General features: G+C 40.4%; 184 protein-coding genes and 2 pseudogenes. 84 read left to right on the top strand and 102 right to left on the bottom strand.

Annotation, left to right across the window (positions count from 1 at the left end; genetic code table 11):
• Window positions 1-578: 578 nt before the first annotated feature.
• Both L1266_RS09860 and L1266_RS09855 read left to right on the top strand, forming a co-directional pair.
• Complete coding sequence (locus L1266_RS09860; RefSeq protein ID WP_235377446.1) at window positions 579-878, top strand: helix-turn-helix transcriptional regulator; 300 nt, start codon at window positions 579-581, stop codon at window positions 876-878.
• A complete protein-coding gene (locus L1266_RS09855) occupies window positions 868-2,079 on the top strand; it encodes a type II toxin-antitoxin system HipA family toxin (protein ID WP_138600156.1) in 1,212 nt (403 codons plus the stop codon). Before L1266_RS09860 ends, L1266_RS09855 begins: the two co-directional genes overlap by 11 nt.
• 177 nt (window positions 2,080-2,256) lie before the next feature.
• Here the strand turns inward: L1266_RS09855 and L1266_RS09850 are convergent, their stop codons facing one another.
• The 4 genes from L1266_RS09850 to L1266_RS09835 form a co-directional block, all read right to left on the bottom strand.
• Window positions 2,257-2,964 carry a nuclear transport factor 2 family protein gene (locus L1266_RS09850; RefSeq protein ID WP_054553404.1) on the bottom strand — a complete coding sequence of 236 codons (708 nt, stop codon included), beginning with the start codon at window positions 2,962-2,964 and terminating at the stop codon, window positions 2,257-2,259.
• Between the two features lie 71 nt (window positions 2,965-3,035).
• Window positions 3,036-3,776: a ferredoxin--NADP reductase gene (locus L1266_RS09845; RefSeq protein ID WP_235377444.1), complete on the bottom strand. Its 741-nt coding sequence runs from the start codon at window positions 3,774-3,776 to the stop codon at window positions 3,036-3,038.
• Window positions 3,777-3,965: 189 nt separating this feature from the next.
• Window positions 3,966-4,667: a purine-nucleoside phosphorylase gene (gene deoD, locus L1266_RS09840; protein WP_036972525.1), complete on the bottom strand. Its 702-nt coding sequence runs from the start codon at window positions 4,665-4,667 to the stop codon at window positions 3,966-3,968.
• A complete protein-coding gene (locus L1266_RS09835) occupies window positions 4,667-5,896 on the bottom strand; it encodes a phosphopentomutase (protein WP_138618996.1) in 1,230 nt (409 codons plus the stop codon). The genes deoD and L1266_RS09835 overlap by 1 nt, the downstream gene beginning before the upstream one ends.
• Window positions 5,897-6,087: 191 nt before the next feature.
• On the opposite strand from L1266_RS09835, the gene udk reads away from it, so the two are divergent.
• The 3 genes from udk (at window position 6,088) to L1266_RS09820 (ending at window position 8,845) form a co-directional block, all read left to right on the top strand.
• A complete protein-coding gene (gene udk / locus L1266_RS09830; protein WP_054553619.1) occupies window positions 6,088-6,717 on the top strand; it encodes a uridine kinase in 630 nt (209 codons plus the stop codon).
• A gap of 18 nt (window positions 6,718-6,735) precedes the next feature.
• Entirely contained in the window at window positions 6,736-7,959 is a 1,224-nt protein-coding gene (locus tag L1266_RS09825; protein ID WP_054553401.1) for a NupC/NupG family nucleoside CNT transporter, read from the top strand.
• Window positions 7,960-8,116: 157 nt separating this feature from the next.
• Window positions 8,117-8,845, top strand: coding sequence for a substrate-binding periplasmic protein (locus L1266_RS09820; RefSeq protein ID WP_082389269.1), 729 nt, complete (start codon window positions 8,117-8,119; stop codon window positions 8,843-8,845).
• 120 nt (window positions 8,846-8,965) lie between these two features.
• On the opposite strand, the gene L1266_RS09815 is transcribed toward L1266_RS09820, so the two are convergent.
• From L1266_RS09815 to L1266_RS09795, 5 genes are all read right to left on the bottom strand, one after another.
• Window positions 8,966-9,673 (bottom strand): substrate-binding periplasmic protein, encoded by a 708-nt coding sequence (locus L1266_RS09815; RefSeq protein WP_235377443.1) that lies wholly within the window; start codon window positions 9,671-9,673, stop codon window positions 8,966-8,968.
• A 168-nt stretch (window positions 9,674-9,841) separates the two neighbouring features.
• A complete protein-coding gene (locus L1266_RS09810; RefSeq protein ID WP_054553399.1) occupies window positions 9,842-10,051 on the bottom strand; it encodes a cold-shock protein in 210 nt (69 codons plus the stop codon).
• A 264-nt stretch (window positions 10,052-10,315) separates the two neighbouring features.
• Complete coding sequence (locus tag L1266_RS09805; protein ID WP_235377442.1) at window positions 10,316-12,475, bottom strand: S46 family peptidase; 2,160 nt, start codon at window positions 12,473-12,475, stop codon at window positions 10,316-10,318.
• 145 nt (window positions 12,476-12,620) lie between these two features.
• Window positions 12,621-13,505 (bottom strand): GTP cyclohydrolase FolE2, encoded by an 885-nt coding sequence (gene folE2, locus L1266_RS09800; RefSeq protein ID WP_235377441.1) that lies wholly within the window; start codon window positions 13,503-13,505, stop codon window positions 12,621-12,623.
• A gap of 11 nt (window positions 13,506-13,516) precedes the next feature.
• On the bottom strand, window positions 13,517-14,848 hold the full coding sequence (locus L1266_RS09795; protein ID WP_235377440.1) for a dihydroorotase: 1,332 nt from the start codon (window positions 14,846-14,848) through the stop codon (window positions 13,517-13,519).
• A 431-nt stretch (window positions 14,849-15,279) separates the two neighbouring features.
• Here L1266_RS09795 and L1266_RS09790 point away from each other — a divergent pair, with 431 nt between their 5' ends.
• Entirely contained in the window at window positions 15,280-17,445 is a 2,166-nt protein-coding gene (locus L1266_RS09790) for a M3 family metallopeptidase (RefSeq protein ID WP_235377439.1), read from the top strand.
• A gap of 338 nt (window positions 17,446-17,783) precedes the next feature.
• On the opposite strand, the gene L1266_RS09785 is transcribed toward L1266_RS09790, so the two are convergent.
• Window positions 17,784-21,788, bottom strand: coding sequence for a rhombosortase-dependent M36 family metallopeptidase (locus L1266_RS09785; RefSeq protein WP_235377438.1), 4,005 nt, complete (start codon window positions 21,786-21,788; stop codon window positions 17,784-17,786).
• Between the two features lie 127 nt (window positions 21,789-21,915).
• On the opposite strand from L1266_RS09785, the gene L1266_RS09780 reads away from it, so the two are divergent.
• Window positions 21,916-22,410: a hypothetical protein gene (locus tag L1266_RS09780; RefSeq protein ID WP_235377437.1), complete on the top strand. Its 495-nt coding sequence runs from the start codon at window positions 21,916-21,918 to the stop codon at window positions 22,408-22,410.
• Window positions 22,411-22,666: 256 nt separating this feature from the next.
• On the opposite strand, the gene L1266_RS09775 is transcribed toward L1266_RS09780, so the two are convergent.
• Together L1266_RS09775 and L1266_RS09770 are read right to left on the bottom strand one after the other, a co-directional pair.
• Entirely contained in the window at window positions 22,667-23,368 is a 702-nt protein-coding gene (locus L1266_RS09775) for a M15 family metallopeptidase (protein WP_138600131.1), read from the bottom strand.
• A gap of 52 nt (window positions 23,369-23,420) precedes the next feature.
• Entirely contained in the window at window positions 23,421-25,046 is a 1,626-nt protein-coding gene (locus tag L1266_RS09770; protein WP_235373207.1) for a sensor domain-containing diguanylate cyclase, read from the bottom strand.
• Between the two features lie 195 nt (window positions 25,047-25,241).
• Between L1266_RS09770 and L1266_RS09765 the strand changes: the two genes are divergently transcribed.
• On the top strand, window positions 25,242-26,429 hold the full coding sequence (locus L1266_RS09765; protein WP_235377436.1) for an acyltransferase family protein: 1,188 nt from the start codon (window positions 25,242-25,244) through the stop codon (window positions 26,427-26,429).
• A 50-nt stretch (window positions 26,430-26,479) separates the two neighbouring features.
• Here L1266_RS09765 and L1266_RS09760 read toward each other — a convergent pair whose 3' ends face one another.
• On the bottom strand, window positions 26,480-29,353 hold the full coding sequence (locus L1266_RS09760; RefSeq protein ID WP_235377435.1) for an FAD-binding and (Fe-S)-binding domain-containing protein: 2,874 nt from the start codon (window positions 29,351-29,353) through the stop codon (window positions 26,480-26,482).
• A 350-nt stretch (window positions 29,354-29,703) separates the two neighbouring features.
• Here L1266_RS09760 and L1266_RS09755 point away from each other — a divergent pair, with 350 nt between their 5' ends.
• From L1266_RS09755 to L1266_RS09735, 5 genes are read left to right on the top strand one after another with little or no spacing between them, the layout of a single operon-like run.
• The gene (locus tag L1266_RS09755) at window positions 29,704-31,512 is read left to right on the top strand and encodes a glycoside hydrolase family 3 protein (protein ID WP_235377434.1); all 1,809 of its coding nucleotides are present in this window, start codon (window positions 29,704-29,706) and stop codon (window positions 31,510-31,512) included.
• 46 nt (window positions 31,513-31,558) lie between these two features.
• Complete coding sequence (locus L1266_RS09750; protein WP_199528848.1) at window positions 31,559-32,356, top strand: putative hydro-lyase; 798 nt, start codon at window positions 31,559-31,561, stop codon at window positions 32,354-32,356.
• A gap of 6 nt (window positions 32,357-32,362) precedes the next feature.
• Window positions 32,363-33,094, top strand: a complete 732-nt coding sequence (locus L1266_RS09745; RefSeq protein WP_138619034.1) for a 5-oxoprolinase subunit PxpA — start codon at window positions 32,363-32,365, stop codon at window positions 33,092-33,094.
• On the top strand, window positions 33,079-33,942 hold the full coding sequence (locus L1266_RS09740) for a glutamate cyclase domain-containing protein (RefSeq protein WP_166338235.1): 864 nt from the start codon (window positions 33,079-33,081) through the stop codon (window positions 33,940-33,942). The genes L1266_RS09745 and L1266_RS09740 overlap by 16 nt, the downstream gene beginning before the upstream one ends.
• Window positions 33,943-33,944: 2 nt before the next feature.
• Window positions 33,945-34,802, top strand: coding sequence for an aminotransferase class IV (locus tag L1266_RS09735; protein ID WP_235377433.1), 858 nt, complete (start codon window positions 33,945-33,947; stop codon window positions 34,800-34,802).
• 49 nt (window positions 34,803-34,851) lie between these two features.
• On the opposite strand, the gene L1266_RS09730 is transcribed toward L1266_RS09735, so the two are convergent.
• The 3 genes from L1266_RS09730 to L1266_RS09720 form a co-directional block, all read right to left on the bottom strand.
• Complete coding sequence (locus L1266_RS09730) at window positions 34,852-35,832, bottom strand: WD40 repeat domain-containing protein (RefSeq protein ID WP_235377432.1); 981 nt, start codon at window positions 35,830-35,832, stop codon at window positions 34,852-34,854.
• Between the two features lie 197 nt (window positions 35,833-36,029).
• The gene (locus tag L1266_RS09725) at window positions 36,030-36,290 is read right to left on the bottom strand and encodes a hypothetical protein (protein WP_235377431.1); all 261 of its coding nucleotides are present in this window, start codon (window positions 36,288-36,290) and stop codon (window positions 36,030-36,032) included.
• Window positions 36,291-36,827: 537 nt separating this feature from the next.
• A complete protein-coding gene (locus L1266_RS09720) occupies window positions 36,828-37,205 on the bottom strand; it encodes a VOC family protein (protein ID WP_054553384.1) in 378 nt (125 codons plus the stop codon).
• Between the two features lie 162 nt (window positions 37,206-37,367).
• Here L1266_RS09720 and L1266_RS09715 point away from each other — a divergent pair, with 162 nt between their 5' ends.
• A complete protein-coding gene (locus tag L1266_RS09715; RefSeq protein ID WP_235377430.1) occupies window positions 37,368-39,389 on the top strand; it encodes a S9 family peptidase in 2,022 nt (673 codons plus the stop codon).
• A 791-nt stretch (window positions 39,390-40,180) separates the two neighbouring features.
• Here L1266_RS09715 and L1266_RS09710 read toward each other — a convergent pair.
• Entirely contained in the window at window positions 40,181-41,782 is a 1,602-nt protein-coding gene (locus L1266_RS09710; protein ID WP_054563156.1) for an isocitrate lyase, read from the bottom strand.
• A 230-nt stretch (window positions 41,783-42,012) separates the two neighbouring features.
• Between L1266_RS09710 and L1266_RS09705 the strand changes: the two genes are divergently transcribed.
• Window positions 42,013-44,187: a malate synthase G gene (locus L1266_RS09705; RefSeq protein WP_222938003.1), complete on the top strand. Its 2,175-nt coding sequence runs from the start codon at window positions 42,013-42,015 to the stop codon at window positions 44,185-44,187.
• A 369-nt stretch (window positions 44,188-44,556) separates the two neighbouring features.
• On the opposite strand, the gene L1266_RS09700 is transcribed toward L1266_RS09705, so the two are convergent.
• The 4 genes from L1266_RS09700 to L1266_RS09685 all read right to left on the bottom strand — a co-directional run bounded on the left by L1266_RS09700 (window position 44,557) and on the right by L1266_RS09685 (window position 49,098).
• A complete protein-coding gene (locus tag L1266_RS09700) occupies window positions 44,557-45,282 on the bottom strand; it encodes a YebC/PmpR family DNA-binding transcriptional regulator (protein ID WP_054553380.1) in 726 nt (241 codons plus the stop codon).
• A gap of 132 nt (window positions 45,283-45,414) precedes the next feature.
• Window positions 45,415-46,032, bottom strand: coding sequence for an HAD family hydrolase (locus L1266_RS09695; RefSeq protein WP_054553379.1), 618 nt, complete (start codon window positions 46,030-46,032; stop codon window positions 45,415-45,417).
• 124 nt (window positions 46,033-46,156) lie between these two features.
• Window positions 46,157-46,660 carry a DUF6702 family protein gene (locus tag L1266_RS09690; protein ID WP_054553378.1) on the bottom strand — a complete coding sequence of 168 codons (504 nt, stop codon included), beginning with the start codon at window positions 46,658-46,660 and terminating at the stop codon, window positions 46,157-46,159.
• Window positions 46,660-49,098 (bottom strand): M1 family metallopeptidase, encoded by a 2,439-nt coding sequence (locus tag L1266_RS09685; protein WP_054553377.1) that lies wholly within the window; start codon window positions 49,096-49,098, stop codon window positions 46,660-46,662. The genes L1266_RS09690 and L1266_RS09685 overlap by 1 nt, the downstream gene beginning before the upstream one ends.
• A gap of 267 nt (window positions 49,099-49,365) precedes the next feature.
• Here L1266_RS09685 and L1266_RS09680 point away from each other — a divergent pair, with 267 nt between their 5' ends.
• The 6 genes from L1266_RS09680 to L1266_RS09655 all read left to right on the top strand — a co-directional run bounded on the left by L1266_RS09680 (window position 49,366) and on the right by L1266_RS09655 (window position 57,291).
• Entirely contained in the window at window positions 49,366-49,599 is a 234-nt protein-coding gene (locus tag L1266_RS09680; RefSeq protein WP_054553376.1) for a hypothetical protein, read from the top strand.
• Between the two features lie 138 nt (window positions 49,600-49,737).
• Window positions 49,738-49,974, top strand: a complete 237-nt coding sequence (locus tag L1266_RS09675) for a hypothetical protein (RefSeq protein ID WP_054553375.1) — start codon at window positions 49,738-49,740, stop codon at window positions 49,972-49,974.
• A 69-nt stretch (window positions 49,975-50,043) separates the two neighbouring features.
• Window positions 50,044-51,276 (top strand): exonuclease SbcCD subunit D C-terminal domain-containing protein, encoded by a 1,233-nt coding sequence (locus L1266_RS09670; RefSeq protein WP_235377429.1) that lies wholly within the window; start codon window positions 50,044-50,046, stop codon window positions 51,274-51,276.
• Window positions 51,273-54,926: an SbcC/MukB-like Walker B domain-containing protein gene (locus tag L1266_RS09665; RefSeq protein WP_235377428.1), complete on the top strand. Its 3,654-nt coding sequence runs from the start codon at window positions 51,273-51,275 to the stop codon at window positions 54,924-54,926. The genes L1266_RS09670 and L1266_RS09665 overlap by 4 nt, the downstream gene beginning before the upstream one ends.
• A gap of 9 nt (window positions 54,927-54,935) precedes the next feature.
• Window positions 54,936-55,598 carry a class I SAM-dependent methyltransferase gene (locus L1266_RS09660; protein WP_138617169.1) on the top strand — a complete coding sequence of 221 codons (663 nt, stop codon included), beginning with the start codon at window positions 54,936-54,938 and terminating at the stop codon, window positions 55,596-55,598.
• A 649-nt stretch (window positions 55,599-56,247) separates the two neighbouring features.
• Window positions 56,248-57,291 (top strand): IS110 family transposase, encoded by a 1,044-nt coding sequence (locus L1266_RS09655; RefSeq protein WP_235377427.1) that lies wholly within the window; start codon window positions 56,248-56,250, stop codon window positions 57,289-57,291.
• 480 nt (window positions 57,292-57,771) lie between these two features.
• On the opposite strand, the gene L1266_RS09650 is transcribed toward L1266_RS09655, so the two are convergent.
• The 9 genes from L1266_RS09650 to L1266_RS09610 all read right to left on the bottom strand — a co-directional run bounded on the left by L1266_RS09650 (window position 57,772) and on the right by L1266_RS09610 (window position 64,649).
• Window positions 57,772-58,113 carry a hypothetical protein gene (locus L1266_RS09650; RefSeq protein ID WP_235377426.1) on the bottom strand — a complete coding sequence of 114 codons (342 nt, stop codon included), beginning with the start codon at window positions 58,111-58,113 and terminating at the stop codon, window positions 57,772-57,774.
• Window positions 58,114-58,766: 653 nt separating this feature from the next.
• Window positions 58,767-59,138, bottom strand: a complete 372-nt coding sequence (locus L1266_RS09645; RefSeq protein WP_235377425.1) for a hypothetical protein — start codon at window positions 59,136-59,138, stop codon at window positions 58,767-58,769.
• A 125-nt stretch (window positions 59,139-59,263) separates the two neighbouring features.
• Window positions 59,264-59,659: a hypothetical protein gene (locus L1266_RS09640; RefSeq protein ID WP_235377424.1), complete on the bottom strand. Its 396-nt coding sequence runs from the start codon at window positions 59,657-59,659 to the stop codon at window positions 59,264-59,266.
• Between the two features lie 156 nt (window positions 59,660-59,815).
• A complete protein-coding gene (locus tag L1266_RS09635; protein WP_235377423.1) occupies window positions 59,816-60,148 on the bottom strand; it encodes a hypothetical protein in 333 nt (110 codons plus the stop codon).
• Between the two features lie 104 nt (window positions 60,149-60,252).
• Window positions 60,253-60,543, bottom strand: a complete 291-nt coding sequence (locus tag L1266_RS09630; RefSeq protein ID WP_166338207.1) for a hypothetical protein — start codon at window positions 60,541-60,543, stop codon at window positions 60,253-60,255.
• A gap of 345 nt (window positions 60,544-60,888) precedes the next feature.
• Window positions 60,889-62,586, bottom strand: a complete 1,698-nt coding sequence (ggt, locus tag L1266_RS09625; RefSeq protein WP_235377422.1) for a gamma-glutamyltransferase — start codon at window positions 62,584-62,586, stop codon at window positions 60,889-60,891.
• A gap of 142 nt (window positions 62,587-62,728) precedes the next feature.
• A complete protein-coding gene (locus L1266_RS09620) occupies window positions 62,729-63,541 on the bottom strand; it encodes a substrate-binding periplasmic protein (protein WP_138599748.1) in 813 nt (270 codons plus the stop codon).
• Window positions 63,542-63,660: 119 nt separating this feature from the next.
• Window positions 63,661-64,203, bottom strand: a complete 543-nt coding sequence (locus L1266_RS09615) for a DUF6942 family protein (protein WP_138599749.1) — start codon at window positions 64,201-64,203, stop codon at window positions 63,661-63,663.
• A complete protein-coding gene (locus L1266_RS09610; protein ID WP_138599750.1) occupies window positions 64,200-64,649 on the bottom strand; it encodes a YaiI/YqxD family protein in 450 nt (149 codons plus the stop codon). The genes L1266_RS09615 and L1266_RS09610 overlap by 4 nt, the downstream gene beginning before the upstream one ends.
• Before the next feature lie 104 nt (window positions 64,650-64,753).
• On the opposite strand from L1266_RS09610, the gene L1266_RS09605 reads away from it, so the two are divergent.
• Window positions 64,754-65,287, top strand: coding sequence for a lipocalin family protein (locus L1266_RS09605; RefSeq protein WP_054553367.1), 534 nt, complete (start codon window positions 64,754-64,756; stop codon window positions 65,285-65,287).
• A 212-nt stretch (window positions 65,288-65,499) separates the two neighbouring features.
• On the opposite strand, the gene L1266_RS09600 is transcribed toward L1266_RS09605, so the two are convergent.
• Genes L1266_RS09600 through L1266_RS09590 form a run of 3 tightly spaced genes read right to left on the bottom strand, consistent with a single transcriptional unit; the run spans window position 65,500 to window position 67,774 of the window.
• Window positions 65,500-65,835, bottom strand: coding sequence for a DUF3325 domain-containing protein (locus tag L1266_RS09600; RefSeq protein ID WP_054553366.1), 336 nt, complete (start codon window positions 65,833-65,835; stop codon window positions 65,500-65,502).
• Window positions 65,832-67,433, bottom strand: a complete 1,602-nt coding sequence (locus tag L1266_RS09595; protein ID WP_054553365.1) for a PepSY-associated TM helix domain-containing protein — start codon at window positions 67,431-67,433, stop codon at window positions 65,832-65,834. The genes L1266_RS09600 and L1266_RS09595 overlap by 4 nt, the downstream gene beginning before the upstream one ends.
• Window positions 67,430-67,774 (bottom strand): hypothetical protein, encoded by a 345-nt coding sequence (locus tag L1266_RS09590; protein WP_206004023.1) that lies wholly within the window; start codon window positions 67,772-67,774, stop codon window positions 67,430-67,432. Before L1266_RS09590 ends, L1266_RS09595 begins: the two co-directional genes overlap by 4 nt.
• 200 nt (window positions 67,775-67,974) lie before the next feature.
• On the opposite strand from L1266_RS09590, the gene L1266_RS09585 reads away from it, so the two are divergent.
• From L1266_RS09585 to L1266_RS09570, 4 genes are read left to right on the top strand one after another with little or no spacing between them, the layout of a single operon-like run.
• Window positions 67,975-68,667, top strand: a complete 693-nt coding sequence (locus tag L1266_RS09585) for an aspartate/glutamate racemase family protein (protein ID WP_235377421.1) — start codon at window positions 67,975-67,977, stop codon at window positions 68,665-68,667.
• Window positions 68,668-68,676: 9 nt separating this feature from the next.
• Window positions 68,677-69,039: a VOC family protein gene (locus L1266_RS09580; protein WP_138617186.1), complete on the top strand. Its 363-nt coding sequence runs from the start codon at window positions 68,677-68,679 to the stop codon at window positions 69,037-69,039.
• 19 nt (window positions 69,040-69,058) lie between these two features.
• Window positions 69,059-69,640, top strand: coding sequence for a uracil-DNA glycosylase family protein (locus tag L1266_RS09575; protein WP_235377420.1), 582 nt, complete (start codon window positions 69,059-69,061; stop codon window positions 69,638-69,640).
• Between the two features lie 3 nt (window positions 69,641-69,643).
• The gene (locus L1266_RS09570) at window positions 69,644-70,378 is read left to right on the top strand and encodes a phytanoyl-CoA dioxygenase family protein (RefSeq protein ID WP_235377419.1); all 735 of its coding nucleotides are present in this window, start codon (window positions 69,644-69,646) and stop codon (window positions 70,376-70,378) included.
• A gap of 45 nt (window positions 70,379-70,423) precedes the next feature.
• On the opposite strand, the gene L1266_RS09565 is transcribed toward L1266_RS09570, so the two are convergent.
• On the bottom strand, window positions 70,424-70,981 hold the full coding sequence (locus L1266_RS09565; protein WP_235377418.1) for a short-chain dehydrogenase: 558 nt from the start codon (window positions 70,979-70,981) through the stop codon (window positions 70,424-70,426).
• Between the two features lie 112 nt (window positions 70,982-71,093).
• On the opposite strand from L1266_RS09565, the gene arfB reads away from it, so the two are divergent.
• Both arfB and L1266_RS09555 read left to right on the top strand, forming a co-directional pair.
• Complete coding sequence (arfB, locus tag L1266_RS09560; RefSeq protein WP_138617194.1) at window positions 71,094-71,507, top strand: alternative ribosome rescue aminoacyl-tRNA hydrolase ArfB; 414 nt, start codon at window positions 71,094-71,096, stop codon at window positions 71,505-71,507.
• Between the two features lie 135 nt (window positions 71,508-71,642).
• On the top strand, window positions 71,643-71,963 hold the full coding sequence (locus L1266_RS09555; protein WP_138617196.1) for a hypothetical protein: 321 nt from the start codon (window positions 71,643-71,645) through the stop codon (window positions 71,961-71,963).
• A 16-nt stretch (window positions 71,964-71,979) separates the two neighbouring features.
• Here L1266_RS09555 and L1266_RS09550 read toward each other — a convergent pair whose 3' ends face one another.
• The 6 genes from L1266_RS09550 to L1266_RS09525 all read right to left on the bottom strand — a co-directional run bounded on the left by L1266_RS09550 (window position 71,980) and on the right by L1266_RS09525 (window position 76,680).
• On the bottom strand, window positions 71,980-73,014 hold the full coding sequence (locus tag L1266_RS09550) for a DUF2955 domain-containing protein (protein WP_235377417.1): 1,035 nt from the start codon (window positions 73,012-73,014) through the stop codon (window positions 71,980-71,982).
• Window positions 73,015-73,027: 13 nt separating this feature from the next.
• Entirely contained in the window at window positions 73,028-74,089 is a 1,062-nt protein-coding gene (locus tag L1266_RS09545) for an HlyD family secretion protein (RefSeq protein WP_235377416.1), read from the bottom strand.
• Between the two features lie 4 nt (window positions 74,090-74,093).
• Window positions 74,094-74,570, bottom strand: a complete 477-nt coding sequence (locus L1266_RS09540; RefSeq protein ID WP_054553355.1) for a MarR family winged helix-turn-helix transcriptional regulator — start codon at window positions 74,568-74,570, stop codon at window positions 74,094-74,096.
• Window positions 74,571-74,705: 135 nt separating this feature from the next.
• Window positions 74,706-75,182 (bottom strand): TlpA disulfide reductase family protein, encoded by a 477-nt coding sequence (locus tag L1266_RS09535; RefSeq protein WP_082389267.1) that lies wholly within the window; start codon window positions 75,180-75,182, stop codon window positions 74,706-74,708.
• Window positions 75,179-76,069, bottom strand: coding sequence for a spermidine synthase (locus tag L1266_RS09530; RefSeq protein WP_235377415.1), 891 nt, complete (start codon window positions 76,067-76,069; stop codon window positions 75,179-75,181). The genes L1266_RS09535 and L1266_RS09530 overlap by 4 nt, the downstream gene beginning before the upstream one ends.
• The gene (locus L1266_RS09525; protein ID WP_054553353.1) at window positions 76,054-76,680 is read right to left on the bottom strand and encodes a fused MFS/spermidine synthase; all 627 of its coding nucleotides are present in this window, start codon (window positions 76,678-76,680) and stop codon (window positions 76,054-76,056) included. The genes L1266_RS09530 and L1266_RS09525 overlap by 16 nt, the downstream gene beginning before the upstream one ends.
• Window positions 76,681-76,871: 191 nt before the next feature.
• Between L1266_RS09525 and L1266_RS09520 the strand changes: the two genes are divergently transcribed.
• Window positions 76,872-77,330: a GyrI-like domain-containing protein gene (locus tag L1266_RS09520; RefSeq protein ID WP_138599761.1), complete on the top strand. Its 459-nt coding sequence runs from the start codon at window positions 76,872-76,874 to the stop codon at window positions 77,328-77,330.
• A 70-nt stretch (window positions 77,331-77,400) separates the two neighbouring features.
• Here the strand turns inward: L1266_RS09520 and L1266_RS09515 are convergent.
• A pseudogene (locus L1266_RS09515) lies at window positions 77,401-78,063 on the bottom strand (FMN-dependent NADH-azoreductase).
• 120 nt (window positions 78,064-78,183) lie between these two features.
• Between L1266_RS09515 and L1266_RS09510 the strand changes: the two are divergent.
• On the top strand, window positions 78,184-79,032 hold the full coding sequence (locus L1266_RS09510) for a LysR family transcriptional regulator (protein WP_235377414.1): 849 nt from the start codon (window positions 78,184-78,186) through the stop codon (window positions 79,030-79,032).
• Between the two features lie 115 nt (window positions 79,033-79,147).
• Here L1266_RS09510 and L1266_RS09505 read toward each other — a convergent pair whose 3' ends face one another.
• The 5 genes from L1266_RS09505 to L1266_RS09485 form a co-directional block, all read right to left on the bottom strand.
• Complete coding sequence (locus L1266_RS09505) at window positions 79,148-80,029, bottom strand: alpha/beta hydrolase (RefSeq protein ID WP_235377413.1); 882 nt, start codon at window positions 80,027-80,029, stop codon at window positions 79,148-79,150.
• A gap of 286 nt (window positions 80,030-80,315) precedes the next feature.
• Window positions 80,316-82,646 (bottom strand): S9 family peptidase, encoded by a 2,331-nt coding sequence (locus L1266_RS09500; RefSeq protein WP_235377412.1) that lies wholly within the window; start codon window positions 82,644-82,646, stop codon window positions 80,316-80,318.
• A gap of 94 nt (window positions 82,647-82,740) precedes the next feature.
• Window positions 82,741-83,541 (bottom strand): DODA-type extradiol aromatic ring-opening family dioxygenase, encoded by an 801-nt coding sequence (locus L1266_RS09495; protein WP_187489704.1) that lies wholly within the window; start codon window positions 83,539-83,541, stop codon window positions 82,741-82,743.
• A 112-nt stretch (window positions 83,542-83,653) separates the two neighbouring features.
• The gene (gene tmpT, locus L1266_RS09490) at window positions 83,654-84,286 is read right to left on the bottom strand and encodes a thiopurine S-methyltransferase (RefSeq protein ID WP_235377411.1); all 633 of its coding nucleotides are present in this window, start codon (window positions 84,284-84,286) and stop codon (window positions 83,654-83,656) included.
• 9 nt (window positions 84,287-84,295) lie between these two features.
• Window positions 84,296-84,784, bottom strand: coding sequence for a DUF2938 domain-containing protein (locus L1266_RS09485; protein ID WP_235377410.1), 489 nt, complete (start codon window positions 84,782-84,784; stop codon window positions 84,296-84,298).
• Between the two features lie 100 nt (window positions 84,785-84,884).
• On the opposite strand from L1266_RS09485, the gene L1266_RS09480 reads away from it, so the two are divergent.
• The gene (locus L1266_RS09480) at window positions 84,885-85,766 is read left to right on the top strand and encodes a LysR family transcriptional regulator (protein ID WP_235377409.1); all 882 of its coding nucleotides are present in this window, start codon (window positions 84,885-84,887) and stop codon (window positions 85,764-85,766) included.
• Here the strand turns inward: L1266_RS09480 and L1266_RS09475 are convergent.
• Window positions 85,761-86,336: a DJ-1/PfpI family protein gene (locus L1266_RS09475; protein ID WP_166338180.1), complete on the bottom strand. Its 576-nt coding sequence runs from the start codon at window positions 86,334-86,336 to the stop codon at window positions 85,761-85,763. The genes L1266_RS09480 and L1266_RS09475 overlap by 6 nt on opposite strands.
• Window positions 86,337-86,462: 126 nt before the next feature.
• Here L1266_RS09475 and L1266_RS09470 point away from each other — a divergent pair, with 126 nt between their 5' ends.
• Window positions 86,463-87,167, top strand: coding sequence for a hypothetical protein (locus L1266_RS09470; RefSeq protein ID WP_166338178.1), 705 nt, complete (start codon window positions 86,463-86,465; stop codon window positions 87,165-87,167).
• 29 nt (window positions 87,168-87,196) lie between these two features.
• Here L1266_RS09470 and L1266_RS09465 read toward each other — a convergent pair whose 3' ends face one another.
• The 5 genes from L1266_RS09465 to L1266_RS09445 all read right to left on the bottom strand — a co-directional run bounded on the left by L1266_RS09465 (window position 87,197) and on the right by L1266_RS09445 (window position 95,646).
• Window positions 87,197-88,174: a hypothetical protein gene (locus tag L1266_RS09465; RefSeq protein WP_235377408.1), complete on the bottom strand. Its 978-nt coding sequence runs from the start codon at window positions 88,172-88,174 to the stop codon at window positions 87,197-87,199.
• Between the two features lies 1 nt (window position 88,175).
• A complete protein-coding gene (gene rmuC, locus L1266_RS09460; RefSeq protein WP_166341024.1) occupies window positions 88,176-89,642 on the bottom strand; it encodes a DNA recombination protein RmuC in 1,467 nt (488 codons plus the stop codon).
• A 229-nt stretch (window positions 89,643-89,871) separates the two neighbouring features.
• Window positions 89,872-93,015, bottom strand: a complete 3,144-nt coding sequence (locus L1266_RS09455; RefSeq protein ID WP_235377407.1) for a DEAD/DEAH box helicase — start codon at window positions 93,013-93,015, stop codon at window positions 89,872-89,874.
• A gap of 415 nt (window positions 93,016-93,430) precedes the next feature.
• Window positions 93,431-94,393, bottom strand: coding sequence for a transcriptional regulator (locus L1266_RS09450; protein ID WP_138617231.1), 963 nt, complete (start codon window positions 94,391-94,393; stop codon window positions 93,431-93,433).
• Window positions 94,394-94,407: 14 nt separating this feature from the next.
• Window positions 94,408-95,646, bottom strand: a complete 1,239-nt coding sequence (locus L1266_RS09445) for an AAA family ATPase (protein WP_199528876.1) — start codon at window positions 95,644-95,646, stop codon at window positions 94,408-94,410.
• Between the two features lie 769 nt (window positions 95,647-96,415).
• Between L1266_RS09445 and L1266_RS09440 the strand changes: the two genes are divergently transcribed.
• A complete protein-coding gene (locus L1266_RS09440; RefSeq protein ID WP_054553336.1) occupies window positions 96,416-97,630 on the top strand; it encodes a hypothetical protein in 1,215 nt (404 codons plus the stop codon).
• A 59-nt stretch (window positions 97,631-97,689) separates the two neighbouring features.
• Here L1266_RS09440 and L1266_RS09435 read toward each other — a convergent pair whose 3' ends face one another.
• Window positions 97,690-98,565: a DNA replication terminus site-binding protein gene (locus L1266_RS09435; protein ID WP_054553335.1), complete on the bottom strand. Its 876-nt coding sequence runs from the start codon at window positions 98,563-98,565 to the stop codon at window positions 97,690-97,692.
• Window positions 98,566-99,000: 435 nt separating this feature from the next.
• On the opposite strand from L1266_RS09435, the gene L1266_RS09430 reads away from it, so the two are divergent.
• Window positions 99,001-100,350 carry a class II 3-deoxy-7-phosphoheptulonate synthase gene (locus L1266_RS09430; protein WP_054563102.1) on the top strand — a complete coding sequence of 450 codons (1,350 nt, stop codon included), beginning with the start codon at window positions 99,001-99,003 and terminating at the stop codon, window positions 100,348-100,350.
• Between the two features lie 65 nt (window positions 100,351-100,415).
• Here the strand turns inward: L1266_RS09430 and ppsR are convergent, their stop codons facing one another.
• Window positions 100,416-101,225 carry a posphoenolpyruvate synthetase regulatory kinase/phosphorylase PpsR gene (gene ppsR, locus L1266_RS09425; RefSeq protein ID WP_235377406.1) on the bottom strand — a complete coding sequence of 270 codons (810 nt, stop codon included), beginning with the start codon at window positions 101,223-101,225 and terminating at the stop codon, window positions 100,416-100,418.
• A gap of 152 nt (window positions 101,226-101,377) precedes the next feature.
• Between ppsR and ppsA the strand changes: the two genes are divergently transcribed.
• Window positions 101,378-103,753, top strand: coding sequence for a phosphoenolpyruvate synthase (ppsA, locus tag L1266_RS09420; RefSeq protein WP_235377405.1), 2,376 nt, complete (start codon window positions 101,378-101,380; stop codon window positions 103,751-103,753).
• A gap of 94 nt (window positions 103,754-103,847) precedes the next feature.
• Here the strand turns inward: ppsA and L1266_RS09415 are convergent, their stop codons facing one another.
• Window positions 103,848-104,057, bottom strand: a complete 210-nt coding sequence (locus tag L1266_RS09415) for a PGPGW domain-containing protein (RefSeq protein WP_054553331.1) — start codon at window positions 104,055-104,057, stop codon at window positions 103,848-103,850.
• 147 nt (window positions 104,058-104,204) lie between these two features.
• Here L1266_RS09415 and ydiJ point away from each other — a divergent pair, with 147 nt between their 5' ends.
• Window positions 104,205-107,249, top strand: coding sequence for a D-2-hydroxyglutarate dehydrogenase YdiJ (ydiJ, locus tag L1266_RS09410; protein ID WP_235377404.1), 3,045 nt, complete (start codon window positions 104,205-104,207; stop codon window positions 107,247-107,249).
• 36 nt (window positions 107,250-107,285) lie between these two features.
• Here the strand turns inward: ydiJ and L1266_RS09405 are convergent, their stop codons facing one another.
• Complete coding sequence (locus L1266_RS09405; protein ID WP_235377403.1) at window positions 107,286-108,473, bottom strand: cation:proton antiporter; 1,188 nt, start codon at window positions 108,471-108,473, stop codon at window positions 107,286-107,288.
• On the bottom strand, window positions 108,473-109,684 hold the full coding sequence (locus L1266_RS09400) for a tyrosine-type recombinase/integrase (RefSeq protein WP_194441132.1): 1,212 nt from the start codon (window positions 109,682-109,684) through the stop codon (window positions 108,473-108,475). Before L1266_RS09400 ends, L1266_RS09405 begins: the two co-directional genes overlap by 1 nt.
• Window positions 109,685-109,818: 134 nt before the next feature.
• Here L1266_RS09400 and L1266_RS09395 point away from each other — a divergent pair, with 134 nt between their 5' ends.
• Window positions 109,819-110,382, top strand: coding sequence for a YSC84-related protein (locus tag L1266_RS09395; protein ID WP_235377402.1), 564 nt, complete (start codon window positions 109,819-109,821; stop codon window positions 110,380-110,382).
• 102 nt (window positions 110,383-110,484) lie between these two features.
• On the opposite strand, the gene L1266_RS09390 is transcribed toward L1266_RS09395, so the two are convergent.
• Window positions 110,485-110,823, bottom strand: a complete 339-nt coding sequence (locus L1266_RS09390) for a DUF3693 domain-containing protein (protein WP_054554905.1) — start codon at window positions 110,821-110,823, stop codon at window positions 110,485-110,487.
• 131 nt (window positions 110,824-110,954) lie between these two features.
• Between L1266_RS09390 and L1266_RS09385 the strand changes: the two genes are divergently transcribed.
• The 8 genes from L1266_RS09385 (at window position 110,955) to L1266_RS09350 (ending at window position 117,905) form a co-directional block, all read left to right on the top strand.
• On the top strand, window positions 110,955-111,143 hold the full coding sequence (locus tag L1266_RS09385) for a hypothetical protein (RefSeq protein WP_235377401.1): 189 nt from the start codon (window positions 110,955-110,957) through the stop codon (window positions 111,141-111,143).
• A 3-nt stretch (window positions 111,144-111,146) separates the two neighbouring features.
• Window positions 111,147-113,138: a replication endonuclease gene (locus tag L1266_RS09380; RefSeq protein ID WP_235377400.1), complete on the top strand. Its 1,992-nt coding sequence runs from the start codon at window positions 111,147-111,149 to the stop codon at window positions 113,136-113,138.
• Between the two features lie 43 nt (window positions 113,139-113,181).
• Complete coding sequence (locus L1266_RS09375; protein WP_217876712.1) at window positions 113,182-113,499, top strand: hypothetical protein; 318 nt, start codon at window positions 113,182-113,184, stop codon at window positions 113,497-113,499.
• A 269-nt stretch (window positions 113,500-113,768) separates the two neighbouring features.
• Window positions 113,769-114,005 (top strand): hypothetical protein, encoded by a 237-nt coding sequence (locus L1266_RS09370; protein ID WP_235377399.1) that lies wholly within the window; start codon window positions 113,769-113,771, stop codon window positions 114,003-114,005.
• Window positions 114,006-114,064: 59 nt separating this feature from the next.
• Window positions 114,065-115,579 (top strand): hypothetical protein, encoded by a 1,515-nt coding sequence (locus L1266_RS09365; protein ID WP_235377398.1) that lies wholly within the window; start codon window positions 114,065-114,067, stop codon window positions 115,577-115,579.
• A gap of 9 nt (window positions 115,580-115,588) precedes the next feature.
• The gene (locus L1266_RS09360; protein ID WP_235377397.1) at window positions 115,589-115,939 is read left to right on the top strand and encodes a hypothetical protein; all 351 of its coding nucleotides are present in this window, start codon (window positions 115,589-115,591) and stop codon (window positions 115,937-115,939) included.
• Between the two features lies 1 nt (window position 115,940).
• On the top strand, window positions 115,941-117,152 hold the full coding sequence (locus L1266_RS09355) for a zonular occludens toxin domain-containing protein (RefSeq protein ID WP_235377396.1): 1,212 nt from the start codon (window positions 115,941-115,943) through the stop codon (window positions 117,150-117,152).
• A 342-nt stretch (window positions 117,153-117,494) separates the two neighbouring features.
• Window positions 117,495-117,905 carry a hypothetical protein gene (locus tag L1266_RS09350; RefSeq protein WP_235377395.1) on the top strand — a complete coding sequence of 137 codons (411 nt, stop codon included), beginning with the start codon at window positions 117,495-117,497 and terminating at the stop codon, window positions 117,903-117,905.
• A 41-nt stretch (window positions 117,906-117,946) separates the two neighbouring features.
• Here L1266_RS09350 and L1266_RS09345 read toward each other — a convergent pair whose 3' ends face one another.
• Window positions 117,947-118,822 (bottom strand): P63C domain-containing protein, encoded by an 876-nt coding sequence (locus tag L1266_RS09345; protein WP_235377394.1) that lies wholly within the window; start codon window positions 118,820-118,822, stop codon window positions 117,947-117,949.
• Window positions 118,823-119,073: 251 nt separating this feature from the next.
• On the opposite strand from L1266_RS09345, the gene L1266_RS09340 reads away from it, so the two are divergent.
• The 3 genes from L1266_RS09340 (at window position 119,074) to L1266_RS22375 (ending at window position 122,209) form a co-directional block, all read left to right on the top strand.
• On the top strand, window positions 119,074-119,499 hold the full coding sequence (locus L1266_RS09340; protein WP_235377393.1) for a hypothetical protein: 426 nt from the start codon (window positions 119,074-119,076) through the stop codon (window positions 119,497-119,499).
• Between the two features lie 618 nt (window positions 119,500-120,117).
• A complete protein-coding gene (locus L1266_RS22380) occupies window positions 120,118-120,426 on the top strand; it encodes a hypothetical protein (protein ID WP_328260090.1) in 309 nt (102 codons plus the stop codon).
• A gap of 223 nt (window positions 120,427-120,649) precedes the next feature.
• Complete coding sequence (locus L1266_RS22375) at window positions 120,650-122,209, top strand: methyl-accepting chemotaxis protein (protein ID WP_235377392.1); 1,560 nt, start codon at window positions 120,650-120,652, stop codon at window positions 122,207-122,209.
• A gap of 17 nt (window positions 122,210-122,226) precedes the next feature.
• Here the strand turns inward: L1266_RS22375 and L1266_RS09325 are convergent, their stop codons facing one another.
• From L1266_RS09325 to L1266_RS09305, 5 genes are all read right to left on the bottom strand, one after another.
• The gene (locus tag L1266_RS09325) at window positions 122,227-123,276 is read right to left on the bottom strand and encodes a patatin-like phospholipase family protein (RefSeq protein WP_235377391.1); all 1,050 of its coding nucleotides are present in this window, start codon (window positions 123,274-123,276) and stop codon (window positions 122,227-122,229) included.
• A gap of 27 nt (window positions 123,277-123,303) precedes the next feature.
• Complete coding sequence (locus L1266_RS09320; protein ID WP_235374258.1) at window positions 123,304-124,713, bottom strand: alanine/glycine:cation symporter family protein; 1,410 nt, start codon at window positions 124,711-124,713, stop codon at window positions 123,304-123,306.
• Window positions 124,714-124,833: 120 nt separating this feature from the next.
• On the bottom strand, window positions 124,834-125,790 hold the full coding sequence (locus L1266_RS09315) for a patatin-like phospholipase family protein (RefSeq protein ID WP_054552223.1): 957 nt from the start codon (window positions 125,788-125,790) through the stop codon (window positions 124,834-124,836).
• A 174-nt stretch (window positions 125,791-125,964) separates the two neighbouring features.
• The gene (locus tag L1266_RS09310; RefSeq protein WP_138599782.1) at window positions 125,965-126,960 is read right to left on the bottom strand and encodes an LLM class flavin-dependent oxidoreductase; all 996 of its coding nucleotides are present in this window, start codon (window positions 126,958-126,960) and stop codon (window positions 125,965-125,967) included.
• A 67-nt stretch (window positions 126,961-127,027) separates the two neighbouring features.
• Entirely contained in the window at window positions 127,028-127,786 is a 759-nt protein-coding gene (locus L1266_RS09305) for a siderophore-interacting protein (RefSeq protein ID WP_235377390.1), read from the bottom strand.
• 111 nt (window positions 127,787-127,897) lie between these two features.
• Between L1266_RS09305 and L1266_RS09300 the strand changes: the two genes are divergently transcribed.
• The 3 genes from L1266_RS09300 to L1266_RS09290 all read left to right on the top strand — a co-directional run bounded on the left by L1266_RS09300 (window position 127,898) and on the right by L1266_RS09290 (window position 130,053).
• Window positions 127,898-128,332: a MarR family winged helix-turn-helix transcriptional regulator gene (locus L1266_RS09300; RefSeq protein WP_054552220.1), complete on the top strand. Its 435-nt coding sequence runs from the start codon at window positions 127,898-127,900 to the stop codon at window positions 128,330-128,332.
• A 63-nt stretch (window positions 128,333-128,395) separates the two neighbouring features.
• Entirely contained in the window at window positions 128,396-128,809 is a 414-nt protein-coding gene (locus L1266_RS09295; protein ID WP_054552219.1) for a LexA family protein, read from the top strand.
• Window positions 128,797-130,053 carry a Y-family DNA polymerase gene (locus L1266_RS09290; protein WP_235374257.1) on the top strand — a complete coding sequence of 419 codons (1,257 nt, stop codon included), beginning with the start codon at window positions 128,797-128,799 and terminating at the stop codon, window positions 130,051-130,053. The genes L1266_RS09295 and L1266_RS09290 overlap by 13 nt, the downstream gene beginning before the upstream one ends.
• On the opposite strand, the gene L1266_RS09285 is transcribed toward L1266_RS09290, so the two are convergent.
• The 3 genes from L1266_RS09285 to ybaK all read right to left on the bottom strand — a co-directional run bounded on the left by L1266_RS09285 (window position 130,050) and on the right by ybaK (window position 132,978).
• Window positions 130,050-131,870 (bottom strand): Lnb N-terminal periplasmic domain-containing protein, encoded by a 1,821-nt coding sequence (locus L1266_RS09285; protein ID WP_235377389.1) that lies wholly within the window; start codon window positions 131,868-131,870, stop codon window positions 130,050-130,052. The two genes, L1266_RS09290 and L1266_RS09285, sit on opposite strands and share 4 nt — an antisense overlap.
• 45 nt (window positions 131,871-131,915) lie before the next feature.
• Window positions 131,916-132,398, bottom strand: coding sequence for a DUF3015 domain-containing protein (locus tag L1266_RS09280; protein WP_054552216.1), 483 nt, complete (start codon window positions 132,396-132,398; stop codon window positions 131,916-131,918).
• Window positions 132,399-132,516: 118 nt separating this feature from the next.
• A complete protein-coding gene (gene ybaK, locus L1266_RS09275) occupies window positions 132,517-132,978 on the bottom strand; it encodes a Cys-tRNA(Pro) deacylase (protein WP_235377388.1) in 462 nt (153 codons plus the stop codon).
• 458 nt (window positions 132,979-133,436) lie between these two features.
• Between ybaK and L1266_RS09270 the strand changes: the two genes are divergently transcribed.
• Both L1266_RS09270 and L1266_RS09265 read left to right on the top strand, forming a co-directional pair.
• The gene (locus L1266_RS09270; protein ID WP_199529827.1) at window positions 133,437-133,781 is read left to right on the top strand and encodes a DUF3302 domain-containing protein; all 345 of its coding nucleotides are present in this window, start codon (window positions 133,437-133,439) and stop codon (window positions 133,779-133,781) included.
• 3 nt (window positions 133,782-133,784) lie between these two features.
• The gene (locus L1266_RS09265; protein WP_235377387.1) at window positions 133,785-134,915 is read left to right on the top strand and encodes an HlyD family secretion protein; all 1,131 of its coding nucleotides are present in this window, start codon (window positions 133,785-133,787) and stop codon (window positions 134,913-134,915) included.
• A 62-nt stretch (window positions 134,916-134,977) separates the two neighbouring features.
• On the opposite strand, the gene dnaJ is transcribed toward L1266_RS09265, so the two are convergent.
• Window positions 134,978-136,117 carry a molecular chaperone DnaJ gene (dnaJ, locus tag L1266_RS09260; protein ID WP_138599789.1) on the bottom strand — a complete coding sequence of 380 codons (1,140 nt, stop codon included), beginning with the start codon at window positions 136,115-136,117 and terminating at the stop codon, window positions 134,978-134,980.
• A gap of 183 nt (window positions 136,118-136,300) precedes the next feature.
• Window positions 136,301-138,223 carry a molecular chaperone DnaK gene (dnaK, locus tag L1266_RS09255; protein ID WP_138599790.1) on the bottom strand — a complete coding sequence of 641 codons (1,923 nt, stop codon included), beginning with the start codon at window positions 138,221-138,223 and terminating at the stop codon, window positions 136,301-136,303.
• Between the two features lie 239 nt (window positions 138,224-138,462).
• On the opposite strand from dnaK, the gene L1266_RS09250 reads away from it, so the two are divergent.
• Window positions 138,463-139,263: a thioesterase family protein gene (locus L1266_RS09250; protein ID WP_199529829.1), complete on the top strand. Its 801-nt coding sequence runs from the start codon at window positions 138,463-138,465 to the stop codon at window positions 139,261-139,263.
• Here L1266_RS09250 and L1266_RS09245 read toward each other — a convergent pair.
• Window positions 139,252-140,028 (bottom strand): substrate-binding periplasmic protein, encoded by a 777-nt coding sequence (locus L1266_RS09245; protein WP_235373655.1) that lies wholly within the window; start codon window positions 140,026-140,028, stop codon window positions 139,252-139,254. The genes L1266_RS09250 and L1266_RS09245 overlap by 12 nt on opposite strands.
• A gap of 140 nt (window positions 140,029-140,168) precedes the next feature.
• On the opposite strand from L1266_RS09245, the gene L1266_RS09240 reads away from it, so the two are divergent.
• The 3 genes from L1266_RS09240 to L1266_RS09230 are packed head-to-tail and all read left to right on the top strand — an operon-like array spanning window position 140,169 to window position 143,670.
• Window positions 140,169-141,407: a PqiA/YebS family transporter subunit gene (locus L1266_RS09240; RefSeq protein ID WP_138617278.1), complete on the top strand. Its 1,239-nt coding sequence runs from the start codon at window positions 140,169-140,171 to the stop codon at window positions 141,405-141,407.
• Window positions 141,404-143,059 carry an intermembrane transport protein PqiB gene (gene pqiB, locus L1266_RS09235; RefSeq protein WP_054552207.1) on the top strand — a complete coding sequence of 552 codons (1,656 nt, stop codon included), beginning with the start codon at window positions 141,404-141,406 and terminating at the stop codon, window positions 143,057-143,059. The genes L1266_RS09240 and pqiB overlap by 4 nt, the downstream gene beginning before the upstream one ends.
• On the top strand, window positions 143,059-143,670 hold the full coding sequence (locus L1266_RS09230; protein ID WP_235377386.1) for a PqiC family protein: 612 nt from the start codon (window positions 143,059-143,061) through the stop codon (window positions 143,668-143,670). Before pqiB ends, L1266_RS09230 begins: the two co-directional genes overlap by 1 nt.
• Here L1266_RS09230 and L1266_RS09225 read toward each other — a convergent pair.
• Window positions 143,653-144,144 (bottom strand): GNAT family N-acetyltransferase, encoded by a 492-nt coding sequence (locus tag L1266_RS09225; protein WP_235377385.1) that lies wholly within the window; start codon window positions 144,142-144,144, stop codon window positions 143,653-143,655. The two genes, L1266_RS09230 and L1266_RS09225, sit on opposite strands and share 18 nt — an antisense overlap.
• Window positions 144,145-144,147: 3 nt before the next feature.
• The gene (locus L1266_RS09220) at window positions 144,148-144,552 is read right to left on the bottom strand and encodes an NUDIX hydrolase (protein ID WP_235377384.1); all 405 of its coding nucleotides are present in this window, start codon (window positions 144,550-144,552) and stop codon (window positions 144,148-144,150) included.
• Between the two features lie 285 nt (window positions 144,553-144,837).
• On the opposite strand from L1266_RS09220, the gene L1266_RS09215 reads away from it, so the two are divergent.
• Window positions 144,838-146,220, top strand: a complete 1,383-nt coding sequence (locus L1266_RS09215; RefSeq protein ID WP_235377383.1) for a Na+/H+ antiporter NhaC family protein — start codon at window positions 144,838-144,840, stop codon at window positions 146,218-146,220.
• A gap of 49 nt (window positions 146,221-146,269) precedes the next feature.
• On the opposite strand, the gene L1266_RS09210 is transcribed toward L1266_RS09215, so the two are convergent.
• Window positions 146,270-149,155, bottom strand: a complete 2,886-nt coding sequence (locus L1266_RS09210; protein WP_235377382.1) for an insulinase family protein — start codon at window positions 149,153-149,155, stop codon at window positions 146,270-146,272.
• Between the two features lie 166 nt (window positions 149,156-149,321).
• Between L1266_RS09210 and L1266_RS09205 the strand changes: the two genes are divergently transcribed.
• Entirely contained in the window at window positions 149,322-149,735 is a 414-nt protein-coding gene (locus tag L1266_RS09205) for an MAPEG family protein (RefSeq protein WP_235377381.1), read from the top strand.
• A gap of 61 nt (window positions 149,736-149,796) precedes the next feature.
• Here L1266_RS09205 and L1266_RS09200 read toward each other — a convergent pair whose 3' ends face one another.
• Complete coding sequence (locus tag L1266_RS09200) at window positions 149,797-150,474, bottom strand: peptidylprolyl isomerase (protein WP_366035299.1); 678 nt, start codon at window positions 150,472-150,474, stop codon at window positions 149,797-149,799.
• Between L1266_RS09200 and L1266_RS22490 the strand changes: the two genes are divergently transcribed.
• The 3 genes from L1266_RS22490 to ushA all read left to right on the top strand — a co-directional run bounded on the left by L1266_RS22490 (window position 150,443) and on the right by ushA (window position 152,668).
• Entirely contained in the window at window positions 150,443-150,550 is a 108-nt protein-coding gene (locus L1266_RS22490; RefSeq protein ID WP_365995968.1) for an AgrD family cyclic lactone autoinducer peptide, read from the top strand. The genes L1266_RS09200 and L1266_RS22490 overlap by 32 nt on opposite strands.
• Before the next feature lie 231 nt (window positions 150,551-150,781).
• On the top strand, window positions 150,782-150,979 hold the full coding sequence (locus L1266_RS09195) for a hypothetical protein (protein WP_054552199.1): 198 nt from the start codon (window positions 150,782-150,784) through the stop codon (window positions 150,977-150,979).
• A 75-nt stretch (window positions 150,980-151,054) separates the two neighbouring features.
• On the top strand, window positions 151,055-152,668 hold the full coding sequence (ushA, locus tag L1266_RS09190) for a bifunctional UDP-sugar hydrolase/5'-nucleotidase UshA (protein ID WP_054552198.1): 1,614 nt from the start codon (window positions 151,055-151,057) through the stop codon (window positions 152,666-152,668).
• A 69-nt stretch (window positions 152,669-152,737) separates the two neighbouring features.
• Here the strand turns inward: ushA and L1266_RS09185 are convergent, their stop codons facing one another.
• Both L1266_RS09185 and L1266_RS09180 read right to left on the bottom strand, forming a co-directional pair.
• A complete protein-coding gene (locus L1266_RS09185) occupies window positions 152,738-153,685 on the bottom strand; it encodes a hypothetical protein (RefSeq protein ID WP_235377380.1) in 948 nt (315 codons plus the stop codon).
• A complete protein-coding gene (locus tag L1266_RS09180; RefSeq protein ID WP_235377379.1) occupies window positions 153,672-154,574 on the bottom strand; it encodes a hypothetical protein in 903 nt (300 codons plus the stop codon). Before L1266_RS09180 ends, L1266_RS09185 begins: the two co-directional genes overlap by 14 nt.
• A 218-nt stretch (window positions 154,575-154,792) precedes the next feature.
• Here L1266_RS09180 and L1266_RS09175 point away from each other — a divergent pair, with 218 nt between their 5' ends.
• The 3 genes from L1266_RS09175 to L1266_RS09165 all read left to right on the top strand — a co-directional run bounded on the left by L1266_RS09175 (window position 154,793) and on the right by L1266_RS09165 (window position 162,114).
• Window positions 154,793-155,656, top strand: coding sequence for a S1/P1 nuclease (locus tag L1266_RS09175; RefSeq protein WP_442960599.1), 864 nt, complete (start codon window positions 154,793-154,795; stop codon window positions 155,654-155,656).
• A gap of 32 nt (window positions 155,657-155,688) precedes the next feature.
• Window positions 155,689-158,895: a TonB-dependent receptor gene (locus L1266_RS09170; protein WP_235377378.1), complete on the top strand. Its 3,207-nt coding sequence runs from the start codon at window positions 155,689-155,691 to the stop codon at window positions 158,893-158,895.
• A 129-nt stretch (window positions 158,896-159,024) separates the two neighbouring features.
• Window positions 159,025-162,114: a TonB-dependent receptor gene (locus L1266_RS09165; protein ID WP_235377377.1), complete on the top strand. Its 3,090-nt coding sequence runs from the start codon at window positions 159,025-159,027 to the stop codon at window positions 162,112-162,114.
• Between the two features lie 50 nt (window positions 162,115-162,164).
• Here L1266_RS09165 and L1266_RS09160 read toward each other — a convergent pair whose 3' ends face one another.
• From L1266_RS09160 to L1266_RS09140, 5 genes are all read right to left on the bottom strand, one after another.
• Window positions 162,165-163,175: an ABC transporter ATP-binding protein gene (locus L1266_RS09160; protein WP_235377376.1), complete on the bottom strand. Its 1,011-nt coding sequence runs from the start codon at window positions 163,173-163,175 to the stop codon at window positions 162,165-162,167.
• Between the two features lie 11 nt (window positions 163,176-163,186).
• Window positions 163,187-164,686, bottom strand: a complete 1,500-nt coding sequence (locus tag L1266_RS09155) for an ABC transporter permease (protein WP_235377375.1) — start codon at window positions 164,684-164,686, stop codon at window positions 163,187-163,189.
• Entirely contained in the window at window positions 164,686-165,726 is a 1,041-nt protein-coding gene (locus tag L1266_RS09150; RefSeq protein ID WP_235377374.1) for an extracellular solute-binding protein, read from the bottom strand. The genes L1266_RS09155 and L1266_RS09150 overlap by 1 nt, the downstream gene beginning before the upstream one ends.
• Window positions 165,726-166,538 (bottom strand): hypothetical protein, encoded by an 813-nt coding sequence (locus L1266_RS09145; protein ID WP_235377373.1) that lies wholly within the window; start codon window positions 166,536-166,538, stop codon window positions 165,726-165,728. Before L1266_RS09145 ends, L1266_RS09150 begins: the two co-directional genes overlap by 1 nt.
• 95 nt (window positions 166,539-166,633) lie before the next feature.
• Window positions 166,634-167,089 carry a MarR family winged helix-turn-helix transcriptional regulator gene (locus L1266_RS09140; protein WP_235377372.1) on the bottom strand — a complete coding sequence of 152 codons (456 nt, stop codon included), beginning with the start codon at window positions 167,087-167,089 and terminating at the stop codon, window positions 166,634-166,636.
• 103 nt (window positions 167,090-167,192) lie between these two features.
• Here L1266_RS09140 and hmgA point away from each other — a divergent pair, with 103 nt between their 5' ends.
• On the top strand, window positions 167,193-168,497 hold the full coding sequence (gene hmgA / locus L1266_RS09135; protein ID WP_235377371.1) for a homogentisate 1,2-dioxygenase: 1,305 nt from the start codon (window positions 167,193-167,195) through the stop codon (window positions 168,495-168,497).
• Window positions 168,497-169,126 carry a maleylacetoacetate isomerase gene (maiA, locus tag L1266_RS09130; protein ID WP_063530108.1) on the top strand — a complete coding sequence of 210 codons (630 nt, stop codon included), beginning with the start codon at window positions 168,497-168,499 and terminating at the stop codon, window positions 169,124-169,126. The genes hmgA and maiA overlap by 1 nt, the downstream gene beginning before the upstream one ends.
• A 53-nt stretch (window positions 169,127-169,179) precedes the next feature.
• Here the strand turns inward: maiA and L1266_RS09125 are convergent, their stop codons facing one another.
• Window positions 169,180-169,410, bottom strand: a complete 231-nt coding sequence (locus tag L1266_RS09125) for a TIGR02647 family protein (protein WP_054552187.1) — start codon at window positions 169,408-169,410, stop codon at window positions 169,180-169,182.
• A gap of 77 nt (window positions 169,411-169,487) precedes the next feature.
• Between L1266_RS09125 and L1266_RS09120 the strand changes: the two genes are divergently transcribed.
• Together L1266_RS09120 and L1266_RS09115 are read left to right on the top strand one after the other, a co-directional pair.
• Window positions 169,488-169,787 (top strand): DUF1496 domain-containing protein, encoded by a 300-nt coding sequence (locus tag L1266_RS09120; RefSeq protein ID WP_054552186.1) that lies wholly within the window; start codon window positions 169,488-169,490, stop codon window positions 169,785-169,787.
• Between the two features lie 56 nt (window positions 169,788-169,843).
• Window positions 169,844-170,110: a VF530 family DNA-binding protein gene (locus tag L1266_RS09115; RefSeq protein WP_054552185.1), complete on the top strand. Its 267-nt coding sequence runs from the start codon at window positions 169,844-169,846 to the stop codon at window positions 170,108-170,110.
• A gap of 4 nt (window positions 170,111-170,114) precedes the next feature.
• Here L1266_RS09115 and L1266_RS09110 read toward each other — a convergent pair whose 3' ends face one another.
• Window positions 170,115-171,737, bottom strand: coding sequence for a diacylglycerol kinase family protein (locus L1266_RS09110; RefSeq protein ID WP_235377370.1), 1,623 nt, complete (start codon window positions 171,735-171,737; stop codon window positions 170,115-170,117).
• Window positions 171,738-172,072: 335 nt separating this feature from the next.
• On the opposite strand from L1266_RS09110, the gene L1266_RS09105 reads away from it, so the two are divergent.
• From L1266_RS09105 to L1266_RS09080, 6 genes are all read left to right on the top strand, one after another.
• Window positions 172,073-172,603 carry a sigma-70 family RNA polymerase sigma factor gene (locus L1266_RS09105; protein ID WP_138599809.1) on the top strand — a complete coding sequence of 177 codons (531 nt, stop codon included), beginning with the start codon at window positions 172,073-172,075 and terminating at the stop codon, window positions 172,601-172,603.
• Window positions 172,600-173,289, top strand: coding sequence for an anti-sigma factor (locus tag L1266_RS09100; RefSeq protein WP_054552182.1), 690 nt, complete (start codon window positions 172,600-172,602; stop codon window positions 173,287-173,289). Before L1266_RS09105 ends, L1266_RS09100 begins: the two co-directional genes overlap by 4 nt.
• A gap of 122 nt (window positions 173,290-173,411) precedes the next feature.
• The gene (locus L1266_RS09095; protein ID WP_235377369.1) at window positions 173,412-175,004 is read left to right on the top strand and encodes a DUF4331 domain-containing protein; all 1,593 of its coding nucleotides are present in this window, start codon (window positions 173,412-173,414) and stop codon (window positions 175,002-175,004) included.
• A 14-nt stretch (window positions 175,005-175,018) separates the two neighbouring features.
• Window positions 175,019-175,531 carry an Ig-like domain-containing protein gene (locus L1266_RS09090; RefSeq protein ID WP_138617319.1) on the top strand — a complete coding sequence of 171 codons (513 nt, stop codon included), beginning with the start codon at window positions 175,019-175,021 and terminating at the stop codon, window positions 175,529-175,531.
• 39 nt (window positions 175,532-175,570) lie between these two features.
• Window positions 175,571-176,563, top strand: coding sequence for a tetratricopeptide repeat protein (locus tag L1266_RS09085; protein ID WP_235377368.1), 993 nt, complete (start codon window positions 175,571-175,573; stop codon window positions 176,561-176,563).
• Window positions 176,564-176,572: 9 nt separating this feature from the next.
• Window positions 176,573-177,082, top strand: a complete 510-nt coding sequence (locus L1266_RS09080; RefSeq protein WP_054552178.1) for a hypothetical protein — start codon at window positions 176,573-176,575, stop codon at window positions 177,080-177,082.
• A gap of 126 nt (window positions 177,083-177,208) precedes the next feature.
• On the opposite strand, the gene L1266_RS09075 is transcribed toward L1266_RS09080, so the two are convergent.
• The 7 genes from L1266_RS09075 to L1266_RS09045 form a co-directional block, all read right to left on the bottom strand.
• Entirely contained in the window at window positions 177,209-177,826 is a 618-nt protein-coding gene (locus L1266_RS09075) for a TetR/AcrR family transcriptional regulator (protein ID WP_235377367.1), read from the bottom strand.
• Between the two features lie 128 nt (window positions 177,827-177,954).
• Entirely contained in the window at window positions 177,955-179,358 is a 1,404-nt protein-coding gene (locus L1266_RS09070; protein WP_235377366.1) for an efflux transporter outer membrane subunit, read from the bottom strand.
• Window positions 179,358-182,489, bottom strand: coding sequence for an efflux RND transporter permease subunit (locus L1266_RS09065; RefSeq protein ID WP_138599814.1), 3,132 nt, complete (start codon window positions 182,487-182,489; stop codon window positions 179,358-179,360). The genes L1266_RS09070 and L1266_RS09065 overlap by 1 nt, the downstream gene beginning before the upstream one ends.
• 12 nt (window positions 182,490-182,501) lie before the next feature.
• Window positions 182,502-183,665 carry an efflux RND transporter periplasmic adaptor subunit gene (locus L1266_RS09060; protein ID WP_235377365.1) on the bottom strand — a complete coding sequence of 388 codons (1,164 nt, stop codon included), beginning with the start codon at window positions 183,663-183,665 and terminating at the stop codon, window positions 182,502-182,504.
• Between the two features lie 213 nt (window positions 183,666-183,878).
• Window positions 183,879-184,967, bottom strand: coding sequence for a 6-phosphofructokinase (locus L1266_RS09055; protein ID WP_235377364.1), 1,089 nt, complete (start codon window positions 184,965-184,967; stop codon window positions 183,879-183,881).
• A 71-nt stretch (window positions 184,968-185,038) separates the two neighbouring features.
• Window positions 185,039-185,452, bottom strand: a complete 414-nt coding sequence (locus L1266_RS09050; protein ID WP_235377363.1) for a hypothetical protein — start codon at window positions 185,450-185,452, stop codon at window positions 185,039-185,041.
• A gap of 87 nt (window positions 185,453-185,539) precedes the next feature.
• Window positions 185,540-187,234, bottom strand: coding sequence for a cyanophycinase (locus tag L1266_RS09045; protein ID WP_235377362.1), 1,695 nt, complete (start codon window positions 187,232-187,234; stop codon window positions 185,540-185,542).
• 342 nt (window positions 187,235-187,576) lie between these two features.
• Between L1266_RS09045 and L1266_RS09040 the strand changes: the two genes are divergently transcribed.
• The 3 genes from L1266_RS09040 to iadA all read left to right on the top strand — a co-directional run bounded on the left by L1266_RS09040 (window position 187,577) and on the right by iadA (window position 193,234).
• Complete coding sequence (locus L1266_RS09040) at window positions 187,577-190,504, top strand: TonB-dependent receptor domain-containing protein (protein WP_235377361.1); 2,928 nt, start codon at window positions 187,577-187,579, stop codon at window positions 190,502-190,504.
• Window positions 190,505-190,646: 142 nt separating this feature from the next.
• A complete protein-coding gene (yfcC, locus tag L1266_RS09035; RefSeq protein ID WP_235377360.1) occupies window positions 190,647-192,056 on the top strand; it encodes a putative basic amino acid antiporter YfcC in 1,410 nt (469 codons plus the stop codon).
• 11 nt (window positions 192,057-192,067) lie between these two features.
• Entirely contained in the window at window positions 192,068-193,234 is a 1,167-nt protein-coding gene (gene iadA / locus L1266_RS09030; protein WP_235377359.1) for a beta-aspartyl-peptidase, read from the top strand.
• A gap of 15 nt (window positions 193,235-193,249) precedes the next feature.
• Here the strand turns inward: iadA and L1266_RS09025 are convergent, their stop codons facing one another.
• From L1266_RS09025 to L1266_RS09010, 4 genes are all read right to left on the bottom strand, one after another.
• On the bottom strand, window positions 193,250-194,536 hold the full coding sequence (locus tag L1266_RS09025) for a hemolysin family protein (protein WP_054552168.1): 1,287 nt from the start codon (window positions 194,534-194,536) through the stop codon (window positions 193,250-193,252).
• A 138-nt stretch (window positions 194,537-194,674) separates the two neighbouring features.
• A complete protein-coding gene (locus tag L1266_RS09020) occupies window positions 194,675-195,367 on the bottom strand; it encodes a substrate-binding periplasmic protein (RefSeq protein WP_138617338.1) in 693 nt (230 codons plus the stop codon).
• Between the two features lie 125 nt (window positions 195,368-195,492).
• Window positions 195,493-196,602, bottom strand: a complete 1,110-nt coding sequence (locus L1266_RS09015; protein ID WP_235377358.1) for an arginase family protein — start codon at window positions 196,600-196,602, stop codon at window positions 195,493-195,495.
• Between the two features lie 289 nt (window positions 196,603-196,891).
• Window positions 196,892-197,671, bottom strand: a complete 780-nt coding sequence (locus tag L1266_RS09010; RefSeq protein WP_054552165.1) for a DUF2189 domain-containing protein — start codon at window positions 197,669-197,671, stop codon at window positions 196,892-196,894.
• A gap of 145 nt (window positions 197,672-197,816) precedes the next feature.
• On the opposite strand from L1266_RS09010, the gene udp reads away from it, so the two are divergent.
• Window positions 197,817-198,572, top strand: coding sequence for a uridine phosphorylase (gene udp / locus L1266_RS09005; protein ID WP_054552164.1), 756 nt, complete (start codon window positions 197,817-197,819; stop codon window positions 198,570-198,572).
• Here udp and cdd read toward each other — a convergent pair.
• On the bottom strand, window positions 198,569-199,501 hold the full coding sequence (gene cdd / locus L1266_RS09000; protein ID WP_235377357.1) for a cytidine deaminase: 933 nt from the start codon (window positions 199,499-199,501) through the stop codon (window positions 198,569-198,571). The genes udp and cdd overlap by 4 nt on opposite strands.
• A 165-nt stretch (window positions 199,502-199,666) precedes the next feature.
• Window positions 199,667-200,035 carry a hypothetical protein gene (locus tag L1266_RS08995; RefSeq protein ID WP_054552162.1) on the bottom strand — a complete coding sequence of 123 codons (369 nt, stop codon included), beginning with the start codon at window positions 200,033-200,035 and terminating at the stop codon, window positions 199,667-199,669.
• A 343-nt stretch (window positions 200,036-200,378) separates the two neighbouring features.
• Between L1266_RS08995 and L1266_RS08990 the strand changes: the two genes are divergently transcribed.
• Complete coding sequence (locus tag L1266_RS08990) at window positions 200,379-202,409, top strand: ATP-binding protein (protein WP_235377356.1); 2,031 nt, start codon at window positions 200,379-200,381, stop codon at window positions 202,407-202,409.
• Here the strand turns inward: L1266_RS08990 and ppc are convergent.
• A complete protein-coding gene (gene ppc, locus L1266_RS08985; protein ID WP_235377355.1) occupies window positions 202,406-205,051 on the bottom strand; it encodes a phosphoenolpyruvate carboxylase in 2,646 nt (881 codons plus the stop codon). The genes L1266_RS08990 and ppc overlap by 4 nt on opposite strands.
• Before the next feature lie 424 nt (window positions 205,052-205,475).
• On the opposite strand from ppc, the gene L1266_RS08980 reads away from it, so the two are divergent.
• Both L1266_RS08980 and L1266_RS08975 read left to right on the top strand, forming a co-directional pair.
• The gene (locus L1266_RS08980) at window positions 205,476-206,222 is read left to right on the top strand and encodes an SDR family NAD(P)-dependent oxidoreductase (protein ID WP_054552159.1); all 747 of its coding nucleotides are present in this window, start codon (window positions 205,476-205,478) and stop codon (window positions 206,220-206,222) included.
• A 10-nt stretch (window positions 206,223-206,232) separates the two neighbouring features.
• Window positions 206,233-206,841: a flavin reductase family protein gene (locus L1266_RS08975; RefSeq protein ID WP_235377354.1), complete on the top strand. Its 609-nt coding sequence runs from the start codon at window positions 206,233-206,235 to the stop codon at window positions 206,839-206,841.
• Between the two features lie 15 nt (window positions 206,842-206,856).
• Here the strand turns inward: L1266_RS08975 and L1266_RS08970 are convergent, their stop codons facing one another.
• Window positions 206,857-207,936, bottom strand: a complete 1,080-nt coding sequence (locus L1266_RS08970) for a M24 family metallopeptidase (protein WP_235377353.1) — start codon at window positions 207,934-207,936, stop codon at window positions 206,857-206,859.
• Window positions 207,937-208,065: 129 nt separating this feature from the next.
• On the opposite strand from L1266_RS08970, the gene L1266_RS08965 reads away from it, so the two are divergent.
• Together L1266_RS08965 and L1266_RS08960 are read left to right on the top strand one after the other, a co-directional pair.
• A complete protein-coding gene (locus tag L1266_RS08965) occupies window positions 208,066-209,286 on the top strand; it encodes a M24 family metallopeptidase (RefSeq protein WP_235377352.1) in 1,221 nt (406 codons plus the stop codon).
• 152 nt (window positions 209,287-209,438) lie between these two features.
• Entirely contained in the window at window positions 209,439-210,845 is a 1,407-nt protein-coding gene (locus tag L1266_RS08960) for a YfcC family protein (RefSeq protein ID WP_054552155.1), read from the top strand.
• 224 nt (window positions 210,846-211,069) lie between these two features.
• Here the strand turns inward: L1266_RS08960 and L1266_RS08955 are convergent, their stop codons facing one another.
• From L1266_RS08955 to L1266_RS22370, 4 genes and pseudogenes are all read right to left on the bottom strand, one after another.
• A complete protein-coding gene (locus L1266_RS08955; protein ID WP_054552154.1) occupies window positions 211,070-211,399 on the bottom strand; it encodes a HigA family addiction module antitoxin in 330 nt (109 codons plus the stop codon).
• A 10-nt stretch (window positions 211,400-211,409) separates the two neighbouring features.
• Complete coding sequence (locus L1266_RS22265) at window positions 211,410-211,490, bottom strand: type II toxin-antitoxin system RelE/ParE family toxin (protein ID WP_268795032.1); 81 nt, start codon at window positions 211,488-211,490, stop codon at window positions 211,410-211,412.
• Between the two features lie 20 nt (window positions 211,491-211,510).
• On the bottom strand, window positions 211,511-211,630 hold the full coding sequence (locus tag L1266_RS22260) for a type II toxin-antitoxin system RelE/ParE family toxin (protein WP_268795031.1): 120 nt from the start codon (window positions 211,628-211,630) through the stop codon (window positions 211,511-211,513).
• A gap of 386 nt (window positions 211,631-212,016) precedes the next feature.
• Window positions 212,017-212,659, bottom strand: a pseudogene (locus tag L1266_RS22370) (tyrosine-type recombinase/integrase).
• Between the last annotated feature and the right edge of the window lie 352 nt (window positions 212,660-213,011).

The raw sequence follows: 213,011 nt of genomic DNA, 5'->3' as shown, positions 1-213,011 counted from the left end.
GGGAATGGAGCCGGAATAAAGAAAGAACAAGTATAAACTGGATGTTTAATGTTGAATTAGCTCGTGAAAAACTTCAGAGGGCTTATGGTGCCCTCAACTAGTCAGAACTTGTGTGATGAAGTACTAGGCTCTAGGCGCTAGGACGCGATGTGAAATCGCTGGCTTTTAGCCGTTAGAGGTCAGATATTAGATATCAGCCGAAATGTGGGATTATTAAGGTCGATTGTTCTTCTCAGCATTCGACCTATTCACTTTCCAGGTAGGTTGGGTCGAGCGGAGCGACACCCAACATATAGAGACGATCTGACACGCGAAACAAGTTTCACGCCTACATGTAGCCGCGGGTTTATCCCGCGTCATAGGCGAGTTCTGGGTTCTAGGTCCTAGGCGCCAGGACGCGATGTAAAATCGCCGCTACCTCGTACCTCGAAACTCGCTAACTTTACTCTTTCCCCTTGAAACTCGCTAACTTTACTCTCGCTAACTTGAACCCACTAACTTAATCCCCCTCTATTGCAAAAAAACCAAATACCGCTAAACTAATCATTAAGTATCTAATGATTAAAAAAGTAATCAATATGCGTTCTAAACAGGCTGTAAAAATGGCACAAAAGCTGGGAGATTTGATTCGCCAGCACCGAACTCTTCATTATACGCAAAGTACATTTGCGAAAATGATTGGGGTATCACGTTCGACAGTACAAAAGTTAGAGCAAGGTGATGTTGTGAAAAGTGACATTCTTTTTGAAGCGCTGGTTGTACTTAACTTACAGGGATCGCTTCTCGATGAAATAAATGAATTAGCGGCCGACGTAGGTGGATACAATGCTCGCCAACGCAAACGAAATTCACCACAGGAAATCAATGATGACTTCTGAGTGCTATGTTTTTATAGATGGTTTAGAAGAAAAACCCGTTATCTGTGGTTACTTTAAATTAGATAATCAATCAGGTCGCGGTGAGTTCAACTATGGTAAGAGCTATTTAGCCCGAAGCGATGCCTTTGCTCTAGATCCAATACATCTGCCATTAAAATCGGGGATTTTCAGTTACAGCGCAAACAGAGGTGTATTTGGCGTATTGAGTGATGCAGGAGCTGACTCGTGGGGGCGCAAGTTAATTCTTTCGCTTCATACTACAAAACCCAAAAACGAGTTAGAATTTTTATTAGCCGGGTCTGGGTATGGCGTAGGAGCCCTTGTTTTTAGTCTCTCGCGAAGTGCCTCAAAGCATAAAACTAACAAAAACACCTTGTCTGATTTAGCCTTGCTAGACCAAGCTAAAGATGACTTGCTGGCAAATAAAACAATTTCTGATGAAGCTAAGAAAGCATTTGAATTTGGCCAAAGCATGGGGGGAGCTAGACCAAAAACTTCTATACAAATTGACAACAAACTCTACTTAGCAAAATTCAATCGCCAAGATGATTTATTCAATCTAGTCAGAGCTGAACATGCTGCAATGAAAATGGCGGAACAGCTTGGTATTCGAACGGCTCCTACCTTTATTCATAAAACACATACCGGTGATGTGCTACTTGTTGAGCGGTTTGATGTTAGTAATGGGTTACCAACACACCACTTTTTAAGTGCGAATAGCTTACTTCAAAAACCCAAAGTTGCTATGAGTGATCTTTCAAGTGACTACTCATATGGTCAATTAGCTGAATTTATAAGGCATCAAACAATGCAAAATGCAGGTGATGCTGAAGAGTTGTTTAAGCGAATGGTGTTCAATGCGTATATTGGTAATACAGATGATCACACTCGCAATCATGCATTCCTATATTCATTTTCACAAAAAAATTGGCGATTAAGTCCAGCCTATGACATCACTCCAATAAACAACTCAAAACAACATGGTCTTGGCTTTGGTGATGATGGCCGTTATGCAAGTAAAAGCAATTTTTTATCTCAGGCTAAGCGATTTGGGTTAGCAAATTCAGCAGCAAAAAACATCATTAAAGAGATTGAAGAATATTGCAAAGATTGGCCGACTCACTTTAAACATTTTGCAGACGTTAGTGATGAAGATATCACCCGTTTAAACGGTGTAATTCCTGAAATTAATGAAGATTAATAGCGCGAAACAAGTTTCACGCCTACATGTAGCAGCAGGTTTATCCCGCGTCATAGGCGCTGGGATTTAGGTTCTAGGACGCGATGTAAAATCGCTGCTACCTCATATCTCGAAACTCGCTAGCTTGAACCCACTAACTTTCACCCATAAAAAAAGAGCAGCTGGGCTGCTCTTTTTCTAGCGGAAGAATAACACTTTGGTTATTTTACCATTTTCTATTTTATAACTAGTGACAAATTCAGCTCGCTTATCAACCACCTTAGGGTCTTGTGAACAAGTCTCTGATAGCTCATGGTCAATCACAATATTTCCATGCACAATTCGTTTAATTGGAGACGATTTTATACATTTAAGCTTTTTAAACATGATGCCATAACGAGCTATAAGCTTTTCTTTCCCTGTGAACATTAACTCATTTGGGAATGTGTAAAACTCGACGTTTTCATCATACATTTTAATAAATGCATCAATATTACGAGCATTATATGCTGCTATTAATTGCTCAATTACAGCGATTGATTCTCGTGACTGACGCGCTTTTTCTTGTTGCTTGGCTGTTAGCGCCTCTTTTGCTTGCTTTACAGCCTTTTCAGCCTCATCAACTGCTTGCTGCTTTTCTTCAACTGTTTTTGGTTGCTCGGCAGGTGTAGGCGTTTGAGTACCGAGTACTTTACTATCATCAACTTCTGCGACCTCTTTCTTAGATTCAGAAATTACTTTTTGCTCTGTTACTGGCTTTTCTTCAATAAACTCTAAACTAGGTACGTCTTTCTTTTCGGCTTTTTGTTCATGGCTAGTTTGAGGCTCGGCTTGTTCAGTGGTTTCTTCACTAGCAAATGACTGCCAAGAGAATAATAAACTAATTGCCAAAAATAACGGTTTCATACTTTTCCTAAATACATCATGCCTGATTTAAGGCGTTAAGGTAGCAAATTCTCACAGTTTGGCATAGTTTTTTACCAATATTGCTCAACGGTGATCTGCCCAGGCTCACGACGTCTGTTGCGGCTAAAACCAAGCTCTAACAAAATGGCCGTGGTATCTTTTACCATTTCTGGATTACCGCAAATCATGAACTGTGTCGAGTCAGGTTTAACAGGAAGCTCTACTACATCAAATAAGCGACGGTCTTTTATTACGTCAGTGATCCGGCCATTAAAACCGATTGTGGCTGACTCTCTGCTGACTACAGGTGAGTAGTAAAGATTTGGGTACTGCTGCTGTAGTGCTTTAATGCGCGCTTGATAACTTAAGTCCTCATTAAAACGAACTCCATGCACTAAGTGAACATGCTCAAACTTTTGCCACACTTCGCCCTGCTCTAATATTGATATAAAAGGCCCAAGCGCAGTACCTGTACTCAGCATATAAAGCTGCTCACTGCTTGGCACTTCATCAAGGGTAAAAAAGCCTGTCGCGCGGCGCTCTATAGTCACTGAGTCACCCGGCTTTAATTGCGCAAGTTGTTGAGAAAGTTGACCGTCTTTAACATTAATCAGATAAAATTCGAGGTCGGGATTATTCGGCGCATTAACATAAGAATATGCACGTGCAACCCGTTTATCACCCACTTGCATAGTAAGCTTTGTAAACTGCCCTGCTACAAATGGTTCAACATCGGCATTAACAATTAAGCTAAATAGTGAGTCGGTCCACCATTTAACATCTTTAACTTTAGCTTCAACCCAATTAGACATACACATCCTTAATTGTTGTTCCTCTACTAAAAGTGGCAACAATTGCTTGAATTTTCAAGTTTTAAGGGGCGGTTGCGAGCATAAATACATAGTCATAAAAAAAGCCGCATAAATGCGGCTTTGAGGTTAGTCTCACTTCACTTTGGGCGTGTTTCCAAATTTCAGTGAATACGTTACCAAGGAACTTATTTAAATTGATTCTAAAGCAATTTTAACCATTTCGTTAAAGGTGCTTTGACGCTCTTCACTTGGTGTTGCTTCACCAGTGATTACGTGGTCACTTACAGTAAATAGTGCCATCGCTTTTGCGCCGTATTCAGCAGCTACGCCGTACATGCCAGCTGTTTCCATATCAACAGCAAGTACGCCTAGCTTGTCTAACTCTTGATAGAATGTGTTATCTGCTTGGTAGAATGTATCTGTTGTAAATACATTACCTACTTTAGCTTCAATGCCTAATTCTTTTGCTGCGTTTACGCCGTTGAGTAATAAACCAAAATCAGCAATTGCGGCAAAATCGTAACCACGTACACGTGCACGGTTTACGTTTGAATCTGTGCTTGCACCTTGTGCAAAGATAACGTCACGGATTTTGATATCGCTACCAATACCACCACAGGTACCAATACGAATTAGATTTTTAACGCCGTAACTAACGATCAATTCACGGGCATAAATTGACATTGATGGAATACCCATCCCAGAACCCATAATACTCACTGGCTTACCTTTGTAGGTACCGGTAAAACCATACATATTACGAACGCCTGTTACTTGTTTTGCGTCATCTAAAAAGTTTTCAGCAATGTATTGAGCGCGAAGCGGATCACCCGGCATTAATACCGTTTCTGCAAATTCGCCTACATTGGCGCTGATATGAGGAGTACTCATTATTGGTTTCCTTTTTTGTTCGCTAATAGCTTGTCGTTAAAGCTATCACCGTATTCAAGTGCAGGAAGATTAAACCACTGGGCAAGGGTTTGACCTATGTCTGCAAAACTAGCTCGTTCTCCAAGCGGGGTGTTTGTCATTCCCGGTTGGTATGCAAGTACTGGCACGTATTCACGTGTATGGTCAGTGCCTGCTGCTGTTGGATCACATCCGTGATCGGCCGTGATAATTAACACATCATCACTATTTAGCTGATTTAAAATGGTCGGTAGGTAATCATCAAACTCTTTTAATGCTTTAGCATAGCCAACTGCATTACGGCGATGACCGTACTTTTCATCAAAATCAACTAAGTTTGTAAAAATCAAACTATGGTCAGGTGCGCTTGCGATTACTTCTGAGGTTTTCTCAAGCAAGTTCATTAACCCTGGCGCTTTGTGTTTTTGGGTGATGCCTTGGTGCGCATAGATATCGGCAATTTTACCAATACTGATCACTTCACCGCCGTCTTGCGATAATTTATCAAGCAAGGTTGGCGACGGAGGTAACACCGAATAGTCACGACGATTGCCTGTACGGGCAAAATCGTCACGGCTCGAACCCAAAAATGGCCGCGCAATCACTCTTCCTATGTTCATTTCATCAAGCAGCGCCCGTGCGATTTCGCAAACCTGATAAAGTTTCTCCAGTCCAAATGATTCTTCGTGCGCGGCTATTTGAAACACGCTATCAACTGAGGTGTAGCAAATCGGCATACCGGTTTGCATATGCTCTTCACCTAGCTTTTCTAAAATGGTCGTTCCTGAGGCATAACAGTTACCTAAAATGCCAGGAATCTCTGCGCGAGCAATTAGCTCATCAACAAATTCTTGTGGAAAACACGGCTGTGTGTTTGGGAAATAACCCCAATCAAATAACACAGGTACACCGGCCATTTCCCAGTGTCCTGAAGGCGTGTCTTTACCACTTGATAACTCTTTAGCGTAACCCCATGCGCCAATAGGTGCTTGGCGGTCACTGACTAAACAAGGTTCTTTACCTGCGGCTTCGCATGCATCAGCTAAACCTAAACGGGTAAGATTAGGAAGCGATAAGTGCTCACCAGTTTCTTCTGCATAGGCTTTAAGTAAATGAGCGAAGGTATTTGCACCTACGTCACCAAACTTTTCTGCGTCAGGTGCTGCGCCAATTCCTAGGCTATCTGCCATTAAGATGAGTGCTCTTGCCATGGGTACCTCGTTATCAATATGTGAATACTTTATATGCTCTTTGAATTTTTGGTACAGGACATAAGTCCTGTTTCATAAAACGGAAACATTATAAATTTGCATCTCTAAGCGAAGCAAAAGAGATTAATCGTGTCTTTTTTGCTATTGTGATCTACCTAACAATGTTTCCTTCTGTGTGGGCGAGAACTTTAGTGACACGAACAATTATAGCTATTGCTGGCGCATCTGCGTCGGGCAAGTCTCTTTTTAGCAAGACAATTTATAACGAATTAGTCAATGAGCTTGAACCGGGCGCGATCGCAGTGATCGAAGAAGATGCTTATTACAAAGACCAGTCGCATTTGCCGTTTGACCATCGAACGCAAACCAATTACGACCACCCTGATGCTTTCGAGCATGAGCTTTTGCATGAGCACTTACTTCAATTGCGCGCTGGAAAATCAGTAGACGTACCAACTTATGACTATGCAATGCATACCCGAAGCGATGAAACGCGTCGAGTGGCACCTGCAAAAGTACTTATCGTTGAAGGTATTTTGCTACTGAGTGATCCGGCACTTCGAAAAGAATTTGATATTAAGGTGTTTATTGATACACCGTTAGATATCTGCCTTATGCGCCGTATGCAACGAGATATGGAGCAGCGTGGCAGAACATTACAGTCCGTTGTTGATCAATATCAAGCGACAGTGCGACCTATGTTTTATCAGTTTATTGAGCCATCTAAGCACAAAGCTGATCTCGTAGTCACACGCGGCGGTATGAATCGCGTTGCCATTGATATAATTAAAAGTAAAATAAAATATTTACTGCAACAATAACAACGGGAAACAGTCAGTATGACAACATTTATGAGCTTAGTAGGCATTGTTGTGCTACTAGGCATTGCTTTTGCGGCTTCAACAAACCGTAAAGCAATTAATTTAAGAACTGTAGGCATCGCCTTTTTACTTCAAGTGTTAATTGGTGGCTTTGTCTTGTTCTTCGAAGTGGGCAAAAACGTACTGGCAAGTATGTCACGAGGAGTCTCATCAGTTATTGGTTATGCCAATGACGGGATTAGCTTCTTATTTGGCTCACTGGCATCGCAAGATACCTTAGGGTTTATTTTTGCGATACAAGTATTGCCCGTTATCGTGTTCTTCTCAGCACTTGTTGCTGTGTTGTATCACATCGGGGTGATGGATTGGATAATCAAGATTCTAGGCGGTGGCTTACAAAAGCTATTGAAAACCTCGCGCCCTGAATCGCTTTCTGCAACCGCCAATATTTTCGTTGGTCAAACAGAAGCACCATTGATTGTTAAGCCATTTATCGCCAGCATGACTAAGTCAGAGCTATTTGCGGTAATGGTAGGTGGCCTTGCTACCGTAGCAGGTTCTGTTATGGCAGGTTACGTAACAATTGGTGTAGAGCTTAAATACTTAATTGCAGCCAGCTTTATGGCGGCACCAGGTGGTTTCTTAATGGCAAAAATGATTGTGCCAGAGACCGAAACACCAAAAGAAGATTTAGCTGATTTAGACGTACAAGAAGAAAAACCGGTAAACGTAATTGATGCTGCCGCATCAGGTGCCGCAAACGGTATGCAACTAGCACTGAACGTAGGTGCGATGTTACTGGCTTTCGTAGCACTTATTGCACTTCTAAATGGGTTATTAGGCGGTATTGGTGGTTGGTTTGATCATCCAACATTAACGCTACAAGAAATTTTAGGTTACGTATTCGCTCCGGTTGCATGGTTATTAGGTGTACCTTGGGACGAAGCAGTAATCGCAGGCAGTTTTATAGGTCAGAAGGTTGTAGTTAACGAATTTGTTGCTTACCTCGACTTTATTAATTATCGCGATACGTTAAGTGCGCACACACAAGCGATTGTCACATTCGCGTTATGTGGGTTTGCTAACTTATCATCGATAGCAATTTTACTAGGTGGATTAGGCGGTATGGCGCCTAGTCGGCGAAAGGATATCGCACGCTTAGGGCTCAGAGCAGTGTTAGCAGGATCTATGGCTAACCTCATGAGTGCAGCAATTGCAGGTTTTTTCCTCTCGCTAGCTTAGAAACTTAATGAGATGAGCCGTAGTTGCAAAACAATAGGATAGGACTTTAAGGGGTTAAAGGTCTATCTGACTTGAACGATACTTCACCAAGGGCCGCAAGGCCCTTTTATCGTTTTATGTGCTAAGATTTATTTACTAAATCCTTTTAAGTGCATAAATGAACTATTTTAGAATTTATATACTAACCTTTTTCTTAAGTTGGCCAGCCCTTTGCAAGCCGACCCTAACCGTTGTTACCGAACTATCACCGCCCAATCAAACCTTGATCAATAACCAAGTTGCCGGTAAAAGCACTGAATTAGTAAGAGCTATTTTTGCCAAAGCAAACTTAAATGCCAATATAGAGCTCTACCCTTGGGCCCGTGCTTATAATATGGCACTAAAAAAGCCGAATACTTTCATTTACAGCATGGCTAAAACTCCAGAGCGTGAACATCATTTCTATTGGATTGGTGAAGTAGCCACCTATGAAATGGGCTTTGTGAAATTAAGCGAACGCCGCGATATAAACATCACCTCCAATGAGCAAGCCAAACAATACAAGATAGCAGTTCAGCGTCATGACTTAGCAGCACAACGCTTAACTGAGCGCGGTTACACTGTTGTGTATACTTCAGACATCAATAAGTCATATCAGTTGTTGATGTCGGGGAAGGTTGATTTAATCATTGACGATAAAAACTATATCGCCGCGATGGCTAATGAATTAGGCCTTGATGAATCGCGCTTACACTTTGCCTTTGCAATTGATTTTTTAGCGATGAAAGGGTTCCTGGCTGCAAACAAAAATACTAACCCACACCATATCAATGCATTAAAAAATGCGTTTGCTGAGATTCAGGCATCAACGCTATATAGTCAGGTCATGCGAACAAATAGGCCTTAAGTAAGAGCAAAAAAATTCGTTATTTGCTACTCTTAACAACCCCCAGTGCCTTTTAAACAACACCATGATAGTAGTACTCAGCTACCGATAGCTTAAACAGCTAACGATGACTAATAAGAATTATTTTGAATTGGTATTACTATATTGCTCAATAAAAAAGTCTAACTTACCCTGAGCGATTAGCTTTTCGTAACTTGATTGCAAACGTTCAACTACATCGATGGGTATGTTTTTATTTAATGCTAAGTAATTCCCTAATGTATCGTTAAGAGGAAGCTCAACTAGCTTAACGACTTCTCGCCCAGGGTGCCCGTATTGAGTTAGCTGATAATCAAATGATAGATCTGAACCAATAATTAGCTCGATTTTATTTTTGAAAAATAAATTAAGACACTCATAACTATGACTCACTTTCAGCAAATTTTTACCATCACTAAAACCAATTGTTTCTACAAATTGCTCATAGATACTATTACGCACAACACATAGGCTATGTTCTTTTACCTGGGGTAGATCAAGTGGATTAATACGCTCATTTGATTTTAATCTATAAAAGAAATTTCGCGATGAGGCCAACGGCCCTACCCAGTTAAACAGCTTTTCTCTTTGCGTAATTCGGGCTGTAGAGACTAACCCTGACAAGGGCTGTTGTTGCGCCAAGTGGAATGCTCTTGACCAAGGTAAGAGCTCAAAATTGCACTTAATTTTGGCATCGATGCACATGGCCTTAACAAACTTTAAGTTAATACCCTCTAAATGCCCTTTATTTGAGAAGTTATATGGCGGGAAATGCTCGGTGTAAATGGTGACACTTTCTTTTGCAAGCACTACAGGTGCAAAGCTTAGGCACGCTAACAACAAAAATTTTAAAATAATTAATACACTCTAATGACACAGCTGCATTAAATATAGAAATATTAACTAGCCCAGTCAATTTTTAGACATAAAAAAAGCAAGCCGTAGCTTGCTTCTTCTCTATTTTACTTTTCAGTAAAATTATAGCGGCTTGATGTTGTCCGCTTGAGGGCCTTTTTGACCTTGCGATAGAGTGAACTCTACACGTTGGCCTTCAGCTAAAGTTTTGAAACCTTCAGATTGGATAGCGCTGAAGTGAGCGAAAACGTCTGGACCATTTTCTTGCTCGATGAAACCAAAACCTTTAGATTCGTTAAACCACTTAACTGTACCTGATACGATGTTAGACATAGTATTATTCCTGATATAAAAAATTAAATATTGCCCGTAGTGGGCGGGTGTAGCAAAAAATCAGATGGAACTTAAAAACTTCAGGACGGTACTACAAGTATTACTTATACAACAACGAAATAAAGATTTAATTACACGCTTTTTAGCTACCGCTCACTATATAGAGTTACCAGAATAAGTCAAATACTATATCTTAATGTTAAAAACAAAAATGCCAGTCTGTGTGACTGGCATTTTAATACTAAAATTAACGTTAAACTCAGGTTAATTAACGATAGTCATCTCTTTAAGTAAATTTTGAGCATTATCAACTTTATCCATTACCCACAACATGTATCGTGAATCAACGTGAATTGAGCGATTTAAGTTCTCATCGTAATCCCAATCACCAATAATGCTTTCGTAAACACCATCAAATAATAAACCAACGAGCTCAGCATTACCGTTTAACGTTGGAGAGCCTGAGTTACCACCTGTAGTATCGACGTTCGATAAAAAGTTAACCGGAACAGTATTCATACCGCCGGTGTAATCACCATAAAGCTTTTGCTTAATTAACTCGTTTTGTTTCTCTGGTGAGTTGAATGGTTCAACGCCGGTGTTTTTAGCAAGTAGTCCTTCTAAAGATGTAAAGGGGGTTGCCACTAAGCCATCTTGCGGTGAATAGCCGCCTACCGTACCGTAAGTTACACGTAAGGTGCTATTAGCATCAGCATAAACTGGCTTATTAAGTGCCTTGTTATAAGCGATGATTGCTTCCATTAATGCAGGGCGAGCAGCTTGCTGTTTACCAGCCAGTTCTTTTTTCGCATCTTCAATATCTTTTGTGACCGCAAAGATTGCATGCGCATACTGAATAAATGGATCGCTACTTTGTTTTAACTGAGCAAGGTCAAGATCTGCCATCCATAAACGTTTGCTTTCATCTGCAAGAACCGATTTAGCATACATATCATCAAGCAAGGCTTTCTGCTTTTGTTTATCAAAACCGTTAGTTAGACCAAGAGCTTTATCAACCTCTGCAACTCGTTCGTCTTTAGGTAATGCAGCATATTGCTCAATAAAGTACAGTAAAATAGCTTTATCAACGGCTTCATCATAACGACGGCTCATGCTTTTTAAACGAGACTCGATACGTGGCATATCACGCTCTTGATAACCGCTTTCACGCTCAGCATCTGGCTTTTGTTTTTCGTAAGCTAAACGGTATAAACGTCGAGCAGTTGAGATCATTTGTGAGCGGTGTACGTAACCTAACATACGGTCACGCTGGTTATGCTCTTGCGACTGTGCAACTAGCGCAGATAAATCAGCAAGTACCTGTCCGTATTTAGCTTTGCGCTTACTATCTTCATTGATCCACGCGGTGAGATCTTTTTCGAATTGTTGCTTACGGCTATACATTGACCCTTTGTTAAAGCTCTCAATCATTGAACCGTAGTTTTTAATGTAGTTGTTATAACCCGCAATCGTGCTTTCGTAAGCGATACGTGCCTCTGAACCCTCTGGTGCATTTTCTTCGATTAACGAGACATATTTCGAATTATACTTACGCGCTAATGGGTAGGCCGTGTTAAACACATAGTCAACTTCAGGCGAAATACGGTAACGGTTTGTGCTGCCTGGGTAACCGGTCACCATCACAAAATCGCCTTCTTGAACGCCTTTAGCGCTTACTTTTAAAAACGCATCACTTTGGTACGGCACGTTGTCTTCTGAATATTCAGCAGGCTTGCCATCTTTGCCAACATACGCGCGATAGAACGAGAAATCACCTGTGTGACGCGGCCACATCCAGTTGTCGATATCGCCGCCGTATTTACCGACGCCCATAGCGGGTGCATACGTTAAACGCACATCTTTGATTTCTAGCGATTTGATCAGGTAATACTCAAGACCACCGTGGAAAGTATACACATTACAGCGGTAGCTTTGGTCTTGCTCACACTCACTAACAAGTGCTTTTTCATTTGCTTGAATAGCATCAAAATGTGCTTTACCCGTTAGCTTTTCAGTACCTTGGTTTACTTTATCTGTAACGTCAGTTACTTGCTCTGTTACAAAAACACGAGAACCCGGCGCAGCAGGGACTTCTTCACCGGTAGTTTTAGCTAAAAAGCCATTTTCTAAAATATTGTTCTCGGTGGTCGAGTTATATTGAATCGAACCATAGGCACAGTGATGATTTGTGACAACTAAGCCTTTTGGTGAAACAAACGAAGCTGTACAACCACCAAGGCTAATTACCGCATTCATCGGAAACTCAGTCAGTTTTGAAATTGACTCTACATCAATGCTCAAGCCTTTCGCTTTTAACACTGATTCAAGCTCTGGTAACTGGTGAGGCTGCCACATGCCTTCGTCGGCAACAGCAACATTTGCTACAGCGAGACCCACTGCAGCAGCAATAAATTTAAAACGCATAGTCGTCCTTTATATTATTATGTTTATCATTTTTAGCGCTCGTATCATTATCATTGTGAAAATGAATAGCAATATTTTGCGACCGCTAATGTCAAAATTTGTAAACCATTTTAGGTTCATGAGCCTAATACTTAGACTCATCAGCTTAATGTTTAGATTCATGAACCACAGCATTGTGGCCATGTAAGCTTTCTTGGTGTTCGACCTTAAACTGGTAATCAGCAATACTCGGCATGGTTTCGAAACACTGTTTTAATCGCCTTGCTGCATCTTCGCAAAACAATAAGTTTTTTGCGTTAAGGGCAGCAAATGCTTGTTCATCTTCACGCTTCACGGCCGTTTGTACAGGGGTACCAATAGCTTGTTCACATACTGTGATAAAGCCGCCAATATCAGGTAGCTTCTCACTACTAAAAGTGACATCAATATAAGCATAAGAACGCTGGCTATGGGGAGTTGCAATAGAGCCTTGCTCACTTGCAAGCCAACTGAGTAAAGAGGCTTTATCTATATGCTCATCGCTAAATTGCTTATCGACCGCTTCACTCAAAAGCTGCCTCGATAATGCCGCTGAACACGGGCAGGTACTGCTGTAGGCTACATCAGCTTTTAAGTTGATAGTCATCGACTGCTTCTTAGTTATCGTTAAAACAACAGGGTAAGCATTGTATCCGGCATTGTCGCTAAGGAGTGCTGGTTTTAGCTCGGGTAAATCAAAATGCAGCACCAGTTTTGCGCCTTTACTTAAGCCTTTTTGTGATGCTAAAACGGCTTCCATAAACTCGTTAATACGCTTAGTCGATAAGCTTTGATTAGCCAATAGCTGATTAAGTAATAAATAAAGACGCGACATATGAATGCCTTTAGCATCACTATCAAGGCTAACAAAAATATCGGCTTTGGCATTCAGGTGCACATCAACATGAGGTTGTGCAAGTTTCAAAGGCAATGCTATTTTTTCCATGCCAACCCATTTTAAAGGCGACTGAAAATCTACATTAGAGTGCGAGGTAATATCGGGTAATTGCATATCAACTTCTTTTAACGATTGAATGTTAAGGCCATAGCGGCCTGCTTGTGCGGGTATACGTGCTGTCCATCAAAGACACACTCACCATTTACAAAGGTATGTGTAATTCGGTGTGAAAAAGTAGTGCCATTGAAAGGAGTCCATTGGCATAAGTAATGTGTGTTTGTGTGCTCAACGTGCTTTTCTGCGCTTGGGTCAACCAGGACTAAATCAGCAAAATAACCTTCTCTGATAAACCCTCGATCTTCGATAGCAAATCGCTTTGCCACGTTATGCGCTGTTTTTTCAACGACTTGCTCTAGGCTCAACGCACCACGTTTTACCTGCTCAAGTAACGATAGTAATGCATGCTCGACGAGCGGGAGTCCTGCTGGTGCAGCGCTGTATTGTTGCTGCTTTTCTTGCCAAGTATGAGGGGCATGATCGGTGGCAATAATATCAATGCGACCATCGCGTACTGCTGCGAGTAGCGCTTGGCGATCTTGCTCTGATTTTATGGCAGGGTTACATTTAATTTGATTGCCATAGTGTGTGTAATCATCTTGGTTAAACCACAAATGATGCACACAAGCTTCGGCGGTTATGTGTTTTTGCTCTATAGGTGCGTTACTAAATAGCTCTAGCTCTTTTGCTGTTGTAAGGTGTAAAACATGCAGCTGCGAGCCATAGCGTTTTGCCAGCGATACGGCGTACGATGATGATGCATAACACGCTAACTCATCACGAATTAACGGGTGATGTTCTATTCGTAACTCACCATAGCGTTTTTCTATTCGGCGCTGATTTTGTTGAATAACCTCCCCTTGCTCGCAATGGGTGGCAATGAGTACTGGGCTTTCCCGAAAAATGGCTTCAAGGGCATGAGGATGTTCAACTAGTAAATCGCCTGTTGATGCTCCCATAAACACTTTAACGCCGCATACATTTTTAGCATCAAGAGCTTTAATTTCATCGAGGTTGTCTGGGGTCGCGCCAAAGTAAAACGCATAATTCGCAGCGCTCGTTTGCGCTGCTATCGCGTATTTATCAGCAAGTGCTTTTGCCGTGGTAGTCGAAGGTGAGACATTAGGCATTTCCATAAAGCTTGTAATGCCACCTGCCACTGCCGCGGCAGATTCACTGGCAATCGTGCCTTTGTGGGTAAGGCCTGGCTCTCTAAAATGAACTTGATCGTCGATCATGCCTGGTAATAGCAACAGACCGCTTGCATCAATTACCTCATCATTGGCCTTGGCACTGATATCTTTGGCAATTTCAGCGATTCGATTGCCAACAATTCGTACATCGTTTAATTCGCGCTGTCCTTCATTAACAACGCTGGCATGTTTAATTATGATAGCCATATGACTCCTTGCTTATTCAGCAACATTTGCAACTTATCGTAAAAAAATGCACTCCATGGCAAGATTGATTGCAGACTAAATTGTTACAATATAACATACCACAAAGTTTTTATTTGGACACTGTTATGAGTCAAAAAGATCAATTGGGTCGAGCTATTTAAGCTGTAAAGTTATAAGTGGCTTTCCCATCTTAGAGAATTTTAACGGCTTATCGCAGCCAATAATCACCTTATCGCAACGTATGAGGTCAATTGTAATAAGACACAGTATGCTGGGCTCATTGATCACATGGTGATACCTGCCTCATATAAGTGCTTTTTTAGCATCTTTTTGTAATCCGTTTTAACCGCTATGCAAATCAAGAGCTTATAAAACGTATGTGCAAGGTTATATCGACATAATTTAATTTTAAAAATGACAAGAGAAAAACTATGAAACACCTAATCGCAACCGCGATCAGTTCTGCGCTGTTACTCACAGCCTGTTCAGAACCGCAAACAACAACATCAACGCCTAAATCAGAGCAATCAGCACCTGTTGCTGCCGAACAGCAAGCTAACCCACTGTTTGTGAAAAGCGTATTACAATACGAAACGCCTGATTTCAGTGCGATTAAAGATGAACATTTCATGCCAGCATTTAATAAAGGCATGTCTGAGCAAATGGCTGAAGTGCAAGCTATTATCAACAATCCAGCAAAGCCTGATTTTGCCAATACGATTGTTGCGCTTGAGAAAAGTGGTGAGCTATTAACACGCACACGCAGTATTTTTTATAACTTAGCGGGTACGGATTCAAACCCGGCACGTCGTGAATTACAAAAAGAGTTAGCGCCAAAACTAGCGGCTCATAGCGACAACATTTTCTTAAATAAAGCACTTTTTGAGAAAGTAGCGGCTATTCACAGCGAAGCTGACAGCCTTGCCTTAACTGCTGAAGAAAAGCGTTTATTAGACGTTTACTACAAACGTTTTGTGCGTGCTGGTGCAAAATTAAGTGCAGAGCAAAAACAACAAATTCGTGATATCAATACAAAGCACTCGAGCTTAACAACTCAGTTCTCACAAAACTTATTAGCGCTGACTAAAACAAATGTTGTTTTAGTGGATGACAAAGCAGAGCTTGAGGGCTTACCAGCAGGTCAAATTGAGCAGCTTGCCAATGCCGCTGCAGAAGCTGGCCATCCAGGCAAATACCTAATTAAGATCACAAACACCACGCGTCAGCCTATTCTGGCAACACTGAAAAACCGCGATTTACGTGAAAAAGTATGGCGTGCATCAGCTGAGCGTGCATTATCGGGCGAAAATAGTAACCGTGATATCGTGGCAGAACTTGCTCACTTACGTGCTCAAAAAGCGAAACTATTAGGTTACGACAGCTGGGCTGATTTTGGTTTAGAGTCGCAAATGGCGAAAAAACCACACGCTGTATTTGATATGTTTGCGAGCATGATCCCTGCATTAATGCAGAACGTCAACGCAGAAGCAGCTGCAATTCAAGCTAAGATTGATGAGTCAGGTGAGCAGTTCAAATTACAGCCATGGGATTGGTTATTCTACGCAGAGCAAGTGCGTAAAGATAAATATAACCTTGACGAAAATGCAGTGAAAGAATATTTCGAGTTCAACCGAGTTTTAGAAGACGGCGTATTCTTCACCATGAACCGTTTATACGGTATCACCTTTAAACCACGTAACGATATTCCGGTTTATCACCCGGATGTAAAAGCCTATGAGTTATTTGATGAAAATGGTAAAAGCTTAGCCATTTTCTTTGCTGACTACTTCGCGCGTGAAGGTAAACGTGGTGGTGCTTGGATGACTTCTTTCGTTAAACAATCAGGCCTTAAAGAACAAAAGCCAGTTGTCGTAAACGTAATGAACATTCAAAAAGGCGCGAATGGCGAACCTACGCTTATCAGTTATGATGAAGCAACAACGATCTTCCACGAGCTAGGCCATGGCTTACACGGCATGTTCTCAAACGTGAAGTATCCTACTCTATCTGGCACCTCAGTATCACGTGACTTCGTTGAATTCCCATCAACATTTGAAGAAGATTGGGCCATGTACCCTGAAGTTATCGCTAACTATGCGAAACACCATAAAACTGGCGAGCCAATTCCTGATGAGCTACTGAAAAAAGTAATTCAATCACGTAGCTTCAACCAAGGTTTTGATACCCTAGAATACGTTGCTGCTGCACTACTTGATATGGAATGGCATTCACTCTCTGCTGATGCTCCTTTACAAGACATTGAAAAGTTTGAGCAACAAGCGCTTGCAAAACATGGTGTTGATGTAGCATTTGTACCACCTCGTTATAAGTCAGCCTTCTTCTCACACTCAATGGGCGGCGGTTATTCAGCGGGTTACTATGCTTATATGTGGAGTGAAATCTTAGCAGCAGACGCCTTTGCCTTTGTTCAAGAGCAAGGCGGTCTAAAACGTGAAATCGGTGATAAATACCGTAAAGAAATTTTAGAAGTCGGTAACTCACGTGACCTAATGGAATCGTACAAAGCATTCCGCGGTCAAGAGCCAGACACGTCAGCATTATTAAAACGCCGCGGCCTAAAAGCAACGGTTCAATAGCTTACCTTAAGCTTTCAGTTGTAAGCTCTAAGCTATAAGTCAGAAATGTGGGGTTATCGAGTGTTTATAACCCCACAGCATTCAACCTGTTGACTCTCCACGTAGGTTGGGTAGAGCGCAGCGAAACCCAACATTAAGAAACTGTCAGCCTTCAGCTATCAGCGGTCAGACGCGCGAAACAAGTTTCACGCCTACGAAAAGGTGCTAGGTTCTGGGCTCTAGGACGCGATGTAAAGTCGCTGCTAACTTTCCCCTCGCTAACTTTCCCCTCGCTAACTTAAAAACAAAAAAGCCCTTACAGCGAACTGTAAGGGCTTTGTTATCACTATTTAAAAGTCTTATTTACGTTTACGGCGACGGCCGATAAGCGCTAATGGTGCAAGTAGTAGTGTTAAGAAACCAAAGCTACCGCTACTAGATTTCTTCTCTTCATTACTTTCTTCTTGTTCAGCTTCGTTAGTTACGGCAACAGTGAACTGCTCAGATACAGAGTCTGTACCATCGCTCACTGTTACTTCAAATACTAACTCGTCATCACTTGAGATAGCACCAGGCGTGAAGCCTAGAGTCGCAGTATCAGCACCTGTAAGTGTTGCAGTTGTGCCGCTTAGTTGCGTCCATGCATAGCTTAGTGTGTCATCACTGTTACGGTCTGACGCTGTTGCTGTTAATGTGCCTGAAGCTGACTCAGACACTGTCGCATCACCTGCTACCGAAAGTAATGGTAGTGCATTATCACAAGCGAATGTATCACCAGCAATCACATTTGAGAAGATTGGTGTCGTTACATTGCTAACAGTTACGTTATCAATCCACCAGCCAAAGCTACTAACGGCATTATCAGATGAAATACGGAAACGAAGCTTGGCACGGTTACCGTTTAGTTCAGTTCCGAAACGAATTGTTTCGTAGTTACCATACACATCGTTTTCATCAACATTGTTACCTGTGAAGGTATCGCGATCTTGTAGTGCTTGCGCGTCGTTTTCGATTAGAGGGCCATCGTAACCCACATCAAATGTACCGCCCATTTCAGTAACATCAACCCAGTTACCGCCGTTTACGCTGATTTCTACAACACCACCATCCCACTCGTTTTCGATTAGGTAGAAGTGCCAGAATGAAACTTCAAAGTCACCCGCAAAACCGATATCAAACTCTCTTGATTCGATTGCAACATCAGACTGGAAGTCATTGTTATTTAGGTACATGGTTTGCTCGCCAAGACCAAACCCAAAGCTATCAAAAAATGGAACATAACCACCTTTTGCCATGCTTTGCGTGCCAACGGCTAGGTCATCACCTGTCATTACGTTTTCTTTCCAGTCACGTAATGATGCACCTGCAATTTCCATATCGTCAGCAGTTTGTGAACTAACTGGTGCTTTATCTTCAAAGTCCATGTTCACAAGATAAGATACTTTATCGGTTGCTGCTTCAACAATTTCGTCATCAGCAGACAGTTCAGGGAATGACACTTCGATTTCAAGTGTATCAGCAGTGCCTGCATCATTTAGCGTAAACGTGATAGGCGCGCTTGTTTGTGAAGCATACGGGTTTGTATCGTCGAATGTAATTAAACCATCATTTTCGAACGTTACATCGTGACCGCTAACAACTGTTAACTGTGCTTGTGTACCCGTTAGTATTTCACTACCTGTGTTCATGATGCTAACCGTTAATGTGCCTGTTTCACCTTTATCTAGCACGTTATCGTTTGAACAATAACCTAATTCAGCACCGTTGTAGTTTGCATTCATTGCCACATCTTTCAATGTGAAGCTAGCAAGTTTCATTTTGTCTGATTCAACAACACCGGTTAAATCTTCGCTGAAACGCTCTGGTGCTACAGCACCTAAGCCCATACCACGCTTAGCGAATGCACCTAAGATTAGTTTGTAATCTTCTGGGTCTACTGCGTACGCTGCAGCTAAGATAGCATCACGTGCTTCTGTATATAGCGGAGCAACCGGAGTTAGCTTGTAACCAGCAACTAAGTAGTTAGCCATGCGGTTTTGCGCGTCTTCAAAGCCGTGCTCGTTGATAAGTGCTACATAGCTTTCCCAAAGCATAGTTGCCCAAATTTCACCTGCTGCGTGTGGTGAAGCAACACTTGTTGGTGCAATGCCTACATCAGCACCTTCATTTTCAGTAATGTGGCGGAAAGACAGCGGGTTTACTTCCATATTAGTTGAATATGGAACACGACGGATACCGTAGTAGAAATCTTCTACGAAAGTACCGCTACCGTAGGCTTTTTGGAACTTGTCGTTACCTGGAATGTTAATGTCATCAGCTTTAGCAATGAACATAAGTGAGTGGAAATCACCCCAACCTTCGCCCATCGCACGGCCTTGGAAGTTGATAAGACCTGATGAGTTACCCACTAAACGGTTACTGATGTAGTGACCCCATTCGTGAGCAATAATACCGTTATCTAGCGTACCGTCTTTTAACGTTGCTTTGTTGAACATGTTCACAGTAACAGTGTCGCCTGCAGCGATACCATCGTAAAGTGCGTGACCGTCAGCATAGTTCAGACCCATGTTAGGAATGATAACGGCATCATCTTCACCGCCCATCGGCGCTGGTTCATCTGTATCAGGGTTGTTGTTTACAACGATAGCACCAATTGCACCCGCTTCTTGAGCGTGTAGTACTTTTGCTGTGAAGTTACAAGAGCCACGATCAACTAGCGCAATTTTGCCAGCAAGTTCAGCTGCATTTGTTGCTGGTTGACAACCATCTGTTACGCTACCAGAATCGGCATCATCGCCATCAACTAGACGAACAACTTCGCCTGCGATATCAGCAAATTGCATTTGACCAAAGCCTGATACTTTAGAAGACTCTAGAAGACCAATTGATTCGTCAGATGTAACAACCACACCAAAATCCACACCCACTTTCGCATCTTTCGAGTTGTATAAATACATTTGCATGCGTGGGCTTGCACCGTCAGCAGGGGTTGCCATATTAGCGTTATTTAAACCGCTATTATCTTGCGCTTGCGCTTCGATAGGGTCGCCTTCTACACCACCACGGCCGTAGTTTGATACTTGCGCAACATTTGATGTTTCGTCAAAACCATGGTCATAGAAGAAATCGTGTAAGAAGTTGTTCATATAGAACAAGTTAACGATAGCTGCTTTACGGTTGTCGTAGCTGTTTGCTACTTGATCAACTTGATAAGGGTAGTCAAATGTGTAATCTGATGTGGTTTCAGCTGTGAAGTCACCTTCTGTAAAGCCTTGTGGTGCGATAACATCAGCATAAGCAAATACGTTATTACCTGATGTTGTTGTAGCATCATCAGCAAGCCATGGATCCATCGTGCTTAATTTTTTGTAGTAAGACAGGCTTACAAGTGGTGCATCTAGGATTTCAGTTTCATCAATTTGATCTGGGCCATCAGCTGGGATCACGTCACCGTGTGGACCTTCCCACGGGTAACCATCTTCGTCAGCCCATACACGGTAGTTAAAGTCTGCCGCGTGTGCTTTTAAGTCTTTCTTGAAATAAACTTTGCTGTTTTGCGCGCCAATAACGTAGCTGAAGTAATCGCTTTCCAGGCTGTTTTTATCAGCAACTTCGACTTCAACATAGTATGCAGATTGCAGCTCACCCGCTACTTCAAAGAATACTTTCTTAGCACGTGGCTGACCTAATACAACTTTGTCACCACTTTGGTTAGACACAGTATATTTAACATAGTCGCCTTGCTCAGTTGACTTAGTTAACGACACATTGATATCAGCAAGTTCTTTAATTGCACGTTTAATGCTTTGCTCAGCACTTGTGAACTCACCTAGAGGAGCAACTGAACTCGTCACTTTATTTGCGAAATACCCAGAGCCAGCAACTAAATTATGCTCTTTGTCCATAATCAGGTTATATTCACGGTTGAAAACTTCAACGCCGAGTACTTTTTGCTTGTATTTAGCTGTGATTGAGCCAAGTTTTTGCTCAGATAAATCTGTTAATACAGCACTTGAAAAACCTTTTTTCGCAGTGCTAACACCCGTTAAGGCATTTAAATAAAAATCTGCAGCATAGGCATTACGTTGCTCAGGAAGCACCATCGCCATATCAGGTTTAGCTTGACCAACTGCTTTCCATAAGAACGTAGCTTTACCTAACTGCTCATCGAAAATTGATTTGTGACCCGAAACAGTTCTTCGCTCAGCTAATGCACGTTGTTGAGATACTTGGGGGTTGAATTGCACTTGTGAGCTAACGCTTGAAGTATTATAAAAACGAGTTTGTTCGCTTGCCTGTACTTGAGATGATGCCAAAATAGCCGTTACCATAGTAGCAACTGCTGTTACTTTAAATTGTGACATTATTTACGTTCCCTATTGTTATATTTTTATTTTCGGTTAACAATTATAACCAATTCCAATGTACCTAATAGAACAATTAAAAAACAGAATTAATTGTAAAAAAAAGTAACAAAAAAACAGGTGAGGTATGAAAAAAACACCTACAATACAATTCATTATATTGACTTTAGCTCTAATGACTGGCTGTCAAAAAAATGAAATAAGCGAGCAAGATACAGTACAACAACCAACAACCAGTTCACAAAAAGAACAAACTTCAGTTAAAGATGTTAAAAAATCAGTCGAAATCAACAAGCAAAAATTTACGAACGCTTTTAGTAATAATGGCGAAAAAATTACCTTTGATGCACCTACTTTAACCAAGGGCACAGAAGTCTTTAATCACGCAATGCAAGAGCGCGGCATTGCAACGGGTGCAATTTACTTAACGCTAAAAGAAAATAGCTTACCGGTAGAGCTTAGCAGTCAATATGCGCTGAAAAAAATGACCAACAAAAGCTATCGTTACCTTGCAGAAAAAGACACTGATTTATTAAAAGTGCAAAACGCTTTTAAACAAAATGCCAATGTCGATATTGTTGAAATTAAAGTTGATTATTCACCGGTAAAAGAGGTGATGTAGGTTGGGTAGAGCGCAGCGAAACCCAACGTGAAGAAGCTGTCAGCCTGTAGCAGCGGGTTTAGCCCGCGTCATGATGCGCTAGGTTCTAGAAGGAGCTGTCAGACGCGTGAAACAAGTTTCACGCCTACATCAAACCGTAGGCGTCATGCTTGCATGGCGTGTCTAACATTCAACGCCATTTAATCAAGCTAACTCAACATTCAAAAACAACACTTTCGGCTTAAAACTTACAGCTGAAAGCTTTAAGCTGTTTTACCTACTCCACCACAAAATCAAAATAGGTTGCGGGGTATGCTTGCGGTTTGTAAGTAAAATGCCACCATTCCATTGAATAAGGCGCAAAGCCGGCCTCAGTCATCAGGCTTTTTAATTTGTATCGATTGGCTTTTTGCTCTGCACTAATGCGTGGGTCGTCGGTGTTAGAAAGAGTGTCGAACATATCAAATGGTGAGCCCATATCGAGCTCTTCGCCTTTTGCATCAACTAAGGTTAAATCAATCGTTGAACCACGGCTGTGACCCGATTTAGCAGCGATGTAATCACCAAGCAGTTTGTCTTTGCCTAAGTTTGGATAAAACTCAGCTTTAGTGCGGGTATCTTCTAAATCGTTAACCCAACGTACAAAGTGATCAACAGCGCGCTGCGGGCGATAACAATCATATATTTTCAAGCTCAGGCCTTGGGTTTGCGCTGCTACTTGCACTTTTTTAAGGGCTGTAGCAGCACTGTTGTGCAATAAACATTTTGGCGCGTTGTAACCATCAACTGGTTTGCCAACAAAGTTGTGATGGCCAAAATAACGAATATCTAACACAGCATTAGGTAGCAAAGCACCAACATCCACAAATTCGCTACGTTTATCATCGCTTGAGTCTGCATAAACATTGCCAGTTAAAATAACAGCAATACTTAACAAGGAAATGGATTTAGTTAAACGAGTCAAAAAAGTGAATGCCATTTTGGTTTTCCATAAATAACTTAATAACGTTCACTATTGCACATTAAATAACTTATTCCAAGATTGGAGACTCAGAAATAGTTGCGAAATCTTGCCCATAACTTGCATTAACTACAGAACGATTGCGGCCCGTTTTTTTAGCCTGATATAAGGCTTGGTCAGCGAGCTTAAGTACTTCATCAATGTTCAGTTGCTCAATCGGCCAACCAGATATACCAATAGATACATTAATGCAGCCAACAGGGTCAATGTAGCTTTCAGATATCCGCATCCGCAAGCGTTCTGCAAGCTGATACGCCCGTTTGACCTCAACTCTTGGCATGATCACAATAAATTCTTCTCCACCAGTACGAGCAACAACGTCGCTATCACGAGTTACATCTAACAAAATTTTAGCAAGCGACTGCAATACCACATCACCAATATCATGCCCAAATTCGTCGTTTACCCGCTTAAAGTGATCAATATCGATTGCCAAAACTGCAAACGGGCAGCGCTGTGCAATAAAATGACTTAACTGCGCATCAAAGCTTCTACGGTTGTGTAACCCTGTTAGTGAGTCTGTCTGTGCTTCTTGACGTAACAAACCAATTTTACTGTGTAATAAACCAACTCCCTTTAACATTGCTTTTCTAAGCTCATTACTTTCAAAATACCATGAACGAATTAGCATTAACTCGCGTGTTGTGGTTGGCCTATCCAACGTATTTGCGGTTTCAGCAAGTTGCCTCAATGGGCTCGCTATTTTTCTAGCTAATACCCAAATTAATATTAAAGTGATGACACCCACAGGCGCCGTTTTTATGAAGACTTGCCACATTAAATTATCAAGCGGTGCTAATGTGTCTTCAAGGGGTCGTTGTGCAATGACTCCCCAAGGAGCAACGGTTAAAGGAGCAAAGCCAGCCAACATTTCAACCCCTTTGCTATTACTTAATAGTTCAGTTCCGGCTTGCCCTTTCAAAACAGCCTTGATCACAGGGTTTTCAAAAACTTGCTCCCCTATCCTTTTTGTATCAGGGTGATAAAGCAAGCGATGATTCTCATCAACAACATATAAATATGAACCATCGCGATAATAGTGAACTTGTAAAAGCTGGTTTAGAATGCTTGTGCGCTTCAAATATAATGTACCGCCGACATAGCCAATGAATTCACCTTGCTTATCAAATAAAGGCTGAGAAATAAAAATCAGCAAATTTCCCGCCATCGAAATATACGGTTCGCTGATCATCGGGGTTCGATAAGAAAGCGCAGCTTTAGTCCCAAAACTATCAACTTTGCGATTTTTAAGTTTTAAGGATTGCGGTGATACCCCTAAGATATCGCCTTGTTTATTAACAATAATGGTCGAGTTAAAACTGTTAGTTTGTAACCTCAATCGTTCTGCTTCAGCATTTATCAACCCTTGATTATTAAAGTCATTTTCAAGAATTTTACCTACATAAGCCAGTTGCTGCTGCGCCGCCAATAAAAAATTATCGGTGGCCGATACCAGTTTAGCTGCGTAAGCTTTGTGATTTTCAAGCGTTTTATCTATTAGTTGTTGCTTTTGAACTTGATAGCTCGAGTAATAACTGTTTAGAAAGGTGATTAGCGTTGCCGAAAACGCTAATAATAAAATTAAGCGGCGCAGATTTAAACCTGCCTTAAGACCATTAAGCACTGTAATTCTCACATCAAAGCCCAATGTCCATATCGGGTACATCTAATACATTTATACTAGCAATTTATCACTACAGCCTCTATAAAACTTTCGTCATAATTTGATTTAGCTCAATGATAATGCAATAAAATCAAAATTTATATTGACAAATAAACTTGCCCAAAAGGAATAATTTATTACAATAAAGAAAAAATATAGAAATTTTTCATGTTTAAACATAACTCTGCGATCATCAATAAACTCCCTTCACATCGCCTGATGGCGTTAGATGTAATGCGCGGTTTGACTATTACCGCAATGATATTAGTGAATAACCCTGGCAGCTGGGGAGCGATGTATTGGCCTTTGAAACATGCACAGTGGCATGGTTGGACACCTACCGATTTAATTTTTCCGTTTTTTATTTTTATTGTCGGCATGTCTATCACGCTATCAGTAAATAGCTTGCGTGCTAAAGGGGTCAGTGATCAACACATACTAAAAGCAGGGGTTATTCGTACCATTAAACTCATTGCCCTCGGTTGGTTTTTAGCTTTGTTTTATTACAACTTTCGAGACCCTTCCTTTAGCTGGGGTGATGACAAGTTATTGCAGCTGCGCGTGTTAGGCGTGCTGCAACGTATCGGTTTGGTCTATTTAGTAGCTCTGTGTTGTTATCTTTATTTATCACCTAAGAAAATAGCCATAACTTGCATCACTCTTTTATTGTTTTACGGCGCTGCCATGCTTTATATCCCGTATACCTTGCCAAACGGCGAGGTAGTGAGTGGTTTATGGCTACATGGCAATAACTTAAGTGCCTTCATAGACAATACCGTACTTGGTATTCATCACCTGTATTATGCCAATGCTAAGCCACTGCCATTTGACCCTGAAGGACTGTTCTCAACACTGCCTGCCATTGCAAGTGCGCTAAGCGGCATATTGGCTGCGGTTTATTTAACTAAGCAACCCGACCTTAAAAAACAAGCCCGTACACTTATCTTACTGGGCACATTAGCCATTATTGCTGGCTATGCGATTGCACCAATAACACCTATCAATAAAGCCTTATGGACGCCGAGCTATGTGCTACTCAGCTCAGGGCTTGCAGCGATTTTCTATGCACTGTGCAGTGCTATTTTAGATATTTATAAGCTGCGTAGTTGGGGCGCTCCGTTTATTGTATTTGGTGCGAATGCGATATTATTTTTTATGTTTGCGGGCGTGTTTGCACGACTATTAATTATGATCCCGCTCGGCGATAGCAGTTTAAAAGGCAGTATTTATGGCTTAATACAATTAGTGATCAGCAATGATTACCTCGCTTCATTTAGCTTTTCACTGCTGTTTTTAATGGTGTCTTATGGTGTGATGTACGGCTGCTACCGCAAAGGCATTTTTTGGAAAGTGTAAGCTTTAAAAAATAGATGAGCCAGTCAGCAACTGGCTCATCAAATTAGCAATTAAGCCTGTTTTATTGCATGGCTTTGCTTATCGAGTAGATACAAAATTGACTGATAACTAATGCCACTGTGTTCAGTTAAACCAATTTCGCAACTACGGCTATTAGACACACCCCGACTACAGTTTTTTGGCACGTGTTGTTTAAGGGTTTTTAACGCATTGCCATTGAGTTCTGGCAAGTTAAAGCCCTTATCACCTGCAAAACCACAACACTCAATATCAGCTGGAATAATCACCTCATTACTACATGCCTTAGCAAGTGATACTAGGCTTTGCTCTTTACCTAATCGCTTAGAACTACAAGTAACATGGAGCATCACCGGCTCTTGCACGGGGGTTACCTGCAAATTAGGCAGTAAATGTTGGGCTGCAAAATCAGCACTTTCATAAATTGTGAGTGCCGTATTTTGCGCGGTATTAAGAGTAGTAAGTGCACAAGGGCTGGCATCAAAAACAATGGGATATTGGCCATTATTTGAAAGCGCCTCGAGCTCAGTAAGTAACTGCTTACTTTTATTTTTAAACTCTTCATTAAAGCCTTTACTAGCAAATGGCATACCGCAACAAAGTGAATCTACTTGTTGCGGAAGTAGCACTTCATAGCCTGCTTTGGCAGCGAGTGAATAGATAACATCTAGCAGTGGGCGCTTATCATCCGCAAACTTATCGGGGGCAAAAATCCGGCTGGCGCAGCTTGGCATATACACCAACTTTTTCGTTTGTTGGAGCTGCTTGAATTGCTTATTAATTGGTTGCTCAGCTCTTGGCCATGCCGAGTAATAAAGCGGTGTACCAAGCAACTTATTGGCAGGCTTGCTTAGGCTTCTTAGGTTACTGCTGCCGATTGCTTTTTCGAGCACCTGCATCACAGTTAAACCAAACCGTGCACCCTTAGCAACAACCGCAAAATGCTTGCTAGCAAAACGTGATAATGATCGCGCAACTTTGTTCGATGAGGCTTGCTCTGCTCTGAGCGATTTTATAAATTCGCCCGTGTTTATTCCCACCGGGCATTTAAGGCCACAAAGGCCCGTTGCCGCGCATGAATCAATACCTAAGTATTTAAAGTCGGCCTCGATAACACTGAGCTTTTGATTTAACTTCTGCTTGCTTGCTAAATCTTCGGTTGTTAGCAATTGATTGTGTAACTCGGTGCGGTGTCGCCATAAAGTAATACGCTGCCTCGGTGTTAAGCTAAGCCCTTTTGACGGGCAAACAACTTCGCAAAAACCACATTCAATACAGGTATCGATAATATCATCACTTTTTGGCATGACTTTTAAATGCTGAGTGTGGGCATTTTTGTCGTGATTAATAATAACCCCTGGGTTAAGAATATTTTGTTTATCGAATAGTGCTTTAAGCGCAACCATCACCGCGAAGCCATCGTCTCCCCATTCAGTAGCAACAAACGGTGCCATGTTACGCCCAGTGCCATGCTCAGCTTTTAATGACCCTTTTAGTTCAACCGCCACTAAGTTCGCCACATCAGCCATAAATTGCTCGTATCGGCTTACTTGTTCAGGTGTATCAAAAGCTTGGGTGAATACAAAATGCAGATTTCCGGCAAGCGCATGGCCAAAAATAATGGCTTCATCATAACCATATTTAATAAACAATTGATGCAGCGCATTCACGCCCTCAGCTAATTTATCAAGAGCAAAGGCAACATCTTCAATAATTACAGTGGTGCCAGTTTCGCGCACTGCGCCAACCGCAGGAAACGTGCCTTTACGGATATTCCAAAGTGCCGCATTACGGGCGCTGTCTGCTGAAAACTCAATCGCTGCCAGTTGACTTTGCTTAAACTCAGCAAGAAGTTGCTCGGTGACCTTTGTGAACGCATCAAGCGCCTGTGCATTTTCAGCTCTTAACTCAATTAACAGTGCTGCTGATTGTTCAGGGTAGCAGGCCACTTCTTTTGGCATTATGGCATGCTCAGACACCGACATCAGAGCACGTTTATCTAGCAGCTCAACGGCCGCAACATCAAGTTCACTCAGCCTTTGTACCAGCTCACACACCTTACTGATATCGTCAAAAATAAAGAAACCTGTGTGTTTGTACTGATGCTCAACCACGGTGTGGTAAGTGATATCGGCGATAAAAGCTAACGTACCTTCAGAGCCGATAATTAAGTGCTTAATGATTTCGATTGGATCAGAAAAATCCAGCAGCGCATTTAAACCATAACCCGTGGTATTTTTTAAACGGTATTTATGGGCGATGCGCTCACTCAAATCGGGGTTTTGCTTTACGCTCTCAACAAGGCTCATTAGCTCATCAACCCAAGGGCTATGGCTTTGCAAAAAGTCATTACAGCTTTGGCAATCAGCCGTATTAAGCACTGTGCCATCGGCAAAAATGAGGGTCATATCTTTTACTGTGTGGTAGCTGTTTTGCGCCACTCCACAACACATGCCTGATGAATTATTTGCCGCCATCCCTGCTATTTTGCAGCTATTAATTGAGGCGGGATCAGGGCCAATTTTTTTACCAAACGGAGCTAATACTTGATTTACTCGAGCACCAATGATCGCCGGTTGTAACCGTATTGCCTCGGCGTCATCAAGGATTTCAAACTTGCTCCAACTATCGCACAACAAAACCAATACCGAATCGGTAATTGCTTGCCCAGATAAACTCGTTCCGGCGGCGCGAAATGTGATGGGTACGTGTTGCTCGTTGGCAGCAATGATCACTTGTCGTGCTTGATTTTGATTGCTCACTAATACAATTAACTCAGGGATTAATCGATAAAAGCTGGCGTCTGTCCCGTACGCATAACGGCGCGAGTAATCTTCTATTAATGCAGACTCTGGTAAAAAAGGTTTAATTTGCTGTTTAAATGCGTGCAATCGAGTTAAAGCCATCTCGCCCCCAGGCTTGTCATATTTACGCTGATGATTATGGAATATATTATTACTTTAAATTGTACTAAAAAGCGACCCATTAAATTGATAAATTATCAACTCGCCACGCTTTTCATCAGTATAAAGGTTTGGTTATTTAAGCTTATTAGCCCTATTTGGTGATCTAACTTAGCTTTTTGCAGTCGGACTCAAAAACCGTTAGGGTAGCAAAATAATACTGTATTTATATTTAAAAACCCATTAACATCAAGAATAATTTATTCTAAAAACTAAATAAGCGTTTTGCTTTGGAGCTTGCTGTGTTAAATAAGTTTGCACTATCGTCACTGGTTATCGGATTAGGATGTTTCATGCCATTACAATCATCATTTGCTGAGTCTGCATTAACTTTAAAACAACAGTTAGGGCAAAAGCTCATGCTAGACCTACGTTATTACTGCGAGCAAGACCCGGGTGAGCAAAAATGCCGTACACCGGTGACAGAGCTGCCGGCTGATTTAGCAAATATCATCACTAAACATAACATTGGTGGGGTGATTTTATTTGCAGAAAATATCGATTCCGTGCCGCAAGTGATCAAACTTAATAATGACTTACAAAAAGCCGCTACTAAGTCAGAGTTAGGCTTACCGCTATTTATTTCGATAGACCAAGAAGGTGGCCGAGTAGCCCGAATTCCTCGTGATGTTGGTACGTCGTTTACCGGTAACATGTCGATTGGCGCAACCTATAAAGAACATGGTACCCACTTCGCAACTGAATCTGCACGCATAATTGCCGACGAGCTATTGGCACTGGGTGTTAATGTTAACTATGCACCCACGGTTGATGTAAACATGAACCCAGATAACCCAGTTATTAACGTGCGCTCTTACGGTGAAGATCCGCAATTGGTTGCAAAACTAGGTGGTGCCCAAGTAGCTGGGTTTGAAAACAACGGCGTTATTTCATCGTTAAAGCACTTTCCGGGGCATGGCGATACCAATGTAGATAGCCACACAGGTCTGCCAAAAGTAATGCATGATAAAGAAACCATTTGGCAGCAAGACTTACCCCCTTTTAAAGAAATTATTAAAAACCAACAACCGGGTATGATCATGACTGCACATATCCAATACCCCGCCCTCGACGACAGCACGTTTGTCAGTAAAGAAGGCAAAACCATGATCAAACCTGCAACGATGTCGCGCAAAATCATCACCGACTTATTACGTGACGAACTTGGTTATCAAGGTGTGGTGATCACAGATGCTCTTGATATGGCGGGGGTCAGCCACTTTTTTGAACCAATTGAAGCGGTCGTAAATACCTTTGCAGCGGGTGTTGATATTGCCCTGATGCCAATCGAAATCAGAAGCCCTAAAGACTTAGCTGTGCTTGAAGCCCTGATTGAGCGATTAGAACAAGAAGTACAACGCGGCACGTTAAATGCCAACGAAATGAGTGCTTCTGCTACACGCATTTTAAAACTTAAAGAAAAGTTTAAGCTCACTTCGTTGCTTGATGACAAAGCAGCCATCAAAAAAGCGCAGCTTTTACTCGGTGATCAAAGCCATAGAAAAGTAGAAGCCGAATTAGCATTAGCTGCTATCACTGAAGTGAAAAACGAGAAAAACACCTTACCGCTTAGCATTAAATCGGGCAGCAAAGTGCATATTATTATGCCAGATACCCGTAAATGCTATGCTCTGCAGCAGGCGTTAATTGACAACACCGATAAGTTAATCAGCTTTAGCTGCACAAGTTTGCAAGGTTATGAGCCGCTTGCAACATTAAAAGAAATTAACGAAGCGGATATAATCATTGCCGCCAATGCGTCACCAAAACAAAGTGCTGTTGAAGTCGGCGGGATGGATGACTTAGCTGACAACCCGGAGTTTGCAATTGCTAAAGCCGACCAATCTGCGGCATTAGAGTCATTGCTAAAACAAGCAAAATTAGCCCATAAGAAGACTATATTTGTAAGCTTACGTGCCCCTTACGATATTGCCCAATTCGGGAAATTTAGCGATGCTGTACTTGCTACTTATGCTTACAATATTGATGTAGATACTGATGAGAAAATTGCAGGGCCAGCTTTCACAGCACTGGCAAAAGTATTACTAGGAAAAGCTCCTGCAAAAGGACAGCTACCCGTTACTATTAATGATCTGAACTGAGTGTTATTGTAAAACTATCAGTTAAGCATTTGGTAAGGATCGGTATATGCAAAAAAATGCATCATTAACCACTCCCGCAGCTATACGAAAAATGGTTCGCGCAGGAGATTACAGTGGTAATACATCGGGCTTTGCACCGGGCTTTGTGCAGGCTAATTTAGTCATTTTACCCAAACAGTACGCGTTTGATTTTTTGCAGTTTAGTCAAGCAAACCCAAAATCGTGCCCAATTATTGCCTCTAGTCGCTTACCGGGCGTTGCCGATATGCCAAGTGTTGGTGAAGACATTGATATTCGTAGCGATTTACCTCGTTACCGCGTCTTCAAACATGGCCAAATGGTTGAAGAAGTAACCGATATTACCCGTCACTGGCGCGACGATTTAGTCACCTTTTTAATTGGTTGCTCGTTCTCATTTGAAGAAGCGCTGATTGCCGCAGGTCTTGAAATCAGAAACATCAGCGAGCAAAAGAATGTGCCTATGTATGTGACTAATATGGCGTGTCAGAGTGCGGGAATTTTTCACGCCAATATGGTTGTGAGTATGCGCCCGATGAAACCTGCCGATGCCATTCGCGCTATCCAAATTTGCAGCCGCTTTCCAAATGTACATGGTGCGCCAGTGCATTTTGGCGACCCTGCTGCAATTGGCATTAAAGATATTAACAAACCTGAGTTTGGCGATGCGGTGACCATTAAAGAAGGCGAAGTGCCCGTATTTTGGGCCTGTGGTGTTACTCCACAAGTCGCGATTGCCAACGCGGCTCCTGATTTTTGTATCACGCATAGTCCAGGACACATGCTGATCACTGATATTCCAAATAGTAAAATGGCAGCGTTATAAATGACGATGAAATTAAACTGCGACCTTGGTGAAAGCTATGGCATGTGGAAAATGGGCTTAGATGAGCAAGTTATGCCACATATTGATATGGCAAATATTGCTTGTGGCTTTCATGCTGGCGATGCCGATGTGATGGCAAACACCCTAGCCCTAGCCAAGCAGCACAAAGTAATGGTTGGCGCGCACCCAAGTTACCCAGATAAGCAAGGTTTTGGTCGCCGCTCAATGGTTATGAGCGAAAAAGAGCTGACCAATTGCCTGCATTATCAAATTGCTGCAATTGACGGTATGGCTGCAGTGCATGGTTTAACGCTCGAATACGTTAAGCCACATGGCGCACTGTATAACGACATGATGAGTGACGAGCAAACGCTGAATATTGTCATGCGCGCAGTGGCAAGTTATGCAAAACCATTAAAATTAATGATTTTAGCTACCAACCAAGCTGCCAAACACAAAGTACAAGCCAACGATCTGCAACTAGAACTCATTTTAGAAGCCTTTGCCGACCGTCAATACACAGACGAAGGTAAACTTGTTGCACGTTCTTTAGCGGGCAGCGTACACGACAAAGCGGCGCTAATGGCACAGGTAAAACAGTTAGTTGCACATGGCACAGTTACAACGCGAAGTGGTCAGCAGCTGGCACTTAATGCCGATAGCCTGTGTGTACATGGCGATAATGAAGCGGGTATTGCACTCATTCAAGAGATCAAAGCACTATGTCAGCAAGCCTAAGCGACGCTGCGCTCAGCCAACACATAGAAACCATGATGGTTGAACAAAACCCACGTGGTATGCAGCATTTATACGCAAAACAACTAACGGGTACGTATTTACGCGCAGCAAAATACCTTTATAAAGTACAAGGTACTGTGTTGATAGGTACGGGCTTTGCGGTCAACAATACCTTCGAGACTGATGGTCCGGTTGGTGCAATTGCACTTTACAAGGTACTCGAAAAGCTTGGTAAACAGCCTATTTTGGTTACTGGCAACCCCCTTTACAGTGCCCTGAAAAATGACTTTAACTGTTTTGAGCTACCTATAAATAGCATTGATAATGCACACACTTTTAGCATTAAAGCCCTTGCGCAGCTAAAACCTGAGTGTGTTTTATCAATAGAACGCCCGGGGCTTAACGAGCATCAGCGTTATTATAATATGCGCGGTATTGATATTTCGGAGCATTGCGGCTGCTTTGATTTTTTTGTGACAGAAGCACCTTGCCCCACCATAGCGATTGGTGATGGCGGTAACGAAATAGGCATGGGTAACCTTGCACAGCATATGCAAGCGCTAAACATCACTCCTTGTTTAACAACCTGTGATGAGCTGTTACTCGCCGATGTATCTAACTGGGCAGCATACGGACTCATTGCCTTTTTAAGTCGCTGGCATAACACTGATTTGTTGGCTGATATTGAGCCACTCAACATTTTACATTACCTAAGTGAGCGCGGTAGTGTCGATGGCGTCACCCATAAAAATGAGCTCACCGAAGACGGCCTGCATGCAATGCATGGTCAACAATTAATAACTCGGCTTCGCCAACTTGGCGGCTTTACGACAGAGAATGAGGTTTAACAATGGGCACGGTATACCTAAACGGTGAATACCTTGGCGCTGATGAAGCAAAGATTTCACCCATGGATCGCGGCTTCTTATTTGGCGATGGCATCTATGAAGTGATCCCATCATACCAAGGCAAAATGCTTGGCTTTGGCGCACATATTGAGCGTATGAATAACGGTTTAAACGAACTTGAAATTAAGCTCGATTACAGTGCCGATACGTGGCGTAAAATCTGTAATGATTTATGCGAGAAAAACCTAGGTGATAATCTAGGGATTTATTTACACGTGAGCCGTGGCGCTGATACTAAACGTGCCCACGGTTACCCAACTAATATTACCCCGACCGTATTCGCGTTTGCTTTTGAAATTCCGGCAGAGCCAAAAGGCGATATCGACAATGCAACAACTTACACCGTATCACTTGAGCAAGACCGTCGCTGGCAACGTTGCCATATTAAATCAACGGCACTGCTTGGCAACGTGATACATTACCAGCACGGTGCAGCAGCGGGCAACAAAGAAACCATTCTTTTTAACCGCTTAGAAGAAATAACCGAAGCTAGTTCAAGTAACGTGTTTATTGTTAAAGATGGTGTGATCAGTACGCCACCACTTGATAACCAAATTTTACCGGGGATCACCCGCTGGTTAATCCTCAATATTCTTCACAGTTACAGTGACTTTAACGTGCAAGAGCGCATTATTAGTAAAGACGAGTTACTTGATGCCGACGAAGTATGGATCACCAGCGCCACTAAAGAAGTTGGCCCAGTTGTAAAAGTAAATGGCAAGTTAGTTGGCGATGGTAAGCCTGGTGCAGTTTGGCAACAAGTGCAAAGCTTGTTTACCAAGCATAAGTTTGATTACTAATTTAATCGCACTCAAAAACAAACGCCTACTGCAAGTAGGCGTTTTTGTTTTAGCTTTTATTTGCTTTATAAGGCCAAGCTTGCAAGAGGCCGTCACTGGTTTCTGAATATAGTTGCTTACCATCGTAAGCCACACTCAGAACCGACGTTCGCTGGCGCTGTTGTTTAGCTTCGTATTCAGCGATTAGTTCACCATCTGCAACGCGATATAAACGCATCTTCATTTTTGGCGAGCCCGTTAATAGCCATTTATCTTGATTAATAAATTGCGATGCGGTGAATTCAATAAAGTTAGAGTATGAGGCCACTTCTGATAGTTCTTTTTTCTTGGCTAAATCAAAGAATACACGATCATCAACCGAGTCAATTGCAAAGCCCAAGCTTGCTGTTTTATTTAAAGTAACGTGATTCACTCTGGTCGCTAAACGCTCTTCAAAACGAGTGCTGCCATCGCTCGTTGACCAAAGCTTTACGTACTTGTCGCTCGAGCCGGTAAACGCCCACTGACCATCAGCCGATAACGCCACGCTATTAATATCTAAGCGATGAATATCAAAACGCTTAGTATCACCTGTGCGAGTATTTATTACCTCAGCCTTGCCGCTACGATAAGCGATAACCAACGTATCGCCTACGGCTGAAATAGCGATGTCTCTTGCGATTTCTTGCCCGGTGAGCCAAGTACCAATACTACGCCCAGTGCGAGTATCGTATAAAGTCACCGATAATCGATTTGAAATGAAAAAACGAGATTTGTTAGCGCTAAAGCCCACAAGCTCAACATGTTCAGCGCCCTGCCCTGTTATACAATCGTATAGACGCGCTTTTATCTGATTATCCCAAACGCACACCTCAGATTGGGTTGCCACTAACGCGTGACTGGCATCCTCACTAAGCGCCGTGGCATTTAGTAACTCATTGCCATGGGCAAATTCACTACTTGCAGGTGCAGTAAACACCTCACCTCCACCACAGCCCACAAGGCTCAGTGCAAATACACAAGCAAGAGGTTTAAAAAGTTTCGACGTCATGATTATTCTCAATTTTATAATTATTTTTGTATTGGCGCAGTGTAATGAAAATAAGCGGAAGTTGGTAGGGGAACTAGCTGTCAGCTTTCAGCCGTCAGCCATCAGTTTTTGTAGGCGTGAAATTTATTTCGCGCGAAGCGCTGGCAGCTGTGCGATGCAGCGGCGCGCCATGCGAGCATGGCGCTTACTCAAAACGATTATTGGTCTGTTCTGCTCACGATTTCGTAGCCTTCAGCTTCATAATAATTGATGCATTTTTGAAATTTATTTTGAAGTTTTATTTCATCAAAAAAGCCTAGTGAGTATGCATCACACTTTACTTTCATATGTTCACTGTTTTCCAAAACCGCATTTAGTTTGAGCTCAGCAAAACCAAATTTATAGGCTAATTCTGTGAACTGTGAATACAGAACCAAAAGCAGTACAGCGAGAAGGGTAAGCGTTAGTGTATTTTTCATTTTTATTTCCTTTAAAAGTGTTGGTAAAAAGTCTGGAGCAATTATCGAACCAACAATATAACCTCATATAAATCAATACAATGAAGTATTTACGCAAAAGCATAGTTGATATTTCCACCAATAAATAGTGAAAAAGACAACTATTTCCCCCAAATAAATACAACTTTGGAGTGATGAGTGTTTTTTAGGTGCGAGGGACGAGATGCGAAGTACGAGATTCGAGGTGCGAAGTACGAGATTCGAGGTGCGAGATGCGAGGTAGGAGGTGCTTTAGCGCCGAACAACAACTTCCTAATCACAGCTTAAGATTACCCTGCAATTTTCTTGTAGGCGTGAAATTTATTTCGCGCGAAGAGCCGGTAGGTATGCGATGTTACTGGCGTTCCATGTAAGCATAGCGCCAAAGTAAAGTTGAGAGTTACGCGGCATAAAGCTACCTAAGCTAGGCCCTGTTTCCTAGAGCCTAGCGCCTGTTAACTTTCAATCTGATAGCTGACGGCTGAAAGCTTACAGCTCACTTTCCCTCGCTCACTCCCCTCACCCATGCGTAAAACAAAACACATTAAGTTTGTTACCGTCTAAGTCTCTAAAGTATCCCGCATAAAAGCCGGGCATTTCACGTGGACCGGGGGCGCCTTCGTCTGTGCCACCTAGTTCTATGGCTTTTTTATAAAAGGCATCTACTTGGGCTGGGGTTTCGACTGCCAGAGCAATCATAGTGCCGTTACCTACAGTGGCTTTTTCATCGTTATAAGGTTTGGTAATAGCAAAACCGGGCTTATCTTGACCAGTGCTCCATGCGACAAAGCGGTCAGTTTCTAAAAAGCGCTCGGCGTTTAAAGTGGCGAACAATTCATCGTAATACTTTACTGCTTTAGCTAGGTTGTTAGTGCCTAACATGGTGTAACCTATCATTGTGTGCTCCTTACGTTTAAAAGTGTCTGTACTCAACATAAAAGGGAAATGACCATCTGTCTATTGATTTCTCCATTCATCGCAATGGACTATATTTCTGATGGTTGTTACTTTATAACAGGTTAACACGCCCTAATTTCTGCTCACTAACAAGGAAATAAAATGAAGTTTAAAACGTCTTTAGCACTGCTTGCAGCAGCCAGCTTTTACAGCCATGCAGGAGCTAGCAATACCTTTCAACTTGAAAATGTTTTTGATCTTGAATACGCCAACCAAATAGAAATGACAAAAAATGGCGATACAATTTACTTTGTGCGTAATCGCATGGATATCAAAAGCGACCGTAAAGTCAGTAATATTTGGTCAGTAAACCCAGATGGTAAAACCATGCTACCGCTAACATCTGGCGTGCATATGGATTACTCTCCGGTGTTGTCACCAGATGAAACTCGTTTAGCGTTTATTTCTACCCGAGATGGTAGCAGCCAAATCTATGTAAAATGGTTAAAAACCGGTAACGTAGCAAAAATTAGTAACCTAACGCAAAGCCCTGGCGGATTAACTTGGACGCCAGATGGTAAACAATTAGTGTTTAGTCAGTTTGTGCCAGCAAAATCAGCAAGCCCAGTGTCTTTACCGGGCAAGCCAGAAGGCGCTAAGTGGGCTGAGCCAGCTAAATATATTGACGATACCTATTACCGTGCCGATGGCGGTGGCTACTCTGAAAAAGGTTATCGTCACTTTTTTATCATCAGTGCAACGGGCGGCAATGCACGTCAATTGAGTTCTGGTGATTTTGATCATGGTGGTGCTATTAGCTTTAACGAACAAGGCGATGCGTTTTATTTTTCGGCTAATCGCTATGAAGACAATGAATTACACCCAACTGAATCTGAAATATATAAACTTAGCTTAGCGGATCGTTCAATTACCCAAATAACAGACCGTAAAGGCCCCGATTCACGCCCTAAAGTCTCGCCAAATGGTCGTTATCTAGCATACACAGGTTACGACGACAAAAAAACTAACTATGAAAATAACGACATTTATTTACTTGATTTAAAATCAGGTAAAACCTCGGTACTCACTGCTGATTTAGACCGTAGTGTCGAAGATATTAAATGGGATGATAGCGGCAGAGGTCTTTATTTTAGCTACGATAGTGAAGGTAAAACACACCTAGCTTATCAGCCGCGTAGTGGTAAACATAAGGTGATTACCTCACAGATTGGTAGTGTCGCCTTTGGTCGCCCATATTCAGGTGGTGACTTTGATGTGAGCGAAGATGGTGAAGTTGCATTCACACTTGCAGATACCCAGCGTCCAGCTGATGTAGCATTAATTAAGCGTGGTAAAACGGCACGTTTAACACAATTAAACGAAGATGCGCTGGGCGACAAAGAGCTAGCTAAGGTTGAAGAAATTTGGGTTAAATCAAACCACGATGGCTTGGCTATTCAAGGTTGGATTGCTTACCCGCCGGGCTTTGATAAAAACAAAAAGTATCCACTTGTTTTAGAAATCCACGGCGGTCCTGTTGCAAACTACGGCCCTCACTTTAGCCCTGAAGTTCAATTATACGCAGCCAAAGGTAATGTTGTGCTATATATGAACCCGCGCGGCAGTGACTCATACGGTAAAGAGTTTGCGCAAACAATTCATCATAACTACCCAAGTAATGACTTTGATGACTTAATGACAGGTGTTGATGCTGTCATAAATAAAGGCTTTATTGATGAGAGTAAGTTGTTTGTCACCGGCGGTTCAGGTGGCGGTGTTTTAACTGCATGGATTGTAGGTCATACAGACCGCTTTGCAGCCGCTGTTGTTGCTAAACCTGTAATCAATTGGATCAGCTTTGTACTAACTGCTGACTTCTACCCTTTCTTTGCTGACTATTGGTTCCCAGGTAAACCATGGGACAATATTGAGCATTATATGAAGCGCTCTCCAATTAGCTATGTGGGCAATGTAAAAACACCCACTATGCTGTTAACTGGTGAATCAGACTATCGCACGCCGATTTCTGAAACCGAGCAATTTTACCAAGCGTTAAAGCTACAAGGTGTTGATACAGCGATGGTGCGTATTCCTAATGCCTCACATGGTATTACCGCGCGCCCATCAAACCTGATGACCAAAGTCGCCTATATTCAATGGTGGTTTGATAAACATAGTAAGTAGTTGCGGGTTGCGAGCAATAGTTTAGGTGCGGCTTTATGCCGCGCCATATATAAACCATAACGCGGGATAAACCCGCTGCTTTTTTCTAACTTTTGAATTTCAATCTGATAGCTGACGGCTGAAAGCTGACAGCTCTCTTTTCTGTAAACCCCCTTTACAGTCAAAATATGAGTAACTCCTTACATACATTTCTCAAATATCGGACATTAATCCAAAAGCAGTTAGTAAAAAATCGGTTTATAGCCAAAATCAGTAACTTGAGTTAGTAAAAAATCGGTTTGTGCCGCTAGAAACCTAGCTTCAGTTAGTAAAATTTTGGTTTGTAAGGGTGTTGAGTTGGTAAAAAATCGGTTTATGGCTTGAGTGAGTTAATAAAAAATCGGTTTGTAAATCGCTAGATTCTACAAAACAACATTAAATTACCATTTATATGAGCCAATTTTAACCATTCTATAGGCTGTAATAAGGCAATAGGCCCTAAATTAAGGCTTATACGGCGGAGGTAGTTAAATACTGATCTAAAATTCTAACGCTGGTAAATGCGTGATCTGTATTTTTATAAAGCTAGTAAATGGCTGATCCAAGACTTGGTTAAAGAGTGATCCGAACTACGAGATACGAGGTGCGAGGTGCGAGGTTCGAGATGCGAGATACGGGTTGCGAGATGCGAGGTGAGAAATGCGAGTCTGATGGCTGACGGCTGAAAGCTGACGGCTAAAATGTGAAAAAGGGCCCGAAGGCCCCTAACAACATTATTGAATAGCTATAAAAGAAACTACATTACAACTTGGTTAGAACTGGTTCATGGTATTTGCTTCACCACCGGCTTTAAGCGCATTTTCACCAGAGAAGTACTCTTTATGAGTATCACCAATGTTAGAACCTGCTAGGTCTTGGTGTTTCACTGATGCTTGTTCACGGCGGATTTCTTGACGTTGTACGTCGCGAACATACGCCAGCATTCCTAGGTCGCCGAAATAGCCTTCTGATAGAATATCAGTGCTTAGCGCCGCTGTATGGTAAGTTGGTAGCGTGATTAGGTGGTGGAAGATACCCGCTTCACGTGCACCATCTTTTTGGAAGTTTTGCACAAGTACGTCTGCTGCCGCTGCAAGCTCTGTGTCATCCATTTCTGGCGCCATTAATGCCTTATTGTCATCGATGCTTGGGTAAGCTGATAAGTCTTTACCTTGTTCTTGCCATTCAGCATAAACTTGCTCACGGAATTTAAGTGTCCAGTTGAACGATGGTGAGTTGTTGTATACCAGCTTAGCATTGGGTACTTGCTCTTTAACGCGGTTAACAAGCTCAGCGATTTGTTTAACGTTTGGCTTTTCTGTTTCAATCCACAGTAAGTCTGCGCCTGATTGTAAGCTAGTTACACAATCAAGAACTACGCGGTCTTTCTCTGTACCTTCACGGAACTGGTATAAACCATTATCTAAACGTGTTGGTTTGCAAAGCTGACCATTCAGCTTCATTGCTGTGTCGCCTTCATTTAAGTCATCCACACTGTTTACAGGTGTTGTTTCAAGGAACGACGTGTATTGGCTAGCAAGGTCGCCAGGTGTTTTAGATACAGGCACTTTTTGAGTAAGACTTGCACCTAATGAGTCTGTGCGAGCAACAATAATACCGTTATCAATGCCAAGCTCTAAGAATGCGTAACGAACTGCGTTAATTTTTGCTAAGAAATCTTCATGCGGTACAGTTACTTTACCAGCTTGGTGACCACATTGTTTTGCGTCAGATACTTGGTTCTCGATTTGGATAGCACATGCACCCGCTTCAATCATCTTTTTAGCAAGTAGGTAAGTTGCTTCTTCGTTACCGAAACCCGCATCGATATCAGCAATAATTGGCACAACATGGCTTTCGAAGTTATCGATTTTATTTAGTACTGCTTGAACGTCACCGCCGTTTGCTTTCGCTTCGTCTAGGTCTTTGTAAAGGTGGTCAAGTTCACGTGCATCAGCTTGCTTTAAGAAAGTGTAGATTTCTTCGATTAGCGCTGGAACAGATGTTTTTTCATGCATACTTTGGTCAGGTAATGGACCAAACTCAGAGCGAAGTGCCGCTACCATCCAGCCACTTAGGTATACATAGCTGCGTTTAGTTGTTTTGTTATGACGTTTAATTGCCATCATCATTTGCTGTGCAGTAAAACCATGCCAACAACCTAATGATTGTGTGTATTGGCTGTGGTCAGCATCATAAGCTGCCATGTCTGCACGCATAATGTCTGCAGTGTATTGAGCAATGTCTAGACCCGTACGAAAACGGTTTTGTAAGCGCATACGGCTAGCGTATTCTGGGTTGATTGACTGCCACGTTTTGCCTTGTGTTTGACATAAGGTAGCTAAGTTATCGGTTTCGCGTTGATATGTTGTCATAATAAAAATCCTTCGAACGGGTTATCTATTTTTTGTTAGTGAGAGTGGCTACTTGGCGTTTGCTTCGTAGCGCTTAATTCAACATTAGGCGGATTTTTGGGATTTAGTAAATTTATAGTTGTTATTGCCACTATATTTTTAGTGAATGACAAATAACCTGCTTATTAGCCTTTTTTACGATATGGTTGAGCCATGAATGATCAATTTAAGCTCGTTTAAAGGACATTATTATGACCACTCTCTCACTTAACGGTTTAAGCGTTGCTCAACAACTTGCACAGTTTGTTGAACAGCAACTTTTACCAGGAACAGGCATTAGCACAGACACTTTTTGGCAAGGTTTTGCTGATATCGTCAACGAACTAACACCTATCAATCGTGCGCTTTTAGAAAAACGCGAACAACTACAAGCAAAGATTGATGACTACCATAAACAGCAGCCGGTATGGGATGCGGCTAACTATCAAGCATTCCTTGAAGACATAGGCTACCTCGTTCCTGAGCCAGCTAGCTTCAGCATAGAAACAGAGCAAGTAGAGCCTGAAATCGCAAGCACTGCAGGGCCGCAGCTTGTTGTGCCAGTGAGTAATGCACGCTTTGCCTTAAACGCCGCAAATGCGCGCTGGGGCTCACTGTATGATGCGCTATACGGCACAGATGTATTAAGTGAAGACGACGGCGCTGAGAAAGGCTCTACATACAACCCTGTGCGTGGCTTTAAAGTCATGGCTTATGCTCGCCAGTTTCTGGATAAAGCACTGCCTTTAGCAAACGGCTCACACATCGAAAGCACCAGCTATGCAGTGGTTAATAATGAGCTTTTAATCACATTACGTGATAGTAGTCAGGTTCGCCTAGCAAACCCTGAACAACTTATTGGTTACCAAGGTGAAGCGCAAAATCCAAGCGCTATCTTATTGAAAAATAATGGCTTACATATTGAGCTACAAATAGACCATCATCACCCAATAGGCCAAGCAGATAAAGCAGGCCTTAAAGATGTACTACTAGAAGCAGCCCTTACAACGATTATGGACTGTGAAGATTCCGTTGCTGCCGTTGATGCCGAAGACAAAGTAAACGTCTATCAAAACTGGCTTGGTTTAATGCAAGGAAACCTAGTAGAAGCATTTAACAAAGAAGGTAAAACCATTGAACGCCGTTTAGCAGAAGATCGCCAATATCAAGGTGTCAATGGCGAAACAATCACGCTAAAAGGCCGCAGCATGATGTTTGTGCGTAATGTTGGCCACTTAATGACTAATCCAGCTATCCAAGATAGTGAAGGCAATGACGTGTTTGAAGGCATTATGGATGCCATTATCACTAGCACCGCTGCACTTCATGACTTAAAAGGTACAGGTAGCCTTAAAAATTCAACGGCTAATAGTATTAATATTGTTAAGCCAAAAATGCATGGTCCAGAAGAAGTTGCCTTCACTAATACCCTGTTTACCCGCGTTGAGCAGCTGTTAGGCTTGCCTACAAACACCATTAAAATGGGTATTATGGATGAAGAGCGTCGTACTTCAGCTAACTTAAAAGCCTGTATTTTCGAAGCTAAAAAGCGTGTTGTATTCATCAATACCGGCTTCTTAGACCGCACTGGTGACGAAATTCATACTTCAATGCAAGCAGGTGTAGTACTGCCAAAAGGCGCTATTAAGCTTGAACCTTGGATCAGCGCATACGAAGATCGCAACGTAGATATTGGTCTTGCAACTGGCCTTAGTGGTAAAGCACAGATTGGTAAGGGTATGTGGCCAATGCCAGATAAAATGGCGTTAATGATGGAACAAAAAAGTGGTCACCCGAAAAGTGGTGCAAATACCGCGTGGGTGCCCTCTCCTACTGCTGCAACACTGCATGCCATGCATTATCATGATATTGATGTATTTGCCTGCCAAAAAGCACTTATGGACCGCAAAGAAGCAAGCCTTACCAGCTTACTCACTCCGCCGCTTATGAAAGATGCCAGCAGCTTAAGCAAAGAAGATATTCAAGCCGAACTTGATAACAACGCTCAGGGTATTTTAGGTTATGTTGTGCGTTGGATTGACCAAGGTATTGGTTGCTCAAAAGTACCAGACATCAACCATGTCGGTTTAATGGAAGACCGTGCCACACTGCGTATTTCAAGCCAGCACATGGCCAACTGGCTGTATCATGGCGTTTGTTCTGAAGAGCAAATTAGAAAAACCATGGCACGTATGGCGAAAGTTGTTGATGGTCAAAATGAAGGTGATCCGGCCTACAATAATATGGCTGATTCAGCCGAAACTTTAGCACAAAGTGTTGCTTATCAAGCTGCATTAGCCCTTGTATTAGAGGGAATTAAACAACCTAGTGGCTATACTGAACCATTATTGCATGCGTTCCGTATAAAGTATAAGTCGTTAAATTAGCCACTACACAACTCCCCTTCGAGTTTCATGTGTCGTTCATAGCAGCCCTAGGGCTGCTTTTTTTTGCTAATATCAACTGATACCAATCCGCAATAATACTTAATTATTTTGAGGGATTAAACCTGTCGCTACCTGCGTTAAAAATTTCTGATTTAGAACAACTAAATAACGAAACTTTTGCCTTGTTATCAACGAGGTTTTATTGCCTCAAAATAGACCACTAAATTAAGCGTATTGGTATAAACTCATAACGACAGTGAATAGCCACCATTCATGGCATAATGAAAATCTATTAAAAAAGGGGCATTTGTTACCAAATGCCCCTTTTTACGTACTAATACGTACTAATACGTACTAATTTTTTAAAAATTAGTTTTTAACAATCGCATTGTGATAAACGTTTTGCACGTCATCACAGTCATCAAGCATAGAAATAAACTTTTCAAAGTTTGCGATATCATCTGGATCAGTGATGTCAGTATGAACTTGTGGAACAAACGTGATTTCGTCTACTTCAAAGTTGATACCTTCAAATGCTTCTTCAAGAGCTGTTTTTGCTTTGTAGTACTCAGTATGTGGAGCGAATACAGATACTTTGCCGTCTTCTACTTCTACATCTGTTACGTCTACATCAGCCATCATTAGTGCTTCAAGTACAACTTCGTCGTCATCGCCTTCAAAGCCTAAAACAGCTAAGTGGTCGAACATATGCGCTACACAGCCCGGTGTACCAATTTTTGAATCTGTTTTAGTGAACGGTAAACGTACATCTTTAATAGTACGGTTAGGGTTATCAGTTAAACAGTCCACAATAACCATACAGTTACCCGGGCCATAGCCTTCGTAACGTGCTGGAGAGTAGTCTTCCCCTGCTCCACCGGCTGCTTTTTTGATTGCATTATCGATTACGTGTGCTGGAACTTGGTCTTTTTTTGCACGCTCAATAATACGTTTTAGCGCTTGGTTTACTTCTGGATCTGGTTCGCCATTTTTAGCAACAACGTAGATTTCTTTACCGTACTTAGAATTTACTTTAGTTTTTGCATTGGCTGTTTTAGCCATGGCGTTTTTGCGGACTTCAAATGCTCTGCCCATCTTATGCCTCTATGAATACATTTGATAATTGCCGATATTTTAGCAACTCATGACCGCTTGGGCTAGTACTAGGGCATTTTGAAAAATAAAAAACTAACAATAAATCTCAGGAAAAATAAAAAACAAAGCTATTTAACATAACACTTTATTTTCTTGAAAAGAGTCAACCAAAGTAGGCAATTCTGAAAAATGATGCATTACATAATCGGCCTGATTCGCATATTCAGGAATTTCATCTGGCGCGTACAAGCAAGCACGCATGTTGGCATTGTGAGCTGCTTGTATATCAAATAAATAATCGCCGACATAAAGTAACTCAGACTGATCAAGCTCCCATAATGTCGCAATCGCATTTAAAGCACTTGGATCAGGCTTAGCAGGCGCATCAGAGCGAGTCAGCACGGTTTCTATTGGTAAGGGATTATTCTTTAATTTAATGGCAGCTGCACGGTCGTAGTTGCGAGTCACAATCGCCATCGGGATGTTATTTTCTTTCAGCCTCGTAATTGCCTCAGCAACGCCTGGCAATAAATGCGCATGCTGCGCATCAATAAGTTCATGCTGATGAACAATATTCATCGCTTCTTCACGCATGTAAGGCGAAGGTAACGAAGCAATGTAAGCAAGTAAGTCATTATCAAGCGGACAGCCTACCTGTGCTTTGATCAGTGAAAAATCCAACTCCGATGAAACCAAAGTACCATCTAAGTCAAAAATTACGCCACGGATATTGTTGTCATGGATAGTCATATAAATCCCTGTATATGAGAAGTGGGAAAATGTTGATGCCCATTAATAAGATAGTTTACGAAATGGGTTTATTAAAGGATCAAAGGATTAAAAAAGTAACTTTTTTAATCCTTTAGGACTGCTATTACTCTGGATTGACCGGTTCAAATCTAGCTTCAAGCCAAGTATCATCTTGGCTAAAGGTCAGCGTTTTTACCTTACCTTTACCCTCAATATTTACCATATTCACTTGTGTTGGCCATAGGTCGCGAAGTGCTCCGTTGCTCATTCGAATACCATGAATTCCCTCAGGGATCATGACTTCTTGATAAACCCAAAAGAATTTACCATCAACTTGCGCACCCACATCTTTAAGCTCAAGCGGCTTGCCATCTAAAGTTTGTAGAGCAATATGTGACTCAACATAATCTGCAAAACGCTTCTGATCTTCTTTATTTGATAAAATATCAGCATTGCCGTCAAACAAATATTCAACGGCGTGCTCTGTATCATGTAAATAAAAACGATGCATCAGCTCAATATTGTTGGTGCGTTTGTTAAATAACACGGTAGTCACAGACGCTTTTAACTGGTGCGCCATGGTTGGCGCACTCAGTAATAAAGCAAAAATAATGGCTATAAAGCGCATTATTGTTGCTCCTGGGCATCATTTTCGTCGTCTTTTTTCAGCTCAGTTTTAATATCTTGCATGATATCGCGGCTGACTTTCGCTTTACTCTTCTCACGTTTGTACACTTCAATACGTGATGGAATAATACGACGAGGGTAGTTATTGTTTTCTACATCAACATCCGCTGTTTCCCAGCGAGGGTCCACTGTAACAGACACTAGGTTTTTACCTTTTTCTGTAACAATTAGCTTTTGTACATGCTTGTGGTTACGACGCCAGATTTCAGCCGGAATGTACTGCTCTTCTTTCGTACCATCTTCATAAGTAAGCTCTAATAAGATAGGCATGACTAAACCACCTAAGTTTGAGAACTCAAGTACGTAGTAGTTTTTATCTTCTTTGATTGCACGCTCAAACGTTTTACGCTCCCAAGGCTCTAATCCTTTAAGGAATTTGTTATACGCGTTACGCTCTTTGTTAGTTACTGTGAAACGGTCGTTTTCGTCGTAGAAGTCAGTTACATCTGGGTTTTCTTCAACCCACAGTTTTTTACCTTCTTCTTTATTACGTTTTACGAATAACGGCATTGGCTTGTCAGCTTCGATATCACGTAAACGATTAAAGTCGATATCAGGATTTTTGGTATCTAAACGAAGTTGGTAAACCTTGTCTAGCGAGATATCAACGTGATCTGTGGTGTAGAACCAACCACGCCAGAACCAATCAAGGTCAACACCTGACGCTTCTTCCATAGTGCGGAAGAAATCAGCAGGAGTAGGGCGCTTGTATTTCCAACGCTGTGCATATTCTTTGAATGCAAAGTCGAATAGCTCACGGCCAAGGATCACTTCACGTAAAATGTTAAGTGCAGCAGCAGGCTTAGTATAAGCATTAGGGCCTAAACGTAATACGCTGTCTGACTGTGTCATAACAGGCACTTGGTTTTCAGACTTCATGTACTCAACGATGTCGCGAGGCTCAACACCCCAAGGAATAGTGTGATCCCATTCGCGACCAGCAACACCATCTAAGAAGCTGTTAAGGCCTTCATCCATCCACGTCCATTGACGTTCATCAGAATTGACGATCATAGGAAAGTAAATGTGGCCAATTTCATGGATAACCACACCGATCAAGAAGCGTTTTTCTGCTTGCGAGTAGGTACGAGTTCCATCTTCTTGTAGATCTGTACGCGGGCCATTGAAGGTGATCATAGGGTATTCCATACCGCCTACAGGGCCATTTACAGATTGAGCAACTGGGTAAGGGTAGTCAAACGAGAAGCGTGAATACACTTCCATTGTATGAACTACTGACTCAGTAGAGTACTTCTTCCAAAGGTCACCACCTTCTTTAGGGTAAAAAGACATAGCCATTACTAACGGCTGATCTTTACCGCCTTGATGGTAGCCTTTTGCATCCCACATAAACTTACGTGAAGAAGCCCACGCAAAGTCACGTACATTTTCAGCTTTAAAGTGCCATGTTTTCGTTTTGTTTGTGCCTTCTTTTTCGTTTTCTAACGCTTCTTCTTCAGTCACGATGAAAACAGGGCGCTTAGCATCTTCAGCTTGTTCAAGACGCTTACGCTGTGTGCTAGTCAGAACGCTGCTTGGGTTATCAAGTTGACCCGTTGCCGATACGATATGGTCAGCAGGTACTGTAATTTCTACATCGTAATCACCAAACTCAAGTGTGAACTCACCGCTGCCTAAGAAAGCTTTGTTAGTCCACGCTTCATAATCAGTGTATGCAGCAAGACGAGGGAACCATTGCGCTAATAAGAAGATATCGTTACCATCTTCTTCAAAGTGTTCATAACCTGAACGTGCACCAACCGCGTCTTCTTCAACAATGTTAAAGGCGAAGTCCATGCTGAACTCAACGTCTTTTCCCGGTTTAAGCGGCTCGTTTAAGTCGATACGCATTAAGGTATCTACTACAGTAACTTTAAGCTCTTTTCCGTCTTCGTCTTTAACATTGGCGATTTGATAACCCAGCTCGTTGTCGGCCATAAATTGCTGACGACGTAACTGACCTAAGCTCAATTTAGTTGATTTTGGCTGAGGATCACCTTGCAATGTTTTACCATTGAAAGTAGATGTCATTTCAGCAATTGAGTCAGATTTAAAGATATTTTGGTCTAGCTGTAACCAAAGATACTTTAAGGTGTGCGGCGAGTTATTTTTGTATTCGATAGTTTGGCTTGCTGTTAAGCGACGTTTCTTTTCATCTAGCTTTACATCGATGTCGTAGTTTACTTGCTGTTGCCAATAATTTTCAGCAGGCTCACCGGCCGCACTACGGTATACGTTTGGAGTTGGAAGTGCTTCATCTAGCTGACGGAACTTGTCAACGAATGAGCCTTTAGTTTGCTCAACAGATGACGCCATAACAGCTGAAGATACTGCTAAAGGCAATACCAAAGCACTCAATTTGAGAACTGCTTTTTTCATTGTTTATCCTGTAATTAGTTTGCAACCGTAACATCGCAAACTAAAAACAAAGTTGCAACATTATCACGATAAATTGCGGTATTTTTCCGGTAGTATTCATCGGTTATTACTAATCAAGATTAATTGTTGCTTTTTTTAATTAATATCTTGTAAAGGGGGTTTACAAAAACTGATTAATTTTAATTCAGCACTAATTCATTCCAAAGCATTACAGTTAAAAAGAAGGTAATCGACTTAAATTCTAGTTAATGATGAAAGGGTGATTAGATGAAGTTTTATATTGTAAAAAAAGACTCTCGTTTAGCAGCCATTCCTGCGCAAGAATCAATCTTAAACGAGTACCAAGAACGTGGTTTTAAGTTTGTTGAGGTCATCAATGCATGTGATGAATCAGACGCCCTATCACGAACAAAACCAGAGATTAAAAGAGCTAACAAATGGCTAATTTGGTCATCTTCTTTGGTTATTTTGACCCTATCCATAATTATTTTTTGCAATTAAGTAATTTTTGTAGCATTTGCTATTGAAATTTACTGCCATTTATATTTAAAATCGCCCACTTTTTTGATTTTGGGGTCTACGCAGCATGCATTTTAATCCCCAAAATGTTTGGTAATCAGCATAGAATTCGGTGAGCGTATGGATTTCTATATCCTAAAAAAACAACAAGAACTAATTGCAATTCCAGCGGACGAACAAAATTGTAAACAGTACCTAGATTCAGGGTATTTTTATATCGACAAAGTAGCGGCATGTAATGAAACAAATGCCCTTAAGATTTTACAAGCTAAGCAAACTAAAGCGCTTAAAGTACCTATGATCATGGCATTGTTAGCTTTGCCAATGGTGGTTTTTGCTTGGTATAGCTTAAGTTAACAAACCAGGCTGGGCATCTTGGCTCAGCTTAGGTATATTGACGCTCTTAATAAATAATAAGAGCGTTTAATGAAAGTCCTTCATACATCTGATTGGCATTTAGGCCAACAATTCTACGAGCACTCCCGATTCGATGAGCATCAAGCATTTCTAGCTTGGTTAACCGATACGCTTGTGTCAGAACAGATCGACTTACTACTGGTTGCGGGTGACATTTATCATACGGCGACACCTCCTGCCAGCGCAGAAAACCAACTCTACCAATTTATTAAAATCACTAAGCAGCATTGCCCTGACTTACACATAGTGATTATTGCTGGTAACCATGATTCAGCAAATCGCATTATGGCGGCAAAACCTTTATTGGCTCAGTTTGATACCCATGTTGTTGGCCGCTTTGATAGTAATGCTCCTCATGAAGTAGTACTGCCAATCAGCACAAAAAACGGCGATGCGAATGTTGTTGCTATGCCGTTTTTACGAAGTAGTGATTTAAGCAGTTATAACCGTCAACAAGAGCAACCGTTAAGTTACAACCAAGCCGTTGCCTTTGCTTACAAAGATGCATTACAAGCGGCAAGCGAATTACCAAGCGCGCCATTAATTGCCATGGGCCACCTGCATGCAAAAGGCGGAGACATCTCATCTGATTCTGAGCGTAACTTAGTGATTGGTGGTGAAGATGCGATATCGGCAAGCATATTTACTGATCAGCCTGATTATGTTGCACTAGGGCATCTTCATAAGGCTCAAACCGTCGCGAAGAAAGAGACCATTCGCTACAGTGGCACGCCAATGCCGATGTCATTTTCTGAAAGGCGTTACCAACATCAAGTTGTGCTAGTCGAGCTTAGTGACTCCGGTACTTCTGTAAACCCCCTTTACATTCCTAGCTTTTGTAAAGTCATGTTGCTACCAGAAAAAGACTGCGTACCACTTAACGAACTCTGTGAACTTATAAAACAGCTCGATTTAACGGATGAAGATTTAGCGCCCTATCTGCGGGTTAAATTGAGTGCCCATGACACTGACACCACTTTCAGAGAGCAAATAGAACAAGCCCTTGAAGGTAAGCAGGTTAAGTTTTGTGGTATTGAAAGGGTGCGACAACAAAGCAGCCAGCAAGACGATGAACAAACCCTATTTGAAGATGTCTCGCAAATTGAAGCGCTAAATCCACATTCACTTTTAGAGCAAGCATTTGCAAACAATAAAGATATGGCAGGGCAGGCGGTGCCAAAAGAATTAGAAAGCTTACTAAGCCAAGTGATCGATGAATTGAATGCAGAGGACCTACTATGAAAATTTTAGCGATTCGTGTTCACCAACTAGCCTCTATCTTAGACGCCGAAGTCGACTTTAGCGCTTCGCCTTTAAAAGAAGCAGGGTTGTTTGCCATCACCGGTGATACCGGCGCCGGTAAAAGCACATTACTCGATGCCATTTGCTTAGCACTTTATAACAAAACAGCAAGGTTACGCGGCGATACAGGCAATAAAATTGACTTTAACGGCGACAATATCAAACTCAATGACTCGCGAAACTTATTACGCCGCGGGGCAGGGCAGGGCTATGCCGAAGTCGACTTTATTGGCCAAGATAAACAACAGTACCGAGCAAGGTTAAGCTTTAGCCGAGCGCGTAATAAAGCCGATGGCAAGTTACAACCTGCACAACATAGCCTGCACTCTTTACCTGATGAAACCCTAATCGCCGATCGAAGCGCGGCAGGTAAAGAAATCGAGCGTATTATTGGTTTGAGCTTTGAGCAATTCTCAAGAGCAGTACTTCTTGCGCAACATGAATTTGCGGCATTTTTAAAAGCAACCGGGGATGAGCGTGCGCAACTACTTGAATGCTTAACAGGCACCGATAAATTTAGCCGTATTGGTCAGCGAATTTTTGAACGCCATCGTGAGCAGCTGCAAGCATTAGAGCAGTTAAAGTTAAGTTTAAGTAACTATCAGGTTTTAAGCCCTGAACAGGTCGAAACGAAACAAGCAGAACAAAAAGCGCTTGAAGCTAAACTTGCTGAGTTGCAAAAGCAAATAAAACAATTTGAACAGTACCAAGGGTGGTACAAGCAAGCATCTCAGCAGCAACAACAGCTAAACCAGGCAGAGCAAGCAAAGCAAGAATTACAGCAACAAATGCACGCGCTTGCTGAAAAAGCCACTGAAGCGAAACAAGCCCTGCAATGCCTAGAAATAAAAGATAACCGCGAGCGCGTTACTTCGATTGCTGCTCAACATGGGCAACTTATTAAAAACCGTGAGCAGCTTTTAAATGTTGATCATAAAACACTGCTCAAAGACGCTGAGCAAACGCTTGAGAAGCAAACCGCGCAACTAAACCAAGCAAAGCAAGCACAAAAAGACGCGCAGCCTATTATTAGCCAGGCCCGAGAGTTAGATAAGCAACTTGCTGTATTAAACCAGCAAGCAGCGGCGCAAAAAGTACAAGCAGAGAAAGCTAAGCACCATCATCAAGAGCTGACTAATACACTAAACAGCCATAAAGCAGAGCAGCAAAAACAGCTCGATCAACAAGCGCAAATAAATAGCTATTTAGAAACACATGCACAATGGCAACCATTAGCAAAAGACTGGTCATTCTTTAAAAGTGAGTTAAGCCGCTTTAGCCAGCAACTGCACACAATTAGCCAATCACAGCAAAACGTAAAAGCTCTTCAACCTAAAATTGATGAGCAGCAAGCAGCTGCGCAGCAGTGTAAAACTCAATATCAAGCCCTTGAGCAAGAAATTAAGCGCCTAAATGAGCAAGATACCGCCTTTAAATCGAGTTTAAACACCCAATCAATGGCAGATATCGACGCTAGGCTTGATGCGATTAAACACCTGATTGAAAAGCGCCAAGTATGGCAAACTAATCATCAGCAGTTAAAAAATTGGCAAACCCAGCTAAACACTTTAAGCCAAACGGAGCAGCAACTACAAACAGCATTAAAAGATGCACAGCAAGGGGCAGAGCAAGCACAGCAGCAGGTTTCGTTTTGTGAGCAAAACTTACAGCAAGTGCAGTTAAGAGCCAGTGAAGGGGTTAGCCAGTTACGCGCCACTTTAAAGGCAGGGGAACCGTGTGCAGTATGTGGCTCAAAAGAGCACCCTTTTATGCATGAAGAAATGGTTAACGAGCAATTTAGTCAACTTATTAACGACTTTACCAACCAACTAACTAACGCCAAACAGCACTTAAAAGCTCAGCAAGCATTACAGCAAGCTAAAAGTAATGAGCTGGCGGCATGCAGCCAACAGATAAGCTCGTTAAGCGGGCAAATCTCGGAACTGAGCGCTCAACAACAGAACCTCAAAGAAACCATGGCGGCTAATCGTACTGAGCTAAATGATTTAACCGAAGATCAGTTAAACGAGCGTCAACAACAGCTCAGCTTGCAAAAACAGCAATACTACAAAACCCTTGAACAGCAACAACAGCTGCAAAACACGCTTGCGGCTAAGCAAGCTGAGTATAATCAGCAAGGGCAAGCGCTACATGGCAAAGAGCAGCAATTAAACGAATTACAGCAACAGCTGAATAATCAGCAAACACGTTTAAACGAGCTCAATGATGAGCATCAGCAGCTTTACACGACACTGAATCAACAGTTCGCCAGTGCACCTTGGTGGCAGGCACTCAATACACAAAGCATCTCTTTAGAGAACATTGCAGAGCACGTTGAGGCTTATCAAGCTTCGCAGCTAACAGCGGATGAACTTAAAACTAGCTTAAAAGCCATTGAGCAGCACCTTGCACATGTAACGCCGCAGCTTAACGAAGCACATACCTCCTTATCTCAGTGCAACGAGCAACTAAGCCAAACTGAAAACGAACTCACGCAGATACAATCAAAGCGCGAGGGCTTATTTAGTAACGCGGCGATATCGGTAGATGAGTTTATAGCAGAGCTTGAAAAGGCGATAGATTCAGCGCAGCAGGCACTGCAACTTGCCCAGACAAACCATAGTAATGCGGTGAAGGCGCGTGACGAACAAGCCATTCAAATCGCCAATATTGACGAGCGTGAAAAAGAGCTCACCGCAGAGCAAGCGGCGCTTAATGAGCGATTTAGCCTTTGGTTTAATGATTTTAAAGCGCAGCACCCAAGTTTGGATGAGCAAGCAGTTAGTCAGCTATTAACGATAAGTCCCGCTGAAATTAAACAAACTCTGGCAGATTACCACACCGCCGAGAGCAGCTTAAAAGACGCTGAGGCTCTTTTAAAACAGCGACAGCAGGCGCTGGCTCAGCACCAAAAAGACAAGCCAGCTCTCGGTGAAGATGAGCTGCAATTACAGCTTAATCAAGCCACAGAGCAACAAGTACAAGAAAATAACGCATTATTGCAAGTTGCGACTGAGCTTAAAACCCATCAACAAAATAGCGAAGCGCTGGCTGATAAACAAAAGCAATTGGTTGAGCAGCAAAAAAGCTATGAGCACTGGCATTTACTCAATAAGGTCTTAGGGGATGCCAGCGGCAAAACCATGCGTAATTTAGCGCAAACGCAAACCTTAAAAATACTGCTGCACTACGCGAATAGTCACTTACAGACACTAAATAAACGCTACAAATTAACAGCCATAGGGCAAACGCTCGATATCGCAATTATCGATAAAGACATGGCCGATGATCAGCGCTCTGTTAATACATTATCGGGCGGTGAGTCATTTTTGGTATCGTTAGCACTGGCGCTAGGGCTTGCCTCGTTGTCGTCGAATAAAGTGCAAATAAACTCTTTGTTTATCGATGAAGGGTTTGGTACGTTGGACAGTGAAACGTTAAGCATCGCGATGGATGCTCTTGATTCACTACAAGCACAAGGCCGCAAAGTAGGGGTTATTTCGCACGTATCAGAAATGACCGAACGCGTTGCCACGCAAGTGCATGTGGCGAAAAAACCAGGTGGTTATTCGACCATCTCAGTTATTTAAAGGATTAGCATGCCAACTTTTAACCACGAAGAAGCAAATCATTACGACGAACGCATTTTGCGCCTAGTTCCAGGTTATGAGCTATTACATCAAGCAACCGCGGCACAACTTGCAGCCACGCTGAGCGATGAAGCGTGCATTTTAGTGATTGGTGCCGGAACAGGTAAAGAAATCATTGAATTAGCGGCGCTAAAACCAAGCTGGCAATTTATTGCTCAAGACATTTCACAAGACATGCTCGATATTGCCGAGCAACAGTTTGGCCAGCATAACATTAGCGATCGCGTAACAGTACACTGCGGTGATATCAACGACATCGACACTCAATGTGACGCCGCACTGTGTTTACTGGTAATGCACTTTGTTGAAGATAACGGCGATAAAAAAGCGCTATTAAAAGCGATTCACAGCAAACTTAAAAAATCGAGCAACTTATACATTGCCGATTTAATGCGCCCAGAAACCGCTTTTGAGCGCGAATCTCAACTACAGCTGTGTACGCAGTTAGGTTTAACCGAAGTCGGCGTAGAACGCATGCGCCACAACCTAGAGCACGAGTTTTACCCATTAGACCGAATTCGTTTTTCAGAGTTAATGAATGAAACCCGCTTCAGCACCCCAAAACAGTATTTTAAAGTGCTTGGTTTTGCTGGGTATGTGGTTGGGAGTTAGCTACGTTCTAGAGCTGTCAACTCGTAGGTTGGGTAGAGCGCAGCGAAACCCAACAAGTTAGCTAGTTAAGTGAGCTGTCAGCTTTCAGCCGTCAGCTCTCAGATTGAAACCAACAAGTTAGCGAGCTACGAGGGGAAAGAGTAAAGTTACATCGCGTAGGCGTGAAATTTATTTCGCGCGATTTATGTTATTTAACTCATTTAACTTACTGATTTTAGAGCTTAATAGTTTAGCAACTAATAACGCTATAATTTGAAATGGAATGAGAAAAAAGCCGCCTACGAAGTAAGCTTGGATAAAGTGCTCGCTGAATAGTCCTGTCACGATAAAATAGCCCATGAAAACAACATTTAGGAGCAATAGCACGAGAGCTTTTGAATTGGGGAATTTGCCTTTAAACAACAAGGCCATATTTATCACAAATATCAATGGAGTCGTTAAGTAAGTCAATACAAGTATTTCAGTTCCCATTTCCTGTTACCTAGCTCCCAACTAAGAAGCAAAAAATAGCTGGCTATAATTGGCGACGAAGAGGCACAAGCCAGCGGTTTTGTGTCCTTTTTAGTTACTTGATACTTATTGAACCTTCTCCCCGAAGTTTAGCGAACAGCTAAACTTCAAGGCGACCAAACCAAAAGGAGACAGCTCAGTGAAATTTTATACTAATTATCATAAATATTATTGTGGAATTGATCTACATGCACGCATTTTATACGTTTGTATCCTTGATGATCGCGGCAGCAAAGTTGTTCACCAGAAAATAAAAGCCGATAAAACCGCATTACTTAAACTCATTTCCCCTTACCTCGAAGATATCGTTATTGGCGTTGAGTGCATGCATTGCTGGTATTGGGTCAGTGACTTATGTGCTGAACAGGGTATTGATTTTGTGCTTGTTCATGCCCTCTACATGAAAGCGATTCACGGAGGCAAAGCCAAAAACGATAAAATTGACTCATATAAAATTGCTAGCCTATTACGAGGTGGTAACTTTCCACTTGCTTACAATTACCCCGCACATATGCGTTCTACTCGTGATTTACTCCGTCGAAGAACTAAGCTCGTTCAACATGGGGCACAATTAAAAGCACATATAGTTAACACTAATAGCCAATACAACTATCCAGCACTTGAGCTACATATGAAGAACAAATGTGTTCGTCAAGAATTCCAAACGCGTTTTGAAGACCAAGCCGTTCAACGCAATATCAACTTCGACCTCGCCATTCTCGATAGTTACGCAGAAGAGCTTAAAAAGCTTGAATATTACTTAGAGGGCAAAGCAAAGCAGCATCAGCCAAATTATTATACTCAGCTTCGCACCATCCCAGGTATTGGTCTTATTTTAGCGATGACTATTTTGTATGAGATTGGAGACATTAACCGCTTTGAATCTGTACAAAAGTTCGCTTCTTACTGCCGACTCGTGAAATGTAAAGCCGAGTCCGCTGGTAAAACCTATGGTACTAGTGGTAATAAGATTGGTAATGGTCATTTAAAATGGGCCTTTAGCGAAGCCGCTGTACTCTATTTACGCGGCAATGACAAAGCTCGTCGTTACTTAAACAAACTGCAAAAGCGTATGAGCAAAGCCAAAGCGTTATCTGTCCTTGCCCACAAGCTTGGGCGTTGTGTGTATTTTATGTTGAAGAATAAGACGGTATTCGATGATGAAAGGTTTTTAAAAAGCTAAGTCGCACAATGAGGTGAGCTGCTCGCCTAACTAGATAGGCATGAACAACCACGCATTATTTGTGTTTTAGTCAGCAAAAGCTGTGTTCGCAGGTAAGTGTTGTCGATGTAATAAGCTATTTGGCCTTGATTATACACCTCATTGGTGCGCATTAATTTTGTAATGAATTAAATCGTTTGCACCTTAACTGAGCCTTTAACTAACTGGACACATGAGCCATATCCTTGAGTAGCGCCAGTTTAAGGTTAACCGATAAATGTCTAGTGGCCCTAAGCAATTGATGTACTGACTGATTTAGGCAGCGATAAGATCGCAATAAGAGACCCTCAATATGTGTTTGCCGTAAACGATTTTTAACGGCTAACAGACATACCGAAGATAAACAGATTTAAAAGATTACAAAGACAAATTAGCTGCTTAAAGCAGCTAAAAAGAATCGTTATGCTTACTTGATCCGAGAAGGTTCATATGTGTTAGGCGCTACTTTGAAAACACACCTTTTAGTAACTTACCATCAGCTAGATCTATTGTGCACGTACAGCCTGCAAAATTATTTACGACAACCTGATTACCGTTTAGATCTATACTTGTAAAGTTAACATAAGCATCTGAACTCTGAGTTGTAGGGTTTTCTGCTACCCATAAAACAGAGCCATCTAGATTTATACATTGGAAATTTCGTGCTACGGAATTTTGAGAAAACTCCATGTAGTCGAAAATAACTAAAATGCTCTGGTCTAATTCCTTGGCTTCCAAAATTGAGTATGGCAACTCAACAATGTTTCCATTTATCTCGATTCTATTTTTATTAATCTGAATCATCGAGTACGCTTATTCCCCATAACGGGCAAAGATGCTGAGCTTTAATTGCGAAGCAGCGCCGTATTTTTGTCTGAGTGGCCGAAGGTAACGAATTCATACGTTTGTTATATGGCATTTTGTAAAAGTGCTCGTTTAATTTTGGCATGTATTTCAACACCTTTTGAGCAGGTTATTGAATGGGTAGAAGCGAACTCCCTATTTACCAAGTTATAGAGGTGTTGAAACACAAGGTTAGCTAATTCGTCTTGAGTAATAATGCCTTGTTCCATGCAAATATAGCTTTCCCGGTTAACTAGAATTTCCGTTAATTTATCTACTACGTCGTTTGATTTTGGTTTTGGAACACCTAAGTCTTCCGCAATCAAATTGCAACATTCAATAAGTGCTTTTTCGGAGTAACTGATAGTGATTTCCTCATAGCAGATAAAAATTTTATAATGTATGCATCGCGCATATTTCTGGCGACGTCACGTTAATGTATTTAGTAAATCTACTATAAACAAATAACGTAATACATTGCTAACTTTACTCTAGTAATTCGCTACCAAAACTTCAAGAGGGGCCACTTTTAAGCTTGGCTAAAATACGGAGCTAAATGACTTAGCTCAGGTGTTTACATCCTTGGGAACGCAGTGAACAACAACATTTGTTTGCTATATTTCATCTTCAAAAAAAGCTAAAACAAATGGCTCAACTGTTTCATCCAGCTTGACTAATTCAGCTTTACATACATGGTTTGCGAAGCCTGATTGTGCTACACCTCCATTTAATGCCAGCTCACGTAATACTTCTTTTACCATGCGTCGTTTGGTTAGACCACGAGAAAGTACGTTTAACCTGCGACTTATTGAACTATGAATTACTGGTCGATCAAAGCGAGAGTTTTCGAACAACTCGGAGCTCAAAACAACCTGATCGATAGCCATTTTCCACTCTTCAGGAACCAAAGAAAAAATACGTTTTATATCTTTTTTATTAAGAGAGTGAAAAGGTTCAATATTTAATTTTGCAGAGATAATCTTCAAACCCTACCTCCAAGAAATATAATACCGCAAAATAGGGCGTATTAAGCTTGACTATAATTAACTATGAACGAGCGCCAACTAAGCTTAAGACGTTCATTAATTAATGCGCTTATTAGATATGCTTGCTACCCGCCAATTGCTTTACGCCCAAATGTTAAACACAATTCGGTTTCCCACATTACAGAAATTTCGACTGAGTAGTTTTCTTGCTCCATGATTTGAATCTCTCCTTCGTACAAATTATTATTTGATAGCCAGTCAATTGCCTTTTTCCAAGTGCTATTTAGAGTTAATTCTTCACGATTCTCTTCTTGAGGGAGGCATAACAGTTGAGTTCCATCACTAAGGATTTCTTCTTTACAATCTTTGTCTAAATCGTGAGAAGTATAAATTAACGTTACAGTTGGCCAGCCACTAGAGTTTTCAATAACTCGAGGAATCGAGATACGATAACTGTTTTCACTCTCTAACTTTTCAAGTTTAATTAACGAATCATATTCTTCACCTTGATTTGGTAACATACAAGCGCAAACCAATCGAGGAAGAAACAAAAATAATAAAAGACTCAAACGTTTAGCTATGCGCACCTAACCCCCTGTTAATATGCAATTTTTTGGTTATAAACTGGAGCGGAGCCAAATCAGCCAACTGAATTTTGTTCACTATGAAACAGTTCGTTATATGCTTTCACATCGGAGTGTGCCAAATACTGAGGCTGGAATAACTTCGCATTTTTGTCCGCTTCTATTAACTCTTAGTGCATCTCCACATTGAGTTTCCTTTTTTATTAACTGCGAGTTTTTATAATTTTGTGAGCCACATATCTCTTTAGCTTTCCGATGCCAATATGGAACTAATTGTTTAGAATCACTAGCCGGAGCTCTTACACTAAGACCGTAGCTTAACTTGCTATTTGCGACTTCTGTTATTCGATATTCAATATCAATTTTCGCATTGCAAACCGAGCTTACACTCAACAGCAAAAGTAAAATTGGGATACTATTCTTCATGACATAACGCCGTGTTAAATCTCACAAAATGCTTTGCTAAAATTTGCGACGAAGGAGCTCAAGCCAATCGTTTTGCGTCCGCCCTTAAGCACTTTGTTATGTTTTCAATTAAAGTTGATCGCCTTTTTTGACCACACTTTGTCAAAGTCATTTTCTGTTAAAAGCGTACAAGTACCGTAACTCCGATCATTTAAATTATCTGGTGTTATAATACCTTCGGGTAATTGACCATAAGAATCAGCTTGATGCTGCTTCGAATATTTAAGAAGCTCAGCATTTGGTTGTATCTCAATACTTTTAATAATTTCGCCCAGTTCATTAATTTGCCAATAGCAATTGATATTATCATCCAAACCAACTGAGTTGCCATTTGAAGAATACTTTACAAATTTCAATTAAACCTCGGGAAAACATAACATTTTAGTATTTATGCGACACGCATATTTCTGTCGATATCACGCTCACATATTTAATAAACTTATTTTTAACAAATAACGTAATGCATTGCTAACTATAAATTTTTTATCGGTACTAAAGATATTCAGAAAAACGGCTTAACGCTGATTTTGATCTTATTTGCAGGGTAGGTGGTTGGGAGTTAGCGAACCATGAACCATCGCGTGAAATAAATTTCACGCCTACGCGATGTGAAATCGCTACTACATCAAAGCTCGCTAACTTTACTCTTGAAACTCGCTAGCCTGTTGGGTTTCGCTCCGCTCTACCCAACCTACAATAGCCTAATACCCCGCGGCCTGACCATCTTTACGGGTTTCAGATGCGCCGTAATAAACGCCGGTTTTTGGGTCTTTCAATATTGCTTGATAACCACCGTATGGGCCAACCGCGTCTTGTAAGGTGTGGCCTTTTTTCATTAACTCACGGCGGGTTTCCATTGAAAAACCTGACTCTAAGCTAACAAAACCACCATCTTCCATAATCTCACCGGTTGGTTGCGATGAACCTGTGTGCAGAATACGCGGTGCATCACCGGCTTCTTGTAGGTTCATGCCAAAATCAATCATGTTGATAAGTATTTGAGCGTGCATTTGTGGCTGTGTGGCACCGCCCATTACGCCATAACTCATATATGGCTTGCCATCTTTGGTGACAAACGCAGGAATGATTGTATGAAATGGTCGTTTGCCTGGCTCATATTGATTCATGTGGCCTTTTTTAAGGGCAAACATTTCGCCACGGTTTTGCAATACAAAGCCTAATTTTGCAGGTGTCATACCTGAGCCCATGCCACGATAATTACTTTGAATAAGCGAAACCATGTTGCCGTCTTTGTCGGCGGTCGTCATATAAATGGTATCGCCTTCTACTGGGCCTGCGTGGTCACGTTTTGCAGCTTTGTTAGGGTCTATCAGTTTACGCCTTTCATCAGCATATTGCTGCGAAATAAGTGTTTGTACGGGAATAGTGTTAAACGCAGGATCGGCGTAGTACTTTGCACGATCTGCAAACGCGAGTTTTTTCGCTTCAACAAAGGTGTGTACGTATTCTGGGCTATCAAAACCCATTGCTTTGATATCGTAACCTTCAAGAATATTAAGAATTTGCTGTGCGGCAATACCTTGGCCATTTGGTGGTAACTCCCAAAGCGTATACCCTCTATAATCGGCTCTCACAGGCTTAACCCATTCACTATGGTGGGCAGCTAAATCTTCATACGATAAATAGCCGCCGTTTTCTTTCATGTAGCGACCTATTTCTTTAGCAATATCGCCTTTGTAAAAAGCATCGCGGCCGCCTTTGGCAATTTTACGATAGGTGTTTGCAAGGGCAGGGTTCTTAAAGATCTCTCCTTTTTCTGGCATTGCCCCATCAGGCATATATACATCTTTAAAGCCTGGGTATTTACCACGCGCAGCCACACTTTTTTGCATGTAATAGGCAATCAGTTCAGACACAGGGAAGCCATTTTCAGCGTAGTCGATAGCAGGTTGGAGTAAGGCTTTCATTGGTGTTTTGCCAAACTTTTTATGTAACTCAAACCAACCATCTACCGCACCAGGTACCGACACAGGCAATGGCCCATAAGCAGGAATGTAGTCACCTTGTGCTTTTAAAGTATCAAAAGATAAGCTTTGTGGTGAACGACCAGAGGCATTTAAACCGTAAAGTTGCTTGCTTTTGTTATCCCAAACAATGGCAAATAAATCGCCGCCAATTCCACATCCTGTTGGTTCAACTAGGCCTAGTACTGCATTTGCTGCAATAGCCGCATCAATAGCATTACCGCCGTCTTTTAAAACTTGTAAGCCTACTTGCGTAGCTAACGGCTGTGATGTTGCAACCATCCCTGATTGTGCGATGACTTCAGAACGACTAGCAAAGTTATGACCTGTGATGCGATCGTAAGCTTGAGCAGCGCCTGTTGCGCCTAAGCATACTGCTAGCACTAAACTTTTAAAGAGTGGAGTTGGTTTCATAGTTTTTTGCCCTTTTTGTTATTTTTATCACTATAAAAAGCAATTTAAGATGAGGCAATGGCTTTGCGTTCGAGCGCGAAAAATCACGATTGACTTCAAAAATAAGAAAAATAGCGGCTAACTTACCTAAAATCACTCCAACTTAGTAAATGGCAGAGCCATTTAAGCACTGCTCTGATACTTTGGATGCTTCGCCGTGAGAGTGCCTATCCTCTTCGACAAACTGATCAACAAAAGGGTCAATCAGGTTTTCTTGCTTCATGGTATCGAGGGCGTGTTGCAGCTTAGTAACTACCTCCGGCGATGTGTTTTTGTTAAGTGCTAAATAATTACCCACTAAAGCAGGGTGCTTTAACTCAAATACAGGTGTGACTTGGTCTGGGCTCATACCTACATTCATCAATTGTGTTGATAGAGTGAGAGAGGAGCCAATCAGTAAATCATGCTTGCCTTGCTTAAACATTTTAAGTTCTTCGAACTTTTTTGAGTAAGTTAAAAATTGCTGGCCTTCAGTAAGGTTAAAATCAGCAAGAACGGTTTGATATACATCACCACGAGATACGCCAATGGTGTAGTTTTGCAACGACTGTGTACTCGTTACTTTAATGTCGTTTCGATCATTTAAGCGATAGAAACATGAATGCCCAGATACCAAAGGACCAACCCAGTAAAATTGAGTTTCTCGCTTTGCGGTACGTGAAGTAGAGTAAATTCCTGCATTCGGTTGGGCGAGGGTTAGTGACATTGCGCGCTTCCAAGGCAATACACTAAACGTACAGCTCAACTTAGCTCTTTCGCACAAAGATTCCATGATTTTGGTGTTAATACCAGTGAGCTGATTGTGCTCCACAAAATTATAGGGTGGGAACACTTCAGTATATAAAGTCAATTGTTCAGCACTCGCCATAACAGAGCTAGCTGTAAACAAACTCACTATTGGTAAATGCTTAAACATCGGTTTAGCTCCATTTTTCACACTTTAACAATTCGATCAGAGTTTTCATCTAAACTCCTATTAAGCTCTACAGTATTTAAAGCTTAGTTTGCTAACTCAATAACGCAATAAACTAGAAACTAAGAAAAAATATCGGCAACAAGCTGGCTAAGTCGTGCAATTTTAATATTACTTAACTGGCGATAATCAAAATAGGGGCAAACAATCACTTTATCTGATTTACTAATAGCAAATTCATCATCAAGCCAAGTTAATTGGCAATGCAAAAGTCCGTCATTTATAAGCTGTTTAGCATGTGTTCGCCCTGCAATTATATGCAATTGCTCTGGTTTGCCTAATATCGGCGGACTAAACAGTAATGTAGTTTGGCTGTGTGCTTGCAGCAGTTGTTCATCGCGATAGCTCTGCCAATCAGATGCTCTTTTTGCAAAATCATAATATTCACTTGGTAGTGCAAACAGCACTTTGCCATACACGTTAAAAACTTTGCGCCAACCATTTCCACATGCTTGGTTTATTTCGTTTATTTGGCCGGGTTGCATTGCATGCAAATGATCAAGCTGTTGCCAAGCAGGCATCGGCGGGCGCTTTTCTATATAAACAGCGACTTTAAACGCATCATCACCAAAACCCTGCAGTGGCGCACTATTAACGACACTCATAACTGTTTAGCTAGGATTCGATCAAGATTATTTGCAAAGTTTTGGCGGTCTGCTTGGCTTAACGGCGGTGGGCCACCGGCCATTTCAACGCCACTTGAGCGCATAGTTTCCATAAAATCACGAACGTTTAAACGTGAGCGAATATTTTCGGTCGTATATAATTCACCGCGCGGATTAAGAGCTTGTGCGCCTTTTTCGATGACTTCTGCAGCCAAGGGAATATCACCGGTGATCACCAAATCATTCGGCTCAATACGTTTAACGATTTCGTTGTCGGCAATATCAAAACCCGAAGATACCTGCAAACGGCTAATAAACTTTGAGGGTGGTACTCGCATCGCATGGTTCGCCACTAATGTGGTAAAGGTCTGTGTGCGCTCTGCGGCACGAAACAATATTTCTTTAATAACGACGGGGCAGGCGTCTGCATCAACCCAAATCTTCATGCTGTTCTCAATCTTTAATTTTAGACATTAATAGTTTACCGTAATTGAACTAAATTAGTGCTATTAACGTATTAATTTGTTTAATTTTTAAAGGGAGTAAAAACGTGCAAACATCATTAAAGTTAATCGGGGTTTTATGTATCACAGTCATTTTATCTGCGTGTACAGGCGTGCCAGACAACATCAAACCCGTCGATAATTTTGAGTTAAACAGATACACAGGAACATGGTACGAAATTGCACGTTTAGATCATTCATTTGAACGCGGCCTTGAGGGCATTACCGCCGAATACTCAATTAACCCAGATGGCAGTGTGAAGGTTATCAACAAGGGTTACAGCGCCGAAGATAAAGAATGGCAGCAAGCTGAAGGTAAAGCGAAGTTTGCAGAGGAACAAAACATAGGCCACTTAGAAGTCTCATTCTTTGGACCATTTTACAGCTCTTACGTGGTGTTTGAATTAGATAAGCAAAATTATCAATACGCTTATATCACAGGTTATAACAAAGAGTATTTATGGTTTTTGTCGCGCACACCGACCGTGACAAAACAGCAAATGCAGGACTTTATAAACACTGCAAAAGAATATGGCTTTAAAACAGATGAACTTATCTATGTTGACCATAATAGCTTGTAAAGGGGCTTTACAACTGTCTTTAAACTATCACGAATGTGCAACACAACTGTAATGGATGCTAGGCAAACTTAGCGTCGTTAAATTGAAGCAACATGTGATCCCCCAATTTAATCCCCTGCTAGGGTAGGCATTGCCTACCCATTTTTTTAAACAAATTTGATCAATTAAGCATTATTGCAAATTGCTATCAGATCAGTTTTTTACTAACTAAACTACAAAATCATCACCGAAAAGCCACTCAACAGTAAAATAGACATAGTAAATACACTGACATGCTTTACCCATGAAACAGTAAAACTGTATAAAATCATGAGCATAAGCACACTTAAAGCCATATAGCCGCAAAACAGCAATGCGCCGTACCCAGCATCAGACAGCACACAAAGTACCAAACTTAGTAAAATACTGATCCAGCCACTGGCTAAAAAGCTATTTCGTTGTTTTTCGGTTAATTTCTTTTTAAATACATCACGAAAATGATTGAATTTTGCCAGCGCAAAACAATTAAACCCTAAAAAGCAGAGACTAAATTGCAGTAACTCCATCATCCTTGTTGCTCCTTTAACACCCTATTTTTACTTGGTTTTGCCTTGTTAATAACAGCTTTGTGACTAGCTATTTTTTTGCTTTGTAGTAAAAACAATACGCCAGCACAAATAAACGCACTATCAACACCGAATAAGGCCCATTGATTAGTTAGTAAATACGTGATCCAATTACCATCTGTTGTCAGTGCATTTACCACGGGCACGAGAAAGCAAGCTATTGCATTGAGCCATGCATTATAGCGCCAGTGGCGTTTTTCTATACTGCTCACAGCCGAAAGCGCCACCGCAAGCCAAGTTAAGAAAAACACGAGTATTTCTTTATCGGCACGCCCAGCTAACTCTAAAGGCAATAAACGATTAGCAATGAAGAACGCTGAAGTTGCTAGCGGCAAGCCCATTAAAGTTATTAAATTAAGACTTTCAACAAGCTTTAAACCAAAGCTTGGTTTTTGCTCTGCTTTGAGCCTCTCGCGTAAGCGTTTTGCCCACATAATGCAGCCTGTAGCGATCATGGCACAGCCAGCTACGCCACAGAAAAAATACAACCAACGCAGCAACGGCTCCGCTAAACGACCGCTATGCAATGCCGTCATTGAGTCATAAAACTGCGCCGAAGCGCTCCAATCTTCGCCAGAACTCGCTTCAAGCTCGCCCGTTACACCATTGAATAAGTAGCGTGGTCCGTTATCTACAACCTCTTTGCCGGTTGCCAAATAAACCACGATTTGTGAGGAAGCAGTATTCGCATTTCTTACAAACACGTAGCTAATATCAGCATTCGGTGACTTAGTATAAATCTGATCTAACACATCTTTGATTGCCACCATAGGGCGCTGCTCTTCACTGGGCTTTGCACGTTTATTAATAGGCAATGCCTCATCAAACATTTGCCTTAAGCCATTTTCATATACAGTCTCGGCAGGGTAGGGGAACAGCATAAAAATCAGTGTAATAATACCCGTGTAGGTGATCATGATATGAAATGGTAATGCCAGCACTGACGAAACATTATGTGCATCAAGCCAACTTCGACTACCTTTGTTTGCTCTGAAGCTAAACATATCTTTAAAAATACGTTTGTGGATCACGATGCCTGTTATAAGCGCTACCAACATAAATAATGAGGCTAAACAAACAATTATCCGTGCAGTAAATACATCTATGTAATGTAAATCAAAGTGTAAGCGATAGAAAAAGTTGCCGCCTTTTGTTTCACGAGGTTCGGGTAATTGCTCTAAGGTATTAGGATCTAGATGTGTATAGTTGAAAGGTGCTCGGCGCTGGCCTGGCTGTTTAGGCTCAGCAAACCCATAGCTTAAAACAGGGTTACGTGGCTCAGGTAAGTTTATCCGCCAAGATAATGAATTAGGTGCCTGTTGCTGTAATTGCGCAAACACATAATTAATTTGCTCGGCTTGAGACTGAACCCGTTGTGCTTGATGCTGCACATTGTGTGTTTCGGGTTTAGCCCAAATAGTGATTTCATCTTTAAAAAAGCTGATGGTGCCAGCAAAAAAGATTAAGAACAGTAACCAGCATACCAGCAAGCCAACCCAGGTATGAAGCCAAGTCATTGAGCGGAAAAAGCTCTCTTTCATAACCAATCCTTAATCAATGAAAGGGCCAGCAATTGCCCACCAGTTGTTAGTAAAATAGTGATCCAAACAGTCTTTAAAGACTTAACTGCAAACACCCAAATAAACACACAACAGTAAAAAAATACCGATAGAGTCGTGGTTAACAGCACGCTGTCGAGTTTATTAAGTGGTAATAACACAGCTAGTAATGAAATAAGCACACTGGTAAAGGCGTAACCACCAATGATGGCTGCAACGAAACGCAAAAACACAGCAACACGATAAGATAGGCTCACAGAGCGCTTTTTAGCTGTATTTTTAGGGCGATTGGTAGTCACTGCATCTAATGATTGAGAATGCATGATAATCCCTTAAAAAATAACACGAGAAGAAAACCCCGTATTATATCGCCGACAAACAGAAAAGATAGTAGTTATCATTTGCATGCACGTATTAAATAGTGAAACTGAACCAACTAAGTCGATCTGTTAGTAAAATAATGATCTGCTAGCTTTGTTCTGTGCAATATCATATGGTGTTAAGTAAATAAAAGGGAGCTGCAATGAAAACAATAGGCTTAATCGGTGGCATGAGTTGGGAGTCTACACAAAGTTACTACCAGCTTTTAAATCAAGGCATTAAAAACAAACTTGGGGGGCTGCATAGTGCCAAGATAGTACTCGTTAGCCTCGATTTTGCCGAAATAGCTATGCTTCAACAGCAACAAGATTGGCCACAGATGGCCGAGATACTCATTAAGGCCGCTAAGCAAGTTGAAGCCGCGGGCGCGGATTATTTATTAATTTGTACCAACACGATGCATAAACTAGCTGAGCAAGTACAAGCTGCGGTTGCAATTCCTTTATTACACATTGCTGATGCAGTTGGTGAAAACCTGATCCAACATAACTTTAAGAAAGTGGCTTTGTTGGGTACACAGACCACTATGGAACAAGACTTTTACAAGCAGCGTTTAGCAGATAAATTCGCCATAGACGTGTTAATCCCTGATGCACAGGGGCGTGAAACAGTGCATCGTGTGATTTATGATGAACTATGTAAAGGCGTTATCAAGGAAGAATCTAAAGCCGAGTATTTAACCATTATTGATAATCTAACTCAGCAAGGTGCTGAAGCCATTATTCTTGGTTGCACCGAAATAGCGCTGTTAGTTCAACAAGCAGATACATCGATTCCATTACTTGATAGTACAGCACTTCATTGCGCTATGGCGCTTGAGAATAGTTTAAATTAGGAGCTTACCATGTCGAACCACCATAGCCTAAATTATGTTGAATTTGCTGCTAAAGATTTAGCCGCAACAAAAGCATTTTTTCATCAGGTTTTTAAATGGCAATTTACCGACTATGGCCCTGAATACACGGCCTTTAGCGCTGAATCTGCGGGGCTTGATGGCGGGTTTTATCAAGCCCCATTAGCTAGCTTAACCAATAATGGCGGCGCGCTACTGGTGCTTTATTCAAATAATATTAAAGAGACGCAAGCGCAGGTAGAAAAACATGGTGGAACAATTATTAAACCCTTGTTTGATTTTCCTGGAGGCTGTCGGTTTCACTTCATAGAGCCAAGTGGTAACGAGTTAGCAGTTTGGTCAAAACAAGCATAGATCATATTTTTACTAACTCATGAGTACTCAATCATTATTAGAACAAGTTAGTAAATGCGTGATCTGCGAACCTCATTTACCACTCGGAGCGCGGCCCGTTATTCAGTTTAATCCACAGGCTCGTATTTTAATTGCCGGTCAAGCGCCGGGGATTAAAGTGCATGAAAGTGGCAAACCTTTTAATGATGCAAGCGGGCAAAGGCTTCGCTCTTGGCTTGGTGTTACGAGTGATGAGTTTTACGATGACCACAATTTTGCTATCTTGCCGATGGGCTTTTGTTACCCGGGCAAAGGAAAATCAGGTGATTTACCGCCAAGAAAAGAGTGCGCGATTGCATGGCGTGAAAAGCTCTTAGCGCAACTAAATAATATTGAGCTCACCATTATCTTAGGTAAATACGCGCAGGCATATCATTTACCCCACACTAAGCAGCTGCCCTTAACTGAGTTAGTAAAATCGTGGCGTGAATATTGGCCAAATTACTTGCCACTTCCTCACCCAAGCCCTCGCAATAATATCTGGCTAAAGAAAAATCCGTGGTTTGAGCAACAAGTATTGCCTGAGCTTAATAGTAAAATGCGTGCAATTTTAGCAAGGTAAAAAATGGAAAATAATTTTTTTGCTGAAAACGGCTACTACCATGTAAAGGGGCTTTACACAGAGAGTGAGCTTAGTAAAGTAAGGCCAATTATCGATAAATTTCATCAACATTGGTTGCAAGAAAACCAATCTTTTTATCAATCTAGAGGTATTAATAGCTCAGGTTTGACTGGCGCTGCATGTTTAAGTGCTGAGGAAAAGTTTACTCTTTTTAAGTTTGTCAGCGCCAACACACTATTGAAACAGGTTAAAGGTATTGTTGCTGGTCCTCAGTTTATGAATACTCAACTATTCTTTAACCCATACAATCCCAAACAAGCTAACTATTGGCATCGAGATATGCAGTATCACTTAGAGCTTGATGCGCAAAAAGTAGCTCTTAACGGCCCTGAAGTACTACATTGCCGCGTTGCTTTTGAAGATGAACCAGGAATAGAACTAATACCGGGTAGTCATAAAAACTGGGATTCAGATGAAGAGTTAACAGTTAGATTAGAACAGCAGGGCGCTCGAAATAGTGACTCACTCGTTCGTGGTAAAAGTGTGGCACTCAAAAAAGGTGACTTACTGATATTTTCGGCAAACATGATCCATCGGGGCTTGTACGGCATGAATCGTTTCGCCCTTGATATTTTATACTTTGAACGTCATCCAAGCCTTAGCGAGTTTGTACAAACTGGATTTTTACCAACTGAAGAACAAAAGCTGCATCTAAAAAACGCTGTGGTATTCGAGTAAGCATAAAAAAAGCGGCTACCTCGCCGCTTTCTTTTCGTTTTGCAGTTACTGCAACATTGCGAACAATTCTTTTAACTGCGGCATATACTGCTTAACTAAGTTAACGTTACTTTCGCTAACATCTGCTGTTGCAGTACTTGCTTTAATACCTTCTAAAGCACCAGCCATTGAGCGAGTACCCGCATCAGATGATGATGCTGTAAGGCTTTGTAAACCACTCATTGCTTGGTTTACACGCTGCTTGTTCTCTTCAGACATACCCGCTTTAAGATTTTCTAAATACGCCATTGATACTTCTGAGCCAACCGTGACTAACTGCTCTGGTGTGAAACCATATTGTTTGGTAAGGGCTGCAAACTCAGTATAAAACTCATGCTCTTTGATGTGACCTAATGCAGACATCACTGCCGAACTATCAACACCATCAGAACTACCTAGCATACCACCAAGGTTTACATTATCTAACTCAGATTGGCTTTGTGACCAATTAACAACTGCAGGTAAGGCTTTAATGTAACGCTGTAGCTGATTTTCAGAAATATCTTCTGCGAAGCTAGAAAAACTCATCGCAAGTAGACTCATAGAAATAAGTAGTGCTTTCATCGTGATCTCCTTTCTTTCAAAATGGTTAGCAACCGGCGCAAATAGTCGAGCTATTATGTTTAGCCAATTACAAATGTTACAATACCTTTTTTACCATAGCTAACTGAACCTGATGTTAATTATTTCTAATACCGTCACAATTGATGAATGGGAACTCGACTTTAGTGCGATCCGCTCGCAAGGCGCGGGCGGGCAGAATGTCAACAAAGTGGCCACAGCTATTCACCTTCGCTTTGATATTAAACGCTCAAAGTTACCTGACTTTTACAAGCAACGTTTACTTAATTTGAATGATTCTCGAATTACCAAAGAGGGCGTTATTGTTATTAAGTCGCAAAGTCATCGCACGCAAGAGATGAACAAAGAGGATGCGCTTAATCGTTTGAAAGAATTAATTCTTAATGCCACTCAAGTACAAAAGGCGCGAAGAGCGACAAAACCAAGCAAAAGCTCTCAGAGAAAACGCATGGACTCTAAAACGAAAAGAGGACAAACAAAAGTATTAAGAAAAAATGTAAAATTCTAACTTTCACATCAGAAAATCGTGTCAAAAATAAGCAGAACTGTAAAGAAGTGTAACTTGTTAACAAAGTTAATTGATGGTTAATCCTGCCGCGTCTATAATAGTCATACAATCTCACCATTAATGAAGGAGCCGCGTATGGGCCAGAAATCACGCATTGTTGCTGCAGCAATGATAACGCTGTCAGCTTTGCCTATGTCGAGTTTTGCTGTAGATTCATGGCAAGCCGGTAACGCGTATCCGCAAGGTAGTGAAACCTGTTACAACGAAATTCTTTATAAAGCCAGATGGTGGGCAACTCCAGGTGAAGAACCAGGTAGTTCACAATGGGGCGCTTGGGTTGCAGATGTCGCCTCAAAAACCTGCGTACAGAGTGTCGTAAAAAAACAAGATGATTTATTAAAGTCTTTACCGACCATTTTCGAATCAAATAACAATAAAAAAGGGAGTTCTGATTAACTCCCTTTTTTAATCTTTACGCAAACGTGTGATGCCTTGTCATTTCAAAGCGATTTAAGATGTGATGCATTATATACACCGCACACAAGCTCAATAGTATTGCCACAGATACCGACGAAAAACGATACAGCGCGCTGTAAACTAGATCTTGCCCCGGCCCTAATGACTGGCCAAACAAAATACCAAATGTGGTAATAATACCAAAACCAACACCCGGAATACCGCCACCAATTATGTGATAACGACTAAAGATAAAGGTCAAAATCCACAGAATTAACGCAGGAAATATTAAAATATCGGTATGGTTATACAAAAATAACTGTGCCACTAACGCTAAGTTACAACCAATTAAGGTGCCTATAGCACGTTGCCATGCCGCCATACCTGCCGCTTTCCAGCACAACGAAAACAATATCAGTACCGAGGCCGCTTGAGCAGAGATTGAATCTTGTAAATCAAAGACCTGAAAAACAACGAATGACAAGGTAGCTACAGTTGAGCAAAGTAATACTTCATGACGCACACTTTCTTTTGCTTTTTCTGGCATTACCCGACCTTGGCGTGGTGCTACATCAGGAAATAAACCATGCATTAGCATCGAGAACACCACTGTGACCACAACGGCAACAGCGTTACTAATGATCAACGGATAAATACTCACACCACCGCCGGTGTAGGTCGAAAAATGCAATTGAATCGACAAACTCACCACGGTTGTGGCGCCAAATAAAAAGTTAGCACCACGGCTCATTTGATAGAATAAAAAGGCAAAAGCGATAAAGCACATCATTGTCATAACAACAGGCAGGTGTGAAAACAAACCTTGTACAACCAATACGAACAGCGCACTGAACACCGCGCCTGCATAAAACTGACGAATAATATGCATGTTAAGCACAGGCACTAAACCGAGCAATAGCATAGGGTAAACAGTAAAAAAGATGCCATTAGGCCAGTTCATCAATTTTGCCAGTGTAAACCCTAGTGCTGAGCCCGTAGCAATGCGTAGCGCTTGGCGTAAGCCGTTACCATCGAGTTGCAATACTGACATAACTCACCCAGCCTTAGTAAATGAAGTGCAGAACACTAATGAAGCGAATTTGCATACTTGCAAACCAGCTACCGATGCTAGAGTCAGGCAGAAGTTGTACAGTTGCACGCGCACCACTTGGAAATTTAGCCAGCATCTGGTGCTCATCTAGTTGAATATGGATACGTTGACGCTGTGCATCTCGTACCCAACGGTTGCTGCTTTCAGTCGCACTGAGTAAACCGTTCGCGTTAAGCTGACCATCACTCACACCGGCTTCAAAACTAATAATTTTGCCTGTAAACACTTTGCCCGGTAGCGCATCAAAGCTGACTTTTGCAGTACTTCCAATTTGCACGTGAACTAACGACTTTTCACGAAAATCAGCAACCAAATCAGCCTTATTAGCAACAATCGCCATTAGCGGTTGGCCTTTATTAGCATACGTACCCGGTGTTACTTGTAAGTTTGCAGTTTTACCGTCGGTATCAGCTGTCACTGTGGTGTACGACAGGTTTAGCTTCGCTTGTTCAAGCTGGTTTTGAGCATGACGAAGCGCTAAATTGTCATCCCCAATTTTACCGCGCGCTAATTTAGCCTCGCTAAGCTGGGCTTCAATTGCAGCCACATTTGCTTTGCTTGATTGATAGTTCGCATTGATTGTTTCGTACTCTTGCTCTGAGATAGAACGCTTTTTCAATAGCGACTCACCGCGTTCAAACAGCAACGTTTGTTCATGTAGCTTAGCTTGAGCAGCCGCTAACTGTGCTTCTATTGCCTTCACACTGCTATCTAAACGTTGGTTTTGTAGTTTTGCATCATCATATGCAAGTTCAGCTTGTTGCACGGCAAGCTCAAAAGGCTCGTCGTTAATCTTAAACAAGGCTTGCTGTTTTTCGACGGCTTGATTATTGGTGACAAGTACGTCAGTCACGCGACCACTTACCTGCGGGGTCACTTGCACAACCGGATGATACACACGGGCCTGCGGTGTAACAGGCATATACAAATCGGCAATCACAAAATATAAAAATAAAACAATAAAACCCGCTAAAGAGATTTTTACGTAACGGGCAAACTTTTGATCTGGTGTCATAACGTTACTTATCTCCTGAATAATGGCGGATACACTGGCGAGCATTCTGTTCCATCTGAATTAAACCATGCGCCATGGTATCGAGTTGCTCAGTGGTTAAGTCGGCATAAAGATGCTGTTTCACATCAGCAATAATCACCTGCAATGTGTCTAACAATTGTAGACCTTGCTCAGTAAAGTACAGACGTTTACTGCGTTTATCTTCAGCGTCAGCTTTGCGAGCAATAATCTCTTGTTGCTCAAGCTGCTTAATCGTACGAGTGAGTGAAGGCATTTCAATGCCTAAGCTATTTGCTAACTCTTGTTGCGTACAACCTTGGTTTAAATGAAACAGGTGCATCATCGCGGTCCAGCGAGATTGGGTAAGACCCAAAGGCTCAACCGCCAAAGTGACAGCATCGCGACATAAACGATGCACACGGCCCATACTGCCGCATAATGTTAAATCAAGAGTTTCGTGAAAAGGGGGAGTGGAAGACATGATGCGCTCCATTTACTTAGCATGCTAAGTATTTTAATGTAGTTAGCATGCTAAGTAAATATTAGTGCAATTAATTAAATAGATAGCTTTGTTCGATAAAAGCGAACAACTGCAAAAGTTATCTGCTAGATAACACTATTTAGCGATTAACTCTTTGATATGACTTTCATAGAGGTCTAATTTATCAGCAACAAATCCTGTGTGTTGGAACCGTACTATGCCTTCCTTATCAATTAAAAAGCTGCTCGGCATCCCTTTGAGTTGATATTGCTTGCCAATAACAGCGTCTGGGTCGTAAATAATATTAAAGTTCACTGCAAACTCAGTTAAAAAAGCATCGGCATCACTACGCTCAACATCAATGTTTACAGCAATCACTTTAAGCCCTTGCTGTTGATACTTGCTCTGCATGGCTATAAACCAAGGAAACGACCGTCGACACGGGCTGCACCAAGACGCCCAGAAATCGAGTAACACGACTTGCCCTTTGTATTGATTCAGTAGTTTAGACAATTGCTGCTGGCTGGCAGCTAAAGGAGGGCTCGAAAGACGCTCTGCCTTAGCAGCAGAGCTCGTAATGAAAAGAAATGCAATTAAGGCGTATTTGATCATTGATAATTTAACAAGTTCGCTGGTGAATATTGATCAGTGAGCACCTTGGTATCCGCTGGCCAATCTTGATTACCTTTAGTATAAAACAAATGCTCGCTGAGTAACTGCAAATCAACGTCGTAAGGGATTAACTTATTTGCTAGCTTGTTGACGCGCTCAATTAACTGCTTCTGGCTAGGCATAGTCTCGAAGCCTGCTAAAATAATACGATTAGAGTTTTCATCAGTCACAACATTCACAAAGTCACCAAACACATCGAAGTAAGTTGCCGACTCATGCTGGTACAACTTACTCGATGAAAAAGTATTTGCAGCGACAATTCCGCCATCAGCCAAAACACTTTTTACTTCCGCAAAAAATTCCTTAGTGAGGAGGTGCTCAGGGATATAATCGCCATTAAATGCATCAAGAATAATCCAATCGTACTTTTGTTTTTTAAGTGCGGCGCGCTTAATGAAAATACGGCCATCTTGCACTTTTGACGTCACGTTATCGGTTTCTATAAAGTTAAAATAATCGCGGGCAACTTTTATCACCGCAGGATCAATTTCGACATTTTCGATATGAGCGCTAGGGTAAAGCTCATGAATGGTATTAGAGAGTGAACCTCCCCCTAAACCTATGATCAGTACATTTTGAGGATCATTAATAAATAGTAAGCTTGCGAACGTCATTTTGGTGTAATTAAACACCAGCTTTTTAGGCTTACTCTCATACATACAGCTTTGCGTACTTTTACGTGTTTTTTCGTTGAATTTTAAGCACAGTAAATCGCCAGACTTCTCCACTAAAATATTGCGATAAAGCGAGCGCTCTTTATGGATTACTTCTGCCAAACTGCTAAAGGGCAGGGTCATGATCAAACAAAGCATTAAGATTCTAAACATACAGCACGCTCCTTTGTTTTAATTTGACTAACAACAATTGCAAGTAAACCAAGCGCGCCTAATACCGCTGCAAAGGTTTTAATGATGTCGTTAACATCAAACGCTAGCACCATATAAAAAGAGGTAATAATCGTGCCAAGGGCGCTTCCTAGGGTGCTCACAAAATACAAACCACCGGCAACCTGGCCACTTTTTTCATGATCGGTAACCAATAATCGCACTGAGTAAGGTGAGATCATGCCGAGTATTGTTGTAGGAATAAAAAACAACGCCGTTGATGCCAATAACGAGCCGTAGCGACTGTCTTCAATATGGGTGAAAATAAAGGTCATAATTGGCTCAGCAAACAATACAATTGGCACCACCATAATGCTTGCTACAAAGAAAATGAGTCCATATTTAGTTAACGAAGGATTGCGAGTAGAGAGCTTGCCGCCAAGTAAATAGCCGATAGATAAGCTCAACATAAAGACGGTGATAATACTGCCCCATATATGCACACTACTACCAAAATATGGCGCTAAAATTCGCCCGCCTAACAGCTCAATTCCCATAATACAAAAGCCACTACTAAAGGCTAAAAAGTAGATAAGCGCATTGATTTTATTCATTAAACACCCGCTGATTTTGTTGTTATTTTACCCATCTTAACCTGATGCAGATAAGGATGCCATGACTGTTTTTTAAGCTGTAAAGGCCGTTGACAAAATATAGTCTTTTTAAAATAAATAATTAAAAAGGCTAGGTTAAAGTACACATGCTCTGGTATTTTACCGGGAACAAACTAACAAGGATAAATGCAATGGATCAGCAAGTAACGAAAATCAATATAGACAACCCTACGATCTTATTTGGCCTCAAAGTTCGCACCTGTAATATGAATGAAATGAGTGGTGAAGGTGCCAAAATCGCTGGCTTATGGCAGCAGTTTTATACAGACATAGCGCCCAAATTAACCCCATCGAGCCAAGTTTATGGCGTGTACACTCATTATGAATCTGATGTCACAGGGGAGTTTGATGTGTTTGCGTGTACTGATCTGCAAGTCACGTCATCAGAGATAGAACAAACGACACTCGCCACAGGTAACTACCTTCGCTTTAGCGGCAAAGGGGCAATGCCACAAACCGTTATCGATGTTTGGGGTCAAGTTTGGCAGTACTTTAGTAATGAACAGTGCCCGCACATTCGAGCATATAAAACTGACTATGAGTTTTATAAAAACAGTGACGAAGTTGAGGTATTCATTTCGGTTGAATAACACTAAACCCATTTTTTAGTGTAAAGCCCCATTATAAAATAAGCCGCTTGTTGCGGCTTTGTTGTGTATATTAATTGGCGTATCTCAGCGCTAATTGCTCTGCTTTAGCATAGGCATTAGTCAAAGAGCGTTGGTGTCTTTGGTCGTTAAATTATTGATACTCACAGGCTATTTCATCAATGTGCTCAGCACCTAAATACTTACTCAAGGTTTTAATGTGCGGCACTAAATGGCTCATACTCTCGCGTATACCACCTGCCTCAAAGCCAAACTCACCCGTTGAGGTTATAACCAGCAAACGTTTACCAGTTAACAAGGGTTGCAAAGGGAAATCTCCCCGCTGCAAGTCAAAATCAAACGTTTTATTGATCCTAACGATTTGATCAAACCATGCTTTTAATTGTGCAGGCATGCCATAGTTATACATAGGCGTTGATATCACGATGGTATCAGCCTTAACCAACTCATTTATCAATTCATCTGATTCGGCCAGTACTTCTTTTTGCTCTAGCGTTAACTTATTGGCAGGCGTAAACACAGCACCAACCCAAGATTGATTAATAAATGAAGGTGGATTCATTCCAACGTCACGATAAATATACTCAGCTATAGCATTATTTTGCTGTAAGTGATTTACAAATTTCTTAGCAATATTTTTAGAGATTGAGTCGTGGTTAGGGTTTGCATTTTTAGCCGAACGTACACTAGCATCAATGTGTAATAGAGTGCTCATAAGTAAATACCTCATTAGTTAATGTGTTGGTATCATCAATAAATGAAGGCTATTTAACAAACGAGTTATTATTCACTATAAGTAAGTTATACTCATCTATAAATTTAGGTGGGTTCAAATATGCATATATCATTACAAGCTTTAAAAGCCTTTGAATCAGCTGCGCGATTAGGTAGCTTTAAAGCAGCCGCGGCTGAGCTTGCGATTACGCCTACAGCGGTATCGCACCACATTGCAAATCTAGAAAGCCGCTTGAATACAGGTTTATTTCATCGCGAAGTGAGAAAGATTACCTTAACTCCATCAGGCGAGTACCTGAGTCAAAACACAACTAGCGGCTTTAAACTTATTTTTACGGCAATTGAACAATTGAGCCAAGCAAATAATCAAGTACGCATCACCACAACATCGTCTCTAGCAGCCCTAAGGTTAATACCCGCTTTAGATGAGCTAAATAGCGAAAAACCACATTTACAGCTCGATATATCAACCAGTGAAACTTTAGATAAGCAACTGCATACCTTGCCTGTTCGGCTAGGAAATAGTGAGGAAGTAAACAAAGAAGATATCATCAAATATGAGAGCTTTGATATGTTTGCGGCAAACACACAACAAAGCGCCCCTTGGCTTGATAAACATGTTACATTATACACCAGCCAATGGAAAAATAATGCCCTACCAGCCCCACCTCTAACGCAGTGGCTAAAAGTAAATAATCTAAGTGATTCATGTTTCAAGGTAAAAACATTCGATCAAGAGCTGTTTGGTATAAATCAGGTGCTCGCCAATAAAGGTGTAGTGTTTTGCTCAAAAACCTTAGTACAACCTTACCTAGATGCAGGGTTACTAACATCGTTTAATAACCAAGAAGTTGAATCAAAACTGTGTTACTACATTCCCGAAAAATCTCGCTTCGAAACATCAGCACATAACGCTGTGATTGAATGGCTTGAGCGGTTACTAACTTAAAAATGTAAAAGTAAACATCATTTAAATTATAAAGTTTTTAATGAACCATAAAAAGCAGCTAGAAACAGAGTTAGTTAATTGGTTTAACGCCTATTTGTAGCTTTGTTTTTCGTCATTACTGAGCCATATCAAAATGATTAAAAGCCCCATCTAGCGCACTGCGAACGGATTGTTTTGCGTTTTGTTCATGGTCAGCACCTTTGTTGATGTGGTGCTGCCAGATAAGGTCGTTTGGTGCATGCTTTTGAAGAGCATTCACTAAACCATTGAATGCACCGGTTATGATTGGATTCTCATCACCACCTAATGTGACATAAAAATAGTGAGTGTTGCCTACTGTATTAGGTAAGTTTTTACTGAACTGTTTTACAACAACATTATCGTCATACCAAGCCGCTTGGCTAAAAGCAAAGTATGCATTAAATAACTCTGGTTTAGTAACCATGGTATATAACACAAAGCTACCTCCCGCTGAAAAACCTGTTAGCGTGCGCAGTCCGCTAATACAGTATGTTCCCTCTAAATAGGGTATTAGCTCTGTTTCAATAAACTTTAAAAACACATCAGCTTTACCAAATATTTCTCGTTGATTTTGGTTAATTGGGCGCGCTTCTATCGCCACATCCTTACGGGCGTAAGGTGGCACTAAATCACGATTTCGCGTGTCATGCCAAAACAGGTTCGGGATGGACACTAGAATAACCTCATGCATATCATCAGTGCTTTCAAGAATACTTAAAGCGTCATCCCAAGTATCAAGGTTAAAGTTGCCGTCAGTTTTAATTATGAGCGGATAAGCTTTGTTAGGGTTGTAGTTTTTGGGCAAGCGAATGAAAACTCTGCGCATTTCTGAAAGCGCATTGGACTTGATATCTACATCAATAAAGCGTGAGCTATAATGCTGTTGGTATTTCACCGCGAAATACAAGCCTGTAGCTAGCAAAACAAATGTAATAAACCAAGCTAAATACTGAAATCTAAATTTTAGTAATGCCATTTTATAGCCTTAATCAATAACTTAATGACACTACTTCAATTACAAAAATTAGTTAATAAGACAATTGTAACAGAGTATTAGTTAACTCCTTTCACCGACTTGACTGTAATACAGGATATTCATTAGATAATCCAATAGCTCGTAACTACCATTGCTAGCACTGATAATTTACTTTAAACATTTGATAGCTTTCATCTAATCGCTATCTTGTGTAACGGGGGTTTACAGTTTGCATAAAAAAACCGCAGCTTAACCTCTAAGCTGCGGTATTTTTTATAGAGCATATTTACTTGTTAAGTAAATGCTTTTCGAAGAAGTTAGCCATCATAGTGTGATAGTGCAGGGTAGTGCCTTTACCTTCTCGTAGGCTGTGAGAACGGTTCGGGTAAGAGAAAAACTCGAACTGTTTATTGTGCTTAACTAATTCGTTAATTAAGCGCTCTGAGCCTTGGTAGTGAACGTTATCATCTCCTGTACCGTGGATCAGTAGCAACTTACCTTGCAGGTCTTTTGCAAAGGTGATCGGAGAAGTGTTGTCGTAACTTTCAGGATCGGTATTTGGGTTACCAGCATAGCGCTCTTGGTAGATAGTATCGTACAAGCGAATATCAGGCACAGGGGCTGAGGCAATCCCAACTTTATATTTATCACCATGGCGGAATAACAAATTAAGCGTTGAACTACCACCACCTGAGTGACCCCATACACCAACACGGTCGGTATCAATGACATCCCAACGTTTTGCCATTGCATCAAGGGCGTCAACTTGGTCACGCACAGTAATAGAGCCTATTTTTTTGTAGATAGACTTACGCCAATCTCTGCCTTTTGGTGCGCGTGTGCCGCGGTTATCAACTGAGGCAACAATAAAGCCTTGCTGAGTTAGATACGACTTGTATAAGTAACTGTTACCTTCCCAGCGATCTTGTACTGTTGAGCCCCACGGCTCACCGTAAACATAGAAAACGATTGGGTATTTTTTACTTTTATCCATATTCGCTGGGAACATGATGTAGCCATCAAGCTCAACACCATCGCGCGCATTAACCGTAAAGAACTCGTGAGTCGGTAATTGCTCAGTCGCTAATTTCTCTTTTAATGCTTTGTTCTCAACTAAGGTTTTCACATTGCTGTGATCGCTTACTTTAATGATCTCTTTCATTGGTGGGGTGCCAAATTTAGAGAAAGTATGCATTGCCCAAGAGGTATCTTTAGACATGTAATAACTGTTTGAACCATCAAATGACGCTGGCGTTACGCGCACCGGTTTAGAGCTGCCATCAAGCGAGGTACGGAATAAATATCGCTGGCCTGGATCATCCGGTGATGCAGTAAAGTACATAACGTTTTTATCTTCGTTGAGCGCTAACATATCAATGATGTCGTAATCGCCCGATGTTAAATCGACTATCGTTTTACCATCGCGAGATACACGGTACAAATGGCGCCAGCCATCACGCTCACTGTGCCAAATAAAGAACTTACCGTCTTTTGACCAGTTTGCTTTATAAAACCATTCAATAAAGGCATCGTCTTTATCTTCAAGAATTTTAGTCAGCTGTTGTTTTTGCCAGTCGAATAACCAAACCTTATTGTGGCTTTGCGGGCGGTTAAGATCTTGGATCATCAAAGATTCACCAGTGCCTGCCCAGCTAATACGTGGAATATAACGATCGCGATTATCGCCACCTAGTTCAGCCCAACGGGTTTTCTTGTCGTTAAGACTAACCACTCCCACTTTAACCGCAGAGTTCATCTCGCCGGCTTTTGGATACGGGAACTCTTTAAGGGTAGGGTAGAGATCATCGGTGTTATTGATCATGGTGAAGTATTTCACGCCACTGGTATCAAGCTGCCAATAGGCAATTGATTTGTTGTCTGGACTCCAGCGGAAACCATCACGAATAGTAAATTCTTCTTCGTATACCCAGTCAAAATTACCATTAACAATGGTGTCGTTACCATCAGTGGTTAAGGCAGTCACAGCCTTGCTACCCACTTTTTCCATGTAGATGTTGTTATCACGCACGTAAGCTACTTTTGAGCTATCTGGTGAGAACTTAGCAAACATTAGCTTTTTCGCTTCGATGTTTTCGCCACCTAACTGATACAGCGAATCAGTTTCGAGGTTTAATAGCCAAAAATCACCACGGCTACGTGAGCGCCACACTTGCTCGCCATTGGTAAAAACCATCAGCCATTTACCATCTTTAGACCATTGATAGCTTTCAACGGTGAGTGGCTCTTTATCACCTTTGGGAATTAATTTTTCGTAGCTAACAAGTACCTTACGACCCGTTCCATCGGCGTTATAAAACACAATATCATTGCCTTTTACGCCGTGCTCATCGTCTTTAGCTTTGTCGTCTTGGTTGTTTTTATCGCTTTCGCGCTCTTCAAGTACCGTATAACCAGTACCATCATCGAGCCATGTAAAATAGGTGCTACGCTCAGCTTTAAAGTCTTTTTCTTTATAAATTTGTTCAAGCGAGAGCGGATTAGCCGTTGCGTTCACTGTTGCTGATGGGGTGCTCGCTTGCTCTGTACTTGAGCATGCCTGCAAACCTAAACCCGCAACCACAGCAAACGCAAGGGTTGATGTTTTAATTAAGTTCATTTTGTTGTTCCTAGGTTTTAACTTACCTAGCGTACCAAATTAGATGAATAAAATCTGAGCCTTTATCGTGTTATCTGGGGGGTTGAACTTAAACTCAATCGTCCCACAAGAACATACTGGCTTGCTTATTGGCAATACGTAGTTCGTAGATATCACTACAAGGGCGCATCGCCGCACCATAGCAAACATGTAACGGCAATAAGTGCTCTTCACGAGGATGGCTAAAACGCGCCGCAGGGGCCATTTGCCATTCTAATAACTTAGCTTGTCGCTGCTGTTCACTCAGCTCAGTATTGCCACAGACATCGACTAACCATTGCTCAAAAGCCATATTTTGCGCTTTAATTTCAGCTGTTTCAGGGGTGAAAAATGCGCGCATATTATGAAAAGTAAAGCCAGAACCAATGATCAATAAATTATCGTAATCAAGCTGTTGTAAAGCCTCACCTATCGCTAGGTGTAAGTTTGGCTCAAGGCTTGGATGTAACGACAATTGCACACAAGGTATATCTGCTTCTGGATACATAATCTTCAAAGGCACATACATACCGTGATCAAAGCCACGAGATGGGTTTAATGTGCTATCGATATTAGCCTTTGCCAATGCTTGATGTACTTTTTCGGCAAGGGCTGGTTCGCCAGGGCTTGGGTACTCAATACTGTAAGCAGGGTCAGGAAAACCATAGTAATCATAAATTAGCTCAGGAGCAGCGCTCGAAGTGATGCTAATTGGGTTCGCTTCCCAGTGCGCACTCACCATCAAAATAGCTGACGGCTTTTGAATTTTTGCAGCAATAGACTGTAAACAAGTAACCATATCGGCATGACTTGGATCGCCTAGTAATGGCATAGGACCGCCGCCATGTGAAACAAATAAAACGCGTGGCTTTTGCATAAATGTGCTCCTTAAATACAGTAATCACTATAGTGCACGCACAGAGATACAATAACCAGCCACAAAAATGCACAACTAGGGTGTGAATTTACACACCACCAGTTTGTAGGTACTAACTTAACTGCCAAGCTACGTTCATAGCTGGGACTTGCCCTTTTAAGCCACCTTCGAGAGGCTCTTTGCACAGCAATGTTAGTTGATAAAAAGCATCGTAGTGCTGATGTAGTTCATCGGCGACCACACTAAACGGCGGACCCGAAAACTCACTTTGCTGATACTCAAAGACCACCACTAACTGTTTAGCTCTATTAGTTAATTCAAGTAAATGCTGGGTATAGCGAATGCGCACTGGCTTTGGTAGCGCAACTAAAGCGGCACGGTCATAAACTGCGTTGATAGTGCCAAGTTCATTCGCGGTAAGTGCAAAAATATCACCTACCCAAACGGTTAGATTTACGCCTTGGTAACGTAATAGTTCGCCGTGTTGGCTAATTTCGGGTTCTAGCTTTAACTCATCAAATAACTGCTTAATGGCTATCTCACTAAGTTCTGCCCCAACAACACGCATACCTTGCGCTAGCAAATAATGAATGTCGTGAGTTTTTCCGCAAAGTGGTACAAAAACAGTATCGCCTTGCTGCAAATTTAAGTTAGTAAAAAACTGATCTAGATAACGGTTAACGTCTCCTTCATGAAAACCAATTTCGTTATTTTCCCAACGTTGATACCAATGCTTTGCGTCCATTACATACTCCTAAATAAATTGAATGAATTGAGCTGATAAATATATTCCGACACCAAAAAGTAGGTGAGTTACAGTACTTTTTAAGCGGGCTTGAAGTGGGTTTGCTGTTTTCGTAGCCATTATCCCCATCCCTAAAGCGGGCTGCATAACAAAAAATGGCATAGATACACTAGCTAATCCAAATATACATGCAGCAATTAAGGTGGGCTGTTCAAGCCAAGCAAGACCGACCAGTAATATAAATAGAAACGAAAATAAAACACCAATAAAGTAGTGTAAACACCAGCCAAAGACGCACTCAAAATGCTTAGCAGGGCTGCTTGTTATATTCTGGTGCATAAACTTTCCAGCCAATAAACCCAAGCCCCAACGGCCAACTAAACAAAAGTTTAATGACGGTATCTTAAACACTTTAGCCAGCAGAAAAGCATAAAGATCAATGAACAAAGTCGCCGCTATGCCTACAAAAGTTATCACATAAATATCATTAACACTCATAATTAGATGCTCTTAAATGATTTAATAAAAGACATGATATCTAATTGCAAAAATGCTAAAAATAGCAAGATAAACAAACTATGATTGCATAAATGAGAACATGATTGACGATATTGCCCTATTCATACAGATTGTTAAACAAGGCGGCCTAAGTAATGCGGCTGAGAGCTTGTCGTTGCCTACCGCAACAGTATCGAGGCGCTTGCAACGGCTTGAGCAACGCCTAGGCGAGCAGCTTTTAAATCGCTCAGCAAGGCAATGCACGTTAACACAAGCAGGAGAGGTATATTTTCAAAGTTATGTTGAATTAATTGAGCAGTTTGAACAAACTCACCGCCAGCTCAATGATCAAAAAGCACAATTATCAGGAAAGCTTAAAGTTTTAGCACCTCTGAATATTAGTCATGGCTTCTTAAAGCCGATGTGGCTCGCATTTACTAAACAGTACCCTGATATTCAACTTGAGTTACTGCTTAATAATCAACTTGAAGATCTCAGTAAAAGCCAAGCTGATATAGCAATAAGAGTCGGGCCGCAGGCTGATTCTATGCTCCATCAGAAAAAGTTAGGCAGTGTTGATACCTTATTTGTAAGCACTAAAGCATACCTTAATTCGGCATCTGCCATAGAAGAGCCTGCTGATTTAAAACAACATAGGTTAATTGGTACCACGTTGCGAAATAAGTGGCAGCTAACCAATACACAAACGAATGCAACTTATACTCACATGTGCCGATTTGCTACTACTTTTAACGATACCGGGTTTGTAAAATACTTAGTTTGTGATGAGCAAGGTATCGCTTTGTTACCTCGGTTTGAGGTTATAGATGAATTAAAATCTCAGCAGTTAGTTCAAGTACTGCCACACTGGCGAGGGGAAAATCGCGACATTTATGCTATCTGGCCAAGCGCACGTTTACTGAGTAAAAAGGCTGTATGTTTAAAACAGTTTATAACCGACTACATTGCTGAGAAATTATAACGTCTGCCATTTATATTCCATCTGTTTAGCAGTTAGTAGGGCGTGTTCGTAACTAATAAATTCAGCGACTAACGCTAGGCTCATATCAATGCCTGCAGAAATTCCCCCAGAGCTGGTAAACTTACCGTCGGTGACCCAACGAGTATCTGCAATCACGTTGAGATCAGAAAACATAGCAGCCAGCTCAGGTTGATCTTGCCAATGAGTCGTGACATTTTTACCGCTTAAAAGCCCAGTTTTAGCAAGCAAAAACGCCCCCGTACAAACACTCGCAACACGCTTGGTGTTAGTGACTGTGTGTTTTAACCAAGTAATAACCTCTGCTTTTTCTAGCTCTCGTGTATGGTCACCCCCAACCACAACAAGCAGATCAAGCAAAGGGCAGTCAGCAAAGCTGTAATGGGGGTTTACACTATAACCGCCGCGGGCAAGAACAGGACTATCACTTTTGGCAATTAAACTCACTTGCCAGTCATTATTCGCTAGGCGCTTAGCCGTACTAAACACCTCAAACGGACCTGAGAAATCGAGCACTTCGGCATCATCATAGATGTAAATTCCAATATTCATACAATTGTTCCTATTATGTGGATTTATTTCTCAAGTAAAAAAACGTACTATGCCATTTTTGCAGTTCGTTAATGACATATTATTAAATTGCGCACTGTATACAAACAAAACTTCAAGGCATTGTTAATGCGTTTTTTATTATTATTGAGCGTGCTGCTGGTTGGTTGTAAAACAACACAGCAAAGCGTTGCTGAAATTAGTGAAGTATCGCCGGGCACTATTTATTTTCAGGGCGAAACATCAAAGCAAAATGTTGAAAAGTTTGAACAATTATTAGTAAATAGCGATCAACAAATCAACACCTTAATTATTAACAGCCAAGGTGGTGATGTGATGGCAGGTCTCCATTTCGGAGGCTTAGTTCATGAATATCAACTCAATGTTGTAGTGCGTGAGCTTTGTGCATCCTCCTGCGCCAATTATGTCGTTACTGCAAGTCCACATGTCCTCGTTGAAGCACAAGCCGTTATTGGCTGGCATGGCGGCTCATTACAGCCATTATACGTGCCCATGGAGCAGCCGCCCGAGGTCGCTAGCTATATAGCTAAATGGCAAACTGCAGAGCGACAATTCTTCGATATCATTAATGTTGAACAAGCGGTTACTATCATAGGGATGATGCCAGGTATTACCGAGAAACGTGATTCTGCTATTTATAGCTACGACGCTCAAACCCTGAAGCGTTTAGGGCTACATATCGAGTTTGCAGGTGCGCAAACGGGGATGTCAGCAAGTGGCGAAAAAATCGCGCAGGTATTCGAACTTGAAGAGTCTGTACTTAACCACTTTTTGATGCTCAACGATATCGTGTCAGCTGAACTTGTTAACTAATAAAAAGCCAACGTCATGTTGGCTTTTTATTAGTTATGTTGGCTAAGCCAAGAGTGGATTTGTTTAGCACTTCTTGGTGACACTATTTCAGCACGACGTTTTAACTCTTTATGCCACGCCAGATCATTTAAAGCCGCATCACTTAATGGCGCGTTTCTGTCAGTGTTTTTTAGCACATAATAGGCGTCTACAACATCCGCAAGGCTAATACTATTGCTTGTAGCAAAGCGTTTAGACATTGACGCTAACGGCTTATTCAACGAACTATTAGCCGACAAAGGGATCAAGCTATCCGCAGGGTATGATGATGCAAGACCATCGTTTTTCATCGCAGGCCAAACAGTGTATGTTGAGCCCGGTTTTTGCTGCTCAAGTAATGCAATAACAGAACTAAAAGGCGAAGCTTGATTGCTTATAACTATCGGCTTTTTAAACGTGTGAAATGCACCAAAGAGTAAGATTGCACGGCGCTGCTTAGCGACAACATGCTGATTTATAGCCTCTAAATAGCCAGTTTCACGGCTACGCTCTAGCTTTTGCCAATCCTCTTTAGAGAGGGTTTGCCAGTTCATTGCAGGCTCAGCAAGGACAAGACGAACTTTATGTTCACGGGTGCTATTAAGCTGTTTTAACTTTAAAACTAATTGCTCATAAACATCATATTGCCATGCCATAAAATACAAGGTGTCGCGCCAAATGTGCCTTACGTCATCAATGCTTATATTCTGTTTGCTCAACAAATATTGATCAGCTAAATCTTGATACCGCGCATTGCCAAATTCAACGACAAGATCATCAAGCTGCTGCCAGTTACTAGGCTCATCTAAGTATTTTATAAGCCTAGTAACAACATGCTCGCCGCCATGAACATCACCAATCGCAACGAGTTTATTAGCGTGTAACGCTTTATTAAGTTGGCTGTCGTAATCATAATTTGCAGCTTTGACAGTACTTGCAAAACATACAGATGCCAAAACAACAAACCCGATACGCTTTAAAACCTGCATATTAATCTAACTCTAATTGGGCTTTTTCAACAGTTTCCGTGGGTAACTCTTTTTGAACAGAAACCCCCAACTCCTTGAACTCAGAGGCCTGCTTAATCAAGTTTCCTTTACCGCGGTACAGCTGAGAAAACGCTTTATCATAGCTTTCTTTGGCGCGGTCTAACTGCTTACCAACCCCTTCCATACTGGTTAGGAAACCATTGAGCTTGTTGTAAAAACGCTCAGCACGGGCGGCAAGCTCTTTTGAGTATTTAGTTTGCTCTTCAAAACGCCACAGTTGTTTTACGATATTCAAGCTAGTCAATAAGGTCGTTGGCGTAGCAACTAAAATGTTTTTTTCGATTGCTTGCTGATAAATATCACTTTGGTACTTAAGCGCTTCAACAAATGCTGACTCTATTGGTACAAACATGATCACCACTTCTGGTGAGTTAATACCGGGTAGTCTGTCGTAGGCTTTGCTTGCTAACTCGTTTATACGTGATTGCACCGCCATAACATGCTCTTTTAGCGCTTGCTGCGCCTCAAGCTCTGTATCGGCATTTACATAGCGTGTATACGCGTTTAAAGAGGTTTTAGCATCGATAACTAAATGACGTTGCTGAGGCAAATACACCACAACATCTGGTCGTAAACGGCCATCTTCGGTGTTAAACGATACTTCTCGCTGATAATCTACTCCAGCACGCAGCCCAGCGCTGTCGAGTACATTTTCAAGCATTAACTCACCCCAATTACCTTGGGTTTTCTTTTGCCCTTGTAATGCGGTGCTCAGCCTATCAGCTTGTTCGGTGATGGCTTGGCTTTTAGCCTGTAAATGCAATAACTCAGTTTTTAGCGCTGCACGCTGCTTTAGATCTTCGACGTGGATCAATTCCATCTTATCGCGAAAGCCTTTTAGCTCACCCTGAACAGGTTTTAATAGTTGCTCAATACTTTCTTGATTTAAGGTTTTAAAACGTTGCGATTTTTCTTCAAGGATTTGATTAGCGAGATTTTCAAACTCTTTTTTGAGTTGCTCTTTGCTTTCTTTGATATGGCTAAGCTGCTCTTTAAAATGCAGTTCTTTTTGCTCAACTGTGCTTCGTAAGGTACTTAAATCAACATCGCGCTGATTAAGTGCAGCTTTTGTATCAGCAAGTTCAGCTTCGACCTTGCGCCAAAACTGACTATATTGTTGTGCTTGTTTTTCTTGTTCTACAAAGCGGGTTTTAAAGTGTTGAGACTCATCACGTTGTTCTGCGTAATCTTGCTGTAACTGCGAAAGTGTAAGCTGGCTTTGTTCAAGATGCAGCTGCTTTTGTTCTAAATGATTTTGTAGGATTTGCTGGCTATTTTGAAGTTCGGTTAACTGATTTTTTAAGCGACTATTTTGTAGGGCAAAAATAACACCACTTGCAACAGCACCTACAGCAGCACCAAGCACACCACTTTGCCAATTAATCTGTGCAATTAGCTCTGTAATCATAATGAAAACTCAATAACTTAAAGACACATCATCATAACGAATTAGCGCTCAGCAGAGTAGGGGGTTTAGGCATAAAAAAAGCCAGCTCAAGGTGAGCTGGCTCTAACATTACTAAAATTTAGTAACCAAATGGGAAATCAACATAATGCTTATGTAAACTGCAATTTAACAACAAGCATAATAATAGACGCCCCAAAATTTGATTAGTTCAAAAAAACTTTAAAAAAATTTAATTTTTTATCAGTGCAAGCATTTGCTCTTCATCAAACTGAGTAAAACTCATTGATTTCTCGGTAAATAATGCATCAACAAGGGCTTGTTTATGCTGCTGCATTTTAAATACTTTTTGTTCGATTGAGTTAGCCATAATCAATTTATAAACAAACACAGGGTTAGTTTGGCCAATACGATAGGCACGATCTGTCGCCTGTTTTTCAACGGCAGGGTTCCACCAAGGATCAAAATGAATCACTGTATCGGCTTGAGTTAGGTTTAATCCGGTGCCGCCGGCTTTAAGGCTGATTAAGAATACGGATGTATCACCTTGAGTAAACTCTTCAATTACACGGTCGCGATGTCGCGTTTGCCCTGTAAGCATACTAAAGCGGATGCCAAGTTCATTTAATCGCTCAGCTATCACATCAAGTGCCATGGTGAATTGACTAAATATAATCACCTTACGTCCTTCGCTAAGCATAATAGGCAAATGCTTTGATAACCACTCAAGCTTAGCACTGCCAGCCTGTGAACTAGGATCGATCAATTTTGGATGACAGCAGATTTGTCTTAGCTTTAATAATGCATCTAAAAAGGCAAGCTTACTTTTTTGCACACCTTGCTGCGCAAATAGGTCAACTAATTTCTGTTCTAAAGATTCAGTGATACCTGAGTAAATTTCTTTTTGTTTGCTTTCAAATTCAAACTCTTTAACTAGCTCAGTCTTCTCTGGTAGCTCTTGCGTTACCTGAGCTTTAGTACGACGCAAGATAAATGGCATGATCAACGATTTAAGTTCATCTGCACGGGCAACATCGTTATCACGCTCAATAGGCGTTTGAAAATAACTCTTAAAATGTGTTTGCGAACCAAGCAAAGAAGGCATTGCAAAGTCGAGCAAAGATTTAAGCTCAAATAAGTTATTTTCAATAGGCGTGCCGCTTAAGCAGAGCTTAAAGTCAGCATTAAGGCGCTTAACTAACCGCGAAACCTGCGCGGCATCGTTTTTGATATATTGCGCTTCATCAAGAATGATGTTTTCAAAATACAGCGGCGAATAAAAGGCAATGTCCCGCTTTAGTAGTGGGTAAGTTGTTAAGATACAATCTGCTTGCGACAACTGTTGTAATTGGTCGCTGCGCGCAGCACCAAAGACAGTCGTAATTTTTAAGTTGCTGGCAAATTTATTAATTTCACTTTGCCAGTTACCAACCAAGCTGGTTGGGCAAACAATTAACGTGGGGCCTGCTTGTGGTGATTGCTTGGCATTAGCTAAAAAGGCAATAACTTGTAAGGTTTTACCTAGCCCCATGTCATCAGCCAAAATACCACCAAGTTGATGACGTTTTAAAAAGTTAAGCCAATCAACACCGTGTTGTTGATACTCACGTAATTGCACACCTTGGTTTAAGCCTTGAATATCGGACTTTTTAATAAGCTGTTGCGAGCTATTCAGTTCAGATAAATAAGCATCGAGTGCATCGTCTACAATATTAACCTTAATTTCTTTTTGCTCAATAAGCTTAGGCAAAAACGATAAAGGCATTAAGATTTCGTCACGGGTTTTAATATGCTCAAAACGTTCACGATAATCATTAAGCTGCATCATCGCGGCCTTTTCAACCACAGCAAAGCGTTTTCCTACAGTAAAGTAATAAAAGCGTTCACTTTGTCTGTTAAGTGACTGATAAGTATTATTATCTGTAACAAATAGTTGCTGAGTTTTGACACCAGAGATCACGATTTTACTAACTATCTGATGACCTTTACCTCGCTCAACTTGCAGTGAAAGTTGTTTTAGAACTTTGCCTACGCCTAACTCATCATTAATTTTCCAACCGCGTTTTAATAAGTTTGGAATTATTTCAAACTTTAACCAGTGCTCATGAATAACTGATTGTTTATTAAAGATAAAATCAGTTTGTAAAGCCCCTTTACATAATTCAAAGCCAAGGTTAGTTAATTCATTTACAACGGTGTTTTCTAATGACTGGTTTAATATATCAGCTGGCGCCTGGCTTAAATCATACAAAGAGTTTTGATAATTAAACTGCAATCCTAAGCGGATTGTGCCCTCGTCATTATTAATACTGATGACAGGGAATACAGTTCGAGCTAGGCTTTTTTTGCTTTCCTTAAGTGCATGAGGGATCACACCTTCACCAAAATTATCATTGAGTTGTTGATAAACGCGGTCAAAGTTCTCTGTGTGAATAGCTGGCATATTGGCAAGTAAAGCAATCTCATCTGCCGTTAACGGAGTACGAATTCGGCCCACTTTTAGCTTTTCAGGGTCAAGGTAAGTAGGAGGGGTTGTTTTTAACAATAACCAATTATCTTGACCAGCAAGCGTCATGCTCAACGATGTTAAGTCTTTGTTTTGTTTCCAATCAAACTCTAGTGCTTGCATGCTATCAGCTTTAATTGCTTGGCGAGAGCGACCTAAAAACAAACGCTGGGTGGCAATTAATTGCTGTAGTGCTGCAAAGCCCCATTGACCTTTAAGCTCTAGTTTTCCAAGGGCATTTTGAGAACGGATCCAGCTATATAAACGAAAATCCGATTCTAATAAATCAGTGGGGGTTACAAAACTATTTAATTGCTGCTCGGTAAGGTTACGACCAAGCGTATAGTTATGCTCAGGATCGTAATTAGCAATTTTAGGAGTAAGGGTTACAACAGATTTCTCTACATCAAAAACAAATAATAAAACCTGTTTGGCATTGTCACTAGCAACTTGCTTAAGCGTTTTTAGCTCACTAAACCAATCATTAATGATGTAATCTTCGCCATAGTCACCTGAATGTTCAATTTTCAGCTTTAGGAGCACAGCCGCAATATGACGGCATTTGGTTTTAGAGCCACAAGTACAATGCGAATCGACCGAAAAGCCACTTGGTAATTTACTGATCTCAATATGCTGAGTGAAGGTATTTCCTTCGTTACCAAACATAGATGCATCAATAACACTAAAATCACTGTTATGTTCTAACCAATTGATTTGGCCGTTCTGGTGATACTCTTTTGCTTTACTTAACACATGTGGCTTAAACAGCTGTTTAATGAAGCGCTCAGACAGAGGAAACTGAGTTTCTTGCTCTTGTTTGATTTCTTCAAAGATAGCTAATAAGTCATTTTTGGATAAGTTAGCAGACATAACGCTTTTGGCAGTAAAAACAAAAAATAATTCTGCCAGTATATGATCTATCGGCCCAGAGCTAAAGCACTATTGGGCAATATTGGACTGGTTGGAGCTGATTAGTTAGTAAAAAAGTGCTTTAAAATAAAATCAAAGTTGAAAAGTGGCATACTGAGCATTTAACAAACAACAATCGCACAAGATATAAACAGGTTAATAACAAGGAAGGGGCTTTACAGATCGATTTTTTACTAAGCAAACAAATTTACAGGGTAACAGAACTGTAAAGGGGCGATTAGTTGGTAAAAAACTGATCTGAGAGTGTAAGAATGACCAAATTAGCCAACCAAAGATCACTATTTTACTAACGAAAGGGGAGGGGAGATCACGCTTTTACTAACTGTAAAAGCGTGAGAGATCATTATTTTACTAACTAATTAAAGCTATTTAACAATTTAGTTAGCTGCTCTAAGCGTTTGTCTGTCATCACTTTATTATCGATTTTGACAGATAAATCACCGCTTTTAATATTACGCTGTACGCTAACAAACTCACTGTCGATAAGTGCTTCACGACGGCTAGGCGCTGCTGGTTCAGCAGTTAATAGCTTAGTAATTGCCAGAGCGCGTTTATCATCGCTGCTGATTTGCGCTAATTCGCTATCACTACTAACGTCATTTACAAGCTTGGTAAACAACTGCTCATCTCGTTCTTTGGCACTAATAAGCTTTTTAGCTACTTCACGGCCAACATGATTTGCTGTTGGGTAAAGGCTTAAAACCTCTGAAGGTAGGTTCTCATACGCTTTGATAGCATCAGCAATAGCTGTGTGTGATACCCCCTCAATTGCCGCAATCTCACGATAAGAGCCTTTTTTACCTTCAGCAATAAGCTCATCACGGGTTTGTTGATACGCTTGACCAAGCTCCCATAGGCTCGGGGCAATGTATTGATCAGATGATACAGCAAGTATTTTAGCATCTTGATCTGTAAAGTCTTCCGAGCTTAAAACTAAGTAATCAGAATTGCTTAAAATACATGCTTTACGACGACGAGAGCCTGCTAATACAAGCATTTCGTCACCTTTATCCCAACATAGGGCAGGGTGCTGATTACGACCGTCTTCGGCAATTGCAGGTAGGATATCTGCAACTGACTTTTCATTTAATAATGATTGCACACGGCGGTTTTTACCATAAACTTTTGTTTTAGCTTCAATTTCTGAACTTGGGATAACCTTGCACACCAAAGTAATTTGACGAGTAGGATCACTTGGAGCAGGCATACTGATAACATCACCAGCAGAAGCCTGTTCTAGCAAAGCATCTAAACTACTGCTTTCGATAGACGTTGAAAAAGGGTCTAAGCTGGTATCGTTTTTACGTTTTTTAGCCATTTTTATTAATTACCTTACTTAGCTGAATTTAGCGTTGATTGAGTTGACTGCCAATTAGAACGGATCAACATTTCTAGTTCATCAACCACATCTTTGATATTTTCTTGCGCACGAAGTAGTGACTCACGACTAGCTAAGCTGTCTGACGTTTTTTGATCAAAAATAGTATTAAAAGAAGATGAGCTGGCGGTAATTGCTGAACTATGATTGATTGGGTAACTCATTACTTGACGACCAAATGCACTACGAACATCTTTAACAATATCGCGCTGTGAATGGTTACCCTTAACATAATTAGTCACTAAGAATTGCATGAAATCCCAACCTTGGTGGCCAAGCGCAGCAACTGTATGGTAAATCTCGCCTAATCGTTTTAAGTATTTATTGTTTGCATCAAAGTCTACAGCTTCAGGATGAACTGGAATAAGCATCGAGGTAGAAGCCATTAATGCATTATAAAACATAAAGTTAAGAGAAGGGGCTGTATCAATTAGAATAATATCGAATTGATCTTTTACCGGTTCAATTACTTTTTCGAGCAATTTATGATAGTGGCGTGTTTTATCGTAACTAGAGCTATCTTTTAATAAAGTTGCTGTTTCATGCTCAAAATAAAAGTCATCCATGCCTGAAGGCAATATACGGATATTAGGTATATGAGTAGCTAAGAAAGAGTTAGTTACTAACTCATCCCAGGTTTCGTTTTCATCGAGTTCAATACAGTCACGCATTAAGTCACCCACAGTGATTGGATCTGGTTCACTAGGCGGGAAAAAGCTTGATGAAGAACCTTGTGGATCAAGGTCAATGATACCAATTCTGTATCGTTTAATGTTGGTAGTAGCAAGTGCAGCGGCTATGTTCACCATGCTGGTCGTTTTACCACAACCACCTTTTAATGAGTTAATAACGATAACTTGTAATTTATCATCAACGGTACGGTGATCTGGCTTTATATCCATGATATCAGCCATAGCAAAAATATTTACCAAGGTATATGCGTAGTGACCATTAGCACCACGTTTGATATTTAGTTCATCAAAGTCACCATTATCATGACGTCGTTTCAAGGTGCGATTATTACAGCCTAATAAGTCAGCGGCTGCTTTTTGCGTGTAAGTACGAAGTTCTTTTTCTTCAGACTTTAAATGGGCACGATAATGTTGAATACGTCCTTCTAGCGATTTTTCAGCAACTTCTGCTGTCGCTTTTAGTAACCTGTAAGTGGCTAGCGCATTATTATTGATAGACATACTTTCTTCCTCAAAGTTATGCTTTAAGTATAATGTCCATTCAAATTGCTGTAAACAAGTATTTAAGACGACATACCTTTTATTTATAAGACATTTAATAAAAATTTGTAACTTTACTGATGCTAAGTATAAATAAGTAAGTTTAATATCGGTTAAGTATATAGGTATATAAGGTTAAGATGCTAAAATAGTGAAATATATTACTGATTTTATTGAATATTTACTAAAAAGCCAGATCGTGTTTTTACTTGGTAAAGATCAGATCTATAATGACTCGCAGATCAGCATATTACTAAGCAAAAAATGAGCTTTCGACTTATGCACAGCTTAGTCACTGCTTTACACACAAAAATGCTTGTGTAGATCAAACTTTTACTAACTAAATTATAAAGTTATACACTGAGAGGATAACTAAAATGCTCGTTAAGTTGGTATGGATCTGATCTATAGTTGGTACAGATCAGATCTATGCTAACTAAAGAGCTGTTTATCCACATGCTGTTTTAAAAAAGCAATTTTTGTCGTGTTAATTTGCTTTAAAAAGGTGATTAACAGGACATAAATTGAACTGAGTTAGTAAAATTGCGACCTATCAACTATAACTTAGTAAAAATCTGATCTGAAAATCAGCAATTACGAAACAGTTAGTATAAAACTGATCCGAAGAAATAAATTATGATCGGATCAAGTTTATACTAACTTAAACATTTAACTTTTGAAGTTTTATGTGTTGTTATTAACTGTCGAAGAAAAATTGGAAATAAGAACAATGAGCCGAAAGGTCAACATCTCGGTAGATAACTTACCCGATACATTACGCGGGCAGATCCACGGGGTGGAAAGTGCAATAGATAATGAAAGCCTTGCACTATTTACAGACAACAAAGATGTGCGTGTTTCAATTGAAAATGCTGCACATGGTTTGAGAGCTTACTCAAATACATTTAATCATTATGATTTATGGGGACGTTTTGTCCGTTCTGGTCATAAGAAGCTTCCGGTTGAAGAAGCACCAAAGAAAACCATCGTCACAAGAAGAATCTCTGAAAAAGTAGACGGCATTCTTTATGATGGCGAAATCAAAATTACACCTGCGGTAGTAAGCACAAGAAAAGATGGTGAAGATGTTGAATATCTTGTTTGGCCATCTGATCGAGAAGAAAAAGTCGAACGTGCCTTAATTCGTTTAGCCTCTAAAGGTAAAATTGTAAAAATCAATTTTAAGTCTGGCATTCAATACGCAGTTGTTTTTTCAATGAATGAATTAGCGCAAGAACTGAAAGCGGTTGGCCAGTCAATGCCTTATCCGCAAATCAAAGAATCATTAGAAGCATTACAAGGTTCTAAACTTTCTTTCAAATATTCAGCAACAGATACGCGTAACTCTGATATTGATGACTCATTTTACGAATCGAACATGAACTTTTTATCGTCACTTCATTTTAGTGGAAAAAAAGGTCAAGGTGGTAACGTAAAATGTGTGGCTTGTTTGAATGCCTTCGTTCATAACATGATCGATAACCTTGAATACAAAGGTTACTACTTTAATAGTGCTCAAGAATTAAAACGTGGTTTATCTCGTTGGATGATGCTTCGTTTATATCATTTATGGCGTTATGCGGCACCGGGTAAGACCTACCATTTCCGACTATTATCGATTATGGAAAAATATGGCTCTATTTATTCAACAGACGAAATTACCGAGAATAAATTAAAAGCTTTGCGTCGTGATATGACTACGACAATGAAAGACTTAATTGAGAAAGGTGCAATCTCTGAATATAACATTACCAATGTCAAAGATGACAAAACGGGTAATATTATTGATTACACATATGAAATGCATCCATCTGATCAATTTTGTGATGAGATTCTTACGCTTAATAAGCATAATAAACGAATCGAAATTCAAGGTGGGAAACGCATTGTTGAGAATGCGGTATTAATCGATGAAGATAAAATTGAAGAAATAGTCGAAGACTAATTTCTTTTATACTTACTTACTATATGCAAAAGGCCACATATGTGGCCTTTTTAACATAATCAATCTGTCACTTGTTCTAAGTAAAGTCTATCAACTAAGAAATCATATTCTCTTTTTCGAGGGTGGCTTTCAGGTTTTTGATAATCAGTTAATGTACCCAGTTTTACATCTGGTTCTGGGTTTATCAAAATAAAAGGTAAAGCAGCACTAACATGATATCGATTTTTAGCTGTATATCTTACATTAACTTGTGGGCTAACTCTTGTTGGTCTACGAATTCGCAATTTTTCTTTATCACCTAAACTTGCAACTCGACTTTGCTCTTGTGCAACTAGCGCTTGCCAAGCGTGTTGGTCGATCATTCTTGGGTTAGAATAACTAGCCGATTTATCCAACATTGCTAAGGCCATTTTTTTTGTTAGCGTTTTAGTTGCGTGTTTGTGCATCCAAGTAAAACGAACAGAGTAGGGCGATTCAGTTTCAAAATGGATCTTACGATATGCTGCAAGGGTAATGAGATTTGGAACAGCATTGTGAACAGCTTCAAACCTCGCATCATTATTATCGATAGCTATAACACTATTTTTAAAATCAGCTTTGGCTTTATTTAATTGATTTATCCTTGCAATGAAATGTTGCTTATCGACATCTTTTAAAACTAATAAGCCTGGATGCCTTTTTAATACTCGACTACTTAATCCTGACTTTTTATAAAAATCACCAAAGGAATTTAGAATTAATTTATGAGCATCATCGCCTTCAATTTTATGTACACTAATTGAAGAAGGAACTTTCTTTTCGTCGTTTACATCGATATCTGGCAGTTGATAATATGAAGCCTTATCAAAACCCACTTCTTTTAATTCTTCACAAAACAAATGAGTCAATTCACTGACTAAATCAAACTGACTGCGTATCTCTAACTTTGTACTCATAGGAACACATCTTACTTAACATTTATTCAATTTTAACCTTATCCTCTGAAAATTAATAGATAAATTTATTTTCAATGCTGACCTTACTTATTAGTTAATTTACGTATGATGTGTTCTTTATTATGCTACTTAGTACAGGTTTTCAACTTGATCAATGTTAGATATAAATTGTTCAATATAAGTGTGTAAAGCAGAGGTTACACTAGGCCTTAATCTTGGTAAGATGTGTTCTTGTCCTTTAGGTTAATTGTTAAACAAAAAAAGCTCTATAACTCACTGTTTCAAAATGGAAAGATGCTAAGTATCTGCTAGTTAATATCGAATCTGTTTATCAAATAACGAAATAATCGTAAATAGCTGAATATTGTCCTTGAACTTAGTACGTGCAATAAGTTAGTTTTCGTAAATGGTCTATGTTAGGAATGAGGAAAGAACATGCAATCGTGGAACCCAGACAGCTGGAGAAAACTGCCGATACTTCAGCAGCCAGAGTACCCAGATCAAGAAGCCCTTAAATCTGTTGAAGGGCAATTAAAAAGCGCACCACCTTTGGTATTTGCCGAAGAGACGCGTAGCTTATACAAACAACTAGAAGCTGTATGTGAAGGTAGAGCCTTCTTATTACAGGGTGGTGATTGTGCAGAGTCATTTAGTGACTTTAATGCCGCAAACATCCGCGATACATTTAAAACACTTTTACAAATGGCCGTTGTTTTAACTTATGGTGGTAAATGCCCTGTAGTTAAAATTGCGCGTATGGCAGGTCAGTACGCTAAGCCTCGCTCATCAGATTACGAAACAATTGATGGTGTTTCATTACCTTCGTACCGTGGCGATATCATCAATAATTTTGAATTCACAGAGCAAGCCCGAGTACCTGATCCACAGCGATTGATGACTGCATATCATCATAGTGCTGCAACGCTAAATTTATTACGCGCATTCGCGCAAGGTGGTTTAGCCGATTTACATCAAGTAAACCGCTGGAACATGGGTTTTGTTGCAGCAAATCCGCTTAAAGAGAAATACCAACAGCTAGCTGACAGAATTCAAGATGCGCTTGAATTTATGGAAGTGTGCGGTATCGACTCAACCGTTGCACCGAGCTTAAAAGAAACAGACTTATTTACATCCCACGAAGCGTTATTATTGGGCTATGAAGAAGCTCTAACACGCCGTGACCACTTATCAGGTGATTGGTACGATTGTTCTGCACACTTTGTTTGGATTGGTGAACGTACACGTCAACTTGATCATGCACACATCGAATTCTTTAAAGGTATTAAAAATCCAATTGGTGTGAAAGTTGGGCCAGGTATGGACCCAGATGAGCTAATCAAACTTATCGATGCAGTTAACCCAGATAACATTCCAGGTCGCTTAACGTTAATTACGCGAATGGGTGCTGATGTACTGCCAGAGAAACTACCGGCACTAGTACGTAAAGTACAACAAGAAGGCCGTAAAGTTATTTGGAGCTCAGATCCAATGCATGGTAATACTGAGAAAGCGAGCTCAGGTTATAAAACACGTAGCTTTAATAATATTCTTCGTGAAATTAGCCAGTTCTTCGCAGTACACAAAGCTGAAGGTTCATACCCAGGTGGTGTTCACCTTGAAATGACTGGCCAGCACGTGACTGAATGTACTGGTGGTGCATATGGCTTATCTGATGAAGATTTAGCACAGCGCTACCGCACTCAGTGCGACCCACGCCTAAATGCAGATCAAGTTTTAGAACTAGGTTTCTTAGTTGCTGATTTATTAAAAGACGCACGTAAGTAACACTAAGAGTTATCCAAAAAAGGCTGCATATTGCAGCCTTCTTTAATGTCCGATACTAAAATAAGTTAGTACTTACGTCTTTCAAGACCAGTATCAGATATAATCTTTGCAGAAATTTCTTCTACTGAATGATGAGTCGAATTTAAAAATTGAATCTTCTGTTTTTTATAAAGCATTTCTACTTCACGCACTTCGATACGACACTGTTTTAAAGACGCATATTTTGAATTAGCCATACGACGCTGGCGAATATCGGCAAGGCGAACAGGGTCAATCGTTAAACCAAAAAGTTTATGTTTGTAAGCTTTTAAACACTCAGGCAGGGTGCCTCTTTCTAAATCATCTTCTGTCAGCGGGTAATTCGCCGCTTTGATACCATATTGTAATGCCAGGTATAAACTAGTTGGTGTTTTACCGCTTCTGCTAACACCTACTAAAATAATGTCGGCTTCAGCATAGTTTTTAATGTTAGCGCCATCATCATTGGTCAACGCATAGTTAACCGCATCAATACGAAAATCATAACTTTTCTCGTGCATCGAATGCGTTCTATGAACCTTTGGTACTGGCGCAACTTTTAACTCTTGAGAAATTTTATCACAGTATTGTGATAAAAAGTCATAACACACCGCGCAAGACGATTTAATAATTTCACTTAGCTCGTGGTTTACAAAAGTGAAGAACACGAGTGGCTGTTCTCCATCACGTTGCGCTGTTGAATTAATTAAGTTCTTAACTTCAATTGCTTTTTTTTCTGTTTCAACAAAAGGAATTGTTTTGTGATTAAACTCAACAGGAAACATAGATAAGGTCGCATGACCAAAGACTTCAGAGGTGATTGCTGTTCCATCAGAAATATAAAATGCAGTTCTCATATTTAACCTTTTTATTACCTTTATCTGCAAAATAGGGGCTTCACGGTTTACGTGAGGTCTGTTGCCAGTGTAGAATGACTACGACCTTTTTAGAAGGTTTTCTTTCTTAACTCTCACAGTTAGTACTACAATTTGTTTATGGAGAAAGATCCGTGCAAGAATACGTTCTCTGGTATCAAGAGCTTGGTATGCAAGATGTTCCTCGTGTTGGCGGTAAAAACGCTTCACTTGGTGAAATGATCTCAAACCTAGCTAACGCTGGTGTTCAAGTGCCAGGTGGTTTCGCTACAACCGCTGATGCATTCAATGAGTTTCTAGAGCAATCTGGATTAAACTCAAAAATCCACGATATTTTAGACACATTGGATGTGGATGATGTAAATACACTCGCTAAAGTCGGTGCCGAAATCCGCCAATGGATTATCGATACACCATTCCAACCTAACCTAGACCAAGCCATCCGCGACGCATATAGCCAACTACACGGCGACGCATCACAAGATGTTTCATTTGCAGTTCGCTCATCTGCTACAGCAGAAGACATGCCAGACGCTTCATTCGCAGGACAACAAGAAACGTTTTTAAACGTACGTGGTATTGATGCAGTAATGACTGCAATCAAACACGTGTTTGCCTCACTATTTAATGACCGCGCTATTTCTTACCGTGTTCACCAAGGTTATGATCACCGTGGTGTTGCACTTTCAGCTGGTATCCAACGCATGGTTCGTTCAGATAAAGCAGCTTCAGGTGTTATGTTCAGTATTGATACTGAATCTGGCTTTGAAGATGTTGTATTTGTAACTTCAAGCTATGGTCTTGGTGAAATGGTTGTACAGGGTGCTGTAAACCCAGATGAATTTTATGTTCATAAACCAACGCTTGCTAACGGTAAACCAGCGGTAGTTCGCCGTAACATTGGTTCAAAAGCAATCCAAATGATTTACTCAGCGGATGAATCACATGGTAAGCAAGTTGAAATTGTTGACGTAGATTCGTCACTTTCAAACAAATTCTCAATCACAGATGCTGAAGTTCAAGAACTTGCAAAGCAAGCTGTTATTATTGAAAAGCACTACGGTCGTCCAATGGACATCGAGTGGGCAAAAGACGGCAACGACGGTAAACTTTACATCGTTCAAGCACGTCCAGAAACAGTTCGTTCAAACGAAGACGCTAACGTTATGGAGCGTTTCCAATTAAATGGTACAAGCACAGTTGTTGCTGAAGGCCGTGCAATTGGTCACAAGATTGGTTCTGGTACTGTACGCGTACTAGATTCAATTGATGAAATGGACAAAGTACAACAAGGCGACATTCTAGTTACTGACATGACTGACCCAGACTGGGAGCCAATCATGAAACGTGCCGCTGCGATTGTTACAAACCGTGGTGGACGTACTTGTCACGCGGCAATCATTGCTCGTGAATTAGGTATTCCTGCAGTTGTTGGTTGTGGTAATGCAACTGATTTAATTAAAGCAGGCCAAGATGTAACTGTATCGTGTGCCGAAGGTGACACAGGTTATATCTACGAAGGTATTTTAGATTACGAAGTACTTACATCACGTGTTGATGAAATGCCAGAATTACCAATGAAAGTTATGATGAACGTAGGTAACCCTGATCGTGCATTCGACTTTGCTCGCTTACCTCATGCCGGTGTTGGCCTTGCGCGTGTTGAATTCGTAATCAACCGAATGATTGGTGTTCACCCTAAAGCACTTCTTAATTTTGATGCTCAATCTGACGAGCTAAAAGCTGAAATCTCAGAAATGATGGCAGGTTATGAATCACCTGTAGAATTCTATATTTCTAAGCTTGTTGAAGGTATTGCAACACTAGGTTGTGCGTTTGCACCTGAGCGTGTAATTGTTCGTATGTCTGACTTTAAGTCAAACGAATATGCAAACCTTGTTGGCGGCCAGCAATATGAGCCGGAAGAAGAAAACCCAATGATTGGTTTCCGTGGTGCAGCACGTTATATCTCTGAAGACTTCCGTGACTGTTTCGCTTTAGAGTGTGAAGCGATTAAACGTGTTCGCAACGAAATGGGTATGACTAATATTGAAATCATGATCCCATTTGTTCGTACGCTTGAAGAAGGTAAGCGCGTTATTGAATTACTTGAAGAACATGGCCTTAAACGTGGCGAAAATGGTCTGAAAGTAATCATGATGTGTGAATTACCATCAAACGCGTTACTTGCAGATGAGTTCTTAGAATATTTTGATGGTTTCTCTATCGGTTCAAACGACTTAACTCAGTTAACATTAGGTCTTGACCGTGACTCAGGTTTAATTGCCCATCTATTTGATGAGCGTAACCCTGCAATCAAGAAACTATTATCAATAGCTATTCAAACTGCTAAAGCAAAAGGCAAATACGTAGGTATTTGTGGTCAAGGTCCTTCAGATCATGAAGACTTTGCAGCTTGGTTAGTTGAGCAGGGCATTGATTCTGTTTCTCTAAACCCAGATACAGTATTAGAAACTTGGTTATATCTTGCTAAGAAATTAGCCGACTAAGTACTTTATTAAATTAAAATAATGATTCTGATATAAAAAATGCCAGCACTTAGCTGGCATTTTTGTAACTTCGAAGGGCGTGTTGCCCTTTAAATCAGCGAGCAAGTTTTTTATCGATATAAGCACATGACTTAGTCAGAGCCTTTTGGCACAAGGTTAAATAATCACGCGCTTTAGGATAGTAAAAAGATAAACAGAAAAGTCCTGCAATAAAGAAGATCAGCGACGGTCCGGGAATAATAACAAAAACTAAACCCAATAACATGCACAAGGCACCTAAACTGATTAATGCAATTTTTTTCATCTGACTATCTCATTTGCTGCTTTAATACGCAGTATAAAAGTATTGCCCCCGAAATCGATAAAAAGAGTGTTACAAACTGTAAAATCTTCAATTTATCTTAGCTATTAGCATGATATAATTTGCAAAATGCCTTAATTTATCACCGTCATGATAGCAACAATAAGCCAACAACAAGCCACCACAGAACTCGTTTCTAATTACTTAGATACAATACAAAAACAAGGTTTTAGTGGTGATACCGATGCAAGCTTTTCTACACGTTTAAGTTTATCAACCGATAACAGCGTTTACCAACAGGTACCTCAAGGTGTCATCTTTCCAAAGTCAGCAAAAGACATACAACTTGCTATGCAAATTGCTTCTCGTGATCCGTTTTTATCACTGACTTTTGGTCCACGCGGAGGTGGTACAGGTACTAATGGTCAATCGCTAACCCCAGGTATAGTTGTTGATTTATCTCGCTACATGCGTGAAATTTTAGAAATCAATGTCGAAGAAAACTGGGTGCGCGTGCAAACGGGTGTAATAAAAGACCAATTAAACGACTTTTTGCGTCCTTACGGTTTTTTCTTTGCGCCCGATTTATCAACAAGTAACCGTGCAACAATCGGTGGAATGATAAATACAGATGCATCAGGTCAAGGCTCTTTGGTTTATGGCAAAACAAGTGATCACGTTTTAGGCCTAACAACTTATCTTGTTGATGGCACTGAAATGTCAACAACCCCTATGCCTATTGAAAAAGCAAAAGTAATTGCTGAACAAAACACGACAGTAGGTAAGTTATATAAAACAGTTCTTGATATTGGCCTTGAGAATCGAGACGCTATTTTAGAAAAATTCCCACGTTTAAACCGTTTTCTGACCGGCTACGATTTAGAACATATTTTTTCTGATGATTTACAAACCTTTGATATGAGCCGATTAATTACTGGCTCCGAAGGTTCATTAGGTATAGTTACTGAAGCAAAACTAAATATTACGCCCATTGCTGAATTTAAAACATTAATCAATATTAAATACGATAGCTTTGATTCTGCACTTCGTCATTCACCATTTCTAGTTGCAGCAAATGCAACTTCTGTAGAAACAGTCGATAGCAAAGTACTTAACCTTGCTCGAGAAGATATCATTTGGCATTCAGTATCGGACTTAATAACCGATGTTGAAAACAAAGATATGCAAGGGCTCAACATGGTTGAGTTTAATGCGGTTTCACCAGAAGACATTAAAGATAAAGTAGACACTCTTTGTAAGCTACTCGATGAATGTGTTGAAAAACAAACTAATGGCGTGATCGGTTATCAGTTAACGAATGACAAAGCTGATATATTAAAAATTTATGCAATGCGTAAAAAGTCAGTGGGCCTTTTAGGAAATGTAAAAGGCAGTCAAAAACCGTTAGCTTTTGCTGAAGATACTGCAGTACCACCAGAAAACTTAGCCGATTTTATAGTCGAGTTTCGTGAACTTCTCGATAACCACAACCTTCAATATGGTATGTTTGGCCATGTTGATGCTGGTGTTTTACACGTACGACCTGCACTCGATATGTGTGACCCTGAACAAGAAAAATTGCTTCGCCATATTTCAGATGAAGTCGTTAAACTGACTGCCAAATATGGCGGCTTGATGTGGGGAGAGCATGGCAAAGGGTATCGAAGTGAATATGGCCCTGAATTTTTCGGCGAGCATTTATTTACACAACTTAGAAAAATCAAAGCGGCATTTGATCCAAATAACAGAGTAAACCCAGGTAAAATCTGTACGCCAATTGAAAGTAAAGACTCACTTGTTTCTGTTGACGATCAAAAGCGTGCCTGGTTCGACAAAGAAATTTCTATCGATGTTAAAACAGAATTTAATAACGCGATGACCTGTAATGGTAATGGTCTGTGTTTTAACTACGATGAAAAATCACCAATGTGTCCATCTTATAAAGTAACAGGTGACCGCCGTTATTCACCTAAAGGTCGCGCAAGTTTAATGCGCGAGTGGTTGCGCCTTCAAGAGTCTGAAAATATTGATTTACTCAATATCGAAAAAGAATTAGTTAATGGTGAAGTGATCACTTGGTGGGAGCGCTATCAACATAGTCGCGATAAGAAAAAAGGCGTTTATGATTTCTCTCATGAAGTAAAAGAATCAATGGATGAATGTTTAGCTTGTAAAGCATGTACTACTGCATGCCCAATAAAAGTTGATGTACCAACATTTCGCTCACGCTTTTTAAATTTTTACCACAGTTATTATGCTCGACCAGCAAAAGATTATTTAGTAGCAGGCATCGAACAAACTGCGCCGGTTATGGCAAAATTTGCTAAAGTGGTAAATCCAATAGTAAATACAAAACTTGTTTCAGGATTAATTAAAAATACCATTGGTTATGTTGATACGCCAAGTTTAAGCGTACCGCAACTTTCTAAACGTATTTCAAAAGATCAGCAATTTAATTTTGAATTACTTAATTCGCTTTCAAAAGAACAACAAGCTGAATATGTACTGATAGTACAAGATCCATTCACGAGTTTTTACGAAGCCGAATTAGTCGAAAGCTTTATTAAAGTCATTAAAGCGTTAGGCAAAAAACCTATGCTATTACCATTTAAACCTAATGGTAAAGCACAGCATGTAAAAGGGTTTTTAAATGAATTTAAAACAACAGCAAAAAATGCAGCTGAGTTTTTAAATTCACTCAGTGAAATCAATGCTCCTTTAGTTGGGCTCGATGCATCTTTGGTTATGTGTTACCGAGATGAATATGTGTCAATTTTAAAAGAGAACCGTGGAGATTTTAAAGTTGAGCTTGCGCATGAATGGCTTAAAACGCAAAACTTTAAACAAGTTACTCTTGCCACTACAACGAGTTCGCCATTTAAATTGTTGAGTCATTGTACTGAAACAACAGCAATGCCGAATGCATCTAAAGTTTGGCAAACCATTTTTGCTGATCTAAATTTACAGCTTGAAACTACCAGTACGGGTTGTTGTGGTATGGCAGGAACGTACGGCCATGAAAAACAAAACCAAGAAAATTCACGGGCTCTTTATGAAATGAGTTGGCAACCAATTATTTCAAGTAATGAGCCTGAAACTATTTTAGCAACTGGCTTTTCTTGTCGTAGCCAAGTGAAACGCTATGAAAAATTTAAACCAAAGCATCCACTGCAATTAATTGCAGAGCTACTTTAAGTTGTAAAAATAAAAAAGGCGCTCAATGCGCCTTTTTTATTGGTAACTTTTTGCGATGGGCTTGGTACTCATGCCATGAATGAACACACTAAATAAAATGGTTGTTAATGTTACTGTGGCAATTTGTTCTTTGTTTTCAATTGCTGTATCCATCACCATTAAAGTGAAAACGATAGACGCCAAACCTCGAGGACCAAACCACGCAAAAGTAAATTTGTCTTTGAAATTTAGATTAGTAAACATAAGTGAAAGGAGTACCGGCACAATTCTAAAAATCGTCACACTTAATAATGCATAAAAAACAATTGGCCAAGTGATATCATTCACAATTAAGTGACCACATACAAAACCGAATAAACACCAAATTAGTAGCGCAACAAATTCAGCGATATGCTCAGAGTCTTTAACTAGTGTTGAACGAATTTTTTTAGGTGCTAAGTAATCAAATAAAAGCCCCGAAACAAAAACAGCAATAAAGCCACTGCCATGAAAATTTTGTGTTAAAGAGAAAATAGCCATGACTAAGCCAATTAATAAAAATGGACTGCTATTATTTGCAAAGTAATGACGTGCTAATGCTATTTTTAAAAGTGGAATAAACACGGCCATCAACACGCCTGCAACAATAAGTGCTACACCTAACTCTCTTGCAAAAACAAGTAAAGTATCAATTGTCGTTACAGCACTTTCTGGATTTTGAGCTAATAAAAGTAAAATTAAAAAGATGGGTACGCAAAGGCCATCGTTCAAACCACTTTCCGTATTTATTCCTTCGCGAACTTTCTCTGGAACCGATGTGCATTCTAAAATTCCTTTGCTAAGCGCGGCATCAGTCGGTGTTAAAATAATCGCGATCAAGGCAGATTGAAAAAGTGATAACTCCGAAAAGAAAAACAACCCACCAGCTACACCTAACAGTAATGTCATCGGCAAAGCCACAAAAAGTAACAGGCCAGGGTACTGATAACTATGTTTTAATACGGGGAGTTTTGATTTGGCGGCATCGGTAAATAAAAAAATACTTAAGGTTAATTCTACCAAAGGTAAAATGTCGCTGAGTCCGGCTTCGCCTAACTTAAACTCACTCGGCAAAAAGTAAGACATTGCAATTCCGACCAACACAAAAAACATTGGCCCGGTAATTTCTGTTCGCTCTAATTGCCGAATCGTCAGTGAGTAAAATAATAAAGCTAAACCGACTAACGCCAGTATTGTATATTCCATTAAACTTTCCTTTTTATTCCGGACTTTGCACGTTCTTTTATATTTGTTTGAATATAAATTTGATCTGTCGTAGCAATTTTTGCATGACCTAAATCTTCAGATAAATGTTTAAGAGGTCTTGTTTGGGCATCGTGTGTTGCACCGGTATGTCTTAACCAGTGAGCAGTGGCCGCTTCAAGTTGTTCCGCATCATCTTTAAAGCCGTCATCTAAAAGAGATTGTTTTGCTAAATCAAAACTTTGCTGAACCAAACGACGAATTTGACGAACAGTCATTCCACCTTTACCACGAATTTTATGAACTAACGGCTCAGCTTCATCAACGCGGGGCAGGGCAGGTAAACCACGGTAAAGCCTATAACGTTTTAGATATGATATAAAATCTTCACTTAAGGTAACATCACGTAATTTATTGCCTTTACCCATAATTCTTAGAAACCAAAAACCATCATTATCTTGCCAAAAATGTGACATAACGGGTGACCACTGAGGGCGCTCGGATAACTCAGATATTCGTAAGTACAATCCTTTTAAGCAAGCAAGTGTGAATAAATTTCTTTCTAAATCAGGTTGTTGTTCACATAAATCACGAGTAACACCAAAAACATATTCCCATTGAATATCACTAAGTGTATCGGGAATTTTAATTTGCGATTGCACAACTAAGTAAGGGCTATTCTTTTTAACAACCGGTACAAAGTTAGCAAAGGTTTTTTCTTCTAAAATTGCGAACTTATAAAAAACATTTAAAGCTGTAAACATAGCTGCGAGTGTTTGTTGGCTAGCAATATTTTCTTTATTGATGAAAGGGCGCCAATTTGTATTTAGTCGTCTTATGCCTTGTTCATCTTTATAACGCCATTGCACTGAACTTGATAACCAGGCTGAATCTGGTTCAACCATAAAATCAACATAGGCTTCAATATCTTCACGTTTTAGATCAAATACCGATTTTTCAGCAACCAACCACGACCATAAACAAAAACGCTCAAGCTCATTTCGAAAACGATTAAATGTGGCTTCTGATTTTCGGCCATACACATATAAAAACTGATAAACAAAAGCTAAGTCATTTTTTGATTCAGCAACAGTCAATCCAACTTGATGTATAAAGTGTTCAAGTTCTGGATATTCTGTTGCAAGAGTATCATCTTCAAGATGGGCAATTTGGTAACGCAGTTGTTTTAGTGTATCGACGAGAGCAACGAGCATAATGATGTAATATCTTGTAAAATAGCTAGTTATAAGATTACCATAAAGTCCGATACTGTCTAGTATTGGACTTAATATATCTATAGTATTTGCAACATTAACTAGATTGCCATACTAATATTCAAGGAATATGTATGAAAAAGTTTATCGCTATTAGTTTAGTTTTAATCACTACAATTGTAACTGGTTGTGCTACAACAGGAAGTGCATCTCCCGATGAAAAACGTGCTTTAGTACAAAGCATGAAAAACAATACATTAAGTGAGCTTTACGCTCAAAAACCTGATGTTAAACAACAAATTGCTAATTCTGCTGGTTACGCGGTTTTTGATAATGCCAATGTAAATGTTGTTTTAGCCAGCTTTGGCGGTGGTTACGGTGTTGTTAAAAACAACCTAACCGGTAAATCAACTTACATGAATATGGGTGAAGCAGGTTTAGGCTTAGGTTTAGGTGTTAAAGACTTTAATGTTGTTATGGTTTTTCATAATCAAGCAGCAGTAAATCGCTTTATTGAACATGGTTGGGCATTCGGTGGAAATGCAGATGCAGCAGCAAAATATGAAGATAAAGGTGGCGCTTTAGTTGCCGAAGCAATTGCCGACCAAGTAACTGTTTATTCCTTAACCGAAAATGGCCTTGCGTTACAAGCGGTACTTAAAGGCACTAAGTTTTGGGTAGATTCTGAGCTAAATTAAGCTATTTCAAACCCTTCTAAAAGTGGGCTAGTTAGTAACCTAACTCCCATTTTTCATTATTTCATGCAATTTAACATAACGTAATTTATGGGCTATCCGCTATTACGCAAAAGCGTCCTCAGTTGGAGCGTTTGCTAGTCCTGCAACAAGTGTTAGCGCTACACATGCCGCACTAATCTTTTTTACAATATCCGACCAGATCTTACCTTCTTCCTTGGATTTTGATTTTTCGATAGCAAGTTTTAGTAAAGCTTCTTTTTGATCCATACCAACAGCATTAGCCATTGCGATGCACTGGTTCGCAGTTAAATGACGATTACCTTTTTTAATTTGGGACATATTACCTGAGTTAAATTCAGTGAAATCTGAAATAACTTGTTTGTCCTGAGTGTAACCTTTAACTTCTTTATATTTTTCAATTAGTTCGTAACTAAAATTCATAGCGTTCTCCTCACTTACTTAATTATAACTGTCATTCTTGATAAATAAAAAGTTGACGACTGTCAAAACTGAATGCTAGATTTACCAACATTCAAGGTTGACAGTTTGTCATTTTAACAAGGAATACGGATATGAGTTTCACTAAATTACATGAGCTAAACCAAAGTTTATCTCAATATTTACTCGATACATTCTCAATCGATATTCCTGACCCAGTTACTCTAACTATTTTCTTCGGCCTTTACTTGTTTGTAATTATTGCTGCACTTTTGGCTGTTAACGAAACACTTAAAGATTCATATATGGATAGTAAGGACTAGATAATGACCGCACTATCATCTACCCAATACGCTAAAGTTTTCCCGTTAAATGCTGCAATGAATTTAACGGCAAATTTGCACCCTGCAAACACGGCAAAAGATGTTTTCGAGAACTTATCTAAGCCAATGAAAGAACGTTTTTTCGACTATCAAAGTTGGCGAAATCGTATCTTTGAACGTCATTCTAACCTTGCTCACATGCTTAGTACGGGCTACTTTTTAGCTGAGAAATTCGGCAATTTAGCCGATGCAAACGCCCGTTTAAAGCGTGCAGATGAAGCGTTAAAACTTGGAAATGTGAAGTTCGGACACATTAATTTATCTGTCTCTGATGATGAACTTTGCGATATTGCAGAGCAAAAAGCTCGCTATTGCGAGCTTAAAATCGCTAAAAATGGTCATAACTTGCATGTATTTGCACAATTAAAAGAATTAGCAAATTCATTTAATATCGATGCACCGGTTCTCGTTTCACCTTACTGTTCAACCTTATCAGCAACATCTTTAGTTGGGGCTCTTAACCGTCTTGCAGACCCTATTTGGTGGCGTAGAAAACTACGCAAAATCCAAGCTGTAACCATCGAACAATTAGCGCGTGATTTAAGACTTGTTCATAAAAAAGCGAGTGCGTATGTATCACAACCAACTATCCAGAACCGCCGTGATAGAAAACGAAAATCAGAGCAAATTATGTCTGATTTATTTGTTGTTCCTAATGAATCAAATCCATTTGAAGAATTTGAAACACTTCAATCTATCATTGAACGTTCGCATACATCGGGTAAACAACAAGCTGCCGAACTCATGGTTCGTATTCGTGGTTTTGAAGAACTAGCCGATATGCATGGTCATCGTGGTGAGTTTTATACTTTATCAGCGCCTAGTCGTTTTCATTCAGTACACCATACTGGCATACCGAACAAAAAATATAACGGCTCAACACCCCAAGAAGCACAAGAATATTTTAACGATATCTGGAAACGTGCCCGCGCCCTATTCGCTAAGCAAGATTTAAGACCTTACGGCTTTAGAGTTGTTGAACCACATCATGACGGTTGCCCACACTGGCACATGCTTTTATTCATGGAAAAAGGTGATGCAACTCAAGTACGTAACATACTTAGAAAGCTTTGCACCCAAGATACACCAGACGAATTCAAATCAAAAACAACTCGCTTTAAAGCCATTGCTATTAATAAAAATAAAGGCTCTGCGGCTGGTTACATTGCTAAATACATTACTAAAGCTGTTACAGGTGATTGTATTGATAAAGTCACTTGTTCTCAAGCAGGTGAAATTAACGTACTACCCGCTGATGCTGCCGAACGTGCATCAACATGGGCAAGCACTTTTAACATTAGACGCTTTCAACAAATCGGTGGTCCATCTGTCAGTTTATGGCGTGAACTTAGACGACTAGGCCAAGGCGAACAAGGCAAATGCGAGGTTGCAAACGCAATGAAAACCACACTAGATACCGTATCAAAATATGCCTTAGAAAAGGTTCGTCAAGCCGCTGATTCATCTGACTGGAAAGCGTTTTGTTTAGCAATGGGCGGCGTACAAGTTAAACGTAAAGATCAAACGCTAAGACTGCATTACCAGATACCTGACATTGTTGACCAAATCACAGGTGAGATTAGCCGAAGCGAAACCCAGTCGCCCTACTTTGCCACCAAATACGGCGACCAACCAGCAAACCGTATTTTAGGCGTTGCATGGGATGCCGTAGTTGTTATCACTCGTCGAGGAACATCACAGATTTTGACTGAAACAGACATCAAGGCTCAGCGCAAAATCATGATAGGCGTATCAGAGCAGATTCAAGGCTGGCATGACGACGGTCGCTTATTCGAGCCAACCAAAGAAGAAATGCAATTCTTAGAAGCTTGTGTTTTAGAGGACTATCAAAACATGTGTTTGTTCATGGATTACGAAGCACTGGCAGGCAACATTATGAGCGATGAAATCGCGAACTTGGACTTGTGTCATTAACTGTAACTTTTAATTTTAAGACCACTCATTAAGGAAACTAGCTATGAATATTGAAGGCGCAATCACGGATTTAGCACCAATCAACCGTACTGACGATAAAGGTGCACCACTCCCAACAACCGCAGAGTTTAAACTTCACACAAAGAACCCTGCACAAATTCTGTCTGTAAAAGTCTCTGCTGACCAATACACAGATGGCACTTACAAGCAATTAGAACAAATGCAATCAGACCCGAATGGCTGGGGCTTAAGACCTTGTTTACTCAATATCGAGTATTACGAAGGTGCGAATGTCGCTCGCCAGATGGATTGGAAAGGCTTCCGCTTACACAGTCTACCAACTGAAAGTAAGCCTAAGTAATTTTCGGTATGCCGCAGATTTACCCATTAATAAAGGATCTCATTATGGATTATCAGACACTCATTGTTACAGCCATTATGCTTGGTTCATTTTATGCGGGGTTCATCAGTGGAAACCGTTAATAGTATTGACCCATTACTCGCCAAGATAATTGGGTCAGCAATTCTTTGTTGGTTAACAGGTTACTGTACTGGCAAAGTTTTTCATTTTGTGGCGGAAATATTTAAAAAAGCGTCACGTACACATTAAACGTTAAAAGGAATATTCCTATGAAAAATGTAAAAGCTGTTGTGATAACAACTTTCGTTACTGCTGGTGCTGCTCTTAGCTCTAGCGCACATGCTGCATTAGATGCTGCTCAAGTAACAGCAATTCAAACTGAAGTACTGGGTGATGTATCTACCGCAGTCGGTGCAGGTTTCGCAGTTCTTGCTGTATCACTAGCATCATCAATCGGTTTCTCTCTTGTTGGCCGCTTTATCTCTAAAGGCGCTAACGGGGGCTAACCTCTCCTAAATTGGTGGAGCTAGCCTCCACCTTTCCCAACTAATAAAAAGGCGCAACTATGCGATTACTAATATTTATATTGGCGCTTACAAGCGCTTTTTTTGTCTCTGCAAATGCTCCTGAAGGTTTTCCATCGGATAGATATGTTTGGCCGGGTGTTCAACCAGATTCTAAAATTTTTTATGAGTGTTATACCTCTGTTAATGGGCCTCATTCTAAGAAAGTTCAATCACCTTCTGAATGTATTGAATGGGCTTATAACATTCGAATATCTCAACCAGATATGTCACCATTTTGCAAAATAGAGAGAACAACTATAAAGCAACAAACTGATACATATTTTAGTCAGACGCTAGAAAAATATGCATCAAATTCTAATGGTTGTATTGTTCATCGTGGTTATGATTCTTTTAACGTTCAATGGACTAATTTACCTCCTGAATCTCCTACCTGTCCACCCGAATCTCATCCATTGCATACTTTCCCTTGGCCACAAACAGGTTCAATTGAAACATGTCATAAACCCCTTGATGTTGAACCTGAACCTGAACCGGATTTAGACCCAGATTGTCCAGCTCCTACTGATAATGACCCATTTGTTTTTGGTACAGGTCAACAGCAAACTATTTGTTTTGACAATCCTGATGGTTCTCAGTGTTCAATTGAAACTGATGAAAATGGTAATTTTTACATGCCTGTATCTTATGGCTCACAAGAACCTGTGGCATGCACTGAAATTGACCCGACTGACCCAGACCCGACTGACCCTGACCCGACTGACCCAGACCCAACTGACCCAGACCCGACTGACCCAGATAAAACACCTGAGCCAGACCCTACACCCGAGCCAGAACCAACTGACGATACAGAAGCATCCGATTTATTACCCGCATTAAATCAAGTTAATAAAAATTTAGATGCAATAAATACAAACATGAACAATGGCTTTGAATCTAATCATGACCGTTTGGATAGAGTTGCCGAAGAAATACAAATTTCTAATAAGCTTGCCAATGAGCATGTTTATGAATCTAAGGCGATTAAAGACGCAATTATCGGCGCCAATGAGATAACACTAGGTATTTTGCAAGACATGAAAAACGGGGTTGATTCAATTGGTACTGCTATTAGTAAAACAAATTCACTTGTAACTGAAGGTAACGAGAAATTAGATAAAATTTCAGACGGTATTAATTCAACTTTTGAAGAAGGTACATGTATTGGCGACTTGTGTTCATTAGATTTATCTAAGGAATTAGATGAATTTGATAAATCTTTTGAAGACTTTGTTAATGATGAAAAAGACCAAAAAGTACCGAGAGAATTTGAAGCCTACCTCAATCGTTTAGATTCTTACGTTTCATCTGCATTTAGTGGCTTTACAGGCCAATGTGTTCCTTTTGATATTCGAGTCTCAATCCGAAATGTTGAGCGGGTTATCAGTGTTGGCGAGCATTGCCCCTATTACGAAGATTATTTTAAACCTGTGATTGAATGGTTTCTCTATGTAATGACCTTTGTTTCAGTATTAAACATTACTTCTCAATCATTTAGAGCATTTTCAACCGTTTAGGAGTTTATTATGGCTGGTCCTTTGGCAATTGTAGCTATTCCCGCAATTTTAACGGCAATAGCTACAGGTATTTCAGAGTTAATTAAATTCTTAGTTCGTCGCTATACAGCAAGAACATTAATAGCGGGTATCTTTTTAGCTGCTTATTCAGGTGCGATGCTTGTTTTTATTAATTCTGCTAACTCCCAGTTTGCTATTTTGTTGTCCTCACTCCCAACAAATTCATTCTCTCAAGCTGGTTTATCACTTATACCCAATAACGCTATTACATGCGCCTCTATTGTTGTTGGCGCTAAGGTTGCGCAAATGACGCTTTACTTTGCGTTTGGTGTATTACGAACAAAAATGAAGGCTCAATAATATGGCATCAGGTAAATTTATAGAGGGCGTTAAACGTTCCGGTAAAACAAAATACGCTGTCGATTTAATTAACGATTACCTTAAACGTGGTCGTAAAGTTGCGACTAATCTTGACTTATTTCTCGATAAAATGCCCGTTCAAACCCCGCATGTAATTAGATTGCCAGACCACCCACGAAGTGAAGATTTACACGCACTTGGTATCGGCTATCTAGAACTGGAGCAAGATGATAGAAATTATGATGAATCGAAAAATGGTTTAGTGGTTATCGATGAATTATTAACACACTTAAACTCACGTTCTTTCAAAGATAAAGATCGTTTAGCTATCGTTTCTTGGTTTGTTCAAATGGGTAAATACGGCTGGGACTTAGTTCTTATTGGGCAAGACTTCGAGGGGGTTGATAAACAGCTAAGGGATACAACCATTGACCAATTAGTATCTGTTAAATCTGGTGTTAATTACTTTGGTTTTGGGTTTATCAATTCTGTTGTTCAACGCCTATTTTCATTGCTTCATATCCCTAAATTTTCTGTTGCTCGTTTCTATGACGGTAAATCTAAATCACGAAAAGCACACGGTTATCAGTTCTATATCAAAGATTGGACACATGCCTGGTATAACACTGCACAGAAATTTTTACCTGATGTAATGACTGCAAAGGATGGGCGCTTAGTTGATATGCGCGCCATGTACTCAATGGTACCAACTGAACAGCTAAAAAAATGGTATCTCGTTAGTGATAAAGTGAAAGAAGTTGTTCAACAAAAAAAATCTCAAAAGAACAAAGACCCAATTCTAAAAACATGGCACAAAGCTGCCCTATTTGCACTCGTTGGCTACGTAACTTATCTGTTTTACCCATTTGGCGCCAAGTCAGAAGAATCAACGAATACAACACCATCAAGTACAAGTAATTCTTCACCTCAAGCACAGCAGCAACTCCCTAAAATTCTTGAGGGGGTTTATATAACCTGTTCTGTTATTTCCAATAAACAAAACTCAACTTACTGCTTTGAAAAAGAAGGTAATCCATTTTACCCAAGCTCGATAGATGCCGTTGTAAACGTGGTATCAGCCTGTACTGCAAAATTAAAGTATATGGATAACGAATATACGGTTCATTGCTTGCCTTATAGGGTCGAATCCTTTTCAGCAGCAAAACCAATTAATTCACAACCAATAGAACAAGACCTAATAGCCGCCAATTAGCCCAAAGTCACGCCAGCGCTTGCCGCGGCTGACTTGGGCTTGGCGGCATGGCGAAGCCATGTCATACATTCCAGAAAATCCACATTTTATCGATAATCAGTTTCCATTTTGTATACAGTTTATTATGGTCGGGAATCAATTCAGTGAAAATGCTAAACGCACTCACTACCCTTGTTTGTATTCAAAAAAAGTTGATTGCCATCTGATAAACCTAGCTGAGTTAAGGACGGCACAGCAGCCGAGGGAAACACCCTCCCCCCATATACTAATAGGGGGGGGAGCAAAACAACTTACACCGAAACCGAGTGTGCATTGTGATTTTTAAAAAAGGAGTAAATCACAATGGGCAACTTTAAATTGCAGTTCGTTACGCTATTCGGTTATGACTACGCAAAAGGAGCTAAAGAACTCGGAGTAAGTGAACGCCAAGTAAGGAGATATGTAAAAGCAAACAAAGCTAGTAAACCAGTCGAAAAACTGATTTGGATAATGTATCGCGGATACTTACCTGATACAGGCCCATGGGCTGAATGCAGCATTTCATATCATAACAACGTTATGACAACACCTTGGGGGAAGGTTAAACCTTCAGACGTACAATTTGTTCATCGATACAAATGGTCAGCAAAGGAACATGAGTCTATGTATAAAAAGCTAAAATCTGAAACAAAAGTAAATTATAAATACTTATTGGAATTACAGGAACAATTGCTTGATATGGTTGGAACAATTTCAAAAAAGACTAATATTTAGTCTTTTTTGAAATCAATGAGATATTGATTTGTTACAAAAACCTAAGATTCATCAAGCTCTAATTCGAGCGTATCACCATACTTAGGTAATGCTCTATTTAGTAATTTGTCAAACTCTTTCGCATTACTTGATACATCCATGAGAAGCATTACTTTATTTAAGTGTTCTTTCAGTTCAGGTAAACCATAATCTTCTGTTAACAGTTGATGATGAGTTGTTTTTCTATATCCTGTACCCTGTCGAGGATTTTTTTCTTGTAACGCTTTTTTAATGCCGGGTGCTAATCTTGAATATATTATGTCATTCACCCAATGCCCTACAAATGCAGGTCTTTTAAGTGCCATATAGCTATCATATCCTTTTACCTTAACTAATTTAAACCAAAATTCATCTGGAAATGTTTTAGTCCACTTTCTCTTAGGTTCGTCACGGATATATTTTTCTAATATAGCACTAAGGGCTTTCTTTTCCCTTATTTCTTGATAACCTGTTGCTTCATCTATTAGTGCTACAATACCTACTCTAGCAAAACCACGTATAAGGGTTTCAGCGTACTCGGCATACCTTATATCTTGCTCAGTATTTAAAACATTATCTTTTCTTGCTTCAAGAATTACGTCACATAGATCTGCTAAAACTTCCCCTCTAAAACCATGAACAGGCCTCGGCGTTTGACCTGTAAGTACTACAGGGTTTTGCAATGCCAGTGCAAGAGAGTGATTCATATATGGTTGTAATTTACTATTTGTTACCAACCTAGCAACACCTTGGCCACGGCCTTTCATTCCTATGGCGCCAGTCATACTCCTTCCAGAAATGTATCTTTCACCATCCTCAGTAACAAAGCATTTTAAATTGATTGGACCTATAGCCAATGTACCTTGAAAGCTTGCTTTTTTTTCTATTAGTTTTTCCATATTGTTTTCCCCCTTTTGAATCTGAAAACAATTTAAGCATATAGCGGAAACCTTAGTATGTCCATTAAAAGTTTAAAAATATATTAAAATATACACTTAATGGACATAAGATAACCTTATTAAAATATAACTTTTTTCGATAAAGTAATGAATTGCATTGAAATTTTCTTGATTAATCAGTTGATTTTACTTTTATAGAGCTTCATCCGCCTTTAAAATTGATGGTGTATCATTTTTCTGATGGATTAGGCATGAATATCAATTACATCAAACTTTACTTTTGTCTTACTCTTACTGGCATTTCAATCTTTGCAGCTATGGAAAGTTACTATTTGTATCGAGCACATTTGTTAGCAAAAGAAGCTCAAGCAATTGCTAATCAAGCTGAACGTGATGCTAAAGCAGCAGCTGTTCGAGCAAAATTACAGTTAGAAGAATCTCAACGACAACTCAGAAAACGACAAGCCGAACAGGCTGCAAAACAACAAGCTATTAATAACGCTCAAAGAACTAATAATGAGATTTGTTCTTTCTGGAGAAGTGAATATCAGAATTTACAATCCGATCGTAATAAATCAATGATGGATGGTGCATGTGCAAGAGCAGCTAAGAGGCCAAGTTCTGATACAACAGAAATTCATTTGCGTGGTGATTTGTTAGATAAAAAGTCTAACTGATGCCAAACTGTCAACCATGACAGCAACGTTAAACATCTAATAGAAAAGGGCTTTTAGCCCTTTTCTATTATGTTACGTACCCTAATTTATGGGTTATTAAGTGTTATTTGTTTCTAGTAGTTAATCTACTTGTTTATATCTATTTTACTATTTTTTATGAGTTCTCATTTATCGCTCTTTCAATTAATAAGTTCTTTGAACAAATAGCTAGTTATTTTTTATAGTTCTCAAGAGATTAGTTTGTTATGCGTAATTATTTTTAATGTATTACTCTAACAGTTTAGATGTTAAAGCTTTTATATTTTTAGCATTTAAACCTATCTCGTATATCTGCTCTGGCTTTGCTTGCTCAATGCCCATTCAAAATAAACGACCTAATTTTGATAACTTTATATCTTTTCATTTGATGTTCCACATCAGAAGTAGTTCGGGGTTTTTTAAGTTATCTCTTCTTACACCTCCTAGGAAAATTCAGATTTAATGGATAAACCATTAATTAAACTTAACTTTTCATTTTCATCTTAGTAGCATATCCATACTTTAATACTAGAAGAGTTGCTCTTTTAACATTTTATGCATTTTCTTCAAACTTTATAACTATAATTATTAGCAGGTCCTATGAGAAAGTTTATTTTGCTGACAATTTTTTTGTATTTGGGATGGGAGTATTACGTTACAAATAATGGTGGTACATCTATTACTGAGGTAGTCAATAGCCGTGTTATAGCACCTTTAAAAGCACGCTTTAATAAGAGACAACAAAAACGCTTCTCTACTAATGAAAGTTATTTCGAATGTGATGGCAGACAATACTGTAAGCAAATGACATCCATTGAAGAAGCCTATTTTTTCAATAGGAATTGTCCAAATACTGATTTAGATAGTGATTATGATGGTGAGTTATGTGAAGGTGATCCTAGGTTTTAATTTCTATAGTTTAACTTTAATTCTAAATTCTATTTAGAATTAAAGTTTTCCTCCGCATTTACAAAAATATGAATTTTCTTAATTCCATATCAATTACTTAGGTGTAAATTGATATAGGACAAAACTTATTTAAATAAGACTTTCCTTGTTTATTTCACAATAATAATATCGGCAATAAACAATACTTTACTATTATAATTATTCTAAAAAAGTGAACAGCACTGTGAATAGCCAACTAATAAATAGCAATGAAGTTAAATTTCCTGAATCATCTATCCTATTATCAACTACAGATTTAAATAGCAATATTACTTATGCCAATGATGAATTTTGTAAAATAGCCGGATATTCCCTCGACGAAATGGTGCATAAACCACACAATCTCGTTCGTCATTCTGATATGCCAAAGCTTGCTTTTGCTGATTTATGGCACCATCTTAAAAATGGTCAATCTTGGATGGGACCTGTTAAAAATCGATGTAAAAATGGTGATTACTACTGGGTGAATGCCTTTGTAACACCTATTAAAAATAAAACTGGTAATATCATTGAATTCCAATCAGTCAGAACCAAACAGAGTGATGAAGTTGTACAAAGAGCAACTGCTGAATATGCAAAAATAAACAACAACCAAAAGTCTCATGCTACAGCAGTAAAGTATGATGCCACTCTTTACATAAGTGCCCTGTTGCTAATTAGCTTTTTAGGCTCGCTGGCTGCCCTATTCAGTGCTGGATTTAATATTTTTAATTGTGTACTTGTACTATTTTTAGCATCAGCTAATGGGCTTATGTATTTTTGGCGCCAAAAATATTTAGCACTTATTAGTAAAGCAAAACAAGTATACGATAACCCCTTAATGGCTTACCTGTATTCTGGTACCAATGATCAATCTGGCTTTGCATATCTTGCACTTGAGATGCAAAAAGCAAAACTAAAAGCAGTTGTTGGCCGTGTGAATGATGTTAGTGTGGGTGTTAATTACAATGCCCAACATTGTGCTGAGTCTGGCCATAATGTTACGGAGCTTTTAAATAAACAAACTGACGAAGTCTCACAAATTGTTGTTGCAACAGAACAAATGACCGCTTCTATTGATGAACTTTCGTCTAGCACGATGAAATCAAGCCAAACTGCTGAGTTAACGAATCAAGCAACAGAAGACGGTTCACTTGCTGTTAGACAAACTATAAATTCAATTAGTGAACTTGACGAAAAACTCAATGCCGCAAGCAATTATGTAGAAAACTTAATCCAAGGAAACCAAGATATTGTGGCAATTCTTTCTGAGATTAATGCCATCGCAGATCAAACTAATTTACTTGCTTTAAATGCGGCAATTGAAGCAGCCCGCGCAGGTGAGCATGGCAGAGGGTTTGCGGTAGTTGCAGGAGAAGTACGAGCTCTAGCGTCTAGAACTCAGCAATCAACAGAAGAAATTAGCAATGTATTAAATCAACTCACCCACGCTTCGAAACAAGCACAAATTGCCATGAATGACGGACTAGATTTGTCGGCCAAAAGTGTTAAGCTTGCCCATCAAAGTGGCGATAGTTTAGACCATATTAAAGCGCAATCAATCAAACTAAGTGAGCTTAATAGTGTTGTAGCCCAAGCGATAAAAGAACAGCTAACGGCAAGTCAATCGATCGCAAGAAATATAACAGCAGCTCAAGATTTTGCTCATGACTGTAAAGAGCTTGGCCAAACTTCGCAGCAACTTTGTGAAGCATTACTCAGTAAAGTGACAGAACAAACATCCTTGATTAGCCAGTTTAAGTAGTTAAAGCAAAACCACGATTATTTGATAAGGTTTATTTTCGGTGTGTGCTTATTCGTACATACCGTATCAAATGCCTCTGCTAGCCGTTCGGTTTCTTTGAATACTTGTTGCCAATATTTGATTCGTATATCAGCATCAAGTTCTGTAAAGTCTTTACGATCGGGAATTTTTCCATAAGGTAATGAAGCGACAAATTCCGCTGATGGGGTGATCATCACTACGTTATCATAGTTACTCGGGGTAATACCGCGCTTTAGGCTCTTATCAAACCAACCTGCCTTTGGGCTATTATTGAAATGCGGATATAATATGAGCCCGTCATTATGAATACTTAAGTCAAAGTGATAATCGATAATACCGCCATCACGATACATACCTGGTGGTGTTCCTGTTATATTTTTAATGCCTTGCATCACTAATGGAATAGAGCCTGAAGCAAGCAAAGCATCCGCTAAATTATCTTCGCTTAGCTCTATAGTATGGGTATTGAAAGTATTGTTATCGGAAAACGATAATTGACTATCTGCAGGCTGAAATACATAACGCTCGTATTGCTTGCTTAACAAACGCCTATTCATTCTATTGACTAAGTAGCTTTTAGATAACCCCATTAACTGCATCACTTTGTTTTCTGATGCTGTAAAGCCATTCGATTTTGCAACGATAAAGTGAGCTTTAAAAATAGGGTTGTTAATGATTTCTTGAATACCATTTTCAGCAAAAACAGTGCTTAATAACTCTCGTGCTTTTGTTGTTATTTCTTCTGGTTTTGCTTTATTCGATGAATAACGTGTTTCAGAGTATGACTTTGCTAATCGCGATATTGCAGCAACAGGGTCATTTTGTGCAAAACAGGCAGCTCTAAATGCCCCTGCACTTGATCCTAATAAGTTTAAAGGTATGGTACGGTCTTTAAAAAATTCACCAAAGAGATATTTATCCAAACCAAATAATGTAAACCATTTGGGTCCACCGCTTGCCCCTAAAAATGTATTGAACAAATCGGCAGACAGGCCTTGCTCTTGAATTACTTTTGCAGCACTTGGCCCTGCATAAATATCTATCATGGTTACTTTTCTCGTTATTGTTTTAGCTTATTTACGCCAAATCCCTTGTTCTGTTTGACCTTGAACCTGCACTTTTTCAGAGTCAAACCTCGGCTCTTGCCCTGCTTCTCGTTGACTATGGTAGTCTTTTGTCACAGATAAGATCGTTGGCGTTAAGCGTATGATAGCGATAACGTTCACCACTGTCATTAAACCTAAAGCAATGTCTGCAAGATCCCACACTTGTTTAATGGTGGCCGATGCGCCCCAAATCATCATTGATAAATATAAACAGGTATAAATACCTCGGCCGAGTTTATTATCTAGTTTAAATAAATGCAGGTTACTTTCTGCATAAGCATAATTTGCAACCACAGAAGTAAACGCAAATAAACAAATTGCAGCCGCTACAAAGTAAATGCCACCAGCAGCCATATGTGCTGTCATCGCTGATTGAGTTAAGCGGATCCCTTCCATTTCGCCGCTAATATCAATATCAGCTAATAAAATAATCACTGCCGTACAGCTACACAGCACAATAGTGTCAAAAAACACCCCTAGCATTTGAATGTAGCCTTGAGTGACTGGGTGATTTGGTACTGGCGATGCACAGCCAGATGCATGGGGCACACTCCCCGCTCCGGCTTCATTCGAATAAAGCCCTCGCTGAATACCATTTTTAATTGCTGCGCCCATAGCCCCTGCGCCTGCCTCTTGTAAGCCAAAGGCTGAAAGTAAAATATCTTCAATCATCGCAGGCACTTTACCGATATTCAGTAAAGTAATTATGATAGCGGCGAGTACAAATAAAATGCCCATGACTGGCACAATGCGTTCAGCAAAGCGGGCGATTGCTTTAAAGCCACCTAAAATAATAGAGCCTGCCAGTATTGTGATCACAATGCCTGAATACAAAGTTGGAATTTCAAATGCGTAATTGAGAGCATCGGTAATGGTATTCGTTTGCATGGCACTGAACGTAAAGCCATAACCAAGAAACAAGCAAAAAGCAAAACACACTGCAAGCGCTCTACTGCCTAAGCCTTGCTGAATATAATAAGCAGGCCCGCCCCTAAACTCACCATTTGCATCTCTGACTTTATAGACTTGCCCAAGTACGCTTTCGGCAAAGCCCGTGGCCATGCCCAAAATGGCAATCACCCACATCCAAAATATTGCGCCACTGCCTCCTAACGAAATAGCAACGGCAACCCCTGCAAGGTTACCAGTACCTACTCGTGCTGAAAGACCAGTACATAAAGCTTGAAACGAACTAATTGAGTTTTTATCGGTGCTGCTACTCGACTTTAACAGGCTAAACATATGGCGAAACTTAACCAATTGAATCGCTTTTAGTCTTACCGAAAACCAGATCCCAGCAAACAGAAGAATATAGATAAGAATTTGGCCTTCTCCCCAAAGAAAACCATTGATTGTCGATACAGCACTGTTAAACATGGCAAGCCTTTATTGTTCTTATAGATAAAAAATCACAAAAAGTGAATAGCTAACCACTTTAACTCTATTTACAAATATCTCAAGTAGGCAATGGGATTAATTACCCGAGCCTGCTCCCAACTAATTTAGCAGTTGTTGCTGTAAAAAGGCACGACCTGCCGCTAAGCCTAATTTGTGATCATAGCGGAGATCTGAATCTGTACTACCCAGCAGTTTACTGCGTAATTTATCACCTGCAAAAATTTGTGTGATACGGGCATCACTTGGCGGGTTTGCAATGAAATCTAATTCATCTTGATAAGCTTGTTCGTGTTGAACCAAGTAATCAATGGTTTTAGGGCAATAACCCGATACGCAAACGAGTGATTTTAACTTATTTACCCATTCAGATTGCACTTGAAAGTTTTCATCAACAGTACGAATAACCACAATATCACGAGCACCACGATTATAGGCCTCTTTCACAGGTAAAGGTGCAGCTAAGCCCCCATCTAAATACATATCATGGACTAAATCAGTATTAGAGCTTTGAATAATGGCATCATTTGCGGCCTTGGTTGTTAGCCAAGGCGTTAAGTTAACGCCATCTTTATATAAAAACGGTAATGCGCTTGATGCTTTTAACAAGGCCAACCATTGTGTATCTTCACCATTTGGGCTCAAGTAATACGGTTTACGATCAGCCGCGTTAGTGGTTGTGATCAACAATTCACGATTACCTAAATTTTGCGTTGCTGTTTTAAAATCTAAGGCACGGTTTACTTCTTTGGTTTTATCAAAATACCAATCAAGGTCAACAATGCTTTTACCAAACAGCCCGCGGCCAAGTTGGAAAAAACGTTTATGCCGCGAAAGTCCTCTGATCAAACGTTTTGCATAGCCTTTTTGACGCGCTAAATAACTTGTTAAATTTTGTGAGCCTGCTGATGTACCAATGAATAAATCGAATGGATCGTAATTATTTTCTAACCACGCATCGAGTACACCTGCGGTAAAAATCCCTCGTTGCCCACCACCCTCAGCGATTAATGCTGTTTTTGTTTGTGGTTCTACTGCGGCAATTGTTTGAGATTTCACGGTGCACCTTCCTAGGGTAATGGTTAATAAATGTATTGTATAAAGTTAAATTCAATCCTTAAAACGGATTATATAAATTGAATTAATCTATAAAACCGTTTGATAAATGAGTGTCAGGGCTTAAGCAATGCGCATAAAAACTCATTACACGCATTCACTATTTGCTAAACCGTATTAGCGCATGATGCTTGCTAATATTTCCAGCGCATGTTGTCTGTCACTCAATTCATACAGGTCATTTGTAAAAATAAACTCATCAACCTGTAGCGTTTGTTTAATCATACTCAGCTTATGCTTAACGCTCGCTTGACCGCCCACAACAGAAAGTCCTAAAAAGTTTTCTACTTGCATTTTTTCTTGCGCTGTCCACAACCCTTCCATTGTTGCAACAGGTTCTTTAAGCCAAAGTGGCTTGCCGCGCATAAGTGCTAAGATACGTTGTTTCGCTGTGGTTGCTAAAAACTGTGCTTGTTCGTCGGTGTCAGCGGCAACAACGGGTAAACCAAGCATGACGTATGGCTTATCTAATACCTCAGATGGTTGAAATTCTCTGCGATACAATGCAATGGCATCTTCAACAAATCGTGGAGCAAAATGCCCAGCAAATGCATATGGCAAACCTTTTTTTGCCGCCAGTCCAGCACTATAAAGACTTGAGCCCAGTAACCAGATTGGCACATTAGTATCTTCACCTGGGATTGCGCGTACTGGAGAGTCACCTTTATATGGGCCAAGTAAAGCTTGCAGCTCCGTTACTTCATCATTGAAGTGCTCAGCGCGTTGTTCATCACGGCGCAAAGCACGGCTGGTAATTGGGTCACTACCTGGGGCGCGGCCTAGCCCTAAATCAATGCGACCGGGGTATAAACTCTCTAGGGTGCCAAATTGCTCAGCAACCACCAGCGGTGGATGGTTAGGTAACATCACCCCACCCGCACCTACGCGGATATTCTGAGTTTTACCTGCGATATGACCTATCAGTACTGAAGTTGCGGCACACACGATACCGCGCATATTATGATGCTCTGCCATCCAAAACCGATTAAAACCCAGTTTGTCGGCTGTTTGTGCATAGGTAACACTATTTGCTAGTGTTTGCGAAACGGTTTCGTGCTCTTTCATTGGGCTCAATTCAAGCAATGAAAAAGGTGTGTTGCTAAGGTCTGACATTCGCTCTCCAAAATTTAACTCTTTATAATTAGTTAATGAGAGCGAATGGCTTTTTTTCAAATGCTAATTAGGCACGGCTTTGTTGCTGTTTTTCCACCTTTAGGCCATCAGCATCAATACCACGCTTCCAATAGGCCGATGCAACAATGTGTTCACGATCAATTTCAAAACTGCTTGTAATTAAACGGCGAATTGCCTTCACCAAATTTGCTTCTAGTGCCATAAACACCATAGGTTGCGCGTTATAACCTGCGCATAAGCGTGTTACTTGGTCGAGCTCATCTGTAACTAGCCATTCAACACTATGTTGGCTGTGTGCTTCAATTTGCTCAAGTTCAATAATGTCGGCTTTATCAGCAACATGAATAATGACATCGACAGTGGCATCTTGTGGCAGGGCTTGTAAGTAGCCATTGATTGCATTGACAGAGGTTAAATCTGCCAGCATTAAATAATGTGTTTGCGTAAAATCAGTGAGTTTTTTAGGGCCCGGGCCTGCTATACCGACCTCGTCGCCTACACACGCATTTTGTGCCCAGTTGGTTGCCACACCTTGATGTTGGTTAACCACAAAATCGAGGGTAATTGCCCCGTTAACGGGGTTGATATCACGAATAGTGTAAGAGCGCATTAATGCAGGATGCTCAGCGTGTAAATCAAGTTCAACCTTAGATTCACCGGCATGCGGGAGCAATACCTTTACGTACGCACCTTTTGCATCTTGCGGGAAGTCAGCAAACTCGTCTGAGCCAACAACAATTCTTTGTAGATGCGGGGAAATACGTGTAGTACTTAATACGTTTGCCCGACGAACTTTTCTAGCCATCTTTCTCTCCTAGCTGGTTAAATTGCACAACGCCCCAATAGTTGATATAGTCAACTATACGCTTTTGATTGACTTTGTCAACTAAATCCACCAACTGAACTTAGGTGAACCATGCCACAAACCTCGCTTTCTTCTGCTTTATTTACACTGGCACAAAGTTACCGTGTCACTGTACGCGAAGCCATTAACGCCAACGAGCTTGGCCTTAATGCGCTGCATGTACGCTGTTTACATATCATTGCCGAAACACAGCACTGTACCGCTAATGATATTGTTACCAAAACAGGGCGTGATAAAGCACAAATAGCACGCTTAGTAAAAGAGCTTATAAAGCTTGAACTGGTTTCTAAATGTGCCGACGAAAATGACAAACGCTGTTTAATTTTATCCTTTACTGATCAAGGTAACGCCCTGTTCTCGCGTTTAGAAGTTGCAGAGCAAGAGGTTGATGCCAAACTTTGCCACGGTTTAACTGATCAGCAAGTACGTGATTTTATCGCTATTGCCACAACCATGATCGAAAATATCAATCACAACACCCCGTGATCTTATTGGCAAGATAACCACAAACCACTATACTGTATGAGTGTACAGTGTAGTGGTTTTGTTATGCGTGTTATTCCTATTTATATCGAAGCTGGCGTATGTGGTTTTGAATCACCGGCAGCACAATACAAAGAGCTAGGCTTATCATTAGATCAACTATTGATTAAACACCCTGATGCAACATTTATTGGTATTGCCTCTGGCGAATCAATGCAAGGTGTGGGGATTTTTGATGGTGACTTATTACTGGTTGATCGCGCCGAAGATGTTAAAAATGGCGATGTCATTGTCGCGAATCTAAATGGTTTATTTGTTTGTAAACTATTAGATAAACACAATGCCCAGCTATTATCAGCCTCGCCTAAATACCCTGCAGTGCAACTACGCCAATCGGATGAATTTCAGTTAGAAGGCGTGGTTACTCGCTCAATTCGCTTACATCGCAGTAGTAAAGAGCTATTAGCATGTACGCCTTAGTCGATGCTGTGGCCTTTTATGCCAGCGCCGAAAAAGTATTTGATCCGGCTATTCGTAGTAAACCGGTTGTGGTTCTCACCAACAACGATGGCTGTATTTGTGCCGTGTGCCCTATTGCTCGAAAGCTGGCTATTCCAAAATTTCAGCCTTATTTTCAAGTAAAGAAAATACTCGAAGATAACCAAGTGGTGATCCGCTCATCTAACTATGAGCTGTATGCAGATTTAAGCGAGCGGATGATGAACGTAATTGGCCGCTTTTGCGATAATCAGCACATATACTCTATTGATGAATCATTTTTAAACTTTACTGGTTTCAATAAGCTTATTCACGATTGGCATCGTTATGGCCATGATATTCGCCGTACCGTATGGCGCGAAACAAAGCTGCCTGTTGGGGTTGGATTTGGCCCAACAGCAACCTTAGCCAAAGCCGCCAATCATGCAGCGAAAAAACTCCCCGGCTTTGATGGCGTTGCAGTGATTGATTCAGAACCTTCACGGTTAGCCATTTTAAAAGCCATGGACGTACAAGATGTTTGGGGCGTTGGTCGACGCTTAGCTAAAAAACTCAAAGCAATGAATATCAATACGGCTTTTGATTTAGCCGAGCAAGATCCTCGAAAAATGAAACGCCTGTTTAGTATTGTATTAGAGCGCACAGTGAACGAGTTACGCGGAAAAAGCTGCTTAGCCTGGGATGAAGTACGCCAAGACAAAAAAGAAATATTTTCGACCCGCAGTTTTGGGGAGCGTATCACTGACGCCACCGCGCTGAAAACGGCACTAATCAATCATTGTGTCATTGTAGCAAGAAAACTACGTGCGCAAGGTTCACACACTCAACGCTTATTAATGTTTGTGGCCAGCTCTCCTCATCAAGATGGCTATTATAAAAAGTCCTATATTTATGAGTTTAGTGTCGCCACCGCCGATAGTTGTGTGTTTGCCAATGCTATCAGCGAGGTATTTGATCATCTCTATAAACCCGGGGTACGATTTTATAAATGTGGTGTAGGTGCCCTAGAGTTATCGAGCCACATGTTTCAGCAACCTGATTTGTTTCAAGCACCTATCGATAACCCTAAACTGATGCAGTGTCTTGATAGCATTAACACCCGTTATGGCGTGGGTACCCTTGCCATAGCCAGCGAAACTCCTACGACCCGTTGGCATATGAAACGCGCTTACTTATCGCCTCATTACACAACCCGCTGGCATAACCTACCGAAAATACATTGTTAAAAGTAATGGAATAACTGTAGTTTTAACTGCTGCTCAGTACTTTGTTGATTTTGATAAACATATGAACTTCTTAATCCCCAGTTTTGAGCAAGTGCAATTTGCCAATGAGCAGCAAGCTCAATTTGATGATTTGTGCTCGCATCATTAGCAAGCCAAAATCCCTGTGCTGTTAGAGCAAGTTTTTGCGCATCACTTGCTTGCCAAATTAGTCCAAATTCTGTGCCAAAGCCAAGCGAGACTGAATCAGTAAGCTCTCCAGCTTGTAATAACGAAGACGCAAGAAAGTAACTTTGAAAGCCTGATGCATCACCGAATGATTTTCCATAACCGCCTTGTATGAAGGCTCTTCCCTTACGTTTATCGTCAGTAGGTTTACGGTCAAAACCAACACGCATATTCCAAGACCAAGAGTCAAACAAACGATTATCTGGAGCTAACGACATTGCATCAATAAAATACACATGCTCTAAATAGACATTCCCCTCAGAGTCTAGATCTCCCTCTATATCAAAAAAGCTAATTTGCGCGCCAGGTATAAATCCACCAGCGTTATCTAACAAGTCATGGTACGCCATTCGATAATTAAAACCGTAGCGATTTTCTGAATACTTAAAATGATTAAATACCATTCCAAAACGACTAGAATCATGACCTTTTTCAGGGCTAATGCTGGGTGTTACAGGTCTTGCAAAGGGCGAAGGCAAAAGTAATTTACTACGCTGGTGCAGTAAGGCCGTTAATCTAGGCGCAATTGCTTCACGTTCTAAACCTTGGTCGTAGTATTGATAATTTAACCACTCGTATGCCATTTCAAGTACAGGCACAGCTTGTTCCGCTGTTAAAGAAAACCCACTGAGTGGTTCGCCATTTTTTAATTTACGTGCAATATCAATTTGTTCATCAGTCAACTGGCTTTCGTAGTTAATTAGTATGGTGCCAGATGCAGGACGATATCGAGGCATAGATAAAAGTTTGTGTTCAGCAAGTGCTTTGACAGTATCAGAAGGAATAGCATGACTAGAAAAATTATTAGTTAAGTTAAGATCATCACGTGCCACTTGCAATAGCGCTAATAATTGATAAGAACAATTTTCATCAATAAAAAAATAGTCAAATGTAGCCCATTGCAGTTCCCATAAATGTAGTAAAACACGCTGAATTTCAGACTCAGACAAAGCTAATTTATATTCCCACATATCACGAGATTCCAGATCATTATATTCACGAACCTTGCGATAATATGGCATTAATGTGAACTTACCAGGATACTGACCTATAAGCCCCTTAAGAGCATATAAAGCTGCATTATCAGTTGCATCAGGTTCAGCAGCAAAATTGACTGCAAAAGCAATCAGTTCTCTACTGCGAGTTTGATCTTTAGCATCAATTCGTAACAAGGTATGACCAAACATAGAAGCTGGATCATTCATAAAAGCGGTAGGAAAAACTAAAGTCATCCCCTTTGGGTTTATAAGCTTTTGCCATGTCTTAATTTCAGGGCAAGCTAACTCAGGCCACTCCGAATAAAAGCTTTGCTTTAACCATTGATAACGAGCAGGGAACTGACAAGTAACATCATTATTCTCACTCTGAAACGCTTCGATAGTAGCTAAAAGTTCAGCATGAGGATCAAACTTTCCATTAACCGAAAGAAAAAAGCTATGGCTATCAACCTCACTTTCATATGAACCCGAGATTGATTGCTGATAATGGCCTAATTTAAGCCAGTATGGATGGGAGGCGATATTGTGTATTGTTGTAGCAGAATAAGCCGAGCTACTCAAAACAAACGAAGCAACAATAAGAAATTTAAACATAAAATAAAAAAGCCCTAAACGGGCTTTAGATAAGAATATTAACACTTAAGATAAAGTGTAAGAAGATAGCTGTGAGTCACTCGCTACAAGGTTATTAAGGTTTTCTAGTACAGTTTGAGAAGTAACATTTTCAGAAGTGAAAACGTGAGTAAACTGAGCCTGTACTAATTTATTAAACGCCGCTTTATCTTGAGCTTGAACACCCCAAACTTCCGCAAGTGTATCTAGTGATTCGCCTTCACCACGAGACATATCGCGCGCAAGTTGTTCCATGTTACCATCAATAAATGTTGCTACTTTAGTTGACGCCGTAACAGTACCTGTACCGTCACAACCTAACGTACCAAATGTGATACCAAAAGTTTGGTTACCAGATGTACCGTTTGTCGTCGCACCTAATACTTTAACAACTTTACCTTCTTGGCCTGCGAAAAGTTGCGAACCTAGACCACAGCCGATATCTTGATCAGCCATCGCATTAGAAAGTGGAAGAAGAGTAAGTGCAGAAATAGCAATAATTTTTTTCATATCCTGAATCCTTTAAGATAATTCGTTATTAGAATTAATAACGCATGAACAGCTTATCTATAAATAGCCTCAGTACAATAAGTAATTTCCGAAGTTAGGAAAAAACACCGTTATATGATTAAAAATCAGCCAACTTAGCACCTAACAAAGCACATAAATCGTTAGGATCTATAGAAATCTCTAATCCACGTTTACCCGCGGAAACATATACTTTTTCATAATTAGATACTGATTGATGAACAAACGTCATTAATCGCTTTTTCTGACCTAGCGGACTCACCCCACCTAAAATATAACCTGTCGTGTTTTCGACTTTTTGTTGTGGAGCCATCTGCACTTTTTTAACCTTTGCCGCCTTTGCTAGCATTTTCAAGTTAACTTGCTGGCTCACTGGCACAATAGCAACCAAAAGCTGATGCTCAGTATCTTCAAGTACTAAAGTTTTAAATACTTGCTCAGCAGGGAGCTTTAGCTTCTCAACCGCTTCAAGGCCAAACTCTTGCTTTGAAGGATCATGTTGATAGCTGAGCACATCAAAATTAATACCTTTCTTTTGTAATAAATTAATAGCCGGTGTCATTACTTCTTCCAAATACTGAATGCTGAACGATAAAAAAACATAACGTGAACGGTAGTCTAAAAGCAATTAATCAAAACCTACAATCGTACTAATTTAAGTAAAATGAACTACACTTAAGTGATAGACACTACGCAAGGTAATGAACATGTCTAGAGCTAATAGCCTATATCTGGTTAAGCAGTTACTTATCATACTCACCCTGTTGTATACGATTAATTTTATCTGCAACGAATACTTAGCGTGGAACTCCTTTATTGATTGCCAAAATAAATGTCAAACACTTGGTCTAAATAAAGGGAAGATTCAAAAAACGGTATTCTCTGATGATGTAACATTGTGCAGATGTCTTGATGATTCTGCCTATTATGTTGTATTAGATTAAATCTGAAAATGCCGATTAGTAATAGGGTCAATTTAACGTATTATAAATTAGGTATTAATTTAACAAAGGAAGATAGATGTTTTTAGACTACTTTGCACTGGTCATGCTAGTGTTTGTAACGGTAGTAATATTTTATGGTGTTATTGCCATTCACGATATTCCCTACGAAATTGCCAAAAAACGTAATCACCCTCACCAAGATGCCATCCATTATGCAGGCTGGGTTAGCCTGTTTACCCTACATGTGCTGTGGCCATTTTTATGGGTTTGGGCGACATTATGGCGTGATGACCGTGGCTGGGGGTTTAACCAAATTCAAAAGGAACAGGAAGACTTAGCTGAGAAAGTAGCTAGCCTGACAGCCACGGTTGCAGCACTACAAGCACAAATAAATGCTCAATCGAATAATAAAGAGAACTAGACTATGGATTTGTTATTAATTCTCACTTATACCGCATTGTGCATTGGTATCTTTAAAGTGTTTAAAATCCCACTTAATAAATGGACAGTACCCACCGCGGTACTCGGTGGTGTGGTACTGATAGGCGCTTTAATCCTGTTAATGAACTATAATCATCCACATTCAAATATGGCCAGCAGTGCCTATGTCACAACACCCATTGTGCCAAATGTACGTGGTACCGTTGAAGAGGTTGCAGTAAAGCCAAATCAGCCGGTTAAAAAAGGTGACTTATTGTTTCGCATAGACGATACCTTATATCGAGCCAAACTAAATCAAGCGATTGCCGCTTTGCAGGATGCAAAACAGTCAGTGCTCGGTTTAGAAGCGAGCTATAAATCAGCACAAGCCAGTGCCCTAATGGCTAAAGCTGAATATGATCGTAGCAAAAAAGAATACGAACGTTATGAAAAAGGCGCAAAAAGCGGTGCTTACTCAAAAGGCCAAGTTGATAATAAATTAGGTGTATATTTAGCAGCAAAGGCAAGCTACGAAGCAGCACAAGCCGAAGAGTTACGTCAAAAACTAGCATTTGAGTCTGAAATAAACGGTGAGCAAACTAAAATTGCCGCAGCTCGCGCTAATTTAGAGCAAGCTCAATTTAACTTAGACAGCACAAGCGTTTATGCACCTACTGGTGGCTATGTAACACAACTAACATTACGCCCTGGGATGATTGCAGTCCCTATGCCATTACGCCCAGTAATGACCTTTGTGCACAAAGAAGATGCCGTTTACGTCGCTGCATTTAGACAAAATTCACTATTAAGACTCGAGTCTGGCTACAAAGCAGATTTTATTTTTAAAGCTATTCCGGGCAAAACCTTTGCAGGCGAAGTAATCGATGTATTACCTGCGATTGGCGAAGGGCAAGTGCAAGCACAAGGCACACTGATGGGCACTGAGTTTTTTGCTCGTCAAGGGCGCGCAATTGTCACCTTAAAAATCACCGATGACATGAGTGAATATCACCTGCCACAAGGAACAAGCACAGAAGTTGCAGTTTATTCAGAACACTTCGAACACGTATCAGTGATGCGTAAAGTATTGATCAGAATGAAAAGTTGGCAAAACTACCTATTCTTAGATCATTAAGGCATAAAAAAGGCGCTTATCAGCGCCTTTTTATTCTCGAACTCAAGTTACTTAACTAGAAGTTACTTAGTTAGGTCATCGAAGAATTTCTTCACACCATCAAAGAAACCTTTTTCTTTTGGACGGTTTTTAGAGCCATCTTTACCCATGCTTTGCTCAAGCTCTTCAAGCAATTCACGTTGACGGTCATTTAGATTCACTGGCGTTTCAATAACCACTTTACAGATCAAGTCACCTTGAGCGCCACTACGTACAGACTTAACACCTTTACCACGCATACGGAACATCTTGCCCGTTTGGCTTTCTGATGGGATCTTCAGTTTTGCACGACCATCCAGTGTCGGCACTTCAATTTCGCCACCCAGTGCTGCTGTCGTAAAGCTAATTGGAACTTCACAATACAGATTATTACCATCACGTTGGAAAATCGGGTGTTCACGAACAGAAACCTGAACGTATAAATCACCTGCTGGTGCACCATGCATGCCCGCTTCACCTTCGCCTGATAGACGAATACGGTCACCTGTATCAACACCCGCTGGGATCTTCACTGATAAGGTCTTAGTTTTTTCTACGCGACCTTGACCATGACAGCTGTCACATGGATCAGAAATAATTTGACCTGTGCCCTGACACGTAGGACAAGTTTGCTGAACCGCGAAGAAACCTTGGCGCATTTGTACTTGACCAGCACCATGACAGGTAGTACATGTTTTTGGTTTTGAACCCGCTTTTGCACCGCTACCATCACATGGCTTACAGCTAACCCAGGTTGGTACTTTAATTTCTACATCTTTACCACGAACGGCCTCTTCAAGGCTTAAATCCATGTTGTAACGTAAGTCCGAACCACGTTGTTGACGCGATTGACGACGACCACCGCCACCACCAAAGATATCTCCAAACACATCACCGAAAATATCACCAAAATCACCATGACCGCCGCCGAAGCCACCGCCATGACCGCCACCACCTTGTTCAAAGGCTGCGTGACCATATTGATCATACATCTGACGTTTTTGGTCATCAGTGAGTACTTCGTAGGCTTCTTTTACTTCCTTGAATTTAGACTCAAGTTCTTTATCGCCTGCGGTACGGTCTGGATGATATTTCATCGCTAAGCGCTTATACGCTTTTTTTATGTCTCGTTCGCTGGCATCTTTGCTCACGCCGAGAACTTCATAATAATCGCTTTTTGACATATCTATCACACTACTCTTTTTACTGCAGTTACACTGCGTAAGGTAAGTCAAACGACTTTACCGTTTATATACATGCAAAAGGCGCGTCAAGCGAAATCGCTGGCGCGCCTCAATCATTTCATCCTAACTTAATTGGCTAAACAAAGCAGCCATTAATGCGTTAGGCAGAAGCGAAACAAGCAATTACTTGTCGTCTTTCACTTCTTCGAACTCTGCATCAACAACATCGTCGTCTTGTTTTGCAGAAGATTGTTGTGCACCTGCATCCGCACCACCTTGTTGTTGCTGTGCTTTAGCTTGTGCAATTTCCATTAGCTTTTGTGACTTCTCAGCAAGAGCTTGAGTTTTCGCTTCAATCTCTTCTTTGTTATCACCTTTAATCGCCGCTTCTAGCTCAGTAAGCGCAGCTTCGATTGCTTCTTTATCTTCTGCAGGTAATGCATCACCCGCTTCTTCGATTTGCTTGCGTGTACCGTGAACCATTGCATCAGCTTGGTTACGAGTTGCTACTAGCTCTTCGAATTTCTTATCTTCTTCAGCGTGCGCTTCAGCATCACGAACCATTTTTTCTACTTCATCGTCGCTTAGACCTGAAGAAGCTTGGATTGTGATCTTCTGCTCTTTACCTGTATCTTTATCTTTAGCAGATACATGTAAGATACCGTCCGCATCTACGTCGAATGTTACTTCGATTTGTGGCGTACCACGTTGTGCTGGGCGAATACCTTCTAGGTTAAATTGACCTAGTGATTTGTTATCGCTTGCACGCTTACGCTCACCTTGTAATACGTGAATCGTTACCGCTGATTGGTTGTCTTCAGCTGTTGAGAAAACTTGTGATTTCTTAGTAGGAATCGTCGTATTTTTCTCGATTAGCGCAGTCATTACTTGACCCATAGTCTCGATACCTAGTGATAACGGAGATACGTCAAGTAGAAGTACGTCTTTAACGTCACCAGCTAATACACCACCTTGAATCGCTGCACCTACTGCAACTGCTTCATCAGGGTTAACATCTTTACGTGGCTCTTTACCAAAGAACTCTGCAACTGTTTTTTGAACTAGAGGCATACGTGTTTGACCACCAACAAGGATGATGTCATTTACGTCGCTTACTGATAAATCAGCATCAGCTAGTGCACGCTTAAGTGGCTCAATTGACTTAGTTACTAAGTCTTCAACAAGTGACTCAAGTTTTGCACGAGTAACTTTCACGTTCATGTGCTTAGGACCTGTTGCGTCAGCAGTCACGTACGGTAAGTTAACTTCTGTTTGTTGTGCAGAAGAAAGTTCAATTTTCGCTTTTTCAGCAGCTTCTTTAACTCGTTGCATTGCAAGCGGGTCGTTTTTAAGGTCGATACCTTGATCTTTCTTAAACTCTTCAACTAAGTAATTGATAACACGGTTATCGAAATCTTCACCACCTAAGTGAGTGTCACCGTTAGTTGCTAACACTTCAAACGTGTGCTCGCCTTCAACTTCGTCGATTTCGATGATAGAGATATCGAAAGTACCACCACCTAAGTCGTATACTGCAACAACGTTTTCACCTTTATTTTTGTCCATGCCGTATGCAAGTGCAGCGGCAGTTGGCTCATTGATGATACGTTTAACTTCAAGACCAGCAATACGACCAGCATCTTTAGTCGCTTGACGTTGTGAGTCATTGAAGTATGCAGGTACTGTAATTACTGCTTCAGTAACCGCTTCACCTAGGAAGTCTTCTGCTGTTTTCTTCATTTTTTTCAGCACTTCTGCTGAAATTTGTGGTGCAGCACGTTTCTCGCCACGCGCTTCAACCCATGCATCACCGTTATCAGCTTTTACAATTTTAAAAGGCATGATACCGATATCACGTTGTACTTCTTCATCTTCAAAACGACGACCAATTAAACGCTTGATTGCAAATAATGTGTTAGTTGGGTTAGTTACTGCTTGGCGTTTTGCAGGTTGACCAACTAATGTTTCACCGTCTTGCGTGTATGCAATGATCGATGGTGTTGTGCGATCGCCTTCCGCGTTTTCGATAACGCGTGCTTTATCACCGTCTAGTACTGCTACACAAGAGTTAGTAGTACCTAAATCGATTCCAATAATTCTACCCATGAATCTTCTCCAACTTCAAAATTCGTTAATACGTTCGATGACTAGTAAATAGGGATGCAGGAAACTGAATTCAACTATAAAAATGAAAAATTTTACTTTTTTTTGAAATTTTTTTTGAAATGCATGTTTTTTCCTCAAAAAGCACTGTATTTGTACGCCTATTGCGGAATAAACAAACTGGTCTGATGACTTTGGCTGTGCTATAACCTAAACCATAACAATAAACGTTAAGGAAAATTATGCATTTTGATCAATTACTCGCCATGGCAGCTGAACTTGGTAAAGACAAAACAAAAGTAATGCAGTTTCCAGAAAACTGGTGCCAAGGCCGCACTGCATTTGGTGGTTTATCTGCAGCTTTATTATATCAAGCTATACGGCAGCATATCGATAACTCTCGCCGTTTATTATCTTTAAGTACTAACTTTGTTGGCCCGTTAATCGCTGACAATGATTTTTCAATCGACGTTGAAGTCTTACGTGAAGGAAAAAACAGTGCGCAGGTACTGGCAAAAGTGATTCAAAATGGCGATGTTTGTGTTATTACACAAGCCTGTTTTGGGGCTGAGCGTCAATCAAGTGTACAAGTAGATGTCACTAAAACAATGCAGCTAAAACCCGTTGATGAACGTTTTACCCTACCTTATAAAGAAGGCGTGATGCCGGCATTTTTCCAGCACGTTGCACTGTGTTTGCAAGACGGCAATATGCCTTTCTCTGGAGCAGACACCTCACATTTAGGTGGTTGGATGAAATTCAAACATGTACCAGAGCAAATGAGTGAAGCGCATATCATTGCTTTAACAGATGCATGGCCACCGACTCTATTACAAATGTACAAGCAACCTGCACCAGCAAGTAGTATGTCATGGTACATAGAATTTGTAGAAGAACCTGCAATTGCCTATGATGCTTGGATTGGCTACGAGGCTGTTACCCATCATAGTAAAGATGGCTATGGTCTTGAAGATGGCTGTATTTGGAGTGAAGACGGTAAGCTAATTGCATTGAGCCGCCAAACTGTTGCGTTATTCGCGTAACTCTGGCTCTGAAAGCTGCGCGTACTCAGTACCATCAAGGCGAATAATTGCTTGGTATTCGCCTGATTCTATGATCTCACCAAGACCCAAATTAAACGTGTTTTTTAACGTTTTACTGTAAAAAAACGCAGGTCTTGGTGCTTCTTTAAAGATTGCATGCACAATAAAAGGTTTTACCTCAGCGCTTTGTTTATATTTTTCTAAATAATATAAAAACACCCGGCGCTCTAGAATAATAACATCAACCCAGCCCTTCATAAGGTGATCAACTTGCGCTTCTTGGTTAACCACTTCTTCGTAAGAGCGTAAAATATTGGTAACCGATTTAAAAGGTGCTTCAATAAAATTAGTTGCGTTCTGAAAGGCAAGTACACTTTTACCTGCTAAATCATAGATAGTGCTAATTTTTAAATCTCTATTAGCAAGGCTGACCGCGACATTTTGATAGCGCAGTAGTTCATCACTTTTATAAACATGTGGAGTGAGAACTGGAGGAAAGTTTAATGCAATATCAACCTCTCCCTGCATAAGCTGTTGCTCTGCACGTTTATTAGACATGTAATGAATATGAATATTAGAGATGCCTTGTGACTTAAAAGCTGCTTTTAAAATTTCAAGTTGAATACCGCTATTGGTATCTTCGATAACATAAGGAGGTAAAGAGGCGCTTGCAGCAACAACAATAGGTTGTTGTATATTTGGCTCAGATAAACACTCACCTTTAACACTAATAAACAACATTAAAAGGGTAAATAATTGCTTCACTAATCACCATAATGAATTAAATGTATTAAAAAGCGTAATCGCTTTGTACAAATATTAGCTTATATTAAACAATGCTGCATTTGTATTTATGCAGTATTTGGTGCAAACTTAACTAAGTTCTTGTTTATGAGACTCTAAGTTTGCAAACAGCCTGCCCTAGTTGTGATCTGGTCGTTGAGATCCCACATTTAAATGCAAAACAAGTAGCGCTTTGCCCACATTGCAATACTAAGTTATCAACATCACAAGCCTGCCAAGACAGTACAGTGGTCGCATTGAGCTTAAGCGCAATAGTCATGCTTTTAAGCAGTATGTTTTATCCTTTTTTATCTTTCACGAGTAGCGGTATTACACAAACCATTACGCTTCCTGATGCTGCGCGTATTTTATTCAATTACGATAACGATTTTTTGGGTCTATTTATTGACATAAGCATCATAGGCTTACCTATGTTGTTATTACTATTGATTATTCCGCTACATTTAGGTGTATTAAAAGTACTACCTTATTTGTGGGGCAAAAGATTGTTAAAAACCACCTTTGCTTTAGAGCCTTGGATCATGTCCGAGATTTTCTTAATCGGGGTGATGGTCAGCATGGTGAAAATAATGTCAATGGCAGACATTGAATTTGGTGTAAGCTTTTGGTCCTATGTGGCATTTGTGGTTCTATATGTAGCAACCATGGCGAAGTTAAATAAACACTATCTTTGGAAGCAATTAAGAGAGCCCGCATATATAGATCAAACAATTGCAAACACACGAGCTATCGATCAAGGACTGCGTGCTTGTCATGTTTGTGGCCAATTATGTAATACTGAAATTTGCTCGCGATGTGACACAAAAACCTTTACCCGCAATCCTTATAGTGTACAAAAAGCGTTTGCTTGGTTGATCACATCTGTCGCTTGCTACATCCCAGCCAACATCTACCCAATTATGTATACCACCAGCCTAGGTGATGAAATGCCTTCTACGATTATTGGTGGTGTGATGATTTTGTGGAATAGTGGTTCTTATCCAATAGCCATGATCATATTTTTGGCCAGTGTAGTTGTTCCCCTTGCCAAAGCGCTAATCTTAAGTTTTTTATGCTATATGGTGATGAAGCCTGCAAATAGACAAACAAAAGGCTATACACGTATCTACCAATTAACTGAATTTATAGGTAAATGGTCAATGATTGATGTATTTGTTGTCGCGATTCTAGTAGCCTTAGTACAACTAGGAAATTTAATGTCTGTGACACCAGGCATCGGCACAATATTTTTTACCACTATGGTAATTTGCCAAATGTTGGCAGCCCATGCATTTGATCCACGCTTACTGTGGGACAGCCCTACTAATTTAAAGAAAGTAAAACAAGAGACTCTGGCATGAGCGAAAACGCTAAAATAAAATCAGCGCCAAATATTTCGGCTATATGGATAATTCCGTTAATAGCCCTACTAATAGGCGCATGGATGTTATATCAGTATCAGGCAAATAAAGGCACCACTATCTTTATAAAAATGCCTCATGCAGAAGGTATCGTTGCTGGCAAAACTGAAATAAAAGTACGTAGTGTAAAAATCGGCCAAATTAATCATGTACGTCTGTCAGATCAGCAAAATAGTGTAATTGCAAGAGCTCAAATCGATAAACACTATGATGACCTATTAACTGACGATGCAAAAATTTGGGTCGTTAAACCACGAATTGATGATACAGGTATTACTGGAATGAGCACTCTGCTCTCAGGCGTATACTTAGAATTTGCACCGGGTGAAAGCAAGAAGCTAGCGGATAAGTTTGAACTTCAGGATGAACCCGCATTAATTGGCAATGATGTTAAAGGTGGTCGTTTCACTCTGCTTAGCTATAACGCTGAAGTACTTGATGTAAGTACGGGTATTTATTTCAAAGATTACAAAATTGGCCAAATAGAAACTGCAACCTTTGACTGGAAAAATCAGGCCATGAAATATGGCATTTTCATTAATGAGCCTTATCAAAATTTAATTACCTTAAATTCTATATTTTGGGTGAACTCAGGTATCGAAATAGACCTATCAGCTGATGGAATTAATGTAAATACAGGTTCATTAAGTAAGTTACTCAAAGGTGGAATTTCTGTAGGTATACCTGAGCAGCAATCTCCTGGTGAAGTCGCCACTAATGGACACAGTTTTTCATTAAGTAATAGTTATAAAGCCGCGTTAGAAGAGCGCTTTTATGACTTTGATTATTACTTAATCGATTTTGAGCAATCAATTCGTGGGTTAAGAGCTGGGGCACCTGTTGAATACCGTGGTATGCGTATTGGTAGTGTGGTTGAAGCACCAGCAAGTGTCATGATCGACGGCAAGCCTGCACACTTTAGAACTGACAATACCGCAGTACCTGCCCTTATTAAAATTGAATATGGTCGTCTTTACCACGACAGTACAGCTGCACGCGAGTTTTGGCATTCAAGCTTAGATAGCTGGATTAAAAATGGCCTTAGAGCCTCTTTAAAGCCAGGTAACTTACTTACCGGCGCCGTATACGTTGACTTAGACATTTATGATAACGCGGAACCTGCCGAATTAAAGACTATAGCCGATTATACCGTATTCCCAAGTGTATCGAGTGGTATTACGGTCATAGCTGACCAAGTATCCGATGTGTTAAATAAAGTGAACAACCTTAAGATAGAAGACAGCTTGGCACAAATGCAAACTACGTTTTCTGAGTACCAAGAACTTGCTCATGACATGCGAGAATTGATCAATAAGCAAGATACCCAAGATTTACCCGGTGATATAAATCGCAACTTTGCAGAAATGACTAAAAGCATGCAACAGTTCGATAAAACCATGAAACAATTTGAAAAAACCATGGCAAGTTACGAACAAGGTTCGGCTTTCCATCAGCAGTTACAAACTACCTTGTCCGAATTTAAACGTTTAAGTGAAGAGCTACAACCACTTACACGTGGCTTGAACCAGCAGCCTAATATGCTGATATTTGATAAAGAACTACCCGCAGATCCAACGCCGAGGAAACAATAATGAACTATAAACGCTGTGTTTCAATCGCAGCAGTGCTGTTACTTTCGGCCTGCAGTCAGACGTCATTCTCAACTATTGAGTATTATCAATTCTCGCAGCCAATCGTGAATATGCAGCGGTTAGCTGAAAATACGCAAGCTCAGCTAAGGATCAACACAGTACAATTACGTGGTGCGCTTAATAATCGCGGTATTGCTATGGTACTCGACAACAACCGAGTCAATGCTGCTAACTACCATTTATGGAGTGAATCACCGGATTTAATGTTAACCGCCATTGCCCATCAACAGCTTTACACTGACCTTGATAATTGGATGGTAATAAAAGGTTTACCGGTGATCACCGATTTAGATCAACAAAGCTATTATGAATTAGAATATGAGCTACATCACTTTAATGGCGATGAGCAAGGCAATGCCAACATTGCAGGGCTTTGGCGTTTGTACTATACAAACCCTGAGTCGGGCCGAAAGTTAAAAGCGGTTAATTACTTCAATGAGCTTACACCATTACAAGCAAGTGATTACGAAGGGCTTGTGGCGACACTTGAGTCAACATGGTTAAAGGTAAACAAACAAGTTGCAAACGAAGTATCAAAGCTTACTCTTTAAAAAGAGTTTTAGAGGCTGATTGTCATCGTTAATGATGACATCGCCTATGAACTCAAAGCCAAGTTTCTGTAACACCTTTTGTGAGCCAATATTTGTTGGTGAGGTTATTGCTGCAAGTACACCAAGCTCTAATACGTGTTTTTTGGCCATCAATAACCTAGCAGCAGATGTAATAATACCCTTACCTTCATAGTTAGCTAACAAGGCAAATCCTAAATCGGGGATAGCTAACGCATCGCGCTGAAAGAGCCCCACCATTCCAACCGGTGTATCATCAGCTAAACAAACAATATAACTGCCAAAGCCAAATTGCTGGTGGCTATTTATAAACGTTTGTTGAATATAATGCTCTGCTTGTGCGGGCGTATTAATGTTTTTATTACCTATGTGCTCTAAAAATGTTGCTTGGTTTAAAAGCTCAACGATAAACGCGGCATCATCAGGCTGCCCAGCGCGCAAATATATATCTAACATTTATTAAAACACCTTACTCACGACATCATTGGTAAAATTAAGGCAATCAAGAACACGCTCTTTTTGTACTTTAGATAACTCGTCAATATCGAAATAGCCATACTCTGTGTGCTCATTACTCAACATTATCTCAGCGTCCTCAGCTATATGAGCACGAAAAATAAACGCATAAGAGTTAAACGCTGTGTGATAATAAACGCCACTTAAATAAGCGATATCTACATCACAATTAAGTTCTTCTTGGCATTCGCGAAGTAACGCTTGATGAATGGTTTCACCTTTATCTAAAGCGCCGCCAGGTAGCCCCCAACTTTTTTGACCGTAATCAGCTTTTAGTAATAACACCTGACCTTGGTTGTTGGTGATAACCGCATGGCTACTGAGTCTGTAAGTATCTGAAAATGCCATAATCCCTTTGCTCAATTAATAAAAAGTGACGTTATAGATGAGTGTAAAATAATTATCATCGCAATTAAAATTGTTATTGACTAAATTAATATTCAGGATTATTTTTCTTGCGATGTTTTGGGCAAAACAAAAGCAGTATACCCTCTATACTGTCTGGCGCCAGCCAACGCAGGCACTTTCCCTAAAGGGTCCATAAAAGTGTGTTCGCGTAAAGCAGTTAATTGAGTCAATAGACTTTTGATTTCTCTAAGCAATCTCGTATTGCTTAACTGTGTGAAAATTATAATGCAAGAACCTTCTGCGTTAAGTTTACTGCCGCCAGTATTGGTGGTGGTTTTGGCCGTATTTTTACGCCGCCCTATTTTATCTTTACTGATTGGTGCTTTATTTGGTTTAGCCATGCTAGGTCCGACCGCTGTGTTAGCAAATTTTGCTGATATTTCATTAAAAGTAATGCAAGACGAAACCATTGCCTGGCTAATTCTAGTCTGTGGTGGATTTGGTGCATTAATCGCTTTATTAGTAAGAACCGGGGGTGCAAGTGCATTCGCCGAATTAGCGTTAAAATTTGCCAAAGGCCAGCGTTCATCGTTAGTAATGACCTTTGTGCTAGGTGTAATTATTTTTATCGATGATTACCTAAATGCATTAACCGTCGGTGAAACTATGAAGCGTATCACCGATAAGTTTAAAATTAGCCGCGAAATGCTCGCTTATGTTGTTGACTCAACGGCTGCGCCTATTTGTGTGCTTGTACCACTCTCTACATGGGCCGTTTTTTTTGGTGGCTTGTTAGTTGATAATAATGTTGCACCAGAAGGTCAAGGTATTGCTGTATATATCCAAGCAATACCTTACATGTTATATGCTTGGTTTGCAGTCATTGTGGTATTACTAGTTAGCTTAAATGTCATTCCTGCTTTTGGTCCGATGAAAAAAGCACAACTACGTGCCATGAATAATCAAATCGAAATATCAAATAGCCAGTACACAGATGTTCAAACAGCGGATGAATACGCAGTAAAAGCAGCAGAAGAAAACTTTGAAACAGCCGCTTCAAACGGCAAACTCTATAACTTTTTAGTACCGATAGTTTTACTTGTTGCGTTTACTGTTTACTTTGACATTGACGTCTATAAAGGGCTGCTGGCAACCTTTACCGTTGTTTTGCCTTTTTATATGTTACAAAAGTTGATGACATTGTCAGAACTCGTTGAGCGTATGCTCGATGGTTTTAAAAGCATGATCCCCGCTATTGGGACTGTGGTTGCAGCATTTATATTTAAAGATGTGTGTGACCAATTAATGCTACCGCAATATGTCATAAATACCTTGAGCCCTTATATGACAGCACAGTACCTACCTGCCGTGGTCTTTTTAGCAATGGCAGTACTTGCTTTTGCAACAGGTTCAAGCTGGGGAATTTTCGCAGTAACTATTCCTATTGTAATGCCACTGGCTTACGCAATTGATGCCAATATTCCTTTAGTGATTGGTGCTTTGTTATCGGCGTCGTCATTTGGTAGTCAAGCGTGCTTCTATTCAGATTCCACCGTACTTGCTGCACAAGGCTCAGGGTGTGATTTAGTCAGCCATGCTATCACGCAACTGCCTTATACCTTACTTGCCGCATCTGCTGCATTTATAGGATTTTTGCTTATCGCATAAATTAAAAAGCCCAAGCAATAGCTTGGGCTTTTGTTTATCAACTATTAAATTAGTTTTGGAATTTAATGCCTTTGTAAAAACTTTCTAAGTTTTCAACTTTTGTTTGGCTTTTCAGGTCTGCAAATGGCTTGTCTGCAAACTTACTACCACGCATTTGAATGTTTAAACGCGCAGCTTCACTATTGAGCATCGTTTTCTTGTAATAATCTTTCAGATCAGCCAAGGTTACTTTTTCAACTTCAGCGATAAGCTTTTCTTTAGAGTCAAACTTAAAGTTCTCACGATACCAGTCTGTAATAAGTGGCGACATTTCATCACTTAAATTCTTAGGTTGCTCTTTTAAAGACACAAGCGTTGCATTTTTAAGTTGTGCAAATGTTTCTTCTGTCATGTTATCAAGCTCAACTGCGTATTGCTTTTTAAACTCATCAAAGCGCGCCTGCATCTCTTTAGGGCCTTTAACCGGTGTTTGAATGTAAAGACCTAATGCAGAATAATCTTCGATTGGACGCGCTAACGCACCAACCGCATAAGCAAGTTGCTCTTCAGTACGTAACTTATCAAACGCTACGGTTCTAAAGTGGCTTTGTAAAATTTGTGCCTGTGCTTTTTGTTTATAGCCAGGGGTTGGGTGAACAACCATGTCAATGATTGCTACATCAGCTACATCAATATCTTTTTGTAAAACGATACGCTCACCAGGCTGAGGCAACCAGGCTTTACTTCTAGCAAACTCGGTCGCTTTATGACCTATTGGTAAAATAGCGGTTAGTTTACTCGCAATAGCGTCAACATCATTTTGGTTATAGTTACCAAACGTGAATACGCGTAAGTCATTGGCAGCAAGTGTTGATTGCTTAATAGCCGTAAAATCAGCTAAGGTAAGCGCATCTGCCGCAGCAATCAAGGTTTCGGTATCAAATTTACCACTACGAGTAAGCTTAGAGTACTCACCGAATGCTTGATAAAACGGGAACTGTTTTTGCTGATTTAGTAAATCACGCTTAAAACGATCGATTGCTTGGGCAAAACCTTCTTCAGACACTTCTAACGTTAGATTTTCAAGCGCCTGAGCTAAAAGGACATCTTGTTTATCAGTGAAACCACTAAGCGATAACACAAGGCCATTACTTGGTTGTAGCCCTAAACTCATACCTGCAACAGCGGCTTCCGTGCTTAATTTACTTTGTTGTAAGTTATAAAGATCAGCCCAAATTGAGTAAAGAACCTGTGATTTTACATTCACAAGGGCATCTGGCGTATTAATATAAACTTCAACAAGACCTTTAGGCTGCTCAGCAAACTGCTGACTTGCTTGACGCCAAACTTTAACGCCTTGCCGATCAAATACGAGTTCAGGATGCGCTTGTTGTTTAAACTCAGCTGTTTTAATTGCAAAGCTTTCAGGTAATAAGCGGTTTACTGTTGGTAATGCTAACGCGACTTCACTTGGTTTATTCCAGCTTGCAACTTCTGACTCGCTGATATCTTCAATACGATATTTACCATCGTAAAAATGCAGCTGTGAATCTGTCTCTTCTTGTTTTGAAATATACCAAATACGTAAAGTATCTTCGTTTAATTGCGAAAGGACATTTTGCACCGCATCTGCATCAAACTTGGCATAATAATAAGGTGCGTTAATTGCGTTGTTCACAGGGAACTTTTGCATGCTATCAGTTAAGTTACTTACATAACCAAACTCATCCCCTTTTTCTAGGAATTGAAACGAATTGTTTAACGATGTACGAATTTCATTAAAGTATTTGCTATCAACACCCTGCTCTTTGATAAGTGCAATATATTGCATAACCATAGCAACAATTTCTTCGCGGTTTTGCATGCCGGCATCAGTCAATTCAATATCAACTGTTAAGCTTCCGTAGTTCCCATATTGCGTTGGTGAAGCAGAAGACGATAAACCTGATACCCAACCTTTATCACGTAGTATTTGTGCTGGGCTGCCTTGCATTTCGTTACTTAAAAGGTAAGAAACAAAACGGTTTGGTTTAACTGCAAATTGTGAACTGTTATCAGCAATAGTGAATTCTAATTGCAGTTGTTTTACGTCTTCATTCGGTGCGTAATAAACACGTTTACCGCCAGCTTCAGAGAAATCTAACTTATCAGTCACCGTTGGCTTTTCGATATTTTTATTTTCAATATCAGCAAAGTACTGTTTTGCTTTTGCTTCCATCTCAGCAAGTGGACGATTAGAAATCATCGCCACTTTCATAATGTTCGATGAATAGTACTTGTTATAAAAAGCAACGGTTTCTTTATGAAGATTGCTGCCTTCTTTATCACCTAGTGTTTCTAGGTTACCAATCAGGAAACGATTAGCAGGGTGTGAGCCCATCATTTGACGTGCCAGTTTAAATTGGCCAAAAAAGTCCATCTCACGGCGCATTGACCATTCGGCATTTACGGCATTTTTTTCTTTGTCTGTGTATTCAGGGTAAAGCTTTGGTGATTTAAAGAAATCCGCAAAACGGTCAAGTGCTTCATCGTAGGCATCATTGTTCACTTTGAACATGTAGTTTGTGATATCTAACCAAGTGTAAGCGTTATGAGCACCGCCATTTTTAGTCATAAAATCACTGTAACCTTTGGTGTCTGGGTAACGATCGGTACCAAGGAACAGCATATGCTCTAAATAATGCGCCATACCTTGTTGCGACATAGGGTCGTGCAATAAACCAACACCAACACTCAATGCAGCAGCTGATTTTTCAGCACTTGGATCTGAAATTAAAATTACATCAATTTCATTATCAAGTTTTAATGTTTTGTACTCACGGGTGTCGTTTGGGCTGATAACTAACGAGTCTGGAATAAGGTTAGTATTAGCAGCAGGAGGCGTTGTGGTAGAAGTAGAAGAACAACCTGCTAACACTGCAAAAGCGATTGCACTGAGTCCCATTATTTTTTTCATTATTTTGTATCCATTAGGAATTGAATAAATTTTTATTTATCATGTGTTTTCGAGCGCCGCAATTCAATGCTTTTCAGTTAAGTTACAGCAAAACTTTGTAACACATTGTGAAAATGCAGTACTTACGGTTAAAATTAATAGCAATAACTATAACAAAGGATGAGCTATGGAAAAGTGGCTAATTGTAGCAATGTTCACTCAAGTCTTTCTGACTTTTACTGTCATGTACATTATGGGTAAGCGCCGTTTTCGTGCGGCAAAGCAAAAAACCATTGAGATGAAAGACTTCTTAACAATGGAACTTGAAAAGGCTGGGGATAATGTTCGCGTAGCAGATCGTAACTTTATCAATCAATTCGAAATGCCTGTGCTGTTTTTTATTGCCTGTTTAACAGCTCTGCAAGTCAATGCTGTAGGTACTGTTTTTGTTGCCCTTGCTTGGGTTTATGTTGCATTAAGAATTATTCATAGCGTAATACACTTAACTTCAAACACCTTGAAGGCGCGCTATTATAGTTTCGTTGTCAGTAGCTTTATAATGCTAATAATGTGGGTGCTCATTTTAGTTAGAATCTTTTAATAATCATCAATACAAAGAAATAAGGCGCTTTTTAGCGCCTTATTAACTTTGTTGGTTGGAATTATTTACGACGAGCAAAGCCTGCTAGGGCTAATAAAGATAGCATCCATGCAAGACTACCACCTGAACTACTACCGCCGTTGTCTGAAGCGTCATCTTCATCAATCAGCGTGTTTTCTTTTGGTGATAAAGAAGCAGATGAATTAGGGTCATCGTCAATCACAGTTACACTGTTAATGTAAAATAAGTTTTCACCACTAAAACCTGATGTTGTATCTGGGCACTGCTCTTCATTTAAGTTTACTACTGGGATCTCTCCACAATGTACTAATTCTGTGATTTGCTCTATCACAGCCATACTCTGGACAGTTACCTCGCCAAAAACGGTAAAGCCACCATTTTGTAAGTCAAGATTTGCGCTGTTATCTTTTAAATTAAAAAACCACTGACTGGTTGCACTGTTAGCATTGCCACCAAGCTTAGCCATTGCAATGGTACCTTTCACATTAGACAACTCTGGTTCATTAGTAATAGCGTCTGCGGTGTCTATCGCATCAAAGTCAGTACCAAATTTAAAACCCCCACCTTGTAAAATAAAGTTATCAACAGAACGATGGATAACGGTGCCATCGTAGCTACCATCTGCAACATAATTTAAAAAGTTCTCAACTGTAACAGGTGTCTGTTGATCATAAAGATGAATCGTAATGCTGCCCAGGTCCGTTTGCATTTCGACAATAGTTGCATTCGCTGTAAAACTGCTAGCCAATAAAGCTGTTGCAAGTAGATGTTTTTTCATTGTTTATCTTTCCTGATAATTTTTATTATAAAACTGCAAGAAGCTTAAACAAAATAGGCAGGTGCTTAAATAGCAAACAAAACAGTTACACAAAACGCGTCAAATCAATTACATCTCAGTTACATTAATTTACACTGTGTATTCATTATGGTTATAAAAAGTTTAAAGATTAAATCAAAATCGTCTTATCAAATAGGCTCAGTTTGTTAGTATCTGCACGACAACAATGAACACACAGGAATGAACCATGGCGAATGAAGAGAACGCAATATGCGATTTTGGCCTACACCAAGGTGAGCCTTATAGTAAGTTACCCGCTAGTTTTTTAAATTGGATGGTCGGCAATAATCATCTTAAGTCTCATTATGCAGAACAAGAACTACAACGAAGACAACTTGCCGCAACAGGACAACTAAATACAGAAAATAGCGACAAAAGTTTATAAAAGACATTTAATTTAAACTTAAGTCGTTTAAACTAAGCGCATAATTAACCTACTGCTCTATTCAGGCAAACAATTATGCGTTTTTTTTTACTAACATCGCTACTGGTTACCCTAACCGCGTGTAGCTCCTCTTCTAACAATACAGATTCAGCCCAATATTTCACTCTGCTCCATACTAATGATAATCACGGTCGTTTTTGGCATAACGAACATGGTGAATATGGTATGGCTGCTCGCAAGACTTTAATTGATCAATTAAGAGCCGATGCTAAAGCACAAGGACATGCAGTTTTACTGCTGTCTGGTGGCGATATCAATACAGGTATTCCTGAATCAGATCTACAACACGCAGAACCGGATTTTAAAGGTATGTCTGTAATTGGTTACGATGCCATGGCAATTGGTAACCATGAGTTTGATAACCCGCTGGCTGTACTCGATAAACAGCAAAAATGGTCTAACTTCCCTTTTTTATCAGCCAATATTATAGATAAAACGACCGGTGAAACTCGTTATCAAGCATACAAAATCTTTGAAAAAAACGGACTCAAAATTGCTGTCATTGGTTTAACCACAACAGATACAGCAAAAATAGGTAACCCGCAGTATATCGGTGGCCTAGAATTTAAAGACCCTACAGAAGTGACTGCAAAGTTAGCCCCAAAAATTGAAAAGCAGTACAAGCCTGATATCACTATTGCTGTAACGCACATGGGTCACTATGTTGATGCTAACTTTGGTATTAATGCACCCGGTGATGTGACTATGGCGCGTAACTTACCAAAAGGCATGCTAGATATTATTGTCGGCGGTCATTCACAAGAGCCGGTGTGTATGAAAGAAGCCAATGTTGCTGACGAAAGCTTTATGCCAGGTAAAGCGTGTAAGCCTGATCAACAAAACGGTACTTGGATCATGCAAGCCCATGAGTGGGGTAAATATGTGGGAAAAGCAGAATTCAAGTTAGAAAACGATGAATTAACTCTGCTTAATTACTCACTTATTCCGGTAAACCTTTATATCGATGATGAAAATGGCAATAAACAGCTAGCGGCTGAGTACATCGAGCCAAACAAAAACTTACAAGACATGCTCGCGGTTTATCAGAAAAAAGGTGCAGCACAAATTGCTGGTAAAATAGGTAACGTGGATGCAAAACTTGAAGGTGACCGCAATAAAGTACGCTATGAGCAAGTAAACTTAGCACGCGTTATTATTGCTGCACAAATGCAGTCAGTGGGTGCTGATTTTGGTTTGATAAGCGGTGGCGGTATTCGTGATAGCATTCAAGCTGGCGATGTCAGTTATAAAGATATTTTAAAAGTTCATCCTTTTAAAAACCGTATCACCTATATTGATATGACAGGCCAAGAGCTATATGACTACTTGCAGGTTGTTACTTCTTTCCCACCTGATTCAGGTGCCTACTTACAATACTATAAGCTAAGCTTCAAACGCGATAACGACACTTTATCTGATGTTAAAATTGCTGGTAAACCACTTGATATGACTAAAACATATCGAATGAGTATTAATAGCTACAACGCCTCTGGTGGTGATGGCTACCCTACGCTTACCAATAAAAAAGGCTTTGTAAGTACAGATGATACCGATGCACAGGCATTAAAACGTTTCTTTGAGCAAAATAGCCCTGTTAAAGCGGCTGATTACACTCCTAAGCAGTTTTAGATACCTAATCATCAATATCTAAATAGATAAAGGGAAGTCAGTGACTTCCCTTTTTACTTTAAAACTAGATTATTTGCCTATGACTTCAATATCGGTGATCTCAATCGACTTCAATCCGTAATGATGTAATCGAGAGCGTGAACCTTCACCATGGGCTTTAGGCGGATAATAGGTTTCTTTTATCTCAAGCTGGTCTTGCCAAACTTCATCAAGGGCTGCCCGAATTTCGCTTAAAGTTTTTTCTAAGCTATTGGTAAAGTTTGGTCGTTTACGTATTGTGTGACCAAGCTCAACTAACCGGTAAAAATACTTGTTCGCTAAAGTCAGCAATTCTTCTGGTACATCTTTATTTTGATTAAGCACTACGTCAGGTTGCTCAATACAAAACTCAACTAAAGCGAGATAAAAACACAATGGTTTATTCGCAAGTGCCACTGTTTTATCGACATCGCAACTAGCAGCCAAGGTTTTATTTTGAAGATCGACTATCAATTTAGGTTTTTCTTCTATCTGAACTGCAACTTCAGGTTCGTTTTTAGCTATTTGAATCTTGGTTCGTTCACTGATAAATAATAAGTAGGTAAATGTAGATGCAAATAAGCAGACCAGAATGAACACAGCTATATCGTTTTTATCTAATAAAGAAGATGCGATAACAAAACTAACCGTTAATGATTTTTGAGGTGCATGTAATTGCTTAGTAATTAAATCAGCACGGGCAGGATATTCCGAAATACCTTCAATAGAGTAAACCATTACGCCTGAGTCTGCTAACTGAGCATTAAGACGCGTGATATAATTGAGTACCATGTCTCTACTACCGGAGTGCTTCAAAAAACCATCTGGTAAATTTAAATGGTTTAAATCAAGAGCAATACGGTTTTCAACTTTTGCTAAAGTCAGTGCATCATTAGTTGTTGTCTTATAAGCTTTTGCAGTAATGAAGGTAGCAAATAATACCAAACAACAGCTTAAAAATATTGCGCCATAAACAAGCTTAATTCTAATTGGCAGCATTGCTATCCCCTACTTTCATTGTTTGCTGAGTCGAGTTACATTCCCAAAAAGACTCAACATGATTAAAGTAATGAGAATTTTGATTGTGTGCCAATAGGGTTAACTGCGCTTGAACTGCACATAAAAGGTCGGTGTTTTCGTCCTGCATTTTTAAATACCAACGACTGCCACTTATATTGTCGCGTATAGGCGTAATATAATTTTTAGAAAAACGTTGCTGGTCACTGTCTTGCCAATAAGAAGAAATTAAATCAACCTTTCCGCTGGCAAGCAGCTCTCTTAACTCAGTATGGGAACTGGCATAAGTGATATTTAGGTTTTCTAGGTTGATGTCTAATTTTTTAAATAGCTGCTTTGGTAAAATATGTCCTGAGCGACTGGTTGGGTAATCAAGTAAACCAATGCGTTTATCTAAAAAGTAGCTCTTATCAATTCTAGGTTTTTCTTTACTCGAAATTAAATAGGCAGTGTAATCAGGAAATCCAACAACAGCTTGGTAGTTGTAAGTTGACTCCGCCATAAAAGCGTTAATTAAATTTTCTTTAGCAAGGATTAAATCAGCAATCCCTTTGCCTAAAAACTCAATCGTGTCTGAGGTTTTATAACCCCAATAAGAGGTTACCTTGCCATATTGTTTACTTATGATGTCATCATTGCATAAGGTTTTAGCAACATCCTCAGCCAACACTTTGCCCGATGAATACACCACTAACTCGTTAAGGTTAACCTCTGATTTGGTATCACATTGAAAAGACGTTTCAATAAATGCATCGATATCAGAAACAGCCGGTTTACCCTGCAAAATTCCGATATAAAAAAACAAAACAACTGATAGAAACAAAAATGTAACAATCGACGATTTTTTTATTAGTATTGTTCTTAAATTCAATTTTAATAGCCAACAACGCTCCGTTGTCTCTATTTGAACAATTATTCTTACTTATTACAACAGGTAATTTTACCTAAAAACCATAAACCATTGAAAAATAACAAGTATGGACAAGAAATTATGAATCTTATTGAGTCCTTTCTATTTGTTTTTAAATTCAGGAAAATATGCCGCAAGAAATCGTGCTTCAGGGCACATTCATTTTGGACACTAAGTCAATGTTACAAAAAACAATAAAAATGTTGCTGTTATCAACACCAGTTATTTCGGTGTTGTTAAGTAACCCTGCAAATGCATGGGGTCAGAATGGTCACCGTATTATTGGTGAAATTGCATCTAAGCATATTACTGACACCACTAAGCAAGCATTAGTTCCTTTACTTGATGGTGATTCTTTACCACAAGTTGCAACATGGGCTGATGAAATGCGTTCTGCGCCAGAAACGTTTTGGCAAAAAAAATCTTCACGCTGGCATTACATTAACTTTAAAGAAGGCGATGCTAAACCTCATTACGACTCACATGCCCACCATAATAAAGAAACCGTGTCAGACATCCTTGAAGGCATGGAATATTCAATATCAGTTTTACAAAACCCAAAAGCCTCTCTCGGTGAAAAGCAATTTGCATTACGCTTTTTAGTTCACCTTGTTGGTGATAGCCACCAACCTTTCCATGCTGGTCGCAGCGAGGACCGTGGTGGCAATCGTATTTCTGTCACATTCTTTGGGCAAGATACTAACTTACACAGCCTTTGGGACACTAAATTAATAGAAAACGAAAACTTATCTTACACTGAGTTTGCCAAGTTCGTTGATACATCAAAGCAAACATTAATATCAGATTACCTTGCAAGTTCGCCAAGTGATTGGTTAATTGAATCAAACAACATCGCTAATTCACTCTATAAAGAAAATGAAACAAATGTAAGTTACAGTTATATCTATAAAAATTTACCAATTGTAAAAACTCGTCTACAACAAGGCGGGATTAGATTAGCCGGTTTATTAAACTCATTATTTGATAAATCAGCAAAACCGTTAGTAAAGGCACTTAAGATGCCAGCTAACAGTGAACTATAAACCAACAAACCTCTAACACGGGAAATAACATAATGAATAAGTTACGCCTTTCGAAATTAACCGGAGCAGTTATATTAGCTCTTGGTGTTTCAACAAGTGCTATGGCTGCAGATACCTCATCTTCAATGAGAGGTAAAATCACAACACCTTCTGGTGAAGCAGCTGCAAATGTTAAAATAAAGGTTATTCACCAACCAACTGGCACAGTCAGTGAGTTAACTACAAATGAAAGCGGTACTTTCATCGCCAATGGTCTACGTGTTGGTGGCCCATACACTGTATTTATCGACTCAGATACACACAGTGACAGCATGGTAGAGAATATCTACTTAGAGCTTGGTGATACTTACCGCTTACAAGAACAATTAAACTCATTAGCAATGGAAAAAATTGAAGTTTCTGGCTATAAAATTGTTCAACAGTCAGGCGGTTCAAGCAGTGTTTTCGGTGAAGACACAATCAACAATATGCCAAGCTTTAACAAAGACATTAAAGATGTAGCGCGATTAAACCCACTTGCAAATATCAATGGTAGTGGTGAGCTTACATTTGCCGGTAACAACCCTCGTACAAACAGCCTGACTGTTGATGGTATCGGCCAAAACGATGACTTCGGTTTAAACTATGGCGGCTACCCTACTGCTCAACCACCAGTTGCACTTGATGCAATTGAGCAAATTTCTGTTGATGTATCACCTTTCTCAGCATCAAAAGGTAACTTTGGTGGTGGTACAATTAATGCCGTAACAAAATCTGGTACAAATGAATTTAAGTTCTCAGGTTTCTACGAAACGTCAACACCTGATATGGCAGGTGATGTAGATAGCATTTCTGAAGTTTATGCTGATGGTCGCCCTGTTTTAGACGAAGATGGCCATAAAACATTTGAAATTAACAAAGTAGAACCAATTCAAACTGAAGAACGTTTTGGTTTTAACGTGGGCGGTCCATTAATCAAAGACACGCTTTTCTATTTTGTTAACTACAACAGCTGGAAGAGCGAACTTGATTTAGATTATGGTTTTGAGGGCTCTGGTGCAACGAACGAATACGATGTAACAGAAGAGCAACTAAATAACTTCTTATCTGTATTAGACAATGTATATGGTTTCCAAGACTCTTTAGGTGGCGATCCTGAAGATACAAATGAATCACTACTTGTAAAACTAAGCTGGAACATCAGCGATGCACATCGTCTAGATTTCACATATCAGTGGCAAGACGATCAAGAAGAGCGCAACTTCGGCACTGGCGGTGACACAGTATTACTTGCTTCAAGCCGTTATACTTATGCAACTAAATTCAACAATTTTTCGACAAAACTTTACTCAGATTGGAGCGATGTTTTCTCATCAGAGATTGGTATCGCGTATAAAGATGTCAGTTCAAACAGCTTAACAAACTCGAATATTGGTAGCGTAAAAGTTGAAGAATACTACCGTGGTCCAGCGTATGAGTTTGGTACAGACCAATACCGCCACGCGAATGAGTCTTCAACTGAAAACCTAACATTAACATTTGATGGTACTTACCTTCTTGATGAGCATGAGCTTAACTTTGGTATTCAGTATGAATCACTCAATCTGTATAACCTATTTGCTGCAAATTCATTAGGTTCATGGGAGTTTGATAGTCTAGCTGGTTTTGCAAACCGTGAAGTGGGTAACTTTAATGGTACTTATGACTTCTCTTACGCAAATGCTTATACAAACAATGCTGCAGACACAGCATATGATGCAACGCGTAGCCAATTAGCAATCTACCTGGAAGATACTTTTTATATTGGTGACGATTTAGAAGTAAATGCAGGTATTCGTTATGAGCGCTTAGCATCTGACGACAAGCCAACTCTAAATGAAAACTTCCTAGAGACTTACGGTTTTTCAAATCAAGAGAATCTTGATGGCGTCGATATCATCCTACCTCGTGTTGGGTTTAAATATTACGCAACAGAAAACCTAACAATCAGCGGTGGTGTAGGTCGTTTCCAAGGTGGTATACCTAACGTTTGGTATAACAACTCGTACCAAAAAGACGGTATTACACTTGTTGATGCACCACAATCAGTTATTAATGATTACTACGCAAATAACCCTGCAGATATCACATCTGTACCAGGTGCAATTCAAGATTCACTGGTAAAAGGTGCGGGTAGCACAAACTACATTGACCCTGATTTTAAATTACCTTCAAGCATCCGTAGCCAAATTGGTTTCGAGTATGACTTTGACTCTGAATTACTTGGTAATGGTTTCAAATGGCAAGCTGAAATCGCTTACCACAAGAAAGAAAACGAAGCAATTTGGCACAACACGGCTATCGTACCTGTGGGCGTTGCGGCTGATGGCGAGCGTTTAATCCAAGAAAGCATCTACTCAGGTGATTTAGCTGATAACTTCGATATCATGCTAACAAATTCATCTGATGATGGCCGTTCAGTTATCTTCTCAACAGCACTTGCAAAAGAATGGGATAACGGTTTATACATCTCAGCAAGCTATGCACACCAAGATATCACTGAAGCGTCTTCAGGTTCATCTTCACAAGCGCAAAGTAACTACCAGCACAGTGTTACTAAAAACCGTAACCAAGACTTAGCACAGCGTGGTGCCTATGAAGTAGAACATAGCTTCAAAGTGAATATCAGCTACCACACTGAATTCTTTAAAGGCTATAACACTAAGTTTGACCTTTACTTTGAGCGTCGTTCAGGTCGCCCTTACAGTCACACAATGGCTTCGTACCAAGACGGTGCGTTAGGCGATTCGCGTGACTTCTACTCAAGCTCTGCATACTTAGCATATATTCCAACTGGTGCGGATGACCCGAATGTAAACTGGGATGAATCGCAACTTACTTGGGGTGAGCTTGAAGCACTACTTGATAGAGCGGGTATTTCTGAGCGTGGTGAAATCTTAGACCGTAATACAGGTACTATGCCTTGGGTAACAACTATGGATATCAGCGTTAAGCAAGAAATCCCAGGTTTCGCTAAAGGTCATAGCGGTGAAGTGTATTTCATGATTGATAACTTTGCTAACTTACTTAATAGCGACTGGGGTATTGAAAAACGCCTTAGCTATCAAGACCAATCAGTTTATGACTTTGGTGGTTTAGATGACCAAGGCCGCTATATAATTGATGAAGCGTACAATGGTGCAGATGTAAGAAATTACACACTAATCGACCAAAGTGCTTCTGCATGGCAAGCTAAAATTGGTATTAGTTACAAGTTCTAATCTATACTGTTTAAAGCCCGTTTAATTACGGGCTTTTTTATATCTGTAATAAAAATGACACACATTGACTTTAAAAAAGGAAAGGTACTTACACCGAGTAAGTATTATAATTTAATAACGGGAAACCTCATGAAATCAACATTTAATAAAAGTACACTAGCAATCGCTGTTGCGACTTGTTTAACCTTCAGCCATGCTGCAATGGCCAATGAAACCTCCTCCTCTATCAAAGGACAAGTTACAGGCCCGAATGGCAATCCTGCTGCTGGCACACAAATAACAATAATCCATATCCCTTCAGGCTCAGTTAAAAAAACGACGGTAACAAATGAAGGTAATTTTTCAAGCCAAGGCCTTCGCGTCGGTGGCCCTTACAAAATTATCGTCGATTCTGATCAATATGAAGATCAACAACTTGATGGTATTTATTTGACTTTAGGTCAAGATTACCCTGTGACTGTTAGTTTACAAACACAGCAAATGGAACAAATAGTGGTATCTGGCGCACCGATAAGCGCACAAACTGGCAGCACAGGTCCTGCAAGTCATTTCTCACTTGAAGATCTAGAGTCTCGCCCTGCAATAAACCGTGATTTGAAAGACATTATTCGCGCCGACCCTCGCATCTTTATTGATGAAACAAATGCAAACTCAATTAATTGTGGCGGCGGTAATCCTCGCTTCAACAGCTTGACTGTTGATGGTGTGCGCATGAATGATAACTTTGGTTTAAATTCGAGTGGATACCCAACCGAACGCATGCCATTTTCATTCGATTCTATAGACCAAGTGGCTGTTGAACTTGCGCCATTCGACGTGCAATACGGTGGTTTTACATCATGTAATATTAATGCGGTAACAAAATCAGGTACCAATGAAATTCATGGTGGTTTATTTTACGACTATACCAATGACTCAATGTCAGGCGACTCTATCGAAGGTAAAAAGCTTGATACAGGAAACTACACTGAGAAACGTTATGGTTTTAACCTAGGTCTACCTTTAATTGAAGATAAGCTATTCTTTTTTACCTCTTATGAGAAACTAGAAGGCGCGCAAATCTTTGATTATATTCCATTTGCTGACAACCGTATTGATCAAGCAACGATCGACCGTATTACACAAATCTCCAAAGATAACTATAACTACGACCCAGGTAGCATGATTCCAAGCCTACCTGTCGAAGACGAAAAGATTTTAGTAAAGCTTGATTGGAACATTAACGATGCCCACCGTGCAAGCCTAGTGTATAACTACAATGATGGCTTCTCTCTAGCTCAATCTGATGCTGATTCTAACGAAATAGCTCTTTCAAACCACTTCTATGAGCGTGGCGCTGAATTAGAATCCTATGTTGCCTCTGTTTACTCTGATTGGACAGATAATTTTTCAACAGAAGTAAGAGTGGGTTATTCAAAACTCGATAACCGCCAACAATCATTAGATGCTGCATCTGGTTTTGGTGAATTCCGTATCGACACTGGTGATATTGATGTTTATATCGGCCCTGATGATTCTCGCCAATCAAATATCCTAAACTATGACAACCTATCACTTAAATTAGGTGGCACATACTATCTAGAAGATCATGAATTATCATTTGGATATGAGCGTGAAGAACTGGATGTATACAACTTATTTGTTCAGCACACAGAAGGCGAATATCGCTTTAGTTCAATAGAAGATTTTGAAAATGGTATTGCGCGTGTTTACTATGGCAACGCATCATCACAAAATCCAGACGATGCAGCAGGCGAATTTGCTTACGCTTTAAACACCGTTTACTTTCAAGATAAGTTTGAGCTAATTGACTACGATATCACGATTACAGCGGGTCTACGTTATGATTGGTATACAAGCAGCGATAAACCAACCCATAACCAAAACTTTGAAGACAGATATGGCTTTTCAAATAGCCAAAACCTCGATGGTATTGACCTTCTTCAACCGCGTTTAGGCATCAACTGGATTTATAATGATCAATTAGAGTTACGTGGTGGTTTTGGTCTATATTCTGGTGGTAATCCAAATGTTTGGGTTTCGAACAGCTACTCTAATGACGGTGTACGAAATATTCAAATTAACCAAAGAGGTTTACAAATTCTTGGTGATGATGCCATTGCATTTAATGGTGGCGGTATGCCAGGTTATGACATTCCTCAATCACTCTATGACGAGGTTGGACAAGGTGGTGCAGATGCAAGCGCAAATGTTACAGACCCTGACTTTGAAATTCCTTCAGAATGGAAGTTCTCTTTAGGTGGTACTTACATCACCAGCAATGATTATGTGTTCAATGTTGATTATCTCTACACAGATAAACAAGACTCAGCAATCATTCGCAACATCGCCAACGTACAAACAGACACAGCGCCAGATGGCCGCCCTGTTTACAACGATGTTTTACACCCACGTGTATCTGACTTTATGCTGACAAACGTAGAAGGCAGAGATGCTTATTCACATGTACTTTCTTTATCGATGAATAAAGCATTTGATAATGGCATAGATTTAGCGCTTTCTTATGCTTATACCGTGGCTAAAGATGTGAGCCCAATGACAAGCTCTGTAGCATTCTCTAATTACCACTTTATTGCGGTATCTGATTCAGAGAATCCTGGGGTTACAACTTCTAATTATGAGATACCACATCGCTTTACATTATCTTTTGGTTATAGCCATGAAATTTTTGATGGCTACGAAACTAAGTTCAACCTATTTGGTCAAGCACAACAGACTAACCCATACTCGTATACCTTTGATAGAGATTCAGGTGGTTTAGGCTTTAATGACGCGAGTCGCCAACTTTTATATGTACCAGAGGTTGATGATGCAGCAGTTGTTTATGGACCTGACTTCGATCAAACTGCCTTTAATAACTGGATTGAAAGTGAAGGCTTAAAACGAGGTGAGATCCAAAAACGTAATAATATTGATGGTGACTGGTGGGTTACATTCGATCTAAAAGTTGAGCAAGAATTCATGGGCTTCACGCCTGATCAAAAAGGCTCTGCTTATTTCGTAATTAAAAACATCGGTAATCTGTTGAACGACGATTGGGGTGTTTTAAAATCAGGTAGTTCGTTGCAAAGTGCAGTAACAGCTGACATTGTTGATGGGCAGTATGTTTATAGCTCTTTCAACCACCCTGCTGGTACGAGTGTACAAACTGAACCTTCTTTATGGGAGATGCGTATCGGGGTTCGTTATAGCTTCTAATAGTTAAAAGCAAATTATAAGCCCGCCTAATTTGGCGGGCTTTTTATTAGTTAGCGCGAATATACGGCCAGCGGATGAGTTGTGTTAATTGATACATGTACGTGGTCATTCGGCCGCACAACCACTTCATGGCTTACACGGCTTGTAACTGTTGTTTTGCAGGCAAGTTCTACAGCACATAAACGGCTACCACCTTCGTAGCGCACCCATGTAACGACACCATTTGACGATTGTGCATTTTGAATAAGGTGAATATCATCAGGGCGAAGTAATACATCAACCTTCGCTGTATCATGATCAACCTTAATAGCTGGGGCATTACCTAAATCAGTAGTGGCGATATCACCTTCACAATTACCGGCAATGAAACTTGCTTCACCTAAGAAACGTGCAACAAAGCGATTGCTTGGTAAGCTAAAGCAGCGTTCAGGGGTATCTATTTGCTGAATAATCCCTTCTTTAAGTACGCCAACTCGGTCACCGACAGATAAGGCTTCCTCTTGGTCATGGGTTACCCAAATTGCAGGTACACCCGCATCTTTTAATGCATTACGAATATCCCAACGAAGGGTATCTTTTAAAGCTGCATCAAGGTTTGATAACGGTTCGTCAAGCAATACAAAGTCAGGTTCGTGAGCCAATGTACGGGCAAGTGCTACACGCTGCTTTTGACCACCCGATAAAGTAGCGGGCTTTTTATCACGAAAAGCTTCAAGACCCAGTAACTTAATCCAGTGATCTGCTTTTGAAGTATCGGTTAATCTAAAGCAAATATTTTGCTGTACTGTTAAATGCGGGAATAACGCAAAGTCTTGAAATACCATCCCTACTTTACGCTTTTCTGGTGGCACTTTTAATTTGGGTGTTGCCCGCCATGAGCCTAAGTTAATTTCGCCTTCGCTGATAGGAATAAGCCCTGCTAACGCTTGTAAAATTGTACTTTTACCACAGCCAGTTGGACCAACTAGCATGAGGATCTCACTTTCCCCAAGTGATAAGTTAAGTTCACTTACCACACGATTGCTACCATAATCGATAGACAGCTTACTAACTGATAGCATTAAACTGATCCTTAATGTTCTAATTGACTGCGCTTTTCACCTGAGAGCATTATAGCTAAGCCACATGCTGATATCACTACTAACAGGAGCCCAGGAATGGCAGCGCGACCGAAATAACCGGCTTCATAAACTCGCCACAAATAGGTTGATAGAGTTTCAAATCCTGTTGGGCCGAGTAACAATGTTGCTTCAAGCTCTCGCATTGATTCTAAAAATACCAAGGCTACACCAGCAATGATACCGCGCAGTGTTAAAGGCAAGGTAATACGCATAAATGCTTCACGAGGGCTTGCGCCTAATACGCGAGCTGATTTAATTAAACTCGAATCTAAGTGTTCTGTGCTGGTTCGCACAGAGCCAACTGCCAACGGTAAGAAGCGCAGCACATAGGCAATCACTAATAATGCCAGAGTTTGGTATAAAAGCGGTAATTGCAGGCCACCATAAACAAGTGCAGTACCCATTACGATACCTGGAATACCAAATCCGAAATAAGTAACCCGTTCCATAATGCGCCCTACTTTACCGCTTAAGGCAGCATGCGCTACAGGCACAGCAACCACAACAGCGACAATAGCCGCAATGCCAGATGCATAAGCTGAGTTCCACGCAATGCTGAAATCAAAGTCAGCAACACCATCACGGGCAAGCCAAAGGGTAAAAATGGCTAACGGCAAACAAATAGCCAATAATAAAACAGGTAGAAAAGTCACCAGCATGGCTAACTTTTGCCCGTTTGATGGAAATAACATTAGCGGTCTACCGTGGCGCTCTGAAGCTGTTTTAATTTGTGATTCGATGAACAGTAAAAAGCCTACTATTACCATTAATTGAAGCGACAACATCGCTGCACGACTTAAGCCAAAGGCGTTATATTCAACATAGATTACCCGAGTAAAGGTATCTAGGCGCATCATCGCCGGTGTACCAAAATCTGATAGGGTATAAAGTGCAACCAGTAATGAGCCCGCCGCTATACCGTTTATTACGCGCGGTAATATGACTTTAAACACACTCATCGGCATCGACATGCCTAAAGTGCGAGCTGCGTTTACCATGCTGGCATCGAGACTAAGTAAAGACGAACGCGTAGTTAGCATCACAAACGGAAATGTGTATAGCGTCATTACAATGGCAGCACCCGTTAAGCCATACATAGGCGGGGTTTCAAAGCCTAGCAGCTGATTTATCTCACCACCGGGGCCAAATGCTGCATATAAAGTAAACGCGCCAATATAACTTGGAATAGCAAGTGGCGCTGCAAACAAAACAAGCCAAAGCTTTTTAAAAGGAAGTTGAACATAGGCACTGATAAACGCCAGAGGCACGCCAATTAAAATAGAGCCTAAAACAGTTAACACCATAAGTGATAAGGTGTTACCTAGAATTTTTAAATTGTGACTATCAAAAACAGCCGTCGCATCACTGGCTAAGGTGATCAGAATATAAACTGGCACTAACGCCAAAAGCGCTGCAAGCAGCGCCATGGGATAAGAAGCAGGTATGCGCATTATAAAATACCGCTACTGCGCATAAGGTCGAGTGTTGGCCTTAAATCTGCCAATTGAGTTAAATCGATTTTCGGCGGTGACACATCCGTTAATGCTGGTAACCCAGCAGGCTGTTCAATGCCCTGGATCAATGGAATTTCGTACGCTTCACGTGCTAAGTAACTTTGTACTTCAGAACTTAGTAAGTAGCGCATAAAGTTCATTGCATTTGGGTTGTCTGTCAGTGATAACACACCTGATGCATTAACTAAACAACCGGCATCTTGATTGGTGAATGCTAGCTCAAGATTAGCATCAGGTTTACCTGACTTAAGACGTAACGTGTAATAATGGTTTGCAAAACCGATATCCACTTCACCACGCTCAACAGCCATCACTACGCCAAGCTCGCCTGCATAAGTTTTCGAACGTTTTTGAACTTTCTTAAGCCATTTAGCGGTTTTATCTTCACCTTCAAGAATACGCATTGCCGTGACAAATGATTGGAAAGAAGCATAAGCCGGTGCCCAACCAATAGATAAATCGCTATCAGCAATGGCCATTATGCTCTCTGGGATCTGATCTTTACTTAGGCGCTTAGTGTTATAAGGCAATGTACGAATACGACCTGTCACTGGTGCCCAGCCCGGATAACGAAACTGCGGTTGTAACTGCGCCTCTAAGTCAGATGGTAGCGGTTTAGCTAAACCTGCATCTGTGACTAAGCCAATCGCACCAGAGTCAACCGCCCAAAATAGATCAGCACGTTTAACACCCGCTTTCGCTTCTGCCACTATCATGTTGGCAAGTGCAGCAGTTGGGCCACGGCGAATAGATAAATTAAGTTTTGGGTTTTTCTTTTGGATTGATTGCAGTACGTTTTCGTACAAACCACCTTCACCACGGCCTAAATATAAGGTTAAGTCACCCTCTAGGGCGGGTAAGTCTTTCACTGAAATTGGGCTTGCAGCAGAGGCTGCAAAGGCACGAGAAAGAGGTAGCGGCATTGCGCCCACTACCCCAAACGCAGCCAGGCCTTGAATAAAGGTCCTACGCTTCACTAAAATACATCCTTACGTGCTTTTTCGGCTTCTTCAAGTAACACCTTAGCGCGATCTAGTTTTTCTTGCATATCAACAACCACTGCACGTACTTGGTCAACAGACCCTTTGTCAGAAATAGCTTTAGGCAGGGTTACGTTAAAATCTTTTTCGAGAACTTCTACTAACTTCGCATCTTTTTCGATAAGTGTACCTTCAACACCTTCGAATAAGTGAAGGTAAGTATCGTGTACTATTTGGGTTGCTTCATCGCTTAAACGTTCTGCGTATTTTGCAACAACACGGTCTAATTTATGTTTGATCTCATCGATAGTAGCGCTTTGCGTCATTGTTTCAGAAGCAGTTGCTTTTACAGCTTTTAATAAGCCTTTTTGCTGGAAGTCGGCAGCAAGTTTAACAGCTCCAAGACCCTGCCACAAGGCAGCATTTAAGGCCTTTTGGTGCTCACGTACTTCGCTTACTGGTTTTTTGTCATCAATGGCCATTTTGATACCATAAATGCCTTGCCAGATTGATGCATAAACCGGTACATAATTCGTTTCAATCGCACTGTGAAACTTTACTGATTCCCAGTATTCAATTAAATCATCGCTTTTAACTGCTTTTGCGCCTTTTGTTTCATAATCGGTAACCATGGTGTCAACTTTACCGACCATCCACTCAACGTCTTCTGAGTAATCTTTTAAATTTTCTTTTAGATGATTAACGTGCTCACCAATTGGGCCATTTGCCAATACAGGTTGGGCAATAAAAGTAGATGCTAATACTAGGCTAAGACCTAGTGTTTTAACGGTGTTTAACGCTAATTTCATAGGGGGGACATCCAAGTTTCTAATTGTAAATGATAGCCATTATCATATATGTATCGATTGTCTAAATCAATTGCTATAAAGCCTTGATTACAGATTTAAACATTTTTATTTAAGTGATTGGAAAGCTTACTAAGAGTGCTTATAAATTGTTTAAGTTCTTGGCTATCTAAGTCACTCACTAAACCTGCTTGCCACTCATTTGCTAATGGCACAATTTGTTCATGCAGACGGTTCCCCTCAACGGAAAGTGATAACAAACTTGCGCGTTTGTCCTTAGGGTTTTCCTTTACTGTTATGAGGTTTCTGGTCAATAGCGACTTTACTGATCGAGACACCGTTGATTTATCCATTCGTGCCATATCACATAATTCTTTAGCAGTGCGCTCGCCATATTGGGCCAAATTCGCAACTATACGCCATTGTGGCACGGTTAAATCGAACTGCTGTTGATATAGCTCACTAAACTGTTCACTCATTTGCATTGCAATATTAGTTAGTGAATAAGGTAAGAACTGTTGTAAATCGAGCGTTGTTTGATTATCTGTCGTCATGGCTGCACTACTGTCAAAGAATATTTACACAAGTAAATTCAGTGTAGTTTGAATTTAGTCTCACATGAGAGTATCTTACCTAAAACCTTTCAGGAGTCTAGTGATGAATAACGAATTACAATATATGACAGGCTTTGGTAATGAATTCGAAACCGAAGCATTACCCGGTGCATTACCTATCGGTCAATTCAGCCCGCAAAAAGTTAAATACGATTTATATGCTGAGCAGTTCAGCACAACGGCATTTACAGCGCCCCGTGCTGATAACCGTCGAACTTGGTTTTACCGCATTCGCCCGTCAGTAATACAAGGTGATTACACGCCAATTGATAATGGCCTTATTCGCACTGCTCCTATTACAGAAGTGCCAACACCACCGACGATGCTGCGTTGGGATCCAATCGACATTCCTACGAAGCCAACCGATTTTATAGATGGTTTAGTCACTATGGCTGCCAACGGTAGTGCCAATGCACAAACAGGTATTGGTATTCATATTTATGTCGCTAATAAATCAATGCAACACCGTTACTTTTATAATGCTGACGGTGAAATGTTATTCGTGCCGCAACAAGGTGAGCTATTACTTAGAACCGAGTGCGGGATACTCACCGTTCGTGCAGGCGAAATTGCCGTAATTCCTCGTGGCATTAAGTTCGCAGTTGATTTGCTTACTGATACAGCCCGTGGCTATATCTGTGAAAACTATGGCCATGCCTATATTTTACCAGAGCGCGGTCCTGTCGGTGCCAACGGCTATGCTAATGACCGTGACTTCCACTACCCTGTAGCGGCTTTCGAAGATATTGAAGGTGATTTTGAACTCGTTGCTAAATTCAACGGCAATATGTTCCGTTGTGATATTGGCCACTCGCCATTAGATGTGGTTGCTTGGACGGGTAACAGTGCACCTTACAAGTATGACCTTGCTAGATTCAATGTTATGAATACAGTAAGTTACGATCACCCAGACCCATCAATCTTTACTGTATTAACATCACCATCGGGTACAGAAGGTGTCGCTAATATCGATTTTGCTATCTTCCCTCCACGCTGGATGGTGGCTGAAAACACATTCCGTCCACCTTATTACCACCGTAATATCATGAGCGAGTTTATGGGCCTAATCGAAGGTGTCTACGATGCCAAAGAGCATGGCTTTGTACCAGGTGGTTCTAGCTTACATAATTGTATGTCGCCACATGGTCCAGAAGCCGATGTATTCGAAAAAGCATCAAATGCTAAACTTGAACCACAACGCTACGAAAACACCTTGGCATTTATGTTCGAATCGCGTTACGTTATTTCACCAACTAAATATGCCCTTGAAGGTAAAGAGCGTCAGCCTAATTACACTGACTGTTGGCGCACTATTAAAAAACATTTCACAGGTAAACAGGACGTATAATGAAACTTTATAGCTATTTTCGTTCATCAGCTGCATATCGAGTACGCATTGCGCTTAATTTAAAGAACATTGATCACGAGTTGGTGACAGTTAATTTATTAAAATCCGAACAGCAAAGCGACGAGTACCTAGCTAAGAACCCTCAAGGGTTATTGCCTGCATTAGAAACTGAGCAAGGTGTACTTGCGCAATCGCTGGCTATTTTAGAGTGGCTAGAAGAAACTCATCCAGAAACGCCTCTTTTAACGGGTGATGCATGGCAAAAAGCTCAGATCCGTAATTTATGTTATGCCGTAGCGTGCGATATCCACCCTATCGATAATTTGCGCGTATTAAAATACTTGGCTAACGATCTGGGTGTTGATGAAGAAGCAAAAACAACCTGGTATAAGCATTGGGTAGAAGTGGGCTTTGAGAGTATCGAAAAGCTACTTGATGAAGCGAACACGTTTTGTGTGGGCAACAAACCAACGCTTGCAGATGTGTGCTTAGTGCCGCAAGTATTTAATGCCTTGCGCTTTAAGGTTGATATGACCAAGTACCCTAAAATTGCAGCTGTTTATGAGCAATGTAATAAGCTTGATGCCTTTATAGATGCTGCACCACAAAATCAGCCAGATGCGATTTAAGCGTTAGTATGATTAATGTAAAAGGCCCGAACAATTCGGGCCTTTTATATTTGTTATCTAAGCGCTGAGTTAATCACACTCACATGGTTGATTAAATCGAGCCCTAAGTCCGTTAAGTAGCCCCCATCAGGACTATCAGTAATACCTTTATCATAAAGCCGTTTTGCTGCATCTTTAATTGAGTTTTCTGCATCGGAGTGTATTTTAATTCCCTGCATTTGAGAGTTACGAGGAAATTTTGCAAGCAGGGTTAGTTCATCGATCATATTTTTATCAAATTGCATGTGTTCACCTTTTTATTATTTATTCCTTGTCATAAGCTTAGTGTAGTTATACAAATCTGCCCAACGGGAGGCGTATTTTGTTAAAGAAAATTTTACTGTTAAGTACTTTGTTTACTTTAGGGTTTCTAAATCAAGCGCACGCTAAGGAAAAACCATTAATCGTGCTTGATGGTCAAGAGGCGTTAAACAATGAAAAAGTGTGTTGGTATGAAAATAAACGCTATACCGAAGGTGCCTATATTGTCGTTGGCGAGATGACCTTAATTTGCAGCGCCAAACAGCCTAATTTTTCAAACAGTGATTTGGCGTGGCTCAGACTAAATGCTAATGGCGAGATTATTTACCCTAAACAAACGAAAACGATTCACGTCAATTAGCTTAAAACGCACAGATAGGGTACTATTGCGCGGTTGCAAATAACCTAAGATTTATCATGGACAATCAACCAAATAATCCGTTACATGGCGTTAAATTAGCCGACATCGTTACTAAACTTGAAGAAAAACTTGGTTGGGAAGGTATGGCAGCGCACGTCGATGTACGCTGCTTTCAAAATGACCCAAGTGTAAAGTCGAGTCTTAAATTTTTACGAAAGACCCCTTGGGCACGAGAAAAAGTAGAGCAGTTATATATTGATACCTTTATCAATAATGACCTAGCTGATGATGGCACTTTCCAATGGAAAAGCATCAAAAAGTAACCACTTAATCTTCAGCTGCTACAATCACCGAAAGCGATTTCGGTGATATCTCCACCTCTAGTTTATCTGCGGTTTTCACCTCACCATCAATAACATAGCTCAACCCTTTTGCTGCGCTTACTGTTACTCGTTTAGCATTTGTGTGGTGACTGTTAATAGCAAAACTAGTTTGCGTAATACTCGAGAACACTAACTCCGCAATACTTAAAGTACTCGCTTTAGAATCGGCACTAGGTGTTAGCCAGTTAACATCCAATAAACCATCTTGGTGATCTGGCTGCCCTGCAGATTGCGCAAGTAAGGTAGTAAATGGCGCGGCGTTGGCGATGATTAAACTGGTGGTATTGATTGTTTGCTCATCGTTATTATCAAGCGTAACAATATAGTCTTGCGCCTCATGCTCACCTAATGCTTGCCAAAACCCTTGTAAATAAGCTAATTGCCCAGACTCATTTTTTGCATCACGATGGGCTTTTTCAATCATCTTTTGTTCAAAACCAATTCCTGCAAGTAATAACATACGCTCGCCATTACACACAGCGGTATCTATCCGACTCGCCTGCCCTTCAATTATCAACTCACACGCCTGCTCTACCGGAATAAGCTTCGATTTTATACCCATCAATACATGAGCTAGCGCATTGGCAGTACCTAAAGGAATAATACCCAATTTACAGTCTGTATTAACAAGTACACTTGCCACCTCTGTTACAGTGCCATCGCCACCACAGGCGATGACTACATCTGGGTTCAATTCAAGTGCTTCTTTAGCTAACTCAGTACCATTTACCTGCTCTGAAGTGGTGTAAACAGTTAAATCGTAATACTCAGACAAACGAGATGTAATTTGCTTACGTTTAGCTTCCCACAGTTTTGTGCCAGAAACAGGGTTAGCAATGAGCACAGCTTTATTTTTGATTAATAAGTCACCTCTACGATGGCGGCGCACTAGATGACGCAGCTGGCGCTTGTTTAAATTTGCAGTTTCTCGTGTCTCTTTAATTTGTGCGAGTACTTGGTGTACATCGGCATCTTTATTTTGGCTAAGTAAGTAAGCTGCCATCACAAATACAGAACGGCCTCGTCCTAAAGCGCAGTGCACTACCACACGTCTATCAGCTTTTACTTGATGGTCAATCCAATTAATTGCTTGATGCAATTGAGCGCGTGTTGGCACGCTATGATCAAGAACAGGGATATTTAAATAACGAATATTCTCTTGGGTAGAAGACCATTCAAGGCCATCAAATTCACAAGTTACATCTAAAATAGCTGTAATGCCCATTTCTTTCATGGTGTCTATATCTGAAGGAAATAAACGACAGGCTAAAAATAAATGCTCATTAATTTGTTGTAATGGCGGTACTTTATCGTGTTTACGCGACCAAGCATTGTAAAGCTGTGCACCCAACAAAAAGGGGATAAAAGCCCAACGAATATAAATAGGAATAACGCCATTTTCACGTTTTCTGAAAATACGTGCGATATTAAAAATATATGCGCCACTGACTAATAGTAACGACAGTGCAGTCCAATAAAAAAACAGTGCAAAATACACAGTTTCTACGCGAATAGCCGCAATTATAAATACAATCGCTAATGCTAAGTAACTAAATGCTGCCCACATAATCACTCCTTGTTATTCTAATTGCACAATACCTTGCAAATTTCACTCCATATAAAGCCATTTAAATAGCTTTATAGACTATGAAAAATCAGCAACTTAGCAATTATTAAAAAGCTTACCAATTTAGTTTAGGACATTTTTTCACTACTTTATGAATAACTTACACAAGTTTACATAATATTCACATGTAAGTTTGCCTTGTCTTGCAACCCTGCTACGCTAACTAATGGAAAAGAATTACTTTTACAAAATTAAACCATTCTTTTTGTAAAAACATAAATGAATTGCATCTAAAACTGTCAGCTAATCGTTATTAATAATAACAAAGGAAATCTATGGAAAACGATGAATTATTAACCCTATTAAGTGCTACAGCTAAAGGCGATAAAATTGCTTTTGGTCACTTATATCAGAAGACCAGCGCAACACTTTTCGCAATAAGTCTTAAGATGCTTGGCAATCGAGCGCACGCCGAGGAAGCTTTACAAGATGCTTTTGTTAAAGTTTGGCATAACGCAAGTGAATATCAATCATCTAAAGGCGCTGTTATGTCTTGGATGATCAGCATAGTTAGATATCGAAGCCTAGATATGATTCGCCATCACAAAGTGCGTAAGGAACAAACTCTTGTTGATGAAAATGATCATTTAGATGATTTACCTATTGATGTTAATTATGAAGACAACAGCAAATTGGTAGATTGTATCGAACAGCTTGATCCTCAGCAAAGACAGGCTATTCATTTAGCATACTATAGAGGTTTGACTCATCACGAATTAGTTGACCACATCGCGACACCGCTTGGAACAGTCAAAAGCTGGATCCGACGTGGTTTACAGCAACTACAAAGGTGCTTAACGCTATGAATTATGAAAATCAAACACTCATTGATATGTTAGCGGCTGAATATGTACTGGGGACATTACGTGGTTCAGCAAGAGATAGATTCACTCGGTTAATGCTAACTTCAACGCGGGCACGTGAAGCAACTTGGATGTGGGAACAACACTTGAACAACCTTGCAAGTTCAATAGAATCTGTGCCTCCAGATGAACATGTTTGGCAGAAAATTGTTAGCAGGATCGATCCTCAGGTAATACCTATAACAAGCAAGCCAAATAAATCTAAATCATCAATATTACAAGCTTGGTCACTCATCGCTACGGCTGCATGTATAGTGTTAGCTTTAATTATTTGGCAACCTCAGGAAATAACGAAAGTTAAATCAGAACAAATAGCCCTTTTTAAAAATGAGGCTGAACAACCCCTTTGGTTTATTGATGTAAAAGATGAAAACTTATCGATTCGAGCTGCAACAGCACTTGTTCCACGCACTGATAAAGATTATGAACTATGGATGATCTTAAAAGGTAAAGATGCGCCGGTTTCTTTAGGTTTACTTCCAAAATCGGGAACACTTGAATTACCAAAACACATAGAGTTTGATGCGACAGAAATCTCGCTACTCGCTATCAGTTTAGAACCTCTAGGAGGCTCGCCAAATGGCTCTCCAACTGAGGTACTTTTCACTACAGAACTCATTATTTTGTAAATTAAAAGCCGTGTTTAAACACGGCTTTTTACTTTTTTCTAAAAAACTTTAACTTTTTTGCATCCAATAAGATTGCCAGTACGTTACTAGCAATGACTTATTTTACAACTAAGGAAAAAGTCATGAACAAAGTAATACCATCTCTAATCACTATTGCAGTATGTAGTACCTTATTCACTTCTATTTCTGAAGCATCTAGCCACCGAGAAGCACCTAATATTACGCGCTTTCCAACGTTAGATTCGACTGACTTTTATGCTTTTAATAGTTACGAAGAAGGTCGAGGTGACTACGTAACCTTTATTGCCAATTATATTCCTTTGCAAGATGCCTATGGCGGACCAAACTACTTTGCGATGGATCCAGACGCGACTTATAGCATCCATATTGATAACGATGGTGATGCTGTTGAAGATATGACATTCGCATTTAATTTTAAAAGTATGTTACCGAACAACAATATGGGAGTTGCTCTTACCGTCGGCCCCGAAGGTAATCAAAGAACAGTCGCAGTTCCTCTAAAAAATGTTGGTGGCGTTTCAGCAGGCAATAATGCTGCCGTTAATTTCAGTGAGTCATATACTGTGAGTGTAATTTCTGGCTCACAACGTTCCGGCACAAAAAGCATGCTGACAAACACCACCAATAGCAGCAACGATTTTTATAAACCTCTCGATTACATTGGTAATAAGACATTCTCTTCAATGGCTTCATACCAAGAGTACGCAAATCAATTTGTTTATAGTGTCGCACTGCCTGGATGTGATGGCATGGGCAAAGTGTTTGTAGGTCAAAGAAAAGACCCATTTGTTGTGAATCTAGGCAAAACATTTGATTTAGTTAATTACGTCCCTGTTGAAGGTGATAGTGCGCCAGGTGCAGGCGATGGTGGTGGATTCCCAGGCGGGATTACACAAACAGCTGATAATGATGACTTAGCTATGAAGAATGTCACTGCAATTGCTGTAGAAGTACCAAAAGCCTGTGTAGTAGGTGAAGGGAATGGCACAATTGGTAGCTGGACAACGGCAAGTTTGCCCCAAGCACGCATTTTAAATCCTAATGCCGCATTTGCAAAAACTTCGGTAAATGGCGGTGCTTTAACGCAGGTTTCGCGTCTTGGTAACCCATTAGTGAACGAATTAGTAATTGGCCTTAAAGATAAAGACACATTTTCTACTTCAGCACCTGCCGATGATGGTCAATTTGCCGACTATGTTACCCACCCTTCTTTACCTGAATTATTAAATATTCTCTTTAAAGACGCTGTTAATACGACGTTGGGCACAGATATTGAAACATTGGCACCGACTAACTTCCCACGAAATGATTTAGTCACCGCATTTTTAACGGGTTTCCCTGGTGTAAATCAACTTGCTACAGTAACGCCATCTGAAATGCTTCGCTTAAACACAGCAATTGCCGCAACACCTCAAAATGAGCAATCAGCATTTGGTGTCGCAGGTGATGATTTAGCTGGCTTTCCGAATGGCCGTCGCCCTTGTGATGATGTAGTTGATATCGCATTACGTGTTGTAATGGGCCGTTTATGTTATCCGATCCCTGTTAATGGCACAGACACTGATCTTGGTTTATGTACATCAGATGATGCAAGTGTTGGTAATGTACCTTTCACAGATGGTGCGCCTCTTGATGCAAGCATGATGGATAGCAGTTTCCCATACCTTGCTACCCCAATTGCTGGTTCTAAATAAACAGGAGAGTCATTATGTGTAAATTACAACTCTCAAGTATCACACTCATTGTATTGTCTAGCTTACTAGTCGCTTGTAACGATAGTGATAGTAAGAAAAATATGGATACTGAAGTCGTTAATTCAGCACCTAGCGCAGAAGATGCAATGGTAACCACTCAGACTGAAACCGTTATTAACGACATGCTCGAAGGCTCAGACCCTGATGGCGATACGTTAACGTTTAGTTTAGTGAGTGAGCCAAGTTTAGGTACTGTAAATGTAAATACGGATGGTAGCTATATTTATACGCCAAACCTAGAGACTGTCGGTTCTGATAGTTTTCAATTTGCAGTCAGTGATGGTGTGAATAGTCAGGTAACAGCAACAGTAAGTATCACGATAGAGACCTTACAAGTTGACTTTGCAACGCTTGGTCGGGCCGCATTTATTCAAGATGTAAATGATGAACCTCTTCGATTGAATGGTCGAGAATTTATTAATACAGGTTCTGAGGCAAATTTTGATGATCTATTAAACGGGAATTAGTTTTTAGCTTGGCCACGGATGGCTATTTCTGGAGCAATCATGAAATATCTTTTATACATAGCTTTCGTTTTTAGCACTTACACTCATGCGGATCCTTATATACCAAATGATAAAGATGTTATAGCCTTATCAAGCAAACCGAAAGAAACTGAATTCACTAAAGAACAACTAACCGCCTTATTTAATAAAAGCCAATTTGTTGGTCAAACAGAAACAAATCAAGGTATGTTAAAAAGCTATTTAGAAAAACAAATTACTCTAACCGAAGATCCCGATATACATTATTTTTATGCTCGCTTACTACAAAGAGAACATGAGTTTGAAGCAGCAATTAATATTCTTTCAGAAGTTATCTCACGCAAACCTGATCATACGAATGCTATTTTATTAAAAGCAAATTTACTGATGGTTAAAGGTCGATTTGAACAAGCACTTGCACAGTGTTTATCATTATTTGGTTTAGTTGGACTGGAAACTATTTCTACCTGCTCTCTCGATGTTAAGAGTCAAACAGGTGAACTTGAGCAAAGTTATCAAGCTTTACAAACCATTGTAAAAGAATCGTCAATGACTAGAAACACGCGTCATGTGCTCGCCGAGATGGCCTATAGGTTAGGCTATCCAGAACAAACGATAACTTACCTCAGTAACCTTGACCTAAAAACAGCCCCTGTCAGTTTAGTTGTTCTATGGGCTGACGCTCAAATGGCAAAGAAAAACCACCAGATAGTATTATCAACGTTAGCAAGTTTAACTGCTGAAAATACTAACTTGGAAGACGCTATATTATTACGCTTAGCGCAAGCTGAAAAAATTGAGAAGCAATCAGATAAATGGCAAGAAAAAATGAGAAAGCGAGTGATACTAAGAGAACGGCGTCAAGACACCTATCATGCCAGTGATTTAGCTTTGTATTACTTAACATTAGATAAAAATAATGTAAAAGCTAAATACTGGGCAGAAATGAACTGGCAACAAGCTAAATTAGACAGTGATAAAAAACTTTTAGCACTCACTAACACTAGCAATTAAGGAATTATCATGAAAATCTTAGCAGCGGCTCTTTTATTTTTAATAGCATGTAGCTTTAAAATAAACGCCCATCAATTAAGTACAGCGTATCTTAACTTAACAAAAACCGAAAACGAGCAGTTAGTGTTAAAAGGGCAATGGCAAGTTGCTGTTATTGACTTAGAACATGTTATACCTTTTGACATTAACACAAATGATGTAATTACATGGCAAGAGATCAAGAGCCAAAAAGAGAGTATTTTAAAATACTTAGCTAAACATTTGGTTGTGAATCAGAATGACATAGGCTGTAAGCTGCATAATGAGGGGGATTTAAAAATCGACTCACATTTTAATGAATCATATATTGTCGTGCCTGTTCAAATAACCTGTCCTACTACACAAGCATTCACCATAAACTACAGTGCGTTGTTTGAAGTTGATGCTAATCACAAGGCAATTGCTGACATTGCAAACTTTAGTAGAGTGTTCACGTTAAGTGAAAATAATCAATCATTTGACACCAATTCACCTAATTAGTACGTCGATTTATAGGTATGAAAACCCTATGCTACTAAGGCAAAATTTCGTTTTGTAAATCGATTTATTGCCATGAAATTTAGTTCGTAACTATCTAAAGCTTTAGTAAGCGCTAGTAGATGCGCTTTATTCAAAAGGTAATAACAAGGTTTTCATTGTTGGGCGAAGTGCTTTAAGTAATTCATTAATATCTAGATCTGGGTTCAGCATTTTGCGTAGTAAAAGCCCCCCCATCACAGAAAACATCACTTCAATACGAGCATTCACTTCTTCAAGTGCCGTTCCTTGTAACGGCCCTCTTTCACCCACTAATAATTCGCGCATTGAATCACGGGCGTGGATATCTGACTCACGCAGTAAGTTAGCGACTTTTTCATTACGTGCTGCTTCGGCAAGCATTTCTAAATCAAGCGCACCTTGATTTAAATCGGTATGGCGCTCAACGCCTCGGTCAAGACCATCTAGCAGAACAGTGACACGATCGCCGGGTTTATCAGCAAACTCTTTAAAGATTGAGAACATTTCTTCCATATCACGTTCAACAATCGATTCTATAATTGCTTCTTTACTGGCGAAGTAATTATAGATATGGCCAGCACTCATACCCGCAGTCTTCGAGATTTCCGCCATTCCCGCGCCATGATAGCCTTTACGTCGAAAACAATCTGCCGCGGCACAAAGCACTTGATTACGTCTTGCCTCGGCAAGCGCAGGGTCACTGTGTCTTTTTGTTTTTTGCGTCATGGTTTCTCCAAGCTTTACTGACTAGGGTTAACTTTAATTTAAACAAGGTTTACAGGATCTTAATCTTAGAGGAGAGTCAAAACAACTAAGAACCTGCAAAACCTTAAATAAATTATGCTTTTGCTGATTTATTGCACAGTATTTTGTGCATTCCAGCCGCCGCCCAGTGCTTTATACAAATTAATTTGGCTCGCCAAATACGCTTGCTTACCCAAAATTAACTGTTGTCCTGCACTGTACCAATTTCGTTGTGCATCCAATACTTGCAAGTAGCTGTCTGCGCCTTTTTGAAAACGCGCATCCGATAAAGTAAAAGATAGCTCATTACTTTGGTACAAATCATTCAGGGCATCTAGCTGGTGCATATAACCTTCACGGTCAGCAAGGGCATCAGAGACTTCTTTAAATGCCTGTTGAATGGTTTGCTCGTAACTGGTTATTGCCATTTCTTGCTGTGCTTTTGCAACATCGAGATTAGCTTGATTGCGACCCATATTAAAAATAGGCAAGTTTACTGAAGGTACAAAACTCCAAGTACCTGAACCTGAATCAAAAAGATTACTCAAGTCAGCAGAAGCTGTACCCGCATTCGCGGTTAAACTGATGCTTGGATAGAATGCCGCTTTTGCCACACCAATATTTGCATTGGCTGCCAATAAATCATGCTCTGCAGCTTTGATATCAGGTCGCTGAGTCAATAGCTCAGACGGTAACCCTACTGGCACATCCGGTAAACTCAGTACATCATCAATATTTTGTGATGGTAGTAAATCCGCAGTGACTGTTTTACCCACTAAAAAGTCGAGGGCATTTTTATCACGCTTTAATAAACGCTGATAGTTTGCGATATCAACTTTCGCGGTTGCTACTGTGCTTTCAAGTTGCGATAGCGTTAACTGAGAAGCAGCACCTAGAGCAAATGTTTTACGGGTTAGCTCTAAAGACTCCTGCTGAGATTTTAAAGTCTCGTTTGCTAAAGCCAATAGCTCTTTGTCAGTCGCATAGTTAAGCCATGCATTCACTAATTCAGAAATCAAACTAATGCGTACACTGGTTAAACTGTATTCTGCAGAATAAAGATTTTGCAAAGCCTGCTCGGATTGGTTGCGTACTTTGCCCCAAAGATCAATCTCATAAGCGGTTAGGCCTACAGTTGCTGAATAGTTTTCAGAGATAGTTGCTTGACCAGTACCAGATAAATCTGCCGGAAGACGCTGACGGGTTCCCGATGCATTGAGATCAATGCTTGGGTAAAGTGCAGAATCTTCAATCTGATACATTGCTCTAACCTGCTGCACATTCAGTGCAGCAGTTTTAATATCTTTGTTGTTTTCAAGCGTTAGCGCAATCAACTGTTGAAGTTGCGCATTACTGAAAAATGACTGCCAATTGAGCGCATTGATATCGCCTGCTGTACCTTGGGTATCATAGTTTTGAGCAACAGGTAATTCACGTTGCTCCATATCTGGCGCCATATTACAGGCAGATAACATAAGTGCAGCAACAGACACTGAGATAAGTTTAGCTTTCATTATGCCTGCTCCTCATTAGTTGATTTTGTTTTGCCTGGGAATACTCGGCGCACCAGTACAAAGAACAGCGGCACAAAGATTACCACAATGGTCGATGACGCAAGCGTACCGCCAATAACAGCAATACCGAGTGCGTTTTGTGCACCTGAGCCTGCACTTGATGCAATTGCCAGTGGTAGTACACCACACACAAATGCCATTGATGTCATAAAGATTGGACGTAACCGTAGACGAATAGCTGCTACCGCGGCATCGACAAGTTTCATACCTTCATCCATTTTATGAATAGCAAACTCTACAATTAAGATGGCATTTTTTGATGCCAAACCTATGGTGGTTAATAGACCCACTTGTAGATAAATATCGTTTGATAAATTAAATACAAATGACGCAATCGACGCACCAAAGACACCAAGCGGTACAATGAGCATAACCGCTGCAGGAACTGACCAGCTCTCATATAACGCCGCTAAACATAGGAATACAACCAATAATGAAAGTGCATAAAGTAATGGCGCTTGACCACCACTTAAACGTTCTTCATATGAAATACCTGTCCATTCGAACGATACACCCGGTGGTAACTTCTTAACCATTTTCTCAACTTCAGCCATCGCTTGACCCGTACTGTAACCCGGTGCAGCAGCACCTTGGATTTCCATCGCTGAGAAGCCGTTATAACGCTCAAGACGCGGTGAGCCATAAGTCCAATAAGAATGAGCAAAGGCAGTAAATGGCACCATGTCACCATTATTGTTACGTACATACCACTCATCTAGGTCTTCTGGCACCATGCGTGATTCTGGCGTACCTTGTAAGTACACTTTTTTCACACGACCACGGTCAATAAAGTCATTTACATAGCTACTACCCCAAGCCGTTGATAACGTATTATTGATATCTGCTTGCGTTAGGCCTAATGCTTCGGCTTTTGCTAAATCAATATCAAGCTCAAGCTCTGGCTTATCTTCTTGACCATTCGGGCGCACACCTGATAACACCGGGTTTTGTGCAGCCATACCTAAAAACATGTTGCGTGCTTCAAGTAGTTTTTCGTGACCTAGACCAACCCTATCTTGTAAGAACAAGGTGAAACCGTTTGCAGTACCAAGCTCAACAACCGCAGGAGGTGGGAAAGCAAACACGAATGCTTCTTTAATGGTTGAGAAGTACCCCATGGCTTTACCTGCAACCGCACCGACGGTTAGATCAGGGCGTTGACGCTCATCCCAGTGTTTTAAACCCACAAAGCCGATTGCCGCGTTTTGACCAGAACCTGCAAAGCTAAAGCCTGTTACCGTAAAGATAGATTTTACCGCTTCTGATTGTTCTTCTAAGAAGTGATGTTCCATCTTTTCAACAACTTTTAACGTTTGCTCTGTTGTCGCACCGGCAGGTAAGCTGACTTGGTTAAATAAAATACCTTGGTCTTCATCTGGTAAGAATGCCGATGGTAATTGTGAGAAAATAAACACCATGCCACCCACGATTAAACCGTAAATAAGTAAATAACGTTTACTGTGCTTGATCATGCGAGACACAAAACCTTGTGTACCCGAGTTCGTTCTGTCAAAACCTCGGTTAAAGCCAAGGAAGAAACGACCAAATAAAGATTTATCGTTATGTACATGACTTGGTTTTAGCATAGTCGCACATAAAGCTGGCGTTAAAATCAATGCAACCAACACTGATAAACTCATCGCAGTTACCAAGGTAATTGAGAACTGGCGATAAATAACCCCTGTTGAGCCAGGGAAGAACGCCATAGGCACGAATACTGCCGAAAGCACCATCGCAATACCAACAAGGGCACCTTTAATTTCATCCATTGATTTACGTGTTGCTTCAAGAGGAGATAAGTTCTCTTCAGTCATAACACGTTCAACGTTTTCAACCACGACGATTGCATCATCTACCAGTAGACCGATTGCAAGTACCATCGCAAACATGGTTAGGGTATTAATTGAGAAGCCAAACACTTGCAAGATAGCAAACGTACCAAGCAATACAACAGGTACTGCAATAGTCGGAATAAGTGTTGCTCTGAAGTTCTGTAAGAATAAGTACATGACCAAGAACACCAGCACAACAGCTTCGATTAGAGTGCTTACTACTTTCTCAATTGAAAGTGATACGAATGGCGTCGTATCGTAAGGAACAACCGTTGTTAAACCTTCAGGGAAGAAAGGCTCAAGTTCAGCAAGAGCGGCTTTTACGCCATCTGCTGTATCAAGTGCATTAGCACCACTGGCAAGCTTAACACCTAAACCTGATGCCGGTTTGCCGTTAAAACGCGCAACAACACCGTAGTTTTCACCACCTAATTCAACATCAGCAACGTCACTTAAACGAACAACTGAACCATCAGCATTGGTTTTTACAAAAATATTTCTAAATTGCTCAGGTGTTTGTAAGCGGCTTTGTGCAGTTACCGTTGCATTTAATTGCTGGCCACTCACCGCTGGCAACGCACCTAATTGACCTGCTGACACCTGCGCATTTTGAGCACTGATTGCAGCACTAATATCAGCAGGAGTTAACGAGTATTTAAGTAACTTTGCTGGGTCTAACCAAATACGCATTGCATATTGAGAGCCAAACAGCTGTACTTCACCTACACCGTTTACACGCGAAATAATATCAAGCACGTTTGATGAAACATAATCACCGATATCGATGTTGTTCATACTACCGTCTTCAGATACAAAGCCTACAACCATTAAGAAGTTACGAGCCGATTTTGCAACCGAGACACCCTGACGTTGTACTTCTTCTGGTAATAACGGTGTTGCAAGCGACAATTTGTTTTGTACTTGAACCTGTGCGATATCAGGGTCTGTATCTGCACTAAAGGTTAAGGTTAATGTCGCAGAGCCGTTAGACTCAGAGGTTGAAGACATGTAGAGCAAGCCATCTAGCCCTTTCATTTTTTGTTCAATAACCTGTGTAACCGTATCTTCTAGAGTACGGGCCGACGCACCAGGGTATGTGGCTTGAATACTAATTGCAGGTGGTGCAATGGATGGATACTGCGCAACCGGCAAACTTCTAATTGCTAAGATACCTGCCAGCATCACAACGATAGCAAGCACCCATGCAAATATGGGCCGATCAATAAAAAATCGTGACATTAAGTTTCTCCGTTACTGGCTGTTAGCTGCTGATTCTGCAGGCATTGCATTGACTGGTGCACCTGGGCGGATTTTCTGTAAACCTTCAACAATTAACTTATCGCCACTGTTTAGGCCGTCTGCCACTAACCAATTTGAGCCGACAGTACGATCAGTTTTAAGTACCCGTGCTTCTACGGTATTGTCTTTGCTTACAACCATGGCTGTAGGCTCACCTTTGGTGTTTCTGCTTACGCCACGCTGTGGTGCTAAAATCGCATCACTTTTCACACCTTCAACAATCACTGCACGAACATACATACCAGGCAACAGTAATTTTTCAGGGTTAGGAAATTCAGCACGCAAGGTTACTGAGCCTGTGCTTGGATCAACAGTTACTTCAGAAAATTGCAGAGTACCTTTATGTTGATAAGTACTGCCGTCTTCCATCTTTAATTCAACTTTTGAATGTAAAGCGGCATCTTTATCAAGCTCACCCGCAGCAATGGCTTTTTTCAAACGTGTTAGTTCACTGCTTGATTGGGTTAAATCAACATAAATTGGGTCTAATTGTGTAATGGTCGCTAATGCTGTTGCTTGATTAGCACTCACAAGGGCACCGGCTGTGACATCTGATTTACCAATTTGGCCACTAATTGGCGCTAATACTTTGCTGTAGTTTAAATTGATTTCAGCGGTTTTAAGCTGCGCTTGAGCCGTTAGTAAATCAGCTTTTGCACCTTTGTATGCTGCATCAGCTTCGTCGTAATCTTGTTGGCTTACAGCTTTGATACTTAATAGCTCTTTATAGCGTTCTGCTTTTGCCTTGGCATTAGCAATACTGGCTTGAGCTTTAGTAATAGCGGCTTTACTAGTCGCTACTTCAGCTTCAAATGTAGATGGGTCAATCTGATATAAAGCTTGGCCTTTTTCAACCTCAGCACCTTCAACAAACATACGAGACTGAATAATACCGTTAACCTGCGGACGAATTTGCGCAATACGTGAAGCAGCCACACGACCCGGTAATTCTTTAGTTAGCGTAAGTGGTTTACTTTGCATCTCAATAACGCCAACAGGAACAGCTTGAGCTGCCTGCGTTTGCCCTTGAGCCGATTCTGATTGGCCGCAGCCTGATAATAAAACAGCACCAGCCAAAGCTGACACTGCAAAAAATGGAATGCGAGAGCGCTGCATGTGTAGTTCCTTAGTTTAGAGTGAACGATCATTCTAAACTAAAAAAGGCACAGATCAACCATCTTTAAAGAACTTTACATTAAATAAAATGCTTGCTTTGACGCATGAATTTTGTTCAATACATAAATTGCGCATTGAATTATTACGAACGTAACTGAGAAAGTTGTTTTAAAACTATTAGTTATGCGAATTGAAGTTATATCAATTCGCAGATTATTCGCCTAAACACATGCCCATTGCGCGGGCACTTGTTATTAAAGGATGTTCTAGAGGGATGACACGATATTCAGAAGTAGCTTCTTTTAAACTGATTGGTTTAATTTCACCGTCTTTACTGACAGGAATAAAACCAAACTGGCCTCTCTTAACAAGTTCGAATGCTTGCACCCCAAACTCTGCTGCAAGCACCCTATCAAACGCATTAGGCGTGCCTCCACGTTGAATATGCCCTAATACGGTTACTCTTACATCAAGGTCAAGCGCTACACGTATTTGTGAAGCAAGCTGCTCAGCAATACCACCTAGTACAGGGTTTTCGTAACCGAGTTCATTTGATTGTTTACTAACAACACCACCAGCAACAGGTTTTGCTCCTTCTGAAATGACAATATTGGCAAATCCGTGGCCTTTATCAAAACGTGATGTTAGTTTGGCTTTAATCGCTTCAATATCGTAAGGAATTTCTGGAATCAGCGCGACTTCAGCGCCGGCGGCAATAGCAGAGTGCAAACAAATCCAACCGGCATCGCGCCCCATTACTTCTGTTACAATCACCCGATTATGACTTTGCGCTGTTGGTATTAATCGATCAATTGCTTCGGTGGCGGTGTCGACAGCAGTCTGAAAACCAATTGTGTAATCAGTGCCATATAAATCATTATCAATGGTTTTTGGTACGCCTACGATATTTAAGCCATGCTCAAATAAATGCTGAGATACCCTATGCGAACCATCACCACCAATATTTATAACGGCATCAAACCCAAGTTGCTTAATAATACTGATTAACTCATCAGAGCGGTCAATAAACACTTGTTCGCCTGCTATTTCAGCAGGAAAAGCGGTTGGATTCCCTTTATTAACAGTTTCGAGAATTGTTCCACCACGAACATGAATACCCGCCACCACTTCACTAGTTAAGTGTATAATATCATTTGGCTTTTCAAGCACACCACAGTAAGCTCTTCGGCTACCATACACCTGCCAATTGCCATCATGCTCGGCTGCTTTAACCACCGCTCTGATCACCCCATTAAGCCCAGGGCAATCACCCCCACTTGTTAATAGCAGTAATTTTTTCATTGTGTTACCAACTTGGTTTACTGATTAATTAGAGATTAGCTTATATGTTGAACTTTCGCGTATGACTTACATCAACTAAAGTTCGGTTTCTTATGAGTAGAGAACAGCGCCACAAAAAGCACTAGTAATACATACTTAGGCAGACTAGTCAGTAAAGTAGTTTTATCAATATTTGCAGAAAAGGTGTTAACTGCAAAATATAAATGCAGCGCTAAAAATGGTGTCAGCAATATAAAGTATGAATACGCTTTATCTCTAAGGTACAGGGACTTACTAATGAGTAAAAATACTAAAAGTAAAGCTAATAAAGGAAGGCCTAAAGTAACGATATCAACCATTGATAAAGCAAAGTTAGGTGACAAGTCATAAAGGGCTGAAAGTACTTCGGTTGGAATCGCAATAGCTGAACCATAACCTATGACTGATATAGATAAATAGGCAAATAAACAGCCAAAAATAAATAAAAGTAGTACGTTATATTTCATAACCCCATTCCATGGTTTGTTCATTATTAGTCTTACGCTAACTAATAATGAACAAATAATCCACTACTTTTTCAGTACCTTACACCCTTAAAATGTCTTAACTTTAAAGGCTAGGTTTTCTACCGCACAGCCTGTACTACTGGTGTTTACACGGTAATAATGAGTATTGTCAGTGGCATTTAAATCCAATAAAAACTCATCATGCTGAGCGACTGCTTGTTGCTCTTGTGTTAAGCACATAGCTTGTACAAGCGAACGTAATTTAGCATCTGAAAATATAGTGCCAAAACGCTGCATCGGCAGTGGCGGAATTTTAATACTAGGGAGTGCATTATCAACAGTTCGTTTAGCTAGAGTAAAACCATCCTTTGTTACATCAATAACTGCACCAGCAGGCCAATAACTGATTGCTCCGTTATTTTTAGCGTTAGATTTAACATGCACGACACCGCTTTTACCAATCACCGTCATTAGTGCGGTTTCACCAGCTCGAATTGATACAAGGGCGGTGGTCTCATCAATGCCAAAACCATGCTGTTGCCCGGTATCTGCCAGTAATCTTGCCAAACGCATTGTTCTGTTGCGCTCGCTAAAGTGTGTATCAAGAACACCATAAGTAAAGCTGCCAAGCCCACCTTGTTTTTCATAGGTAAGACTATCAGCCGAAAGCTTATCACCGCATTCATTTTCACAGCGCTCACTCGGCGCAGACACCGCAAACGCGCCTTCTCTCATTGCCGCTAAACTTGCACCATTTGAAATCATCGGCACTGTGCCATAGGCATTTTTACCACCACTTTGCACCGCTGTACCTGCGCTTGTACCTACCAGTAATGGTCTTTGTAAAATTGAGTGAGTCCAAGGATATTGCTTACCGTTTTCATCAAACAGTACTTTTCTGGTTAAACTCTGATCGCCACCGTTAAACATAATACCCGTCGCGTTTTCAATCAGTTTAACTAAATGATCGACCCCTTTATCACAAAGCGCTTTTTCGGCCTTAATTCGATCAGGGTAAATTACCTCACGATTAAAAACGCCCATAGAGTCAGTACGTAAAGAATCCAAACTGTCACATTGCTTACTGGTAATCGCTTTTGCTAAGGCGGGTGTTAGAGGTAACCAGCTTGATTCAACACCAGTAAAGTTTAATAACCCTTCATAAAAGTCAGCTGATTCATATGGATCTCTGCTTGAAGCCGTTACCGCTAAAATTATTGGTGATTTGGTGGTTGTTTTTAATGAAGCAGCAACAAAGTCTAAAATATCATTGGCTGCACGTTCGTTATTATCGCTTGTACTGACCTGCTCTTTTTGACGGGTCGAATCTGTATTTAATACAGCCACTTCAAGTGAGTCTATGACAAAGTTGTATTCTGAATCAGTAAGCTCGTTTAGTAACTTGTTATCTAAATCACGCCATGCCCATAAAATATCACTTTTAGTGATCACACCTGACTTTTGACGTGCAATCTGTGCTAATACCTTAAGCGTTTGCTGACGATTTTTTTTGTTCTTGGTTGGCCAATTTGTCTTTATTGCAGATAAAGCATCATTATTTAATCGATATTGATTAGTCTGTTTACCACTAATCTGTTTATTCGAAAGACAATTTTTAGGGCTCATACTTGAACAGGTGGTCAAAGATCCGCCAACTAAAACTAGCGTTTGCTGTTGTTCACTTGCATAAACTTTGCCGCCAAATGATGCGAAAAACAAACTAAATACCAAAGAAAAAGCTGAAGTTTGATATTTAGTCTTTTGCTCCTTAAGGATGTTCATATTGTTACACTCTTGTAAAAAAATATTAGAAAATTGCTTGCGCAGCTTTTTGTTGCTTGCTATAAAAAAAAGGAACATTTAAAAACGCGAGTAAGCTAGCACTGTATCGCTAGCTTTGTCAAAAGACCTTACGGATTGGAATTATGTTGAAAAACGCATTATCGCTTTGCACATATTTCTACTCTCCACACTACCTTTCGGAGTGGTTTGACGAGTAGCCACACCTCACTTCCTGTGAGGGGCTAGTTGTGTCTATAACCCACTGCCCTGTCTAAAAATTATAACAATTATTCAAAACGTCACGGTTTTGCCGTGTGTTTTTTAAGACAAAGGTAAATCAATATGTTTCGTCAGTTATCAATTGCTGTAGCAATCAGTGCTGTGCTGTGCCCAGTACAAACTGTGTATGCTCAAAACGACCAACAATCAGAAAAAATTGAACGAGTAGAAGTAACAGGATCACGAATTAAAGGGGTTGATTTAGAAGGAACCATCCCGCTTACCGTGCTTGACCAAGATGCAATCAAGCGCTCAGGAGCGAACACTATTCATGAATTATTGAAAGATTTATCGGTTTTTAAAGGCGGTTCCGGTACCTTTTCAACATCTGAAAGTGGTGGTACATCAACCTCAACGCCAGCGGGTCAATCCGCTGCAAGCTTAAGAGGTATGGGTCCCTCAGCCACATTAACACTCATTAATGGCCGCCGTGTTGCACCAAGCTCGTTTGCGGCAGGCACTGAAAACTTTGTTGATGTAAATTCAATTCCGCTTGCTGCAATCGAGCGCATTGATATTTTAGCCACTGGCGCATCAGCAATTTATGGAGCTGATGCGGTAGCCGGTGTTATTAACTATATTCTCAAAGATGACTATCAAGGAGCTGAAGTAAACACTTCTTACACCAATAGCTTTGACAGTCATGACGAAGCTAAGAAGCAACTTAACTTAGTCTACGGAACCAATATCGGTGAAAGTAACTTAACGGTATTTGCTGATATTTACGACCGCAATGCCTTTAAAGCGACCGACAGAAGTTATACAGCAACGCCTAATCTAGTAAATGGTTACTCATATTTACCGAAACTTGAGAACTCACCAAACATTTATTACTTCAGCAGCCGAGATGGCAATGAACTACCAGCCCCAAACTGTAAAACAGAGCTTGTCACGACTGAGTATGGTGAGCAAATTTGTGCTTACTATGCAAACCAAGATGATTACCTAGAAACCCCATTTGAAAGCCTATCAACTGGCTTTATGTTCAACAGCACCTTAGGTGATTTAGATTGGCATACCGATTTCTTCTATAGCCAAACTAAATCAAAAGCCTATTCATCACCTGCACCAATCAATCAAATAAACGACGATGATGGTCCGTTTATCATAGAAGATGCGCTATTCATTTATGATAACGCTGATGGCAGTAACGACTTAATGGACCAGCTTTATATTGATCCATTTACCACTCAAGCGGGTCGAGATGTGTATGGCTTTGCATTTGATGCACGTTTTAATTCACCACGAACTGTTGAAGTTGAAACTAAAAACTTTCGCTTAGTCAGTAGCCTAGCCGGTTACATTGGTGACTGGAGTTGGGAGTCAGGTGTAACATTTTCTCGTTCTAAGTCAGAGCAAGAAGCGATTGATGGTATTTACAACCGCTACCAATTTCATGCTGCAATCACTGGTGAATTATGCTCCGACGGTTCATTAGCTACATTTGATGGAACTCAGCTCAATTGTGCGCAAGGTCAGTTAATGCCATTCTACAACCCTTTTTTACAGGGTGATGCTAATAATGATGCGGTGCTTGAGCTTGCAAAAGCAAACCCAAGTAGAAGTGGTGAAAGTACAGTCTACGGATGGGATTTAAACTTTAATGGCGATTTATTTACATTTAATGAGTTACCCATTTATGCTGCATTTGGTATTGAGGCTCGCCGAGAAGAGTTAAAAGATATTCCGTCTTTAGACTCTCAAGCGCGTGCTGAAAATGGTTATTTAGTCGACGTTTTTGGTTTTGGCTCGAGCTTATCAGAAGCAGACCGCACACAGTACGCTGCATTTGTAGAGTTGAATATGCCAGTTACTGAGCAGCTAGAATTGCAAATTGCTGGTCGTTACGATCATTACGATGACTTTGGTGGAACATTTAACCCTAAAGTGGGTTTAAGCTACCGCCCTTCAGATTCTCTAATTATTAGGAGCTCTTGGTCAACGTCGTTTAGAGCACCATCATTAACTCAAGCTGGCGTAAAATTACGGACCACACAATCAAGCTTTGATTGCGGCGCAAATCAGGCTGTTGCAGATTTATACTGTATGGGTGATGGTACAGAAGTCAGTGTTAACAGCCTAGAGCTTGGTAATCAAGCACTCAAAGCCGAGGAATCTGAAGCGCTCAGCATTGGCTTTGCATGGAGTCCATCTGTAAATACCAACCTAACTGTCGATTATTGGCATTTTGATCATGAGCAAGTCATCGATACCAATATGACTGCCGTGCTAGATAGAGCAATTACGGACGCGTCTCTTCGTCACTGTGGCTTAGTACCACAAGGACAACAAGGTATTTCATACGAGCAGCAGCTGTGTGAAGTAACCGATAATGCAGGCCTTAATATCGAAAGTGATGGCGCTAATCTTTCAGAGATCCTAACAAACTATATTAGTGAATTTAATCCGCGAGAAGATGAGCTATTCCTGCCGCTATTTAGAGACCATGTTATTCCACTGGAAAATACCGGCACACAAACCTTAGCGGGAATCGACTTTAAGTTCGATCATCGTTTTCTTTTTGCACAAGGTAACTTAACGCTCGCTTTTGATGGTACACACTATTTAGAGTTTGAGAGAAATAAACCCGGTTCAGATGCAATCGAAAAGCTAATCGGCACTTATCGCTACCCTGAAAATGTTGGCAGATTCTCTATCGATTGGGATGCCGAGAGTTATTACATAAATCTAGGTGCCAATTATACCAGTAGCTATGAGGATGATATTGAAGGGCTTCGAGGCCGTGAAATAGACGAGCTAGAAGAACTTGGCGAGCTTAATGATGAGTTAAAGCGTGATGTTGATGACTGGCTAGTATGGGATTTATCAGCCGGGTATTTTATCAATGATGCTTTATCAATCCGTGCTCGTATCGATAATATCTTCGATAAAGAACCGCCTAAACTATATGGTTCAAGTCGAGGTTTTGATTCTATAAACCATAATGCTTATGGCAGTCGCTATACGTTAAGTTTGAGCTATCGCTTTTAGCAAGGTATGGGCGGCTTAATAGTCGCCCACACTTTTGAGCTTACGTTATCTTAAACTAACGACTCTCAGTATTAATCTTTGTTAGCAAGGGCTACAATACCTTGCTTATCTTATAAATGTCGAATGACCTTTAAGTGACTTTATGAAAAACAAACAGTTTGCGATGCCAGATGCGAGCATCATTTTGTTGTACGTCGCAGTTATCGCCTATTTTGCCAGCCTATTTATAACCCCCGGTGTATTTAATGCCGAAAAAGATAGCCATAGCGTTGAACTATCACAATACCAAACAGCCTCAGATCATGCCCCGCCAGCATTATTTGCAGAAGGTGGTGAAATTGGCCTCGCTAATGTCTTATTTGAAGGATTAGTGTCAGGTGATAAATATGGCGCAGCGATTGGTGTAATGGCGTTTATTTTAATCACTGGCGGTGCGTTTGGGATTATCTTAAAAACCGGTGCGATAAATAACGGCATAATGGCACTGATCAACAAAACACAACATATTGAGTGGGTATTCATTCCTCTCTTGTTCGTGCTTTTCTCTTTAGGTGGTGCGGTTTTCGGCATGGGTGAAGAAGCCATTGCCTTTTGTATTGTGTTATTCCCGATTATGAAACAACTTGGCTATGACGCAAAAGTGACGGTATTAACAACCTATGTTGCCACACAAATTGGCTTTGCTACCTCATGGATGAACCCATTTAGCATTGCCATAGCTCAATCAATTGCTGAAATTCCCGTTTTTTCTGGCGCAGGGTTCAGAATGGTTGCTTGGCTTGTTTTTACTTCATTTGGCCTTGTATTCACTATTCGCTATGCCAACTCTATCAGAGCCACTAAACAACAATCTAACCAACACCAAGACAGCTCTATTAGTTTAGATACTGCAGATAAACTAATCTTACTAACTTTTATTGCAGGCATTGTTTGGGTTATTTGGGGCGTAATGGCGAGGCAGTTTTATATTCCTGAATTAGCAGCGCAATTCTTTTGCCTAGGTATTGCTTGTGCTGTAATCGCCAGCCTATTCAAAAAACAAACTGCCAATGAAAGCGCAAACGCATTTAAAGAAGGTGCTCAAGAGCTCTTACCTGCAGCACTTTTAGTGGCACTTGCAAAAGGCGTTATTTTAATACTTGGCGGTAGTGACTTAACCTCGCCTTCAACTCTAAATACCTTGCTGTACTACAGTGCCACCAGCATTTCAGTTGTACCCGACTATATTGCGGCTTGGGGCATGCTATTATTTCAAAGTGTATTTAACTTCTTTGTTTCGTCAGGCTCTGGACAAGCAGCCATAACAATGCCGCTAATGTCACCGCTCGGTGATTTATTAAATATATCACGTCAAATTGTGGTGTTAGCATTTCAGTTGGGTGATGGTTTAACCAATATTTTTATTCCGACTTCTGCTAGTCTCATTGGCTGTTTAGGTATTGTTAAATTAGATTGGAGTGAATGGGCACGTTTTATTTGGCGCTTCACTTTAGCTTTGTTTGGCCTTGCTAGCTGCTTTATTTTTCTCGCACACTTTATTAACTATCAGTAAAAGATTTAATTATGTTAACACTTATAAAAGGCGCAGACGTTTTCGCCCCCTCACCTTTAGGCACTCAAGATGTTCTTATTGCTGGCGGAAAAATAGTTGATATACAGCCTGAAATCACCATCGATACTTATCAGAGGATTACCACAGTCGATGGCACTCATTGTATTTTAGCCCCAGGGTTTGTAGATTCACTCGTTCATATAACTGGCGGAGGCGGCGAAGCTGGCTTTGCAAGTAGAACACCTGAAATGAACCTGACTGATGCAACATTGCATGGCACAACAACCGTTATTGCAGCCCTTGGCACTGACTCAAGTAGCCGAACTCATAGTAACCTGATTGCTAAAGCAAAAGAGCTGAAAGAGCTTGGGCTCAACGTGTTTTGTCATTCGGGCTCATATCATTTACCTGCGAAAACACTGACAGGCTCAGTCACCAGCGATCTAATGTACATTGATGAGTTTATTGGTGTGGGTGAAGTTGCTATATCTGATCATCGTAGTAGCCAACCCACGGTACAACAGCTGGCAGAGCTTGCCGCTGAGGCAAAAGTGGCAGGCATGTTAAGTGGTAAAAAAGGCACTGTCAGCATTCATGTTGGCCCTGTTGATACACATTTATCGTTATTACATGAGGTTGATAAGCTAACCGATATTTCGCTGGCACAATTTTACCCAACTCACATGAATCGAAATATCGACTTACTTAATGCTGGGGTAGAGTTTTGTAAAGCCGGTGGCACTATCGATTTTACAACAAGTACAACCGAGTATGACCTTGCTCATGGTGAATACTCTGCCGCACACGCACTCGCTTATTGCCTAGAGAATAAGGTCGACCCAACAAAACTAACCATGAGCTCAGATGGCCATGCAAGCTTACCTATTTTTGACAAAAGCTATAATCTGCTTGGCCTTGAAGTAGGTAAAGAGTCTACATTGCATGGTTCGTTTGTAGAAGCAGTGCAAAAATATAATGTTTCGATTGAACACGCTTTAATGGCGATTACATCAAACCCTGCACAGATACTGGGTATCAATAAAGGTGTCATTAAACAAAATGCAGATGCCGATTTTGTGCTACTTAATAAAACAACGCTTGCGCCAACAGAATGCTGGTCAAAGGGTGTTCATATGGTAAGCAAAGGTAACGCCCTTGTGAAAGGCGCCTTTGAGTAAGGCCGCATCGGCGGCCTAAACAGTATCCGAAATGCGAGTAACGAGTAGTTGCTCGACTTTCACTCCTTCAACATCGACAACTTCAAACTTATAGCCACCAAAATTAATAAACTCAGCGCGTTTAGGCAGGCGTTTCATGGTGTAGATCAAAAACCCTGCGACTGTTTCGTAATGAGATTGCTCAGGGAACTCTTCAATTTCAAGTACCTTAGCAAGCTCAACCACAGGTGTTAAACCATCGACCAGCCAAGATGAATTATCACGTTGAATAATTAACTCTTCGCCTTGATGACTAATTAAATCCCCCATAAAGCCTTTCATTAAATCTTTGACAGTGACAATACCTACCATGAGTGCATACTCGTTAACCACAACGGCAAATGGTTCAGCCGCTTTTTTGAATGTGTTTAAAGCTTCAGACAAACTCAATGTTTCTGGAAGATAAAAAATATCTTGGCTTATCAATTCATTATCAATTTCGGCGCTTTGCCCTTTAAGTACTTTGCGCAAAATATCTTTTGATTCAACTGAACCTATTAGTTTATCTAAATTACCATCACAGACTAAAAAGTGGTTATGTGGATGTTCGATAATTTTGGTCGCCACTTCTTGAGCATCAGCTTTAACATCAAAATAGACAATTTGATCACGAGGGGTCATTACACTCGATAAAAAACGCGCTTCTAAATCGAATACATTGCCAATTAACTCATATTCTTGTTGCTGTAAGCTACCGTACTCTGCCCCTGCATCCATCATCGCCACAATGTCTTCTGTCGTAACAATGTCTTCTCGTTCAGCGGGTACTTTAAACGCGCGCAAAATCAGGTTGGTAATTCCATTAAAGAAAACGACAAAGGGTGTTAGCGCAAAAGTTACCCAGCGCATTATAGAAACCACATTAACTGCAACGGCTTCCGGCATAATCATCGCTAACCGTTTAGGTAATAAGTCAGCAAATAGAATAAACAAAGAGGTAATACTCAAAAACGAAATCAAAAAGCTGATTTGACTTAGTAAAGGTCCTTGGTAAATCATACCTAAGATTTGTTCGATATAAGGCGATAATGCTTGCTCACCAACAATACCACCCAAAATGGCAATTGCATTTAGGGCAATTTGTATCATGGCAAAGAAAGCACCAGGTTGCTCTTGCAACGCCAGCACCGCTTGGGCTTTAGAACTCCCCTCGTCCACCATTACTCGTAATTTAATCTTGCGTGATGCTGCTATTGCAATTTCGCTCATAGCAAACAACGCACTGATCAGAATTAAAATAATAATAATGAGTAAGTCACTCATTGTAACTCCTAACATTTAAACGCATTCAGGGTGTTGAATGCAAACAACTTTTTGCTCGTTTTGCTAGCTAGAGTTTGGCGAGAATGGACAAAAAGCAGCTGATTATAGCCGCTTTATTACAATCAACAAGTGCTATTTTTAATCGTAATCAGCAAAGGCTTTACTTAACTTCTCAAGCCATGCAGTGTTCATATTTTTATTACAAGCAAAATATAAGTCAGGATTAACAACAGGAATACTAAACACTGGTTTTAGTGAGTTGAGTGTAGAGTCTTTTTGTAATTCAAAATCAAATTGTTGATCACTTAAAACGACTAAATCTATGCTCGTTCGACGACTTTTTAACACATCATAAATATTGTCAAAACTATCAAGTAATATCAGCTGATTTGTTTCATCAAAGCCATGTTCTTTTAAGAAAATATGAGAGTAATTATCTTTTAGCACCGCAATACGGTATTGCTTAGCTTGTTGTAAATTACTAATTGAAATTTGCTGAAAATTAAACGAATAAAATGAAGCAGAGAAACGTCCAAGTTTTGACAACCAGATAAAATCACGCTCCCTAGCAGGTAATCTAGCTATTGAGAATATACATGTATTTTCATCTCTAAGAGCCGCGTTGTAAGAAACAGACCAAGGGTTCACAGAAATTTCATAGTTGATGTTACTTTGCTTGAGCGATGTTAGTACTTTATCAACTACAGTCCCCACTAACTCACCATTCTCATCTTGATACTGTAACTGCGGTAAATTTTCAGTGACCACTGTAATTGCAGAGAATACAGGTAGAGACACTAGTAAATAAAGTAAGATAAAGAGCTTATGCATAGTCGCTATACCGGAAATTATAATTATTTTTTATACAAATATAGCGCGAGGTGATGAAATTTGAAATGTAAAATAGAAATAAACAATTAGCGGAAACTAAGTTTCCGCTAATATTGCAAAATGAATTACTTATTCATTGCACCAATCAAAAATGCAGAGATTTTAGCACCTTCTCTGAGTGTCGTTTCAGAACTTGTTTGGCCGATTAGTGAGCTGTCGGTGAATGGCGCGATTTCCATCATATCAGCACCTGTAATTGGGAACTCGTCAGCCAATGCAACAAGAATGTCTAATGCATGCTGAGGTGTTAAGCCACCGGCTTCTGGTGTTCCTGTCGCTGAAGCAAAGCTTTCATCAAGCGCATCAATATCAAAGCTCACATAAAGCTCATCAACATTATCTGCTTTGAGCTGTGCAATCACTTCATCAGCAACTGCTTTAGCGCCACGTTCGATAATTTCGTGGGCCCAATGTTGTTTAACACCAAACGTGTCTTCCCAATGTTGCTTAGGCTTACCACTAGAGCGGATACCAAATTGAATTAGGTTACGTGGCGCTGGTAAGTACTCAAGAATATGTGTACACCAAGAACCAAAGCATAAATCAATACCAAGACGCTCTACTAATAAATCTGTATGAGCATCAAAGTGAATGATTGCAGTGCGTTTGCCAGCATCACGTTTTGCTTTTAAGTAAGCTTTAGTTAGCGGGTAGCTAATTGAGTGGTCGCCACCGATACCAAAAATACCCTTATCAGGGTAGTTCGCATAAAAGCCGTCACAGACATCTTCTGTGATAGACAAAGGTGATACATGGTATTCACTGTTTTCATCAGCATATAACGCTTTTTGGCAGTTTGTGATGGTCGCATCGTTAAGGTATTTATCATGCAGTAAATGTGGAATCACACGCACATCACCTAAATCAAAAGCGCGTGCTTGCGGTTGTTGATCAATCAAGGTAGAGCGTAAAAAAAGAGGTCCCCAGTTAGCACCACGTAATATACCACCGCCGCAGTCAGAGCTAATACCTAAAATAACGGCTTTGTGCTCAGACTCTGCCAATGTTTCAAGTGACTCTTTCCAAAGCACATCAACATTATCTGTTTGACCGTATAATTTAGTACGCAGCGCATCTTTACGCTCTTTTGCTGTATTTACTGTAAATACACCATCGCCAGGAGGACAAAGACACTGACTTAGTTTTTCGTGGAATGCTTTTTGTGTGTTACTCATCTCTACTCCGCTGATCATTGTCTGCATATTCATGCGTAAACAAAAAACTTACGCAATCAGTTTTGTGTATAGTTAAGATTTTTAAGACTCAACAATCACTTGCTCAACCGAATCTATAACTCACTGATATTGAAAGATTATATTTTTAATGCAGAAAAATTTAAACTGCTCTAGTCAAATAAGAGCGCTGTATTTTGGCAGGTATAACATGCGCGAAAAGAAAGTCAAATTTTGCGGCAACCGAGTCGATTGCCGCTATAGATTTATATTCAAACGAAGTGAATACTCATTATTCGTAGCCTCTTGGCTTCTTGGTTTTGATAACAGCAATGTATGCATGCCAACTGGCGTAGCTTAATAAAGGCATAATCACAATAAACCCAGCAGTGCCTGTAATAAAACCAACAAACACTAAACAGAGTATTATCCCAGCCCAAACAACCATGGCAGCAAAATTGGTTTTAACCGCGTTCATCGAAGAAATTACCGCAGTCATGATATCAACTCGGCGCTCCATCATAATTTGCGGGGTAAACGCAGAGATAGCAAATACAGTGACAAGTAAAATACCACCAACAATACTACCGAGCGTTAAAAACGCCGATAATTGCTCAAAACTTGGATTGACAACATTCGGATATAGGGCGTGGATGAGCGCAGCTAAACGCATCCAAACAATCATAATCACCATTAGTAACACCGCAAAGCCCCATTCACCTGCTGGGTTTCTAAACATCGATTTAAGGCTATGCATTAGAGTAGGTTTATGGCCTTTTTCAAGCTCCCACGCCACATCATAAAGGCCAGCAGCAAAGGCAGGGCCTATTAATGCAAAGCCAACCACAGCAGGCAAAATAACTAAGTGCGTATCAAACTGATATACAAAATACATAATTGTCGCTGGTATCAAGGTAAATACTAATCCGTAGACAAGGCTCAGTATTGGCGCATTAGCGATGTCCTTAAATGCAAGTGCTAACCAATGAAACGGTGCAGATGCAGATATTTGAGAGCTCTCTAAACAACGAGCAAATTCGTGATTTTTGTTCATAGAAGATGATGCTGGCATAATGTATCCTCATTAAAGGTGACATCTTTAGGTTTAGGTTAACTGTGCAATTCTTGCAACATTGTTAAGTTAATCGGACATCTGTCCTGTACTTTAAACACATATGATTAAAGTATTACGCTTTAGACAAAAATAAGGTTTAATAATGGAAAAGGTATTTCACTTAGGGATCACACGTGACGACTTAAAAGGGGCAACTCTTGCTATCGTACCTGGCGATCCTGACCGCTCAGCACGCATTTCTACGCTTCTTGATAACCCTGAATGCTTAGCGAAGACTCGTGAATTTCATGTTTACCGTGGTGAGCTAAACGGCCACAGTGTTGTCGTTTGTTCAACCGGTATTGGCGGCCCATCTACTTCAATTGCTGTTGAAGAGCTTGCTCAGCTAGGTATTGATACCTTTTTGCGAATTGGCACGACCGGTGCTATTCAGCCGCACATCAATGAAGGCGACATTTTAATTAGCCAAGCATCTGTTCGATTAGATGGCGCAAGCCAGCATTTTGCACCACTAAGCTACCCTGCTGTGTCTGACTTTTTTGCTACACAAGCAATGGTCAATGCATGTGATAAATTAGGAATTAATTTCCACATTGGTATTACTGCATCAAGTGACACATTCTACCCAGGTCAAGAGCGTTACGATACTTATTCAGGTTATGTTCCGCGCTCATTCCAAGGCAGCTGTGAAGAGTGGCAAAAACTAGGTGTGATGAACTACGAGATGGAATCAGCAACACTATTTACTATGTGTGCTGCCCTTGGCTTACGCGCAGCATGTGTTGCAGGTGTTTTAGTAAATCGTACTAAACAAGAGATTCCGAATGTTGACCACGGCGAGATTGAGAAAAAATCAGTCGCCGTCGTCATTGAAGCTGCAAAACTATTGCTTAATTAAGCGTTACTTAATTTCGCAATATAGTGCTCAAATGCTGGTGGGTTTGCAAAGCTTGCCAGCACAGATTTAGCCACCTCATATTGATTTTCTGCCCCTTGTGTTTCTAACAAGGTTATCGACTTAACTGTTTTATCATCAAAGCTTAAACCCGCAAGATAAAACTGACTCAATGCACTTTGTAATGGCGAAAGGCTTGGACTATAGGCAGCATTTTCGGCATAGCTTCCGTAAAAATCCCCTTCGGTAAATGTACTTAATTTAACAGCACTAAAATTACCTGTGTATGGCACATATGCATTGAGTGCTAATTGAATAAGTTTTGCGTCATCAATGGTAAGGTCGGCAAATTGTTTATCACTTTGCTTATGCGAAAATAAACACGCATCATTACCTAAATCTTTCGGGCCAAATGAATAAGGTAATAACTCATGAAGGTTAAAGTCACGCTCTGGCAATAAAATCTCAAGTGAGTCTGCAGTACTCAATTCATTCATAAATTGACGGCAATAGCCACAAGGAGCGTCACTGATTGCAATTCTTTGTACTGCTTGCGCGCCATTAAGCCATGCATTATTAATCGCTGATTGCTCAGCATGAACGACTAAACTCAAGGCTTGATGAGAAAACTCAACATTAGCGCCAAAATAGAAATTTGTTTCGTCTTGCTCATTTAACCCAACTGCAATAGCGCCCACGTAGAATTTAGAAATAGGCGCCACAGAAAATAAACTTGCGACGGGTACACAGGCTTTTAGTAACTCAAGTTGGCTAACTTGAAACTGCTGACAAAGAGAAGAAATATCTGTTTGAGATAAGATGCCACGTTGCTGTTTAAGCTGGGCAAAAAGAGAATTTTTTTGTTGATCATTGAAGCTAAACGGCTCTGAATTTTGAGCTAGTTTGCTTGCATCTATCCTAGTTGCTGTCATAACAAATTATAATTATTAATTGGCTAAACAGTTTAAAAGGTTACGTAATGAATTGCTAGGTTTTGGCGGTAAACATCAAGGTAAATCGCACAATAAAAGCTAAAAATTAGCGGTATTTGTAAGCCCAGATATACACAACAAAATAGCGATGACTAGCTCGACCTATTATTGACGAACCAGCCAATTTTTTGCTTTGTTAAAACATTCAAAATTCTCAGCTTGTAAGTTATAGCGCTTTGCTTTTTGCATAAATAAGTCGTGCATAAAACCATCAAAACTTACGACAATTGCTACAACAGCTTCTTTCAAAGAGTTTGCCACTGCCGGCATAATTGTGAATAAATCAGCAGGTGCGAAATTGTGTGTCAACTCAGACACGTCAACGAGTATTTTATCTGACCCATATAATACTGAGTATTGTTGGGCGATTTGGTAAAAGTTAATCACATCCTGTGCGCTTGCCGTCCCTCTTAACGTCATCATAACTAACGACGTAGATGCATCATAGGTAATGCAAGTAGACACGTTTGACATAAAAATACTCTTAAACTGCGTGAGTGGTTAGGGGTTAACTCTAGCTCTCAGGGTTGAAAGCCAGCATATTTTATTTATAACCCTAACCTAGTCAATAGCTAGCAATTAAATAGGTATGACCAGTATAAAATATAAGAATTTATAACTAGAAAAATACATTTTTGGCGTTACCTTAAATTAACCTTTAATGCTTTTTTTAAACATGCACGAGAATTCTGCCTTTAATTTAAGCCTTTTCAGATGCCCTTAAAATGAGTGAAAACTTACAATGAACATCATCTTAAAGCAGTAGAGTAAACACGTATTGTCAGATGATACATGTTTGCTTGGATAGGAATAAATCATGAGATTCATGGTTCCAATTATCGCAGGCATGTTTTTGTCAGTTCCTTTGCAAGCAACCGCAATTACAGCAACAGAATTTGAAAAACTACGCAACCAAGTCAGAAACACTTACGCAAACTCAAGACAGCTAGGTTTAGAAGAAGTAAATAAAATACTAGCAAATTCTGAGTTGAATCTTGAACAGAAGATCATTATGACTAACTATAAAGCGTGGGTTTTATCTGGTAATAATAAACTAGATGAAGCGATGATTACGCTTGTAGAGTTCGAGAGTATGGTTGCCAAATCGAAAGATAAGAGCCTGATGTATGGCTACTATAATATTTCGGGTAATATCTATTCCCATTTAGGGTTATATCAAGAAGCACTTAATCATTACAAACAAGCGCTCCCTTTTGCAAAGATGAGGAATAATAACCTTGTAATGCAAACTGAAAACAACATCGCTGTTATCTACTTAAAATTACACCTATATAACAATGCAGCAGAAATATTTAAAAAATTTAGAGAGTACAGCAAAACAAATAACCATACCTTTAATGAGTCGTTTACGAGTAATCTTCTTGCTAAGGCTTTGCTTGGTTTAAAAAAATATGACCAAGCATTAGAACTACTTAGTAACATATATAACTTTCAGAAAAGCAACGACTTTCTTTCACACCAAATAGTTAATCTAACCACTCAGGGAAAAATTTATAACTCTCAAGCACAATATAAAAAAGCAAAAATAATATTGAAAAAAGCACTCAATTTACTAAATGAGAATAATCTTCAAAGCGATAAGCTTGCTGTAGTATTAGAACTTGCTAAAACATACAAAGCCCAAAATAAACCTGCATTGGCTCTAGCACAAATTCAGTCAATTGATTTAAAAAATAAAAAAATCTCTGACTATCAATTATTGCTAGCTACACAAGAGCTATCAGCCTCTTTGCATTTACAACAAAAAAACTACCATGCAGCAATTGATGCATACAAACAGCTCTATGAAACTCAAGAAAAAATTCTAAGAAGACAAACCAGTACTAATCTTGCCAAAGCGTTAGCAGAATTAGATATAACGACTAAAGAAGCAGAAATAGAACTTTTAACTAAATCAAATCAAGTTCAGGCTTCAAAAAATAAAGCAAATAAAGTGATTTTTATGGCGATTGCTTTTGCCTTATGCTCAATTTTAATCGTATTAACGTTGATGACAGTGAGGACGAAGCAACAAAAGAATGCCCTATCTAAAACATTAACAAAACTTCATAACACACAAGCACAACTTATTGAAATCGAAAAAATAGCATCGTTAACCGCATTAGTATCTGGTATGGCGCATCAATTAAATACGCCCATTGGCACCATTGTAACCGCTAGCTCTTTAATTGATGATCAACTTACACTTATTTGCCAAAAGTTTAAATCTCAAGAGCTATCTAGCAAGCACCTTCATAGCTTTTTAAACGATACAAACGATGCAAAAGATTTAATACAGGCTAGCATCGCTCGACTTGCCAGTATTGTCGAAGAATTTAAGGCACTCAATGTGTCTATTGATTTAGATAAACCGCTAGTCCAGTTTAACCTAAAAGAAGAAATATCACGCAGAGTTCTGCCTTTCTCAAGTTATTTAGGAAAGTGTATTAAATTCGATATTCAGGGCGATACTGTTGTAATAACTTCTTACCCTGCAATTATTGGAGACATATTAAAAACCTTAATCATTAATTCCTGCGAACATGGTTTTACAATAAAGCTACACGGTTTAATTGAGATCGAGATTAAAGCTTTTCCTAAGCATGTCGAAATTATTTATCAAGACAACGGGGTCGGTATTAAGGAAACTATCTTGCATGATATCTTTACTCCTTTCTATACCACTAATATGGGCGATAAACACCTAGGACTTGGGTTAAATGTTGTTTTTAATGCAGTTAAATTTAATTTGAAAGGAGAAATATGCGCCGAGCCTTATGAACACGGCGCACGATTTGTTATTAGCCTACCAATCGATGCTCGATTGGTTGATGATACTAGCTATTAACCGGTATTACGCATACCAGCAGCGATACCTGTCATAGTGATCATCAAGGCATTATCAATATCGCCTTCAGAGCCCTCGTCAGCTTCGCGTGAACGACGCAGTAACTCAACTTGTAATAAGTTAAGTGGATCTGTGTACGGGTTACGAAGCGCTATTGACTCTTTGATCCAAGGTTGGTCTGCAAGCAGGCTCTTTTGTGGGCTAAGCGATTGCACAAGCTCAATAGCCTCACTCAACTCCTGACGAAGTTTTACGCCTAATGGCTTATATTGCTCAGTTACTAATGCATCATCGTAATGCGCACTTAACCATGAATCGGCTTTACTAAATACCATTTCTAGCATCTCTAAACGAGCACGGAAGAATGGCCATTTTAAGCTCATTTCGTGAAGTGTCTCGATGCCATACTTCTCTAATGCAGCTTTAAGGCCTGTTAATGCACCTAACCAAGCTGGCAGCATTAGACGGTTTTGGCTCCATGCAAAGATCCATGGAATAGCACGAAGACTTTCTACCCCACCGTTCGGGTTGCGCTTCGCAGGGCGAGAACCAAGTGGTAATTTAGATAGCTCTTGCTCTGGCGTTGCCATTCTAAAGTAAGGTACAAAGTTTTCATCATGGCGCACAACTTGGCGGTAATGCTCACACGAATCAGCACTGATCAGTTCCATAACATCTCGCCATTCGCTCTTCGGTTCTGGTGGTGGAAGCAAGTTACTCTCTAGAACTGCACCAGCATAAATATTTAAGCTTTGCAGGGCAACAGCAGGCAAACCAAACTTAAAGCGGATCATTTCACCTTGCTCTGTTACACGTAGGCCACCTTTTAATGAACCTGGAGGCTGTGAGCGAAGTGCTTGTGCAGCTGGCGCGCCACCACGACCAACAGTACCACCACGGCCGTGGAATAAAATAAGCTCAATACCGCGATTTTCGGCTAATTGAACAAGTTTATCCATAGCTTCATATTGTGCCCAACCAGCAGCCATCATGCCTGCATCTTTTGCTGAGTCTGAGTAGCCGATCATGACATTTTGCTGGTTTTGAATATGACCACGGTACCAAGTGTTATCAAGTAAACATTCGATAACCTCTTTACCATTATTTAAGTCGTCTAACGTTTCAAATAATGGCGCAACCGGTAAGTTAAACATACAACCACTTTCTTTAAGCAGTAACTGTACTGCCAGTACATCAGATGCAGTTCGTGCCATCGAAATAATATACAAGCCAAATGTTTGAGCATCTTGCGCTGCGATTACATCAAATGTATCTAGCACCTCTTGTACTTCTGGGCTTGGTTGCCAATGTTTTGGAATTAGCGGGCGGCGAGAGTTTAACTCAGCAAGTAAAAACGCTTGTTTGTCTTCCTCTTGCCATTGATGGTAATCACCTAAACCTAAATAACGTGTTAACTCAGAGAAAACATCACCATGACGCGATGAATCCTGACGGACATCGAGTTTAGCAAGACGCAGACCAAAGCTGTTAATACGGCGCAGAACATCAAGCAGCAAGCCATCGGCAACCACTTTCATGTTGGTCTTAATAAGCGAGCGATAGCACACTTCGATTGGGTGTTTAATTTGCGCGATATCGGTAATTAAATCTTCAGAATCAGTGCGCTTATTCTTAATTTTAGCGCCCAAATGGGTCACAGTTTCGGCAATTTGATTCTTTAATTTTTTAAGCACCGCACGATAAGGTTCAAAGTCTTGACCTGCAAGCTCAATAAGCTCATCGCTTGCATCCGACATTGATAGCTCATTGCTTAGCGTTTCGATATCACGCGAATACAAATCGAGTGCCATCCAGCGGCCATGATCAAGTACTTGCTGTGTGACTTCAGCAGTTACAAACGGGTTACCATCACGGTCGCCGCCCATCCAAGAAGTAAATTCAATTGGGCTGAAATCAATCGGCAGCTCTAGATCAAGCTCTGCTTTTACGTCTTCGCCAAACTCGCGTAAGAAACGCGGAACAGCATGCCATAAGCTATTTTCAATAACCGCAAAACCCCATTTAGCTTCGTCAATTGGCGTTGGGCGTGAGCGACGAATGTCGTCGGTATGCCACGCTTGGCTAATAAGTTGGGCAATGCGGTTTAATAAATCTGCACGTTCACTTGGTAAGTTGTCTTTACGCTCTAAAGAGGCAAGGCAATCACTTAATTCAACATGTTTATTGATCATTGTACGGCGTGTCACCTCAGTTGGGTGAGCCGTCAGTACTAAATTGATGTGGAGTTTTGAGAGTGTTTGTGCCAAGTGATTCGGATCAACTTGACCTTGCTTTGAAGCTGTTGCTAACGCTTTTAATGTTTGAGTGAGAGGGTTTAGTTGGCAAAAGCCAACATCATTAAAGCGCGATACGGTATGAAATTGTTCAGCAACATTAGCAAGATTCAAAAAATGATTAAATGAGCGTGCAACCGGTAATAGTTCTTCATCTGTGAGAGCGTGTAGTACTTCGATAAGCGCCTGTCTGTCGGCTTCGTTACCACTACGTGACGATTTAGATAAAGCGCGAATCTCTTCTACCTTATCTAAAATGGCTTGTCCTTGTGCATCTTTAATGGTTTGACCCAGCATTTGTCCAAGCATACTAACATTACCGCGAAGTGCAGCGTATTGTTCACTCATTCTCATACTCCTTTCTTTAACTAAGTTGAAAGTACTTACTGCACAGTATTTAGCCAAGCACGAGCGCAGCTAAATACTGATCCCTTTTATTAATATCATTGTCAGCGTTAATTTAATAGATCGAATTTTCTAACATACTCGTAAAAAAGAATAACCAATCTATAAACATAAAAGTGTAATAAATACGCAGCTTAGTCAGCTACAAAGCGTTAAAGCTAGCTCAATTGGTAAAATGGACTTACCAATTTAAAAGGTAAAATCCCCGTAAATTAAGGCATCCTTAATGTTTGCATGGTCAAATCTTTACCCGCCTTTTTTTATATGTTTGTAGGGTTAGCTCAAGACAAACAGAGCTACTATCATTTTATTAGTTGGTGATAGTTTGAGCGAAATTTTTTTCAAATATTTTTATAACAGGTCAAAAATGCAACTCTATATTTTGTGTGGTGCACGCAGTGAAATTGCAAATGCCTATTTCACTACTCTTCATAAACAAATCAACACGGGTCATATCGTCACCATCAGTCGAGATGAATTTAAGGCAAGTTTCAATGAGTCATCAAGCAATGAGATAAGTCACCAGCATTTTATTACTGATTATTCAGAGCAAAGCTTAAGTGGCATTGCTAAAGAACTTGCCGATGGCCACTATGATTTAGCCCAGTTGATGATATTTAACGGCCTATTACATGATCCAGATAATGCGCCTGAACGTAAACTTGAACAAATATCTGAGCAGCACTTTATAAATAGCATGATGACGAATGCTCTACTACCAATTCGCTGTGTGACTTTATTCTCATCGCTTTTAAAGCCACAAGTTTCAACTGTGGTGTGTGCCCTTAGTGCACGTGTTGGTAGCATCAGTGATAACAAGTTAGGCGGTTGGTATAGCTATCGGGCATCGAAGGCGGCATTAAATATGTTATTTAAATCTGCAGCGATTGAACTTAGCAGACGCAATAAAAAGTGCTACTGCGTGTTATTTCACCCAGGTACCACTGATACGCCGTTATCAAAACCCTTTCAGGCAAATGTACCCAAAGGAAAGTTATTTACCCCTAAGTTTGTAGCCGAGCAGCTGTATTCATTGATAAGTGATGCTGACTATTTACAACAATCACAAAACCCTGCCTACTTTGACTGGCAAGGAAAACCCATAGACTGGTAACAGGAAATTTATGCATTTTACAAAACAAGTCATTGCTGATTTAGAAAACCGCTACCGCGCTCATTTAATTAATAGTTTGTCGGGGTTTAAAAGTGCCAACTTAGTTGGCACACAAGATAGTAACGGCCAAACTAACTTAGCGATTGTCAGTTCAGTATTTCATCTTGGGGCACATCCCCCTTTAGTGGGTATGATCATAAGGCCTCATTCAGTGCCTCGCCATACCTTAGAGAACTTATTAGCCACTAAGCAGTACACGATTAACCACGTGAACAAAGACATTTATAACAAAGCACATCAAACATCAGCACGCTACGATAAAGGTGAGTCTGAATTTGATGCAACAGGGCTCAGTACTGAATACCTAAATGACTTTACAGCGCCTTTTGTAAAAGAAAGTAAGCTTAAATATGCGCTTGAGCTGAAAGAACACCACTACCTTGCCATCAATGGCACTGAGCTGATCATAGGTGAAATAACCGATATCTATTTAGATGAGGCGTGTTTGCAAGAAGATGGCTTTATCGATATTGAAGCCATTGGTACAGTCGCGGTGAGCGGGCTTGATAGTTACCATGTAACTGAACGTTTAGCCCGCTTAGCGTATGCTAAAAAGTAACCTTTAATTTAAGCACTAGATTATAAATGGCTTAGGCGCATGGGTTAACACCTCAAAACCAGATTCGGTGATAACTATGTCATCTTCAAGGCGTACACCACCATAGCCTGGTATATAAATGCCGGGCTCAATGGTGATCACATTACCCACTTCAAGGTTGTAGTCTGTCAATGTGTTGATAAATGGCACTTCATGTAAAAACAGCCCTAAACCATGGCCAAGCCCTTTACCGGCGTATTCGCCAAAGCCCGCCTCAGTAATCACCTTGTTTGATATAGCATTTAAATCTAAACAGTTAATACCCGGTTTAACCATTTCAAGTGCCGCATTTTGTGCATCGAGTACGGTATTATAAATACGGGTTTGTTTTTCTGATGCTTCGCCAATAATGTAACTACGGGTCATATCAGAGCGATAGCCATTTACAACTGCACCAAAATCAAGGGTTACAAAGTCACCTTTCTTTAAAACCTGATCTGACGGGTTACCATGCGGCAAGGCTGAGCGCTCTGCAAACAGCATAATGGTGGCAAACGACATACCTTCTGAACCTAGCTTTTGCATTCTAAATTCAAGCTCTAAGGCAAGGTCACGCTCAGTTACACCCGGTTTAAAATAAGGTAGCGTTTGTGCTAATGCTTCATCAGCGATGGCCGCAGCAGCTTTGATTTGCGCAACTTCCCAGTTGTCTTTAACGCGTCTAAGTTTTTCAATTAAGCCGTTTACCGCTGTTAGAGTGTGACCGGTTAGTTCATCTGCCACACCTTGCCAAATTGCTACCGTGACATAGCTTGCATCAAATGCGACATGGCTGTTCGGGTTAAGGTGCCTATTTATACAATGGCCAAGGGTTTCGTTGTCTCTGTCTCGACAAACAACTTCAAACCCAGTTGTTTCTGCAATTGCACGTTGGTGGTATCGGTAATCAGTGATCAACACACACGCATCTTGAGTAATTAATGCATAAGCAGCATTACCGCTAAAACCACTTAAGTAACGAATATTTTCATGACCAAGTACTAACATGGCGCTGTAACCTTGTTGCTCTAGCAAGGCTTTAAATTCAGCTTGTCTTTTTAAGTAATTAACTTGCATTGTCGCTCCTTATTTTTTGCGCATGCTAACAGTTATGTCCATAAATACGAATATTATGCGATTAGTCGCAGTGAGTTTGCATCAACTGTTTACTCAAGCCACAATGCAGAAAAAACCAAGGAGTACACAATGACAACATATGGTATTGGCACACAAACGCCAGAGCAGGCGCTTGACTCTTTGTCAGATATGACAACAGATTTAACCCCTATTCAAAATGACGAATTTGATGCGCGTATCGCAAAAGCACAAGCGTATATGCAAGCAAACAACATTGATGCAATTTATTTAAATGCAGGCACTAACCTAGCCTATTTTACAGGGATGCGTTGGTACGCAAGTGAGCGTTTAGTTGGCGCTATTTTACCTGCAAAAGGTGATGTGCAATACATAGCGCCGTTTTTTGAAATCGGCAGCTTAAACGATTTTATGGTGATTGATGGCCCAATTCGTGGTTGGCAAGAACACGAAAACCCTTATCAACTATGTGTAGATGTTCTTACAGAAATGGGCATTAGCAAAACAGGCACCCTTGGTATTGATGAAAGCGCACAGTTTTTCATCTACGACGGCATTAATAAAGCTAACGGCAATTACAACATTGTTAACGCACAGTGCGTGACAGCGCACTGCCGTATGCATAAATCAGCCAATGAACTTGCCTTAATGCAACGTGCTATGGACATGACTTTAGAAGTACACAAAGCAACGGCAAGTATGCTTTATGAAGGTATCACCACAACTGAGGTTGAAGCCTTTATTAAAAAAGCGCACCAAAAAGTCGGCGCACCGGGTAACTATTTTTGTATTGTGTTATTTGGTGTTGCGTCGTCTTTTCCGCATGGTGTTAAAAATCCGCAAACCCTTAAAAAAGGTGACGTGGTACTGATTGATACTGGCTGTAAAGTGCATGATTACCTCTCTGACATTACCCGTACTTATGTATTTGGTGAAGCAACCGAACGTCAACGTATGTTTTGGCAACACGAGAAAAATGCCCAACTTGCTGCTTTTGCTGCCGCAAAAAATGGTGTGGCATGTGGCAAAGTAGACGATGCTGCAAGACAGTACCTTGCCGAAAATGGCATGGGACCAGAGTATCAAACACCAGGCTGCCCACACAGAACCGGCCATGGCATTGGTTTAGATATTCATGAATGGCCATACCTCGTGGGTGGTAACCCTACCCCACTCGCAACAGGTATGTGTTTTAGTAATGAACCTATGATTGTCGTACCTGATGAGTTTGGTATTCGCTTAGAAGATCACTTTTATATGACAGACGAAGGTCCGCGTTGGTTTACCGAGCCTGCTCATAGCATCGATGACCCATTTGGGTTAGCTAAATAAAATTCAAATAAACTTTATAAGGCCAGTTTTCTGGCCTTTTTTGTATCTTAATTATTACAATCATTAACAGTGTGGACATTTTAGAGACAACCTATCCGCTTTTATCATGTTATGATTTCAAGAATTTAACCTAACATAATTACGGAGAATAAATGGGTTTACGTTTTAAAGTTCCACATACCCTGATACTGCTGCTGGGCATGATGGTTGTTGCGCTTATTGCTACCTGGTTAGTACCACAAGGTTTTTTCACTACTACATTAAGTGAATCAGGCCGAGAAATGGTTGTTGCGGGCACCTATCAAACGGTTGCTGAGCGCCATTACTTAACTCCATGGGATTTATTACAAGCCATACCTCGCGCTTTTGCTGCTGCTCAAGATGTTATTTTCTTTGTGTTAATTGTGGGCGGCGTATTAGCTGTTGCACGTGCCACAGGCACTGTTGATGCGCTCATTGGTAGGCTTTTAGAGCGACACGGTAAAAAACCGCAACGATTAATCTTTATGGTGGTGTTTTGCTTTGCCTTAGCATCAAGCAGTATTGGTACCGCCGGCGAATATATTCCTTTTGTTATTATTCTCGTCGCGCTTTGTAAAGCAATGCGCCTAGATGCAATGACCGCCGTAGGGATGATAGTCGCAGGTTATGGCATTGGTTATGGGGTATCGGCATTTAACCCATTTACGGTATTAATCGCACAGCAAATTGCAGGCATTCCTGTTTACTCTGGTCTGTGGTTACGTTTAGCTATATTTATTCCATTTGTACTCATTGGTTTTCATCATGTTTGGCAATACACCAAAAAGGTAGCGAACGATCCGTCTAAATCAATGATGATTGGCGTGCCTTGCCCACTGGAAAATCAAACAGCAACAAGTTACCCAGCACTTGCCCTGCGCCATAAACTAGTTTTAGGCAGCTTTATTATTACCCTAGCAATTGCAGTATGGGGCATCGCAACTAAGGGCTGGTACTTATACGAGCTAGGTGGTGTTTTTATTGCTTGGGGTGTGGTTGTATCCATTTTAGGCAAACTATCTGCTGATGAAGCAGCAAACAAATTTATAGAAGGCGTATCTGATCTTGTTACCACCGCAGTGTTAATTGGTGTTGCACGGGGTATCGCCCTTATTTTAGAAGACGGCCAAATCCTGCATAGCCTTGTACATGGCATGTCGTTACCGCTTTCTTATGTATCTGCTGAAATATCTGCAATTGGCATGCTGGTTATTCAAACCCTACTCAATACGTTTATTCCTTCTGGATCAGGCCAAGCTTATGTCACCATGCCATTAATGGCGCCACTAGGTGATTTAGTCGGTGTACCAAGACAAGTTGCTGTGCTTGCTTACCAATTTGGTGATGGCTTTTCAAATATGATCATACCTACCAATGCCGTACTTATGGGCATTTTAGGGATGGCAGGTGTGCCCTACGGACATTGGTTTAGATTCTGTTTACCACTACTAATTAAACTAATGGTCGCAGCATCGGTTGTATTAGTATTAGCTGTAATGTTTGGCTATGGCTTAGATGTGCAGCCCACACTTAATTAATTTAGTTGAGTGAGCTAATTGGCTCCTAAGTTAATGATGCCCGCTAACACCTGTGTGTTAGCGTGGCTCTGTGCATTACATGCCACGAAATATTGTCGGATAAAAAAAGCTAATTATAAAAACTTCTGTACGAAAGCTTTTAACTCGTCTTTCTCAGCTTCACTAGCAAATGAATTTGCCGTAATGATCAAGATTGTGGATTAACAATATACGTTATGAGTTCTTTAAATAGTTTGTGATGTACGTAGTGAAGTTTTTTGAGCAGAAAGTAAGGGTTTTACAGATTTAGCCTCTTCTTGATAACGGTTTCTCGTATCCCATAAATCTACGGAGTGCTGGATATTAAGCCAAAACTCTGGGGTATTCCCTAACGCAGCAGCTAGCTTAATTGCAAGTGGCGCCGTTAAGCTACCGCCATTAATCAAGTTACTAACTGTATTTCTATGCACACCCATTGCTTCAGCTAAAATTTTTGATGTAATGCCCATAGGCTCCAAAAACTCTAGCTTCAGCATTTCACCTACACTCACTGGACGACGCTTTGTAATACGCATAACCCTTACCTCAATACTTATGAGGGTCTAAATAGGTGTTTTCTGCTACACCATCAACCCACTTAAAAATCAATCGATACTGTTTGTTCACTCGTATTGAGCCCCAATCTTTCAAGTTACTTTTAAGTTACTTTCAAGATATTCAAACCGGTTACCTGGTGGTACTCTTAAGTCAGATTCAGCCTTTGCTGCATCTAATATTTCTAGCTTACGATATAAAGCATTCTTGATAACCTTAGGGATTAATCGATGCCGCTTTTCCTCTTCATAGAATGCTTAGAGCCACTCATCCTTAAAATTTACAGCCATATCCTTGCACTGTCCCCTTGTGCATCAGTACAGAAATTGTAGCGCACAGTCATAATGTGCACAATATATACGTTTAAAAATCATCCTAGGCACTTTTTTCGTGTATAAACTTATTTGTAGAAAACCATTTTTCAATATAAATAAGTTGGTACTGAAGGACGGCTCTGTGCCAAAAGCAAAAAATAAGCCTTACCTTGATTCTGCCCCAAAATAATTTAGGTTAAATGCTCTAACTGCTGCTTTGAGCAATCAAGAAACGGTCCAAGCCCTACACATTGAATGATAAGTTAACGCATCTTTAATAATAGCTAGAAAATTTTGCTTAATGGGCTTACAACACCGTTTGCTCCTTGTTGTAAAACATGGGTGTAAATCTGTGTGGTTTTGACATCAGAGTGGCCCAATTGTGCTTGAACGGTGCGAATATCGGCGCCACTTTGCAATAGGTGCGTTGCAAATGAATGGCGCAAGGTATGAGGCGTAATAACCTTTGTAATCAAAATCAATGTCCTTTACTCGCAATTGCACCGCTTCCATCACACGCAAACCACTTCCATACATTAACCCCGTGATTAAGTAATATCGCTTGGAAAGATGACTCATCAATTGCTTTACTTCATCAGGCGTCATCACTACAGGCAGCTTGGGTTGTCGATTACTTCGTGCAAAATTCAAGTTTAAAGAAAGCTCATTTTTGACAATATGTTTATATAAAAAAGCGAGCGCATTTAAAGCTGCACTTTGTGTTCTAGGTGACATATTACGTTTTAATACAATATGGTCTAAAAACGCTTTGACTTCTGCATCTCCCATTGAGCTTGGGTGACGTTTGTTGTGAAAGTGAATAAATTTTGCGATCCAACCTAAATAAGCATTAATTGTTCTTAATGAATACTGACGAGTGAGCATATAGTCTGCAATGTAGTTTAAATAAGGAGAGCGAGTTTTCATTTTCATTCCTTTGAAATGAGGCTGTATATATATATACAGTTTTAGCTCAGTCGCTCGTATAGGCAAGAAAACGACCCAATCGCTCGTTTTTATCCTGAGGTAAAAGCGAGAACTCTTAAATTTTATTAACACTGGTAATTAGTTAACAAGTTTGTTAGAAATAATCTAATAAGAAAAACGAGCTACGCTGTGGTAGAAAAACGCGCGATTAGCTCGCTATAAACATGTTGAACTAAGCCGCTACGCGGAGATCCTATTCTTATAATTTGAGCCACACTTACCTTGGGGTTATCCCATAACTTGGAGGTAAGTCATGAATACACTCATTGAACAAGTCAAAACTGAAATAGCC

Source organism: Pseudoalteromonas sp. Cn5-37 (assembly GCF_021532495.1).
GTDB classification, from domain to species: Bacteria; Pseudomonadota; Gammaproteobacteria; order Enterobacterales; family Alteromonadaceae; genus Pseudoalteromonas; species Pseudoalteromonas simplex.
The sequence above is the reverse complement of the archived record's forward strand: the minus strand, read 5'-3'. Positions and strand labels throughout refer to the sequence as shown.

Excerpts from the sequence above, each read along its gene's own strand:
- L1266_RS09650 (WP_235377426.1), bottom strand. The coding sequence starts at position 58,113 with ATGATTCAGATTAATAAAAATAGAATCGAGATAAATGGAAACATTGTT.
- L1266_RS09455 (WP_235377407.1), bottom strand. The coding sequence starts at position 93,015 with ATGTCTGCTAACTTATCCAAAAATGACTTATTAGCTATCTTTGAAGAA.
- arfB (WP_138617194.1), top strand. The coding sequence starts at position 71,094 with ATGTTAATTATTTCTAATACCGTCACAATTGATGAATGGGAACTCGAC.
- L1266_RS09045 (WP_235377362.1), bottom strand. The coding sequence starts at position 187,234 with ATGAACATCCTTAAGGAGCAAAAGACTAAATATCAAACTTCAGCTTTT.
- L1266_RS09430 (WP_054563102.1), top strand. The coding sequence starts at position 99,001 with ATGCAATCGTGGAACCCAGACAGCTGGAGAAAACTGCCGATACTTCAG.
- L1266_RS09370 (WP_235377399.1), top strand. The coding sequence starts at position 113,769 with ATGAAAAATGTAAAAGCTGTTGTGATAACAACTTTCGTTACTGCTGGT.
- L1266_RS09690 (WP_054553378.1), bottom strand. The coding sequence starts at position 46,660 with ATGCGCTTTATAGCCATTATTTTTGCTTTATTACTGAGTGCGCCAACC.
- L1266_RS09435 (WP_054553335.1), bottom strand. The coding sequence starts at position 98,565 with ATGAGTACAAAGTTAGAGATACGCAGTCAGTTTGATTTAGTCAGTGAA.
- L1266_RS09610 (WP_138599750.1), bottom strand. The coding sequence starts at position 64,649 with ATGAAGATTTGGGTTGATGCAGACGCCTGCCCCGTCGTTATTAAAGAA.
- L1266_RS09285 (WP_235377389.1), bottom strand. The coding sequence starts at position 131,870 with ATGTTTAAATTTCTTATTGTTGCTTCGTTTGTTTTGAGTAGCTCGGCT.
- L1266_RS09300 (WP_054552220.1), top strand. The coding sequence starts at position 127,898 with ATGCCACAAACCTCGCTTTCTTCTGCTTTATTTACACTGGCACAAAGT.
- L1266_RS09010 (WP_054552165.1), bottom strand. The coding sequence starts at position 197,671 with ATGCCAGCATCATCTTCTATGAACAAAAATCACGAATTTGCTCGTTGT.
- L1266_RS09530 (WP_235377415.1), bottom strand. The coding sequence starts at position 76,069 with ATGTTTAGAATCTTAATGCTTTGTTTGATCATGACCCTGCCCTTTAGC.
- rmuC (WP_166341024.1), bottom strand. The coding sequence starts at position 89,642 with ATGATTACAGAGCTAATTGCACAGATTAATTGGCAAAGTGGTGTGCTT.
- L1266_RS09715 (WP_235377430.1), top strand. The coding sequence starts at position 37,368 with ATGAAGTTTAAAACGTCTTTAGCACTGCTTGCAGCAGCCAGCTTTTAC.
- L1266_RS09475 (WP_166338180.1), bottom strand. The coding sequence starts at position 86,336 with ATGAATATTGGAATTTACATCTATGATGATGCCGAAGTGCTCGATTTC.
- L1266_RS09165 (WP_235377377.1), top strand. The coding sequence starts at position 159,025 with ATGAAATCAACATTTAATAAAAGTACACTAGCAATCGCTGTTGCGACT.
- L1266_RS09485 (WP_235377410.1), bottom strand. The coding sequence starts at position 84,784 with ATGAGTGTTAATGATATTTATGTGATAACTTTTGTAGGCATAGCGGCG.
- L1266_RS09125 (WP_054552187.1), bottom strand. The coding sequence starts at position 169,410 with ATGCAATTTGATAAAAATATGATCGATGAACTAACCCTGCTTGCAAAA.
- L1266_RS09280 (WP_054552216.1), bottom strand. The coding sequence starts at position 132,398 with ATGAAAAAAATTATTGCTATTTCTGCACTTACTCTTCTTCCACTTTCT.
- dnaK (WP_138599790.1), bottom strand. The coding sequence starts at position 138,223 with ATGGGTAGAATTATTGGAATCGATTTAGGTACTACTAACTCTTGTGTA.
- ppc (WP_235377355.1), bottom strand. The coding sequence starts at position 205,051 with ATGAGTGAACAATACGCTGCACTTCGCGGTAATGTTAGTATGCTTGGA.
- L1266_RS09105 (WP_138599809.1), top strand. The coding sequence starts at position 172,073 with ATGGAAAACGATGAATTATTAACCCTATTAAGTGCTACAGCTAAAGGC.
- L1266_RS09510 (WP_235377414.1), top strand. The coding sequence starts at position 78,184 with ATGCATATATCATTACAAGCTTTAAAAGCCTTTGAATCAGCTGCGCGA.
- L1266_RS09040 (WP_235377361.1), top strand. The coding sequence starts at position 187,577 with ATGTTTCGTCAGTTATCAATTGCTGTAGCAATCAGTGCTGTGCTGTGC.
- yfcC (WP_235377360.1), top strand. The coding sequence starts at position 190,647 with ATGAAAAACAAACAGTTTGCGATGCCAGATGCGAGCATCATTTTGTTG.
- L1266_RS09305 (WP_235377390.1), bottom strand. The coding sequence starts at position 127,786 with ATGGCTAGAAAAGTTCGTCGGGCAAACGTATTAAGTACTACACGTATT.
- L1266_RS09385 (WP_235377401.1), top strand. The coding sequence starts at position 110,955 with ATGAGTTTCACTAAATTACATGAGCTAAACCAAAGTTTATCTCAATAT.
- L1266_RS09545 (WP_235377416.1), bottom strand. The coding sequence starts at position 74,089 with ATGACACCAGATCAAAAGTTTGCCCGTTACGTAAAAATCTCTTTAGCG.
- L1266_RS09290 (WP_235374257.1), top strand. The coding sequence starts at position 128,797 with ATGTACGCCTTAGTCGATGCTGTGGCCTTTTATGCCAGCGCCGAAAAA.
- L1266_RS09025 (WP_054552168.1), bottom strand. The coding sequence starts at position 194,536 with ATGAGTGACTTACTCATTATTATTATTTTAATTCTGATCAGTGCGTTG.
- L1266_RS08965 (WP_235377352.1), top strand. The coding sequence starts at position 208,066 with ATGACAACATATGGTATTGGCACACAAACGCCAGAGCAGGCGCTTGAC.
- pqiB (WP_054552207.1), top strand. The coding sequence starts at position 141,404 with ATGAGCGAAAACGCTAAAATAAAATCAGCGCCAAATATTTCGGCTATA.
- L1266_RS09790 (WP_235377439.1), top strand. The coding sequence starts at position 15,280 with ATGAAACACCTAATCGCAACCGCGATCAGTTCTGCGCTGTTACTCACA.
- L1266_RS09520 (WP_138599761.1), top strand. The coding sequence starts at position 76,872 with ATGGATCAGCAAGTAACGAAAATCAATATAGACAACCCTACGATCTTA.
- L1266_RS09615 (WP_138599749.1), bottom strand. The coding sequence starts at position 64,203 with ATGAGTGTCGTTAATAGTGCGCCACTGCAGGGTTTTGGTGATGATGCG.
- L1266_RS09620 (WP_138599748.1), bottom strand. The coding sequence starts at position 63,541 with ATGTTTAAGCATTTACCAATAGTGAGTTTGTTTACAGCTAGCTCTGTT.
- L1266_RS09395 (WP_235377402.1), top strand. The coding sequence starts at position 109,819 with ATGAAAAAGTTTATCGCTATTAGTTTAGTTTTAATCACTACAATTGTA.
- L1266_RS09740 (WP_166338235.1), top strand. The coding sequence starts at position 33,079 with ATGTCAGCAAGCCTAAGCGACGCTGCGCTCAGCCAACACATAGAAACC.
- L1266_RS09595 (WP_054553365.1), bottom strand. The coding sequence starts at position 67,433 with ATGAAAGAGAGCTTTTTCCGCTCAATGACTTGGCTTCATACCTGGGTT.
- L1266_RS09230 (WP_235377386.1), top strand. The coding sequence starts at position 143,059 with ATGAACTATAAACGCTGTGTTTCAATCGCAGCAGTGCTGTTACTTTCG.
- L1266_RS09750 (WP_199528848.1), top strand. The coding sequence starts at position 31,559 with ATGCAAAAAAATGCATCATTAACCACTCCCGCAGCTATACGAAAAATG.
- L1266_RS09320 (WP_235374258.1), bottom strand. The coding sequence starts at position 124,713 with ATGTTTAACAGTGCTGTATCGACAATCAATGGTTTTCTTTGGGGAGAA.
- L1266_RS09140 (WP_235377372.1), bottom strand. The coding sequence starts at position 167,089 with ATGACGACAGATAATCAAACAACGCTCGATTTACAACAGTTCTTACCT.
- L1266_RS09590 (WP_206004023.1), bottom strand. The coding sequence starts at position 67,774 with ATGCATTCTCAATCATTAGATGCAGTGACTACCAATCGCCCTAAAAAT.
- L1266_RS09175 (WP_442960599.1), top strand. The coding sequence starts at position 154,793 with ATGTTACAAAAAACAATAAAAATGTTGCTGTTATCAACACCAGTTATT.
- cdd (WP_235377357.1), bottom strand. The coding sequence starts at position 199,501 with ATGACAGCAACTAGGATAGATGCAAGCAAACTAGCTCAAAATTCAGAG.
- L1266_RS09580 (WP_138617186.1), top strand. The coding sequence starts at position 68,677 with ATGTCGAACCACCATAGCCTAAATTATGTTGAATTTGCTGCTAAAGAT.
- L1266_RS09705 (WP_222938003.1), top strand. The coding sequence starts at position 42,013 with ATGACCACTCTCTCACTTAACGGTTTAAGCGTTGCTCAACAACTTGCA.
- L1266_RS09675 (WP_054553375.1), top strand. The coding sequence starts at position 49,738 with ATGGATTTCTATATCCTAAAAAAACAACAAGAACTAATTGCAATTCCA.
- L1266_RS09115 (WP_054552185.1), top strand. The coding sequence starts at position 169,844 with ATGGACAATCAACCAAATAATCCGTTACATGGCGTTAAATTAGCCGAC.
- L1266_RS22490 (WP_365995968.1), top strand. The coding sequence starts at position 150,443 with ATGCTGCCCAGGTCCGTTTGCATTTCGACAATAGTTGCATTCGCTGTA.
- L1266_RS09495 (WP_187489704.1), bottom strand. The coding sequence starts at position 83,541 with ATGCAAAAGCCACGCGTTTTATTTGTTTCACATGGCGGCGGTCCTATG.
- L1266_RS09565 (WP_235377418.1), bottom strand. The coding sequence starts at position 70,981 with ATGAAAGCACTACTTATTTCTATGAGTCTACTTGCGATGAGTTTTTCT.
- L1266_RS09450 (WP_138617231.1), bottom strand. The coding sequence starts at position 94,393 with ATGGCTAAAAAACGTAAAAACGATACCAGCTTAGACCCTTTTTCAACG.
- L1266_RS09195 (WP_054552199.1), top strand. The coding sequence starts at position 150,782 with ATGGCGAATGAAGAGAACGCAATATGCGATTTTGGCCTACACCAAGGT.
- L1266_RS09600 (WP_054553366.1), bottom strand. The coding sequence starts at position 65,835 with ATGATGGAGTTACTGCAATTTAGTCTCTGCTTTTTAGGGTTTAATTGT.
- maiA (WP_063530108.1), top strand. The coding sequence starts at position 168,497 with ATGAAACTTTATAGCTATTTTCGTTCATCAGCTGCATATCGAGTACGC.
- L1266_RS09380 (WP_235377400.1), top strand. The coding sequence starts at position 111,147 with ATGACCGCACTATCATCTACCCAATACGCTAAAGTTTTCCCGTTAAAT.
- L1266_RS09810 (WP_054553399.1), bottom strand. The coding sequence starts at position 10,051 with ATGTCTAACATCGTATCAGGTACAGTTAAGTGGTTTAACGAATCTAAA.
- L1266_RS08990 (WP_235377356.1), top strand. The coding sequence starts at position 200,379 with ATGAGATTCATGGTTCCAATTATCGCAGGCATGTTTTTGTCAGTTCCT.
- L1266_RS09345 (WP_235377394.1), bottom strand. The coding sequence starts at position 118,822 with ATGGAAAAACTAATAGAAAAAAAAGCAAGCTTTCAAGGTACATTGGCT.
- ushA (WP_054552198.1), top strand. The coding sequence starts at position 151,055 with ATGCGTTTTTTTTTACTAACATCGCTACTGGTTACCCTAACCGCGTGT.
- L1266_RS09720 (WP_054553384.1), bottom strand. The coding sequence starts at position 37,205 with ATGATAGGTTACACCATGTTAGGCACTAACAACCTAGCTAAAGCAGTA.
- L1266_RS09780 (WP_235377437.1), top strand. The coding sequence starts at position 21,916 with ATGAAAAAAACACCTACAATACAATTCATTATATTGACTTTAGCTCTA.
- L1266_RS09695 (WP_054553379.1), bottom strand. The coding sequence starts at position 46,032 with ATGACTATCCATGACAACAATATCCGTGGCGTAATTTTTGACTTAGAT.
- L1266_RS08955 (WP_054552154.1), bottom strand. The coding sequence starts at position 211,399 with ATGCGTATTACAAAGCGTCGTCCAGTGAGTGTAGGTGAAATGCTGAAG.
- L1266_RS09785 (WP_235377438.1), bottom strand. The coding sequence starts at position 21,788 with ATGTCACAATTTAAAGTAACAGCAGTTGCTACTATGGTAACGGCTATT.
- L1266_RS09070 (WP_235377366.1), bottom strand. The coding sequence starts at position 179,358 with ATGAAAGCTAAACTTATCTCAGTGTCTGTTGCTGCACTTATGTTATCT.
- L1266_RS09075 (WP_235377367.1), bottom strand. The coding sequence starts at position 177,826 with ATGACGCAAAAAACAAAAAGACACAGTGACCCTGCGCTTGCCGAGGCA.
- L1266_RS09500 (WP_235377412.1), bottom strand. The coding sequence starts at position 82,646 with ATGAACTTAATTAAAACATCAACCCTTGCGTTTGCTGTGGTTGCGGGT.
- L1266_RS09365 (WP_235377398.1), top strand. The coding sequence starts at position 114,065 with ATGCGATTACTAATATTTATATTGGCGCTTACAAGCGCTTTTTTTGTC.
- L1266_RS09665 (WP_235377428.1), top strand. The coding sequence starts at position 51,273 with ATGAAAATTTTAGCGATTCGTGTTCACCAACTAGCCTCTATCTTAGAC.
- L1266_RS09725 (WP_235377431.1), bottom strand. The coding sequence starts at position 36,290 with ATGAAAAATACACTAACGCTTACCCTTCTCGCTGTACTGCTTTTGGTT.
- L1266_RS09375 (WP_217876712.1), top strand. The coding sequence starts at position 113,182 with ATGAATATTGAAGGCGCAATCACGGATTTAGCACCAATCAACCGTACT.
- L1266_RS09110 (WP_235377370.1), bottom strand. The coding sequence starts at position 171,737 with ATGTGGGCAGCATTTAGTTACTTAGCATTAGCGATTGTATTTATAATT.
- L1266_RS09015 (WP_235377358.1), bottom strand. The coding sequence starts at position 196,602 with ATGAGTAACACACAAAAAGCATTCCACGAAAAACTAAGTCAGTGTCTT.
- L1266_RS09270 (WP_199529827.1), top strand. The coding sequence starts at position 133,437 with ATGTTTTTAGACTACTTTGCACTGGTCATGCTAGTGTTTGTAACGGTA.
- L1266_RS09850 (WP_054553404.1), bottom strand. The coding sequence starts at position 2,964 with ATGAAACCGTTATTTTTGGCAATTAGTTTATTATTCTCTTGGCAGTCA.
- hmgA (WP_235377371.1), top strand. The coding sequence starts at position 167,193 with ATGAATAACGAATTACAATATATGACAGGCTTTGGTAATGAATTCGAA.
- L1266_RS09215 (WP_235377383.1), top strand. The coding sequence starts at position 144,838 with ATGCAAGAACCTTCTGCGTTAAGTTTACTGCCGCCAGTATTGGTGGTG.
- L1266_RS09085 (WP_235377368.1), top strand. The coding sequence starts at position 175,571 with ATGAAATATCTTTTATACATAGCTTTCGTTTTTAGCACTTACACTCAT.
- dnaJ (WP_138599789.1), bottom strand. The coding sequence starts at position 136,117 with ATGTCAAAAAGCGATTATTATGAAGTTCTCGGCGTGAGCAAAGATGCC.
- L1266_RS09090 (WP_138617319.1), top strand. The coding sequence starts at position 175,019 with ATGTGTAAATTACAACTCTCAAGTATCACACTCATTGTATTGTCTAGC.
- L1266_RS09310 (WP_138599782.1), bottom strand. The coding sequence starts at position 126,960 with ATGTCAGACCTTAGCAACACACCTTTTTCATTGCTTGAATTGAGCCCA.
- L1266_RS09685 (WP_054553377.1), bottom strand. The coding sequence starts at position 49,098 with ATGAAAAAAGCAGTTCTCAAATTGAGTGCTTTGGTATTGCCTTTAGCA.
- L1266_RS09805 (WP_235377442.1), bottom strand. The coding sequence starts at position 12,475 with ATGCGTTTTAAATTTATTGCTGCTGCAGTGGGTCTCGCTGTAGCAAAT.
- L1266_RS09735 (WP_235377433.1), top strand. The coding sequence starts at position 33,945 with ATGGGCACGGTATACCTAAACGGTGAATACCTTGGCGCTGATGAAGCA.
- L1266_RS09550 (WP_235377417.1), bottom strand. The coding sequence starts at position 73,014 with ATGTCAGTATTGCAACTCGATGGTAACGGCTTACGCCAAGCGCTACGC.
- L1266_RS09415 (WP_054553331.1), bottom strand. The coding sequence starts at position 104,057 with ATGAAAAAAATTGCATTAATCAGTTTAGGTGCCTTGTGCATGTTATTG.
- L1266_RS09700 (WP_054553380.1), bottom strand. The coding sequence starts at position 45,282 with ATGGGCAGAGCATTTGAAGTCCGCAAAAACGCCATGGCTAAAACAGCC.
- L1266_RS09225 (WP_235377385.1), bottom strand. The coding sequence starts at position 144,144 with ATGTTAGATATATATTTGCGCGCTGGGCAGCCTGATGATGCCGCGTTT.
- L1266_RS09440 (WP_054553336.1), top strand. The coding sequence starts at position 96,416 with ATGAGCCGAAAGGTCAACATCTCGGTAGATAACTTACCCGATACATTA.
- L1266_RS09845 (WP_235377444.1), bottom strand. The coding sequence starts at position 3,776 with ATGTCTAATTGGGTTGAAGCTAAAGTTAAAGATGTTAAATGGTGGACC.
- ybaK (WP_235377388.1), bottom strand. The coding sequence starts at position 132,978 with ATGACACCGGCTATTAATTTATTACAAAAGAAAGGTATTAATTTTGAT.
- L1266_RS09470 (WP_166338178.1), top strand. The coding sequence starts at position 86,463 with ATGCGTTTTTTATTATTATTGAGCGTGCTGCTGGTTGGTTGTAAAACA.
- L1266_RS09555 (WP_138617196.1), top strand. The coding sequence starts at position 71,643 with ATGGGCCAGAAATCACGCATTGTTGCTGCAGCAATGATAACGCTGTCA.
- L1266_RS22380 (WP_328260090.1), top strand. The coding sequence starts at position 120,118 with ATGAGAAAGTTTATTTTGCTGACAATTTTTTTGTATTTGGGATGGGAG.
- L1266_RS09825 (WP_054553401.1), top strand. The coding sequence starts at position 6,736 with ATGACAACATTTATGAGCTTAGTAGGCATTGTTGTGCTACTAGGCATT.
- L1266_RS09465 (WP_235377408.1), bottom strand. The coding sequence starts at position 88,174 with ATGCAGGTTTTAAAGCGTATCGGGTTTGTTGTTTTGGCATCTGTATGT.
- L1266_RS09060 (WP_235377365.1), bottom strand. The coding sequence starts at position 183,665 with ATGCAGCGCTCTCGCATTCCATTTTTTGCAGTGTCAGCTTTGGCTGGT.
- folE2 (WP_235377441.1), bottom strand. The coding sequence starts at position 13,505 with ATGCAATTACCCGATATTACCTCGCACTCTAATGTAGATTTTCAGTCG.
- L1266_RS09855 (WP_138600156.1), top strand. The coding sequence starts at position 868 with ATGACTTCTGAGTGCTATGTTTTTATAGATGGTTTAGAAGAAAAACCC.
- L1266_RS09065 (WP_138599814.1), bottom strand. The coding sequence starts at position 182,489 with ATGTCACGATTTTTTATTGATCGGCCCATATTTGCATGGGTGCTTGCT.
- L1266_RS09050 (WP_235377363.1), bottom strand. The coding sequence starts at position 185,452 with ATGAAATATAACGTACTACTTTTATTTATTTTTGGCTGTTTATTTGCC.
- L1266_RS09660 (WP_138617169.1), top strand. The coding sequence starts at position 54,936 with ATGCCAACTTTTAACCACGAAGAAGCAAATCATTACGACGAACGCATT.
- ydiJ (WP_235377404.1), top strand. The coding sequence starts at position 104,205 with ATGATAGCAACAATAAGCCAACAACAAGCCACCACAGAACTCGTTTCT.
- L1266_RS09250 (WP_199529829.1), top strand. The coding sequence starts at position 138,463 with ATGCATTTTGATCAATTACTCGCCATGGCAGCTGAACTTGGTAAAGAC.
- L1266_RS09670 (WP_235377429.1), top strand. The coding sequence starts at position 50,044 with ATGAAAGTCCTTCATACATCTGATTGGCATTTAGGCCAACAATTCTAC.
- L1266_RS09155 (WP_235377375.1), bottom strand. The coding sequence starts at position 164,686 with ATGCGCATACCTGCTTCTTATCCCATGGCGCTGCTTGCAGCGCTTTTG.
- L1266_RS09505 (WP_235377413.1), bottom strand. The coding sequence starts at position 80,029 with ATGGCATTACTAAAATTTAGATTTCAGTATTTAGCTTGGTTTATTACA.
- tmpT (WP_235377411.1), bottom strand. The coding sequence starts at position 84,286 with ATGGACGCAAAGCATTGGTATCAACGTTGGGAAAATAACGAAATTGGT.
- L1266_RS09185 (WP_235377380.1), bottom strand. The coding sequence starts at position 153,685 with ATGCTGCCAATTAGAATTAAGCTTGTTTATGGCGCAATATTTTTAAGC.
- L1266_RS09080 (WP_054552178.1), top strand. The coding sequence starts at position 176,573 with ATGAAAATCTTAGCAGCGGCTCTTTTATTTTTAATAGCATGTAGCTTT.
- L1266_RS09145 (WP_235377373.1), bottom strand. The coding sequence starts at position 166,538 with ATGAAATTAGCGTTAAACACCGTTAAAACACTAGGTCTTAGCCTAGTA.
- iadA (WP_235377359.1), top strand. The coding sequence starts at position 192,068 with ATGTTAACACTTATAAAAGGCGCAGACGTTTTCGCCCCCTCACCTTTA.
- L1266_RS09480 (WP_235377409.1), top strand. The coding sequence starts at position 84,885 with ATGATTGACGATATTGCCCTATTCATACAGATTGTTAAACAAGGCGGC.
- udp (WP_054552164.1), top strand. The coding sequence starts at position 197,817 with ATGGAAAAGGTATTTCACTTAGGGATCACACGTGACGACTTAAAAGGG.
- L1266_RS09835 (WP_138618996.1), bottom strand. The coding sequence starts at position 5,896 with ATGGCAAGAGCACTCATCTTAATGGCAGATAGCCTAGGAATTGGCGCA.
- L1266_RS09340 (WP_235377393.1), top strand. The coding sequence starts at position 119,074 with ATGAATATCAATTACATCAAACTTTACTTTTGTCTTACTCTTACTGGC.
- L1266_RS09205 (WP_235377381.1), top strand. The coding sequence starts at position 149,322 with ATGGAAAAGTGGCTAATTGTAGCAATGTTCACTCAAGTCTTTCTGACT.
- L1266_RS09055 (WP_235377364.1), bottom strand. The coding sequence starts at position 184,967 with ATGAAAAAATTACTGCTATTAACAAGTGGGGGTGATTGCCCTGGGCTT.
- L1266_RS08995 (WP_054552162.1), bottom strand. The coding sequence starts at position 200,035 with ATGTCAAACGTGTCTACTTGCATTACCTATGATGCATCTACGTCGTTA.
- L1266_RS09160 (WP_235377376.1), bottom strand. The coding sequence starts at position 163,175 with ATGCTATCAGTTAGTAAGCTGTCTATCGATTATGGTAGCAATCGTGTG.
- L1266_RS09445 (WP_199528876.1), bottom strand. The coding sequence starts at position 95,646 with ATGTCTATCAATAATAATGCGCTAGCCACTTACAGGTTACTAAAAGCG.
- L1266_RS09400 (WP_194441132.1), bottom strand. The coding sequence starts at position 109,684 with ATGCTCGTTGCTCTCGTCGATACACTAAAACAACTGCGTTACCAAATT.
- L1266_RS09265 (WP_235377387.1), top strand. The coding sequence starts at position 133,785 with ATGGATTTGTTATTAATTCTCACTTATACCGCATTGTGCATTGGTATC.
- L1266_RS09745 (WP_138619034.1), top strand. The coding sequence starts at position 32,363 with ATGAAATTAAACTGCGACCTTGGTGAAAGCTATGGCATGTGGAAAATG.
- L1266_RS09020 (WP_138617338.1), bottom strand. The coding sequence starts at position 195,367 with ATGCATAAGCTCTTTATCTTACTTTATTTACTAGTGTCTCTACCTGTA.
- L1266_RS09680 (WP_054553376.1), top strand. The coding sequence starts at position 49,366 with ATGAAGTTTTATATTGTAAAAAAAGACTCTCGTTTAGCAGCCATTCCT.
- L1266_RS09760 (WP_235377435.1), bottom strand. The coding sequence starts at position 29,353 with ATGGCTTTAACTCGATTGCACGCATTTAAACAGCAAATTAAACCTTTT.
- L1266_RS09295 (WP_054552219.1), top strand. The coding sequence starts at position 128,396 with ATGCGTGTTATTCCTATTTATATCGAAGCTGGCGTATGTGGTTTTGAA.
- L1266_RS09525 (WP_054553353.1), bottom strand. The coding sequence starts at position 76,680 with ATGAATAAAATCAATGCGCTTATCTACTTTTTAGCCTTTAGTAGTGGC.
- L1266_RS08975 (WP_235377354.1), top strand. The coding sequence starts at position 206,233 with ATGCATTTTACAAAACAAGTCATTGCTGATTTAGAAAACCGCTACCGC.
- L1266_RS09220 (WP_235377384.1), bottom strand. The coding sequence starts at position 144,552 with ATGGCATTTTCAGATACTTACAGACTCAGTAGCCATGCGGTTATCACC.
- L1266_RS09100 (WP_054552182.1), top strand. The coding sequence starts at position 172,600 with ATGAATTATGAAAATCAAACACTCATTGATATGTTAGCGGCTGAATAT.
- L1266_RS09820 (WP_082389269.1), top strand. The coding sequence starts at position 8,117 with ATGAACTATTTTAGAATTTATATACTAACCTTTTTCTTAAGTTGGCCA.
- L1266_RS09775 (WP_138600131.1), bottom strand. The coding sequence starts at position 23,368 with ATGGCATTCACTTTTTTGACTCGTTTAACTAAATCCATTTCCTTGTTA.
- L1266_RS09405 (WP_235377403.1), bottom strand. The coding sequence starts at position 108,473 with ATGGAATATACAATACTGGCGTTAGTCGGTTTAGCTTTATTATTTTAC.
- L1266_RS09570 (WP_235377419.1), top strand. The coding sequence starts at position 69,644 with ATGGAAAATAATTTTTTTGCTGAAAACGGCTACTACCATGTAAAGGGG.
- L1266_RS09730 (WP_235377432.1), bottom strand. The coding sequence starts at position 35,832 with ATGACGTCGAAACTTTTTAAACCTCTTGCTTGTGTATTTGCACTGAGC.
- L1266_RS09585 (WP_235377421.1), top strand. The coding sequence starts at position 67,975 with ATGAAAACAATAGGCTTAATCGGTGGCATGAGTTGGGAGTCTACACAA.
- L1266_RS09575 (WP_235377420.1), top strand. The coding sequence starts at position 69,059 with ATGAGTACTCAATCATTATTAGAACAAGTTAGTAAATGCGTGATCTGC.
- L1266_RS09095 (WP_235377369.1), top strand. The coding sequence starts at position 173,412 with ATGAACAAAGTAATACCATCTCTAATCACTATTGCAGTATGTAGTACC.
- L1266_RS09535 (WP_082389267.1), bottom strand. The coding sequence starts at position 75,182 with ATGATCAAATACGCCTTAATTGCATTTCTTTTCATTACGAGCTCTGCT.
- L1266_RS09755 (WP_235377434.1), top strand. The coding sequence starts at position 29,704 with ATGCCATTACAATCATCATTTGCTGAGTCTGCATTAACTTTAAAACAA.
- L1266_RS09390 (WP_054554905.1), bottom strand. The coding sequence starts at position 110,823 with ATGAATTTTAGTTACGAACTAATTGAAAAATATAAAGAAGTTAAAGGT.
- L1266_RS09355 (WP_235377396.1), top strand. The coding sequence starts at position 115,941 with ATGGCATCAGGTAAATTTATAGAGGGCGTTAAACGTTCCGGTAAAACA.
- L1266_RS09540 (WP_054553355.1), bottom strand. The coding sequence starts at position 74,570 with ATGTCTTCCACTCCCCCTTTTCACGAAACTCTTGATTTAACATTATGC.
- L1266_RS09765 (WP_235377436.1), top strand. The coding sequence starts at position 25,242 with ATGTTTAAACATAACTCTGCGATCATCAATAAACTCCCTTCACATCGC.
- ggt (WP_235377422.1), bottom strand. The coding sequence starts at position 62,586 with ATGAAACCAACTCCACTCTTTAAAAGTTTAGTGCTAGCAGTATGCTTA.
- L1266_RS09360 (WP_235377397.1), top strand. The coding sequence starts at position 115,589 with ATGGCTGGTCCTTTGGCAATTGTAGCTATTCCCGCAATTTTAACGGCA.
- L1266_RS08980 (WP_054552159.1), top strand. The coding sequence starts at position 205,476 with ATGCAACTCTATATTTTGTGTGGTGCACGCAGTGAAATTGCAAATGCC.
- L1266_RS09710 (WP_054563156.1), bottom strand. The coding sequence starts at position 41,782 with ATGACAACATATCAACGCGAAACCGATAACTTAGCTACCTTATGTCAA.
- ppsR (WP_235377406.1), bottom strand. The coding sequence starts at position 101,225 with ATGAGAACTGCATTTTATATTTCTGATGGAACAGCAATCACCTCTGAA.
- L1266_RS09640 (WP_235377424.1), bottom strand. The coding sequence starts at position 59,659 with ATGTTACCAAATCAAGGTGAAGAATATGATTCGTTAATTAAACTTGAA.
- L1266_RS08970 (WP_235377353.1), bottom strand. The coding sequence starts at position 207,936 with ATGCAAGTTAATTACTTAAAAAGACAAGCTGAATTTAAAGCCTTGCTA.
- L1266_RS08960 (WP_054552155.1), top strand. The coding sequence starts at position 209,439 with ATGGGTTTACGTTTTAAAGTTCCACATACCCTGATACTGCTGCTGGGC.
- deoD (WP_036972525.1), bottom strand. The coding sequence starts at position 4,667 with ATGAGTACTCCTCATATCAGCGCCAATGTAGGCGAATTTGCAGAAACG.
- L1266_RS09860 (WP_235377446.1), top strand. The coding sequence starts at position 579 with ATGCGTTCTAAACAGGCTGTAAAAATGGCACAAAAGCTGGGAGATTTG.
- L1266_RS09170 (WP_235377378.1), top strand. The coding sequence starts at position 155,689 with ATGAATAAGTTACGCCTTTCGAAATTAACCGGAGCAGTTATATTAGCT.
- L1266_RS09325 (WP_235377391.1), bottom strand. The coding sequence starts at position 123,276 with ATGATAGATATTTATGCAGGGCCAAGTGCTGCAAAAGTAATTCAAGAG.
- L1266_RS09795 (WP_235377440.1), bottom strand. The coding sequence starts at position 14,848 with ATGGCTATCATAATTAAACATGCCAGCGTTGTTAATGAAGGACAGCGC.
- L1266_RS09210 (WP_235377382.1), bottom strand. The coding sequence starts at position 149,155 with ATGAAAAAAATAATGGGACTCAGTGCAATCGCTTTTGCAGTGTTAGCA.
- L1266_RS09350 (WP_235377395.1), top strand. The coding sequence starts at position 117,495 with ATGGGCAACTTTAAATTGCAGTTCGTTACGCTATTCGGTTATGACTAC.
- L1266_RS09635 (WP_235377423.1), bottom strand. The coding sequence starts at position 60,148 with ATGAAGAATAGTATCCCAATTTTACTTTTGCTGTTGAGTGTAAGCTCG.